Genomic DNA, 227,598 nt, shown 5'->3' with positions numbered 1-227,598 from the left:
ACGTTGATCCAGAACCAGGATGTGGTCTTCATGACGTCAGCGTTTCCGGTGTTGGCCAGTGGCGGGCATCGTGACGCCTGCGCCAGCCCCGCGCAACGCTGCATGGGGAAGCCAGCCAGCGGCCGGCACTACCAGGTCAATCAGCCTGCGGTTTCCAGCCCCTTGCCTGCCGCATCCATCCGCAACGAGGCCAGGTACCGGCAGTACTTGCCGACGAACATGAGCGGTCCCTGGTGAAGGTGGCGAGGGGCCCTCGCCTTGGCGCTCACTATTCGCTTCCGCCCCAATGGCGACCAGTGACACCTGTCAGTCTTCGTGGATTACGCCGCGCGCACCGCGAACACGCTGCCGGTACTGCTCGATCCACTCCAGCGAGGGCGCAACACCGCCGAACGGGAACAGGTGCGGACTGACCTGGCCATGCGCGCTGGTCAACTCCTTCACCAGGCGATCGACGAAAACCTCCGGCCCCGCCGTTCCGAGCAGGCGGCCGATCGAGATGCCATACCGGGCGAGCATCGATGCACTGGCGCCTACGCCGCACATCGCCGCATAACGCAGCAAGCGGGTGATGCTGGCCGGGCCCGGCACACCGACCAGCACCGGAACGGTGATGCCACGCGTGCGCAGTGCATCCAGCCAGGTCAGCACGGTATCGGCATCGAACGCGAACTGGGTGACGATCAAGGGGGCCATGCCGCGTGCTTCGATGCGCTGGCATTTGTGTTGAAGCGCCTGCCAGCGTTCGTCACTGCTCATTACCGGGTGGCCTTCCGGATGCCCGCCGATGGCGGCGACCTTGATACCGTGTCGCTCCAGAAGACCGGTCTCGATGATCGACGCGCTGTCTGCAAATGGTCCGATGGGCGTGGCCAGGTCACCCGCGATCAGCAGGCAACGCGCGACCCCGGCTTCGCCGGCGGCACGTTCCAGGAAGCGCTCAAGCGCTGCGTGTGACCCGATACGCCGGGCGGAGAGATGCGGCATCGGCTCGAAGCCGAGCTCGCGCACCGCGCATGCGGCGGCCAGGCGTGCGTCGTCGTCCTCGCTGGCCAGCCAGGGAATGGAGATGATTGTGCCGCGCGGTATGCGAGCCGCCTCGGCGCGCAGCGCAGGCATGGCTTTCGCGCTGACTTCCAGTGAAAAGGCGTTGATGAAGGCGTCCGCCCGCAGTGACATGCCTGCCGACATCAACGCGCCCCGCCCACATTGCCGGCAAGCGGCGAGCTGTTACGGGCCAGCTCGATGAAGGCCTGGAGGTAGTCGATACCGGTATCGGCCTCGCGCGCGCCCAGGTAGATCTGCTTGGGGATGCCTTTGGCACCCAGGCGGACGGGCACGACGTCCATGCGCGCAGCGTACTCCTCCACCAGCCAGCGCGGCATGGCGGCCACGCCGCGGCCGCTGGCCACCATCTGCATCATGATGTCGGTGGTTTCAATGGCCTTGTGGCGCCGCGGCGTGATGCCGGCCGGCAGCAGGAACTGGTTGTAGATGTCCAGGCGCTCGAACGGCACCGGGTAGCTGATCAGCACTTCCTGGCCGAGCTGGCGCGGCTTTACGTAGTCCACCTTGGCCAGGGCGTGGTTGCTGGCCACCACCAGCACCTGCTCGTAGTCGAACACGGGAATGAACTTCAGGCCTGGCTTCAGCAATGGGTCGGGGGTGACCAGCAGGTCGATCTCATAGCCGAACAGCGCGCCGATGCCGCCGAACTGGAACTTCTGCTTGACGTCCACATCCACGTCCGGCCATGCCGCCAGGTACGGCGAGACGATCTTCAACAGCCACTGATAGCAGGGATGGCACTCCATGCCGATGCGCAGCGCGCCGCGCTCGCCCTGTGCGAACTGGCCCAGCCGCTCCTCGGCCAGGTCCAGCTGCGGCAGCACGCGGTTGGCGACTGCCAGCAGGTATTGCCCGGCCTGGGTCAGCCGCAGGCTGCGGCCTTCGCGCAGCCACACATCCGTGCCGAGCTGCTGCTCCAGCTTTTTCATGCTGTGGCTCAGGGCTGACTGGGTCAGGTTGAGCACGCCGGCCGCGGCGGTGAGCGAGCCCTGCTGCTCAACCTGCTGCACGATGCTGAGGTGGATCCGTTCCAGCATGACGATGAATCTCGCTCATGGATTGGTGAAGTAATACCATTTTACGTCATGGAAGGCACTGACTAGGATCGGGTCATGCTTTCACCTGCCCACCCCCTTCGAATCGTCGCCGTCTCCGGCGGATTGCAACGCCCTTCTAGGGCCGCCACGCTGACCGAGCATCTGCTGGACCTGATCGGCGAGGACATCCATTGCGAGCAACACCTGATCGAACTGGGCGAGCTGGCGCCGCAGCTGGCCGGCGCACTGTGGCGCTCACAGTTGCCCGACGCTGTGGAGCGGCAGCTGGTTGCTGTTGAACAGGCCGACGTACTGGTGGTGGCAACGCCGGTCTACCGCGGTTCGTACACGGGGCTGTTCAAGCACTTCTTCGACTTCATCCACCAGGACGCACTGGTCGACACCCCCATCCTGCTTGCCGCCACCGGTGGCAGCGAGCGCCACTCGCTGGTGATCGACCATCAGCTGCGCCCGCTCTTCAGCTTCTTCCAGGCGCGCACCCTGCCATTGGGTGTCTACGCCACCGATCGCGATTTCGCCGACGGCCGCGTGCACAGCGACGCCCTGATCGAGCGGGCGCGACTGGCGGTACGGCGGGCCATGCCGCTGCTGGCGCTGCCCCGCCATCGTGCCACCGCCCTTGAGACCGCCGCAGCGCTTTGAATGCCGGATGCCCTCGCCCGCATCCGGATGCCACCCCGCAACACGGAACGCCGCCCATGACGACCGACACCTTCACCTTCAGCATCACGCGCATCCCCTTCAACGAGGACTACCAGCCCGCCGATGGCACGCGCATCACCACCAATTTCGCCAACCTGGCCCGCGGTGCGTCCCGGCAGGAGAACCTGCGCAACACGATCAGCATGATCAACAACCGCTTCAACGATCTGGCGCACTGGGACAACCCGAGCGCGGATCGCTATGCGGTCGAGCTGGACATCATCTCGGTGGAGATGCACATCGACGGCAGCGATGGCCGTGATCCGTTCCCGTTGATCGAGGTCCTGCGCCCAACCATTGTCGACACGCAGACCGGTGCGCGCACCGAGGGTATCGTCGGCAACAATTTCTCGTCCTACGTGCGCGACTACGATTTCAGCGTGGTGCTGCCGGCCAGCAACGAGGGCAAGGCCACCTTCGGCATTCCGGAAGGCTTTGGCGACCTGCATGGCAAGCTGTTCAAGCACTTCCTGGAGTCTGACGCCTACCGTGCCAACTTCAGCAAGGGGCCGGTGATCTGCATCAGCGTATCCAGCAGCAAGACCTACCACCGCACCGAGAACCACCATCCGATCCTGGGCGTGGAATACCGCCAGGGCGAGTTCTCTCCCACTGACCAGTATTTCGACAAGATGGGCCTGCAGGTGCGCTACTTCATGCCACCGGGCAGCGTGGCGCCGCTTGCCTTCTACTTCCAGGGCGACCTGCTGGGGGATTACTCGAATCTGGAACTGATCGGCACCATCAGCACGATGGAAGCGTTCCAGAAGATCTACCGCCCGGAGATCTACAACGCCAACTCTGTGGCCGGCAAGGTCTACCAGCCCAGCCTGAAGCACCAGGACTATTCGTCCACCCGCATCGTCTACGACCGCGAAGAGCGCAGCCAGCTGGCGGTCAAGCAGGGCAAGTTCACCGAAGAACACTTCATCAAGCCGTATCGCGCCGTGCTTGAGCAGTGGGCTGCCCGCTGATCCATCGATTTTCCATTCGCCCCCAGGAAACAAGACGCAATGTCGACGAAGAAACTGCTCCCTACCTCCACCGCCGGCAGCCTGCCCAAGCCGTCCTGGCTGGCAGAACCCGAAAAGCTCTGGTCGCCCTGGAAGCTGCAGGACGAAGGCCTGACTGAAGGCAAGCAGGATGCCCTGCGCCTGTCCCTGCAGGAACAGCAGTATGCCGGCATCGATATCGTCAGCGACGGCGAGCAGACCCGGCAGCACTTCGTCACCACCTTCATCGAACACCTCAGCGGCGTTGATTTCGAGAAGCGCGAGACCGTGCGCATCCGCAACCGCTACGATGCCAGCGTGCCGACCGTGGTCGGCGCAGTGAGCCGTCCGAAGCCGGTGTTCGTGGAGGATGCGAAGTTCCTGCGCCGGCAGACCACGCAGCCGATCAAGTGGGCACTGCCTGGCCCGATGACGATGATCGACACGCTGTACGACGCGCACTACAAGAGCCGTGAGAAGCTGGCCTGGGAATTCGCGAAGATCCTCAACGAGGAAGCAAAGGAGCTGGAAGCCGCTGGCGTGGACATCATCCAGTTCGACGAGCCGGCCTTCAACGTGTTCTTCGACGAAGTGAACGACTGGGGCGTAGCCGCGTTGGAGCGTGCGATCGAAGGACTGAAGTGCGAGACCGCCGTGCACATCTGCTACGGCTACGGCATCAAGGCCAACACCGACTGGAAGCAGACGCTGGGGTCGGAATGGCGGCAGTATGAAGAGTCGTTCCCCAAGCTGCAGACCTCCAACCTCGACATCATCTCGCTGGAATGCCACAACTCGCACGTACCGATCGACCTGATCGAGCTGGTGCGTGGCAAGAAAGTGATGGTCGGCGCCATCGACGTGGCGTCCAGCACGGTGGAGACCGCCGATGAAGTAGCCAACACCCTGCGCAAGGCCCTGCAGTTCGTGGATGCCGACAAGCTTTACCCGAGCACCAACTGCGGCATGGCGCCGCTGGCCCGTGAAGTGGCACGGGGCAAGCTGCGTGCGCTCAGCGAAGGGGCCCGGATCGTGCGTGAGGAGCTTTCGGTGTAGCCCTGGCTGGAGATGTGTTCCCGTTTCGGCGCGAGGAGGATGGAATCTGGCCGGGTACAGACCAGGCTCCACCTCGTCCCTGCACCTCGGGCCTGGCGGCCATCATGCGCGGCCGTGGTGCCAGCGCTTCCTTGATCCGCCCCATCTCCCCTGCCCCGGCTTCAGCCAGGCGCCGGGCCTGCTGCCGCTGCTCCCGCGTCAGCACCTGCGAGGGCACGGCGCCCGCGCCGGGCGCAACAGCCACCAACCGCGCCACCGCATCGCGCAGAGGCAACTGCGGGCAGAGCCGTGCAGCACACCAGCGCTCGGCGTAGCGCTTGGCCTGACGGGTGCTGGTGGCGGACACGACCTTGGCCTGTGACATCTTGCGTGCGTCCAGGTACAGGCGGAACCCGAGCGCGGCATGCGGCACGATACGGGCCACCGAACGGCCGTTCCACCACAGATCCCAGCGCTCGCCGCTCTGCACCCACCCGGATGGCCGGGAGGCGGTCACGCACGCAGGAAATTTGAACGAAGAGGCCATGGCGGGAAGGATACGAACAACCGTCGCATGACTTGAGACCGGGCGAACACCTGCGCGGAAGGCTGCCCGGATGCACCATTAACGTGACACATCACGCTCGATGATGCTTTCGATCCAGTTGAGGTAGCGGGACACGCGGACGTTGTAAACCACCTGGCCATAGAAGCCCGCCTCTAGCGCATGCTCGGGAACGGCGGTGATCCAGGAGCCGAGGCCCACCAGCTGCCAGGTCCCTTCCTTACTGATCAGCAGCGGGCCGCCGCTGTCGCCGTTGCCGAGCACGCCCTCAAGGGGAAGGCCCTGCGGAGGTGGATCGAACCGGTACCAGAGATAGCGCGTGTTGCCGCCGGTGATCGCGTTGCAGGCTCGCCGCAGCGTCGTACGATGCGGCCCGCCGGGCGCCAGCCCCACGGCACCGTTGCCGGTGGCGCCTTTCCCTATCAGGGAGGCGACCTGCGTGACCTCGTCGGCGCCACGGTAGAGTGCGACCGGCGGCACACCGCTCACCGGGGCGGCAAGTCTGATCAGTGCAATGTCGTCCGACGCTGCCAGAAACGCATGGATTTTCGATGCGCTCCCGGTTGCCATCGCTTCCTTGCCCAGCGCCTCGGGCATCCTCCGGTAGCCGGGGTGCAGGAAGACACGCTCGACGCCGTAGCCCTTCCCATCGATGGTGATCGTGGCATCCATCCCCTCCATCGGCGCGGCATGCGCGGCAGTCAGCACCCACTGCGGTGCGATCAGGACGCCGTGCCCCTCGCCCGGCATGTCTGCCAGTGCCGGGAACACCGATGCGTCGATCCGGTAGCTGGCATCGTCAACATCATCGCGGATGACCACGGCACCGGCGGCGAACGGGAGCGTGGCCAATGCCAGGAAAATCCAGCGGTTCATGATTGCTTTCATCCTTGCAGTTCAATCACAACAGCCTAGGGGATATCCCTGCAATACGGGGAGATCGTGCGACCACTCCCGGCGATGGCCGACGAACCCGGGGAAACGGGAGTTGAAGCCAGGTGGGCCATGCCCTACCTGCGGCCCCGATAGGGTTCGCAGCCCACGCCGTCATTGTCACGATCGAGGTGCGGGCCATACCCCGGATCACCACGCCGTACCGGCGCAACCCCGGCGGCGCGGGCCTCCGCGCAGTTGGCAAATGCCCGGGAACCGCGCGCGGGGGCAGGGGCGAAACTGCTGCGCGGAGTGTCGACGTATCGAGGGGCGGCTGGAGCGCCTCGATGGCAGTGATACTCACCCGTTTTCCGGTTGGTGTGGCAACCCTGCTTGTCGAGCCCGCCCGGATGCGCGAGCGCATTGGCGGACAGTGCCAGTGCGAGCATGCCGGATGCAGCCAATACGATGGAATCTCGGCGCCGGGTATCCATGCCTTCCCCCTGTCAGGCAATCCTGCCAAAGGGAAGGCTAGCATGGTGTCTCGACCGCCAGGCTTGACGCTGCAGCGGCGACCACTCAGCGCTGGTAGTCCTTCAGGAACAGCCAGGTGATCAGCGTGGCATCCGGCCCCTTCGGGTCGGTGAATGGCAGGCCCGACTGGCTGCCGCTCCAGGCATGCCCCATGCCCTTCACCACATAGTGCTGGACCAGCGTCCTGCCGCCGTACGCGTAGGTGTCGACGGTATACGCGCGGCCGCCCGGCACCTGGCCGTGATAGGTGCTGGTCGGCACGTACTTCACCGAATCGTTGTCCATGCCGTCGTCGGCCAGGTCATTGGTCTGCAGGAACTGGCGCACGGCCTGCTGCCCGTTCACCGGGTTGACGGTGAGGTCGGCGCTGCCATGGAACACCAGCACCGGCAGCGGTCGCGGCGACGGCGAACCCGAACACTGCCATGCCAGGCGACCGTTGCTGTCCGGCGAGTAGATGCTGCCGGCCAACAGTGCGTAGGCGCTGCCGGAAATCGTGGTCGCACCCTTGAACATGCCACCGGAATGGATGGCACCTGCGGCGAACACGTCCGAATAGCAGCCCAGCATGATCGAGGTCATCGCGCCGCCCGCCGAAATGCCGGTGACGTACACGCGATGCGGATCAACGCTGTAAGCCGCCTTCACCTTTTCCACGATGCCGGCCAGGAGCGAGGGCTCGCCACTGTCGCGTGCCTGGTTGATCGGCAGCTGCCAGTTCCAGCAGCGGGCCGGATTGGAGGTGACGTTCTGCCGCGGGTAGACCACGATGAAGCCTTCGGTGTCGGCCACATCGTTGAAGCCCGAGGCCTCGCCCATCAGGTTCGGCCCGGTCACGCAGCCGTGCAGCACCAGCAGCAGAGGCAGCGGTTGTGTGTCGTCGTAGCCGGCGGGCACCCACACCTGGTATTCGCGGGCGCCGAACAGATTGCCGTACAGGCCAATGTCCCAATGCCCGGCCGGGCCTGCGGCAACGGCGCTGCCCGCCATCGCCAGCCAACTGCACAGTATCAGCAGTACAACCTTGATCGAATCGATTCCGGATTTCATGGCCAGATCCTCATGCGTGAGTCGTGGATGAAGGGGTACCGGGATGCGCTTCCGGCTGGGGGCGCGCCCAGTATCCGCATCCGGCGGCCGCTGCCGACTGGACCTAGGTCCACTCGCCGCTGCCCGATGACACCGCTAGCCTTGGCTGCAGGGGTGGCAATGGGCCATCTGCAAGCACCTGCCTGGGGGAGGACCGAATGAAACGGAATTGTTTGAGTCTCATGATCGGCGCGCTGCTGGCCTCCGGGCCGGTACTGGCACAGGAAGCGCCCCAGGCCACGCCGACGGTGGGCAGGACTGCATCACCCACCAACCTGGACAGCATCAAGGTCACCGCACGCAAGCGCGAGGAAACCCTGCAGGAGGTGCCGGTTGCCGTCACTGCGTTTACCTCCGAGGCGCTGGACAAGATGAATGTCCAGGACATCAGCGACCTGGATGCGCAGGTGCCCAACCTGACCATCTACGCTGCCCGCGGCGCCAGCAGCACGGTCACCGCCTACATCCGTGGCATCGGCCAGTCCGATCCCACCTGGGGCGCCGATCCGGGCGTGGGCATCTACCTGGACGACGTCTATATCGCGCGTCCGCAGGGTGCGCTGCTGGATGTGTTCGATGTCTCGCGCATCGAGGTGCTGCGCGGCCCGCAGGGCACGCTGTATGGCAAGAACACCATCGGCGGCGCGATCAAGTACATCTCGCGCGGCCTGCCCACCCAGACCGAGGGCTTCGCCCAGATCACCGTGGGCAACTACAGCCAGCTGGATGCGAAGGCGGCCATCGGTGGCCCGATCGGCGGTGCCGACAGCGGCCTGCGCGCCCGTGTGGCGGTGGCCAGCATGAACCACGACGGGTTTGGCGAGAACACCTTCAACGGCCAGCCGGTCAGCGACAAGCAGATCAACGCGGCACGCCTGAACCTGGGCGCGTATGCGGGCGATGACTTCGACGTGCAGTTCGCACTGGACTGGATCGACGATCAGTCCGGCATGCGCGGCTCGAAGATGCTGGCGCCCAATCCGTTCCTGCGCGCCTACCCGCCGATGGACAGCCGCTATGACATCCGATCGGGCATGCGCAACCTCAACAACGTGGAGAGCAAGGGCGCCTCGGCCACGGTGAACTGGCGGCCGAACGAAGACATCGCACTGAAGTACGTGATCGCCAAGCGTGAATCGGACAGCGAGGCCAACATCGACTTCGATACCGCGCCGGTCAAGCTCGCCGACGTGGGTGGCACCTACCACGACGACCAGGTCAGCAACGAAGTGCAGGTGAACTACGATGCCGGCGGCCGGATGCGCGGCGTGGTCGGCCTGTACCAGTTCAGCGGCGAAGCTGGCGGGCAGATCCAGAACAACTACTTCAGTGCGCAGTTCGCCGACAACCAGGGCAAGGTGCTGACCGACAGCATCGCGCTGTACGCGGACTGGACCTTCGACCTGACCAGCAGACTGAAGCTCGATGTCGGCGCCCGCTACACCGACGAGGACAAGCGCGCGATCGTGCTGAACCGCCTCTACGCCGACCCGGGCTTCAGCCGGCCGGTGGCGGTGACCGCCGATTTCGACAAGAAGACCAACTTCAAGAACGTCTCGCCCAAGGTCTCGCTGGACTACCAGATCACCCCGGACATCATGGTCTATGGCCTGGCGACGCGTGGCTTCAAGTCCGGTGGCTACAACATCCGTGCCAACGCGGTGGCGGTACCGCGCTCGGCGGAGCCGTTCGATGACGAGACCGTGGACAGCTACGAAGTCGGCAGCAAGATGGCCTTCCTCGACCAGCGCCTGTTCCTGAACCTGTCGGCGTTCTACAACAAGTACAAGGACATCCAGCTGTCGGTGTTCACCGGCCTGGATACCAACGGCGATGGCATCGACGATTCCTTCTTCGGCGACTTCACCAACGCCGGCGCCGGTACCGTCAAAGGCCTGGAAGTCGAGTATCAGTACCTGCCCAGCCAGCACTGGCTGATTTCCGGCAACCTGGCATGGCTGGATACCAAGTACGACGAGTACATGGACCGCGGCATCAACGTGGCCAGGCAGATGAAGTTCACCAATGCCCCGGAATTCTCTGGTGCGTTCAACGTGGAATACCGCACCGACCTGGCCAACGGCAGCAACCTGTCGGCACGGGTGAGCTACAGTTACCAGAGCGAAGTGTGGCCGACCACCGACCTCAGCCCGGTGATCCGACAGCAGGGTTACGGGCTGGTCAATGCCGGCGTCATCTGGCGCTTGGATGACGCGTGGACCTTCTCGCTGCAGGGCACCAACCTGGCCGACAAGGAATACCGCACCACCGGCTACAACATCCCGGCGGTCGGCACGCTGATTGGCTTCTATGGCCCACCACGCGAATATAGCCTCAGCGTCCGTTACGATTTCTAGCGCATCCGTTACGATCTTCAGGAAGCTTCTGCATGACGCAGTCTTACGACGACCTGTACTGGAACAGCAATGATGGATTGCGCCTGCATGCGCGCGACCATGCACCCGATGCGGGGCAGGCAGCGCGTGGCACAGTGGTCTGCATTCCAGGACTGACCCGCAATGGTGCCGACTTCGATGCGCTTGCCAATGTACTCACCGCCGAGGGCTGGCGCGTGATCGCGGTCGACCTGCGTGGTCGTGCAGGCTCGGAACGCGCATATGACCCGTCCAGCTACAACCCGCGTGCCTATGCGGATGACATGGTTGCGTTGCTGCGCTCGCAGAACATCGACAAGGCGGTGTTCATCGGCACCTCGCTGGGCGTGCTGGTGACCATCACCCTCGCCTCGCGCGCGCCCGGGCGGATTTCCGGGGCGGTGCTCAACGATGCCGGCCCCAAGGTGCCACGCGAGGCGCTGGCACGGATCGGCAAGTACGCCGGCAAGCCGGTCCCGCCGATGGACCTGGTGCAGGCCACGGCCTACGTGGAATCCATCGGCAAGGCTGCGTTCCCGCGCTTCAGCACCGACGACTGGCGGCAGATGGCGGTGCGCACCTTCCGCCCGCGCAGCGATGGCCTGCTGGAACTGGACTACGACCCGGCAGTGATCCGTACTACCCGGCCATGGTTGCTGTGGCTGTTGCGTCCGCTGCTGTGGCGTGCGGTCCGCGGGCTGACCGCACGGGTGCCGGTGCTGGTGGTACGCGGTGCGCTGTCCGACATTCTGCCGGCCGATGTCGCGCGGCAGATGGCGGCCACCTCGGAAAGTGCCCGCCTGGTGGAGGTGCCCGATGTGGGGCACGCGCCGATGCTGTCCGAGCCAGAGGCGCGTGACGCGATCCTGACCTTGCTGGAGCGTGTGGCGTGAGTGCGGACAGCGACCTGCCTCCCGCCCTGCTGGCGTTGCAGCAGTGGGCCGCCAGTGAGCGGCTGAGTGGCGTGACCCGCGTGGACCAGGCGCGCATCGATGCTTTTGCCGACGCCACCGGTGACCACAACTGGATCCATGTCGATCCAGCGCGGGCGCAGGCGCAGATGCCGGGTGGGCATACCATCGCACATGGCTTCCTGTTGCTCTCGCTGACGGTGGAGGACGATGTGGCCGCCCTCGCCGGCTTCCCCGGCATCGCCCATGCGCTCAACTACGGCTTGAACAAGGTCCGCTTCCTGGCGCCGGTGCCGAGCGGGTCCGAGGTGCGGGTACGCTCGCAGCTGGTGTCACTGGATGCGCGCCAGCCCGGCCAGTGGCTGCTGACCCAGCGCAAGGCCGTCGAGCGGGTCGCCGATGGCGAGCTGGCACTGGTCGCTGAGCAGCTGTCACTGATCGTGATCGCCGCCTAGCACCACCCTGCCCGCTTCTCTCCCTACACTGGAGCGATGTTGACGCCCTCCATCGTCCTCTTCGCCTGCATTGCATGGACCGCACTGCTGTTTGGCGTGGCGCTGTGGGGCGAGCGCCGCGGGCACCGGCTTTCGAAGGCCTGGCCGCTCATCTATGCACTGTCGCTGGCCGTGCACTGCACCGCGTGGACCTACTACGGTGCGGCCTCGCAGGGGCTGCAATGGGGTTTCCCCATTCCACCGACCCTGGCCGGCATGGCGCTGATCTTCGCGTTGGGCCTGCCGTTCCTGCTCCGCCTCGGGCGGCTGGCCAAGCAGCACAACAGTGCCACCATCGCCGATCTGGTCGTTGCACGACTGCGTGCCGATCGCGGCCTCGGCTTCACTATCACCCTGGTGGCGCTGTTCGGCATCATTCCCTACATCGCACTGCAGCTGAAAGCCGTCAGCCAGGGGCTGGGTGCCCTGCTGGGTGATCGGTTCGCGCCTGCCGGTGCGCAGCTGGACATGTCGTTCTGGTTCGCGCTGACGATGGCCGCGTTCACCCTGCTGTTCGGTGCACGCAAGGCCTCGGCTACCGAGCCCAACCGCGGCATCGTGGTCGCGCTGGGCCTGGAATCGGTGCTGAAACTGGTCGCACTGCTGGCCATTGGCCTGTATGCGGCGCTGTCCGTGCACAAAGCCGGCACGCCGCTGCTGGAGAAGATGGCGCAGCTGCCGCCACCGGCCATCGTGCCGGACTATCTCACCATGGTCGCGCTGGGGGCGATCTCCGCGTTCACCCTGCCTCACCAGTTCCACGTCGGCGTGGTCGAGCTTCGCCAGACCTCGGACCTGAAGACGGCACGCTGGATGTTCCCGGCCTACCTGCTGCTGATCGGTCTGCCGTCGGTGCCGATGGCATTGGCCGGTGCCGCGCAGCTGCCGGCCTCGGTATCACCGGACCTGTACGTGCTGGCGCTGCCGCAGGCCGGTGGCCATCATCTGCTGGCGCTGCTGGCCTATCTGGGCAGCCTTAGCGCGGCCACGGGCATGATGATCCTGTCCGGGCTGACCCTGTCGATCATGCTTGGCAACCACGGATTCGGTTCGCGCCTGCTCGGCGGCATCGAGGGTCGCGTGGCCAACGCCGATCTGCGCCCGCGCGTGCTGGCGTTCCGCCGTGCCGGCATCCTCGCCGTGTTCCTGATGTCGTGGCTGTACAGCCGCGCGATGAGCGACACCGAGGCACTCAGCGATTTCGGCCTGATGTCCTTCACCGCCCTCTCGCAGCTGGCACCGGCTGTGCTGCTGGCGGTGTATCGCCCACGTACGCCCTCCGCGGCCATCATGGCCGGCATTGTGCTGGGCTCGTTGGCCTGGCTGTGGCTGGTACTGCTGCCGATGGTGATCCCGGCCGCGACGCCGTCGGTCGGCGCTGACGGGCTGCATTGGTTGTCGGTGGTCTCGCTGCGCGTGCAGCCGGGGCATATCGCCATCAGCATGGGGGCCAGCCTGGCGGTCAACCTGCTGGCCGTGGCCCTGGTGTCGCGCGCCGTGCGTCCGTCCTTGCCGCGGAGGCGGGATGCGGTGGCTGCGGCGTCCCTGCGCAGGACCGCCGGACGCTTCCTTGGCCAGGAGCGTGCGCGCCAGCTGCTGGAGGGCTACGCCGGGCAGATGCTGGATGACGACCGGGTCACCGCCGTCGAGCGTGAGCTGACGGCCGTGGTCGGCGCAGGCATGGCACGGCTGTTGGTCGAAGCCGCACGCGAGGGCGGCGCCGCGCCGCTGGACGCGGTGACCCGCGCCGTCGGCGAGGCCACCCAGGTGCTGCGCTTCAACCAGCGCCTGCTGGAAGCTGCGCTGGAGAACATGAGCCAGGGCATCAGCGTGGTCGATGCACAGCTGCAGCTGGTGGCCTGGAACAGCCGCTACGCCGCGCTGTTCAAGTTTCCGCCGGAGCTGCTGCAGGTCGGGCAGCCGGTGGTCAACCTCACGGCATGGGCACTGGGACAGCTGAAGATCGGCGACGGCCCTGGCGACACGCCGACCAAGGCATTGCAGCGCCGCGTCGCGCATATGCGCCGTGGCACGCCACACCTGTCCGAACGGATCTTCCCCGATGACACCATCGTCGAGATCCGCGGCAACCCGATGCCGGGCGGTGGCTATGTAGCCACCTTCACCGATGTCACGGCGTTCCGCCGCGCGGAAGATGCGCTCAAGCGCAGTAATGAGAATCTGGAACGCCGGGTACAGGACCGCACCGCGCGGCTGCAGCAGGCGGTACAGGAGGCCGAGCGCGCGAACGCGGCAAAAACGCGCTTCCTGACGGCGGTCGGCCATGATCTCATCCAGCCCCTGCATGCGGCCCAGTTGCTGACCGAGGCGATGTCGCAGCACATCGAGTCCGAGTTCCTCGACAGTTTCCTGCGGCAGATCCGCGGCGCATTGGATTCCACTGATGACCTGCTGTCCGGCCTGCTGGATATCTCGCGACTGGAAGCCGGTGGGCTGGTGGCCGATCCGCGCCCCTTCGCGCTGTCGACCGTGCTGGATCCGCTTGCGCAGGAGTTCGCGGTGCTGGCGGCGGCGCGTGGCCTGCAGTTCCGCCACGTGCGGAGCCAGGCCTGGGTCCATAGCGACCCACTGCTACTGCGCCGGGTGCTGCAGAACTTCCTGGCCAACGCCATTCGTTATACCCGCCATGGCGGTGTCTTGCTGGGTGTGCGCCGCCAGGGGCAGGCACTGATGATCGGCGTGCATGACACCGGCCCCGGCATTGCTCCGGAGCAGCAGGCGGTGGTGTTCGAGGAGTTCCACCGGATCGATCGCAGCAACGGGCAAGGACTGGGCCTGGGCTTGACCATCGCGCACCGCATCGCCGACCTGCTGCATGCACCCTTGCACCTGCGCAGCGTACCCGGGCATGGCTCGGCCTTCTCGATCAGCGTGCAACGCGCAGCACCCCCTGTGACCCCGCGCAGTCCACCACCGACGGGCGGCAGCAGCGCCCTGAAGGGAATTCGTGTACTGGTGGTGGACAACGACCCGGACGCACTGGAGGCGATGCGGCAGCTGCTGCATTCCTGGGGTTGCGATGTGATCGCGGCAGGCAACGTCGATGACATCGGACCCTCAGCGCACGAGGCGGCGCTGTGGCTGTTCGACTATCACCTGGATGATGGCGATACCGGTGTTGCGCTGTGGAAGCGGCTGGTGGGCATGCATGGGCCGCGGCCGACGGTGATCCTCAGTGCCGATACCGGCAGCGATACGCGCGAGGCGGTGCGCGGCGTTGGGCTGTCCCTGCTCAACAAGCCGTTCAAGCCGTTGGCGCTGCGCTGGGCGATCAACCACCTGCTGGCGACCACTGCCACGCCCTGACCCATCAGGGCTCGGGAAGCTCTTCGATCTGCCGGGACGGATCGGCCAATCCCATTTCGTGCAGCACGCGGATGGCCTGCGCGCGGTTGCGCACGCCCAGCCGCTCCATGATGCGTGTCATGTGTGCCTTGACCGTGCGCAGCTGTACGCCCAGCCGGTCGGCGATCTGCTTGTTGAGCAGGCCCTCGGCCACCAGCCCCAGCACCTTGTACTGATGTGCCGACAGGCTGGCCAGGCGTGCGGCCAGGTCGGCATCCCTGCTGAACGGTGCCACCCGCGCCACCGGCTCGCGCAGCAACGCTGGAATCCAGCGCTCACCCTCCAGCACGGACTGCAGCGCGGACTGCAGTTCGTTCAAGCCCGAGCTCTTGGGCAGGTAGCCTGCGGCGCCGAGGTCGATGGCACGCCGGATGACCTGCGGCTCCTCGTTGGCGGAGACGATGATGATCGCCAGGCCCGGCTGCAGGGCACGGATCGTGGCCAATCCGGCCAGCCCGTGGTTGCCGGGCATGTGCAGGTCAAGCAGCATCAGGTCGATCGACTGGTTCTCGATCACCTCCAGCACGCCGTCCAGCGAATCAGCCTCGCTGATCTGCAGATCGGCGACCGCCTCTTCCGCCGCGCGATGCAGTGCCGCACGGAACAAGGGGTGATCATCGGCGATGAGCAGGGTTGGCATGTCCTGGCGAGATTATCAAATCGGCTGCGCGCGGGAACAGGTACCTAGGTACGCTGGTACAGCAGGAAGGGCTTGCTAGTGTGGGGCGGAGAAGGCCGGCGACCGCAACGCCGTCCACGAGGAAATGCCATGTCATCCGCCCCCACTCCCGATGCCCATGCCTATCCACTGCTGATCAAGCAGCTGCTGCTGATGCCGCTGGCGGTGAGCCCTGGACAGGAAATCGTCTACGGCGACCAGGTACGGTTCGATTACCGCACCCTGCACGCGCGCATCGGCCAGCTGGCAGGCCTGCTGACCTCGCTGGGAGTCGGCCACGGCGACACGGTGGCGGTGATGGACTGGGACAGCAACCGCTACCTGGAGGCCTACTTCGCGGTGCCGATGATCGGTGCGGTGCTGATGATGGTGAACGTGCGCCTGGCCCCCGAGCAGATCGCGTACACGCTGAACCACAGCGGCGCGCGGGCGATCCTGGCCAACCGCGAGTTCCTGCCGCTGCTGGACGCCATCGACGAGCAGCTGCCGGACCTGCGCACCCGCATTCTGCTGGACGATGCTGATGGCCCGCTGCCGCCAGGCTTCGCCACCGAGTATGAAGCGGGCCTGCGTGATGCCACGCCGGTCGTCCGCTTCCCGGACTTCGACGAGAATGCCCGTGCCACGGTGTTCTACACCACCGGAACCACCGGGTTGCCCAAAGGGGTCTATTTCAGCCATCGGCAGCTGGTGCTGCATTCGCTGGCGGCGATGGCCGCGCTCGGCGGCGCCCCCCGCCAGGGCCGCCTGCACCGTGACGACGTCTACATGCCCATGACCCCGATGTTCCATGTGCACGCGTGGGGCCTGCCCTACGTGGCTACCGCGATGGGCATCAGGCAGGTCTATCCAGGGCGCTACCTGCCTGCGAAGCTGCTGGCGTTGATCGCGCGCGAAAAGGTGACCTTCTCGCACTGTGTGCCAACCATCCTGCACATGCTGCTGGAGCATCCGGACGCGGCGCAGACCGACCTGGAGGGCTGGAAGGTGATCATCGGCGGTGCGGCCCTGCCCCGTGCTCTGGCGCAGCGTGCACTGGCACGGGGCATCGACATCTTCGGCGGCTATGGCATGTCCGAGACCTGCCCTCTGCTCACCATCGCCCAGATCGACGTGGACAGCATGACCGATGCCGACGAGGTACTGTCACTGCGCACCAAGGCCGGCACTCCGGTGCCGCTGGTGGACCTGCGCATTGTCGACCCGGACATGGGCGATGTCGTCCACGATGGCGTGGCCACCGGCGAAGTGGTGGCGCGTGCACCCTGGCTGACCCAGGGTTACCTGCACGATCCGGACGCTTCGGCAGCGCTGTGGGCGGGCGGCTACCTGCACACCGGCGACATCGGCAACATCGATGAAGGTGGCTACCTGCGCGTCACCGATCGCATCAAGGACGTGATCAAGACCGGTGGCGAATGGATCTCCTCGCTCGCGCTGGAAGACATCATCGCACTGCACCCGGCGGTCAGCGAGGTCGCGGTGATCGGTATCGCCGATGCGAAATGGGGCGAACGGCCGCTGCCACTGGTGGTCAGGCAGCCCGGCCGTGATGTGTCAGAGGCGGAGATCATCGAACTGGTCGCAGCGCGCAGCCGTTCCGGAGACATCTCACGCTATGCGATTCCGGAGCGTGTCAGCTTCGTGGATGCGATCGAGCGGACCAGCGTGGGCAAGATCAACAAGAAAAAACTGCGCGGGCTGCATGATCCGGGCGCTGGCACCGGCGGGCGCTGACGCCCTCTGCCGGCACGGCTCAACCGCGCGATACCCTGCCCTGCAGCAACTGGACCCAGGCCTGGAATCCCTCCAGGAAGCGCTGCAGGCGCTTGCGCGTCGCCGCGTCGAAATCGTCCGCATCGTTGTCGTAGGCTGCCGCAGCTTCGGCCACGTAGAGCTGTGGCGAGGCCATGGTCAATGCCCCCATGGCGGTCAGTGTATGGCGCAGCTGCGACTGTGCCAGTTTGGTGCCCCAGTGACCCGGCGTGGCGCCGATGATCGCCACCGGCTTGGCCGAAAGGACCGTGCGGTATTCGGCATCGTCGCGGGACAGCCAATCGAGCGTGTTCTTGAGTACGCCGGGCAGGGACTGGCTGTACTCCGGCGTGGCGATCAGCACGCCGTCAGCGGCTGCAATGGCCGCGCGCAGGCGCTTGACCCCGGCAGGACCGGCCGGGTCGGCGGCTTCCAGGTCTTCGTCGAACAGCGGAATATCGGCAATGGTGTCATGCACGGTCAGCAGCAGGCCCGCAGGCGCGGCGCCTGCTGCAGCCCTGACCAGGCGCCGGTTGTAACTGTTGCTGCGCAGGCTGCCGGCAAACGCCAGGATGTTCAGCGGTGGAGGGTTGTCGGACATGCGGGATTCCTGGAATGAGTCGGTGCGGGGTCACGGGCCAGGCATCGACAGCGCGGGAGGCACCGGGAACGGTCGCGCACAGCGTACCCCAGAAGCATCGCGCCCCAGCTGCAGGTGCAGGTGTCCGCCAGGTCCCGTCAGCCCGTGGCCAGCACGATCACCTGGTCGGCTGCGGTTACCACGCTGCGGCGATGGGTGATGGCCACGATCGTGACATCACCGGCAAGCGCGCGGATATGGCCCATGATCTCGCGCTCGGTCGCCTCGTCCAGCGCCGAGCTGGCTTCATCCAGGAACAGGATGGCGGGCTCTCCGTAGAGTGCACGCGCAATGGCGATGCGCTGCCGTTCGCCGCCGGAAAGTTTCAGGCCGCGCTCGCCCACCGTGGTTTCAAAGCCCTCGGGCAGCGCGTCGATCAAGGCCAGGATCGACGCCTTGTGGGTCGCGCGGCGCAACCGGGTGTCGTCGCGCGGGCGCCCCAGCAGGATGTTGTCGGCCAGGCTCTCGTTGAGCAGGATGACATCCTGGGGAACGACGGCGACGGCGGCGTGCCACGCGGCACGGTCGATGTCGGCCAGGTCGATGCCATCCACCAGGATGCGACCGTGCTGGGGCTCGATCGACTTCAGTGCCAGCTTGAACAGCGTCGACTTCCCTGCCCCGGTCTCCCCCATCAGGAAGTTGATGCCGCCGCGCCCGGCGTGGAAGGACGCATCCCGGACGCCGCGGCCATTGCCGTAGCGATGGCTGACATGCTGGAACTCGATCCGGCCGCATTCTCCGTGGAATCGGCCGGCGTTTGCTGCCTGCCGCTCTTCGGGTGCCGCCCACAGGGACGATAGCGGCGTCAGCAGCGTCCACGAACGGGCAACGTCATCGATCGAGCGCGCGATCATTTCAAAGGGCATGTTGAGCTGCAGCAACAGCAGGTTGAACAGCACGATATCGCCGACGCTCAGGTCACCGCTCTGATAGCGCGGGAGCAGCAGTGCGAAGGTGACGATGAACTCGACCGCCAGGCCGATGCCCAGCAGCGCGATGAAACCGATCCGCTGCAGCACGTACGCCCGCCAACTGTCGCGCACCTCCAGGGCCTTCTGCTCGAAGCGCTGGATCATCCACGCGCTGCCGCCAAACTGGCGCAGCGTCTCCATCGCATTCATCGCATTGCCGACGAAGCGCGCATTCTGCTGGCCCGCTTCGACCGCCGCCTCACGATGGATCCGTGCTCGCCGGGTGGCGATGGCCGAGAGCGTGACGGCCACAGAACCGTAGCCCAGCACGATCGCCACCATCTGCAGGTTGATCAGCGCACCCAGTGTCAGCAGGGTCAGCAGGATCTGCAGTGCGCTGGGAATGAACACCACCAGGCCAAGCTGCACCACGATCTTCAGGGCGTTGCGGCCCTTCTCCCCGGCCACCTGCAGTTCGGCTGCGTTGTAATCCAGGAAGAAGCTGTGTGTCTTCTTCAGCAGCCGCGCGAAGTAGCGGGTGCTGGTGATGAAACCCAGGTTCTCGCCACTGAGGAACGACAGGTACTGCACGGTGTTCTGCAGGATGCTGGCGGCGCCGAGCATCACCGCGTAGAGCAGGAACCCTCCCGCCAGTTCACGGATGCCTTCCGTGCTGATGCGGTCGATCAGGCGCGAGAACAGGTACGGCGCTGCCACCGTGGCCAGACTGGAAAGCACGACGATGGCGGCGATCAACAGCAGCAGCCTGCGGTCCGCCTTCCAGTACGCGGTGAGGATCTCGGTGACCGGCGGCGGCAGCGCGAACATTCTCATCAGCGTCGGTCCGGCATCGGTGCAGTGGCTCCTGTGTGGCGGTGCGCCTGCCGTCGCCCCTCGGCACAGCAAGAGATCGTCGCGCGCCCCGAATGATATGATATAACATCGCCATTGAAGGCGCGATGGCTCGTGCCGCACACCAACATCCGATGAGATCGATGGACCGGGGCATGAACAACGCATCCACCGCCAGACCGGCGGCATTGGTGGTCGCCAGCCTGGCCGCTGCTCTGCAGCTCAACGCGCCGGCAATGGCGCAGGATGCCGGCGCTCCCGGCAGTCCCGCGCAGGGCGACCGGCGATCCGATACCACCACGCTGGACAAGGTGATGGTCATTGGCAGCAACATCCGCGATGCCATTGGCGGCGGCGCCTCCCCGGTCATCGTGATCGACCGGGAGGCCATTGATCGAACCGGGGTGGCCTCGTTGCAGCAGCTCTTCGAGAAGCTGCCGCAGAACTTCGGCGGTGGTGCCAACGGCGCCAACGTCGGCAACCTCGGCGTCGACCGCGATACCGGCAACAACTTCGGCCAGGGCACCGCCATCAACCTGCGTGGCCTCGGCACGGGCACCACGCTGACGCTGATCAATGGCCACCGCGTGACCTCCTCGAACCGCTATCAGTACGTCGACATCTCGCTGATTCCGCTGAGTGCCATCGAGCGCGTGGAGATCCTCACCGATGGCGCCTCGGCCATCTACGGCACCGACGCCGTCGGCGGTGTGGTCAACATCGTCCTGCGCCGCGATTTCACCGGCTATGAAACCTCGCTGCGCTACGGCAGCGTCACCCGCGGCAGCATGGACGAGTACCAGGCATCGCAGTCGGCCGGCTGGTCGTGGGAGGGTGGCCACCTGATGGCCAGCTACGAGTTCCTGAAGCAGTCCAACCTCGCCGCGGTCGACAAGGACTTTTCCAGGAACGTCACGGTCAGGCCGTACGACATCTATCCCGGCTCGAAGCGGCACAGCCTGTATCTGGACGGCGTGCAGGCGCTCAGTGATGTGCTGACGCTCAACCTGACCGGCTCCTTTGCCAAGCGCGAGATGGACACCACTATTTCCGGCACTGCCGACGAGACCCGCCTGTTCCCGCACACGCGGCAGTTCGATGTGTTCGCCGGCCTTACCCTCGAGCTTCCGCGCCAGTGGCAGGCCCGTCTGAATTCCGGATTCGGCAGAAGCGACGTCTCCTACGAGAGAACCACCATCACCGGCAGCTCGGTCAGCACCGCACCGCCGACGGATACCCATTCCGAATCGCGCTACCTGGAGATGATCGCCGACGGCGAGCTGTTCAATCTTCCGGCCGGTGGCGTACGCGCGGCATTCGGTGCGGGCTACCGCCGCGATGGCTATGAACTGCTCGATCACCGTGGGCTTGAGAAGCCGCTGGATCTGCAGCGCACGATCCGTTCCGCTTTCGCCGAGCTCAACATTCCGCTGCTGGCAGACATGCCTGGCGCTCGCCGGCTGTCGCTGACTGCGGCCGCACGCTACGACGACTACAGCGATTTCGGTTCCACCCTCAATCCCAAGCTCGGCCTGCTGTGGGAAGCAACGGAAGGACTTTCATTCCGCACCAGCTACGGCCGCTCCTACCGGGCGCCGGTCTACCAGGACATGCAGCTGAACAACACCGTGGTGGTGGCCAAAGTGCCCAACCCGAGCGCGGCCAACGGAAGCACGGTGCTGATGATGCTCTCCAACGGCAACCCGGACCTGGGGCCCGAACGTGCCAAGACCTGGACCGGCGGCTTCTCGTTCGCGCCCCCGTCGCTGCCGGGCCTCAAGATCGACGCGAACTACTACCACATCGAGTATGCCGACCGGATCGGCAGCGGTTTCGGCGGCAGTTTCCCGTCGCTGTTCCTGCAGTCCACCGCACCCTATGCAGACCTGCTGACCGTCAACCCGACGCCGCAGCAGATCCAGCAGGCGCGCCAGCTGGGTGCCTCCGGCCTGGGACTGTTCGTATCGCGGGTGGGCCCTTATGCGCTGACACCAGGAACCGATGAAACCAGCAGCGAGGTCATCCTCGACAACCGCTTCCGCAACAACGCGTTCACTTCGCAGCGCGGCGTCGACTTCAATGCCTCCTACGATTTCGACGCCGGCCAGACCCGTATCGCATTGAACCTTGCCGGCCAATACATCATCGATTCCAAGCGCCGCGTGACCGCCACCTCGCCCGAGGTCGACGCGGTGAACGCGGTGTACTTCCCGGTCGACCTGAAGGTGCGCGGCGGCCTCGCCGTAAGCCACCGGCAGGTCGCCGGTGGGTTGTTCGTGAACTATGTGGACAGCTATCGCGATCCCGCCAACCGCGCCGACCCCCATGTCACCTCGTGGACGACGGTCGACCTCAATCTCAGGTATGACTTCAGCGGTTCTGCCGGCACCGGCCAGAGCACCTCGCTGGCCTTCAACGTGCAGAATCTGTTCGACAGGAATCCGCCCTTCATCGTCAACAGCATCAACACCGGTTTCGACCCGACCAATGCAACGGCGCTCGGCCGCTTCCTGTCCATGACATTGACCCATCGCTGGTAGGGCGCCCGCCGTGAGCGATGCCTCCCCCGCCCTCTCCAGACCCGCATCCGCCCTGCGCCAGGCGCTGGCCGTTGCCGCGACCCGGCTGAAGCTGATGTGGCGCGAACGGCGCCTGTTGTGGCTCGCGCTGACCCTGCTGCTGCTTGCGGGAGCGTCGGTTACCACGGGCGCAGCACGGCTGGCCCAGCAGGCCCAGGAGCGCCAGATCGTAGCGGAGCAGGAGGCCGGGCTGTGGGACAGCCAGGGCACGATCGACCCGCATGCTGCCGCGCACGTCGGCCGCGCCATTCCCGCGCCGGTGCGGCCGCTGGCGGCGCTCGACCCGGGCATCACGGATTTCGTCGGCACCTCGGTGTTCATCGAAGGCCATGCGCAGAACCCGGCCCGGCACCGACCCATCGAGGCCGGCGCCGCGCTCAGCCGGTTCGATGGCTTCTCCGCCGCATGGGCGCTGCAGGTCGTGGCGCCCCTGCTGATCATCCTTGCCGGATTCGCCAGCCTCTCCGGCGATGTCGCCCGCGAGACCCTCCGCCAGGAGCTCGGCAGTGGTGCATCGGCCCACGTGCTGATCGGTGGCCGCCTGATCGCGCTGGCAACGGCATCGCTGCTGCTGGTCCTCGCCCTGCTGGCGGTCAGCCTTCCGGGCATGGTCGGCCGCACCCTCGGCACGGCCGACACCACGGCGCTCGTTGCGATGTTCGCGGCGTATGCGCTCTATCTCCTGGTGTTCTGCGCCATCACCATCGGTGTCTCGGCGCGCTTCAGCGCAGCACGCACGTCGCTGGTGGTGCTGCTCGGCTTCTGGGTGGTGGCCACCCTGCTCGCGCCGCGGGCGGCCCCCGCACTGGCCGAATCGCTGTATCCCACGCCTACTGCACCCGCGTTCCGGGCGGCGGTCACCGAGGACGCGGAGCACGGTGCTGATGGTCACGACCCGGCGGACAAGCGGCTGGACGCACTGAAAGCAGAGATGCTGGCACGCTACCAGGTGAAGGACGTGGACGATCTTCCGGTCAACTTCCGCGGTGTGGCGCTGGAGTTCGCCGAAGCGAATTCCACCGAGACCTACAACCGCCACTTCGAGCGCATCTACGCCACCTACCAGCGGCAGGCGATCACGCAACGCGCCTTTGCGGCGCTGTCCCCCACCCTCGCGCTGCAGGCCGTGTCACGGGCACTGGCGCGCACCGACTTCGCTGCACATCTGGCGTTCCTGCGCGGGGTCGAGGACTATCGCTACCGGCTGATCCAGGCACTCAACCTGGAAGTGAAACAGCACAAGGCCGCGAACGGCAGCAAGCATCTGGCCGATATCGCGACCCTTACCCGCTCCGTGGCGTACAGCCCGCAACAACCCCCGCTGGGCCACATCGCCGCGGCACAGTCGGTGAACTTCGCCATCCTGCTGGCCTGGGTGCTGCTGGCCCTGGGGCTGGTGTTCACGTCGGCGCGGCATCTCGGGAGTGCCCCATGAGCAGCCTGTCGATCGCAGGGCATGAGATCCGTCGCCTGCTGCGTGACCGGGCGTTGCCGGTGCTGCTTGGCCTGCTGGCGGTGCTGGCGGCCTTTGCAGCATGGAATGGCAGTGCGTGGGTCGGGCAGCGCGAGGCAGCCATCAGCCTGATCAACGCGGAAGAACAGGATGCCAGGGACCGAAGCCGGGGATTCGTTGGCAAGGCACCGTCGGTACTGCCCCGCGTCCAGCCGGTGCTCCCTCCCGGCCCGATGGCGGCATTGTCGATTGGACAGGCGGACGCCTACCCCTACACCGCCGACGTGGTTGCGCTGGGCGACCGTAGCCAGCTGCTCAGGCATGTGTGGTCCGACATCGGCAATCCTGCCGTGCAGGCCGCTGGCCGATTCGACCTGGCCTTCGTCATTGTCTTTCTGCTGCCCTTGGTCATCCTGGCGACCACCTTCGACCTCTGGTCGCGCGAACGCGAGCGCGGCATCACAGCGTTGATGTTGTCACAGCCCATCGCGGCGGGACGGCTGATCGCGGTCAAGGCCCTGGCCCGCGCTGCCATCGTGCTGCTGCCTGCGCTGGCGATCATCCTTGCCGGTGCCGCTGGTTCGGGGGCCACGAGTCCTTCCGGCCTGACCGCGCTTGCCCTGATCGTGCTCGCCTACGGCAGCGTCTGGCTGGCGCTGGCGGTGCTTATCGGCTGCTTCGCCCGGCGCACCACCGAGGCCGCGATCGCTTCCGGCGCACTGTGGCTGCTGATCGTTGTCATGGCCCCGTCACTGGTCCTGGCAGCGGTGAACCTGAGGGTTCCACCGCCCTCGCAGATGCAGCTGGCCACCGCATTGAAGGCGCAACTGGCCGACACTGCCCGCCAGCAGCAGCTGCGCCACGCGGCAGCCTCCCCCGCCACGCGTTCGCCAGCACCGCGCATTGCGGACGCCGTGCGCGTGGCCTATGCCGATCTTGTCCAGGCCGATCAGGCCATCGCGCCCTTGATCGCCGCGCATACGGAGGCTGAGGACGTGCGACGCCGGGCACTCGACCGGGCGCGCCTGCTGCTGCCGTCGGTCGCGGTGCAGGATGCACTGGACCGCCTCGCCGGATCCGACGCCGACCGGGCGCTGGCGTTCCAGCAGCAGGTCCTCATGTACTTGCACGCACGTCGGCAGCTGCACAAGGACTATCTGGACCGTGACGTGCCACAGACGCTGGCCGAGTACGACGCCCTGCCCCGTTTCGAATTCCAGGACACGGCGGGCGCCCTGCAACGCGGTGTACTGATCGACCTGGCCGCGTTGGCGGTCGCCACCCTGCTTCTGCTGATCGCAGCCTGGTCGATGCGGCGTCGGCTGGCCACCCCCTGAGGTACACCACTCATGCTGACTGCAACGCATCTGGTCAAGGAACACGGCAAGCATCGGGCGCTGGATGATGTGAGCTTCACGGTAGCTCCCGGCGAGATCTTCTGCCTGCTGGGTGCCAACGGAGCCGGCAAGTCGACCACGATCAAGCTGTTCCTGGGCTTCCTAGAACCCACCTCCGGATCCGCCGAGGTTGATGGGCTCAGTGCCTGGCAGCGGCCACAGGAGGTACGCCGGCGCCTGTTGTACATCCCGGAGAACGTGGCGCTGTATGACGAACTGACCGGCTATGAAAACCTGGATTACTTCGCGCGCCTGGCTGCGGTGGAGCAGCGTTCGCCCGCACGGCTGAAGGACGCGCTCAGGTCTGCCGGGCTGGCGCCCGAGGCATTCGGGCGACGCGTCGGCCTTTACTCCAAGGGCATGCGCCAGAAGGTGGGCATCGCGCTGGCCATCATCAAGGAAGCCAGGGCGCTGCTCCTTGATGAGCCGACGTCCGGCCTGGACCCGACCGCTTCGGCCGAATTCCACGAGCTGATCGTGCGCCAGCGCGACCGCGGCACGGCGATCCTGATGGCCACCCACGATCTGTTCCGTGCCCGCGAAGTGGCGACGACCATCGGGCTGATGCAAGCCGGCAGGCTGCGCAGGACACTGGATGCCAGCACGATCACCGCCAATGACCTGGAGAGCCTCTACCTTGAGGAAATGAGCCGGAGCGCCTAGGCCACGCCGGCCGCAGGCGCGCTTGGCCGGCCCATCCAGCGCCTGAGCCAGGCTTCGATGTTGACCTGTGGACCGAAGATGCCCAGCACCTGGGATGAGTGATCCGGGCTGACCCTGCGGATGCCCGCGTCGGCCGATGCGCTGTCGATGTAGCCCCGCCGCGCCAGCAGGCCATCCACCAGCAGGCCCCTGATGAACTGCTGATGCCGCTGGGTGACCGCCACCGAGTGATCGTCGAGGTAGGACTTCACCTTGCGCGACAGCAGCGCCTGCGGCAGCAGGCCCTGCAGTGCACGACGCGCGATCGTCCGGTCTTCCGCGCCGGCCATCAGCAGGTGCAGCGGCAGGCGGGCGAACAGTTCCACCACAGGCTGTGCGCTGATGGGTGATACGCCGTGCCAGCGTCCTGCGCCCTCGAAGGGATCGAGCACGCTGGTCGGGAAGATCATCCGGCCGATGTGCGCCAGCTTGTGCGGAGAGAGCCTGTGCCCCTGTGCGCGCGCATGCCGCAGCCAGGCCGGCGGCACGCCATCCTGTTCGGACGCATCCACCTTCACCCATTCGCACGGGTTGCCCCAGCGGCCATTGATGTTGCCCGGCTTCTTGAGCACGCCGTGGACGAAGGCATCCTTGAATACCCCGTACAGCGAATCACCCGACTGCGCGGTTTCGAACGCAACACGGAAAAAGTCACGGTCGATCCCACGCCGCCACGCATAGTCGATGGCAGCGGCATTGCCCTTGAAGCGGAGGAAGACCGCATCGCCGCCGACACCGGGGAACTGCACCGTGTCCACGTCGACATCCACGTCGCGCCGATGCAGCAGGTAACCCGAGCAATGCGCAGGACGCGCGGTTCGCGGGAAGTCCATGATCTCTTCCAGCGAGCAGTGCGGCTGCCGTTGGTACTCGACGAACTCGCAGCTCCTTCCGGAGGATTCACGGGCACCGGCAACGGCCATGCGCGCGAACATGCGCTCATCGGCACCAATGCCGGCATCGTAGTGATGGACGCACTTCACCTCCGGTGCGGAGGGCGCATGCAGCAGGCCGGCGAGGACGATGGAGGAGTCCAGCCCGCCGGACAACTGAAGCTGGATGCATCGATGCTGGCTCGCCAGCGCACCGATACAGCCCAGCAGCGTTGCACGTGCCAGTTGCACGGCTTCCTCCAGATCTTCGATGGGCGCTTCACTGGCCTGCCGCACCACATCCCACTGGTAGTGCCGGCCGATCGGCCGGCCATCACGGATCGTCACTGCCTCGCCCGCTTCGAGCGCGGTGACCTCCTCGAAGCCTGTCTGCAGGCCGTCACGGAACGGGAACAGCAGCGAATAGGACAGGAACGACCAGTCGACGTTGAAGTCACCCACTCCCAGCAGCAGGCAGTCTTCCATGCTCGAAAAGACCACCGTCAACTGATCGACCGTGGTCATGTAGCACGGAATCTCCGCTGTCGGATCGCGCAGCACGAACCAGCGGGTGGTATCCGGCTGGTAGCCCACGGCAACGTAGCGCCCCCAGTACTGCTCCACCAGGCTCCTGCCCTGCGTACTGCAGGCGCTGTCTGCCGATGCAGCATCAGGAAATGCCTGTGCGGGAACGGTATCGGCGGCGAACACCTTGTGGAACAGCTTGCCGAGTACCACCAGCGGACCGGACCGGCTGTACTCGAAGTAGCCCGGGTTGTCGGTCTGGGCATAGATGGCGCCGCCGCAGCCCTTCATCACGCAGGCGATTCCGGGGCGGCCCGCTTCGATCCGTTCCATGGCCTGCAAAGCCTGCGCACGAGCGGATTCGGAATGTTCGTTCCAGAACAGAGCGATGTATCGGTACATGCCTCAAGCCGGTTACAGCACCAGGATGGGCGTCATCCGGCGCAGATTGAAGGGGATGTCGGTCAGGACCTGGTCGCCGTGCTGCAACCAGCAATGCGCTGCGAACGGCTGGGTGCGCACCGCGAACACCCACGCGGGAACGATGCCGTACCGCGACAGGAACTCACGCATGGCCAGGCAGTAGAGGAAGCACTCATCGGTCTTCCTGAAGGCGATCGGTCGCAACCAATCGAACACCCGGACCAGGAGGGCCAGCTGCTGCAGATCCACCTCGCCCGGCACGGAGGCCTGACCGCGCCTGCGGGCTGCCGACACCGTGTAGCTGAAAGGCAGGAACGCCCTGCTGCAGGCCGCGCGCGTGACCGAGGCCAGGAAGCGGCGCACATCGCAGGCCGTGATCGGCGGACATCCTCGGGACTCGCCCTCGCGCACCCAGTGCAGGGGCAACGCGATTTCGGCACTTGCTGCGGATTTGCCACGCAGCGGATCCTGGGTGATCAGGCGCCGATCAAGCAGCGACTGCAGCATCCTCGGCCTCGGCGCTCCATCGGAGGCCAGGGGCCAGTCCCGCACCAGCCCGCCAAGCGCCGCCGCTCCGCGCCGATCGATGGAGAGATAGCTGCCGGAGGCCTGATCAAGAATGACCATTGCGTCACCGGTCACACAGACATGTGCGTGCTTCGAAAGGAAGTAGGTGGTTTCAGGCTGGTCCATCGCGAGCGTGATCTCATGCTGCTGCAGGCATCAGAGCGGTGCATGCGGGGGGCATGCACCGCAGGTCATGCAGGGTGCGATGGATCAGGGCGAGGTGGTCGGGAAGACGCCATCCCACAACGTGCCGTGGTTGTGCGCCTTCGTTTCGGAAACCACCGAGCCCAGCTCGATCAGTTCACCCTGGTCTTCGTGATTCTGCTCTCCAGCCACTACGCCCAGCTCAATCAGTTCGTTCATGAACATCTCCTCTAGTCAGTGGATGCACCCACGCGATGCAGTGGATGCACAGCGGCCAGGCTAGCCTCGCCCCGCGTGTTTCAGGACGATTGCCGTCAAGGCACGTAAATGTTACGATATAACATATTATTTTGGTGTGACGGCCGACCGTGATCGGACGCCGCTGCAGCGACTCCCAAGAGAGCGAGATGGATGCCCACCGAGATCAATGACGATGGCCTTGATCCCACCCTTCTGCTGAAGGGCCTGTTTCCACTGCCGAAGTTCATCCGCTTCGTCCGGGAGCGTTGCCCACCAGGAAGCCTTGATGAAGCGATGCTGGTTGAGCAGTGGCGGGAAGCCCGCGCCCTGGTGCGTCGCCTTCATCACGACGAAGCAGACCACGCCGATGCCATGGACGTCCTCGACCTGCCCGAAGAAATGCGGCCACTGGCCGAGCAGGCGCTTCGCCAACCCTCGATGCACCGCATGACGAGCATGGTCCCACGCAGTTGGAAGATGGTGGAGATCGACCGGCTGGTGGTCTTCCAGGAGTGCATCAACCTGCGCCACATCGATCAGCTTGCAGCGGCCACGGCCGCGTCACCCGATGCAAGCGAGATCATGGAGCTGGTGGCGCGACGTGGACGCCACACACATCCGGATGTGCGCTTTACCCAGTCCGATGGCATCTACACGTTCGCATCTGCGTCCAACGACCTGCGCTTCCTCGACGTGGCGACGATCGACCCTCGCACCATCGCCGGTTACGAGCCGTTCGGCGCAGCCAGCCACGCCCTTGTCGTCTATCTCGGTTTCAGCGACAACCTGATCAGCGCCACACGCATTGGCCGCCGGATCATCCTGACCAACGGCTCGCACCGGCTGTACCTGCTGCGCAGGCTCGGCTTCCGCCATGCACCCTGCCTGGTGACCGATGCGTCCGACAGCGATCTGTCCGACGTGTTGCTGCCCGCCGCGGTGAAGCAGGATCGGCCGTTCTATCTGGGCGCTTCGCGACCGCCGATGTTCAAGGACTACCTGGATCCACGCCTGACCTGCACCGTGCCGGTCACCCGCAAGCACTATGCGCTCAGGGCCAAGCTGGATCTGCAGCGGATCACGGTTCCAGTGGTGTAGAAAGGCCGTGGGCATCAAGCCCGACGGCGGTAGCCAGCCACATCAGGTCGTCGCCCGCAGAACGCCTTTCAGATACGCGTCGTCGCCATGAACCGTTCGCGGTCCTGCTGCGTGCGGCGGCGGATCTCCTCCAGCGCCTGGCTTTCGGTCGCCTGCAGCATGGCTTCGAACAGGCGCTGGAAGTGATGGCGCATCGCATTGCGTGCGGCCACCGGATCACGCGCACGCAGGGCTTCGAAGATGGCCATGTGCTCGTCGGCACGGCTGGCGCCATCATCGTGGCAGACCCGGGCATAGACCTCGGTCACCCGCGGCAGTTCGCTGCGCATGCGCCAGATCTGCTGCACGAAAAATTCCACCACCGGATTGCCGGAAAGCCGGGCGATGGCCAGGTGGAAACGGCGGTCGTACTCGCCGGCTTCGGCGTCGCTCAGGTCGCGACGGCACAGCGCTTCGGCCAACGCCTGCAATTCGGCAATGCCGGCATCATCCAGATTGCTGGCAGCCAGCGCGGCAGCCTCGGCTTCGAATACCGCGCGGGCAGCGGTGAGGTCGAAGGCGCTGACATCCGGCAGCCCGCCGGACGCCTGTGTCGGGCGCGGCTTCACATGCACGCCCGAACCGATGCGGATGGCGATCCAGCCCTGTGCTTCCAGTGCGATCTCGGCTTCGCGGATGGTGACCCGGCTGACACCGAACCGTTCGGCCAGTTCACGCTCGCCGGGCAGCCGCGAGCCCGGCGGAAATTCGCCGTCCTCGATCAGCTTGCGGAGCTTGGCAGCGATGGTCTGGTAAAGGCGGTTGGCGGACATGCGGCTGACCCTTGGCGATTCCCTCCGGGTCCCTGCCCTGCCACCGCGGCCGGCAAGGGTCCGGTTGGAGCGACGGCGCGACCACTGGCCGCGCCGCCCTGTTCAGAACTTGTATCGTACACCGAAATACGCACGCCGCCCGTAGGTCACCACTTCGCGGAAGTTCCCATAAAGCGGCTGGTAGGCCACGCGCGGCTCGTTGGTCAGGTTCATCAGCTCCAGCGACAGCGACAACTGCTTGTTCACCCGGTAGCGCAGGCGCAGGTCCACGCTGGTGTTGTCATCATAGTAGCGGTTCTGCTGCGCGGTGTTGCCGGTGAAGTCCTGGTAGTAGTGCGAGCGGAACTTGCCGATGGCCTGGATGTTGAAGCGCCCGACGTCCCAGTAGATCGAGCCGGACAGGACGTGCCGCGAGAAGCCGCTGAGACCCGCCGGCGGCACGATCGCCGGAATGATCGTGCCATCACTGGCCAGCTGCTCGCCCAGTCGTGAGTCCTGGGTCCGGTAGTCGGCATCGGCGTAGTTGTAGCTGACCTTGAATCCCAGCCCGTCGAAGGGCTTGGGCAGGTACGACAGTCGATGGGTGGCGGTCAGCTCGAAGCCGGTCAGCGTGCTGTCCTCGTCGGTGGTTACCTGCTGCCGCACCGGCACAGTCACGCTCTGGCCGTCGATGGTGTAGGTCTCCGGCACCAGCGCAGTGGCGGTGCCGCCGTTGAACTGCTTCCAGTACACCGCGCCGGCCAGCATCGTGTCCGGGTTCGGGTACCACTCCAGTGACAGGTCGCCGTTCCAGGACATCAGCGGCTGCGCCGCCGGGTTGCCACTGGCGCTGATGTCATCCAGCGCATCGGCCAGGTTGCCGTAGGTGGCATCACTGCTCACGTTGATGGTGCGCCCCGCACCCAGCGCGGCGATGTCCGGCCGTGACATCGCGCGGTATGCACCGACCCGCAGCAACACGTCCGGGCGCAGTTCGAAGGCCGCGTTGAGGCTGGGCAGCAGCTTGTCGTTGCCCGCCTTGAACACCTGCGTGCTGTACTCGCCGGTGGGTTGCAGGCGGATCGTCCCGTCACCGTTGTCCTCGATACGCAGGCCGGTACGCACGCCTTCGGAGCGAACATCGGTCTTGACCCAGCGCAGGCCGAGGTTGCCGGTCACCGGCAAACCAAACAGGCTGCTGCTGAACTCACCCAGCAGATAGAGCGCGCGTGTCTTCTCGGTGATATCGACATTGTTCGGATCCTGGAAACCCGGATCCAGCCCGCTGTCGAGGCTGCCACGGAACGACTGGTACAGGCAGTTCGGATCGAAGTACGCCCACGAGGAGATCGTGTTGCCGCTGGCGGCATCCATGAAGTCATCCTGGGGGAATGGTGCACGGCAGGCCTGGTTGGCAGCGATGATCTTCGCCTTGTCGGCCGCCACGCGCTGGTCGTAGTCGGTTACCAGGGTGTTGTCGCGCAGGCGGTAGTCGGCCTGGCTGGCGCGCACGCCGCCCTTGATGCGGGTGAAGAAACCGGACTCGGGCATGAAACTGGCATCGAAGCGCCCAGCCTTGATCTTGTGATCGTTCTCCGTTGCGCTTGAGGTCACCCGCGCCGCCCCGGTGTAGGCGTCCCAGTTGGTGGGGTCGAAGTTCGGCGCCAGCGCAACACTGGGCACTTCGCCGTGCCAGTCCCAGTCATAGTCCACGTAGCCGGTGGCACCACTGCTGATGCCGGGCACGGCGGCATTGTTGACGTCGCGCTGGTTCGCGCGCAGGCGGGTCATGCGCTCGCTATCGAGGCGATTGGTGTGCGAGTACGAAAGATCGGTGGACAGTTCCCAGGCCGGGGTCGGTCGCAGGATCAGGTTCAGGCCACCCCCGGTGTATTCCTCGCCACGCCAGTAGCGGTTGGAGGTGGAGTCGATCGAGGTGCTGCCATGCAGGTGGCGCACGATGCCCTCTGCGTCCACGTCGCGCTGGGTGATGCCGCGACGTGCGTTGGACAGGCTCAGATCGCTGCGGTTCTCGTACCAGTTGCGCTCGGTGTGTTCGAAGTCGAGATTTACTTCAACCACGTCATTGGGCCGCCACTGCAGGGCAGCGAACTCGCTCTGGCGGTCGTTGCGCTCCTGCTTGAGCCGGTAGATGCGGCTGCTGGGCACCAGGTAGTACGGTGCGCCGTTGGCGATGGCCTGCGCGGACACTTCATTGCAGTTGGCATTGCCCACGTTCTGCGTGCCATCGCAGGCATACCAGGTGGAACCGCTGGTGATGCTCTCTTCCGGATCGGTGCCGTCCAGGCGCTGGAAACCCAGCGAAATGCCCAGCTTCTGCCCGTTGCCGAACTCGAACTGGTCGATGTAGCTGGCGGTGCCGCGGTAGCCGATGCCGTCGTCGTCGCGGTACTTCTTGTCATACTCGGCCCAGCTGCCACGCAGATCGATCTGCGCCGCCCGCTTGCCGTACTCCAGTGGGCGCAGTGTTTCCAGGCCGATGGTGCCGGCCACGCCGCCTTCGATGATGTCGGCGCGCTGGGTCTTGTAGATGGCGACCGTATTGATCAGCTCGGCGGGGAACATGTTGAAGTTCACCGAGCGGTCGCCGCTGCCGTTGGTGATCTCGCGGCCATTGAAGTTGGTGCTGCTGAGGAAGGCGCCCAGGCCACGGATGGAGATTTCCGAGGCCCCGGTCTTGTCGCGGGTCGAAGCGGCGCCGGTCAGGGTCTCGATCGCGTCGGCCAGCGAGGGCGCCGGCAGGTCGCCGATGTCATCGGCCGAGAGCACATCGGCAATGACCGTGTCGTCGCGCTTCTTGTTGATCGAGCTCTGCATCGATTCGCGGATGCCGGTGACCTGCACCTGGTCCAGCGTGGTGGGATCCTGCCCTGCTGCCTCCTTGCTGGATTGCGCCTGGGCCGTGGGCAGGCCCGCCAGCACGGCAAGCAGCGCCACGATCAGGGGTGTGGGGGACAACGAGATGCTGTGCACTGCTCCGGCGGGTCGCCGCATGGTTTCCTCCTCCCAAAGGATCGCCTGCATGCCAGGCGTGGGACGCAGCTTCGGCACGGCGACATGAAAATGTCAACCAATTGGTATGTGAATGTTCAAATGCCTTTGATCCATACCAGTTGATCGCAATTTAATGTGCTTCTGCAGCATGACTTTGCGCGAAAGCTGGCTTACAACAGACCCGAAAGTGGTATGCAGACCCACCCTGAAACGACGGCCGGGCCGTCCCTGGAAGGATTTCATGCGCATTCACTCGCTGGCACGTCACCCGTCCAACTATCCATCACTGTTTTGCCTGGCCACTGGTCTGGTCATGTGCCTGACCACTTCAGCGGCAAGTGCTACCAGCTGGCTCGTCCACGATGTCGCTGAGTTCACTACCGCCGCCTCGGCGCTGCAGCCCGGCGATGAGATCGTGTTGGCTGACGGCATCTGGACCGACGCCCGGTTGCTGCTGAAGGGCCAGGGCACGGCAGCCGCGCCGATCACGCTGCGCGCGCAGACCGCCGGCAAGGTCGTCTTCAGCGGGCGCTCGGACCTGCGCCTGGCAGGGAGCTACCTGCAGGTGTCCAACCTGGTGTTCCGCAACGGCTACGCACCGGGTGATGCGGTGGTGGCATTCCGCGAATCGAGCAAGGCCGTCGCCAGCAACAGCCGCGTCACCGGCCTGGTGATCGACGACTACACCAACCCCGATGCCAGCGACCAGGACTACTGGGTTTCCTTCTATGGCAGCCACAACCGCCTCGATCACAGCCAGCTGCGCGGCAAGACCAATGCCGGGCCGACCGTGGTGGTGGTGCGCGATGCCACCCAGGGCCTGGACAACCAGCACCGCATCGACCACAACTGGTTCGGCCCACGCCCAGCGCTGGGCGTCAACGGCGGTGAAACGATTCGCGTCGGCACCAGTGACACCTCACTGAGCAATTCCAACAGCACGGTGGAGAACAACTGGTTCGAAGGCTGCGACGGCGAGACCGAAATCGTCTCCAACAAGTCTGGCGGCAATACCTTCCGCGGCAACGTGTTCTATCGTTCGGCCGGAGCACTGACCCTGCGCCACGGCAATGGCAACCGGGTGATCGACAATGTCTTCCTCGGCGATGACAAGGCCGGCACCGGCGGCGTACGCATCATCAACGCCGACCAGACCGTCAGCAACAACTACTTTGAACGGCTGGCCGGGTCCAGCAACCGTTCGGCACTGGCGGTGATGGATGCGCAGGCCAATCCGCCGCTGTCCGGCTATGCGCCGGTGGTGAATGCCACGATCAGCGGCAACACCTTCGTGGACGTGGCGAAGATCAGTTTCGGCGTCGGCCATGATGAGGCGAAGGGCATCGTGGTGGCCGCCAGCAACAGCCGCTTCACCGGCAACCTGATCGTCAACCGCACCAGCAGGAACCCGCCCAATGCCGCCAGTTCGCTGGCCGGTATCGACTTCAGTGGCAACGTGCAGTCGCCGGCAGCCAGCACTGTGTTCCCGGGAGGCGTAGAGAGCCGTGGTGTCAGCCTGCAGCAGGCTGATAGCGGATTGTGGGTTGCCACGCCTGCCCTGCCCGCCGTGGGTGCCGATCCTGCGCTGGCGATGACCGCGCGCGAGGCGACCGGCGTTGCCTGGTATCCCAAGGTGGGCGAAGTTGCCCTGTCACGCACCCGCAATGGAGTTGATCGATGAGGTTGCAGCCGCTGTTCGTTTCCCTGGCTTTGGCCGCCCCCTTCGCCCTGCTGCCGAGCGCATCGCTGTTCGCAGCCCCCACTGCCGCCGTGCGACAGGCCGAGGCCGCGCCGGTGCTGGTCACCGCCGCACAGTGGCAGCAGATGGCCAGCGAAGGCCGCAGCTACCCGTGGTTTTCCAAGGAGCAGGCGCGCACCGAGGCGACGCTGAAGAAGATGATGAAAACCGGTATCGACGTGCCGGTACCCAAGGACAAGGGCGGCGGGCGCACCCATGAACAGCACAAGCGCAACTACCAGGCGCTGCTGGCGGCGGGCACGCTGTACCGGCTGACCGGCGACAGGGCCTACGTGGACTATGCGCGCGACATGCTGCTGCAGTATGCCCAGCTCTACCCGACGCTGGGCCCGCACCCGGAAGGCCGTGGGCAGATCCCCGGGCGCGTGTTCTGGCAGGTGCTCAACGATTCGGTATGGCTGGTCAACGCCATCCAGGGCTACGACGCGATCCGCGACGCGCTGTCCGCCAACGACCGCAACACCATCGAATCGAAGGTGTTCCGGCCAATGGCCGAGTTCCTCGTCAGCGAGCCGAAGAACTACGACCAGATCCACAACCACGCCACCTGGGCGGTGGCCGCCACCGGCATGACCGGCTACGTGCTGCGCGACCCTGAGCTGGTGGAGAAATCCCTGCGCGGCAGTCGGAAGGACGATCAATTCGGCTTTCTTCGGCAGATCGACCTGCTGTTCTCGCCCGATGGTTACTACGAGGAAGGCCCCTACTACCAGCGCTATGCACTGGCGCCGTTCCTGCTGTTCGCCAATGCCATAGAACGCAACGAACCTCAGCGGAAGATCTTCGCGCGCCGTGACGGCGTGCTGTTGAAGGCCGTGGATGTGCTGGTGCAGTCCAGCTACAACGGCTTGTTCTTCCCGATCAACGACGCCATCCTGGACAAAGGCATCGACACCGAAGAGCTGGTGGCCGGCATCGGCATCGCCTATGCGCGTACCGGTGATGACCGCCTGCTGTCCGTGGCCCAGCAGCAGCAGCGCCTGCTGCTTTCGCCCGAAGGGCTGGAGGTGGCGCAGGCGCTGGCGGCGAACAAGGCCAAGCCTTTCGACTACAGGCCGATGCTGCTGCGCGACGGCCCTGACGGCGACCGCGGCGGCTTGGCCATTCTGCGCATGAACGGCGAGCGCGGCCAAGCGCTGGTGCAGAAGGACACCATGCAGGGCATGGGCCACGGCCACTTCGACAAGCTCAACTGGTTGTTCTACGACAACGGCAACCCGGTGGTGACCGACTACGGCGCGGCCCGCTTCCTCAACGTGGAAGCCAAGCGCGGCGGCATCTACCTGGCCGAGAACCGCAGCTGGGCCAAGCAGACCGTGGCCCACAACACCCTGGTGGTGGACGAGCAGAGCCACTTCAAGGGCGACTGGAAGCGCGGCGAGGAGCATGCCCCGCAGGTGCGCTTCTTCCAGGCCGATGCCGATGCCCAGGTCGCCTCGGCAACCATGCGCGATGCGTATCCAGGCGTGATCTTCACCCGCACCCAGGCGCTGCTGCGCCACCCCGACCTGGGTCTGCCAGTGGTGCTGGATCTGTTGCAGGTGCACGGTAACAAGGCCGCGCGCTACGACCTGCCGCTGCACTTCAACGGTCACATCGTCACCACCGGCTTCGAGGCCGAACACTTCCCCGCCCAGCGCCCGGTGCTGGGCAAGGACAACGGCTACCAGCACCTGTGGCTGGATGCACGCAGCAAACCCGGCAGCGAACCGCGTTCGCTGGCCTGGCTGCTGGACGGCCGCTTCTACACCTACCGCTTCGGCAGCAGCGCACCCGCACAGGCGCTGCTGGTGGAAAGCGGTGCCAACGATCCGGAATTCAACCTGCGCCGCGAACCGGCCCTGCTGCAGCGCGTGGAAGGCCAGAAGGACGTGACCTTCTTCAGCGTGCTGGAGCCGCACGGCGAGTACAACGGCACCGCCGAGTACGTGCACGGCGCCGACAGCCGCATCAAGGACATCGTGCGCACCCGTGGCAGCGATGCCGAGGTGATCGAACTGCGCCTTGCCAGTGGAGCCCGCATCGCGCTGGGCGTGTCCGATGACAGCAGCGCCAAGGGCGAGCACAGCGTGACCGTCGACGGCCATGCCTACGGCTGGAGCGGCAGCCACGCGCGCATGGACCGCAGCAAGGATGACGCGAAATGAACGGCCCTGCGGTGGTGGCCAACCTGCGCAAGGTGCCGGTGCGTTCAACAGTGCGCTGGCTGATCGTGGGCCTGATCGCCGTGGCTACGGTCATCAACTACATCGACCGCAACGCACTGGCGGTGATGTGGCCGGAAATCGCCAAGGAAGTGGGCGCGACCAAGGATGACTACGCGCTGCTGGTGACGGTGTTCATGCTGTTCTATGCCGCCGGCCAGTTCCTGTTCGGGCGCCTGTTCGACATGATCGGAACGCGCCTGGGTTTCGCTCTGTCGATCAGCGTGTGGTCGATCTCCATCGCCCTGCATTCGGTCACCCATTCGATGCTGTCCTTCAGCCTGGTGCGGGCGATGCTCGGCATCAGCGAGGCCGGTGCCTGGCCCGGCGCGGTCAAGGCCAATGCCGAGTGGTTCCCGGCACGCGAGCGCGCATTGGCGCAGGGCGTGTTCAACGCAGGTGCGTCGATCGGCGCGATTGTCTCCGCACCGGCCATCGCCGGCCTGTACCTGTGGCTGGGCTGGCGCGGCACCTTCGTGCTGGTCGGTGCGATCGGCTTCCTGTGGCTGCTGCCATGGCTGTTTGTCTACCGCGCCGGGCCGGACAAGCATCCGTGGGTGAGCGATGCCGAGCGCCGGTTGATCCAGGAAGACCAGGCCGGGCAGCAGGCAGAGGTGGCACCGAAGGCCAGCGTTCGTGAGCTGCTGGCCCACCGGCAGAGCTGGGGCATGCTCGCCTGCCGCTTCCTGCTGGACCCGATCTGGTGGTTGTTCGTGTCCTGGCTGCCGATCTACCTGGCCGAAACCTTCGGCTTCGACATCAAGCAGATCGGCCTGTTTGCCTGGGTGCCGTTCGTTGGCGCGATGCTGGGCAGCCTCAGCGGCGGTTGGCTGTCCGGGCGGATGATCCGCGCCGGGCACAGCGTGGACCGCGCCCGCAAGCTGGCCATCACGCTGGGCTGCGTGATCATGGCCCCTGCCCTGCTGGCTGCCGTGCTGGCCAACCAGCCGCTGCTGGCGGTGCTGGCGATCGCTGCCGTGCTGTTCGGCTTCCAGGTGGCCATCGGCAACATCCAGACCCTCCCCGGCGATCTGTTCGACGGCCGCTCGGTGGGCACGCTGGCGGGCCTGGGGGGCCTGGCCGCCGTGGCCGGCACCTTGATCACCACCTGGCTGGTGCCGGTGCTGACCCGCCATTCCTACGCTCCGATCTTCATCCTCGTTGCCGCGCTGGTGCCGCTGTCGCTGGCTGCGCTGTGGTGGTGGACCGGGCCTATCCAGAAGCTCGACCGCCGCGCCGGTTGAGCCTGGGTCTCCTTCTTTTCCAAGTACATCCATTCCCCTGCAAACCAAGGAGTTTTCCGCATGTCGTTCCAGGACAAGGTGGCCATTGTCACCGGCGGCGGCCGCGATATCGGCCGCGCCGTTTCGATCAAACTGGCTGCCGCCGGTGCACGCGTCTGCATCAACTACGCCAATGATGAAGCCAGTGCCCAGGAAACGCTGGCGCAGATCCAGGCGGCTGGTGGCCAGGCCATCGTGCATCGCGCCGACGTCACCGATGCCGCTGCCGTTGCCGGCCTGGTCGCTGCAGCACAGACCGCGTTCGGTGAGCGCATCGACCTGCTGGTGAACGTGGCCGGTGGCATGGTGCAGCGTCGCCCGCTGGCCGAGATCGACCCGGCGTTCTTCCACACGGTGATGGACCTCAACATCACCTCCACCTATCTCACCACGCACGCGGTGGTGCCGCACATGCGCGAAGGCGCGGCCATCGTCAATTTCGCCTCGCAGGCCGGTCGTGATGGCGGCGGCCCGGGCGCATCGATCTACGCCACCGCCAAGGCGGCGGTGATGACCTTCACCCGCGCCATGGCCAAGGAGCTGGGGCCGAAGGGTATCCGGGTGAACGCACTGTGCTGCGGCATGATCGCCACCCGCTTCCACGACGAGTTCACCAAGCCGGAAGTGCGCACGGCCGTTGCCGGCGCCACCCCGCTGCGCCGCCAGGGTGCGCCGGACGAAGCCGCTGACGCTGCTGTATTCCTGGCCTCGGATGCGGCGGCGTTCATCACCGGTGCGAATCTGGACGTCAACGGCGGCACCTACTTCTCCTGACTGGAATCCTGCCCATGCAGCGCTGGACGCTCCTGCTTTCATTGACGATCTGTTCCGCCGCGGCCGCGCCTGCCGCTTTGGCTGCACCGGTCTGGGTCACCGCATGGACCGCCTCGCCGGCACCTGACCGCAAGGATGGCACCGCCGAGGCACCCGTACAGTTCGCCGCACAGACCGTGCGCCAGGACATGCGTATCGGCAGCCGTGGCGATGCGCTGCGGCTGCGCATCAGCAACGAGCTCGGCACGGCGCCCTTGCGGGTCGAGGACCTGCGCGTGGTAGCAAAGAACGGCAAGGCCGCACCGCTGCCGGTAACAGTGGATGGCCGCGCGGTCATCGAGGTGCCGGTGGGTGCCGCGCTGCTGAGCGATCCGGTGCGGATGCCGGTGGCGGCGCTGCAGGAAATCAGCGTGAGTGCCTATTTCCCGCAGCCCACCCGTCCCGCCGTGCGCCGCACCGAGCTGCGGGTAGCGGACGGCAGGCAGGCAACCGTTGCCGACAGCGTGCGGCTGAGCTACCAGCAGAACGTGTTCTCGGCGGTGATGGTGCAGCGCGCAGATCCTCCCCAGGTGATCGTGGCGCTGGGCGATTCCATCACGGAAGGTGCCACAGCCCGTCGCGGGACCTTCAACCAGTGGCCGGAGCGGTTGGCGCAGCGCCTGCAGCAGGCCTGCCCGAACCGGTTCGTGGTGCTCAACCAGGGCATCAGCGGCAACAAGCTGCTTGACCATGGCCGCAGCCACAGCGCCCTGTCACGATTGGATCGCGATGTGATCGCGGTAGCCGACGCCGATCAGGCCATCCTGTTCGAAGGCATCAATGACATCCGCCACGGTGGTGGCGCGCAGCCGCTGCCTGGCCGCAACGCGGCGGACATGCTGATGGGCTATCAGCAGGTTGCGGCGCGGCTGCATGCGCATGGCATCCGCGCCTGGCTGGGTACGTTGACCCCATTCGGCGGCTCCGAGCGCTACGAGCCCGTGTCCGCAGCCACCCGCACCACGATCAACCAGTGGGCACGCGGTGGGCAGACCGGGTTCGATGGCATCATCGATTTCGATGCCGCCCTGCGTGATCCGAAAGCGGCGGAATCGTTGCCCAACGACATCACCCGCGACCATCTGCATCCCAACGACGAAGGCTACCGGCGCATGGCCGATGCCATCGATCTGCGCATGCTGGGCTGCACCGCCACCGACTGAGAGAGAACCGATGAGCCGCGTCGTTTGTTTCGGTGAATTACTGCTGCGCCTGGGCGCACCCGGTCGTGAACTGCTGCTGCAGACGCCACAGCTGCAGGTCCATGTGGGGGGCGCCGAGGCCAATGTGGCGGTCTCGCTGGCCTGCCTGGGCCATGACGTGCAGATGGTCAGCACTGTACCCGGCAATGCGCTGGGGCAGCATGCGGTGGCCGAACTGCGGCGGCATGGTGTAGGTGTGGACGATGTTCGTGAAGTGGATCGCGACCGCATGGGGCTGTACTTCCTGGCCACCGGTGCGGTGCAGCGCGCCAGTGAAGTGGTGTATGACCGGGCGGGCTCTGCATTCGCAAACAGCAGTGCCAAGGATCATGCGTGGCCCACTCTGCTGTCCGGCGCGCACCTGCTGCATGTCTCGGGCGTGAGTCCGGCGCTGGGCGCCAACGTGGCCGAGTCGGTGAGGGGGGCCGTGCGTGCGGCTCGCGCGGCCGGCGTCCAGGTGTCCTTCGACGGCAATTACCGTCCCTCACTGTGGCGACGCTGGGGTGGCGACGCAGCGGTGATCCTGCGTGAGATCTTCGCCGAGGCCGACATTGCGTTTGCCGATCATCGGGACATCGAACTGGTGCTGGGGCTGCACTTTCCGCAGGACGATGCGGTCGCTCGGACCGAAGCCGCTGCGGCGGCCGCTTTTGCCGCCTTCCCGCACCTGCAGTGGCTGGCCTGCACCCAGCGCGACGTGGTGAGTGCAGATCATCACATCCTGGGCGCGCTGCTGTTGGGGCGCGACGGCACGCGGGCGCAGGCACCACCGCGCCCGCTGCCCGGTATCGTTGATCGCATCGGTGGTGGCGATGCCTTTGCCGCCGGCATCCTGCACGGATTGCTGTCCAGGCTCGACGCAGAAAGCACCGTGCGCTTCGGACTGGCTGCGGGCGCGTTGAAGCACGCCATTCCCGGCGACTTCAGCCCGGTAGCGGAGGCGCAGGTGCTGGCTCTGCTGGGCAATGCAGGCGCGGATGTCCGGCGCTGAGCGCGCGTGATCACTCCGCCGGCGCGGTGACGAAGCGACGATTGGGGCGCAGATAGATGCTGCCGGAACGGGCATCCAGCAGGATATCGAACTGCTGCAGTACTTCGCTGCCAAGCGTGCCGTCGCCCGTGGAGCCTTCGTCATCGACAGTGATCGAGGCTTTCTGCCCTTTCAGTTGCAGGGTCGAAATGCTGGCCTCGGGCACACGCACATCCACCGCGCGTATCTTCCGGCCCGCGCTGCCGCTGAACTGAGACGTTCCAAGTCGTTCCGGGAACGCCTCCTGCAGGCGGTGTGCGGTGCCGAAGGCGTAGGACAGGTCGACGTTGCCGTTGCTGCCGGTGTCCAGGGCAAGCCAGGGCGTAAAGGTGCGGCTGCCGTTGCCGAGCGAGACCTGGATGGCCGGGACGTTGTCAATCCAGCGCACGTTGGCCCGGACATACCCGGCAAGATCGGGAACATCGTCGTGCACGCGCAGCAGACTGCGGTCGTAGTCGATTTCCAGGACCTTGCCCTGGAAGAAGGTCCAGCCCAGTACCGCATCGAAGGGGCGCCCCTTGTAGTCGATCACCACCGCTCCCATCGGTCGCTGCAGGCTGCCGATCCGGACCGCGTTGTGCGTGCTGTAGTCGAGAAGCGTGACGCCATCGGAACCGGTGTTCTCACTCTGATCATCAATGACCAGCTTCGCGTCCTGCTGGACATGCCTGGCAACCGCCGTGGCCGACGCACCGGTGTCGACGAGAAAGCGCAGTGGTCGTGAACCATTGATCGTACCCTCGACATAGATCCGGTGATCCTTGCCCTGCTCGAAGGGAATTTCGGTGACCGCAGCACCGGCTGCGAGAGGCACCAGCATGATCGACATCGCGCATTGAAGCGCAGTACGAGGCAGTTCGCACATCCGAGAGCTCCTTCCGTCAGTAGAGCCGCAGCGGGTGCCGTGCTCATTGCGGGTTGGATGCCGCCGCCGGTGAAAAGGTTTAAGGCATCCGTGCTGCGTCACCGGCACGCCACCAGGACCGGATCATCGTCCGGAGATCCACGCTTCAAGTGCTGCGGTGTCCCGCATGTCGCCGTCATAGCGACGATCAGGAACATGCGGTTCATTCGAACCGCGCACACGGCCCCGAAAAACCTTCATCGGTACGGAGATCCTGGCCAGGCCGCTCGGGAGCCGCTCCGGCCGGACATCCATGTAGAGGCTGTCGGCCGACGTCTCGACGCCCACCTGCACCGCGCCCAGCCGCTTCCACAGATCCAATGCATCGAGGCAGGCCGAGCCGCAGGTCGCGTCAGCCACGACCACCACCCTGCCCTTGCGTCCGGACCCAGCCCGCTCTGGTTGCGATAGAACGGCGGCCGGATCATTGGCGGGTTCCCGCCACAATGGCTGGCCTTGCTCCCTTGCCTGCGCCATCCCTGCGGTTACGGACTCCAGCATATGAAGCAGCGCCGGTGATGCGTCAGGTGCCTGCTCCAGTTTCTGCAGAAAACCACGGAGCTGGGCGATGTTGGGTTCGGACGCCCGCCACTCCACCCAGCTGTCGTCACGCACTGCATCCACGGCCTCGCGCCCCCAGATCAACCGCGCCAGCGCGATGCTCCAGTGCGACGCACCGCCGCCGTTGCCGCGCACATCGAGCACGATCAGGGGCGCCTGCAGCAACGCGTCGGTCGCCGGGGTGAGTTGCTGCAGCATCCGGGTGAGCTCCTGGAAATTGGCCGCAGCGGGATCGGCGTTGAAGCTGCTGGTGGTGATCCAGTAGCCACCGCCTGGCATCGTGTGCCAGCCATTGGCTGGGCGGAAGCTGCGACGGGTATCGGCCAGGCGTTCCTTCCGGCTTCCCGGATCGAGTGGCGCCCAGCGCAGCGTATGGCGCTGTTCTCGACCATTCACACGAAAAACGCAGCTGCTCAGCATCGGCACGAACGGATTGCCCTGCTCCAGCAGCACTTCACCGCCACCATGGATGCGGCTGGCCTGCAGGTTCCAACGCCCGCTGAAGTCACCCACCCGGCGCGCAGCCAGCGTCTGCGCATCGATGTCATCACAGGACAGCAATCGAGCCCCCAGCGGCGGATGGCCCGGACCACCGTCCACGGTCATGACGACCTGCGCATCGCCGTCGAAGCCGGTCAGGAACCCGGGCCATTGCGTTGGAAGATCGGGAGCGTCGGCAAGCGCGTTGAGGCTGACGTGGCCGTCATTGAAGGAGGCCGCGTAACCCTTCATGGCCCACCAGTAGCCCGCGAAGCTGTCGACCCTGCCCGCGCGCGAGCGGGCAAGCGCCGAGGCTACCTCCAACTGGGGAACGAAGCCGGGATTGCGCCGGTCGACCGTGCCCGGATGACTGTCGCGCATGGCTGCATCCGCTGCATCCAGATCTGCCAGCAGCGTGCGCGACCAGTCGGTTGGAACGCTTTGCGGAATGGGTGTGGCAAGCACCGCGCCCATCAGAAGCCCTGCGATGATCATGCCCACATCCCTCCCTTGGATCGATCTCCAGTCTCGCAGTTTTCCAGCCTGGCAACCCGCGCCCGCCGCAACGGGCGCGGACGCACATCAATGCAGCGGCACCTTCAACACCGAAGGCGCATTGGCCGGCGAGCTGAAGGTCACCGCCCCACCCAACTGGCTGATGCCCGCATACCGCAGATCCACCGTATCAACCACCAGGGTCAGGCGGCTGCCGGCCGGAATGTTCCAGCTGCTCGCTTCCAGGCGCAGGTCCAGCGTCTTCGGCTGGCCCGGCGTGGCACCACGCAGCGTGTAAGGCTTGTGGCTGATCAGCTGGCCGTTGCCCAGCACATCCTCGGCATACAGGTAGGCATACAGCGTGGTGTTGGCGCGGCTGGGCGTGACGGTCAGGCGCACCTCCGGCGCGCCGTCCAGGCGTCGTGCGCTCCACTGGACCGGCCCCTGCCAGACGCCGGCGGCGTTGCGGCCCACGAACGGAACATAGGCGCCTGGCGGCAGATTGATCATCTGCAGCGCGCCGGAGGCCATCGCCACGCCCGAGTTGGCAGCGGTCAGCAGGCCACTGCCGATACGGTAGTTCCAGCCGGTGCTGCTTCCGCTCTCGGCCAGGCCGCCGGTGGGCAGCAGAAGCCCTTTGGGTGCGGTCAGCGCATAGCTGACGGCGCCCGCATTGGTCGCCTGCCAGTTCGGGTAGGTGCTCCAGCTGCCCTTCTGCGACTTCAGCTGCACCGCAGGCTGCCGGTCGATGCCATTGGCCTCACCCTTGAGGTAATGGTCGAACCAGTCCCCCACCGAATCGTAGACCTCGTTGGGAATACCCAATGCGCCAAAGGCTTCGTTGAGCGCATGGTCGCCATGGCGCAACTGCAGCTGCTTGGGGCCCTTCAGACGGTTGAAGAAGTCCACCAGCTGGCCCGGCGGGAACAGGCTGTCGTTGAAGGCGTTGGCCAGGAATACCGCGGGCTGGTTGGCGTTGATCTCATCGATGCTGGACCCGGGACTGCGCTGCGCCGCCACCGGCAGCAGCGAGTCCACCGCGCCCTGGTAGTTGCCGACCAGCACATTGCGATTGATGGTGGACAGCTCCGGTCCCGGGCGACCGGTGGCCAGGCCCGCGGCAACCAGCAGCGCGATGCCCTGCGCGCTGGGGGTGTCGTTGCTGTACAGCGAGGCCTGCAGGTCGGCCCAGCCGCTCAGTGCGGCCACTGCCTTGATGCGAGGGTCGCGCGCCGCCGCCAGCAGGCTGGTGCCGGCGCCGTAGGAGATGCCCGAAACGCCGATTCGTGACGGGTCGGCGCGGGTGTTGTCCAACGCCCAGTCAATCAGCGCACTGACGTCCTCGACCGTGGCCGGCCCGGCGATGTCGATGCTGCCGCCGGATTCCCAGAAGCCACGCGAGCTGTAGCTGATGACCACATAGCCACGCCGCGCCAGCGACTGCGCCACGCCCACGTATTCCACGCTGGGCACCGCCCAGCTGCTGGGCATCACCAGCAAGGGATACCGCCCGCTGCCCGCGTCCTGCGGTTCGATGACGAAGGCCCCGAGAGGCGTTCCATCCCAGCTGGGAATGGTGCGATGGGTGGTCTTGACCGTGGCCGCCCAGGCGGTGGGCGCCAGCCCGGTCAGCAGGATCAACAGCAGCAATACCTTGCGCATCGTGGTCTCTCCCCGTCGGTGGTGGTGCAACGGATCGGACCGTACCAGTGCGAATGGTGACAGGCACCTTGCGGCGCAGCATGACGTTTGCTGCATTGTCGCAGCCTTTGGATCGATGCTATGACGGGATCTTCCCAAGGATGGACAGATACTATGAGGCCCCGGCCACTCTCACTTGCCGCCCTGATGCTGGGTGCAGTCGGCCCCGTGTCTGCGGACGGACCCGCGCTGTCCGACGTCGCCGCCGGCGCAGTTTTTGAAGAGGCGGAAGCGCTGTGCCAGGCCGACAACGGTCGGCTCTGGGGAGCGTCGCTGTGTGGGCCGATGATGCTGGTAGACCGGACCAGTCGACGGGTCACGGCACCCCATGCAGATGCACAGGGCCGCCTGCAGGTACGTGGAAAGGTCTTCGTCGGCCAGCTTCCGCCGGACGCGATCATCGCCAACACCGCCGTCGAATGGTCTGGCACCCGCTGGACGCAGCTGCTCTGGCCGCTGCCACAGGACGAAAGCCGGCGACGCACGCTGCTGGCCCACGAGATGTTCCATCGCCTGCAACCCGCATTGTCGATCGAAACGCCGGCAGAAGGCGGCAATGAGCACCTCGACACGCTCGAAGGGCGCTATTGGCTGCAGCTGGAATGGCGTGCACTTGCCGCCGCACTGTCCGCAACCGACCCCGGCGCACAGCGCAACGCGATGAACAATGCGCTCGCGTTCCGTGCTGAGCGTTACCGTCACTTCCCAGCCGCCTCTCGGGACGAGGCCGCGCTGGAGTTGAATGAAGGCCTGGCCGAGTACACCGGCGTTCTCGTCGGCAATCCAACTCGCGCTGCGCGCATCGAAGCTGCACTTCATGACCTTCACGCCCATGTGGGTGATCGCAGCTTCGTCCGTTCGTTCGCCTACGCGACCGGCCCGGCCTATGGCCTGCTGCTGGACCAGGTTGCGCCCGGATGGCATCGCAATCTTGTCCACCCCGCCCGGGATCTCGGTTCACTTCTGGCAGAGCGCACGCACACCACTCCACTCACCGACGAAGCTGCACTGCTCACCACGGCAGCGCGTTATGACGGGCCTGCGCTGCGCGAAACGGAAGTGCAGCGGGAACAGCAGCGCCTTGTGCAGCTTGAACGCAACCAGGCCCGCTTTGTAACCGGCCCGGTACTGCGGCTGGATCTTCGCAGCATGCGCATCCAGTTCGACCCAGGCAACATGCAGCCGTTGCCTGGCAGCGGCACGGTGTATCCCACGATGCGGCTGAGCGACGTATGGGGAACGTTGACGGTCACCGACGGAGCGTTGATGCAGAACGACTGGAAGGCCGTGTTCGTGCAGGCGCCTGCATCGGGCGAACTGCCCCTGCAGGATCATGGATGGACGCTGAGCCTGGCGCCCGGATGGTCGCTGGTACCTGGAGCGCGCCGCGGCGACTACGTGTTGCGGGCACAGCCCTGAGCCTGGTGGCGAAGGGGACCGCCCCGCCCTAGCACGCGCGCGTGTCAGCCACGTGCCGTGTGATCTGACACCTCTCCAGTGCTTGCGGGCGGTCACAGCTTCGTCTTTTCGTCGTTGACCGAAAGACGACAGCTTGTGACGCTTACGACACCGCAGGGCCTCCACAGCCCAACAACGCGGTCACGTCCCACCGCAATCCGCTGCACCCGACTCCGCACCGTCTCCCCATGACCTCGCCCTGCCAGGTCGTGGCGGACGGCTGCGCCCTGAACTTCTGCTGGAGAACCGCAATGCGCCTTGCAAGCTTCTTCTTCGCGTTCGTCCTCAGTGCCTTCGCCAGCGCTGCCCAAGCCCAGGTCGTCACCCTCAACAAGGGCGGCTTCGTGCTCACCTACGATTGCAGCATCCACAGCGCCACCCGCTACGAATACACCCTGACCGCCGACACCGGCTCGGCTGCCCGGCCGTCCAGCTTCTACAAGGACCCCGACCTGGCGGCAGGCTGCCTCGGCCAGACCAGCACCGCCTCCTACGCCAGCATCAAGTCCGGCTATGACCGGGGCCATCTGGTGACGTCCAACCACATGGACTACAACGCGACCTACATCCGCCGCGCCAACTACATGACCAACATCGTTCCGCAGGTCTCCAGCTTCAACCAGGGCATCTGGGTGAAGGCCGAGAACGTGGCCGAGTGCTATCGCGACATCGCGCCGGTGGATGTCTATGGTGGCGTGGTCTACGGCGACGCCTCCAACGACTATTTCCTTTCCAGCCACGGCATTCCGACACCGGAGTTCTTCTGGAAGACGATCATCACCCGTGATCCGAACACCGGCACGGCCAAGGCGATCAGCTGGATCATTCCCAACGAAGCCAATCTGGGCAGCCTCGACAGCTACCTGGTGACCATCGCCGATCTGGAGGAGCTGTTGGGTGCGAGCTACGTTGCGATCAACGCACCGGCCTCGCTGAAAAACATGCTGCCGGCCAGCACCTGGCCGCAGCCGGCGGGGTGTGACCTGGGCTGACCGGCATGCCGGGAATGGGTGGCACCCTGCCCGGGTGCCACCCAAGGATGGCTGTGGGAAAATGGCGGGCAATTGCACCACCGCATTGCGCCCTGGAGTTGTAGATGTCCCTTTTCCCCTTTGATGCCGTGCTGTTCGACTGCGACGGCGTACTCGTCGATTCCGAGCCACTGGTCGCCCGCGTGCTCTCGGAAATGCTGACCGCACGCGGCTGGCCGCTGACCCCGGCGCAGGCGGGTGAAGTCTTCCTCGGCCAGTCCGTGGCCCATCTGGCCGGGCTGATCGAGGAGCGCACCGGCAAGCCGTTCACCGAGGCGTGGCTTGAAGAGTTCCGCCAGCAGCGCAACCGGGCACTGGAACGTGACCTGGAAGCGATCCAGGGGGCACCCGAGGCCGTGCGTGCGATCGCTGCGGCCACCGGTGGGCGGATCGCCTGCGCCTCCGGCGCCGATCTGCTAAAGGTGAAACTGCAGCTGGGCAAGGTCGGCATCCTCGATGCCTTCGGCGACCACGTCTACAGCGGCCAGGACATGCCGAACACCAAGCCGCACCCGGACGTCTACCTGGCGGCCGCTGCCGCGCTGGGTGTGGATCCGAAGCGCTGCGCGGTCATTGAAGACACCGTGACCGGTGCGACCGCCGGTGTGGCGGCAGGTGCCACCGTGTTCGGCTTCAGCGAGGGCGGCCCGCACCACAGCACGCCCGAGGCTCTGCGCGCGGCCGGTGCCCAGGTGATCTTCCAGCGCATGGAAGATCTTCCCGCACTGCTGGCGGCCTACACCGCCGACGCTGCCGCCTGACCCGGCGTCAACCCGCAGCGCCCTGCCCGGCGCTGCGGCACCTGCCGCTGTAGTGCCGCGCAAACAGGTACAGCCCGGTGAACAGCTGCAGGAACAACGGCGGCAGCGGCGAATAGGTGATCCACGCCGCAGGCTCGCCATGCCCCAGCCCGCGCACCACGAAGTTGGCGATCACCGTCAGGGTGAACACGATCGAGGTCCAACGATGCACGGGCCGTGCCCAGCCACCGCGGCTCATTGCCGGCGCCTCGCTTCGGAACGGGCTTCGATCATCTTCCAGCCATTGCCCGATGGATCGCGGAATCCGGCGTCGACGGCGCCAAAGCGCTCGATCGGCTCCTGGGTGAATTCCACGCCCTGTGCCAACCACTGCGTGTAACGCGCCTGGCAGTCATCCACAGCCAGCACCAGGGGCGGCATTGCGCCTTTGGCCACCAGCTGCTGCAGCGAAAGCGCGGTGGCCGCATCGTGGGTGGGCGGACCCGGCACGAACAGGCCCAGCTGGAAACCGTCCTGGCCTGGGCTGCGTACCGTCAGCCAGCGGTAGCTGCCATTGCGCACGTCGGTATGCACTTCGAAACCGAGCTTGCCGACGTAGAACGCCAGCGCCTCATCCTGGTCGCGCACATACAGGCCGACCGTGTTCACCATATCTGACATGCAGCACCTCCTCTCAAGTGCGCCTACGTTACGCCCCGACGAGGCGGTTCTGCTTCTCCAAAACTGCGCCAATGGCTGGGACGGCGAACGTGAAGGAATCAAAAGTACATGGCCCTCCCCAAAAGCGGATGAATACGCAGTTCCGCGACGGCGGATAATCCGCCCCGGCATTAAGTCAACTTAATGTGATGCCAATCACGCACGCGCCTGAGGGCGCATGCGATAACCGCGCGGACCGGGATTCATGGGCACCATCACGCCGACAGGGAGCGCATCATGCAGGACGTAACGCAACGCCAATGCAAAGTTGTGTCCGACAGCCGCTGGTCGCTCAGTACCTTCATGGAATTCTATGAGCGGATATTGAGCCCTCGCATTTTCCAGCCTTACGGGAAGCTGCTGGCCAGGGAAATCGCCAGCGACATCGATGCAGGGTTCGCGGTCAAGGACGTGCTGGAAGTGGCATGCGGCACCGGGGTGATCACCGCCAGCCTGTATGAGGATCTTGCGCGGCCACGGGGCTTGCGGCTGGTGGCCAGCGATCTCTCGCAGATTGCGGTGGGCATGGCCCGACGTGTCCTGAACCCCGAGATCCAGCAGAACGTTCCGTTGTTGGCCGACGTGGACATGGCAGAGCTTCCATTCGATGACAACAGCTTCGATGTGATTGTCTGCGGCTTCGGCCTGATGTTCCCGCCCGACAAGGCGCGCGTGGCCAGGGAGTTCCGGCGCGTGCTGCGGCCGGGTGGGCGTGTCTACGCGACGATGTTCCACTACAACCAGCTCTTCGAACTCACCCGCCAGCAATCGCAGCTGCATTTCGGCATGCCTTCCCGGTTGATGGACGCGGCGCTGAGCCTGACCGACCCGTCGCCGATCACCCGCGCCTTCGCGATCGAAGGGCTGTCCCGGGCCAACGACGTGCCTGCTGGGCTGCATCCCCTGTCGTTCTCGCTCGACGCAGCCGGTGCGCGCGAGTTCCTGTTCAATGCCTGCATCCTGCTCGAAGAGTTCAACCAGTGCGACACCCGCACCCGTGAGCACTACCTGGACCTGATGCTGGCGCAGTTCGGCAAGGACGTGCCTGACCAATGCTACCGGGTGGAGGCATGGTTGCTGCGCGGCCAGGCCGATCCCGCCAATGCGGGCACGACGGTGGACATCGCGTCGCCCGACTTCTCGCCGCTGGTGCGCTGCCAGCAGCTGACCCATCGCGCGTCCAGCGCGGGCGTCGAGTGCGCAATCTCCGTGCAGGAGGCACAGGGGCTCGCTGCATTCACCGCTGCCAAGGCGGAGTTCCTGGCTGAGTATCCCGGCTTCCCCGACGCATCGGTAGAGAAGATGCGCAACGAGGAGTACGCACGGCTGGACGAGCAGCACGTCACGTATCTGGATCATGTAGGCGGAACCCTGCCACCCGAAAGCCTGCTCGAACAGGACCTGCAGGCGTTGAAGCACGCAATCCTGGGAAATCCGCATAGCGGATCGAAGGCCTCGCAGGCGGCATACCAGGAGGCGCGGGATGCCATCTACGCCTTCTTTGACTGCTCTCCGGACGAGTACGAAGTGATATTCACTGCGAACGCCAGCAGCGCGATCCGGCTTGTGGCGGAATCGTTTCCGTTCCAACCGTGCACGCAGCTGCTGTTGACCAAGGACAATCACACGTCGGTGCATGGACTGCGCGAATACGCCAGGGCCAAGGGCGCCTCGGTGAAGTACATCCCTCTGGACGACGATCTGCTGCTGCACGACGACCTGATGCGGCGTGTGCTGCAGCGGCTGGGCGACGGCGCCCCACACCTGCTGGCCTTTCCCGCCCAGTCCAACGCGACCGGCGCGCGGCATGACCTCGCCTGGATCGCCCGCGCGCAGGCGCACGGTGCGATGGTGCTGTGCGATGCAGCCGCACTGGTCCCGCAGGCGCGGCTGGATTGCGGCACCCTTCAACCGGATTTTGTGGTCGCCTCGTTCTACAAGATCTTCGGCTACCCCACCGGCGCAGGCTGCCTGCTTGCCCGCCGCTCGTCGCTGCAACTGCTCAGACCACCGTCCTTTGCCGGTGGCGGAGTCTGCTACTACTCAGGCCCCTGGTCGCCCACCGAGCGGCTGCTGTATCGCGATGCCGGGCAACGTTTTGAGGTGGGAACACCCAACTACGCCGCGTTCCCGGCGATCGCCCGGGGCTTTGCCTTCGTGGCACGGATGGGCGGCGCCGAAGCCCTCGCGCTGCACTCCACTGCACTGGCCCGGTGGATCGAGGTGCGTCTTGCCGCGCTTCGCCATACCGTGCGCGGCGACACACCACTGTGCCGCGTGTACGGCCCGCCGGCACAGCGAAAAGGAGCGACGGTGATGCTCAACTTTTTCGACTGCTATGGCTCGATCGTGCCGCATGCCCGCGTCAAGCGCCTCGCCGATCGCTTCGGCATCACCCTGCGCAACGGATGCTTCTGCAACCTCGGAGCTGTCCAGCAGGCAACCTATGCAACTGCGGGTGCCGAGCACTGCGAACTGGACAAGACCGGGAAGATCCTCGACTGCACCGCCTTCGATGAGAAGATCCTGGACAAGGGAGATTGCGGCGCGGTCAGGATTTCATTTGGGCTCGGTTCGAATTTTGCCGACGCCTACCGCTTCCTGATGTTCGCGACCTGCCTGCTGGACACCGACGTTTCCGGTCTTGAAGGCGTGCTCGCCGCGAGTGACCCTGAAGCCGATGCCGGCAGTCCTCGTACTGCTCCTGCCGTGCCGGCCTGACACTCCATGGCGAGTGCCGCCGACGGCGCGCGACGGCGACGTTGTTCCAGCACGGATGTGTCCAGGAGGGGGCGCTTCGCGGAGCGTGCATGACATTCGGGCACGGCATCGCGTAGAGGTGGGTGCCTGCGTTCGCGTGCACGCACACTACCCGGGCTGTCACCGGTGATGTCACGGAAGATGCGGCCAAAGGTACCCAGGCTGCGCCATCCGGTCTGCGCGGCGATTTCGGTCACCGCCAGATCGGTCTCACGCAGCAGCGCCACCGCCCGTTCGATGCGGCGGCTGAGCAGATAACGGTGCGGTGGCAGCCCGAAGGCCTGCTTGAACGAGCGGGCGAAGTGCGCCGGCGACACCGCACTGACCTCAGCCAGGCGCGCGACGGGCCATTCCTCATGGCTGGCCCGATCCATCCGGTCCTTGGCGCGCAGCAGGCGCCGGAGCAGTTCGGGGCTCTGGCTCATGGCATTGCCGCCCGGGCCAGGTAATGGCGGGCTGCATGGCGCGCCTCGGCGGCCTGCTCGACCAGCCAGTCACGGAATGCAATGACCTTGGCACTGCCACCTCGCGCCGTGGGTGCCACGAACCAGAAGCTGCGACCGTCGCTGGCCACCCCCGGATGCGCCTGCACCAAACGCCCGCTGTCCAGCTCGGCCTGGAACAGGATCGGCGAACCAATGGCGATGCCCTGCCCTGCGATCGCGGCGCCGACATCCAGATGCTCGACGGCAAAGGGCGCGACGAAACTCTCCGGTGCCGGCGGTGGAAGGTGCCCGTGCGCGGCAAACCACAGGGCCCACCAGTCCGGCCGCCCGAGCAGGGGAATTTCCAGCGCGCTGCTGCCCAGCCCACGGGCTGCTGGCAGCAGCGCCGGCGCACACAACGGTGTGAACACACTGGGAAACAAAGGAGTTGCCTGAAGACCTGGCCATTCACCCTGGCCATTGCGGATGGCCGCATCGAAGTGACCGGCGGCCAGATCCTGCGGCGCTGCCGACAGGTCCAGCTCCAGCACGAACTGCCGGTGGCGGGCGCGGAACGTGCCCAGCCGCGGCGTCAGCCAACTGGTGCCCAGCGTGGGCAGCACGGACAGGCGCAGTCGCGCCGCATCCATGTCTGCGGCGCGCATGAAGCTGGCGCGCAGTGCATCGAATGCCCGGGTGGCCTCCTGCGCGACGCTGGCCCCCGTCGCCGTCAGTTCTACGTGCTGTGCATGGCGCAGGAACAGGCAGGTACCGGTCTGGGCCTCCAGCCGCCGCACGTGGTAGCTCACCGATGCCGCGCTGGTGTCGAGCTCTTCGGCGGCACGCGCGAAGCTGCCCAGCCGCGCCGCCGCCTCGAAGGCACGGATGGCGGCAAGCGACGGAAGCTGGCGTTGGGTCACCATAAGTGTGGCTTAGCCTGAGCCCCGATATCTGCGTGGTCAATCCCCCCTCGTGCCCGCAACGATGGAGGCACCTTCGGTAGCGGATCACGCACATGGATCGACGGCAGTTCCTGGCCACTTTGGCCGCCGCGGCAGCGTCCACCGCCCTGCCCTCCGGGTGGGCGCTGGCCAGCCACAGCGAAGATTGGACATGGTTGCAGGGCAACTGGCGGGTCCGGCACCAGCGCCTGAAGGAGCGCCTGGTGGGCGATACCCGCTGGGAGTCTTTCACCGGCTCCAGCGCGGTCTGGCTCACCCTGGGCGGGCTCGGCACCATTGATGACAACGTCATGGCGCTGCCTTCGGGCCCCTACAGGGGGCTGGGCGTGCGTGCATTTGATCCAGTGTCTTCCACGTGGTCGATCTGGTGGATCGATGGCCGCAATCCTGCCCATATCGAAGCCCCCGTGCGCGGGGGCTTCGAGGACGATGCCGGCAGCTTCCGTGGCACCGACCGGATCGACGGGCGCCCCATCGATGTGTGGTTCCGCTGGCATGACATCCACGGCGAGGAGCCGTGGTGGGAACAGGCGTTCTCCGACGATGCCGGTGCGCACTGGGAAGTGAACTGGCGCAACTGGTTCCGCCGAACTGCTGCGGCCCCCTCTCCGCTTCCGAAGCTGCCGGATGCACCGGGCGACTTTGATTTCCTGGTGGGCCATTGGAACGTGCGCCATCGTCGCCTGCGCGCTCGGCTGGCAGGCAGCGACGCGTGGGACGCGTTCAACGGCACCCTGCACAACTGGCCGGTCCTGGGAGGATTCGGCAACGTGGGTGACAACCTGATGGACGTGCCTGGAGCACCGCTGCGCGGCATGGGCATCCGTGCCTGGAATGCGGCGGAGCAGCACTGGCTGAGCTGGTGGCTGGATGGCCGCGAGCCGACCCGGATCGGCGCGCCACTGCGTGGTGGTTTCCAGGCCGGTGTCGGCCGCTTCTTCGGCGAAGACCAGCACGACGGTCGATCAATCCAGACGCGGGTGATCTGGTCACGCATTACCCCGCGTTCGGCGCGCTGGGAACAGGCGGCCTCGACCGATGGCGGGCGCAGCTGGGAAACCAACTGGGTCAGCGACTTCGAGCGACAGGCATGAAGGCGCTGCTGGCCGTGATGCTGCTGGTTGCTGCGTCGCCTCCCGTGCCTCCATCAGGTGTGCTGCAGATCGTCGGCCCCGCGGAACGCTTTGCCCCGGGTGTTGCTTCCACGCGGTACGACGAGATTCGACTGACCTTGAGCCCGGACGGAAAAACCGCGCTGTGGTTCAGCCGCAACCGGCCCGGCGGTCCGGGCGGGTATGACATCTGGGTCTCCCGCAACGATGGGCAGCGCTGGCCGCCGGCGACGCCGGTGCCGTTCAACACGCCGGGGCGCGACTTCGATCCCGCCTTTTCCGCCGATGGCCGCGTGGTGTATTTCTGTTCGGATCGCGCAGGCGGCCAGGGCGGCGACGATCTGTATCGGGTCAGCATGGGGAGCGACGGTCGATTCGGGGAGCCGGTCAATCTTGGCCCGGCAGTGAACAGCGCGGCCGATGAATTCGCGCCGATGCTCTCGCCGGACGCAGCCACGCTGCTGTTCTCCAGCGATCGCGCAGGCGGTGCGGGTGGCCATGACCTCTACGTCGCCGCGATGGTCCGTGGCATGGCACAGCCGGCACGGCCGCTGCCGGGAGACCTCAATACCGCAGCGCAGGAGTTCGATGCCACCTTCCTGGGCGACGGCCGAACGGTGGTGTTTGCCCGCGCCCAGGACTTCGGCAGTGCACCGGTGCGCCAGTTCATTGCCTACGCACGTGGAGGCCGTTATGACGCAGGCCATGCATTGCCCTCGCCCTTGAACGAGGCCTCCGGCGACAGCTACGGCGCGATGCTGGATGGATCGCGACCCGACACCTTGACCTATTCGGCGCGGCGCGCGGACGGTGCAGGGTTGGACCTGTACCGCATCCGCTATCGGATGATGCGCCCTTGAAGGCAGATGTTGTCGATTCCCGGCGCCCCGATTCGTCGAGAGGATGACTACCCCAGGAGAAAATGCAGATGCCCTCCCATCAGTCCCTTGCCTGCGCCTGCGGCCAGGTCCGCCTGACCGCCACGGGCCGTCCCATTGCCACCGTCGAATGCTGCTGCGACAGCTGCCGCAAGGCCGGCGCCATGCTGCAGGCGCTGCCCCGCGCACCGGCCGTACTGGGCCGGCATGGCCAGACGCTCTTCGTAATGCATCGCAAGGATCGCGTCAGCATCGATGCCGGGCATGCCATGCTGCGTGCCTTGCGATTGTCCAGCAGGGGCGGCAGCCGCCGCGTGCTGGCGGGCTGCTGCAATACGCCGCTCTTCCTGGAGTTCAGCGGCGGCCATTGGCTGAGCCTGTATGGCCTGTTGTGGCCGGCATCGACAAGACCTGCCGTGGAGATGCGGACCATGGTCAGTGATCTTCCTGATGCGTCTGTGCTTCCTGACGATGTGCCGAACCTGAAGACCCGGTCGCTGCGCCTCTATGCGCGGTTGATGAAGGCGTGGATCGCCATGGGCTTCCGCAGCCCACGCATCGAGGTCGCGGGAGATACCCATGCCTGAGCCCGGACGGATCGAGATCGAAAGCATCACCACGCCCGGGCACATCCAGCGCGTGGATCGCGCCAAGTACCTCGCCATGCGCCATGCCTTGCTGCGGGCGCTGCCCGCGCAACCGCCCGGCCTGACTGTCGCGCAGGCGAAACAGGCACTGCTGCCACACCTGCCCACCGCGCTGTTCCCGGCAGGTGCCACCGCCGGCTGGTGGTTGAAGGCCGTGCAGCTGGACCTGGAAGCCAAGGGCGTGATCGAGCGCGTCGCGGGCAGACCGTTGCGCCTGTTCAAGCACCTGGCAGCCGGCTGATCAGCGCTGTGCAGGCAGTTCCAACCGGTGCTTGCGGCACAGGCGATACACCGTGACCCGCGATATCTGCATCTGCCGCGCGCACTCGGAGACGTTGTAGCCGGTCTGGCGCAAGGTCTGCAGTAGTACATCGCGCTCGGCCTGGCCGCGCGCGTCGTGCAGCACCGCCGCGGGCAGGACCGCTACCGATGCGCCCAGCTCCAGGTCACGCTCACTGATCAGCTCGCCCTCGGCCATGATCGCTGCACGCTGCACACGGTTCAGTAGTTCGCGTACGTTGCCGGGCCAGTCGAAGCGCCGCATCGCCTGCAGTGCGGCCGGTGCGAAGCCGCGTGCACGCACGCTGTGGCGCAACCGGAAGCAGCGCAGGAAGTGCTCGGCCAGCAGCTGCACGTCGGCACCGCGCTCGCGCAGCGGTGGCATCAGCAGGCGCAGCACGTTCAGGCGGTAGTAGAGATCGCTGCGGAACCGCCCCTGCGCCACCGCGTGTTCCAGTTCGACGTGGGTCGCGGCAAGTACCCGCACGTCCGCGCGCAGCGGCTGGCTGCTGCCCACGCGCTCGAACGTTCCCTCCTGCAGCACGCGCAGCAGGCTGGTCTGCGCTTCTGCCGGCAGATCGCCTACCTCATCAAGAAACACCGTACCGCCATGGGCGGATTCGAACACGCCGATCTGCCGCTTGTCGGCACCGGTGAACGAGCCACGTTCGTGGCCGAACAGCTCCGACTGCACCAGGTTGGCCGGAATCGCACCACAGTTCACCGCGATGAAAGGCCTGCCGGCGCGCCCCGACAGCGCATGCAGCGCATGTGCAGCCAGTTCCTTGCCTGTACCGGTTTCGCCGGTGACCAGCACCGGCAGTTCCACCGGCGCGAACTTGTGCAGCACCGTGCGCACCGCATGCAGCGCAGCGCTTTCGCCAATCAATGCGTGCGGTCCGTACCCACTGCAGGTTGCATCGACTGGCGGATCATCCGCATCGAACTGCTGGCGCATTGCGCAGACCAGGTCCTGCAGGCCGAACGGCAGCGTGAAGCGCGCGCCGCATCGCTGCAGCAACGGCAGCCAGGCCGGCGATGTGGGTCCGGCGCCCGGTGGCAGTACCGCCAGCCAAGGCAGATGCTGGTGCTGCTCGATCCACGGTGCCAGCAGCTGCAGCGCCGCCGCATCGAGATGGCGCAGATCGAGTACGGCGAGCAATCGATCGCGCCCACGCAGGCCTATCGCCATGGCGGGATCGGGATGGATGCTGCGCACATACCAGCCTGCTGCCGCCAGCGCACTGCGCTCGTTCGCCAACGGCTCGCCAAACCAGAGCACGCAACGTGATGTAGAAGCCTCCGGGACCGCTGCCATGCTTCCCCCAGCATCCGGACACCGTCGGCGGACTGTCAGGCAATCGCCGGCGTGCCGCCCCCCGCCGGGACCTCTACGGCCACCGGGGCGGCCTTCGTTGGGCGGATCCTAGCGCTTCCCTAAACGGCGGCGCAATGAGCAATGCGTCAAGAAATTCGTGGCTGAACCGGCACCGTTGCAGACGGCGGCGCCACCTGTAACACCCATGCGACAGTTGCCCGCCGCCCTTGCCCTGCGGTGCCTGGGGCTTCGAAATCCCAACGATTCCGCGACGTGCCTGTAACACCGTGGCAGCAGCACGGTCAGGTGCTGCACGGTCCCGACATTGGCGGGTGGGCACTTCGAGGTTGGCACGGTTGATGCGTGGTTCCGCCGCACCCATCGCGGGAGATCGGCATGGACGGCACCACCCTGATTCGCGGCCTGGCCGCAGCACTGGCAACCGCCCTGCTGTTGGTTGGCGCGGGCGCATCCGCGTCCGGCGCCCGCCAGGGCGTGAAGGCACAGCCGGGCGAAATCGTCCTGTTGCGGGACGTATCCGCGCGGCCGGCCTATCGCATGGCACCACCGGGCATGGCGCTGATTGCCGACCCGAAGCCACAGCGCGAGATCGCCACCGCATTGGGCGCCGGTGGCACGACGAACGGCATGGACGAGTTGAGCGATGAGGACTATGCCGGCATGGGTGCCGGCCAGGCAGCGTCCGTCGCGACACCGGGCGGCACTACCGTTGAACGGGTCACCCAGCAGGCCCTGGGCGGCACGCTTGGCCGCGGTGGTGATGGCATGGTCGGCAGCAACCTCGGGGGCACCATGAGCGGTCCGCTTGGTGCGGTCGGCAGCAGCACCCGCGGTATCGCCGATACCGTGCGCGGCGCACTGGCCCAGTTCCCCCTGCAGGGCACGGCCCCGGCAGGTGGAAAATGAAGGCCCTGCAAGGCTTGCTTCTGCTGCTCGCTGCCGCGCCCTGGGCGACCCGGGCCGATGACTACGGCGGCATGCTCGCCTATCTCGACGTGGCCCGCATCGACGGCCACGCACTGGCCGGGGCGACGGGTGCCATCGCCGTGAACCAGGCCGCCGGCGACCTCAACGTGCAGGCCAACCTGCGGGGTATCGCCAAGGGCGATCGCGCCGACGTGGCGATCAATGCCCGGCAACTGCAGCAGGGCAACCGCGTGCTGTCCGGGCCGCTGCAGGCCACCGCGTTCATTGGCGGTGACGCACTGGCCGGTGCCAGTGGCATCGCATCCATCAACCAGGCCAGCGGCATCGCCAACACGACGCTCAACGTCGTCAGCGCGACGCTGGCCCGACAGGGCATACGCGAAACCGACGATACGGCCTTGGCCGCCGAGGGTTCCGCGTTGGCAGGGGGGCGGGACGACACCGGTCGCGGCGTCGCGACGGGCACCCGCAGCGCCGGTGTAGCCAGCACCGCACTGCGGGGATTCGACGGGGTCCTGCAACTCAATCAGATCGCGGGCAACGGCAACGACACGGCCAACGTACTGGGCCTGGTCGTGCAGGACCGCCCGTGACAACCACCCAACCGATGCACCACCTGATGAGAGAGAGGGCACCATGAAAGCGACCGTCAAAAAGACCATGCTCGCCATGGCGATTGCCACTGCCTCGACCGCCGCTGCGGCCAATGGCTGGGACAACCAGAACGCCAACGCGAACATCAACCACAACCACACCGTCAGCGAGACCCGCAACGACACGCACAACCACACCGACAACGACGTGCGCAACCGCACCGTCAACGTCAATGTGCAGAAGCACAGCAACATCCAGGCCGACGAACGCAAGGAAAAGAACAACCACGGCGTCGACGTGAACCTGGAGAAGGACCTGCGCCTGAGCACCGACATCAATTTCTCCGGCGACCCGAACATCACCGGCGACATCGACCTCGACTCGGCGGCCATTGCCGTGATCGACAACCGGCAGTCGATCAGCAACAACGCCACCAGCAACAGCCTGGTCACCAACAGCGCGTCGATCGGTGACAGCGTCGGCGCCGGTGCCTCGGGCAATCTGGGCTTCAATGTCGTCTCCGGCGACAACAATGCGCAGGACAACGCGGCCTCACTATCTGCGGCCGATGCGTCCTTCAGCTTCGGCATGGCCGACGCCGAGGTGTTCGTCAACCAGGCCGGCTTCGGCAACGCCACCATGAACTCCGGTGTCACCAACGCCGCAGGTCTCAGCGGCAACGCCTTTGGCGGCGCGTCCGGCAACATCGGCGTGAACATCGCCTCGGGCAACAACAATGAGCAGAAGAACGCGCTCGCGGCGTCGGTAGCGACCACGGCGGTGGCCCAGTCGAGCATCAGCTCCAACCAGGTCTCCACCGGCAACACGGTCAGCAACGCCGGCTTCGTGCAGTCCTACACCGATACCGTGCAGGTCGGCATGCGTGGCGGCGTCAGCGGCCTGACACTGGCCTATGGCGCGGGCACCTACCGCGGCACCGGCAACGCCTACCAGATGGCCAACTACTACCTGGATACGTGGAGTGGCGAGCTGCCGCACCCGGGTGGCAACAGCACCGGCCATATCGATCTGGACAACCAGATCCAGAACGCCACGATGAACCCCAACCGGCCGGGGGTGGGCGGCCTGGGCTTCGATACGCGTGAGAGTGGCACCAGCCAGTTCGTCGAACTGGGCGTGGCTGACCTGTATGCCAGCCTCAGCGGCACGGTCAGCACCACGCGCTGGGTGAACGTCAATGCGACCAACACCTCGGCCTTGTCCGGCAGTGCCTTCTCGGGCGCCTCCGGCAACATCGGCGTGAACGTTGCCGCGGGCACCGGCAACCTGCAGGCCAACAGCCTGGCCCTGGCAGTCGCCCAGCCCAGCACCGGCGGCGGTGGTGGCAGCGGCGAGTAAGCGCAACACCCCGGCCGTCCGCCAATGGCCGGGTCCCCGGGAGCCCCTGTTCCTCCTCCCCCTTGGGACAGGGGCTCCCCCCTGCTGCCGGAGAACGTAGATGATCCGTTGCCCTCCATCGATGCGCCTGCTTTCCTTCCTGTTGCTGATGGGCACCGCATCGGCATGGGCGGGCGAGGTCCACTTCGCCGGCGTGCTGCCCAATGGCGCGCTGCTGCAGCAGAAGGTGGAAAGCATGCAGGAGCGGCGCTACCGCAACGTGGTGCGCCAGCACACCGATTACAGCTGCGGGGCGGCCGCATTGGCGACCATCCTGCGCCATGCCTATCACCTGCAGACCGACGAAGCGACGGTGATCGAAGGAATGATGGGGGTCTCCGATCCAGCGCTGGTGGCCGAACGCGGCTTCTCCCTGCTCGACATCAAGCGCTACGTGGAATCGCTGGGCATGCGTGGCCGGGGCTACCGCATCGATGAAACACGACTGCGCACCCTTCGCGTGCCAGGACTGGTGCTGATGGATGTGCGCGGCTTCCGCCATTTCGTGGTGCTCAAGCAGGTCCGCAACGGCATCGTGGAAGTGGCCGACCCGATCCTCGGCAACCGCAGCCTGGCGCTGCGGGAGTTCCTGGCTGCCTGGCCATCTCGCGCGGTCTTCGTGGTGATCGGCAGCGACTTCGATCGCAACACCGTTCTTCTGCAACCCAGCGAACGGCCAAGTGCCCGCGCGCTCTATGCGCGGCAAGGGCCGATCACCGATGCCGAACTGGTCGACTTCGGCTTCAGCCACGCCGACCTGTTCTGAGGAGGTACGACCATGTTCCGTCAACACGTATGGATGGCTCTGCTGCTGATGGCCCCTGCCCTGCCCCTGCAGGCCGCCGACGGCAGGACCGGGCGTGGACTCACGGAAATCCCCGACCCGGAGCTGAGCCTGATGCGGGGGCGCTACACCGTGGGTGGCAACAACGTTGCCTGGTTCGGGGTCACCATGGTGTCGCAGTGGCAGGCCAGCAACGGCACGACCCTGCAGGGCAGCCTGACCCTGGGCATGGACTTCCGCGGTGGTGGCGCGCCGAAGCTCAGCTTCCAGCCCAGCGTGCATGTCACGGCAGCCGATGCGCCGCTGCCCGATACCCACGGACGCAGCATCGACAGCAGCGGCCTTGCCAACGCCAGCGGCCTGGTGCAGAGCGTGCAGGTGGCCGGCGATGGCAATGTCGCACGCAACGTCACCACGCTGACCGTCCGCGAGGGTGGCGTGCCGGCTGTTCTCTCTGATGGCGCAGGCAACATCACCGCGCAGCAAGCCGGCGCCAGCGCGACGGCCGTGCTGGAAGGCAACCAGGCACACCTGCTGCTGCAGGTGGATGGCCAGGGGCTGGTGCAGCAGTGGATCCGCAATGGCAGCGTCGGCCAGGGCATCGCCCTTACCGGTGATGGCCAGATCGCCAGCAACCAGCTGCGGCTGGAGCTGGTGCGCAACGCCGTGGGCGGCAACCTGCCGTTGAGCCAGAACGTGGCCCAGGCGATTGCGTTGAACCGCGGCATGGGGCCGGGCCAGTAGCAGGGCCTGGCATTGGGGGAAACGCTCCACAACGCAGGACACGAACATGCACACCCTGATGAGGATCACCCCGTTGGCGCTGGCGGCGCTGGCGGGCACCGCCCTTGCCGTGCCGCCGACGCCTGACGATGGCGCTGACGTGCAGGCCCTGGCCAACCAGCTGGAAGAGCTGAAAGCCAACTACGCACAGGAAGTGCGGCGGCTGCGCGAACTGGACATGCAGGTGCAGGCCATGCAGGCACGCTTGGGCGGGCGGGTTGGCCCAGCCTCGACCCCACCGGCCGCGCCATTGGCGCAGGCGGCGGCCGCCGCGGTTCCACCGAGCAGCGAGGGCTACGCCAGTACCGCTGCCGAGGCCCAGCAGGCCAAGCAGGAGTCGCGGCGCAGCGTGGACGACGTGAAGCAGCAGCAATCGGCCCTGTTCTCCCGTCGCTTCACCATCGAGAACAGCCTCACCTACGCCCGCTATGACCGCAAGCAGCTCACCCTCAACGGCTTCCTCGCGTTGGACGCCATCTTCCTCGGCAATATCGCCATCGAGAACGTGGAGTCCGACTCGCTGACCTATAACGTGGCGGCCCGCTGGGGCGTCAGCCCGAACCTGACCCTCAACCTGGATGTGCCCTATCTGGCGCGGCGCACCGTGTACCAGAAAGGCGGCGCCGGCGGTGCAGCGGCCGCCATCGCGCAGGAGCAGACCAACGGCAACGGTCTGGGCGACATTGGCCTGAGCGCGAACTACCGGCTGTTCGGCGAACGCGGCTGGCGCCCGGAGACCGTGCTCACGGCCGGTGTCACCGCCCCCACCGGGCGCGCGCCCTACGGCCTGGACTGGAAGGTGATCGAACGCGATGACGACGACTACATCCGCTTCGCCGTGCCGCGCGAGCAACCCACCGGCAACGGCGTATGGCAGGCCAACCTCGGCCTGTCGATGGTGAAGACCGCTGACCCGGCCATCCTGTTCGCCAACATCGGGTACGTGCACTCCATCCCTCGCGGCTTCAGCGACATCGACAGCAATCCGGATACGGTCAACCCAGGCGACGTGAAGCTGGGCGGCTCGGTGTACTTCGGTGCAGGTGTTGCCTTCGCATTCAACGAGCGGACCAGCCTGAGCCTGTCCTTCAGCGACCGCATCAGCGCCCGCGCCTCCACCCGCTTCCAGGGTGGCAAGTGGATGAAGGTGATCGGCAGTGACGCCAATGCGGCATCACTGAACCTGGGCGTGACCTATGCGTTGAACCAGCACACCACGCTGGTGACGTTGCTGGGCATCGGACTGACCCCGGACGCACCGGACTTCACGCTGGCGTTCAAGATTCCTTACATGCTCTAGCGGCCACTGCCCATGGCATGATGGGCGCTCTGCGGCCAGCGGACGTCCATCATGCGCATCGGATTCCTGGGACTTGGAGTGATGGGAACGCCCATGGCGGCCCATCTGGCTCGCGCAGGTTACGAGGTATGCGGCTGGTCGCGCTCCGACCGCAACCATGCGGCCGCGCGCACCGCCGGCATCAACGTCTGCGAGGCGGTGGACGAGGTATTCGCGGGCTGCGACACCCTCATCCTGATGCTGGCCAATGACGATGCCATCGACAGCGTGCTCGATCGGCATGGCGCGGCGTTTGGCGAGCGGATCGAGGGCCGCCTGCTGATCAACATGGGTACGAGCTCGGCAGCGTACTCACAGGCGCTGGCCGAACAGACCCGTGCCGCGGGCGGCCGCTACGTGGAAGCGCCGGTGTCTGGCTCACGCGTGCAGGCCGAAGCGGCGCAGCTGGTGATCCTGCTGGCCGGTGCCGATGTCGACCTCGCGGCAGCCGCCCCACTGGTTGCACCGATGGGCTGGCAAACGGTGTGCTGTGGTGCAGTGCCGTCCGCACTGCGCATGAAACTGGCGGTGAACCTGTACCTGATCACCTTGGTCACCGGCTTGGCCGAAGCGGTGTACTTCGCCGAAGCACACGGCATCGAGCTTGACCGCTTCGCGCAGGTGCTCAACGCAGGGCCGATGGCCAGCGAAGTATCGCGAATCAAGCTGGACAAAATGATCCGTGGTGACTTCAGCGTGCAGGCGTCGATCACCGACGTGCGCAAGAACAGTGGGCTGGTAGCCGCTGCCGCCCATGAGGTGGGCATGCATGCGCCCTTGATCGACGCCAGCGACGCGCTGTTCGCACAGGCACTGGCGTCCGGATCGGGGGCGCTGGACATGGCGGCCGTGCTGCAGGCGGTACGGGCCGGGCCAACCGGCACTGGCCGGCGCTGATCCGGATTCATGTTCCGGCACTACTGCCGTCCTCCACCGCTGCTATATTCAGTCCAGCTCGGCAGGCATGGTGCCTGCCTTCGAATCACAGGGAGTTGGTCATGGGTCTGGTACAGGCGGTGAAGGGTGCGGTTGGCGGTGTGCTGGCCGACCAGTGGAAGGACTTCTACACCGTGCCGGCGGGCCTGCCGTCCACGGCCGCCCTGTTCGCGGCGGTGCCGCAGGGCACCAACGCCGGCCGCGGCTCCAACACCAGCGGCTCGTCCAACATCATCAGCAACGGCTCGAAGATCATCGTGCCGGAGGGCTACGGCCTGCTGCTGTTCCAGGACGGCGCGATCACCGCGTTCGTCGCCGAACCGGGTGGCTACGAGTGGCGCTCGGACGATCTGAACTCGCAGTCGATCTTCGCCGGCGACGGCCTGGTCAGCACCTTCATCAAGCAGAGCTGGGAACGCTTCAAGTTCGGCGGCCAGCCGGGTTCGCAGCAGGCGGCCTATTTCGTCTCGCTGAAGGAACTGCCGGACAACCGCTTCGGCACCCAGTCGGAAATCTACTGGGACGACGGTTTCCTCAACACCCAGGTAGGCGCGGTCACCCGTGGCTCGTACACGCTGAAGATCGTCGACCCGATCCTGTTCGTGAAGAACTTCGTGCCGGCCAGCTACCTGCAGCCGGGCCAGGTGTTCGACTTCACCGATCTGGACAACGCCGCCGCCAGCCAGCTGTTCAATGAAGTGGTCGGTTCGCTGGCGCCGGCCTTCAGCCTGTATACCAACGATCCGGGCAAGGGCAACCGCATCACCAAGCTGCAGCAGGACTCGCTGGGCTTCGCGCAGAGCCTGTCGGCCGCCGTCGAACAGGGTTACCAATGGAAGTCCGACCGCGGCCTGGCCATCGTCAAGACCGCCATCGTCTCGATCGAGTACGACGCCAACACCCGCGAGCTGCTGAAGACCGTGCAGCGCGCCGATGCGCTGTCCGGTTCGCGCGGCAATTCCAACCTGCAGGCCAGCGTCGCCCAGGGCATCCAGTCGGCCGGCGAAAACGGCGGCGCGGCAGGTCTGGTCGGTGTCGGCATGGCATCTGGCATGTTCGGTGTCGGCGGCATGCAGCAGCCGGTCACCCCGGCGGCCGACGATCCGGTCGCCAAGCTGAAGAAGGCCAAGGAAATGCTCGATCTGGGCTTGATCACCCAGAGCGATTACGACGCGCTCAAGGCCAAGGCACTGGGCCTGTAACGGCAGGACGTACACCCAACATGTCCGATCCCCGAAACGGCCCACCGCCGCTGCCCGGATCCGCGCCCGCGACGCCGCCACCCCTGCCGGCGGCGTCGTTGGATGGGCCCGGTTCGCCGCAGGACGTCCCTCCCCTGCCCGGCAGCTTCCCGCTGGACACCTCGAAGCTGCCACAGGCCATCCGCGATGAAGTGGAAGCGCCCGATCCTGTGGCCATCGATACCTCGGCCAGCGAGCTGAAGGACGGCCTCAACCGCTGCCCGAAGTGCGGCGCCACCGACATCCGACCCAAGGCCGGCACCGACATCCTCGTCTGCCTGTACTGCCGTCACGAATGGCATGGCGCACGCGTCGAGGAGGAATTCGGGCTGGGCGAGGCCATCGACCAGCTGCGCGGCACGGTCATCGCCTCTGGTGCGCGCGACATCGATGCCGACACCTCGGCTTTGATGACGTTCAAATGCACCGGGTGCGGCGCCGAAGTCACGGTCAATACCGAGAGTACGATGACGGCGCGCTGCCACTGGTGCCGCCACGTCTTCGGCGTCAACGAGCAGATTGCCAATGGCGCGGTGCCCGATGCGGTGCTGCCCTTCCATATCAAGAAAGACGATGCGGTCGCGCGCATCCGCCAGTTCGTCGACAAGCGCCGCATGTTCGCGCTGAAGGCATTCAAGGATCAGTTCACCCCGGAAAACGTGGTGGGCGTGTTCCTGCCCTACATGATCGTCGACAGCAATGTCAGCGCGGCCGTGGCTGGCAAGGGCGAGATCCAGACCCGGCAGTACACGGTCGGTAGCGAGAAGAACAAGCGCACCCTGTATGACGCCGATGTCTACCAGGTCGAACGCCAGGTCGATTTCACCGTGGATGACCTGCCACTGGAGTCCTCGGCCGAGCGCGGCAATCTGGACACCCGCGCCAACACCAACAACATCATCAACACCATCCTGCCGTTCGATACCAAGAACGCAGTGAAGTGGAACGCCTCGTACCTGGCCGGCTTCACTTCGGAGAAGCGCAACCTGGATGTGGAAAAGCTACGGCCGCGGCTGGAGGACCAGCTGCTGTCAATTGCCCGCGCACAGGTGGAAGGTTCGGTGAAGCGCTACAACCGTGGCGTGCGCTGGGAGCAGGAACAGCTGGAGGTGCATGGCACCCGCTGGGTGTCGATGTACCTGCCGGTGTGGTTGTACTCGTACCACCAGCCCGGAAAGAACGGCGGCATGCTGCACTACATCGCGGTGAACGGCCGTACCGGCGAAACCATGGGCAGCGTGCCTGTGCAGCAATGGAAGATGCTGCTGGCGGCAGTGGCCACCGGCACCGTCATTGAAGCCCTAGCAATTGCCTTCCTGGTGGCATCGACATGAGCGACGACAGTGGCCTCTGGCTGTTGGCGGCAGGTCCGGCCGGCGCAACCGCGCTGTACTGGGTGCTGTACCGCTATTACCGCAACACCGACAAATCGCACTCCTTCGAGCACGAGACCGAGATCGAGGCCAAGCCGGTCACTGGCTCGGACCAGCAGGTCGGCCGGGTCACCGGCACCGAGGAGAAGCGCATCCGCGGTGACAACGTGTACGAGTACCGGAAACGGGTGGTCAGGGTGAAACCCGATCAGTAGAGCCAAGCCGCCTGGCTGCGGGTAATGCCGGCCGCTGGCCGGCACTCCTTCGGTCTCTGGACGTAAGAGGGGAGCCGGCCAGCGGCCTGCACTACCCTTCAGCGGACAGCACCTACCCTTGGCTGGCTTGCCTCAGGACGCGCCCTCACACCGTCTCCCGCCCCACCGGTTCGATACTCGCGCGATCCACCCTTCCGAGGATCCTGCGATGGCTGCCCTGCCTGCCTGTAGCTGCCTGTCGGCGCTGTACTTCCTGGCCCTGCCCGCCCTTGCCCAGGACGCCTCGTTCGGCTTCGGCGAACAGACCACCCGCACCGACCAGGCCACCCAATCGAGCAGCACAGAGACCCGGACCAGTGGCTCGGTCACCACCCAGACCACCACCAGCGGCAGCTCGCAGTCCGAATCACGCAGCGAAAGCAAAGAGATCGACGTCGGCTTCGGTTTCCACGACGACAACGACGACTGGAGCCATGACCGCCACCGCGGCGACCGCGATGTGCGCGACAGCGATCTGTTCGGCAGCTGGACGCTGGGCCAGGAGAACGGCAGCACCTGCACCATCGAGCTGAAGAACAGTGAGTGGTTCGGTGGCTACAGCGCCTACGTGCCTGCCGGCTGCCCGGACGGATTCTTCTCGGCCAACCGCTGGGTGCTGTCGGGCAACCAGCTGCTGCTGACCGATACCAGCAATACGGTCTTCGGGCGTTTTCGCGCGTCGGGAGGTGGGCGTTGGACGGGCTACCGTGAATCGGATGGGGCACGTTTGTATCTCAATCCCAAGGGGTACTGATCGCACCGTGCACACAGTAGGCACGCGCTGATCGGGAAGATCAGGAATCCGCCTCACCCCGCCGCCGAAATGTCCGCTCCCACCGGTTCCCGCCTGGTCATCTACGCCGCCCTCGCGGGCAACCTGGCCATTGCCATCGCCAAGTTCATCGCCGCCGGCATCTCCGGCAGCTCGGCCATGCTCAGCGAGGGCGTGCATTCGCTGGTCGACACCCTCAACGAGGTGCTGCTGCTGTACGGGCTGCGCCGCGCCGGCAAGGCGCCGGACCCGGTACATCCGTTCGGCTATGGCCGCGAACTGTACTTCTGGAGCTTCATCGTCGCCCTGCTGGTGTTCGCTGCCGGTGCCGGCGTTTCGGCCTACGAAGGTATCCAGCACATCCGCCAGCCGGAGCCGGCCACCAACCACGCGTTGAGCTACAGCGTGCTGGGCATCTCCATCCTGTTCGAAGGGGCTTCATGGTGGGTGGCGCTGCGCGAGTTCCGGCGCACCAAGGGCAAGCTCGGCTACTTCGAAGCCTTCCGCCGCAGCAAGGACCCGTCCACCTTCACCGTGCTGCTGGAGGATAGCGCGGCCCTGCTGGGCCTGGGTTTCGCACTGACCGGGCTCGTGGCCGCCCAGGTCCTGGACATGCCGGTGCTTGATGGTGTGGCATCCCTGTGCATCGCGGGCGTGCTTGCCGCAACCGCCTTTCTTCTCGCACGCGAAACCAAGGGACTGCTGGTGGGTGAGCCGGCCCATCCTGCGGTGGCTGACCGGATCATGGCCGTGGCCGAGACCGATCCAGACCTGCGCCGCGCCAATGGCGTGACCACCATGCAGATGGGCCCCGAACAGGTCGTGGCCATGCTCAGCGCGGAATTCGAGGATGACCGGAAGACACCCCAGATCGAGGCGTGCATCACCCGCATCGAATCAGCCGTGAAGCGCGAATATCCGGAACTGGTGGCGCTGTTCATCAAGCCACAGACGCCGGAGGTCTATGCCGCACGGAGAGCGGCACTGGCCGCTCCGCCTGCGCAGGAATGACACTGCGTCTGCGCCCGTTTCACCTGTTTGGTGCCACAGTGCCATCACCGTTTGCCCGAGCCTGCCTCTACCGTGCCGGATTGGTTGCCCGCCGCTCTTCAGATCCTCCCCCGCAGCTTCTACCGGCGCCCACCCGTCGAGGTTGCGCCCGAGCTGCTCAACAAACTTCTGGTCCGTGACGATGGCCGAACGGGTCGCATCGTTGAAGTCGAAGCGTACGCGGGCAGTGTCGATCCGGCCGCACACTCCTATCGCGGGCAGACGCCGCGCACGGCCAGCATGTTCGGTGAGGCCGGCCACCTCTATGTCTACTTCACGTACGGCATGCACTGGGGCAGCAACGTTGTCTGCGGCGAAGTGGGCGAAGGCGTGGCGGTGCTGCTGCGGGCCGTCGAGCCGCTGCTGGGCCTGGAGCGCATGCGCGAACTGCGCCCCGCTGCGCGCCGCGACCACGATCTGGCCAGCGGGCCCGGCAAGCTCTCGCAGGCCTTCGGGCTGGACCGCAGTTTCGACGGCGCCGACCTGGTGACTGGCAGCCACGGCATTGTCATCGCCAGCGATGGCGTGCGGCCCCCGGAGGATCCAGTGGTCGGGCCCCGCATCGGCATCAGCCGCGCTGTTGATTTCCCCTGGCGATGGCACATCCGTGATCACCGTCACGTATCGATCCAGCCACGTCGCGCTTCCGCCCCTGCGAGGAAACGATGATGACCCCGCTCGACAAACCACTGCGCCGCGAAGTGCACATTGATGGCCTCCCCTATACCCTCACCGTGGACCCCGAAGGCCTCAAGCTGGTTGAGAAGGGGCGACGCAAGGGCATCATCCTACGCTGGCAGGACTTGGTATCCGGAGACGCGGCGCTGGCCGCCGCCTTGCAGGCATCGCTCCGGCAACACTGAGCCGACGCGCGCGCCTCACGCCGGCGTCACCCTGCCATGGCGATACATAACGCCGCACGCATTACCGTTGTTTCAGACAGCCGCCGCAACCGCCCTCGCCACCCAGCCCTGAAAAGCGCCATGGACGAAGCCGAACGACTGCTCGAAATCGAACGACTGCACCTGTTGGATACGCCCCCGGAGCCGGTGTTCGATGCCATCGTCGCCGCGGCCCGCGCCGCGACCGGCCTGACCATGGGCCTGATCACCGTGGTGGCCGAAGAACGCCAGTGGTTCAAGGCCAACATCGGCCTGGAGGGCGTCAGCGAGACAGCCCGCGAGATCTCCTTCTGCACCCATGCCATACGCCAGGACCAGCTGTTCGAGATACCCGACGCGCGCCAGGACCCACGCTTTTCCACCAATCCGCTGGTGACGGGTGGGCCGCGCATCCGCCACTACGCTGGCATCCCTCTGGGCTCGGCGCACGGCGCACGTATCGGCACGCTGTGCCTGCTCGACCCGATGCCCGGTGTGCTGTCCCCCTCCCAGCGCGAACTGATGGTGCATCTGGCGCGGGTCACCACCCAGGTGCTGGAACAGCGCAGCACCCTGATGGCGCAGGTGGGCCAGGCCAAGGCGCTGCATCGCGAGCTGAAACGCAGCGAGGACTTCCTGGAGCGTACCAACCGTGCCGCACGGGTAGGCGGCTGGGAGATGGACCTGCTGACCAACGAGGTGCGCTGGACACGGGAAACCAAGCAGTTGCATGGCGTACGCAGCAACTTCGAGCCTACGTTGGAGACCGCACTCTCGTTCTATCGCGAGGACAGCCGCAATATCATCCAGGCTGCGGTAAAGCGCTGTATCGACGAAGGCGCTTCCTGGGAAGTACAGCTACCGATGACCACGGCCGACGGTCGTGCGATCTGGACCCGGGTCGTTGGCAGCCGGCAACAGGTCGACGGCCATCCGCGCCTGGTCGGGGCGATCCAGGACATCACGGACGAACGAGCCGCGCTGGACGCGCTGGAAGCGAGCGAAACCCGCTACCGTCGGCTGTTCCACTACAGCCTGGGCCTGATCTGCACCCACACGCTGGACGGCACATTGACCTCGGTGAATCCGGCGGCCGTGCAATCGCTGGGCTTCGAGGAAAGCCAGATGATCGGGCGCAGCCTGTGTGACTTGATGCCGCCGGAAAAACGCGAAGGTTTCAGGGCCTACCTCGCCCGGATCCAGGCCAACCACACCGACGCTGGCGTGATCGAGCTGATTGCCGCCGATGGTACGCGTCACTACTGGGCGTACCACAACGTGCTCGACAACGAAGCCAGCCCACCCTACGTGCTGGGGCATGCACAGGACGTCACCGCGCTGCGGATGCAGGAGCAGCAGCTGCGCGAGATGTCCTTCAAGGATCCGCTCACCCAGTGCTACAACCGGCGGTACCTGCACCGGCTGGATGAACTCATTGACGAGCGCTGGGCCTGCCTGATGTTCGATCTGGACCATTTCAAGCACATCAACGACACCCAGGGCCACCGCCGTGGCGATGCCGTGCTGGTCGAGTTCGCCACCTTCCTGCGCTCGCCGCTGGGCAAGGACGAGACCGTAGTACGGCTGGGTGGCGACGAGTTCATGGTGGTACTGGTCGCGCCTGCGGACGGCCGGTTGAGCGAACTGGAGCATTGGTACCAGGACCACGCCGCGCTCTCGCCCAGCGCGTTCTCGATGGGTGCAGCCATCAACACGCCTGGCGAACCGGTGGCCGACACCATCCAGAAAGCGGACAGCCGCCTGTACCGCACCCGCGCACGGGTACGCCGCGAGCGACGCGAAGACCCTGCCGCGCGTTGATCAAGCCCTTACCGTCACCCAGGCCGGCGCGTGGTCGCTGGCCTTTTCCTGCAGGCGTACCCAGCGATCGACGCCAGCGTCGTTCAGTCGCTCCGCCAGTACGGGGTTCAACAGCAGATGATCGATGCGCAACCCACGGTCGCGCTCGGCATGTTGGCGAAAATAGTCCCAGAAGGTATAGATCGTGGCGTCGCCGTGCACCTCCCGCACCGCATCGGTCCAGCCCTGCGCCAGCAGTCGTTCAAAGGCTTCGCGCACTTCAGGCTGGAACAGCGCATCGCGGCGCCAGGCCTTCGGGTCATAGACATCGGCGTCGGTGGGAATCACGTTGAAATCACCCAGCAGCAGCGCCGGGTGCGGCAGCTCGACCAGGCTGCGCGCATGCCGGATCAGGCGTTCCATCCAGCGCAGCTTGTAGTCGAACTTCGGCCCGGGCTGCGGGTTGCCGTTGGGCAGGTAGAGGGCCCCCACGATGACGCCGTGCACCGCTGCCTCCAGGTAGCGACTCTGCGTATCCTTGGGTTCGCCCGGCAATCGGCGGCGGCTCTCGACCGGCATGGTGCCCCGGGCCAGCAGCGCCACGCCGTTCCAGCGCGCCTCACCCTGCCAGAGTGCACCGTAGCCGGCCTCTTCCAATGCCGCAGCGGGAAACGCGGCGTCGGTGGCCTTCAGTTCCTGCAGGGCAACCACGTCCGGCGATTCCCTGTGCAGCCAGTCCAGCAGCTGCGGCAGGCGTGTGCCGATGCCGTTGACGTTGAACGTCGCAATACGAAGCGTTTTGCGGCGGGGCATGGATAAAGGTTCCTCGGCGCAGCGGGACGAGCATTCACTCTGCGCGCCCAGGCATGCAGGGACCGTGGATGCCACGTCATGATGCGGTGCCATTCGGTTCACGAACCGCTGCCACGGCGCACAGCAGGCTGGTCACCCGTGAACGGTGCTGGAGAAGCCCCATGGCGGTACGTCCGCTGCGCGCGATCTACCAGGTCGACCCCTACCTGTTCCGCGACAGCAATGGGCGCGGCTGGGGCACCCTGGATGGCATCACCGAAAAGCTGGACTACCTGCAGTGGCTCGGTGTCAGCCACCTGTGGCTCCTGCCGTTCTACTGCAACGCCGGCCGTGACGGTGGCTACGATGTCACCGATCACTACCGCATCGATCCACGCCTGGGTGACGAGGCGGCGTTCCAGCGCCTGGTCGATGCTGCCGCCGCACGCGGTATCGGCATCATCGTCGAGCTGGTGATGCAGCACACTGCCAGCGCCCACCCATGGTTCGTCGCCGCGCAGCGGGGCGACCCGGCATGGCGCCGCTGGTACCTGTGGAGCGACCACGTGCCCGACGACGGCCTACAGCCGATGTTCCCGCCGATCGAGGCGTCTGCCTGGACATGGGACGCCGAGGCCGGCGCGTTCAACCGGCACATGTTCTACCGGCACGAGCCAGACCTGGAGCTGGCCCATGCGCCGGTACGCGACGAACTACTGCGGGTGATGACGTTCTGGATGCAGCGCGGCGTGGCCGGCTTCCGCGTGGATGCGGTCCCGTACATGGTCGAGCGCGCCCGCCACGCCGACCCGCGCGACGACGGGCTGTGGCTGCTGGAGGCGATGCGCGCCACGGCAGATGCGCAACAGCCAGGCCTGCCGCTGATCGGCGAAGCGGATGTCAGCGCGCCCCGCTACGGTGACTTCCTGTACCAGGGGCGGCGGCTTTCGCACCTGCTCGATTTCCATCTCAACAATCATTTCTTCCTGGCCCTCGCGCGCGGCGACGCCAGCGAAGTGGCCCGGGTCATGGCCGAATACGGACCGCAGGCGCCGCCGCACACCCGCATCGCCTGGCTGCGCAACAATGATGAGCTTGACCTGGAGCAGCTGGAGCCGGACGAACGTGAGGCAGTGATGGAGCGCTTCGCGCCCGAACCTGGCATGCGCATCTATCGCCGCGGCATCCGCCGCCGGCTGGCGTCCATGCTGGACGGCGACACCGCGTGGCAGGCCATGGCCTGGGCCGCACTGCTGTCGCTGGGCCAGGTGCCGGTGATCCGATATGGCGAGGAAATCGGCCTCGGCGACTGCTTGGAACTGCCCGAGCGCAACGCCGTGCGCATGCCGATGCACTGGCACGACCGCCCAGGGGCGGGGTTTACCGATCAGCCACGGCATGCCTGGCGCGTGCCTCCGGCAGACGGCGCCTGCGGTTACCGCACGGTGAATGTCGAGGCGCAACGCGCGACGCCGGGCTCACTGCTGCTGCGGGTGCGCGAGCTGCTGCAGCAGCGCAATGCACATCCCGTGCTGCAGCAGGGTCCTCACACGCTCGACCCACCTTCACCTGCGCTGCTGATGCTCCGCTACGGCGAGGCACCCCACCAGGCACTGGCACTGATCAACTTCGGCGACGACCCGGTTGAGGTAGAGGTGCCCCTGCACGGCCCGCTGCGTACGCTGGTGGGCCACGGCGCCAGGCTGCAGGATCGCCGCTGTTGCCTGCAGGGCCACGGCTATACGTGGCTGGCTGCCGAAGGTGCCTGAGTGCGCAGCGCGGGCAGCACGTGTTCGGCGAAGTCGTCGATGAAGCGTTCCTGCTCGCGGTTCACGTTGTGCAGGTAGATGCGATCGAACCCCAGTGACTGCAGTTCCTGCAGCCATGCCCGATGCTGGCCGAGGTTTGCCGAGACATGCACGTGCTGGCGCACCACCTCGGCGCTTACCGATCGGGCGTGTGCTTCGAACTGTTCGGGCTGGTCCAGGCCTTCGGCCAGTTCCGGTGGCAGCACGTTGGCGCTCCATTGCTCCATCGCGCCTACCAGCGCCGCCTGTTCGGCGCGCGCGTAGGAGAGCTTGGCCTGCAGGTACATCGGCTTGCCCCTGCCACCGCCTGCCTCGAACGCTGCCACCACACGCTGTAACTGCGCCAGCGGTTGGCTGATGGTGATCAGGCCATCGGCCCAGCCCCCCATCCAACGTGCAGTCTCCTCCGTGACCGCTGCACCCAGCAGCGGCAGGGGAAGCGCCGGTCGGCTGTAGAGGCGTGCCTTGCGCACCTGGAAGCCACCGTCGTGGTCGACCTGCTCACCACCCCACAGCCGCCGCATCACCTCGGCCGCATCGCGCAGCGCCTTCTGCCGCTCCCGCTTGGCTGGCCACGGCTGGCCGGTGATGCGCTCGTTCAGGGCCTCGCCGGTACCCAGCGCCAGCCAGATCCGGCCCGGCGCCAACTGCTCCAGCGTCGCCGCTGCCTGTGCCACCAATGCCGGGTGCTGGCGCAGCATCGGGCAGGTCACCATGCCCAAGGTCAACGCGCTCTGCACCGCCAGCGCACCGGCCCACACCCAGCTGTGGCCGGATTGCCCTTGCGCGGTCGTCCATGGGTGGAAATGGTCGGAGCACATCAGGGCCTCGAATCCCGCCTGTTCGGCGCGCAGCGCCAGGCCCAGCAAGGTGGCGGGCGGGAACTGCTCATGCGATGCGTGGTAGCCGATGGTCATCACGGATTCCGTGCGGGGACTGGACACGATGGCAACACCCCTCCAGCTAAAACGGCGTCATGGAAACGAACGCTTCCTGCATCGGGCATCGACGCTGGGCTATCGCCGAGGGCTACATTCCAGCCTGGAGCAACGGCCCGTCACCGGAAATGCAGAGTCACGAAACCTGCTGCGTCCTCAATGCCGGCAACGAGGACGCGCATGTCACGCTGACCCTCTACTTCGAAGACCGTGATCCGGTGGGCCCCTACCGGGTCACCGTGCCGGCGCGACGCACTTGTCACCTGCGCTTCAACGACCTGCAGGATCCGGCGCCGGTGCCGCGCGGCACCGGCTTTGCCACCCTCGTAGAATCCGACCAGCCGATCATCGTCCAGCACACGCGGCTGGATTCACGGCAACCGGCCAACAGCATCATGACCACCATCGCCCACCCGTTGTGAAGTCCTGCGCGCAGGCGTCCACGCTGCAATGACACCGTGCCCTCCGGTCGTTTACCGGCATGGAGGGAGACTGGCGCCGGTTTCCTTCCGGAGAGTGACGATGGCCCTGCCCGACTACCCACGCCCGCCCTTCCCCGCCCAACAGCAATCCTTCCCCGGCAAGACAACGCAGATGCAACCGCGTCCGGACCACGGCGAGGACAGCTACCGCGGCCATGGCCTGCTGCAGGGCAAGAAGGCACTGATCACCGGCGGTGACAGCGGCATCGGCGCAGCCGTGGCCATCGCCTTTGCACGCGAAGGCGCCGACGTTGCCATCGCGTTCCTCGATGGTGAGCAGGACGATGCCCGCCATGTGCAGCAGCAGATCGAACAGGCCGGGCGCAAGGCCGTGCTGGTGCCCTGTGACATCAGCGACCCGGCACAGGCGCGCTCGCTCGTGGACCGCGTGGCCAGCGAGCTGGACGGTCTCGACATCCTGGTGAACAACGCGGCCTACCAGCGCTACTACGAGCACTTCGACGACATCACCCTGGATGACTGGAAGCGGACGTTCGACACCAACGTCCATGCCGTGTTCAATCTGACACGTTTGTGCGTCCCGCACCTGCGCGGGGGTGGCGCGATCATCAACACCGCGTCGGTCAATTCCAAGCGACCGACCCCGAACATCCTTCCGTACTCCGCGACCAAGGGCGCCGTCGCCAACCTGACGCTGGGGCTGGCGGGCCTGCTGGCCGAGCACCAGATCCGCGTCAATGCCGTGCTGCCCGGCCCGATCTGGACACCGTTCATTCCGGCAGGCATGGCCGCCGAAGAGGTCGAGCAGTTCGGCTCGCAGACGCCGTTCGGCCGCCCCGGGCAGCCAGCCGAACTGGCATCGGCCTATGTGATGCTGGCTTCGGACAATGCCAGTTATACCTCTGGTGCACTGCTGACCATTTCTGGCGGCGCGGCGACGCTGTAGCCTCCATGACCGGATTGCCTGCCTGGATCGAGGATTGGCTGACCGTGGTTGTGCCGGTGGCCGAGGTCCTGGCCATCCTCGGCGTCGCATGGCTGATGGTGCGTGCACTGGCGTGGCTGCTGGTGCAGGCCCGGCAGCGCGGCAGGCTGGCGCCAGAGCTTCATGTGGGCCTGCGCCGCGGCGGTGCTTTGCTGCTGTATCTGGCGGCTGCGCTGCTGATACTGGAGCGGCTGGGCGTTTCGCGCTCGGTGCTGTGGACCGCGCTGACCGGGTTCATGGCCGTCGGTGCGGTGGCGTTCTTCGCCGCATGGAGCGTGTTGTCCAACCTGTTCTGTTCGTTCCTGATCGTCGCCACGCGCCCGTTCCGCATCAATGACACCATCGAAGTGCTGGAAAGCGTGGACAAGCCGGGCCTGTGTGGTCAGGTGGTGGACATCAACCTGATCTACACCACGCTGAGTGATCGTGGCGAAGGCGCGCGTGGTTGCCTGCTGCGCGTGCCCAACTCGTTGTTCTTCCAGCGCATCACCCGGCACTGGGGCGACAGCGGCTATTCGCACCTGCCAGGCAGCCTGCCGATAAAGGGCAAGGCGCGCTGAGTCGCTGTAGCGCCACGGCGGGCGACCCTACTCCGCCGCCAACGCCTGGATGGGGTCCAGCTGTGCAGCACTGCGCGCCGGGAAATAGCCGAAACCAAGCCCGATGGCAGACGAACATGCCAGCGCGGCGAGCACCGGCCCAGGCGTGAACAGGAACGGCACCCCCAGCGACAGCAGGCTGGACAAGGCGCCCACAGCCAACGCGAACAATACCCCGAGTACCCCGCCGAACAGGCAGATCAACACGGCCTCGATCAGGAACTGGCGCAGGATGTCGCCCTGACGGGCACCCACCGCCAGCCTCACACCGATCTCGCGCACGCGCTCCTTCACCGACACCAGCATGATGTTCATCACCCCCACGCCACCGACCACCAGCGCCACCGCTGCAATGGCCGAAACCAGTGCCGCCATGGTCTGGCTGGACTTCATCACCGCCTTGCGGATCTGGTCGGCGTTGTAGATGAAGAAATCACGCCGGCCGTGCAGGCGTTGCAGCTCCGCGCCCAGCGAGGCTTCCGCGGCGGTGGTTGGCACGTCATCCCGCACGCGTACGGTGATGCTCTCCAGCCGCTGGCTGCCCAGCAGACGCGAGGACGCGGAGGTGTACGGCACATACACCGTCGGCGTCGCTCCGCCGGCGAATGCGTTGGGGCCAACCACGCCGATCACTTCCACCGGCATGCCGCCCAGCAGCACCGTGCCGCCGATCGGATTGCCGCTGAACAATGCCTTGGCCGCCTTCTGGTCGACCACGCCCACCGCGCGATGTGCCTCCACCTCGGCATCGGTGAAGAACCGTCCCGCCTTCAGGCGCAGCCCGCGCACACGCGGTAGATCAGCGCCCACGCCAAGCACCTGCGTGTTGGCGCGCCGGTTGCCCTGCAGTGCCGCCACCGAACCGCTCAGGTTGGGGCTTACGCTGTCTACGTAACTCAATGCGGCCAGGTGATCGGCATCGTCCACGACCAACGATTCGATCTCTGCCGAGCGCGGGTCACCAAGGTCCGCGCCCGGGAAGATGTCCAGCGTACTGGCACCCAGTTCGTTGATCTGTGACTCGACCTGTGCCTGTGCGCCCTTGCCCAACGCAACCACGGTCACCACCGCAGCCACGCCGATGATGATGCCCAGCATGGTCAGCAGGGTGCGCAGGCGATGGGCCAGCATCGAACGTACCGCCATCCGTGCAGCTTCCCTGATTGCATCCAGGCGCGCGCGGCGCTCGGCGCCCGGTTCTGGACTGCGCTCGTGGGCAGCAGCATTGCGTGCTGCCGGAGGATCACCCATACCACGGTCGGATACGACCCGACCGTCTGCGATCTCGATCACGCGTGAAGCGTGCGCGGCGATCGCCGCATCATGGGTCACCAGGATCACAGTATGGCCCTGCGCATGCAGGCGCTTGAGTTCCGCCATCACCTGCCTGCCGCTGGCATGATCCAGCGCGCCGGTCGGCTCATCGGCCAGCACGATGGCGCCGCCGTTCATCAGCGAACGCGCAATGGAAACGCGCTGCTGCTGGCCGCCGGACAGCTGGCTGGGCCGGTTCGTGGTGCGCTCACCCAGCCCCAGCGTTTCCAGCAGCATGCGCGCACGGGCGGTGCGCGCATCGGCATCCACGCCGGCATAGACCGCCGGCAACGCCACATTCTCCGTGGCGCTCAGGTTCTCCATCAGGTTGTAGCGCTGGAAGATGAAGCCGAAATGCTCGCGGCGCAGGTGCGCCAGTTCATCGGGTGACATCTGCTCGGTTGCCGCGCCCTGCACGCGGTAGCTGCCTTCGCTTGGCCGGTCCAGGCAGCCCAGAATGTTCATCAGCGTGGATTTGCCCGAACCGGACGGGCCGATGATGGCGATGAACTCGCCCGCCTCGATGCGCAGCGAGACGTCCTTCAACACCACCACCTCGCCGGCGGCCGAGCGGTAGGCGCGCGATACGCCATGCAGTTCCAGCAGCGCGTCGGCCATGTTCACATCCCCAGCAGGCTGGTGGGCTCGGCTTCCGCGCCGCTAGCCGCCTGCCCGACCACCACGTTCTCGCCCGCCTTGAGGCCGGACAGGATCTGCACCGCAGTCGCGGTGCGCAGGCCGGTCGTCACCGCCCGCTCGTGCGCACGGCCCTTGGCATCGATCACCTGGACGGTCGCACGGTTGCCCGCCTTGTCGTCGCGCTCGGACACTGCCGTCAACGGCACCTGCAGCGCATTGGCGGCACGCGCCAGCTGGATCGTCACCTTCACCGTCATCGACGGCTTCAGTTTCAGGCCTGGATTGGGCACGTCAAACAGCCCGGCGTAGTACACCGCCTTCGGCGTCTGCGCCGATCCGCCGGTGTTGCCGGTGGCCACGTCGGCAATCGACGACGGCGCAGGTTCAAGCTGCTGCAGATGCGATTCGTAGCGGCGTCCGCCCGGCCCCAGCGTGGAGAACCACAGAGGTTGGCCAGGCGCGATCAGTTCCACATCGGCCTCCGCGATCTCGGTGCGAACCGTCATCGTGTCCATCTGTGCCAGCATCACGATGGTCGGCGTGGTCTGCATCGAGTTCAGCGTCTGCCCGGCCTTGGTGACGATGGCCACGATGTAGCCGTCGGAAGGTGAGACGATGCGGGTGTAGCCCAGGTTGATCCGCGCGGTTTCCACCTGGGTCACCGCCTGGTCGATCTGGGCCTGCAGCGCTGCCACGTCCGAGCGCGCCGCTTCGCGCGCCACCCGCGCGGACTCGAAACCTTCCTGCGAAACCATCCGCGACGCCACCAGCTGCGCCTGGCGCTCATGCACGCGGATGGCCTGGGCGTAGCGCGCCTGGCTGGCCGCGTGCTGGGCACGCAGCGTGTTGGCAGCTGCTTCGGCGCTGCGCAGGGCGATGCGCTGCGGCTGCGAATCCACTTCGGCAATCAGGTCGCCAGCGTGCACACGCTGGCCCAGCACCACGTGCAGGCGCGTGACCTGGCCCGACACCTGCGCGCCCACCGCCACCAGTTCCTTGGGGTTGACCCGGCCAACGGCCTGCACGGTCTTTTCCAGGTCCGCGACCCTTGCCGGGGCCGTGATCAGCGCGGCATCATCACCTTCGACGAACAGCCACCCGCCGGTGCCGCCTGCAAGAAGTACAACGATTGCGGCAATGATCCAGGTCCTGCGATTGTTCATCGGAAGGCTCGCATGCACGCAGCCACCGGATGTGACCGCAGAAGCCGCAGTCTGGAAGGTAGTGGTGGATGTTTCTTGGAGCCACTGTGGAGATTGCATGGAGGCCGCACATCCGTTCAGGCACGGGGCCCGCTCCTGAACGGCACGGATCGCGTCCACGAAATCTCGACACAATCTCGACCAAGTCTCCATCAACGGCCCCTAGCCTTGTCGGCCTCGCCGACTGCTCCGCCGCCGTGTCCTTCCCGTTTCCAGACCTGCCTCCCATCGATGTCCGCCGCGCCTACCTTGCCTGGTGCGCGCCTTCGCCGTGGCTGCTTGCGCTGGTGCTGACGTCAACCAGTGCCTGGATGCTTGCCAGCGCGAACCCGGCGCCGCCCCTGCTGGCGGGCGCCGGTGCTGCCGCGCTGGTGTGGTTCCGCAGCGAAGGCCCGGGTCATTCGGCGCGCGCGGGCACCCTGGCGTCGGCGTCGCTGATCGGCCTCGCGGCCTGGTCCGCCTCCGCCGCTGACGTGAGCCTCATGCCGGCAGGGATGGCGGCTGTCCTGGTGGCCGCGTTGCTTGCCCTGCGCCTGCGGGCCGTGGTCCGCATGGCCCGCCGCCTGCAGGACCGGGTGGACGCAACGGGCATGCAATCGCGGTGGAGCAAGCTGCCTGCGGCCGTATCGACCCTGCTCGCACAGCACCTGCGCGCCACCACAACACTGGCGCCCGCCCTGCAGCACACGCTGGTGCTGGCCACCCTGGCCTGGGCCGCCCACGAAGAAGCGCAGACCCTGGAACGGCCACGATGACACCGTCGCCGGCGTTTCCCATTCCTTACTTGAAACCGCAGCATGCAATGAAATCCGATGCCCGCACGCGCCTGGCGCCCCTGGTGCTCATTGCCGAAGATGAAGGCGAAATCGCCGACATTCTCGGCGCCTACCTGGCCCGCTCCGGGCTGCGCAGCGCCCGCGCCGCCGACGGCGAAGCCGCCCTCACCAGCCACCGCCAGCTGCGCCCCGACCTGGTGCTGCTGGACGTGCAGATGCCGAAGATGGACGGCTGGCAGGTGCTGAGCGAGTTGCGCCGGCGCGGCAACACCCCGGTAATCATGCTCACCGCACTGGACCAGGACGTGGACAAGCTCACTGGCCTGCGCGTCGGTGCCGACGACTACGTGGCCAAGCCATTCAATCCCGCCGAGATCGTCGCCCGCATCCAGGCGGTGCTGCGCCGTAGCGCGAAGCCCATTGCAGAAGAGCCCAACGGGCTGATCCGGCAGGGGCCGTTCGAGATCGACCTGCGCAGCCATGAAGTCACCGTGCGCACCGATGACCACGTGCATGCTCTGAGTTTCACGCTCACCGAGTTCCGTCTGCTGGTACACATGGCGCGCGCACCGCGCATGGTGCACAGCCGGCTGGATCTGCTCCAGACCTGCCTGCCGGAAGGCGATGCGCAGGAGCGCACCGTGGACAGCCACGTCAGCAAGCTGCGCCGCAAGCTGGAGGAAGCAGGCGTCATCGGCATTCCCGCCACCATCCGCGGTGTCGGCTACCGCTTCCTGGACTGAGCCGATGAACCCCAAAGGCAAGAGCATCGGGCGCCAGATCACGCTCTCCATCACGGTCGCGTCGCTATGTTCGACCGTACTGTCGATCAGTGGTTTCTACCTGTTCTATTACCTGATGGAGGTGTTCTATCCACGCTGGTACGACGAACCGGAAACCATCATGCCGTCAGGCCTGGAATGGCTGTGGATCGGCCTGACCGCCACCGTGGTCGTTGCGCTGGCCACATTGATCGCCTCGCGCCTGACCCGGCGCATCATCACCCCGCTGAACTCGGTCGCCGAAAGCCTGCGTCGCGTCGCCAGCGGTGATCTGGAGGCGCGTGCGCGCGGCGGTGACACCTCGATGACCGAGGCCGCCGCGCTGGTCAGCGACTTCAATTCCATGGCCGAGCGATTGAGCCGGATGTCGGAGAACCGCGTGTTCTGGAACGCGGCGATCGCACACGAACTGCGCACGCCGATGACCATCCTGCGCGGCCGCCTGCAGGGCATCGCCGAAGGCGTGTTCGAGCCCGGGCCGGAGCAGTTCAACAGCATGCTCACCCAGCTGGAGGGCCTGACCCGCATCATCGAGGACCTGCGCGTGGTCAGCCTTGCCGAGAGCGGCCACCTCGATCTGCGCCTGCAGCGCAGCGACGTCAGCGTGCAGGTGGCCGCAGTAGTGGAAGCGATGTCCGAGGCGCTGACCGAGAGTGGTTTCTCGGTGACCTTGGACGCGCGTTCTTCACTGGCCGACTGCGACCCGGCGCGCATCCGCCAGGCGGTGCTGGCGCTACTGGAAAACGCACGCCGCCATGCCATTCCCTGCCCGCTGCGCGTACACGTGACGCTGGCCGAAGGCCATTGCACCGTAACCGTTGAGGATGGTGGCCCGGGTGTGCCGGACGACCTTCGCGACAGCATCTTTGAAGCCTTCCAGCGCACCGATGTATCGCGCTCGCGGCAGAGCGGCGGCTCCGGTCTCGGCCTGGCGGTGGTGCGGGCGATTGCCGTGGCCCATCACGGAAAGGCGCGATGCCGGGCGACCGAACGTGGCGGCAGTGCCTTCGAAATACGCTGGCCGGTGCACGCGCGTCGTTGAGAGCGCGGCGTCGCGGCAGACGCTGCCCTGGTACCGGCCCACCTTGCTGGGCACCACGGCCTCCGCTGAACGCCGCCGGTTTCTCCACGCAATCTCCATCGTCCCTCCATGCCCGCTCCAAAGGGCTGCAGATACTGGGCGCGACCCGGGAGATGGCAGGCATCGTCCCCTGCCCTGTCCCCGACCCATCCAGGCACCCCATGAAACACCCCCACGATCCAGCGGCCGCCGCCGGCAGCATCGGCCAGCAGAATGCGGCCGCCACTCTGAAGGCCATCCTGCGCACCTACCCCTGGCAGCTCACCGGCACGTTCTCGCTGGTGGCACTGGAGAACACACTGCTGCTGGCCTATCCCTTGTTCGCCGGCTTCGCGGTGGACGCGATCATCAGCGGCAACATCGGCCATGCCGTCTCCTATGCCGGCGTGGTACTGATGTTCTGGTTGGTCGGTGCCGCCCGTCGAGCGGTCGATACACGCACCTTCACCCGCATCTATGCCGATCTGGCGGTGAACGTGGTGCAGGCGCAGCGTCGGCTGGGCCAGGCCACGTCCACCTCGGCGGCACGCGTGGTGCTGGCCCGCGAGTTCGTCGACTTTTTTGAAAAGCACGTGCCGATCATCGCCACCGCGCTGGCATCGATGTTCGGTGCGGTGGCCATGCTGATGGCGATCGAGCCGATGGTCGGTGCCGCTGGCCTGGTCACCCTGCTCGGCGCCCTGCTGGTGCTGCCCTCGTTCGCACGCCGCAACGAGCAGCTGCACGGCCGCCTGAACAACCGCCTGGAACACGAAATCCGGCTGGTCGACCGGGTCAGCCCCTCGGTGCTGCGCCGCCACTACACCACGCTGTCGCGCCTGCGCATCCTGTTGTCAGACCGCGAAGCGGGCGCCTACGTGGTGATCGGGCTGGCTGCCGCGGCATTGTTCGCACTGACCATCGGCCGCCTCGCAACCACTGAGGGTGTCACGCCAGGCCACGTCTACGCGGTGATGACCTATCTGTGGACCTTCGTCGGCAGCCTGGACGATGCACCGTCAATGGTCGACCAGCTGGCGCGGCTGAAGGACATCGGCCGGCGAGTCAGCCCCGGGATTGACGACGCGGAGCACCAGGACGCCGCTTGACCGGTAGATGCCCACCTTGGTGGGCAACGGTGTATCGCGGCGCCAACCAAGGTTCGCGACTACCGGGGCAACGGGGCCAACCATGGTTGACGGCTACCTCGCGGCAGCGGGGCGCCCACACATCGTCAAAGCACCCATGATCAATGCCTGCATGCTGCGGTCGAACTCGGCATCCTGCGCCGCACGGTCCAGTGGCCGCCGCGCGGTGTCCGCCACGGCGTGCCGCGAATACACGGTGTCAGCCAAGGCCACAGCGTGATAGGCCACGGTCGACAGCAACCATGCTGCCTGTTCCTGCGGCAGATCATGCACTCGACTGAACTCGGCATGGTGGCGCTGGATGCGCGCCACCATCTCCGGGGTCTTCGCGCCGTGGCTCACAAGGAACGGGGCCAGGCCGGGGTTCTCGTCCACGAGCATCCGCAGGGAACGCTGGAACGCGTACAGATCGTCGTTGATGCTACGTCCCGCGCCGGCATCCAGCGGCGGTGCCTGCCAACGCTCGAAGATCGCTTCAGCCACCAGCTCGCGCAGCGCCGCCAGATTCGCCACGTGCTTGTACAGCGCGATGTGGCTGACCCCCAGCGCTGCGGCCACGCCCACGAAGCTCAGCCCCGGCAGCGTCATCGCGATGCCAGCGTCGGCGATGCGCTCTCGGGTGATGGTGGGTGGTCGCCCACGGGCAGCGGTCTTCTTCGGTGCAGCCATTGCGGTTGCGGTTCCTGCGCGGCGCGCTGGCAAGGCCTGTCATGGTGGTCTGCGGCAACGCAATGGTCAACGCGCTGGATACGCTTCCAGCAGGCCTGGGTTGCGGGACGATCAATTTAGTTTACTATGATGTAACTAATTCGCATTCGCAGCCTTCTGGATCGTTGTCGATGTCCGCGCCTACCCTTTCCACCACCCCGGCCGGGCCGCTGCGCGGCGCCGAACACGACCGTGGCCTGCAGGCGCTGCGCGTCCACGTGGTTGACGTCACGCAGCCCTGCGCGAGCCTGCTTCGGCTGGTCGTACAGCTGCCGCCACAGGCCGAGCTGGCACCCTGGCAGCGTGCCAACACCGCCGTTCGCATCCAGCTGGGTGCCGCGTTTGCCGATGTGTCACGGATCTACACCGTGCGCAGCGTCGACGCGCAGGCGCGCCGTTTCACACTGGACGTGGTGCTGCACGAGGCTCCGGGGCCGATGCTGGCCTGGGTGCGCGCACTGCAGCCCGGCGACGCCTTCGATCTCAACGGTCCGCGCCCGCATCTGCAGGTGCCGCACCGCGAGGGTAGCGTTGCCCTGCTGTTCGCCGATCAGAGCGCCATCCCGGCACTATCCGCCTTGCTGCAGCAGTGGCCCAGCGGCCTTCGCGCGCAGGCCTGGATCGCTTCGGATGATCCCTTCCCGGTAGACGAACTGCCTGCCGTCGACGGCGTCTGCATGCAGCGCCTGGCCACGGGCGCTACGCCGTTGCTGCAGCAGGCACGCCGTCTGCGCATGGGGGCGAACAACACCGTCTGGGCCGCAGGCGAACGCGAAGAGATGCGCGCCCTGCGCCGCTACTTCCTTGAAGCGTGCGGTCTGCCGCGCGCAGACGTCGCCGTGGCCGGTTACTGGAAACACGGCCAGACCACCACCGAGACCGACCAGCGCCGCCGTCGCAACTACGAGCGTTTGCTGGCGCGCGGCGGCGGACTGCAGGACCTCGACGACCTCGCCGACGACATCTGATCCACCTCGCACCACCCGCGCCCTGCGCTTCGTTCCACCCAGCCACAGATCGCCCACGCACCTCGCGTGCAGCACTGCCCCAGCGGCAGTGCCGTGCCCTCTGCCAGCCATTCCACAGCCCGCGTCGTCCTGCCCGTGCAGGTCATCGACGGCGCCGTGCTGGCCGATTGCACGACCCATCACACGAGAACTGCCATGTCCCTCCCCCTTCGATCCCTGTCCCTCCCACGCCGCTCCGCGCTGTCCCTGGCCGCACGTACCGCGTTGCTGCCCACCCTGCTGATCGCCACCGCCGCCCGCGCTGACGACGCGCCCGACGGTGCCCACCAGCTGCCTACGGTGAACGTGCGCGCCGACAAGACCGCGCCTGCCGATGCCTATGCCGGCGGCCAGGTCGCCCGCGGCAGTGGCGTCGGCCTGCTCGGCGAGCTCGACTTCATGGACACCCCGTTCAACACCACCCGCTACACCGCCGGGTTCATCGAGAACATCCAGGCACCGGATCTGGTAAGGGTGATCGCGCTGACCGATCCCAGCGTCTACAGCAGTGGATCCAGCGGTGGCATCACCGACTACTTCAACATCCGTGGCTTCGGTGTTGCCTCGTCGGATATCGGCTTCGGCGGACTCTACGGCCTGATCCCCTACTACCGAGTCACCCCCGAACTGGCCGAGAGCATCGAAGTACTCAAGGGGCCATCGGCACTGCTCAACGGCATGCCGCCGGGTGGCTCGGTGGGCGGTGCGGTGAACCTGGTACCCAAGCGCGCAGGTGATACGCCGTTGACCCGCTTCACGGCCAGCTACGGCAGCGACGCGCAGTTCGGCGGCCATCTGGATGTTGGTCGTCGCTTTGGCGCGCAGCAGCAGTTCGGTGTGCGCCTCAATGCCGTGCATCGCGATGGCGACACCGCCACCGACCACCAGCAGCACAAGACGCAGCTGGCGTCGCTGGGCCTGGACTGGAGGGGTGAACGCTCGCAGGTCTCGCTGGACCTGTTCAGCAGCCGTGACCATGTGGATGGACTCAATCGTGGCGTTTCGCTGGCAGCCGGCCTGGCCGTGCCCCGCCCGCCGAAGGCCAGCACCCTGTTCGCACCGGATTGGACCTTCAGCAACGTCAAGGACTCGGCCGCCGCGCTGCGCTGGTCGTTCGACATCAATGACCACCTGCAGGCTCGCGCCAGCTACGGCCACGGCCATACCGATTTCGATTCCATCGCCAGTGCCACCACGCTGATCACCAACACCGCCGGCGATTTCCGCAACAACTTCGCCCACCAGCGCTTCATCTACAGCAAGGACACCGCCGAAGCCGGCCTCTCGGCACGCTTCCGCACCGGCCCGGTCAATCACGCACTGGCGATCAGTGCCGCCTGGTACCAGCACGACCAGAAATTCGGCTTCAAGCGCAATCTGCTGGCCCGCGACTGGGTGACCAACCTGTACGACCCGCAGTGGGGCCCCGCCATCGATCGCAGCTTCAGTGATGCGTCGCTGCCGAAGACCGCGGAAGTGCGTACCACCAGCTTCGGCATCGCCGACACGTTGTCCTTCATCGATGACCGCGTGCAGCTGACCGTGGGCATCCGCCACCAGACCGTGCTCAGCGACACCTTCGACGGCAGCACCGGCAAACGCACCGCACGCTACGACGCCAGCGCCAATACCCCGGCCGGTGCACTGCTGTTCAAGGCCAGCGATCGACTGTCGCTGTACGCCAATTACATTGAAGGCCTGAGCCAGGGCAGCACCGCCCCGGTCAGCGCAGCGAATGCGGGCGAGGTGTTCCCGCCGTTCAAGACCCGCCAGCGTGAGGTCGGCGCCAAGTTCGACTTCGGCCGTCTGGCGAGCACATTGAGCGTGTACGAGATCGAAAAGCCCAGTTCCTATACCGACCCGACCACCAATGTGTTCTCGTTCGGCGGCCAGCAGCGCAACCGTGGCGTGGAATGGACCGTGTTCGGCCAGGCGACCGAACAGCTGCGCGTGCTGGGTGGCATCGGCTGGCTGCAGCCGAAGCTGACCCGCACTCAGGGCGGCATCAACGAAGGCCGGCTGGCCACGGCCACACCGCAATGGCAGGGCAAGCTGGGCGTCGAATGGGACGTGCCCGCCGTGGCCGGCCTCACCCTCACCGGCAACGCGGTCAGCCTGTCCAAGGGTTACATCAATGCTGACAACAGCCAGTGGGTGGCAGGCCGCACCGTGTTCGATCTCGGTGCCCGCTATGCGACGCAGGCGGCCGGCCATCCGCTGGTACTGCGCGCCACCGTGCAGAACGTGACCAACAAGGCGTACTGGGCCGGCAGCCTCGGCTCCGGCCTGGGCACGCCGCGCACCGCCGTGCTGTCGGCCACCGTCGATTTCTGATCCTGGTTTCAAGGGCACCGCGCCATCGCGCGTGGTGCCCCGGAGAAGTGCCTTGACCGTTTCCCGTACCGCTTCCGTGCTGGCCTGGCTGCCCCTGGTCTCACGCATCATCGCCGCGTTGTTCGGCGGCTATGTACTCGCCGCGCTGTGCAGCATCGCCGCGCTGGCGCTGCCCATCGATGGTCGCCAGGCCGTGTTCACCGGCATGCTGGCCAGCTTCCTGCTGTACGCCGGCGCCGTGGTCTGGGTGTTCGCGGTGCGCTCGGCGCGGCGCGCATGGATCGGGTTGATCGTGATCGCCCTGCCACTGTGGTTGGTTGCGCAATCGGTCGCCAACGGAGGCGCTGCATGAGCAAGATCAATCGCACCGCCAAGCCACGCGGCATCCGACAGACCATGTCAGACCTGCATATCTGGGTCGGCCTGCTGGCCGGCTGGATCCTGTACGCGATGTTCCTCACCGGCACCGCCAGCTATTTCCGCGACGAGCTCTCGCGCTACACACGCCCGGAAATCGCCACGCCCTCCACATTGCCGGATGCGGCGATGGTCGCGCAGCGCACGGTCTCCAGCATCATTGCCGAGACACCGGCAGCCAGCCAGATCAACCTGAGCCTGCCGAGCACGCGCATGCCGTGGGTATCGGCGATGTGGGCCAGCCCAGGTGGGCGAGGCCGGCATGGTTTCGACTCGGGCCTGTTCGACGCCAGCACCGGTGCGCCGCTGCAGGCACGCGACACCGGCGGCGGCGACTTCTTCTATGCGTTCCACTTCAACCTGCACTACATGCCAGCCATGTGGGGCCGCTGGATCGTCGGCGTCTGCGCGATGTTCATGCTGGTGGCCATCGTCAGCGGCGTGATCACCCACAAGAAGATCTTCGCCGACTTCTTCACCTTCCGCTGGGGCAAGGGCCAGCGCTCGTGGCTGGATGGTCACGCGGCGCTGTCGGTACTCGGCCTGCCGTTCCATTTCATGATCACCTGGAGTGGCCTGGTGATGCTGGCGGTGCTGTACATGCCTTGGGGACTGGCCAAACTGCCGGACAAGCGCCAGCAGGCCGAGGTGGTCAGCGAGATGCGGCTGTTCCTGCCGCCGCAGAAGGCCGCGGGGCACGCCGCTCCACTTACCGACATCAGCACACTGGTGCGGCAGGCCGAACAGCGGTGGGGAACCGGCGCGGTGGGCAGCGTGCAGGTGCAGAACCCCGGCGACGAGAACGCACGCGTGGCTGTGGTGCGTGCGCAGTCCAGCCGCGTTTCGACCACGCCGAACTACCTGCTGTTCGATGGCGGCGGCGGGCAGCTGCTGCAGCTCAAGGAGCACTCGGGCGTCGCCGCCGATACCCAGGGCGTGCTGTATGGCCTGCACCTGGGGCGTTTTGCCGACGCCGCCCTGCGCTGGCTGTACTTCATCGTCAGCCTCGCCGGCACCGCCATGGTCGGCACCGGACTGGTGCTGTGGACGGTGAAGCGCCGCACCCAGCTGCCTGACCTGCAACGGCCCTACTTCGGCTTCCGGTTGGTGGAGCGCCTCAACATCGCCACGATTGCTGGCCTGTCGGTGGCGATGGCGGCCTATCTGTGGGCGAACCGCCTGCTGCCCGCGAGCATGGACGGGCGTGCGGCGTGGGAGGTGCATGTGTTCTTCCTGGCCTGGGCAGCGATGTTCGTGCACGCCACGCTGCGCACACCCAAGCGTGCGTGGATCGAACAGTTCGTGCTGGGAGCGTTGTTGCTGGCGCTGTTGCCGGCACTCACGGCGACGACGACGGCACATCCGTTGTGGCGCACCTTGGCCGCAGGTGATTGGGCGTTCGCCGGTACCGATCTGACCCTGCTGGCATTGGCCGTCCTGCATGCAGTGCTGGCGTGGCGCATCTGGAAGCACGCACCGAAGGTGAAGCGTGCACGCCCGCCTACCGCACCACGCACTGCAGTACCGGAGGCCAGTGCATGATCCACGTCATTCTGTTTGTGCTGTCAATGGCCGCATTCAGTTGCTTGGCACTGGCGATGGAACGCCATCAGCGCGATGTGTTACGCCGCATACTGAGCGCACAGGCCGTTCAGCAACTGCGCGCAGTCGGTTGGGCACTGCTGGTGTTCAGCGCCGTGTTTGCCATGCGCGCGTTGGGCGTGGGTTCTGGTCTGGCCGCGCTGTCCGGCCACACCAGCGTCGCCGCCGGTGTGGTGGTGCTGGCGATGGTGGCGCATGGGCGGCTGAATCGGTAGATACCCACCTTGGTGGGCACCGGGCCTGAGCGGCGTTGCTCTGATAGATGCCCACCTTGGTGGGCACCGATGGAAGCCGGTGCCAACCAAAGTTGGCAGCTACCGGGCGCGATGAACGTTGCTTCGATTCGCTGGCCCGCGCGAAAAACAGCCGAGCATGGCTGGGCTCTACAGAAAAGCCGCCATGCGCTGCAGCTCGTCTTCCAACGCGCCACGAAACACCCTGTCGCGGGCCAGCGACTTGCCGGCATAGCCCACACTCGATGCCAACTCACCTTCGTGCACGCTGAGATTGGCCCAGCCCACCACCTGGTCGTGCCACAACACCGGCAGCGCGTAGTACCCATACTGTCGCTTCGGTGCAGGTGTATACGCCTCGAACTTGTACACCCAACCCCACAGCAGCTCGAAGCGGCGGCGGTCCCACACCACCGGGTCGAACGGCGCCAGCAGGCGCACCTGTTCGTCCGGTGCATGGCGGCGCGAACGCGGATTCTCGTCCACCGGCCAGTACCAGGTGGTGCCCTCCAGCGTGCAGCTGGCCAGTTGTTGCTTGGCCAACGCCAACGCCTGCCGGGTCTGCTCGGCCAGATGTGGGGCGCCATAGCCCAGCAGGCGCACCAGATAGGTCAGGCTGGCCGAGGGCAGCGGCGCGTACTTGCGCACCACCAGGTCGATCAGGGCGGCGGCCCGTTCAACCTGCGCCTGCTCGCTGGCGTCCGGCTCGGCGTGCTCGGCCACTGCATAGATGCGGGTGCCACTGTCGCGCCGCTGCACCCGCAGCAGGCCACGGTAGTGCATGCCGTCAAGCAGATGCGTGCTTGCGTTGCTGGTGCCGCCCCAGTAATTGGTCACCCGCCCATGCGCGAACGCCTGGTCCACCTCGCGCGGGTGCACGCTGCCGCGCTCGCGCACGAAGGCCAGCACGTCGGCGGCGCGGCGATGGGTCTCGGCGTCCCATTCGCGCTTGGACACGCGCGGGTGCATCAGTGCCAGATGCTCGCGCGGCAGGAAGCCGTAGTTCACCAGGCAATCCTCTTCCACCGGCAGGCGCGTGTAGCGCCGCTCAAGATCGCCTGCGCGGTAGTCCTTCACCCGGTGGCGCAGGGTCAGGTCCTGTGCGCGCGCCGGTGCCCTGATCGGGTCGGCCTGCACGAAGCCCAGCCGTCGTATCGCGGTCAGCAGCGTGGTCGGCTTGAACAGGGTGCGCGCCACCGCGTAGCGGCGAAGATCATCGAGAGTAGGCGTGGCAGGCATGGCCGCATTGTATTCTCGACACCACGCGATCCGTCCAGTAGAGCCAGGCCATGCCTGGCTGGCGTCAGGGTGAACGGCCAGGATCGTCCACGCATGGCATGCATCTACCGAAGCCGCGACACCTCCAGCGAACCGATCACCAGCGCCCGCATGCCCTGCTTGAACTCGGTGATCACCTGCCCTTCTTCATCGTCCGCAATCGCGTAGATCGTATCGGCGCCGGCGATGCAGTAGAAGGCGATCGTGGCCAGCAGCCAGCGCGCCTTGTCCACCGGCAGGCCGAACACATCAGCCACGTGTGCCTGGTGCGAGGCGATCTTTTCCAGCATCGGCGCGGTCGCCACCGTGCGCCGCAACAGGTACGGTGGCAGCCCGGGATGTGCCTTCACCACCTCGCACAGTGACTCCACGAACCGCATCAGGTAGGCCTCCAGCCCACCCGGTGCGTCGACCGACGCGCGCGGAATCTGCCAGCGCTGGAACACCGCCTCGGCCACCAGGCGTTTCAACGCCTCCAGGTTGGCCACGCGCTTGTACAGCGCCGCCTGGGTCACCGCCAGTTCGGCGGCCACGTTGGCCATGGTCAGGTTGGGTAGGCCCAGGCGGATGCCGATGTCGGCCAGGCGCTCCGGGGTGATGGTGGGCGGGCGGCCACGGGTCGGCGCCGTTGGATCGGAGTGAGGGCTCATACGGTGCGTGCTCATACCCTGCTGAGGGTGCCAGCAAAGGGACCCTCTTGTCCGCTTCGATTGATTTAGTTTAATTTACTCAACTAATTCGGAATGCGTCCAGCACGCTGCCCGTAGTCGAGCCCATGGCTCACCTTCCGCCAGGTCCCCACCCAGCCAACAACCCTGCGCTGCGCCCTCTCCCCGTGCTTGCCGTCGGCAGCGCGCCAGGCGCGCTCGCGCCTGCGATTCACAGGAATCTGGCATGACCGTGTACAACTTCTCTTCTCTGCAGCATCGCGCTGCCGCCGCATCTTCCGGCCTGATGCATCCACCAGGCATCGCCCGGCGCTACCGGATGTCGGCCCTCGCGCTAGGGCTGCTGGCCTCGTTTGCCGCGCTGGCCGACTCCGTGCCGTCCACCCTGCCCTCGGTGCAGGTGCAGGAACAGCGCCGGGTCACTGCAGACTATGCGGGCGGGCAAGTGGCCGCTGGCAGCCGCGTCGGCCTGCTCGGCGACAAGGACTTCATGGACACGCCGTTCAATACGGTCAGCTACACCGAGTCCTTCATCCGCGACCGCCAAGCCAAGGACCTCACCGACGTCATCGCCGCCACCGACCCCACGGTGTTCAGCAACGGCGTCACCGGTTCGTGGAGCGAGAACTACGCGATCCGAGGCTTTGCCTCCAACACCAGCGACACCACCTTCAATGGCCTCAGCGGCATGGCGCCGTACTACCGCACTTCGCCGGAAATGTTCGAACGCATCGAGGTGCTGAAAGGCCCCTCCGCGCTGCTCAACGGCATGCCGCCGGGCGGCTCGGTCGGTGGCAGCGTCAACCTGGTCCCCAAGCGTGCCGGCGATCAACCGCTGCTGCGGGTCAGTGCCAACTTCGCCTCCGATGCGCAGTTTGGCGCCCATGTGGATGCGGGGCGTCGCCTGGGCGCGGACAAGCAGTTCGGCATCCGCTTCAACGGCGCGTACCGTGATGGTGATGGCGCGGTCGGCAAGCAGAGCAGGAAGGTGCAGCTCGGCGCACTGGCAGTGGACTGGCGCGGCGAACGTGCGCGGCTGTCGGCCGATCTGTACAGCGCCGATGACCGCGTGGACGGCCCGGCACGCGGCGTCGGTCTGGCACCGGGCGTGGCCATTCCGCGGCCGCCGCGTGGCGATACGCTGATCAACCCGGACTGGGCCTACGTGGACAGCCAGGACAAGGGCGCGATGCTGCGGGGCGAGCTGGACATCAATGACACCCTGATGGCCTACCTGGCCTACGGCATCAGCAAGACCGACTACCGCTACAATGGTTCGATCAACGCGCAGATCCTCAATCCAGCCGGCGACTTCACCACAGTGATCGGCCAGCTCGCCTTCGATATCAGGAAGCAGTCCGCAGATGCCGGCCTGCGCGGCTCGTTCCACACCGGCAGCGTCAGCCATCAGTGGGCCGCCAACGTGACCCACTACCAGCACACCCAGAACGATTACGGCCGCCGCAGCGTGCCGGGCTGGGACTGGACCACCAATCTGCACAACCCGGCATGGGGCCCGGCGGCACCGTTCGTAGCGCCGCACATCTCGCACACCGAGCTGCGGCTGGACAGCCTCGGTTTCGCCGACACCCTCGCCTTCGCCGATGACCGCGTGCAGCTGACCCTGGGCGTGCGCCGCCAGCAGGTGGTCAGTGAGACCTTCAATGTCGCCAGCGGTGCGCGCACCTCGCGCTACGACGAGAGCGCCAACACGCCGGCAGCGGCGCTGCTGGTGAAGGCCACCGGAAGGGTCTCCATCTACACCAACTACATCGAAGGCCTCAGCCAGGGCGCCACCGCGCCGATGACCGCTGCCAATGCCGGTGATGTGTTCGCACCGTTCCGCTCCAGGCAGAAGGAGCTGGGCCTGAAGCTGGACCTCGGCAGCTTCGCGCACACCTTCAGTGTGTATGAAATCAAGCGACCGAGCAGCTATACCGACCCGGTCACGAATATCTTCTCGTTCGGTGGCGAGCAACGAAATCGCGGCGTGGAATGGGGCTTCTTCGGCTCGCCACTGGATGGCGTGCGCCTGCTCGGTGGCGTGGCCTACGTGCAGCCGAAACTGACCCGCACGGCCGGTGGCGTGAATGAGGGACGCATCGCCACCGCCGTAGCGCAACGGCAGGCCAAGCTGGGGGTGGAATGGGATGTACCGACCTTGCAGGGCCTGACCTTGACCGGCAATGCCACGGCGATGTCGAAGCAGTACATCAGTGCCGACAATAGCCTGTCGGTGCCGGGCCGCACGTTGTTCGATGTCGGGGCGCGCTACAGCACCACCGTGGCGGGTCGACCGCTTGCGCTGAGAGCCAGTGTGAACAACGTGACCAACAAGGCGTATTGGGGCATGCCGTTGTTGTCGAGCCTGGCGCTGGGTGCACCGAGGACGGTGCTGGTGTCGGCGACGATGGACTTCTGAGGCAGGCGCCTCCACGCCAGACATGCATCACCTGCGGAGTCGAGCCATGCTCGGCTCGCTTTGCCGGTCACGCATGGCGTGGATTTCCCAGAACGTGTAGAGCCGAGCCATGCTCGGCTCCGGTTCGCCCGCTGAGTCGGGCATGGCTCGACTCTACACACGCCGATGGCGGCATGCTTCACCCCCACCTGCGACGCGCATTCCTTGACCGCATCCGGCATTCAAGACACTCGACATGCCAGTTCCGACATTACACAAGCAGATGGGCAACCAACGCCAGCACCGCCAGATGCCCCACGTAATACCCGTAGAACGCCCACCGCCAGCGCGGCAGCTGCCACGGCACCCGCGCCGCCAGCAGCACTACCGGAATGGCCAGCAGTGCCCAGCCGTTGTGGTTGGCCCAGCACACCGCTGCAAGCGCAACCAGCAACAGCCACCACGCCCGGTGCCGGAACGCGATCCAGGCCAGCAGCACGCTGCCAACCCCGGCCCACTGATAGTCCACGAACAGCGGCAGCACGCCGGCAGCCAGCAACAGCTGCACCGGCCGATTGTTCGCCAGCGCATGTACGGCTACTGCTGCAAATGTAAAGGTGAGCAGGATGTTGAGCGGCAGCCAGGAACCAAACGCGAATGCGTGCAATGGCTGTGCGATCAGCCCCCACAGCGCGAGCCGGCGCATCGACTTGCGCAGGTCGGCCCCGGGCTGGGCGAGATTGCAGGCCATCACCAGCGCGAACAGCGGGAAGGCGATGCGCCCCAGTTCGCTGACCACCGGCACGTAGCCGCCGAAGACCACCTTGGCCACGTGGTCACCCGTCATGGCCAGCAGTGCGATCCACTTCAGCAGCTCGCGCGCGCCGCTGCGGAGGGTGAAGTTGAAGGTTGACGTCCCGGTCGTGGTTGCTTGCATCGCGGAAGCTTATGCGCATCGGCCAGCCCATTTCCAGCGCCGCGCAGGAGCACGACGCTGCAGGCAGCAGGCGGGGGCGCTATGCTGGCCGCCCCTGCTTGTGAGACGTCCGCCGTGCGAACCCTATACCCCGCCATCGAGCCGTACCGCGAGTTCACCCTGAAGGTGAGCGATCTGCACACGCTGCACATCGAAGAGTGCGGCACGCCAGAGGGCATTCCGGTGGTGTACCTGCACGGCGGCCCGGGTGCTGGCATCTCGCCCACCCACCGCCGCTTCTTCGATCCGGCGCGGTACCGCATCGTGCTGATCGACCAGCGCGGCAGCGGCCGCTCCACACCGTTCGGCGAACTGCGCGACAACACCACGCAGGATCTGGTGGCCGATATCGAGAAGGTGCGTGAGCACCTGGGCATCGAGCGTTGGCTGGTCTACGGCGGCTCATGGGGTTCGACGCTGTCGCTGGCCTATGCGCAGGCGCATCCCGAACGCGCCACCGGCCTGATCGTGCGTGGCGTGTTCCTCGGCCGCGAGATCGAGAACCGCTGGTTCGCCGAGGCCAACGGCGGTGCGCGCTGGATCTTCCCGGAACGCTGGGAACGCTATGAGGCCTACATACCGCAAGCCGAGCGTGGCGACATGATCGCGGCCTACTGGACGCGCATGGATGGCCCGGATGAAGCGACCCGCATCGAAGCCGCGCAGGCTTGGCTGGGCTGGGAAGACAACGCCGCCACCCTGCAGCACGACGTGGATGCGCAATCCACCGATGACCCGCTGGACACATTGGCAAAGGCCCGCATTGAAGCGCATTACTTCCGCAACAGCATCTTCCTGGAGCCGGACCAGCTGCTGCGCGATATCGATCGCATCCGCCACCTGCCCTGCGTGATCGTGCAGGGGCGCTACGACATCATCTGCCCGCCGCGCAGTGCGTGGGATCTGGCCAAGGCCTGGCCGGAAGCCCGGCTGGAGATGGTGACCTCTGGCCACAGCGCGAACGAGCCGGCCACGGTGGATGCGCTGGTGCGGGCGACGGACGCCTTTGCCGACCGCTTCTGAGCAGATGGTGGTGCCGGCCGCTGGCCGGCATCCCACCGTTCGAGGGTAGCGTCGACTCCGCGCAATCGCTGCTGCGCGGCCAGGTGAATGGCGACCCACCGGCAACGGTCCACGGCCCCATTCTTCGCAGCCCGCTTACAGCTCCGCGCAGAAGATCCGGCGGTGACCACCGCACCGGTGGTTCGCCCTTTCCCCAGGAGCACGCCATGACCGGTTATCGCTGCCTTCCCATCGCTCTCTCGCTATCTGCGGGCCTGCTGCTGGGCGCCTGTTCCAATCCGCAGGAGGCCAGCAAGGCCACCGCCGCCGAGGACGTGACAGAAGTAAGGCTCATCCCTGCCTACGAATCGCTGGACAAGGACAAGGACGGCATCGTCACGCTGGCCGAGGTGGATGCCGTGGCACCGGACTGGGCCGAACGACTGCACGCCTGCGACACCGACCGCAACAAGACGCTGAGCCGCGGCGAGTACGACGTGTGCAAGCAGACCAGCGCTTCGCATTGATCCATCATTGAGCCCTCGACTGGCGCTGCGCATGCCGGCTATACCAAGGTATAGCCGGGCTAACCCACGAGCCTCTAGGCCCGTCCCATTCAGGGGCGGACAATAGCGCCACTGGCCAGGGCAATCCTGGCCGGCACCCTCCCCTCATGGAGACGCAGATGGACCCCGACCCTGCCGGGCGCACCGCGCCCCGGATGACCGCTTGTTGCCTGTTCCTGGCGCCTGCCCGCCGGCCCCTGCCTGCCTGAGTGACGGGGGGCCGCCAGGCGCCGTTTGCCTGGAGAGCACCCCCATGTCCTACAAGATCCTCTACATCACCCTGCGCCGCCTGATCGGCGAGCGCGATGTTGCCGCGCTGCGCAGCCAGCTGCTGCAGCACGGCCCCGTGATGTTTGCCCGTTCGCTGTCACTCGGGTCGCCACGCGTGGTGGCCGACGCCTTGTCGCTGCTGCCGATCAGCGAGCGCATCACCGTGCTGCGTCATCTGCCCTATCCGCTGCGTGATGCGATGAAGCCGCTGTGCATCGGCGGCAGCCAGCGCCTGCACATGCAACCGTGGTCGCCGGCGGTGCTGGCGATGCGCCACGCCTGATCGGTTGCATCCGTTCCGTTCGTGTACCGGCCCCGGCCGGCTCTGACATTCGAGGAGAGTCCCATGAGCCTGCTCAACGCCTGGTTCAATGCCTTCCTGCGCAGCCGTCGCGCAGGCAACCTGTTCCGCCGCCGTGCGATGCCCGAAGCCGGGTTTGGCCCGGGCAGCGCCGACGCGGCACCGTTCGCGCTCACCACCGGCCTGGTCACCCTGGCCCAGCAGGAGGAAGCCGAGCTGCTGGCCACGCTGGGGTCGCATGCCGATGGCCTCAGCCCGCATGAGGCCGAGGAACGGCTGGCGACGCTCGGCCCCAACGAGGTGGATCACGAAAAGCCGCTGCCGTGGTGGCGGCACCTTTGGCAGTGCTACCGCAATCCGTTCAACCTGCTGCTGACCGTGCTGGCGGCGGTGTCCTGGCTGACCGAGGACATCAAGGCCACCATGGTGATCGGTGCGATGGTGCTGCTGTCCACGCTGATCCGCTTCGTGCAGGAGGGCCGCTCGAACCGTGCAGCCGAGCGGCTGAAGGCGTTGGTCGGCAATACCGCGCGCGTGCTGCGCCGCAATCCCGGTACCGAGGCCGCCGATGTGGCCGACCAGTACTTCGGTGCGCACCTGCACAGCCGGCGCCCGGCGCGCCTGCTGGACCTGCCGATCCGCGAACTGGTGCCCGGCGACCACATCGTGCTGTCGGCCGGCGACATGATTCCGGCCGACTGCCGCGTGCTGACTGCCAAGGACCTGTTCGTGGCACAGGCCGCGATGACCGGCGAGTCGCTGCCGGTGGAGAAGTTCGCGCACCCGGGCGACGGCCTGGCTGGCCTGCTGGAACAGCACAACCTGCTGTTCATGGGCACCAATGTGGTGTCCGGCACTGCCACCGCCGTTGTGCTGGCCACCGGCAACCGCACCTACTTCGGCACGCTGGCCCAGCGCAGCACCGCCACTGACCGCGCGCCGACCGCGTTCCAGGCCGGCGTCAACAGTGTCAGCTGGCTGCTGATCCGCTTCGCGCTGGTGATGGTGCCGTTCGTGCTGCTGATCAACGGCTGGACCAAGGGCGACTGGACCGAGGCATTCCTGTTCGCGCTGTCGGTGGCGGTGGGCCTGACGCCGGAAATGCTGCCGATGATCGTTACCTCCACCCTGGCCAAGGGTGCGGTGCTGCTGTCGCGGCGCAAGGTGATCGTCAAGCGCTTGGATGCAATCCAGAACTTCGGCGCGATGGAAGTGCTGTGCACCGACAAGACCGGCACCCTAACCCAGGACAGGATCGCGCTGGAGCGTCATACCGATGTGTTCGGCCACGATTCGGAAGACGTGCTGAAGTTCGCCTATCTCAACAGCCACTTCCAGACCGGACTGATCAACCTGCTGGACCGTGCGGTGCTGGAGCACGTGGAGCTGCAAAGCTCGCTGCGGCTGTCGCAGGACTACCACAAGGTGGATGAGATCCCGTTCGACTTCGAGCGCCGCCGCATGTCGGTGGTGGTGTCCGAGCGCGAGGACCATCATGAGCTGATCTGCAAGGGGGCAGTGGAAGAAATGCTGGCGGTGTGCAGCACCGTGCGCGAGAACGGCCAGGACATGCCGCTGGACGAGCGCCGCCTGGCGCGGGTCCGGCAGACCACCGAGGAGTTGAACGAACAGGGCCTGCGCGTGGTGGCGGTGGCGATGAAAGAGACCGCCGCCAGCCAGACCGCCTACTCACAGGCCGACGAGTGCGGCCTGACCCTGGTCGGCTACGTCGCCTTCCTGGACCCGCCGAAGGAATCGGCAGCGCAGGCGCTGCAGGCGCTGGCCGCGCATGGCGTGGAGGTCAAGGTGTTCACCGGCGACAACGAACTGGTGACCGCCCGCGTCTGCGCGCAGGTGGGGCTGGACGCCGACACCATCCTGACCGGCCCTCAGATCGAGCGCATGGATGATGGCGCATTGTCACGGGCACTGCACCACCACCGCGTGTTCGCCCGGCTGACGCCGCTGCACAAGGAACGGCTGGTACGCGAGCTGCGCGCCCAAGGCAAGGTGGTCGGCTTCCTCGGTGACGGCATCAACGATGCCCCGGCACTGCGTGCGGCCGATATCGGCATCAGCGTGGACAGTGCAGTGGACATCGCCAAGGAGGCGGCTGACATCATCCTGCTGGAAAAGAACCTGATGGTGCTGGAGGAAGGTGTCATCCAGGGCCGGCGCACGTTCAACAACATGCTGAAGTACATCCGCATGACCGCCAGTTCCAACTTCGGCAATGTGTTCTCGGTGCTGGTGGCCTCCGCCTTCCTGCCGTTCCTGCCGATGCTGCCGCTGCAGCTGCTGGTGCAGAACCTGCTGTACGACATCTCGCAGATCGCCATTCCGTTCGACAACGTGGACGAGGAACTGGTACGCAGGCCGCTGAAGTGGAACCCGGCGGACATCGGCCGCTTCATGGTGTTCTTCGGGCCGATCAGCTCGATCTTCGACCTGACCTGCTTCGCGCTGATGTGGTACGTGTTCGATGCGCGCACCGCCGCCGACCAGAGCCTGTTCCAGTCCGGCTGGTTCGTGGTCGGCCTGCTGACCCAGACCCTGATCGTGCACATGATCCGCACGCCGAAGGTACCGTTCCTGCAGAGCATCGCCGCGCCGCCACTGCTGCTGATGACCGGCCTGATCATGGCCATCGGCGTGGCCCTGCCGATGAGCCCGTTGGCCGGTTACTTCAAGCTGCAGGCGCTGCCGGCTGGCTACTGGCCGTTCCTGGTGGCGATCCTGTTCGGCTATGCGGTGCTGACCACCGCGCTGAAGAAGTTCTACATCCGCCGGTACGGGTGGCAGTAAACGCCCGCCGCTTGTCCAGGGAGAAACACAATGGACATCAATCCCAACCTGCCGGCCTTCAACGCCGGCGCGACCTTGAGCTCGCTGATCAGCCTGTCGGTGGCGTTCGTGCTGGGCACGGTCATCGGCTTGGAGCGGCAGCTGCGCCAGCGCACCGCAGGCCTGCGCACCAACACGCTGGTGGCGGTGGGCGCGGCAGTGTTCGTCGATCTGGCGGTGCGCTTCCATGACCTGTACGGTGGTCCACCCTCGCCGCTGCACGTGGTGGCCTATGTGATCTCCGGCGTCGGCTTCCTCGGCGCCGGCGCGATCATGAAGGACGGCGCCCAGGTGTCCGGCCTGAACACCGCTGCCACCCTGTGGGGCTCGGCGGCGGTGGGTGCCTGTGCCGGTATCAAGCTGCTGCCCGAGGCGGTGCTGGCGGCAGTGTTCGTGCTGGCCGCCAATACCCTGCTGCGGCCGGTGGTGAACCGCATCCAGCGGCAGCCGCTGCCGGAAGCCTTCAGCGAGGCGACCTATGCGATCAACGTGGTCTGCCAGCGCGAGCAGCAGGCCGAGGTACTGGACCGGTTGTTGCTGCTGCTTGAGCAGGCGCAGTACCCGGTGCGCGCGGTGGACCAGCGGCCATTCGGCGAGCGTGACGTGGAGATCGAAGCGGTGCTGTATGCCACCACGGTGGATGCCGGTGAGCTCGATGCCGTGCTGGCCACGCTGGCGACCACGCCCGGCGTACTGCAGGGGTTCTGGAACGCCAGCCTGGAGGAGTAGCGGCTTGGTAGTGCCGGCCGCCGGCAGGCAACACCGTGCACCGCTTTGGTAGGTGCCGACCTTGGTCGGCACAGAGCTATCCGATGCCATGCCTACTGCGAGAGCCTGCCGACCAAGGTCGGCATCTACCAACAGCCCGCATGCATCGCTTTGGTCGGTGCCGACCGTTGGTCGGCACAACCCCTCATCGTCCCGCCGTTCAAGTGCTGTGCCGACCAACGGTCGGCACCTACCAGGAACCGGCACCCACCGCGCAGGAGCACGCCGACCAAGGTGGGCATCCACCAATACCGGCTTTGCTATCCTTTCCGCCCACGCCAGGGAGCCATCCCGATGCCATCGCTGTCGCCCCGCCGCCCGCTGATGCTGCTGGCCCTGATCGTCGTGATGGGGGCGATCTTCCTGATCGATACCGTCACCGATTACGCGGTCGCGGCAGCCTGCTTCTACGCAGCGGTCATCCTCGCCGCATCACGCGTGCTGAGCGCGCGCGGGCTGATCACCCTGGCCGTCGCCTGCATTGCATTGACCGGGCTGAGCTTCTTCCTGACCCGCTTCGGCACCTATCGCATCGGCCTGGTCAACTCGGTGATCGGCATGCTGGTGATCGGCATCACCACCTACCTCGCCCTGAACATGGAAGCGGCCAAGGCCGCCGTGCAGGAAGCGCAGGGCCGTCTGCTGCGGGTGGCGCGCGCCTCGACCGTGGGCGAACTGACCACTTCCATCGCGCATGAAGTGAACCAGCCGCTGGCGGCTATTGCCAGCAGTGCCGAAGCCTGCCAGCGTTGGCTGGCACAGGATCCGCCGAACGTGGACAAGGCACGCCAGACCGTGGCCCGCATCCTGGCCGACGCGCACCGTGCCGGTGACGTGATCGCCCGCATCCGCGGACTTACCCAAGGCGCCGCTCCGGAACGGCACGCCTTCGACCTGAACCACGCGGTGGAGGAAATGCTGGCGCTGTCACGCAGTGAACTGGACCAGCACGGCGTGGCCGTGGCCCTGCTGCTGGATGCCGACCTGCCCCCGGTGCAGGCCGATCGTGTGCAGGTGCAGCAGGTGATCGGCAACCTGATTCTCAATGCGGTGGACGCAATGGAAACCGTGCCTCCCGCCGACCGACGCCTGTCGCTGCTGACCCGACGTGACGGTCAGCGGGTCAGTCTCAGCGTGCGCGACCGCGGCGTCGGCCTGCCCGCCGATCATCCCGAGCGTGTATTCGATGCCTTCTGGACCACCAAGTCACACGGGCTGGGACTGGGCCTCAGCCTGAGCCGTTCGATGATCGAGGCCAACGACGGCCAGATCCGCGCCGAACGACCAGCAGGCGGCGGTGCCTGCTTCGTCTTCGACCTGCCCATCGCCACGGACGCTCAACATGCGTAAGCCCGCTGCCCCAGCCATTGATCCAGCACCCATCGTCTTCGTAATCGACGACGATCCGTCGGTGCGCGCGGCACTGGAAGACCTGCTGGCCTCGATGGGCCTGCAGGTGCGCGCCTTCGCTTCCACCCAGGCGTTCCTCGAACACGAACTGGAAGATGCACCGGCCTGCCTGGTGCTGGACGTGCGCATGCCCGGCCAGAGTGGGCTGGAGTTCCATCGCACGATGGGCAGTCACGGCCTGCAGCTGCCCGTGGTGTTCATCACCGGCCACGGCGACATCGCGATGGGCGTCAACGCGATCAAGGACGGGGCCATCGAGTTCCTGACCAAGCCCTTCCGCGACCAGGAACTGCTGGATGCCATCCACAAGGGCATTGAGATCGACCGCCAGCGCCGCCGCGAGGGCGACGTGCTCGGCGCGCTCCAGCAACGCTGGGATTCGCTGAACGCGGGCGAGCGCGAGGTGGTCGATGGCGTGGTACGCGGCCGCCTCAACAAGCAGATCGCCGGCGACCTCGGCGTCAGCGAGATCACGGTGAAGGTGCGCCGTGCGCAGGTGATGCGCAAGATGGGCGCACGCACCCTGGTCGACCTGGTGCGGATGTATGACCGCCTGCAGGCCGGCAGTGCTTGACTCCGGGAACGGTCTATTCCGGCTCCGGCAACACATAGACCAACCGGTAGTCGTGGCGGCCTTCACTGATGGAGATCTCCAGTGTGCCGCTCAGACCGAGCAGTCCTTCACTGCCCGAATCGGGCACCACCACCACGTTCAGCTCCGGCGTACCCCGAGTCATCAGACCGTTGTGCTGCAAGGTAAAAGCGCCCTGACGCCCAGCCAGCGTGGCCGTTACCCGTTCCATCGCCACATACCCCGCTGAGCCCTGCACCGGGCTGCGGAATGCCAGCATCTGGCCGACACTGCTGCCCTGCAGGTCACCATGGAAGACCTTGTCGATCGACATCACCCCGATCGGGCCGTCGTTGCCACCGATCGGCAGCAGCTTCACTTCAAAGGTTCCGCGCGCTTCGCCCTGCATCCTGCTCTCCCTCGTCGATAATGCGGCAACGGCGCGTGCGGATCATGCGCGCCGCAGGCGACGCTTCAACTGCGTATCCATCAAGCCCACCGCCAGCAGCACCGCGCTGGTCAGCCAGCCGGCGCCCAGCAGATGGGTGTGCGGCAAAACCACCCCCAACACAACCAACGCCACTGCACCGACCAGATGCGAATACGGGGCGCGCCCGTACACGATGCGCTTGTACAAGGCGCTGCCCAGCAGGTAGATCAACGGTCCGGCAACCAGCACCGTAGCGTAGACCAGGGTCACCGCCGCGCCAGGATGGTCCATGACCAGGTCATTGCCGACCGCGGTGGCGATGATGCCGGCGATCAGCAGCGCATGCACGTAGTGGAAGTTGGCCCCCATCCGCCCGGCGTCCTCGGAATGGGTGATCGCCGCGGTGGCATCGCGGCTGGAGATGCCGAAATACAACCACCACATGGCGATGGTGCCGGCGAAGGTGGCCAGCACCGCCGAGACCACATCGCCGCTCCAGTGCTCGACCTCGCTGAGCACGCCGCCAGTGGCCAGCAACGTTTCACCCAGCGCGACGATGACGAACAACTGGCAACGTTCGGCCAGGTGCCCGCCTTCGATGGTCCACTCGCGGGTGTGCGAACGGCCCAATCCCGGAAACGCGAAGCCGAACATCGGCGAGATGTACTCGCAGGCCACCGCCACCGCCCACAAGGCCAGGCGCAGGTTGCCCTCGGCAGCAGCGCCTGCCAGCCAGAAGCAGGCCGACACGCTCACCCACGCCAGCATGCGGCGGAAATTGGGCGCCAGCGGATGGTTGCGCCCGACCTCCAGCAGCACGAACACCGTGCGCCCGACCTGCATGGTGGCGTAGGCCCCCGCGAAGACCCAGGCGCGTTCAGCGAAGGCCTCGGGAATGGACGAGGACATCAGCAACGCCAGCAGCATGGTGACGAACAGCAGGCTGCGGATGCGTGGCGTCTCCGGATCGAACCAGTTGCTGACCCAGCAGGCGTACTGCCAGCCCAGCCAGACCGCGAACCACAGCACCAGGGTCTGCATCACCCCGACCAGATCCAGGTGATGCAGCAGATGGTGGCTGAGCTGGGTAACCGCAAACACGTAGACGAGGTCGAAGAACAGCTCTTCGTAGGTCACGCGGGCGTGGTGGCCATCGCGCTGGCGCAGGGCAGGCAGTCGCAGTCGTGTGCTCATGGCCGTCCTTCAGCGCGCCAGGCGCCAGTACAGCAGACCGGCCAGCAAGGCCGGCACCGCGAACACCAGCAGCAGGATCGGCAGCTCCTCCCGGACGGCGTAGCCGGCCTTGCTCACGCCCACCCACATGTTGGCCACCGTCACCAGCAGCCAGGTGGCGATGAACGCGATCAGGGCCGTGGGCAGCTGTGACTGGCCTACGCTCCACAGCCGCCCGAAGAGCAGGAACACCCCCAACAACAGCACCCCACCCACCATCACCAGAAGCACGTGCATGGTCCATCTCCTTGAGCCTGCTGGCAGGCTAGCCGCGGCCGATTCTGCGCTCCAGCCGATGATCGTGGTTTCACTTTCCAGCCTCGCCGAACAATCCCGATCCCCGAACCACATAGCAAACGAGAACGGTTCCCATTAGTATTGCGTCATAGCGCAGGGATGCCCTCCCCGTGCCCGCCCCTTGCCCCTGCTTCCGGTCCGGATGTCCCGACTACCTTCCCCACACCCTCCTGCGCTGCCGCTGGTGTCCTCGCTGGTGCGCCACTACGAGGAACTGGTGGAGTACCTGCGCTGCCGTTTCCGGTCGCCAGGGCTGGCCCGTGAAGTGGTGCACGACGTCTGCGTGCGGCTGCTGGAACGCCCCGCCGCCTACGATGCACGGCAACCCATCGCACTGCTGCGGCGCATCGCCCACGATGCGGCGGTGGACCGCTGCCGCGCCGAGGCTCTACGCCGGCACTGGGTGGAGTCGCGTGCCGAACTGCCCGATGACGCCTGCCCACGCCCAGGCCCCGAGCAGCAGGCGCAGGGACAGCAGGCGTTGCAGCGCCTGAGCGCGACCATCGAGCGCATGCCCTGCCGGCGCCGGCAGGTCTTCATCCTGCACAAGATCCACGCGCTGCCGCAGGCCGACGTCGCGCAGCGCATGGGCATCGGCCTGAAGGCGGTGGAGCGTCACCTGCGGCTGGCCATGGCCGATTGCCGCCAGCAGGGCACGCTGCAATGAGCGATGCACCTGCACCACCGCCGCCACCCGAAGTCCCCAGCACCGACCAGATCCTGGACCAGCATCGGGACGCCCTGAAGCAACGCTTTCCGCTGCCCGACCCGGAAACGCTGCGCCGCCGGGGTGGCGGCGCGAAGCGGGTACTGCCCGTGTTGCTGGTGCTGGCCGGCGCCGTGCTCGTGGCCGACCCGGCCTGGCAGGTCCGCGATTACCAGACCGGCGTGGGCGAACGCCGTGAACTCGTCCTGGTCGACGGCAGTCGGGTACAGCTGGACGCAGGCACCCGCGTGCAGGTGCGCCGCCATCTGCGCTCCCGGCAGGTGCTGCTGGAACAAGGGCGGGCACGCTTCGAGGTGCAGCACTCGGCCTGGCGACGCTTCGGGGTGGATGCCGGCCCGGTCCACGTGCGCAATTACGGCACGGTGTTCGACGTCGACCGCCAGGGGGAACTGAGCGAAGTGACACTGTGGCGCGGCGAGGTCGGCGTGCGCGTCGACGAGGGCGGCAGCGAACAGCGGCTGAAGCCAGGGCAGCGCCTGCTGGCCCAGCGCGGTTCGCTGTCACCTCCGGAAGCCATCGATCCAGAGCAGGCGGACTGGACCACCGGACGCCTGCAGTTCGACCGCATGCCACTGAGCGAGGTCCTGCGCATCCTGCAGCGCTATCACGACCGTCCCATCGTGCTGGACGACCCAGCGCTGGGGCCCCTGCAGGTGTCGGGCGTCTTCGATGCCGACCGCGCCGAGACCGTACTCGCGCTGCTGCCCGAGATCCTGCCGGTGCATGTGCATGCCGGCACCGATGGCAGCCTGCATCTGCGCGCCCGCGATTGAATGCCACACCGAGGGTGGGTTGCGCGCCGTCCCATCCGGCAAGTGCTTGAACCCTTCCGAAGGACCCCCGCATGACCCGCCCTGTTCCGCCTGCCGCTCTGCGCCGGCTGGCCCCCACCCTGCTCGCTGCCTGCCTGTGTGCGGCCCTGCCCGCCACGGCGCAGACCGCTGCGTCAGCGCCCATCGAGCTGCACCTGCCGGCCGGCCCGTTGCAGGCTTCGCTCAACTCGCTGGCGCGGCAGAGTGGCATCCAGCTGTTGTTCGCCGCCGACAGCGTGAGCGGCCGCAGCGCCCCGGCTGTTGATGGCCGCTACACCCCGCATGAGGCCCTGCAGCGGCTGCTGGCCGGGCAAGGCCTGGCGATGCAGGAACGTTCGCCGGGTGTGTTCGTGGTCAGTGCCGCGCCAGCGCCGGCGAAGCCGCGCACCCCGGCCCGGGCCGCATCATCGGCGCCGTCATCCGCCACGACGACGTCGCTGGCCCGCGTTACGGTCTCGGCCTCGACCGCGCGCATGCCGCAGGGCGAGACCGCCATGCCCAATACCATCACGGTGCTGACCCGCGAGGACATCGCCCAGCAGCTGGCGCTGGGTTCGGATGTGTCGCGGGTGCTGTCGTCACAGATCCCGGCATTTGCCCCGGCGCGCGAAAAGATGTCCAACTACGGCGAAACCCTGCGTGGCCGCGGCATCCTGTACATGGTCGACGGCGTGCCGCAGTCCACGCCGCTGCGCGATGGCTCGCGTGATTCGCACACCATCGACCCGGCGATGATCGAACGCATCGAGGTCATCCACGGCGCCAACGCGCTGCAGGGCATCGGCGGCACCGGCGGCATCGTCAACATCATCACCCGCAGTGCGCCCAGTGAGCCGGGCGCGTTCCTGCTCGACACCAACGTCAGCTACAGCGCTGCCCTGCCCAGCCGCCACGACGACAATGGCCAGCGCGGCTCGGCCCTGGTGGGCGTGCGCGGCGAGCAGTTCGACCTGGTGGCTGGCCTGGCCTATGAGAAGCAGGGCCTGTACCACGACGGCGAGGGCCGATCGATCGGCACCAACGCGCAGGGCGAGCTGATGGACTCGACCTCATCGAACGTGTTCGCCAAGCTGGGCTGGAACATTGCCGAGGGCCATCGCCTGCAGGTCATGGCCAACCGCTACGAACTGCGCGGGATGGACAACTACCTGGCCATCAACGGTGACTATCGGACCGGTCGCCCGACCATTTCGGTCCCCGGCGATACGCCACTCGATCCGCCGATGAACCGCTCGCGTTCGCTGACGGTGGACTACAGCGCCGCCGACCTGCTCGGTGGCCGTTTCCAGGCGCAGGCCTTCGCGGTGGATTTCGAAGGCCGCTACGGTGCCAGCCAGTGGGACCCGTGGGGCAACACCGGCGCCAACGCCGCCTGGGACCAGACCCAGAACGAATCGGACAAGCGCGGCTTCAAGCTGACCCAGAGCTGGACCCGCGTCGCCGACACCACGCTGGACGTGACCCTGGGCCTGGACGGCCTGCGCGACCGCACCCACCAGGTGCTGCTGGCCAGTGGCATGAACTGGGTGCCGCAGACCACCTACCAGAGCCTGTCACCGCTGCTGCAGCTGCACTGGTGGCCGACCGATCACCTGATGCTGTCCGGCGGCCTGCGTTACGAGAAGGGCGAGCTGGACGTGGGTGACTACACCACCCTGCCCCGCTACGGCGCTCGCAAGGTGGCTGGCGGCAAGCCGACCATGAGCGAGACCCTGCCCAACTTCGGCGCGGTCTGGTACATCAACGATCGCCTCAACGCCTACGCCTCGTATTCGGAAGGCTACACCGTGGCCGACGTCGGCCGCGTGCTGCGCGCGATCAACCGCGACGGACAACGCGTGGACAGCCTCATCGACCTGTCACCGGTGGTGTCGGACAACCGCGAGATCGGCCTGGAGTACGACGATGGCCGCTTCAGCGGCGACATCGCCTACTACACCTCCGAATCCAAGCTCGGCTCGGTACTGATCTACGATCCGGGCATCGATGCCTATGCGGTGCAGCGCCAGGCCACCCGCGTGGAAGGCTTTGAAAGCAACCTGCGCCTGCGGTTGGGCGACAGCCGGCTTGGCCTGGGCTATGCGCGCGCCAACGGCCGCTACGACGCCGACGTCGACGGTCGTCTCGACAGCGACCTCGCCGGCGTGAACATCGCACCGAACCGGCTGACCGCGTTCTGGGAACAGAGCTGGACGCCGCAGCTCAGCACGCGCCTGCAGGCCAGCCATGCCTTCGACCGTGATTTCGACCTGCGTGGCGCGCAGGTGGCGGAGTTCAAGGGTTACACCACTCTGGATCTGGTCGCGCGCTATACGCTGGACAAGCACGCCTTCACGCTGGGCGTGCAGAACCTGGCGGACAAGCAGTACATCAGCTACTACTCGCAGACCACGCCGTCGAATCCGAGCTATTTCTCCGGCCGCGGCCGGGTGCTGACGCTGGGGTGGCAGTACCGGTACTGATCCATGGCGCCCTTATGGGAGCCATGAAATCTATGCGAGACGCGATGAAGGGGGCCCATGCTAGTTTCTGGGCCTCCTTCAAACGGACGTGAACCATGCGTTGTTCCCTGCTCGCCTTCGCCCTGACCGCTGCTGTTCCGGTCGCGCACGCCAGTGCCGCCGACGCACCACTGCCGCAGCTGCGGGCCTACACCGTGGACACCTCCTGGCTGCAGCCGATGGCACCGCTGCAGATCGCCGACCACACCTGGCAGATCGGTACCGAAAACCTGACCGCGCTGCTGGTGCAGACCGCCGAGGGCGCAGTGCTGCTGGACGGCGGCATGCCACAGATGGCCGGCCACCTGCTGGACAACATGAAGGTGCGCGGCGTGGCCCCGCAGGACCTGCGACTGATCCTGCTCAGCCATGCGCATGCCGACCACGCCGGCCCGGTGGCCGAGCTCAAGCGTCGCACCGGCGCGCACGTGGTGGCCAATGCCGAATCAGCGGTGCTGCTGGCGCGCGGCGGCAGCAACGACCTGCACTTTGGCGACGGCATCACCTATCCGCCCACCAGCGCCGACCGCATCATCATGGATGGCGAAGTGGTCACGGTGGGCGGCATCGCATTCACCGCGCACTTCATGCCAGGGCACACCCCGGGCAGCACCGCCTGGACCTGGACCGACACCCGCGATGGCAAGCCGGTGCGCATCGCCTACGCCGACAGCCTGAGTGCGCCGGGTTACCAGCTGAAGGGCAATCCCCGTTATCCGCGCCTGATCGAGGACTACAAGCGCAGCTTCGCAACGGTGCGGGCGCTACCCTGCGATCTGCTGCTGACCCCGCATCCGGGCGCCAGCAACTGGAACTATGCCGCCGGCAGCAAGGCCAGCGCCAAGGCACTGACCTGCAACGCCTACGCGGATGCGGCCGAGAAGACGTTCGACGCGCAGCTGGCCAGGGAAGCCGCGGCACACCGCTGATCCTGTAGAGCCGAGCCTACGCTCGGCTTGCCGGAAGAAAACAGCCGAGCGTGGGCTCGGCTCTACACAGGACACGTGGGAAGGTGCCGGTCAGGGCGACCGGTACCTGCGACCATCAGCCACCCTGCCCGTGCTGGGCAAACGGCTCGGTGCTGCCGTCGGTGCGCACCAGCTCGACAGTGTACGGCTGCACGTAGCCGTCGGGCATTTCCATGCCCGGCGAACCGGCCGGCATTCCGGGCAGCACAAGCCCGCGCACCCCCGGTCGCTCGGCCAGCAGTCGCTTGATGTCCTCGGCCGGGATGTGGCCTTCAACCACGTAACCACCGATCTCGGCGGTGTGGCAGGACGCCTTGCCGACCGGTACACCCAGGCGGACCTTGATCGGATTCATGTCGTCGGTGTCGCGCACATCCACCTGGAAGCCTTCGGCCTTCAGGTGATCGACCCAGATGCCGCAGCAGCCACAGCTGGCAGTCTTGTGCACGATGGCGATGGGCAGTGCAGGATCCACCTGCGACGGACCGGCCATGATCGGTGCAGCAGGGGCTTCGCTGGCAACCGGCGTGGCGGCGGATTCTTCAGCGGCACGCGCGCAGGCGGTGGTGGCCAGCACGGTGCCCAGCAGCAGGCCGAGGGAGAGAGAACGGTTCATGGTGTTGATTCCTTTGCAGATGCGGGCAACGCGGCCCGCTGCCTGCGCATCGAAGGCACAGGCAGAGTCGAGAATGAGTCGAGCAGCTATGGCAGGCACTTGAGGCCTGCAGGGAATCACACGATGGGAGGCCGTAACGGGTCCGGCAACGGCGGCGGTGCGCGTTGCTGGGCGCTGGCTGGCAAAGGCGCCTCACGCCATGGCAAGGCGGGCGTTCCGCTCAGGGAGGCCAGCATGCCGAGGCTGGCCGGCGGGCATTCGCACTCATTGCTCTGGCAGACCGTTGATGCTGCATCGTCGCAGCATCCGGCCATGGCCGCCGAATGCGGTGCAGCGCAATGGTCCTGGCTGGCCGGGCCGCTGTACGAAGACGCGGCGAGCGCCAGCGCCGGTGCATTCAGCACCAGGGCGACAAGCAACATCCATCGCAGCAGCAGGCCAGGGAGGTTCACACGCCGATGATAGCCGATGCGCGCGCTACGCAATCGCCGCGGCCATCGCCTGCACCCGCACCGGAATCGACTTGGCGGCGGGCGTGCCGCTGATGCGGTCGTAGTAGTCCAGCGGCAACAACGGGTTCAGCTCCGGGTAGTAACCGGCCAGCGCGCCGCGCGGCATCGGGTAGTCCAGCACGGTCAGGCCCTCGATGCGCCGCTGCACGCCATCGCCGCTGATCGTCTCCAGGCTGACCAGCGCCTCCTTCTGCAGTCCGCGCGCCAGCCGGTCCTCGATATTCATGAACAGCACCATGCGATCGTTGTACACGCCGCGATAGCGATCGTTGTAGCTGTAGATGGTGGTGTTGTACTGATCGTGCGAGCGCACGGTGGCCAACCGCAACATGTCCGGATCGTGCACCGGATCGTCCACGTCCAGGCCGGGCATCACCAGGATGTTGGCCTTGCCATTCGGCGTGGGCCAGACGCGGCGGCGCGGCGGAATGTCCAGATGGAAGCCGTGTGGCTGCTGAATGCGCTCGTTGAAGCCGGTGTAGATCTCCGGGTACACCGCAGCGATCAGATCGCGGATGGGCGCATAGTCGTGCATGCAGCGCGCCCAGTCGACCTTGCTGTGCGGCAGCGCAGCCATCGCCATGCGGCAGACGATCTCGACCTCGGGCAGCACCTCGGTGCTGATCGGTTCGAGCACGCCGCGCGAGGCGGTCACGTTCGACATCGCGTCTTCGATGGTGACGAACTGCTCGCCGGCCGGCGTGACGATGCGCTCCGAGCGCGCCACCACCGGCAGGATCAGCGCATCGCGGCCATGAACCAGATGACCGCGGTTGAGCTTGGTGGCGATGCCCACGGTCAGGTCCAGCCCACGCATCGCTTCATACGCGCGAGGCGTATCGGGCACCGCATGGATGAAGTTGCCACCCAGGCCGATGAACACCTTGGCGCTGCCGTCCAGCATCGCCTCGATGGATTCGACCACATGATGGCCATGCTCACGCGGCGGATCGAAGCCGAACACCTGCTGCACGCGGTCCAGATAGGCCGGCTTGGGCTTCTCGTCGATGCCGACGGTGCGGTCGCCCTGCACATTGGAATGCCCACGGATCGGCCCGATGCCCGCACCGGGCTTGCCGAAGTTGCCGCGCAGCATCAGCAAGTTGGCGACCTGCTGCAGCAGGCGCGAGCCATACTGGTGCTGGGTCAGCCCCATGCCGTAGCAGATCACGGTGGCCTTGGAGCGGATGTAGATCTCCGCACAGCGTCGGATCTGCGCCTGCGAAATGCCGGACACCTGCACGATCTCGTCCCAGTCCTGCGCCATCACGTCTTCGCGCAGCGCCTCCAGGCCCACCGTGTGCTCTGACAGGAACGCATGGTCGAGCACGCGCTCGCCCTGCGCCTCGCGCTCGAACATCACCTTCATCATGCCTTTGATCAGAGCCAGGTCGCCGCCGATACGGATGTGCACGAACTCGCTGGTGATCTCGGTCGAACCGAACGTGGCCATCTGCACCACGTCCTGCGGCTCGGCAAAGCGGATCAGCGCGCGCTCGGGCATCGGATTGACCGCCACGATCGGGATGCCGCGTTTGCGCGCCTCGACCAGGTTGCTCATCATCCGCGGTGAATTGGTGCCGGTGTTCTGGCCGATCACGAAGATCGCCTCGGCGTGCTCGAAATCCTGCAGCACGATCGTGCCCTTGCCCACCCCGATGGCCGGCGGCAGGCCGCGGCTGGTCGGCTCGTGGCACATGTTCGAGCAGTCCGGGAAGTTGTTGGTACCGAACTCGCGCACAAAGATCGAATACAGGAACGCCGCTTCATTGGGCGTGCGCCCGGAGGTGTAGAACTCGGCCTGGTGCGGGCTGTCCAGCGCCTGCAAGTGGCGGCCGATCAGCGCGAAGGCATCATCCCAGCTGCACGGCACGTAGTGGTCGGTGGCTGCGTCGTAGCGCATCGGCTCGGTCAGCCGGCCCTGCATCTCCAGCCAGTAGTCGGTCTGCGCCATCAGTTCGGTGATGGTGTACTGGGCGAACAGCTCGCGACCGGCGCGGAACTGGGTGGCCTCCCAGGCCAGCGCCTTCGCGCCGTTCTCGCAGAACTCCAGCTTTTTGCGTTGGTCGGCGTCGGGGAACGCGCAGCTGGGGCACTTGAAGCCACCCGGCTGGTTCATCGCCAGCAACGCCTTCGAGCCTTTGCCGATCACGCTTTGCTGCAGCAGCACCTTGGCCGTGGCACCGGCGGCACCCCAGCCACCGGCCGGCTGGTTGTACGGCTTGTAACGCGGTGGCTTCTGCTCGGACATGTTCGGGAACCTGGCGGGAGGAACGCGGCAACAATGGGCACAACGCGGTCCGGCGGTGCTTTCCAACGCACGGCCAGCCCCACAGTCAAACACGGCCTGCACGGCTTCGCCAGTGGGTGCACGCTGTTTTCAGCGCAGCCTGCCATGACAACGGTTACACCCGCGTCAGCGCATGGCCACTGCGCTATTCTCGACGCCGTGGGTGATCCACCACCTGCGTATCTCCTTAGTCCGGACGCGCTGCATGCCTGATTCGACCCCACCGCACACCCCGCCTGCCGGCACGGCCCTGCGCCCGTTGCAGCGCTGGCGCAGCGAGGGGCAACAGCCGCTGGTCGACGTGGTGGCCGAGGAAGTGCCGGTGGCGCTGCGTTACAACGGCACCGCCTTCGCGGTGATGATGGCCACACCCTGCGACCTGGAGGACTTTGCGCTGGGCTTCTCGCTCAGCGAGGGATTGATCGCTACGCCTGCCCAATTGCTGGCCATCGAGGTACGACCGCAACTGGAAGGCATCGAGCTGCAGATGACCGTGACCGAGGATGCACCCGGTGCCGACCTGGATCCGGCCAACGGGCGCCTGCTGCCCGGCCGCGGTGGCTGCGGCCTGTGCGGCACGCGCCAGCTGGAGGAAGTGCTGCGGCCGCTGCCCGAGGTGCGCGAACGGCGAACCTACCCGCCAGCAGCCCTGCAACGGGCGCTGGCCACGCTGGTGCAGCATCAGCCGATGAATGCGGCGAGCGGTTCGACCCATGCCGCGGCCTGGGCCGACGCCAGCGGTCGCATCGGCTGGGTGCGCGAAGACGTCGGCCGCCACAACGCGCTGGACAAGCTGATCGGCGCCCTGCATCACAATGAACACACGATCGAGGGGGGGCTGCTGCTGATTTCCAGCCGCGCCAGCTACGAAATGGTCAGCAAAGCCGTACGGGCCGGCGTCAGCGTACTGGCTGCTGTCTCGGCACCGACCGCGCTGGCGATCGACCTTGCCCGTAGTGCAGGCCTGTGCCTGGTCGGGTTCGCGCGGGAAAGCGGATTCAACGTGTATACCCATCCCGAGCGGCTGCAGGCGAACGATAACCGGGACGACTGAGAACGACCGGGAGCACGACGCCCCCGGTCTGGCACAGCTCAGCGCAGCGCCACCTTCGGGAAGTCCACCGGCACGTCGAACGCTACGTTGACGTAGTTCGTGAACAGGTTGAGCGCTACGTGGGCGAGGATCTCAACGATCTGCTCATCGTCGAAGCCGGCCGCACGCAGCGCCTGCACATCGCCATCGGTGACCTGCGCACGCTGCTCGACTACCTTCAGCGCGAAGTCCAGGGCAGCGGCGGTAGCCGGGTCACTGGACTGACCGATCTGTGCAGCGGCCATCTGCTCGCTGCTGGCACCCGCCTTGCGGCCCAGCGCGGTGTGTGCGGCCAGGCAATACTCGCAGGCATTGCGGTTGGCGATGGCCACGGCGATCTGCTCGCCCAGCAGCGGCGACAGGCGACCGCCGCCCAGCGCGCCGAACGAACCCCACATGCTCTGCAGGGCGGCTGGCGAGTTGGCCACGGCGCGGAACATGGCCGGGGTGGCGCCGAAGGCAGCGTGGACCTGACCCAGCAGGGCCTGGCGGTCGGCGGTGGTGTTGGCGGCATCGATCAGGGGGACACGGGACATGGTGGATCTCCTTGGGAAAGCGCCCGGGATTGGACGACCCGCTCATCCTAGGTAGACTCGCTGGACGCTTCAGGCGCAATCAGCCACACATGTTGTCCATTCATCCATGAGCACGCCCACCGACACCTCCCCACCCGACCGTCTCTCCTCCCTGCTGGAGCGCTTCCGGGTGCAGGCCGCGCTGTTCCACAGCGGTCCGCTGTGCGGGCGCCATGTCTTCGAGCCGCAGCCCGGTCGTGCCTTCCTGCACATCCTGCGCCAGGGTGAAATGGAGGTCCGTCATCCCGACGGCGATATCGCGCTGCCCCGGTTGAAGATCGACACACCCAGCCTGCTGCTGTATCCGCAACCGCTGCACCATGTGTTCTTCAATGCACCGCTGGAAGGCCCGGATTTCACCTGCGCCACGCTGGATTTCGATGGCGGCGCGCGTAATCCGATCGTGCAGTCGCTGCCGCCGGTGATGGTGGTGCCACTGGCCGCGATCGGCGAACTGGATGACACCCTGCACCTGCTGTTCGCCGAGGCCGATCGCCAGCGCTGTGGTTCACGGCTGCTGACCAACCGCCTGTTCGAGGTCGCGCTGATCCAGATCCTGCGCTGGGTGGTGGACCACCCGGATGCGGCCGGCGTCAGCCATGGGTTGATGCGGGGGCTGTCGGATGTACGGCTGGCACGCACACTGGTGGCGATGCACCAGGCGCCACAGGACGAATGGACGCTGCCGCGCATGGCCGCGACGGCCGGCATGTCGCGCAGCGCGTTCGCGGCCGTGTTCAAGGACGTGATGCAGGCAACGCCGGCCAGTTATCTGCTGGACTGGCGGCTGAGCCTGGCCTGCGCGCAGTTGAGGGCCGGCGTGGCGGTCAAGCAGGTGGCGATCGAGGTGGGCTTTGCCGATACCGCGTCGCTGTCGAAAGCGTTCCGCAAACGGTTGGGGGCGTCGCCGAGGGCGTGGTTGGCCGCGAGCGCAGCGCAGGCTGGGTAAATAGGTAACGGGTAGAGTCGACCGCGGGTCAGCTATCGCGCGAAGCGCGGGGGTTTCGTTGCCTGACCGAAGAGCAGTCGAGCATGGCTCGACGCTACAAGTGCGGTGACCCATCAGGCTTCGCCAGCAGCCCGGCGATGCGCTCGGCAACACGGGCGCGCACGCCTTCATCGAGCTGCCCTTCGTACATCGCCTCGTAGATCCACAGGCCATCGGCGGCCAGCCGCGCCACGAAATTGTCGAGCGCTGCGCTGTCTTCCGCTGTACCCGCCTCCGGCGGCAGCGGTGCCCAGCGACGCACCGCCGGTCCCCACGGGCGCTCTTCGGCGTCCGGGTCGGCCGATTCGAGCATGAACATCAGCTCGGCACGGGTGGCGCTCTGGGCCGACACGCGCACGAAGGTCTGGTAACGCTCCAACGCAGTGGCCTGCTCGGCGGTCTTGCCCAGCAACGCTTCCATCGACGTCTCCCAGGCCTGTACCAGGTGTTCGTCGATCCCCCGCAGCAGCGCCTCGCGGGACGGGAAGTGATACAGCAGGCCACCGCGTGTCAGCTGGGCCTCGGCCGCCACCGACTCAAAGGTCACCGCGCGCACGCCGTCACGATTGATCACGTTGACGGCGGCGTCGAGGATGCGATCGCGCTTGCTGGTTCTCATCGCTTCATTTTACGCGATCGGCCGCGCCCTCGCGGCTGCCGACGCGGCCGCGCAGCAGGCGCGCGATGATCGCCGCACCCAGCGCCAGCGCCGCCATGATCACCAGCAGCACGATCTGGTAGCCACGGTCATACGCGGCCGCAGCCAGTGCGAACCACTCGCCCTGCCCGCTCGCGCGCGCGGCATGCAGCGCCTGGGTGAAACCCTCGCGGGCAAGCGCGGGCATATCGGCCGAGACCGGCAGGAACGCGCTGTACATCGCGGCGCTCAGGCTGCCCAGCATCGCCACCGCCAACAGGCCACCGAACTCATAGGACACTTCTTCCACCGACGAGGCCATGCCCGCACGGTGCGCCGGCACGTTGTTGAGGATGGCGGTGGACGCCACCGAGATGGCCGAACCCATGCCGAAGCCGGTGATGGCCATGCCAGCCACCACCCAACCAAGGCCGTGCAGGAAGCCGAACGCCACCACGCCGACGCCCAGCGCACCTGCGGCCAGGCCACCACAGATCAGCGGGCGCAGGCCAACCCGGTGCAGGATGCTGCCGCCGAGCAGCGCACTGGGCAGGCTGCCCAGTGCCGCCACCGACACCAGCAGGCCCGCCTGCAGCGGCGTGAAACCTGCCACCAGCTGGAAGCGCTGCGTGGTGACCAACTGCAGGCCGGCCATCGCGAACAGGGTGAACACCGCCGACAGCGTGCCGGCCAGGAACGCCGGATTGCGGAAGATCGCAAAGTCCAGCAGCGGGTACGGCAGCTGTTGCTGGCGGCGTGCGAACGCCGCACCGCTGACGACGGCCAGCAGCAGCGCGCCCGCGCCCAGCGCATACGACGGCGGCGTGGCGATCAGCGACTTGATCGCCAGCACCAGGCCGGACAGTGCAGCCAATGCCAGCACTGACGACACAAGGTCCCATGGCCGCGAGGTGTCGCGCTGTCCTTCCGGCGCCAGCAGCAGCGTGGCCACGAACGCGACCACCACCACCGGCACGTTGATCAGGAACACCGAGCCCCACCAGAAGTGCTGCAGTAGCCAGCCGCCAATGATCGGGCCGAGCGCCGCACCGACGATGGCGACCGAACCCCAGATCGCGATGGCGATGTTGCGTTCGCGTTCTTCGTGGAAGCTCAGTCCGATCAACGCCAACGTGGCCGGCATCATCGCTGCGGCACCGATCGCCAGGAATGCACGCGCGGCAATCAGCTGCGTTGCGGTGTCAGCGAACGCCGCTGCCAGCGAGGCGACGCCGAACACCACCAGGCCGATCAGGAACATGCGCCGGTGACCGATGCGGTCGCCCAGCGTGCCCGCACCCAGCAGCAGGCCGGCCATCACCAGCGGATAGGCGTTGATGATCCACAGCGCCTGGCCGGCACTGGCCGAGAGTTCTTCGGTAATGGTGGGCAGCGCGGTGTAGAGCACGGAGTTGTCGAGCGTGACCAGCAGCAGGCCGGCGGCGACGGTGAACAACAGCGCCCAGCGACGGGCACGCGACAGGGCCGGCGCACCGGCCAAGGGCTGGGACAAAGCCATGGGAGAACCTGATGGGGGTGGAATACGGCCATAACTATACAGGATGTCCTGTATAGTTATGAAAACAGCGCCACCAATTCAGATTGGGGCCCGGGCAATGTTCATGTTGTCGTGCCCGTCATGCCGGGTCGTGCCCGGTGTCAGGGATCATCACCGGCAATCTTCCGGCAGTGCGGCAATCGCCGATACCACCGCCGCCTGCATGCCCTTCCCGACGGCCATGTCCAGTTCCCCGCCAGTTCCCCCATGCTGGCGCCGCAGCTCGTCCTCGCACAGGCCGCGCACCCGCGCACGGGCATTCGCGCGCAGGCTGCTGCACCTCCAGTCGGCGCCACCCAGCGGCAGCACCGAATACACCACGCTGTTGCAGGCGTTGCCGGCACGCTGCTGCAGCGACAGTCCACCAAAATCCCGCGGTTCGCTGCTGCGTTGCGGGTCGAAGTAGCTGTCCGGAAACGTGCGCGCATACTGTTCGATGTCCACGGCCATGCTGCGCCCACCGGCCAACGGCATCTGCAGCGGCTGCCCGCACGGCGTCGCATCGGCGCGGTGCTGGATGTACTGGTAGATCGGCCGGTCCAGCGATGGGTCCTGCTGGGTCACCGCGCTGACTGCCGCCAGCACCGGCAGCGATGCACGATTGGCCATGCGCGCCAGCAGCCCCGCCTGCGCCGGCTGGCAGCGGTCGCGCAATGTTGCTGCGAGCAGGAAGAGCACGTCGTTGCGAAACGCGGGGTCATCACCCAGACGCTGTTCGATACGCTGGCTGGCATCGGACGCCGGTGCCGGAAACGCGACCGCAGGCGGCGCGGTGGGTGCGCGCTGCCGCTGCCACCACACCAGCAGCACCACCGCGCCCAGCAGCACCCCGGTAGCCATGAGCCATCGCCTGCGCATCAGTTGCGGATCGCCGTCAGCGTGGCTGCCGCGGCATCGTAGGACGCGCTGGCGATGTCCGCGTCGAAACGCTTCACCTGCAGGCGGCCGGCAAGCCGGTACGGATCCCACAGATCGCCCAGCGCGATCGGTGTCGCCAGGGTCACGTGGATGATCTGGTTGGGTGGCGGCGGCGGCACATGGATACACGCGCCGTAGAACGGCACGAACAGCAGTTCATCGACCAGGCCGGCATCGTTGGTGCCGAGCGGTACCACGTAGCCATCCAGATCCACCGCGCGACCGTCGACAGCGTCGACCACGCGCGAGGAGCCGAACTGCTTGGCCCGGTCCGGGCTGGAATGGTCGATCTCCAGCCCCGGTGGCGTGCCCGAGCCGGTGTCGTCGATCAGGCCACCCACGCCCTCCATGCCATTGCGTGACAGGCCGATCTGCGGGGGTGGGCGCTGGTAGGTCACTTCGTCGGGTCGCAACGCGTCCCAACGGTCGATGGGGGCTTCGGCCGTGGCGGAGGGCGCCGGCTTGTGCTGCGGCCCGACCACCAAGGCATCGCCGCCCGGCGCCGTACAGCCTGCCAACCACAGGCATCCCACCGCCAGCAACAGGTGACTACGGTTCATAGGGCCTCAGCTGTGCGTCACGCATGGTGTAGGCCGAACCGGCCAGATCGTCATCCAACCGTTCGGCGCGCAGGGTGCCCGCCAGGAAGAACGGTGAGTACATGTCCGGCATCTCGATCGGGCGCGGCAGCACGACGTGCACGATCTGGTTCGGTGGCGGTGGTGGCACGTGGATGCAGGCGCCGTAGTACGGCACGAACAGGAATTCGGTCAGCCGCCCGTCCTGCGCGTTGGCCAGTGGCACCACGTAACCCGGCAGGCGCACCGGCCGCTGCAGGACCGTGTCCACCGTGCGGAAGGTACCGATCTGCGGCATGCGCCGGTTGCCGTTGTGCTCGACCTCCGGGCCCTCGCCCCGCTCCAGCGCGGCCAGCTCGTCCTTGGGCATCATCTGCAACCAGTCCAGCTCCTGCTCCACAGCGCCTGCAGGGTCATCGCGGTCGACGACCGGCGAGGGTGGCAAGGCCTGTACGCCGGTATCCACCGGCCGCTCACAGGCGGCCAGCGCCAGCACCATTGCCACTACCCGCATCCATCGCATGCTCAACCTCCCGGTGAAAGGCCATCGGCCAAGGTGCGCCGGTAAGCGAGCAACGCCGGGACCAGCCCGGCTACGGCGCTGATCAGCAGCACGCCCGCTGCCCATGCCAGTTCACGGCCATCCGGCCAGACATGGGTGATCGACAGACCGAAGGTGGCCAGTACCCAGCCGCGCCCGGCAATGCTGGCGACCACCAGCAGCGACAGGGCCAGCACGCTGGCCACCGCACTGGTCGCCACCGCTTCCACCACGAGCAGGCCCGCGATGTAGCCCGGTCGCGCACCGGTGGCACGCAGGATGGCCATCTCGCGCCGGCGCTCCTGCAGGGTGGAGACCAGCAGCGCCACCAGCGAGACCATGCCCAGCAGCACCACCATTGCACTGATCAGCTGCAGGGCTCGCTCGGCGGTGCCCAGCGACTGCCACAGCTGCTGCAGGGTCACGCCGGGCAGGATCGCCAGCATCGCCTCGTCCGGATACTCGTTGATCCTGCGCTGTACCGAGAACGTGGCGATGCGCGAGTTCAGGCCGAGCATGAAGGCGGTGATGCTGGTCGGGGTCAGGTCCAGGTGGCGCGCCTGCTCGGCGCTGACGCTCTGGCTGCGCAGCTGCACGCCCGATCGCCAGTCAACATGGATCGCCTCGATGGCCGGCAGCGAGACCAGCAGCGACGAATCCACCGGCGTGCCGGTGCGCTGCAGGATGCCGGCAACGCGGAACGGCTTGTCGGCATGCGTGGCCAGCGTGACCGCGCCGGTGCCGTGCGCCAGCACGATCTCGTCGCCGAGGCCGACCTTCTGCGCGCGAGCCACCTCCGCGCCGATCACCGCGTCATACAGATCATCGAAGGGCCGCCCCTGTGCAAAGGCCAGCGCGTGGCCGGAACCATAACGATAGTGTTCAAAGTAGCCGCCAGTGGTACCCACTACCCGGTAGCCGCGCCAGGAATCGCCCAGCGACAACGGCACCGACCACTTCACTTGCGGCAATGCGGACAGCTCCTGGTAGGACTGCCAGGACACGTTGTTGGTCGGGTCGCCGATATGGAACACCGAATACAGCAGCAGGTTCACCGGTCCCGAACGCGCACCGACGATCAGATCGGTGCCCGATACGGTGCTGGCAAACCCCTCGTGCGCCTGCGTGCGTACACGCTCGACGCCCAGCAGCAGCACCACGCTGAGGGTGATGACCAGCACGGTCAGGCCCACGCTCAACGCGCGGCTGCGCAGGCTGGCCCAGGCAAGCTCAAGCATGGCCGGCACCTGCCTGGTTGATCTCGGACAGTGAAATGGTGCGATCGAACAACGGCTGCAGGCTGTCGTCATGGCTGACCACCAGCACCGTGGTGCCGGCCGCCTGGCACTGCGCGGACATCAGCTGCAGGAAGGCGCTCGCCGCTTCGCGGTCGAGCGCCGAGGTGGGCTCATCGGCCAGCAGCAACGCCGGCCGGCCGATCAGGGCGCGCGCTGCCGCCACGCGTTGTTGCTGGCCGACACTGAGCGTACCCGCCCGCCGCTGCATCAGCTCAGGATTGAGCTGCAGGGCCTGCAGCAGGCGGGCGATCTCGGCATCCAGCGGCCCGCTGATGCGTGCGCTGCGCAGGCGCGAGAAGCGCAGGCCCAGCGCGATGTTGTCGCGCACGGTGAGGAACGGCAGCAGATTGAACTGCTGGAAGATCACGCCCAACTGGTCGGCACGGAAACGATCCCGCGCCGCACCCCCCATGTCCTGCAGTGCGTGGCCGGCCACCTCGACACGGCCCTTGCCGGGCAGCAGCACGCCCGCCAGCAGGCCCAGCAGGGTGCTTTTGCCGCCACCGCTGATTCCGCGCAGCAACACGCTGCTGCCCTGCTCGACCCACAACCGCGGGATGTCCAGCACCAGCCGCGTGCCGTAGCCGAACTGCACGTCTTCCAGCGAGATCACCGGTGCCGCGCTCACGGTGCCAGCACCACGCGCAGGTTGTCGGGCGTCAGCACACTGCGGTTTTGGCCATTGGCGGTTGCGCTGTTGACGATGACTTCGTGCAGGCCCGGGAAAAGTACGGGCAGGCGCACGACGATGGCGCGCAGCGCGGCAGGTTTGGCACAGTGGTACTGCAGCGTTGCGCTGAAACCTGCGTGCCGGTGCTGTCCCGGCGGCGGCGCGGCGGCCGTCGCGTCGAAGCCCTCCGCATCGGCTTTACTGGTGGCCAGACGGCAGCCCGCAGCGGTGGGCAAGGTGACCCAGTTGCCGCCCTTCAGCAATGACGTCGCCCGTGCCAGCGCGGCCTGCTCGGCTGCATTGGCCGGCGGCCGCTCGTAATCGAGGATGCCGATGCCGGGGGCCTGAAGGCCGAATTCCAGGGTTTGCTGTTCAAGCGCAACATCGACGGTCGCCTGGCCGTGCACATGCGGTGCGTGCTGGCGGATGTCATGGGCCTGCGCGCCGCTGGCAGCGAGCAGCAGGAAAAGAGCAGCGGGAAGCTTCATGGGAAAGACTCCAATTGTTACTATGTAACATTATGGACCACATTCCCACGACCCCCGCAAGGGCCCTGGCCCAGCCGCCAACTTCGGCACGCTGGCACCCCCGCTTCGATCTTGCCGGTGCCTGGCTGTCCCTGGCCTGCGCCGCCCACTGCATCGCCCTGCCCCTGCTGCTGGCCTTCGTGCCGGCAGCGATGATGGCGCTGCGCTCGTTCCAGCATCCCGGCCATAGCGCGATGACATTGCTGCTGATGATGTCGCGCTGGGAGTGGCTGTTCGCGCTGCTGGCCTCCTCGCTGGCCTTGGCGAGTACCTCGGCCGGGGTGCACCGGCACGGGCGCTGGCAGCCCCTGCGGCTGGCCTGCGCCGGCGCCATCCTGCTGCTGTCGGCCTCTCTGTATCTGCCGCTGAAGGAATCGCTGCTCTGGCATGGCGTAGCGACAGCCAGTGGTGGCGCGCTGCTGGCGTTCGCTCACATCGGCAACCGACGGGCGCTGCGCAAACGGTAGTGCCGGCCGCTGGCCGGACGGAAAAACACCATCCACGCGTGGCGTGGATCTACTGAGGCACTTCCGGCAGCCGGCCAGCGGCCGGCTCTACCCTTCTCTATTCGTCGAACGGTCGCTGTCCCAGCGTCTGCGTCACGTGGTCCACGAAACAGGTGATGCGCGCGGCCAGCGCGGTGTTGCGGTAGTACACCGCATTGATCGGCTGCCGCACGTCCTGCGTCTGTTTGCCGAACAGCTGCACCAATCGGCCCTCGCGCCGGTCCTGGCGGGTCAGGAAGTCCGAGAGGCACGCAATGCCCAGCCCCGCCACCGCCATCTGCCGCAGCGTCTCGCCACTGGATGAAGCGATCGCCGGCGCGATCACGAAAGGCCCGCCATCGGCATCGTGCAGCGGCCACTCGTTCAATGAACTGGGCTGGGTAAATCCCAGCAGATCGTGCTTGCGCAGCTGCTCCACGCGTGTCGGCGTGCCATGCCGTCGCAGGTACTCGGGACTGGCGACGACGCGGATGCGGCTGTGGCCGATCGGCCGCGCATGCAGGGTGGAATCGCGCAGCACGCCGATGCGGAACGCCACGTCGGTGCGCTTCTCGATCAGGTCGGTGATGCCCTCGTTGGAATTCAGCTCCAGCTCCACTTGCGGGTAGCGCTCGCGGAAGCCCTCCAGCAACGGCACGATCACATGCAGCATGAACGGCGTGGCGGCGTCCACGCGCAGGCGCCCGACCGGCTGCAGCCGCCGCGCGGCCATCTGTTCCTCGGCCTCGTCCACCGTGGCCAGGATCGTGCGCGCGTACTCCAGGAACGCCGCGCCTTCCTCGGTCAGCTCCAGCCGCCGCGTGGTCCGCCGCAGCAGCGTGGTCTGCAGCTTGTCTTCCAGCCGCGCCAGGGTGCGGCTGGTGGCGGAGATGGTCAGTTCCAGCGCCTCGGCCGCCGCCGTGATCGAACCACTGTCGACCACGGCCACGAAGGCCTTCAGTTCATCCAGGGTGGTTTTCATTTTTTACCTCGGCGCAAAAGCTTTTCCCGTATACACAGCTTAATCAACAAATGTAAAGCGCCCACACTTCGCCCTGTCCCGAGCCCACCGGCTCCCAACGAAGTCCCTGGAGTCCATCATGAGCGTTCCTTCCTTTGGCGTCGGCACCTTCCGCCTGACCGGCCAGACCGTCATCGACTCGGTGCGCAACGCCCTCGAGGTCGGCTACCGTGCGGTCGATACCGCGCAGATCTATGGCAACGAAGCCGAAGTCGGCCAGGCCATCGCCGAATCCGGCGTCCCACGCGACCAGCTGTTCCTGACCACCAAGATCTGGGTGGACAACTACGCCGCCGACAAGCTGATCCTGAGCCTGCGCGACAGCCTGGCCAAGCTGCGCACCGACTATGTCGACCTGCTGCTGATCCACTGGCCGGCGCCGGGCAATGGCGTTGAACTGCGCGAGTACATGACCGCGCTGGCCGACGCCAAGACGCTGGGCCTGACCCGCCAGATCGGTGTGTCCAACTTCAACATCGAGCTGACCCGGCAGGCCATCGAGGTGGTCGGTGCCGGCGAGATCGCCACCAACCAGATCGAACTGAGCCCCTACCTGCAGAACCCGGCACTGACCACCTTCCTGCAGGACCAGGGCATCACCGTGACCTCCTACATGACCCTGGCCTACGGCAAGGTGCTGAAGGATCCGGTGCTGGCCACCATCGCCGGCAAGCACCAGGCCACCGTGGCCCAGGTTGCGCTGGCGTGGGCGCTGCAGCGCGGTTACTCGGTCATCCCGTCCTCGACCAAGCGCGAGAACCTGGCCAGCAACCTGCTCGCCCAGGACCTGCGCCTGGATGCCGATGACATGGCCGCGATCGCCGCGCTTGACCGCAACGGCCGCGAAGTCGATCCGCCGGGCCTGGCCCCGGCCTGGGACTGAGGCGCCAGGCCATGGGCAGTGCGATGACCCGGTTGCAGGCCGGTGGTTTCAGCATCGGCATCGAAGCACCGCTGGACAATGACTGGACGCCGCTGGGCGAACAGGCACGACGCGCCGCGCGACGCCTGCCCGGCGAACCGGACCTGCAGTGCCATGCAGAACTGGCACGCTTGGCCGACCGCCTCGGCTTCCGTGCGCTGTGGGTGCGCGACGTGCCGGTGTACGACCCGGCCTTCGGTGATGCGGCACAGGTGTTCGAGGTATTCAGTTACCTCGGCTATCTGGCTGGCATCACCAAGGACATCCTGCTGGGTACTGGTGCGGTGGTGCTGCCGATCCGCGAGCCGTTGCTGACCCTGAAGTCGGCGCGCAGCGTGCAGCGGCTCAGCGGTGACCGCCTGCTGCTGGGCGTGGCCAGTGGCGACCGCCCGGTGGAGTACCCGCTGTTCGGCCGCGACTTCGACACCCGCGGCAGCCGCTTCCGCGAGCAGATCGCATTGCTGCGCGAAGGCGCCGCCGCGCACCTGCCGCAGGGCTTGGACGTGCTGCCTGCGGATGGCCCGGCCCTGCCGCTGTTCGTGGCCGGCCTGGCCCAGCAGCAACCGGCGTGGATCGGCCAGCACATGGATGGCTGCCTGGCCTACCCGGGCACGCCACAGGACCATGCGCAACGCGTGGCGGCCTGGCGCGCCGTGGCCGGCAACAAGCCGTATGCCAGCTTCATCCACCTGGACCTGGTGGCCGATGCCGATGCCCCGCTGCAGCGCTGGCGCTTTGGGCTGCGCGGCGGCCGCAACGCCCTGCTGGCCGAGCTGCACGCCCTGCAGGCGGCCGGTGTCGACCACATCGGCCTGCAGTTCCGCCGCAACGAACGGCCGTTGGCCGAGACCTTCCACGAGATCGCCGAGTACGTGCTGCCGCACTTCCCGGCCCATGCCGACGCCGCTGCGCCGCATGCCCCGCTTGCCGCCCCCGCGACGGCCTGACAGTTACCGGAGCTTTGCCATGAAAATGAAGACCCTGGCCGCGCTTGCGCTGGCCACCCTGCCGCTGTCCTTCCAGGCCACCGCCGAGGACTGGTACCCCTCTGCCTACGGCGCCAACGACGAGATCGGCGCCGCCAACCTGCTCACCACGGACGTGGTCAAGCACGCGGTATCGCTGGTCAGGACCGGCAAGACCTATCCGCTGGCGGTGCCGGTGGACAAGAACCTGCCCGCGTTCCGCCACCGCAGCTTCCGCCTGTACAACGTGCAGGTCGGCCAGCAGGCCGGCAAGTCGCTGGGCCCCAACAGGTTCACCTTCAACGATGAACTGGTGAACGCCTGGACCGGCGTTGGCACCCAGCTCAACGGCATCGGCCATATCGGCATCGACAACGTCTACTACAACGGCAACAAGGCCGCCGACTTCGTCACCGTGGACGGTGTGCGCAAGCTCGGCGTCGAGAAGGTGCCGCCGATGGTCACCCGCGGCGTCGTGCTGGACATGGCCGCGCACTACGGCAAGGCGATCGTGCCCGGCGGCACCGAGTTCACCGTGGCCGACATCCAGGCCGTGCTGAAGAAGCAGGGCCTGAGCCTGCGCAAGGGCGACGTGGTGCTGTTCAACACCGGCTGGCTGGAACTGATCGGCAAGGACGACAAACAGTTCCTGGAAGTGGAACCGGGTATCGGCATGGAGGCGGCGAAGTGGCTGGCCGACCAGGGCATCGTCGCCTTCGGTGGCGACACCTGGGCCTCGGAGGTCTACCCGAACCCGAACGGTGCCGAGGAGTTCCCGATCAACCAGTACTTGCTGGCCAAGCGCGGCATCTACAACCTGGAGCTGATCGACAGCCGTGCGCTGGTGCGCGACAAGGCCTGGGAATTCCTGTTCGTGCTCGGCCAGCCGCTGTACGTCGGCTCGACCCAGGTCAACATCAACCCGGTGGCGATCCGATGAACGCGGCGTCCACCCTGCCACTGTTCGCCGGCCGCCGCTTCCGCGTCAGCTATGACGGCCTGACGGCAGACAACGCGTACAGTGCCGATGGCCGCCATGTGCAGTACGCCATCATCTCCGGCACCTATGCCGGTGCGCAGGGCGAAGCCGCCTGCGAGTGGCAGCAGATCAGCGAAGGGGTCTATGTCATTTCGTGGCAGGAAGCCGATGGCGCAACGGTCGTGCATGTCGATGACTTCGTGGGCGGGCATTCGCTGGCCTGGTTCACCGCCACCGATGGCAGTTTCCATCGCATGCAGGGGCCGCTGCACGCGCTGTGATGCCGGCCAGCGGCCGGCACTACCTTGTTAGTGGGCCGCACATTACAGATCGGTAATGTGCGGGTCAGGGCAGCGAAAGGCGCTGCCCTCCACCCTGTGGGCCACGTCTTCCACAGGTGTCCCACGCATGGCCCGCTCCCTGCTCCGCTCCACCGTCCTTGCTGTCCTGCTGACCGGCCTCGCGGTTGCGCCGCTGGCGCTGGCCCATCCCAGCCTGGTGCGCTCGACGCCGGCCGCCGACGCCACCGTAGCCCCGGCGACCGAGATCACGCTGCAGTTCAGTGAGAAGGTGATGCCGCGTGCCACCCGCATCGAACTGAGCATGGACCATGGCCGCATGAAGATGGCCATGCCTACCGTCGCGCAGGACGTTTCCGAAGATGGCCACACGCTACGCGCGCGTTTCGCCAAGTCGCTGCCCGCCGGCAGCTACGCACTGCAATGGCGCGCGGTCGGTCAGGACAGTCATCCGATGACCGGCAGCTACCGCTTCACCGTGAAGTAAGGCTGCCGCCATGGCCGAGCTCTCGCCGTATGCGCTGCGGCTGGCGCTGTACCTGGTACTGATGCTGCTGTTCGGGCGGCTGCTGTTCGTCCGCCCCGGGCTGCCACGCGGCATCTCGCTGGCGCTCGCCGTGGTTGCGCTGATCCTGGTCGTCATCGATGCCGTGAACCGGTTGTCGGGCGTGCTCGGCATCCCGGCAGCCGATATCGACCCAGCAACGGCGCACTGGTTCCTCACCGGTACGCCGGTGGGTGAGGCGGGGCTGCTGCGCATCCTGGCCCTGCTGGCAATGCTGCCGCTGCTGGCAGTCAATCGCCCGGTGCAGGGCCTGCGCCGTCTGGCGCTGCTGATACTCACGGCGGTAGCTCTGGCCAGCCTCGCCTGGAATGGTCACGCCGCCGCCGGTGATGGATTCGGCGGGACGTTGCGGCTCGTGGCCGGCATCGTGCACCTGCTGGCCGCCGGTGCCTGGGTCGGCGCGATCGCCGCCATCCTGCAGCTGGCGCTGCGTCCACAGGGCCTGCGCCTGCACGAACGTACCCGCGAACTGTGGCAGGCCGCGCACAGCTTCGCCGTGCCGGGCACGATCATCGTCGCCCTGCTGGCGATGACCGGCACCTACACCTATGTCGATCTCGGCGGTTCCATACAGACCCTGACCGGCGCCGCGCATGGGCGTTGGCTGCTGCTCAAGCTGGCGCTGGTGGGCGGCATGCTGGGGCTTGCCGCGCTGCATCGCTGGCGGCTGGTACCAGCGCTGGCCAGCTCCATCCGCGGCGGCTGGCAACCCAGGCCGCTGCGCTCACTTCGCCACAGCCTGGCCTGCGAATCGGTGCTGGCGGTATTGGTGCTGGCCTGCGTCGCGGTGCTCGGAATGCTGGACCCATTGGCATGACTCATCCGTTCCAGCACGGGCCCAAGCTGCGATGATGGGCACACCATGAAACTGCTGATCGTCGAAGACGAACCCAAGACCGGCAGCTACCTGCGCCAGGGCCTGATCGAGGCCGGCTACGTGGTCGATCTCGCCTGCAACGGCGTCGACGGGCTGCATCTGGCCGGCAGCGGCGAGTACCAGCTGGTCATCCTCGACGTGATGCTGCCCGGCCTGGATGGCTGGAACGTGCTGTCGCGGCTGCGCGAGGCCGGATGGCAGGTGCCGGTGCTGTTCCTCACCGCGCGCAGCAGCATCGCCGACCGCGTTCAGGGCCTGGAGCTGGGCGCGGATGACTACCTGGCCAAACCATTCGCCTTCGCAGAGCTGCTGGCGCGTGTGCGCACCCTGCTGCGTCGTGGCCAGGCGCTGCCGCAGGCCGAGCGCATCGTCATCGCCGACCTGGTGGTGGATACCCTGCGCCGCCGGGTCGAACGCGGCGGCCAGCGCATCGCCCTCAGCCAGAAGGAATACACCCTGCTGGAACTGCTGGCGCGCCGACGCGGCGAAGTGCTGCCGCGCTCGTTGATCGCCTCGCAGGTATGGGACATGAACTTCGACAGCGACACCAACGTGATCGACGTGGCGATCCGCCGCCTGCGCGCGAAGATCGACGATGACTTCGACGCCAAGCTGATCGTCACCGTGCGCGGCATGGGCTATGTGCTGGAGGCGCCGGACGACGGTGCAGTGAAAAGCGGATGAGCCTGCGTCGCTCCATCGCGGTACGGCTGACGCTGCTGTTCGCCATCGTGGCTACGCTGGTGCTGGCCGCATTGGGCGTGGCGATCTATGTCAGCGCCCGCCACGACCTGGTGGCCCAGGACTTCAGCGAACTGGAGTACAAGGTTGCGTTGATCCGTGACCTGGCCGGCAACGGACCTGCGTCCGCACGCGGGCAGCGCTTGGCGGAGGCACTGGGCCACCATCCGGATATCGCCTTCCACATTGTTGATGGGAGCGGCGCAGTGCTCTTCTCGACCGCACCGGCACTACTGCGCGAGCATGCACGCAGCCAGCCGATCGACGCCGCGCCACGGCGGCACGACTGGATCCTCGCCGATGGTCGCTGCATGCATGCCCTGCACCTGCGCCAGACCCTGGCCGACGGCAGCGAGCTGGTCACCCTGCTGGCCATCGATGACGACCGCCACGCCGATTTCCTGCAGCGCTTCCGCCATCTGCTGGCGATCGCCATCATCGGCGCCGCCGCGGCCAGCAGCCTGCTCGGCGGCTACGTGGTGCGGCGCACGCTGCGGCCGCTGCGCACGCTGGCCGATGAGGCCCGGCAGATCACCGCCGACCGGCTGCAGCGCCGACTGAGTGCACGCAGCGCACCGGCCGAACTGGAGCAGCTGGCGCAGACGCTCAACGGCATGCTGGCGCGCCTGCAGCAGGACTTCGCGCGGCTGACCGAGTTCTCCGGTGATCTCGCCCATGAACTGCGCACACCGATCACCAACATGCTGACCCAGGTGCAGGTGGTGCTTGCGCACCCGCGCAGCAATGAGGCCTATCGCGAGACGCTGGCGTCCTGCGCCGAGGAACTGCAGCAGCTGGCGCAGACCGTGGGTGACCTGCTGTACCTGGCGCAGGCCGAAGCGCCGGGTGCACTGCCCTCGCGCGAGCCAGTGGCGCTGGATGCGGTGGTGGATTCGCTGCTGGAGTTCTACGAGCTTCTGGCCGAGGACCGACAGTTGACCCTGCGCCGCGAAGGTGTGGCGAGCGTGGAAGGCAACCGCTTGATGCTGCACCGGGCGATTGCCAACCTGCTGTCCAACGCGTTGAAGTACGCAGCCGTGGGCAGCGAAGTGCGGGTGCGGCTGGTCGAGGCCGATGGCGTGTGCAGGGTCAGCGTGCACAACCTTGGCACGCCGATCGCCAGCGAGGCGCTGCCGCGCCTGTTCGATCGTTTCTACCGCGGCGAGCGTGGCCGCCAAGAAGGTGCCGGACTGGGCCTGGCGATCACACGCGCGATCGCACAGGCGCACGGCGGCAGCGTGAGTGTTGTCTCGGATGACACCGGCACCCTGTTCGAGCTGGTGCTGCCGAGCACCTCAGCCCGGTAGTCCCGGCCGCTGGCCGGCAACCCCGGTCTGCTCAAACACCCCGGTCACCCAATCGATGAACACCCGCAAGCGCGGTGACGGCGTGCGGTTGCGTGGGTAGACCAGGCTCAGCGGACTCGGCGTCGGTGGCGTCTCGGGCAACAGCTCCGCCAACTGTCCGCGCGCGATGTACGGGTCCATCCGGTAGCGCGGCGCCTGGATGATGCCCAGGCCCGCCAGCGCGGCACCAAGGAACGCGTCAGCACCGGACACTCGCACCCGTGCCGGCAGCGGCACGTAGCGCACCTGCCCGCCCTGCTGGAACTCCAGAGGAATCAGCTGGCCGGTGGCGCTGGAGCGGTAGCCGACCATCTGGTGGCCGTCCTGCAGCGATTCGATGGTATCGGGCAGGCCGTGCGCCTGCACATAGCCCGGCGAGGCCACCGTGACCTCGCGCAGCATGGTCAAACGTCGCGCCGCCAGATCGCTGTCGGCCAGCGTCCCCACCCGCAACGCCGCATCCACGCCTTCACGCAGCAGGTCGACATAGCGGTCACCCTCGCTGACGTCCAGCTCGATCTCCGGGTAGCGCTGCAGGAATTCCGGCAGGTGCGGAAACAGCAGGTGCCGGCCCAGCGTGCCGTGCACTTCGATACGCAACGGGCCGCGTGGCGGCGCGTCACGGAACGCAGCCTCGGCATCATCCATGTCGGCGATCAAGCGCAGGCAACGGCCATAGAAAGCCTCGCCTTCCAGCGTCGGCACTACCAGCCGCGTGGTCCGGTGCAGCAGGCGCACGCCCAGCCGCTGTTCGAGCGCCTTGATCGCATCGGTCACCGTGGCCCGCGGCAGGTCCAGGTCCTCGGAGGCCCGGGTGAAGCTGCGGCGCTCGACGATACGGACGAAGGCGCGCATGGCCGTGAAGCGGTCCATTGTTCGGCTACCCGGATGATGTTGGCGGATTATGCATGATTATCCGGGCGGGAGAGATGACGAAGATGGCCCTGCGCCATTCGGCGCGCTCCGCTGGAACCGACCATGACCCTCTCCCCCGCCCGCACTGTCGCCCTGGTCACCGGCGGCTCCCGTGGCATCGGCGCCGCCATCTCCCGCCGGCTCGCCGCCGATGGCCACGCGGTCGCGATCAACTATGCGGGCCGCCGCGACGACGCCGAAGCCTTGGCGGCCGAACTCAACGCAGCCGGCGCGCAGGCGATCGCGCTGCAGGCCGATGTCGCCGATCCGCAGGCGGTGCGGCAGCTTTTCGATGCCATCGAGGCGCGTTTCGGCGGCATCGGCGTGGTGGTCAACAGCGCCGGCGTGCTGCAGCTGGCGCCGCTCGCCGACACCGACGACGCCCTGTTCGAGCGGGTGATCGGCATCAACCTCAAGGGTGCCTTCAACGTGCTGCGGGAAAGCACACGACGGGTACGCGACGGTGGCCGGCTGATCACCCTGTCCACCAGCGTGGTCGGCATCAAGCTGGAGAACTACAGCGTGTACGCGGCCAGCAAGGCAGCGGTGGAGACGATGGGCGCCATCCTCAGCAAGGAGCTGCGCGGGCGCAACATCACCGTGAACGCAGTGGCCCCAGGCCCGACCGCTACCGACCTGTTCCTGGACGGCAAGTCACCGGAACTGATCGAGCGGTTGGCGAAGATGAACCCCCTGCAGCGGTTGGGTACGCCGGAGGACATCGCCGGTGCGGTCGCCTTCCTGGCAGGCACCGATGGCGGGTGGATCAATGGCCAGGTGCTGCGCGCCAACGGCGGGATGGTGTGAATACCCCTTCTCTGGCTATCCTCGCTCAAACGGACGGGAGCCACGCGCATGGGAAAGCCGGGCATCTGGTATTGGCTATGGATGATCACCCTCCTGATGGGAGGTCTGTTGGCGCTGGCGACGCTGGTACTGTGGACCCGGCTGCCTGGCGACGTTCGCAATCTGGCCATGGCGCTGACCTGGGTGCTGTGGGCACTGGCCACCGTCTGCTTCTTTCTGGGCGGCATCGTCGCTGGCTTTACGATCTGGGGCGTCAACCACGGCAGGAAAGTCTGGCGTGCGGACAGGCCGCGAGTTTTCTGGCTCTGCCATATCACCACGACGATGCTGTGCGTCAGCTGCCTGGGCCTGCTGATCGTACCGATGATGATTGCCTGGCAGGGCGTGGCGTGATGACGTAGCGCTGCTGTAAAGCCGAGCACGGGCTCGGCTCTACATTATCGTCAGCCCATCCGGGCCTCGCGGCGCTGGTGTACCCAGTAGTACAGCGTAGGCAGCACCAGCAGGGTCAGCAGCATCGCCGACAGCAGGCCGCCAATCACCACCACCGCCAGCGGTTTCTGGGTCTCGGCACCAATCGCATGCGAGGTCGCCATCGGCAGCAGGCCGAACATCGCCAGCAGTGCGGTCATCAGTACGGTGCGCAGGCGCTGCAGCGAGCCCTGTACCACCGACTGCAGCAGGTCCATGCCCTGCTCGCGCAGCTGCGCGAAGCGACTGAGCATCACCACCCCGTTCAGTACCGCCTGCCCGAACAATGCAATGAAGCCGATCGCCGCCGACACCGACAGTGGAATGCCGGTCAACCACAGGGCGAGGATGCCGCCGATCATCGCCAGTGGCACGTTGGCCAGGATCAGCGCGGCGCTGCTGACGTCCTTGAAGGCATCGAACAGCAGTACGAAGATGATCAGCACCGACAGCGGGATCACCCAGCCCAGACGCTTCATCGCACGTTGCTGGTTCTCGAACTCGCCGGACCACTCCAGCCGGTAGCCTTCCGGCAGCTGCACGCTGGCCTCCACGCGCGTGCGCATGTCGGCCACCACGCTGCCCATGTCACGCCCGGCGATGAAGATGCTCACCGCCTTTACCCGCTGTGCGTTCTCGCGCGAGATGTTGATCGCGCCGCTGGCCATGCGGAAGTCGGCCACGTCGGCCAGCGTCACGGTGTGGCCATCGCCGATGCCCACCGGCACCGTGCGCAGCCGCTGCAGGTCGCGGTCGGCGTCGTCCAGGCGCAGCGTGATCGGGAACCTGCGATCGCCCTCCCACAGTTCACCGACCTGGCGCCCGCCCAGTGCGGTCTCGATCACCTCGTCGATGTCGCGCACATTGAGGCCATAGCGCGCGGCACGGTCGCGGTCGATCTCGATCTGCAGCTGCGGCAACGACCCGTCACGGTCAATGAAGGCGCTCTCCACGCCCTCCACACCACGCACCTGACCCAGGATCGCCTGCGCCTGCTGATTCAGCACGTCCAGGTCCGAGCCGCTGACCTTGATCACCACCTGGCCCTTGATCTGCGAGATGCTCTCCAGGATGTTGTCGCGCACCGGCTGCGAGATCGAGAACTCAGGCCCCGGGATGCGCTGCTCCAGCGTGCGCTGCAGGTCGCTCACCAGTTGCCGCTTGTCCACGCCCTTCGGCCACTCCTTCTCCGGCTTCAACGCCACCAGCGCCTCGATCTGGTTGGCGCCCTTGGCGTCGGAGCCGTCTTCCGGGCGGCCAAGCTTGGCCACCACCGTCGACACCTGCGGGAAGGTGCCGACCAGCTCACGGATGCGCCGCGACTGCTGCTGTGCTTCGGCTAGGCTGGTGCTCGGGTCGAGCGTGGCGGTCAGCCAGATCGAGCCTTCGTCCAGCTCGGGCAGGAACTCCGAACCCAGCCGGGTGCCTAGTGCGAGCGTGCCGACCAGCAGCGCAACCGCGGTCAGTACCACCGCACGCGGGCGGGCCAATGCACGCTCCAGGATCGGCCGATACCAGCCGGTCAGGCGGTCCATCAGCGGATTGCCATCGCGCATGCGGTCCCGTCGCAGCCACCAGTAGCAGAACAGCGGCACCACGGTCAGCGCCAGGATCAACGCACCGATCAGGGCCGAGGTCACCGAGTACGCCATCGGTGCGAACATGCGGCCTTCCTGGCGCTGCAGGGTGAAGATCGGGATGTGCGCGGCGATGATGATCAGCATCGAGAAGAACGTCGGCCGCCCCACTTCCGATGCGGCCGAGAGAATGGTCGAGAACCGTGTCTTCCGGTCGGCCGCAGGTGGCAGCTTCGACAATCGCGAGACGATGTGCTCGGTGACGATCACCGCGCCATCGATGATGATGCCGAAGTCCATCGCACCCAGCGACAGCAGGTTCGCTGGCACGCCCCACAGATGCAGGCCGAGGAAGGTCGACAGCAGCGCCAGCGGCATCATCGCCGCCACGATCAGTGCGGCGCGGGCGTTGTACAGGAGCAGCCACAGCACCAGGAACACCAGCACCGCGCCTTCCAGCAGGTTGCGGAAGACCGTCTTCAGCGTGGTCGTGACCAGCCACGAGCGGTCGTAGAACGGCTCGATGCTGACCCCGGCCGGCAACTGGTTGGCCTCGATCTCGGCGATGCGCGCATGCAGGGCGTCGAGCACGTCGGACGGGTTCTCGCCCTTGCGCATCAGCACCATGCCGAACACCGCATCGTCGTTGTCGTCCTGACCGACCAGGCCCTGGCGCGGCAGGCCGGTGTCGGCGATGCCGGCCAGGTCGCGCACGAGGATAGGCGTGCCCCCGCGATGCGCCACCACCACGTTGCCGATGTCCGCCGGCGAACGCATCAGGCCCACGCCACGGATCAGGAACTGCTGCTGCCCACGCTCCACGTAGCCGCCGCCGGCATTCGAGCTGCCCTTCTCCAGCGCCTCGGCGAACTCACCGAGGCTGATGCCTCGGTCCCGCAGCTTGTCCAGGTCCGGCTTGACCTGGAAGGTACGCGCGAAGCCGCCGAAGCTGATCACATCGGCCACGCCCGGCACGGTGCGCAGGCTGCGCTCCATCGTCCATTCCTGCACGGTGCGCAGCTGGGTTGGCGTCATGTGCGGGCCTTTCAGCACATAACGGTAGATCTCACCTACCGCCGAGCTCATCGCCTCCAGTTCCGGGGTCACCCCTTCCGGCAGCTCCACGCCCTGCAGGCGCTCCAGCACCTGCTGGCGCGCGAAGTAGTCATCGGCCTTGTCGTCGAAGGTCAGGATGATCATCGACAGGCCGAACTGCGTATGCGAGAACACCCGCACCGAATGCGGGATGCCGGACAACGCCACCTCCAGTGGCATCGTCACCTCGCGCTCGACCTCTTCGGCGGCACGGCCCGGGTGCAGCGACACCACGGTCACCTGGGTGTCGGATACATCCGGGAAGGCTTCCACCGGCAGTACGCGGAACGCGGCAATGCCAGCACCCATGAACAGCAGCAGTGCCAGCATCACCATCAATGGCTGGCGCAGGCAGTAGGCAATCAGGCGATCGATCATGGGGCGGCGTGCCCCGTGCCGGTGCTGGCGGCGGCCGGTGCGCTGTCCGCCAGCTGCTGCAGCAGCAGGCCGCCTTCTACCACCACCTTGGCGCCTGCGGCCAGGCCCTCACGCACCCACAGCCGGCCATCGCCCAGCTCCTCGGCATGCACCGCGTGACGCACGAAGCGGCCCTTGCCCTCCTCCACGAACACCACCTGCTTGCCGTCGATCAACAACACGGCCGCATCGGGCAGCGAGACACCGCCCTCGGCCGGCAACGCCACCTGGGCGCGCACGTACTGCCCCGCCTTGAAACCGCGTGCGCGGTTGTCCAGCTCGGCGCGCGCCTGCACCACGCGGCGTTCGCTGTCGACGAAGTCATCCACATGCTGCAGGGTCGCCCGCAGCGGCTGTCCATCGGCCCCGGGCACGCTCACCTGCATGCCCGCCTTCAAGCGTCCGGCCAGGCTCTCGGGAACATCCAGCAGCAGCCACAAGCGGTCAGGATCGCCAATCACCGCCAACGGTTGTTCGCTGTCGGGGCTGACCGCCATGCCCGGGCTCATCCGCCGCTCCACCAGCACGCCATCGATCGGCGCGCGCAACGGCAGGCGCTGGTCGACGTGCTGGCCATTGCCATAGGCCTTGGCGAAGGCGGTGGCACGCGCGTGATCGGCCTGGCTGCCGGCGAAATTGGCCTCGGCCTCGTCCAGTTCGCGCCCCGACGCCACACCTGCCGCATGCAACTCGCGGGTGCGCTCCAGCTCCTTGCGCGCCTGCTGCAGCTGGGCACGGCCGCGCACGCGCTCCGCCTGGGCCTGGCCGAATTCGGGCGAAGTGATCCAGGCGATCACCTGGCCCGCCTTCACTTTCTGCCCCGGCTGTGCCTCGATGCGTGCCACCTGCCCCGCCAACGGCGTACGCAGCGCGCTGGAGCGCGTCTCGTCCCAGACCACCCGGCCCGGCAGCTGCAGGCTGGCGCTGGCGCCGGCGGTGACCGCCTCGCTGCGTAGCACGTCCAGCTGGCGGCTACCGGCAGGAAACTGGATCTGGCCAGCACTGACCTTCGGCGCGTCCTCGGTATACGACGCCGGTTCGCGGCCGCAGCCGCCCAGCAGGGCCAGCGCCAGCAAGGCCGGCAGCACGGCCCGTCGCGCCTGCGGTCGATAAGCGACGGTGGACTTCATCGGGACTCTCCTTCAGCAACGGATGTGGCCGCTTCCCAGCGCGCCAGGGCAATGGCATGGTCGGCACGCGCTTCAATCAACGCGGCCTCGAACTCGCGCCAGCTGCGGCGCGCATCCAGCAGATCGGTCAGGCTGGCGGCGCCGCGGCGGTAGGCCAGCTCGATGCCCTGCACCGCCCTGCGTGCGGCGTCGGACTGCAGTCCTTCGTAGTCGCTCCGGCGCTGCGCGGCGGACTGCGCGCTGGCCTGCAACTGGTCCAGTTCGGCACGCGCTTCGCGCTGCAGCACCTGCAGCTCCAGTGCGGCACTTTCACGGTCGGCCTCGGCACGCTGGATCGCGCCGCGTGCACGTGACGGGCCGCCGAGCGGTATGGTCAATGACACACCCCAGGTGACGCCGCTGATGTCAGCCGGCTCGCGCTCGGCCTCCACGCCCAACTGGATGTCGCGGTAGCGCTCACTGCGCGCCAGTGCCACACCGGCGTCGGCCGCGGCCAGGCGCGAACGTGCCGCGCGCAGATCGGCACGCTGCTGCGGATCGAACGCACGCACGCTGGCCACGCTGCTGGCCTCCGGCCAAGGATCATCGGCGCTGAGGTCATGGCTGTCGTCGCGGCCGAGCAGCAGCCCCAACGCATGCCGCGCATCGCGCAGATCCAGCGACGCCTCGCGCGCCGCGTCGGCCACCGCCAGGTCGTCCACTGCCAGCCGCGCGCGGTTGACCGGCGCCATCGCCCCGGTGGCAACCTGCTTGTCCGCCGCCGCCATCTGCTCGGCCGAACTCTGGCGGTTGGCATCGGCAATCTGCGCCCGCTCCTGGGCGCCCTTCAGAGCGAAATAGGTTTCATGCAGCGCCAGCTGCTGGCGGCGCCGCGCATCGAGCATCTCCAGCCCGGCCACTTCCAGCAGCGCATCGGCCTGGCGGATACGCAACGCACGCTTGCCACCGCGCTCCCAGGTCCAGCCCAGGCCCACGGTGCTGTCCACCCGCTTGTCCTGCCAGCGTCCGGAGCCGATGCCATGCTTGGGGCTGATCTTGCTGGTGCCGATCGACAACTCGGTGGCCGGGCGCAACGCCGCCGTCTGCACATCGCCCTGCACGCCGCGCAGCTCCAGTGCCGCCGCACGCAGGTCCGGGTTGTGTGCTTCCATGGCGCGCTGCGCTTCCTGCAGGGACAGCGCCGAAGCGGTGGGCGCGCACAGAAGAGTGGCCAGCACGGCCGCAAAACGAGGGGAGAAATTCATGCACGTCACGGTAAGGTGATGCACTTGCGCCAAACTTGCCCCAACCTTGCACGAAGCTTGCAATGCGAATCCTGCTGATCGAAGACGACGCCGCGCTGGCCGATGGACTGATCCGCGCCCTGCAGGGCGCCGGCCATCTGTGCGACCACCTCTCGCGTGGGCTGCACGCGCCGGCGGCACTGGCCAGCGCACCGTATGACGTGATGGTGCTGGACCTTTCATTGCCTGACGTCGATGGCCTGGACCTGCTCTCACGCCTGCGCAACGACGGCGTCACCCTGCCGGTGCTGATCCTGACCGCACGCGATGGTGTGGAGGACCGCATCCTCGGCCTCGACCGCGGTGGCGACGACTACCTGGCCAAGCCCTTCGCCCTGGGAGAACTGGAAGCGCGCCTGCGTGCGCTGTCGCGCCGCCGCAGCGATGCACCGGCGCAGAAGCGGCTGGGCCGGTTGTGCTTCGACAGCGTCCGCAATGAAGTGCAGGTGGACGGTCAGCGCATCGAGCTCACCGCGCGCGAGCTGTCGCTGGTCGAGGCACTGATGCAGCATCCCGGCCGCACGGTTACCAAGCAGCGCCTGTTCGACGCGCTGTACAGCTGGGACCACGAGGCCAACCTGTCGGTGATCGAAGTGCATGTCAGCCGCCTGCGCCGCAAACTGGAACAGACCCACGCCGGCGTCGGCATCCGCATGCTGCGTGGGCTTGGATACCGGTTGGAGGCCGTGGGTGACTGAGCGCGTGCACAGCCTGCGTGGCCTGCTGCTGAGACGCCTGTGGCTGCCACTGCTGGTACTGCTGTTGTGCAGCGCAGTGGGTTCATTCGCCTTGGCGCGCTTCTACGCCGGCCAGGTCTACGACCGCTGGCTGCTGGATTCGGCGATGTCGTTGTCCGAGCTGGTGACGGTGCAGGACGGCCGCGCGTCCATCGAGATCACCCCGGCGGTGTCGCGCATGTTCACCTGGGACACCGCCGACGAAGTGCATGGCGAGGTGGTCGACGCCGCGGGTGGGCGCCTGTATGGCGACCTGCCCGAGGCATTGCCACGCCCGTCGATGTCCGCCGGCAGCGACGACCCGGTCTACTATGATGCGCGGCTGCGTGGGCAGGCCGTGCGCATGGTCGAAGTGGTGGTCAGCGCCGGGCCGGGTCATGACATCCGGCTGCGCGTGGCCGAGACACTGCGCAAGCGGCACCGGCTGGAGCGCAAGCTGCTGCTGACCAGCGTTCCGTTCCAGGCTGCGATCCTGGCACTGGCGGCATGGCTGGCCTGGTCCGGTACAGGCGCTGCCGCACGCCATGCCAACCTGGTTGCGCGGAAGCTGGCCAGCCCGCGGCCGGATCCATTGGCGCCGCTGGATCCGGCGCAGGAAGCTCCGCGCGAACTGTGGCCGGCGGTGGAGGCCTACAACGCGCTGCTGCAGCGCCTGGACGCGATGCAGGATGCACAGCGGCGCTTCGTCAGCAATGCCGCGCACCAGCTGCGTACGCCGCTGGCAGCGATGCAGGTGGAGCTTGAGAGTTCATTGCGCCAGCACGATCCGCAGGCCCAGCAACTGGCGCTGTCCGGCACGCTGGCCGGGCTGGCGCGGCTGCAGCACCTGGTCAACCAACTGCTGATGCTCAGCCGATCGGAAGATCCACATGGCAGTGCACTGCCGCTGCAGCCGTTGGATCTGGCCGCGCTGGCGCGCGGCGTGGTCGAGCGTTACGCCGATCGCGCGTTGGCTGCGCGCGTGGACCTGGGTTACGACGGACCCGACGACGGCGTGCAGGTGCAGGGCGATCCACAGCTGCTGCGCGAGGCACTGGGCAACCTGCTGGACAACGCTCTTCGCTATGGCGCCTCGCGCGGTGTGGTCACCCTCGGCATTCGGCAGGAGGTCGAAGGCATGCAGGTATGGGTGGACGATGACGGCGCCGGCATCGCCGAAGCCGAACGCGCGCGCGTCACGGAACGCTTCTACCGGGCGAGCAGCGAGGGCGACGGCTGCGGGCTGGGGCTGGCGATCGTGGCCGAGATCGCGCAGCGGCATGGCGCGACCTTGATGATTGATACCGCCCCGATCGGCGGTGCGCGGGTGGGGTTGCGGTTTCGCTGACCTTTGTCGAATTGCCCTTGTAGAGCCGAGCCCATGCTCGGCTGCCGTTGACGCGATACCTGAGCCGAGCATGGGCTCGGCTCTACAGGTCAGGTTCAAGGTCAGTCGTGAAGCGTGCCGACCAAGGTCGGCACCTACCAATCATCACCGGCTCATCGAATACGGCGCCTGCGCGCCCTGCCCCGGCCAATCCTTGTTCGGCTCGGCCTGCATGGTGAAACGCAGCTCGCCACCTGCCAGGATCTCGTCATGGCGCAGGAAGGTGCGCTGCAGCGGCTTGCCGTTGAGGCTCACGTTGCCGACGTAGGTGTGCCTGTCATCCAGCCCATCGGCCACGATGGTGAACGCCTTGCCGTTCGGCAGGCGCATCGCGGTCTTCGGCAGGAACGGGCGGCCGAGGATGTACTCGCCCGAGCCCGGGGCCACCGGATAGAAGCCCAGGGCGGTGAACACGTACCACGCCGACATCTGGCCGACATCATCGTTGCCGGCCAGGCCATCGGGGCGATCGGCGTACTGGGTGTCCATGATCTGCTTCAGGCGCGCCTGGGTGCGCCACGGCTGGCCAGCGTACGAATACAGGTAGGCCACATGGTGACTGGGCTCGTTGCCATGCGCATACCAGCCGATCAGGCCGGTGATGTCTTCCATGTGCTCGAAGATGGACGGATCCACCTTGGCGTTGAATACATCGTCCAGGCGCGCGAGCAGCTTGTCGCTGCCACCGTGCGCTGCTGCCAGTCCGGCAACATCCTGCGGCACGTACCATGAATACTGCCAGGCGTTGCCTTCGGTGTAGTCGGTGCCATAGCCGCTGGCGCTGGGGTCGAACGGAGTGCGGAAGCTGCCATCGCGCTTGCGCGCACGCATGAAGCCGGTGTCCTTGTCGAAGGCATTGCGCCAGTTGCCGGCGCGCTTGTCGAAGGTCGCCGCCACATCGGTCTTGCCCATCGCCTGCGCCATGCGCGCGATGGTCCAGTCATCGAAGGCGTACTCCAGCGTCTTGCTGGCGGCCTCGCCTTCCTCGTCGATCGGCACATAGCCCAGCTCGCGGTATTGCGCGATGCCGTCATAGGGGCCGTAGTTGGCAGTCTCGATCATCGCCTTCAGTGCCTTGTCGGCGTCGAAGCCACGAATGCCCTTCACGTAGGCATCGGCAATCACCGGCACCGCGTGGTACCCGATCATGCACCAGTCTTCCAGGCCATGGAACGACCACACCGGCAGCATGCCGTAGGGGCTGTGCTCGTGGTGGGCCAGCATCGAATTGACGAAGTCGCTGTTGCGCTTCTCCGGCTGCACCAGCGTCAGCAACGGGTGCAGCGCACGGTAGGTGTCCCACAGCGAGAACGTGGAATAGTTCGTGTAGCCCTCGGCCTTGTGCACGGCATTGTCCGGCCCGCGGTACTGGCCATCGGCATCCATGAACAGCGTCGGCCCCAGCAGGGTGTGGTACAGCGCGGTATAGGCACTGCGGCGGGCGTGCTCGGGCGCATCGATATCGAGCACCGACAGCGCCTGCGTCCATTCCTGTTTCGCCTGCGCACGCACGCGGTCGAAATCAAAGTCGGCCACTTCCGCGTCGAGGTTGGCAATGGCGCCGGCTTCGCTGACCGGCGAGATCGCGACCTTGACCACCAGTGGTGCATCCAGCTTGCCGAATGCGAAGGTACCGACCAGCTGGCGGCCCTCGACCTGTGCGCGCTGCGCCGGGTCCTTTTCGCCCGGCGGCGGGAAGCCCTTGTAGACGATGTCCTGCTCGGTGTTGTGCAGCTCATGTCCGGCCAGCGGCCGCGAGAAACGCATCGCGAAGTACAGCTGGCGACCCGGCGCCCAGCCGCGCGTCTCCCGGAAGCCGGTCACGGTACCATCGGCGCGCACCCGCACCCGCGACCACAGCACCTTGCCCGGGTAGTCGTACATGCTGGTGCGCATGTCCAGCAGCACCTTGGCGTCGGCGCCCTTGGGGAAGGCGTAGCGATGCACGCCCACGCGCGCACTGGTGGTCAGCTCGGCGCGCACCTTGTAGTCGTCCAGGGTAACGGCGTAGTAGCCCGGCTCGGCCTTCTCATCGTCATGGCGGAAGCGAGAGGCATAGCCGCTGCCCGGCTTCTCAGGATCGCCACGCTCCAGGCTTGGACTGCCGGTGAACGGCATCAGCAGGATGTCGCCCAGATCGGAATGGCCAGTGCCGGAAAAATGCGTGTGCGAGAAGCCGACGATGCTGCTGTCGTCGTAGCGGTAGCCGGCTGCCCAGCCATAGGCCTTTTCGCGTGGCTGGATGCGTGTGTCCGGGCTGAGCTGGACCATGCCGAACGGCACCGTGGCACCCGGGTAAGTGTGGCCTTCACCACCCGTACCAATGAACGGGTCGACCGAGGCATAGGCCTTGTCGGCGGCGGTTCTGGCAGGCGCGGCCGACGCCAGGCCGGAAGCGAGCATCGCCGTGGCGGCAACAGCGATCAGGAGACGACGGTCCAGCGTGGGCATCGGCATTTGGATCGATTCAGGTGATAGCCGGATCCTAGCACCGGGCCTGTCACGCCGCATGCTGCAGTGCGACTGCCCGGTGTCCCGCACCGGGTTCACTCTTCAACCGGGAAGTGCGCTCTGCAACGACATGAGATCCGCGCTGTCCAACGGCCTTACCACCCGCGCGATCTCTTCTCCATCGCGCAGCAGCACCACCGTCGGCCACAGCTTCACCTTGAACGCTCGCCCCAATGGCCTTCCCTTGCCATCCTCGATCTTCCAATGCGGCAGATCGTTCGCTTCGACAAAGGCCTGCAATGCGGGCTGCGCGGCCTGGCAATGACCACACCAGGGCGCACCGAACTCCAGCACCTGCCAGCCAGGCTGCGCCGCCACCTCCGCAGAGGTGGGCCCGTTCGCAAGGTGATCACGCATGAACGGCATGAGCGCTACGCCGCCAGTGCCTTCTGGATGTCTTCCAGCGGCGCGTTGGTCAGATCCTTGGCAATATCCCCGAGCAATCGCGCCTGGACCTCTTTATGCAGCAGCGGACGAATGCGACCCAGCGTGGTCGGGTCGGCGATCAATACCAGGTGCGCATAGCGGTTCTTCAAGGCATCTTCGTTGAGCTGTTCGGCCACCTGCTTGGCGAACGTGGCCTCATTGAGCTGCGAGACCGACATGTCCTTCGGCACGGCACCCGCAGGCCCCTGCCCGGATACACCCTGCTCGCTGATGTCCTGCAGGCGCAGTTCGCCTTCCTGCTTCAGGGTCAACTGGTGGTTGCTGCCCACGTTGGTGAACACCCGCGCCGAACCACCGTCGGCTACCACGATCAGGGTTCCTTCGGGAATCGTCCGCGCCATTGCATCCTCCATCAATCCGAAAAGTGGGTGTGCGCTCCACCTTATGCACGCCGATGTCACCAGAGCGGGTACAGGATGTGATCCCGTCATCGCAATCTGCAATCAGCGCTAAATTTGTCCGCCTGCCTGCCGCTATGGCCTCCATCATCGCGAGGAACCTCTGTGTACGCTGGCTCACTGTTCCACGTCTGCTTTGCCACCAGCCTGGCCACTGCCGGCTGTGCCGGTTGCATTCACCAGTTCCTGCAGGGCCAACCGTTCTTCGCCCTGGCCATCATGCTCTCGGTGCTCACCATGATCGGCGCCGCACTGGTCACGCGGAAACTGGCACTGCCGGGCGCCTTGGCGATGGCCTGCACGGTGTTCGGTTTGGTGGCGAAGTCGGCCTGAGCCTTCTGAACAGGCGAGGTGGAACACAGCGTGCAGATCAGCCTGCTTCGCTGCATGCTCACGCCGATGCCGTTATGATGAACGGATGATCGACACGACCCACTACGTGACGGGCGCACCTGTTACGTGGGAAGCACTGCCGACCGGCGCTTCGCTTGCCACGAATGCTCCCGCCCTGCATTTCCATCGCCTCGCGCTGGATCCCGGCGGATGACGCCCGCAGGCGCTCTGCCTGCACCCCCTACGCTGATGTGATACCTGGCCGCTGACTGCGCGGCCGCTGTGATCCCGTTTTCGCGTCTCCGCCCCTGCGGCGGTGCTTTGCCGTGCGCGTGGCGTTGCGCCTGCACACATTCCCCGGCCCCCACGCCGCCTTCCGATGCCCCTGCGCCACTTGCGCCTGCATCGCCGTTTCCGATTTCCGGGACACACCACAGCACCCATTCCCCTATTCCATACCTACAAGGGAGCCCCTATGCAGGACACGCCCGATTCCCATGCCCACTTCGGCTGGTTCAAACGCCGCCGCCACCTGAAGGTCGATGAGATCACCGTCGTCGACAAGCCCATGCTCAAGCGCGCCGTGGGCGCCGCCGCACTTGGCAATGCCATGGAGTGGTTCGACTTCGGTGTCTACGGCTATCTGGCCGTCACCATCGGCCAGGTGTTCTTCCCGTCCAGCAACCCCACGGCACAGGTGATCGCCGCCTTCGCCACCTTCACCGTGGCATTCCTGGTGCGTCCACTCGGCGGCCTGGTGTTCGGCCCGCTGGGCGACCGTTATGGGCGCCAGAAAGTGCTGGCGTTCACCATGATCCTGATGGCGCTGGGCACGTTCTCGATCGGCTTGATTCCCTCCTACGAGCGCATCGGCATCTGGGCACCGGTGCTGTTGCTGCTGGCACGTGTGGTGCAGGGATTCTCCACCGGCGGCGAGTACGGCGGTGCTGCCACCTTCATCGCCGAGTATTCCACCGACCGCAACCGCGGCCTGATGGGCAGCTGGCTGGAGTTCGGCACGCTGGGCGGGTACATCGCCGGCGCCGGAACCGTGACCGCGCTGCACATGCTGTTGAGCAGCGGACAGATGCTGGACTGGGGCTGGCGCATTCCATTCCTGGTGGCCGGCCCGCTGGGCCTGCTCGGCCTGTACATGCGCATGAAACTGGAGGAAACGCCGGCCTTCCGCGCCTTCGCCGAGGAAGCCGAGAAGCGCGAGCACGACCGGCCCGGGCTCGCCGCGCTGTTCCAGGTACATGGCCGCCAGTTGCTGGTCTGCATGGGCCTGGTGCTGGTGTTCAACGTGACCGACTACATGCTGCTGACCTACATGCCCAGCTACCTCAGCGTCACCATGGGCTATGCCGAGAGCAAGGGCCTGCTGCTGATCATCATCGTGATGCTGGTGATGATGCCGCTGAACATCGTCGGCGGATTGTTCAGTGACAAGCTTGGCCGTCGCCCGATGATCATCGGTGCCTGCATCGCGCTGCTGGTGCTGGCCGTACCCTGCCTGCTGCTGATCGGCAGCGGCAACGACTGGCTGATCTTCCTCGGCCTGATGCTGCTGGGCCTGGCACTGGTGTGCTTCACCAGCTCGATGCCGTCCACGCTGCCGGCGCTGTTCTATACCCCGGTGCGCTACAGCGCACTGTCGATCGCCTTCAATGTGTCGGTGTCGCTGTTCGGTGGCACCACGCCACTGGTGACCGCATGGCTGGTGGAACGTACCGGCGACCCGCTGGTGCCGGCCTATTACCTGATGGGCGCGGCGGTGATCGGCCTGATCACGATGCTGTTCGTGAAGGAAACCGCCGGCCTGCCGCTGCGCGGTTCACCGCCGGCGGTCGGCAGCGACAAGGAAGCCGCCGCACTGCTGAAGAGCGATGTGCCGGTGACGGTGGACCCGAGCCTGCCGCCACTGCCGGAGACTGCGGAGCCTGAGCAGGTAAAGCCGGCCTGAGGCTCGGCGAAGCCGGCGTTGTTGTACGGCCAAGCCCGCGCGCGGCTGCCTTTCGAGGGATCAGCCGAGCGTGGGCTCGGCTCTACAACGTACGCGCCCTCAATCGCGCGCAGCGTTCAACTCCATCGCACGCATCACGATGGGTTTGGCCCAGTCCGGCGTGTGCAGCAGCTCGGCCACCGAGACCGGGTACTGCAGCTGGCCGTGCGCCATCGCCAGCACCGGCAGCGGCTCGACGCAGCCGTCGGCGTCGGCGGGAGCGCTGTTGTCGTAGACATGCAGCTCGGCCAGGTGTGGCAGCAGTTCCAGCAGGTTCTCGCGTGCCGAATCGAAGCGGGCGTGGATCTTCTCCACCGGAATGTCATGGCCGCCGGCGGCCACCCGCGCTGCAACACGGGCAATGTGCAGGTCCACCGTGGCCAGGCCACAGAACCAGATCGCGACGTGATGGTGCTCGCAGGCCTCGCGCAGCAGGCGCGGAATGGTGTTGCCGCCCAGCGTGGTCTCGAAGGCGAAGTCCGTGCCATCGGCCATGGCCTGGCGCAGGCGGCGGGTGCCTTCCTGCCAGGCCTCGGCATTGGCGTCGGGCAGTGGCCAGCCCGCCTCTACCAGGCGGCGGGTGAACGAATCGGGGTTGAACCAGCCCAGCCCTTCGGCTTCCAGCCAGGTTCCCAGCAGCGAACTCTTGCCGGCGCCGTTGACGCCGGCCAGCACCAGGATCCGCCCCATCGGTCAGAGCGGACGGCCGAGGGTGACCTTGCGGCCGCGGCGGATCGGCTGGCCCAGCACCTTGCCCAGCCCCTCACCGCGCTGCAGGCCAGCCAGAGTCTGGTCGAATTCGCCGCGCAGGCGCAGCAGTTCTTCACTGCGCTCACCGGCATCGCTGCCGGCGGCCTTGGCCAGCAGCTCCTGGTAGGTGCGGATGTCCACGATCACCGCTTCGGGGTGGTTGTGGTTGGTGATGACCAGCGCCTGCTTCTCGCGCACGGTACGCATCAGGCTCGGCCAGCCCCGGGTCTTCACCGACGAGGCTGGGGCCTTCTCGAGGCCAGGCAGATCCAGCGGCAGGGTCATGGCACGGCTCCGGGCAGGGGGAATAATGGCCACTATACCCAATTTGGCCCAATTGGGGATAAATGGACCTTTACCTGCCGGAACCGTCCGCCGCTGCGCCCGGCGCATCGGTCTGCAGCAGACTGTCACGCTCGCGCAGCGGGAAGCGGATCCAGGCATCCAGGCCTTGTGGGCCAAAGCGCAGCTCGCCGCTGCCGGCGAGCTCGTACGGCACGCGCTGCTCGATCAGCGCCCGGCCAAGGCCACGCTGCCGGGGCAGCTCCCAGTCTTCCACGGTGGCATGGCGTTCACACCAGTGCAGCCCCAGCCACGGCTGCCCGTCCTGCACCTGCAGGTGCCAGGACACGTCGATCCGGCCGTCCTCATGGGTCAGCGCACCATGCCGCAGGGCGTTGGTCGCCAATTCGTGGATCGCCAAGGACAGCACTTCGGCCGCCTTCGGCGGCAGCAGCACGTCCTCGCCCTGCAGGCGGTAGGCGGCCGCTGCTGGCGTCTGCGCCGCGATCTCCTCATCGATCATGCCACGCAGGCAGACCCCGGCATTGGCGCCACGGGTCAGCAGGCTCTGCGTGCGTGCCAGCGACATCAGTCGCCCGCACAACCGTTCGGCGTATTCATCCACACTGCTGACCGACTCGCGGGTTCGCCAGGCAATGGCATGGATGGTCGACATGATGTTGCGCACCCGGTGCTGCAGCTCCGCCAGCAACACCGACTGGCGCTCGGCGGCACGCTTGAGATCGTCGATGTCCACGGCGATGGCGAACACCCCGCTGACCTCGCCACCGCCATCGCGCAGGGGCGCGGCCGCGACCCGGGTCCAGCGCGCGCGGCCATCGTCGTGCAGGTACTGGAACTCCAGCCCCGGCACCACGGTCTCGCCGCGCATCGCACGGGCGATGGCGAAATCCTCCGGCCCGATGGCGCTACCGTCGGCATGCCAGCCACGCCAGCGATGCAGGTTGGCCTCATCGGTGGAAGGCACCTTGCCGCTGGGCAGGTAGGCACGCATCTGGTCGTTGGACAGCAGCATGCGACCCTGCAGATCGACGATGCACAGGCCGACCGGCAGCATCCTGAAGGCCAGCTCCAGGCGTCGCTCGCTCTCGCGCCGCCGTAGTTCCTCGCGCTCGCGCGCGGCCCGCGCCAGATGCGCGGCGGTGGTCTCGAACATCGTCACCAGCACGCCGTTGATGCGCCCTTCCTCACCACGGATCGGGCTGTAGGTGATGGTGAACCAGATGTCCTCCAGACGCCCCCGGCGGACCAGCGGATACAGCTTGTCCTCGAAGGTGAGCGTCTCGCCCTGCCAAACCCGGGTATAGAGCGGCCCGTTGATGTGCCAGACCTCGGGCCAGCACTCGCGGGTCGGCTGGCCGAGTCCACCGGGATGCTTGTCGGCCAGGATCTCGGCATAGCCATCGTTGTAGAGCTGCACCAGCTGCTCGCCCCACAGCACGATCATCGGGAAGCCATGGGCCAGCATCAGGTCCACGGTAGCGCGCAGGTGGAGCGGCCACTGCGCGCAGGCACCCAAGGGCGTGGATGACCAGTCATGGCGGGCGATACGCGCGGCCATGCCATCGTGGCGCGCATGCAGGCGCGGCGCAGGTGGCATCCCGCCACGCAGCGTGGCGGCGTGGATGCCTTCAGGACGGCGCGACATGCCGCGCAATCAGGCGATGCCCGCAGAGACCTGCGGCGCCGCCACCAGCCCGGCCAGCTGCTGCACCAGGGTTTCGATGTGATAAGGCTTGGTACAGCGCGGCGCGCTGGCGAAGCGGCTGGGCAGGTTGTCGTCGTAACCGGAGGTCAGCAGGAAGGGGGTACCCGCCTCGGCCAGCCGATCGGCCAGCGGATAGACCTGCTCACCGCCCAGGTTGATGTCCAGCAACGCCACATCGATGGGATGGGTATCGACCAGCTGCCCCAACGCCTGCAGGTCACCGGCAGGCCCCACCACCTGTGCGCCTTTCAGCTCCAGATAGTCGACCAGGAACATCGCGATGGCGAATTCATCCTCCGCCACCAGTACACGCAGCCCTTTCAGGCCCTCTGGTTTGTTGCCCGCTTCCAGCACGACCGGCGCTCCTCGATACACGCGGCCCACCTCTGCCGCAACGCCCGCAGGATGCGCGAACCGGGCTACAAGAGCGCGTGATGATGGATGAAGGTCGCGGCCACGGCGCGTTCACCGCGGCATTGCAACGCCGCGTTCAGAAGGCCCGTTCCCACTTCAGGCTGAGCAGGCTGCGGTCGTGGCTGTACAGCCAGCCGACGTTGCTGTCGATGCGCGCGTAGCGCAGGCTCAGGCTGGGTACCAGCCCGGCCACGGCCAGGCGCTCGCTGCGCACGATGGCGATCAGGTTCTGTTCGTCGTCCTGCCTGCGCGCCTCCAGCAACGGACTCCAGGTGTCGTAGTCGCGCTGGCGCAGCGACACGAATACGGTGGCCGTGGTGCCACTCCACTGCCGCGCCGCGCCCAGCCGCAGGCCGCGCTGGCGGTAGCCGTTGGCCGGGTCGGCTGCGCTGCTGTCGGTGACATCCAGCCCGGCGAAGACCGTCCAGCGTGGATTGAGCGCGCGGAACCAGGTGGCGTACAGCGATGCCAGCTCGCCGTCGTAGTTGCTGGCAAGGCCCTGCTGGCGGTAGCGCTGGCGCTTCCAGTCAGCCTCCAGCTTGAGCAGGCTGCGTGCATCCAGGGCGTACTGCCATTCCGCGTGCACGCCACTGCCGCCCTGCAGCGCATGGTTGCCCAGGGCCTGGTAGTCATAGCTGGGGGCGAGCATCACGGTCTGCCGTGCACTACGCCAACTGTAACCCGCCTGCACGTTGGCATTGAGCTCGTTGTACGCACTGTGCCCGCGCCATGCCTGACCGAAGGCGAGACCGCGCACGTACAGCCCATGATGCCCGCCGAGCACCCAGCGCCGTTCCAGGCTGGCGTCGTAGTCGAGGCCCGCCGCGCGCTGGGCGTCCGGCAGTTTCCGTTCGATGATGCAGGCGTCGCCCACGCCGAACAGGCAGGTGCGACTGGCCGAACTGCGGTTGATGTTGTCACTCCATGCCGGGCCGGCGGACAGCGCGCCTTTCCAGCGCTGGCGCGCCTGCAGGGCACCCAGGTAACCGTCCACGCGCGCGCGGACGCCGGCCGTGGCCGGATCATCGGCATTGATGCCTGCAGCGATGGCGGTGAACAGCGCGGCCGCATCGCGATCGCGCTGGTCTTCCGCATAGACACGTGCCAGCTCGAGACGGGCCGGCAGGAAATCCGGCTGCGCCGCCAGCAGCGCTTCGTACTCCATCGCCGCGCGACGATGGTCGCCTGCCACCCGCGCCAGCGCCCCCTGCGCATAGTGGCGCAGCAGGGGGTCATGCCCCGGCAGTTCGATGTACTCATCGAGGAACGCAGCGGCGGCCTGCCATTGCTGATGCTGCAGAGAGAGGTAAAGGGCCTGGCCAAGATCATCGACGGTGCGCTCCACGCGCAGCGTCTGGCCGTCGATGGTGATGGTCGGCCGCTCCGACTCGGCCTGCTGCAGGCGCTGCTGGTCCTGCTGCTGGTGGCGCAGTTCGGAGCCCTGTTCAAGCACACGACGAAGATCGTCCTGCTGAGCGCGCACCTCGGTGGCAGCCAACAGCAGTACGACAAGGAAGATGGAATGGCGCATGGTCGATCCGTGGTGGTGCATGCAGCGGGCCGAAGCAGGGACTGGCGGATCGCGGCTTGTCCCTGCCCTGCCCCGTCAGGGGCGTGGCGATCAGTTCTTGCTGCCGCCGAAGGCGGTGTCGTACTGGCTGTTGCCGCTGAAGGTGGCGATACCGGCCAGGGTGGCCGCGTTGGCGCCGAAGAACTGGCCCTGGGTGGTGCCGGCAACGCTGCCGTTGGCGGTGGCGGTGCCGGCGAACGAGGCGTTGGCGCTGTTGATGTTGGCGTTGACGTTGATCGACAGGCCACCACCGCTCAGGCCACCGAGCAGGGTGCCATTGCCGAAGTTGGCGCGGAATGTACCCGACAGCAGGTTGCTGCCATTGAACTTGTTCAGGCCTGCCACGCTGTAGGTGGCCACGCCGGCCGGGAGCGTGGTGCCGGCACGGTCGCCGACGAAATAGACCTGGCGGTTGTTGAAGCCACCAGCGGCGCCATCCTTGGACCACTCGCCGAACCACACATCGCCGCTGCCGACCTTGACGAAGTTGAAGTGGCCCATGCCGGAATGGCTGCCCGGGGTACCGGTGATCGGCATGGCCAGTGTGCGTACGGTGACACCATTGACGGTGGTCGGGGCCGAGTAGGCCGCCAGGCCCTGGAAATCGACCGGCTTGGCATTGGACACGGTGCCAACGCCGATACCGGCCTTGCCGGCCGAGTGCGGGCCGCCGTTGACTTCCGACGCACCCACCTTGACGTACAGCTGCGCATCGGTCGCCGGGCTGGCAGCGCCGACGATGTCGGCCGCCTGCGCAGTGCCGGCCAGGGCCAGTGCAGCGGCGACGGCCAACAGGGAACGGTTGATCATTTTCATGGTATTGCTCCTTGGGTTGAGGGAACTACGGGTACAACACAAAAAGGAACGGCGGGCCCCAACGAAATGCCTGCGCGACCGGAACGGTGCGGACCGGCATTGAGTGTCGATTCGCCTGCGTTGATGTAATGGACGCCGTCCTGGGCCGGGCTCTGCCCGCCAGCGATGTCGGCAGCCATGACCGGCATGGAAGCCAGCAGGCCGATCGAAAGTACAAGGGTGCGGGGCTGTTTCACGGTTGATTCTCCCTGTCGAATGCGGACTCAGAAGCGCGCGGTGATGCCAAGCTTGATCGTGCGGCCCGGTGCCGGAAGCGTTGAGCGTGTTGCCGGGTCGACGTAATAGCGGTTGCCGAGATTGCTGCCGACCAGCTCGACGCTGGCGTGCTGGTTGAAGCGCCAGCGGGCGTAGGCATCCACCGTGGTGATGTTTCCCCAGGTGAAGGGCACGTTCTGCCAGAGCAGGCTGCTGCCCCCGGCGATCAGGCGGTCGCGGTAGGCCTGCAGGTCCGGATTGTCGTGCCGCTGGTAGTGCACGATGCGGCTGCCCAGCTCCAGGCGCTCATCGAACAGGCGGGTGCCGAGTGACCAGTTCACCGACAGCTTCGGCGTGGCCTGGGTCAGCAGATAGCCGCTGACGAAGCCATCCTGGACGCAGTTGGGCACCCGCCCCTGGTCCGCATCCAGCCGTACCGCCGAGCTTTCATCGCAGACTTCGTTTTCAAGGATGCGGCTGATGCCCAGATCGGTGAAGAAGCGCCGGTTGTCGAAGCGCGCCTGCAGCTCGATGCCGCGGATGGTCTGCTTGTCGATGTTGTCGAACATGAAGTACGCATCACGCTCGATGACATTGCGGGTCTTGTGCACGTAGTAGGCCAGCTTGACGTCGGCATCGGCGGTGTTGCCGAACAGCCCGGAAAGGTTGTGCACGTACCCCAGCTCGTAGTTGTAGGCATGCTCCGGCTTGAGTGGATACAGCGGATTGAGGCTGCTGGAGAACGCAATGGTGCTTTCGAACATGCTGGGGAAGCGCACCGCCTCGCTGTAGCGCAGATAGGCACGAGCGGCCGGCGAGAAACGCACCGTCGCCGAGAACGTCGGCAACCAGGCGTGATCGCGGTGCCGTTCGTTGCGCCCGGCCACCGACTGCATCGCCCCGCCCCCGATCCTGCAGCGGATGTCGGTGCCGAGGACCATCGGCAGCAGCCCGGGGATGGCGGCGACCTGGCCGTTGAGGCAGGGATTGGTGGCTCGGCTGTAGTTGCCGTTTGCATCGGGCAACCAGGGAATGCCGTGCTGGACCTCCCTGGGTGTCTCGTACTTGCGCAGCAGGTCGGCCAGCGACTGATCGACGATCCAGCCCATGCCGATGCTGTCCCAGAATTCCCGCTCGCTCTCGAGTGCGTCGATCTCGCCCTGCAGGCTGTCCGGCCGCGGCGGCAGTTCATTCACCCGGTACTGCGCTTCGCGCGGCACGATCGAGGTCGTCTGCAGTTCCGGGTGGGCCTGCAGGAAGTCGTCGAACGCCCAGTAACGGCTGTAACGCACGCCGGCATTGAGGGTCAGGACGTCGACCGGACGCCATTCCAGCGTGAGGTAGCCCTCGCCCTCCTGGCGACGGCCGGCACGCGGGTACATGCGCCAGCCGTCGGACGGGCCGAAATACGGGTCACGCGAACCGAGCTTCTCGTATTGCCAGTTGCCGCCCACGGTCAGGTCCAGGGTCGAATGCAGGGCGAAGCGGTTGCTCAGGGTCAGGCCGGTCCGGTCGTTGCTCGCATTTGCCAGCGCGGTGTTGCGCAGAATCGGGCTGGCGCCGGCATTCCAGTCCGGATTGCCCGGGGCGAAGTTCGGAAAGCCGCCTGCGGTGTAGGTATCGCTGTCCGTCTCTGTGCGCCACAGGTTGGCGTAGAGGTCCAGCCAGCGGCTGGCGGCCGGCTGGAAGCGGTACTCCAGGTTCCAGGCATCGGACGCAACCCGGCTGAGCGGCCACTGGATGCGCCCATAGTCCGGTGCCGACAGGATGCGCGACGGCATGATCTCGCCGTAGTGCGACAGCGTTCGCCGCCAGGTCGCCTTCAACTGCTGGTCATCGTTGATCTGCCAGCTGCCCTTGACCAGCCAGGACTCCTGTTCGCTGGAAGTATTGGGCACTTCATCGCCGGGCTTGAAGTAGCGCGCCAGCGTGGTGATGTAGTCGATGCCCTGGTACTCGAACTGCTCGCGCCGGTCCTGGTCGTAGTAGGCGCTGCCCTGGGTCCCGGAGAAGTAGTTGCCGCGCTTGCGCCAGGCGTAGGCGGCCATCAGGTCGACGTTGTCGCCACGCACGCCCAGCGCCAGGCGCCAGGCCTGGTCCTCGCCATCGAAGGGGTTGTTGCCACTGCGCGACTTCACCGGCACCACCAGGGTGCGGTCGTCGTAGGGCGAGTTCGGCGAGCCCTGCGGGAACCCCGGCACGGTGCGGTAATCCTCGCCGGTGTGCAGCCGCGGCAGGCGTGGCGCCACCGCATTGCTGCTGCCTTCGATCTTCAGCTCCCCGCCGAAGCGCTCACCCGTTTCCACGATGTCATCGACGTCGATGGTCTTGATCACCAGCGCGCCACCGATCCCGCTGTGCACATCGCGCACCAGCCCTGGCCCCTTGATGACCTGGATGCCACCCATCAGGTTGGGATCGATGTAGTTGCGGTTGCTGACGCCGTTGTAGCCGCGCCAGACCGTGAGCGCCTGTTCGCCACCGTCGATGCTGACCGGCACCCGCCCCGGCCCCTGGATGCCGCGGATGTTGATGTCCAGCGCACCGCTGTTGCGCGCATCGCCACTGAACACACCGACCAGATCCTTGACCACGTCGGCCGGGTTGGAGCCGCGATAGCGCTCCACCCGGTCGCGCCCCGAATACGCCGTGGTCAGGTCCAGCGCGAACACATCATCGTAGCCGCGCCGATCACGCGCCTCGCCCCCTTCCGACTGCAGGCGACCGGCCACGTCCAGTGTTTTGGTCACCCGCACCCCTTCCCCCTCACCCGCCTCCGCTGCGGCCCGCAGGCTCCAGGTACCGTCCATGCCGCGCTGTGCACGCACGCCGCTGCCGCGCAACAGCTGCTGCAGTGCCTGCATCTGGCTGTACTCACCACTCACTGCACTGGAGCGGCGGCCCTCCACCAGGTCACTGCGGAACACCACCTGCACATCGGCCTGGCGGCCAAAGGCACGCACGGCGTCGGCCAGGGGCTGTTCCGGAATGGTGTACTGGCGCAACGGTGCGACGACCACCGGTTGCGCCTGCACGGCCGGCACCCAGGCCAGCGGCAGCAATGCGGTGGAGATGGCAAGAGCCAGGACGGTGGCGCGACGATGACAGGCGGATGCCGTGGACGGCATGGACAGGAACTCCTCAAGCGTGGCGGAACCACGGGCACATCCAGTGCCGGTGGCATGTCTGGCTTGAGGAGAAACGGTGTTTCGCTCTGGCTATACCTCTATAGACAGCAGGGCACAGCGAGTGCCCACGGCTTTTTCATGTTTTTTTTCCATGTGGGGCGCTGTGCGCTGTGCCGCAGGCACCTCACCACACCACCAGCGCTCCGCCGGGCAAGCGCTGCACACGCAGTCCTGCCTGCGCGGCCACCGCATTGATGGCGGTCTCCGATTGCTGCAGGTGGAACAGGCCACTGACCCGCACGCTCGCGCCCTGCCCGCCCAGTACCCAGACCGGAGCACGACGGTAGCGCGCCAGATCGGCGATGGCCTGCGCGGCCGGCTGATCGTCGATCACTACCTCGCCACGCCGCCACGGCGCCATGGTCGCGGTATCTTCCAGCTGCACTGGCTGCAGCCAGCGACCGTCACGGAACACACGTGCCTGCCCGGCATGCAGGCGCTGCACACTGCCATCACCCGGGCGCACATCGACCCCGCCCTCGCTGACCTGGGTCAGGACCGTGGTGTCCTGCATCGACACGCTGAAGGCCGTGCCGATGTCACGGATCTGGCCGCCCGCCGCCTCCACCTGGAACGGGCGCGCCTCGTGCGCTACCTGGAACCAGGCCTGGCCGCGCAGCAGACGAAGGTGGCGCTGCTGGCCATCGAATTCAATCGCCAGTGCGGTGCCGGCGTCGAGTACCGCGGTGCTGCCGTCCTCCAACTGCACCATGCGCGGTGCATCGCCGCTGTGCAGGTCACTGCGTGCCAGCAGCAGCGCGTGCGGCGCAGCGGCAACCATCAGGACCACGGCGGCAGCACTGGCCAGCAGCCACGGCAGTCGGCGGCGTGGCGCGATCGGGCGCAGCCCCTGGCGGTCTTCGGTCAGTTCGGGCAGCGCGGCCAGCACCTCCGGCCCGGCGGCATCCAGCCCCCGCCAGAAGGCCTGCTGCTGGCGCCATGCCAGCGCATGGCGGGGATCGGCCTGCAGCCAGCGCTGCAGGGTTCGTTGCTGGCGTTCCGGCAGCGGGCCTGCACTGCACCGGATCACCCAGCGCAACGCCTGCCTGGCCTGACGCGGCGAGGGTTCGGACGTGGTCATGGTTGTGGCCTGCCGCACCGCGAACGGGTGCGCCTTCCTGTTGTGACAACGGCGGGCGCGATCTGCCCACGGCAATCACGGCTCATCGGCGTGTTGCCTGCTGGTGCTGCTGGATCAACAGTGCCGCGCGCATTACGTATTTGCCGACCACGCTCTTGGAAATGCCGAGGCGCGCGGCGATCTCGCGCTCGCTCAGGCCCAGGTAACGGTTGAGCACGAAGCACTCGCGTACCTGCGCCGGCAAGGCAAGGATGGTCCGGGTGATCTCGCGCAGCTGCGCCTGGTCCAGCACCTGGACCTCGCCATCATGGCCTGCATCGGCCATGTCGACGGCGTACTCGGCCATCGCGCGCCGCTCGCGGGCATCCGCCTGGCTGCGGTTGAGCGCGTGATGGTAAGCCATCCGGTACAGATAGCCGCGCGGCTCGAGGATGGGGGGATCGCCGGGTACGCTGCTGGCCTTCAGGTACAGGTTCTGCAGCGTGTCCTCGGTACTGGCCGGGTCGAGATAGCGCGCGATGAAGCGAGACAACGCACGGCGCTCGCGGATCAGCAACTCGACCAGCGCCAGGGCATTGGGAGACATAGGTGCCAAGGCCGGACCGGGGAATGATGGGCGTGATGGCGACGGTCCGGACGTGGATTGTGGGCTGCGCAGCCGCAGGCGGCAAGCCGCACCCCAAACCATCATCCACGCATGGCAGGTTCAGTAGATCCACGCCATGCGTGGATGGAAGACCTAGGGCTCGTCCAACGCATCGAAACGCTCGGCGAGGTAGTCGATCAACGCACGCACCGCTGGCAGCAGCCCCCGCCGCGACGAGAACACCGCATGCACGATGCCGTGCCTCGGCACCCACTCCTGCAGCACCGGCACCAGCGCGCCACTGGCCAACTCATCGGTGATCATCATCCGCGGCAGCATCAACAGCCCGACCCCGGCCACCGCGGCTGCGCGCAACGCGATCATGTCATCGCTGACCAGCCGCGGGCGGTGATGCACGCTAGCCTGGACCTCGCCGGGCCCACTGTATTCCCACACATGCTGCTGACTGGGCGAGGCCAGATCAACAGTCGGCATCATCGCCAGGTCGGCCGGCACCTGCGGCGTGCCCAGCCGCTGCAGCAGCGCCGGACTGGCACTGGTGCACCACACCCGGCGCGCCAGCACGCGTACCACCAGGTCACTGTCCTCCAACGGTGGCGGCCGCACCCGGATCGCCAGGTCCATGCCCTCGCCCACTACGTCGACGCGCCGGTTGGTGGCATCCAGCTGTACCGTCACCTGCGGGTGCAGGGCCAGGAAGTCGGCGAGCATCGTGCCGATGCGCGCATGCAGGATCGCGATCGGGCACGCCAGGCGGATCGTGCCGCGCGGCTCGGCGCGTGACATCGCAATGGCTTCTTCGGCCGCTTCGGCCTCGACCAGCATCGCCTTGCAGTGGCGGTAATAGTCCTGGCCGACGTCAGTGACCGAGAAGCGTCGCGTCGAACGCTGGATCAGGCGCACGCCCAACCGTTCTTCCAGCAGCGCGATGCGCCGGCTCAGTTTCGACTTCGGCATGGCCAGCGCCCGGCCGGCCTGCGAGAAGCCGCCGTGCTCGACCACCATGGCGAAGTAGAACAGATCGTTGAGGTCACAACGGCGGATATCTGCGATGAACACGGGACGATCTCCTGCGGCTCATGGCCTGCGACCATTGTTCACCAGATAGGACTATGACGGCAAATATTGGCGTCTACCGGCTCAATTGTCGCGGCGATATCGTCTCCGCAATGAAGAACAGCGGCCGGCAGCCCCGGCCAGGAGATCGCCATGAAGCGTGTCACCGGTACCTACAGCGCCCCCCGCCCGCACTGGGTGGGCGACGGATTCCCCGCCCGCTCGATGTTTTCCTACAACACCCACGGCCAGCACCTGAGCCCGTTCCTGCTGCTGGACTATGCCGGCCCCTACAGCTTCGCACCCAGCGATACCCCGCGCGGGGTCGGCCAGCATCCGCATCGCGGTTTCGAGACCGTCACCATCGTCTATGAGGGCGAGGTCGCCCACCGTGATTCGACCGGGGCCGGCGGCACCATCGGCCCGGGTGACGTGCAGTGGATGACCGCTGCCTCCGGCATCCTCCACGAGGAGTTCCATACCCCGGAGTTCAGCAGGCGCGGCGGCACGCTGGACATGGTCCAGCTGTGGGTGAACCTGCCCGCGCAGGACAAGATGGGTGCGCCGGGCTACCAGACCCTGCTTGACGCACAGATCCCCTCGGTTGAACTGCCCGATGGCGCCGGCCGCGTGCGTGTCATCGCCGGTCGATTCGACAACCACGCCGGTCCGGCGCGTACCCACACGCCGATGGATGTCTGGGACATCCGCCTGCGGCAGGGCCATCACGCCGAGCTGCCGGTGGCCGATGGCCGCACGCTGGCGTTGGTGGTGCTGAAGGGCACGGTGCGGATCAACAGCGGCCAGCCAGTCGGCGAGGCACAGCTGGTCACCTTCGACCGCAGCGGCGAAGACGTGTTCGTCGATGCGGACAGCGACGCCACCGTGCTGCTGCTCAGCGGTGAGCCGATCGACGAGCCGGTGGTGGGCTACGGCCCGTTCGTGATGAACAGCCAGGCCGAGATCGCGCAGGCGGTCAACGACTTCAACAGCGGCCGCTTCGGGCAGATCGCGCACTGATCGTTTCAAAGCGGCGGGCACTGGCCCGCCGCACCCTCCGGGCCATCGCCCACCTTTTCCAGGAGACTGACCATGAGTACCCCCGCCAACTTCAACGGTGCCCGCCCGGTGATCGATCCGGACAATGCCGCGATGCTGCTGATCGACCACCAGAGTGGCCTGTTCCAGACCATCGGTGACATGCCGTTCACCAGCGTGCGTGCCCACGCCACCGCGCTGGCGAAGATGGCCACGCTGGCAAAGATGCCGGTGATCACCACCGCCTCGGTTCCGCAGGGCCCGAACGGCCCGCTGATCCCGGAGATCCACGACGCGGCCCCGCATGCGCAGTACGTGGCGCGCAAGGGTGAGATCAACGCCTGGGACAACCCGGAATTCGTTGCTGCGGTGAAGGCCACCGGCCGCAGGCAGCTGATCATTGCCGGCACCATCACCAGCGTGTGCATGGCCTTCCCGTCGATCGCCGCCGTCGCCGATGGTTACCAGGTGTTCGCGGTCATCGACGCGTCCGGCACCTACTCGAAGATGGCCGAGGAGATCACCCTGGCCCGCGTGGTGCAGGCCGGCGTGGTACCGATGGACACCGCCGCGGTGGCCTCGGAGATCCAGCGCACCTGGAACCGCGACGATGCCCAGCAGTGGGCCGAGGTCTACACGAAGATCTTCCCGAACTACCAGCTGCTGATCGAAAGCTACCTGAAGGCCCAGGACGTGCAGAAGAACCATGAACAGCTGGATTCGCAGCGCAGCTGAGCTGCCCCCCGGGGTGCCTGCCCGCCGCCGGCACCCCTCCCAACCGGAGACCCATCATGTCCAGTGAACCGATCCGCGACCCGGCCAGCGACCACCTGCTGACCCCGCAGAATTCCGCTTTCATCATCATCGACTACCAGCCGGTGCAGGTGAACTCCATCGCCTCGATGGACCGCCAGCTGCTGGTCAACAACATCGTCGGCACCGCCAAGGCCGCAGTGGCCTACGGCCTGCCAATCGTGCATTCGACGGTCAACGTCAAGACCGGCCTGAACAAGCCGCCGATTCCGCAGCTGCGCAAGGTGCTGGGCGACTACCCTACCTACGATCGCACCACCATCAATTCCTGGGAGGACGTCGAGTTCCGCAAGGCGGTGGAAGCCACCGGCCGCCGCAAGCTGATCATGACTGCGCTGTGGACCGAGGCCTGCCTGACTTTCCCGGCTCTGGATGCGTTGAAGGAGGGCTATGAGGTGTACGTGGTGGTCGATGCCGTCGGCGGTACCTCGCTGGCGGCGCATGATGCCGCGTTGCGCCGCATCGAACAGGCCGGTGGCCAGCTGATCAGCGTGCCGCAGCTGTTCTGCGAGCTGCAGCGCGACTGGGCCCGCTCGGAAACGGTGCCGGCCTTCATGAACCTCTTCATTGAAACCGGGGGTACGGCGGGCATCCAGTTCTCGTACGATCGTACCGAGTAACTGCGTGGCGGCGCCGACCCTGGCTGGCGCCGCCCTTGGGAACGGTCGAGCATGGCTCGACGCTATAGACAGATGGAGAACGTGATGGCCTACGCACGCATTGTTTCGACCGCCGACAACTACCTGCACCACATCAGCAACGGCACATTCGATGTGGATGCGGACGAGCCTGCCTCGCTGGGCGGCCAGGGCAAGGGCTTCGCACCGTTCGACCTGTACCTGGCCTCGCTGGCGGCCTGCACCGCCATCACCCTGCGCATGTATGCGCAGCGCAAGGGCTGGGAACTGGGCGAGTTCCATGCCGAGCTGCGCTCGGAACGTGACGCGGATGGACGCTTCCACGTGCACCGCGTGCTGCATGCCAGCGCCGAGCTGAGCGATGCGCAGTGGCAGCGGTTGCTGGAGGTGGTGGAAAAGACCCCGGTGACCCTGGTGATGCGCGAAGGTGCACGCATCACCAGTGAGCGTGGGGCTGTAGCGTAATCCCATCCACGCATGGCGTGGATCTACAGACGACGCTCGCCGGGCATGGCCCGGCGCTACCGGAGCGGCGCGGGGCCATCGGGTAGCGCCGGGCCATGCCCGGCGGCCACTCAGCGCCGTGAATGCAGCACGGTGCGCTGGCGCATGGCATTGAATTCCTGCTCCACCTGCTGGATGTCTTCGGCCTGGAAACCGGCCGCATCCAGCAGCTGGTCGGCGGCGGCCGCCGCCAGCGGATCATCGTCACGCTGGCGCCAGCAGCGCGCCGGCAGGAAATAGCCCACTTCGCTGCGCCCACGCATGATCACCACCGGTCGTCCCGCATACAGCAGGAACTCCGCCAGGTGCTGGCGCAACCCCTCCACCGAGACGTAGGCCGGCCCGATGCCCAGCGACTGGCTGGACGGTTCGGGACTCTCGAACAGCTTGCGACGGCTCATCCACTCCTCCTTATGTGCAACGCGTGGTCTCCTTTCCTTAGACGGGCGCATCGCTGCGCCCCCGCCACGCACGACGTGATCCGCATCACGCCAGCCACTCAGAAGCCGGTATTGAACTCCAGCTGGAACACGTCGATCGACAGCGGCGCACCGGACACTTCCTTGGCCGCCATCCACTTGCCGCTGATCCAGCTGCGTGCATCCAGCGCATAGGCACCGCCCACGTAGTAGCCACGGGCGTTGGTGCCGCCGAGGTGGAAGTTCGGGTCGTTGTAGGCGTCCGGCAGCGCATCGGCCTCGATATGCTTGTAGCCCAGCAGCGCCTGCCACTGGCCCTTCTCCCTCAGGTCAGTGGCGCCGAAGGTGGCCTGCACCATCCAGGCGGTGTCGCCACTGCGGAAGGTATCGATGCTGGCGGCGCCACCGGCACCGTAGTTGTTGACGATGCCGTTGTTGGCGCGGCTGAACATGGCCTGCTTGTCGTAGGCCAGGTTGCGGATGTAGTCGCCATCCAGGCGCAGGCCGATGCCCTGGGCCAGCTGCGTATCCCAGCGCAGGTTGAGCGTGGCCAGGCGGAATGCCGAGGCCAGGCCGACATACTGCGGGGTCGGCGTGGTGGCCGGGTCCAGCGGATTGCGCGCGATGTCGCGGATCAGCATCAGGGTATTGCCCTTCTGCATGAACGCTGGGCGCGACCAGTCGGTATCGCAGCCCACCGCGCCCGCATATAGCGCGCACGGCGAGGACAGGCGGCCGCTGATGTTCTTGAAATCGTAGTAGCCCAGTGCGGCACGCAGCGCATTGTCGTCGTTGAAGCGCCAGTTCATGCCGACCTGTGCACCGGACAGCCACTTGTTCTCGTTCGGGGTCTTGACCCGGCTCTGGCTGGGCGCGCTGTCGGAGGTGTACTCCAGCGGTACCACGGCCAGGTTGGCGAACAGGCCGAGGTCACCACCGTCAAAGTCATACTGCAGGTTGGCGGCCAGGCCGTCGAAGTTCAGGTCGTTGGAGAACAGCGTATCGCTGGTCCAGAACGGATTGCCGAAGCGGCCGCCGCGCACCGTCACCCAGTCGGCCGGTCTGTAGGCCAGCCAGGCCTGGTCCAGCCAGACGTCCTTCTTGCTCAGGCCACCACCCAGCTGCTCGGTGGTCGACACCGGGCCATTGCTGCTGCCGCTGGCCAGGCGCACACCGGCCGTGGTGTGCTGGCCGATGGTGGCCTCGATGCCCAGGCGGGCGCGGATGCGCCACAGGTTGCGGCGGTCCTGGCGGGTGTTCAGCAGCGGCGGCAGCTGCAGGTTGGTGTTGGTGTTGGTGTCGAAGCCGTTGCCGGAGCTGATCGACGACCAGTTGCTCACGATGTCGCTGTTGCGTTCGGAGAAGAAGCGCGACTCGCTGCGCACGCGCATGTCACCGGTGACCTTGATGCGCTTGGTCCACTCAGCCACTTCGTTCGGTGCCGCCCAGCCCTCGGACCTGGCCTGCGCCATCACGTCCTGGCGTACTTCGTCACGAATGCCGTCGCGCACGCTCTGCGGCACGTAGGGCACGCGCACGTCGCCGGCCTCCAGGGCCACGCCACCGCTGGCGGCCGAAGGTGCGGTGGTCGTAGTGCGCGATGCGGCTGCTGCTTCAGCCTCGGCCTGCACCAGCAGTGCCTGGCCGTCTTCTGGCTTCAGCGCGCCGCTGGCGATCAGGCCCTTGATCAGCTTGACCATGGTGGTTTCTGCGGCCATCGCACCGGCCGGGGCGGCCAGGCTGAGCAGCACGGCGCAGCACAGCAGCGCCCGTCGGGCCGGCCGCGGGCGGCGGGAGTCGGTTCGTGCGCGGACGTGGTCGTTCATCACGGTTCTCATCGAAAGAAGGGAAATCACGGAGGTCGGGAATCAGGCGCCGGGACGGCGGCCCTGGATCAGCACGCGGGCGGGGAAATCGAGCGACGGCGGCGGTGCCTGGTCGACCTTGCCGATGCGTCGCAGTGCATCGAGCACGGCCGCGTCGGCCTCCTCGTTGCCACTGCCACGCACCAGCTCGACCTTTTCCAGACGGCCATCGTTGGACAGCCACACATTCACCTGCAGCTGGAACGCCAGGCGCTTGACCTTGTCGTCGCGCGAGATCGCCTGCTGCATCAGGTAGCCGAGATAGCGCCCATAGGTGGCATTGCCGGCGCCGCCACGGCCGACGCCGGACGAACCGCCGCCACTGCCGGACTGGATGCCGAAGTTGTCACCACCGGCCTGCGCATCGGCATTCATCGTCACCGGGTCTGCATTGTCCGGCGTCGGTGTGGGCTCTTCAGCGGGCGTCGGCTGATCCAGCGGCTCCGGTTCGGGCATCGTTTCTTCCGGTGGCGTCTCCGGCTCCGGTGGCTTTTCCGGCGGCGGTGGCGGCGGCGGAGGGGGTGGCGGCAATGCCAGCATCGGCGGCTGCACCACCGGCCTGCGGGTGCTGGCGGTGTCCTTGAACAGCATCCACCACACGGCGATGCCGAGCACCAGCAAGGCGGCCAGTACCAGTGCAACGGTCACCAGCAGCTGGCGACCGCGCATGCCGGGCTCCGGCCGAGGGGGTTGATGGGCCGTCATGCCTCAGCCCTGCGCCTTGCCGGTGACCAGGCCAACCTGGGCCAGCTCCAGCCGCCGCAGCAGGTCCAGCACCTCGACCACACGGGCGTACTGCACCTGCGCGTCACCGCGCACGATCACCGGGAAATCCGGGGTGGTCGCGCGCTCGGTGCGCAGGCGATCTTCCAGCTCGGCCATCGTCACCGGATAGGCATCCAGGAACACCTGACCACTGGGGTCGATGGTGATCGCCTTGGTCTTCGGCTTTTCCAGCGCCACGCTGTTGCTGGCCTTCGGCAGGTTGACCTCGATGCCGGGGATGGAGGCGTTGCTGGTCAGGATGAAGATCACCAGCACCACCAGCAGCACGTCGACGAAGGGCGTTACGTTGATGCCCTTCTCGCGCTTCTTGATGCCGAACTTCGCCTTCTGGCCCATGGCGCGCCCCTCAGCCCTGGACCGCGGCCGGGCCGCGCCCGTCCTGCTCTTCGGCCAGGCGCGCGGCGAACTCGTCGATGAACACCGCCATGTCGGCGCCGATCGCCTCGGCACGTGCACCCAGGTAGTTGTAGCCGAACAGCGCCGGAATCGCGACGCCGAGGCCGGCTGCGGTACACAGCAGCGCCGCGGCCATGCCCGGTGCCACCGAATTGATGTCCACCGCGCCGGCCATCGCCGCCACCACGAACACCAGCATGATGCCGATCACGGTACCGAACAGGCCCACGTACGGCGCGCCTTCGATGGTGGTCGACAGCCAGTTCATGCGCCGTGCCATCGCTTCCTGCTCGCGCACCATCACCGCATCCATCGAGGCGCGGATCGCGGCGATGGTGGCGCCACTGAGGTAACCGCTGTTGCCATCGCGCTGGTGGCGCTGCTGCATTTCATCGATGGCCACCTGGTAGATCCGCCACAGCGAACCGTCGTGCATCGCGGCCGGCGCCTTGCCCTGGCGGTCCATGTCGGACAGCGTGCGCAGCGGCACGCCGGACAACTTGCCGAAGCTCTCGGTGAACACCGCGTTGGCCTTGCTGGTGCGGCCGAAGTGGCGCCCCTTGGCGATCATGATCGCCCACGACAGCAGCATCATCAGGCCGAGGATCGCCACCACCACCCAGGCGTCGAACGGCATTGCCTTGAGGATGAAGGCGAAGTGGCTCTGACCGGCGGACTGCTCGTCGGCACCGTAGCTGATCAGGCGCGAATCGGCGCCCTGTGCGGTGGCATCGGCCAGCAGCAGTGCCGCCGGTCGTGCCACGCGCGAGATACGCAGCTCATCCAGTGCGCCCTCGAAATTGGCCAGCGGCTGCACCGCGCCAGGAGCATCGGCGCCCACCACCGGGGCGGTGCCCAGCGCCGGCAATTCGCCGCTCAGCTGTGCGACCACGCGGCCATTGAGGTACAGCTGCAGAGCGCCCTTCTCCGCAGTCAGCGCCACATGCGCCCACTGCCCTTCCGGAATCGGCTGTGCCGGCGTGCTGCGCTGGCCATTGAGCTGCACGAACGGCACCCGGTTCTCGATGCCCAGCACCAGTTCGGAAGCACCGTCACGACGGGCGTAGATCGCCTGTGCGGCGTTGTTGCTGCCCGGCTTGATCCAGGCCGAGACGGTGAGCGGCGCGCCCGCCTCCTGCGCAAGCGATGCGCTGGCCGGCAGCGGCAGCGGGGCTGCGCCCAACTGAACGCCGCGGCCGATTACCGAGCCTTCCGACGGCGGCGCCACGGCCCCGGCGTTGTTTCCATAGGCGGTGGTGTCGCGTGCCGGCGCATTGGCCTCGGCAAAGTGGTAGACCAGCGTGTAGTCCGGGTCGAACACCTGCTGGCCATTGCCGCTGGCCGGGGCCTTCTCGTTGCCGTAGTACATCCAGATCGTCTGCGGTGCTGCGGCGCTGACCGCCGGTACGTCCACCCAGACCAGGGCCAGGCCCAGCTTGGGATCGAACTGTTCGATCTGGTGGGCCAGCACGGTGCGGCCATCACCCGAGACGAAGCGCAGGTCGTTGCCCGCGTCCTGGGTGCCGTCGAAACCGAAGTTGCCGGTATGCAGGCGCAGCAGCAGCGGCGTGCGACCCGGGTCACCGGCCAGGCCCGCGCCCTGCGGGCCGGCGTCGACGGTGATCGGCTTGCGGTACTTCCATTCGGCCTGCCACCAATTGGCATCGGCCGCAGCGACCGGCAGCGCAACCAGCGCGGCCAGCAGCAACAACACTCGGGAAAGCAAACGGTCCATGCGAAGGGTCTCCGGAGAACGCATGTTCAAGGGAAGGGTCAGTAACTGGTGCTGATGTTGAAATGCAGGCGCGGGTCGTCCTTGCGCGTGACCGGGCCATCGGCGTAGGGCCAGGCGTAGTCCAGGCGCAGTTGCAGGTGTTCGCCGAGGCGCAGCTGCGCGCCCAGGCCGACCGAGGCCAGGTTGTACTTGTCACGCTGTTCGGGCAGTGGCTGGCGCAGGCGCAGGTAGGCGGCGTCTGCAAAGCTGTAGACGCGCAGATCAGTGCTGCTCCACAGCGACCACGCCGGGGTGCGCCATTCCAGGCTGGCCAGGCCGCCGTAGTCGCCGATCGCCTCGGCCGACAGATAGCCGCGCACGGTGTACATGCCACCGGCGGCAAACTGCTCGGCCGACACCAGCGGCGCGTCGGTCACCTGCAGCGAGCCACGTGCGTACCACTGCCAGTCGTTGCCGAAGGTGTGGGTGTTGGCCACGTCGGCCTTGAAGGCCATGAAGCTCGGGTCGGCCCAATAGCGCTTCTGGCCGAAGGCGGTGGCGTCGCTGCCGTAACCGAACAGGCGGCGGGTACCGGCCACCAGCTGCGTGTTGATACTCAACTGATCCTGCTCGCCCTGGCGCACACCGACAAACCCCAGGGTGATCGGCGCGTACTTCAGCGGCGTCTTCAGGCTCTCCTTGCCCATCTGCGTGTCTTCCTCGGTGTCCTTGAAGTCCACGCCGAGGCTGAGCTGGCGCCACCACTGGCTGCTGCCGGCAAGGCGATAGTTGAGCTTGAGGCCGATCGAGTGACCGTTGCCGATCACGTTGGTACCGGTGCCGGTACCCACCTGCCCACCCGCGTTCAGCACGCGGCTGTCGGATTTGTAGCCGGACGCTTCCAGGCTCCACGGCGTACCTTCAAACGGCATCGTGTACGAGGCCGAGAACACCTTGGCCTGTTTGGTGTCTTCCGGTGCCAGGTACACGCCGATGTTGGCGCTGTGGCCGCGCTTCCACAGGTTGTCGTAGGCCAGCGATGCACTCAGGCGCAGCTTCTCGGTGTCGGCGCTGTGGTCGTTGTTGAGTGACGCGCTGGCGCGCCACGGCGACTTCTCTTCGACCTGCAGGTCCACATCCATCGTGCCCGGCACCTGGCCCTCGCGAACCAGCGGCATCACCTGGCGGCGTCCACCTTCGTTCAGCGCGGTCAGTTCCTTCTGCGCCTGGTCGAAGTCCGGCACCTTGCCTTCCGCCAGCGCTGGTACGCGTTCGCGGATGCGTTCGGGCGATTCGTGCTTCGTGCCTACGACCCGCAGCTGGCCGATCGGCGTCTGCTGTACCTTCAGCAGCACCACGCCACCACTGACCTGCTGCTCGGGCAGCTCCACGTAGACCGACTGGTAGCCCGCCTGCTGGTACAGCGCACTGACGGCATCGCGTGCCTTCTCGACATCGGCCAGGGTCTTTCCCGGGCCGAGGAAGGGCTCGACCGCGCGCTCGATCTGGCGGGGATCGAGCACGGTATTGCCGCGCACGATGTATTCATTGATGTTCACGCTGGGCGCAGGCGCCACCTCCTGCGCGAACAATGGCAGCGGCATCGCGGCCAGGGCCAGCACCAGCGGATGCAGGCGCAACGGAAGGCGGACGGCTCGGCAAGGAACAGGAGTCATCGAAGGCATCGCGTCGTATCGAAGGGAGTGGCCAGGGAGCGGCGCGTGGGTCTACCAACAGGACGTGCACGTCGCGTCAAAACCGCCAACAGTTTTGTGACAGCACTGTCATCTTTTGACGGCGCCACAACGCACGCAGGCGGACCCTGCCTTCGCCACACGTCTTCATTGCAGAACGTCGATTGCCGCGGGAAGTTCGAGATGCGTGAATCATTGATAATGAAGCTGCGCGCTGCCCTCACCCTTGCGTTGCTGCTGGTGTTGGCCCCGCTTCGCGCCGACGAGGCGAAGAAGCAGGAAGGCGCCGCGCCCTGCATCGAAGTACAGGTCAATGGCGAGCGCATTCCGGCCTGGGACTGCCTGCAGCGCAAACTTGCGCCGGCATCGAAAACGGCGAAATCACCGGCGCTGCCGGAGGCCGAACGCCTGATGCGGCAGCCCGGCAACCAACTGATGCAGTACAACCTGGAAGGCACACGACAGCGCATGGGCGATGCGTTCGGGCGCTCGGTGGTGCCGCAGCGACCTGCGCGCTGAGACAGCGCCTTTGTAGAGCCGAGCCCATGCTCGGCTGTCTTTGCATTCATCGGCGATGCCGCGCAGGAGCAGCCGAGCGTAGGCTCGGCTCTACAGTGCGGCCGGCACGATGCCATCGGTCGGTACCGGCGGCAGCTCGGGCACCGGGAGGCTACGCGATTGCCCGGCCTGGTTCAGTTCCACCGCGCTGGCACTGATGCTGGCCAGCACCGTGCAAGGTCCGAGCCGTTGGCCGGGCGCATACGCTTCCGCCGGGCGTCCATCCACCGAGAGCAGGGCCAATGGCGCATGGTCACCGGCCATCACGCCCAGCACCACCACCTCGGTCTGCACTGCACCGGGGGACAGCAGCCGCACCAGCGGCAGGCTCGCCACTGCATCGAACATCGGCCGTACCGGCGCCACGGCCTTCGCCTCGCTGGCCGCGGCCGCTGGCGCCACGGCAGACAGGGTGACACTCCAATAGGCCACCACGGCCAGCAGCAGCGTCGCCGCCAGCAGGGTCAGTATGCGATTGCGATCCCAGCGCCTGCCATCCATGTTCCGCACCACCGCCACGTTCGTGTCCGCCTACGCTAGCAGCTGTGGCTGACGCTTTTGTTTCATCATGCAAGCCTACGCTGGCAGGTGTCGACCCGGACAGGAGGCAACGTCGATGCAGCGCGTGCCGCGTGGTTTCACCCTGCTGGAACTGATGGTGGTGCTGGTGATCATCGGCATCTGCACGGCGGGCATCGGCCTGGGCCTGGGCAGCCTGCTCGACCCGGGCCGGCAGCTGCGACAGGAAGCCGAGCGGTTGGCGCAGCGCCTGCAGGTGGCGCGCGATGAGGCGCGCATCGATGGCCGCCCCCTGCGTTGGCAGGCCGACGCCAACGGCTATCGTTTCAGCCGCCGCGAAGGCAGCGGTTGGGTGACCGTTGAACACGATGATCTGCTGCGTCCGCAGAAGTGGCAGGCAACGGGCATCGCGGTGCAGCCCGCCAGCCCCATTGAGCTGAGCCCGGAGTGGATCGGTATCGCCTGGGAGCTTGGATTGTCGCTGGATGGTCGCAAACTGCGTCTTCGTGATGATGGCAGCGGACAGTTGCAGGTCGTGCAATGAAGCAAGCGACACCCGGATTCACCCTGATCGAAGTGCTGATCGCATTGGCGATCGTATCGATTGCGCTGGCGGCGGTGATGCGCTCGGTGGCAGTGGCGACCGACGATCAGTCACGGCTGCGTGACCGTCGCCTGGCACTGTTGTGCGCGCAGGATCGCTGGCAGGAACTGCGCCTGAGCGGACAGGCGCCGCAGGATGCCCGGCAGCGCTGTGTGCAGGGGCGCAGCAGCTTCCTGGTGCTTCAGCATCTGGGCACGGGCAGCGACGGCCAGCCGCAGCTGGAACTGAGTGTGGTTGCCGAGGATGCTCCCCGGCAGTCGCTGGCGAGGGTGCAGTTGCCGTGGACGGCGGCGCAATGAGGCGCGCCGTCCGCGGCTTCACCCTGATCGAGGTGATGATTGCGATCACCATCATGGGCGTACTGGCGCTGATCTGCTGGCGGACGCTCGACAGCGTGGCCAACAGCGACCAGCGCCTGCGCCGGGCCGATGCCGAGACCACAACGGCGCTGCGCGTGCTGCAGCAGTTCCAGCGTGATATCGAAATGCGTGCAGACGACGCGCTGATGAATGGCGCGGTGCGTCCGGCGGACCGTCCGCAGCGATTGCTGCCTCCGTCGCTGGTAAGCGAGCGGCACCCGGATGGCAGCTTCGCGCTGGAGATCACCCGCAGTGTCGGCAGTGATGGGCTGCGCTGGCAGCGGGTGCGCTGGTGGCGGCAAGGCAATACGCTGTGGCGGGCCAGTGGTACGGCTACGGACCAGTATCCGTTGCCGGCGCCGGAACTGTCGAAGGGTATCGCTGTGGCGCGCGGGGTGCAGCGGTTCGAGGTGCGGGCGTGGCAGCCAGGAACGGGATGGGCCGTGTTGCCGAGCGAGGGTGAGGTGCTGCCGGCCACCGGGCTGGAACTGCGGTTGGGCCTGCGCGATGGGCGTGGGCCGTTGAGTTACCGGCGGGTGCTGGAGCTTTAGGGCGCCTCCCCGCAACCCATCCACGCATGGCGTGGATCTACTGCCGACCAAGGTCGGCATCTACCGGGACACATTCGCATTGAACCTGCCCTGGTGGGTGCCGACCTTGGTCGGCACTGAAGCTGGCCAAGCCATCGATGCATGCCGTGGATCTACCGACCAAGGTCGGCATCTACCGTGACACATTCGCGCGTCGCTCCTGCCGCCGGGTGCTCTCCTGCACCCGGCGGCGCCGTGTCGGTGGTCCTCACCGCGGATGGCCGCTCCCTGCCCTCGGTGCCGTCCTGGCTGGGGCCGCCACCGTTCCGTGGCGGCTGGCCCGATGCTGTCCGTTCTTCCGGCCTGGTCGCATCCACGCATGGCGTGGATCTACACCGACCAAGGTGGGTGCCGACCGTGGGTCGGCACGGTTGCAGGCGCCCTACCGGCGCTGCGTGCCCTCATCGAGGCTGGCCTGCGGGAACTGGAAGGCACTGTTGGTGTCGTAACCGCTGTTGGCGGTGTTGCCGCGCGCCGGCGGGTTGATGCTGCTGGTACCGCTGCCGAAGCCGAGGATCTGCACGCTGATCACCGAGGGCTGGTTGCGCCGTGCGTCGTCCTGGCTCTTGCGCATCACGTCCTGTGCGGCCTGGCTGGCACTGTTGGCCGCCGCACTGGCCGAAGCCAGCGCATTGACGTTCACCGTGGCCAGCACCGGCAGGCCCTTGCTTTCACCCTGCACCTGGATGTTGGCGGCGTTGAGCACCTGCAGTGCGGCCAGGTTGATGTTGCCCGAGACGCGGATGCCCGCCTCGCCAGCGTCGATGGTGCCCAGCGGCGCGATCAGGTCGACGTCGCCCGGCGGGACTTCGGCAATCGGGTTCAATGTGGCGATGCCCGCGCCGCTGGCCGGCACCTGGGGGGACAGCACCACGTTGCCCCAGCTGTCGTAGACACGACGCGGCGGGGTATACACCAGCGTGGTGCGCGACCCGCGCCCCGCATTGATGTCACCCTGCTCGGACCAGGCCAGGATGTCGCCGCCAAAGGTGGTCATCACGCGCGAAAGGCCCAGCAGCACGCTGTCCTGGCTGAACAACCGGATATCGCCCTGCCCCTGGGTTACCAGACCTGCTGTCGACGGGGGCACGACGCCCTGCACGCCCACCACGATCTGCCCGCCCGGCGCCATCAGCTCGATGTTGCCGCCGGCCTGCGTGCGCACGCCGGAACCGCCATACATCACGATGTCGCCCGTACGCGTGAGGCTCGCCCCGTTGGCATTGCCGTCGGGCAACAGCGTGGCGATGGCTTCACGTCCTCGCAGGTAGGAGCCGGATCGAGGGCCGGCCGCGTCGTTGTACTCGCGCCCACCCTCGCGCAGTTCTGCGTAATAGACCTGGCGCAGGAAGATGCGCTGCTGTTCGCCCGGAAGCGCATCGAACGCAGCCAACGCACCGGCGCCGTCGACACTCATGCCGAACCGCTGCAGCAGCCACTGCTTCAACTCCTTGTCGTAGATCTTCACGACTTTTCCGGGCTGCGACGCCAGCGGCTGCGCCGGATCCGCCAGGCGCTCGGGCTGCAGATAGCGCGCGCGCAGAGCATCGAAATCGATGTTCTGGTTGCCCGCGGTCAACGACACGCTCGCACCCGGGCGGGTATCACCCTGGATCAGGCCGCCGGTGGTGGTCACGCTGCCCGCATCCTCGAAACGCAACTGCCGGCCAGCACTGATCTCCACGTTGCCAGGCCCGGCCACGCGCACCGTGCTGCGTACAACGTCACGTCCCGCCTGGACGACCGAAACATCGCTAGGCGAGTTGTTGAGCGCACCGATGCTCGAGACCAGGATGTCTCCGCCGGCCTTGACCCTGGCCGGCGAAGCCACATCGATCCAGTTCAGCTGGCTCCGCGTACCGGTAGGGTTGGCCAGCTGCCACTGGCTTCCGGTGCGCAGACCCACAATGTCACCCTTCACCGCATAGAAGCGGTTTGCCGCATTTTCGGCGCCGCGAACTCCACTGCCGAGCAGGGCATTGGGTCCAAATGCGAACAGTGGCAGCTGCGCCTGCGGATCCACCGTCACGCCGTCGGCAGACGCGTTCCCGATCACGGTGTTGCCCGCCACGGCGGTGTAGCCCGGTGCGAACGGCGATGGCAGGCGGACGTCTGCGCCGGAGCTGCTGATCTGGGCGCCCCGCGGCTGGCCCAGAATCGAGTCCATGGCCAGCACCTCCACAGTCCCATTGGCCGACGGCGCTGCCAGCAGCACGTCATACCCGGTTACCTGCGTGGTCTTCCCCAGGCGGATGCTGCCGCTGGCCGCCAGCAACCTCAGCTGCGACGGGTACAACCAGTAGCGCACGTCGCCGCCTTCCAGCAGCGGGAGCTGCTCGGCAAACAGTTCGCCGTTCACCAGCACCGGCCCGGTGGTGCCGGTCTGCTGTCCGGGTGCCAGATCACCCCCGGCTGCGATCAGATTCACCGCCGTATTGGCCGTCCACAGGGAGAACCAGCTGCTGGCCGCTGCGGTGCGCCCGTCTCCAAGCGCCAGGGCGTTGAAATTGGCGACCGGCACCCGGCCGGCGTCGGCCATACCCGCCAGCACCACATCGCCGCGCGCCTGCAGGGTCGCCACCGAGTCACCAAGGACCAGCACCGTCCCGCCCATCGCCTCGCCCATCTGGGCGCGGAACGGATCTTCCTGCCGCAGGCCCGCATAAGGGGCCACGTAGTGGCTCTCGTTCGTGGCGATGCCACCAATGCGCGCGGCCTCCACCTGCACATGCCCACGCAGGTTCACCAAGGTTCCGGCGAGGGGAAGATTCGGGGTGTTCGCCGCCGGCGACGTCGTCGTTGCCGCCAGGTTCGGGTTCAGCGCACCGCCCAGCCGCATCGACAGGTCACCACCACCGGTCAGGTGCAGCGTGCCGTCCGCATCCACGCGTCCGGTCGAACCGACAACCGCCACCACGCCATCCGAATGTCGGGCGCGACTGCTCATGGCGCCGAAGTTCTTCGTCGCACCGGCATTGCCTCCCGCTTCCAGCGTCAGGTTGCCGCCGCCCAGCGTTCCGAATCCCACGAAGCCGACCATGCGGGGGCCAGTCAGTGACGGGCGCGAGGTATAGGCACCGAAATTGATCCACCAGCTCGTGGCTGAGGACTTCGCTGCCGCACTGGCGTCGTTGCCCTGCCGCCACAGCCAGTTGCCCACCGCACCGGCCGCATAGCCGGCGACCTCGCCGAAGGAGCCGAGCGGTGTTTCGAAGCCGACTTCGCCTTCGGCATCCCACAGATCCCCGCGGATGTCTCGACCAGCGGAGATGGTCAGATTGCCTCCCTGGTCCGGATACCACGCCTGCCAGGCGCCAAGCGCTGCGTCGTAACGCGTGTCGAAGCGCGTCGGTCCCAGCAGATTGTCCTGGCCAGGCGCGGCCGCCCGTTGCGGGTTGAAGGCCGCGTCACGCCCATTGCCGAGCGAGGTCGGAGCACCGGCGGTGTACACGCCATAGCCCGACATCATGCGCACGTCACGCGCCGCCAGCAGCTGCAGATCACCCTTGCCGGTGCGCAGTACGCTCCACAACGGCGTGGCGGTCTTCGCGCCGTAAGTAGTCTTCTCGATCAGCTGGCCGCCACCGTAGCAGTAGCCAGCGCTGGCGCAGAATTCCGCCTCGGTCATCCCGAAGATCGCTGCGAACTCCTTGGCGGACATGCCCACCGCAGACTCGTCACCCTGCCAGTCCAGCGAACCCTGTTTGTCCACCAGCCGCGGCGCAGGCTCGCAGTAGGGGCCGAAGCTGCACAGATCTTCCTCGCTCAGGCCCAGTTCGGCGGCCGCATCCTTGATCGGGATGCCCGCACGCGATGCATCGCCCCACATGTCGATGGAGCCCTGCTCGCTGAACACCTTGTCACCCACCCACTCGCTGGTCTTGTGGACGGTCGTGATGGTGCCGTAGTGGCTGTCGGCCAACACCACGTCGCCATCTGCGCCGAGCCGGCGCAGGCGCGGGTCGGCTGCGGTCGTGTCGGCGCCGGCCACGGCCAACACGTCCCAGGAGGTTGTACCTTCCGGCAGCATCGGGGCCAACGCCCAGTTGCGCCCCTGCCTGCCGCTGGCATCGGCCGGACGCAGGTTCACCGGCTTTCCGTCGGCCAGCTTCACTGCTGTCATGGAAGGAATGAGCGAGCCAGGCGCCAGCGCGATCGCGCCGGACAATTCCATGGCCTCGGGCAGTGCCGCGCCCGCCGGCCACTGCTGCGCAGCCAGGGTTGCCTTGCTCGCGAGGCGGAAGCCTGCGCCGAGGCGGTCACCGGCAACCAGTTGCAGCGGCTGCTGCAGCAGCGTACCGGCGGCCAGAACCGTGCCGTCGGCGGTGGTTACCGCGGACGGCAACACCATGCCCGCCGGCAGCAGCAGGCGCCCACCCAGGCGCATTTCCGCCGGCAACACCGTGCCGGCAGGCAGATCGGTCTGTGCGAAAGGAATCGCATAGTTCAGGACAGCGCCCTTCGGGAAGCGCGTCCTGACCTGCAGCGTCACGCCATCGATGGGTACCACGATGTCGCCACCCAGCGGCGTGATGCGCGTGGTGTTGGTATCGGCGGTTTCGCCGAGCAGCCAACCCGCCTCATCCGGGCTGGCCGGCGGCGGCGCAAAGCCGTCGTTGATGCTGCCATAGATGTTGATGTCACCTGCAGCACGCAGCACCATTGCGGCCGACTCGCCAAAGCCCCGACGTGTAGGATCACTGCGGTTGGCCTGCGGGCCGTACCGGTAACCGGAAAGATCCAGATCGCCGCGAACGGTCAGGCTGCCGCGGGGATTGTCGCTGGACACCTGGCCGACGATCTCCACGCCGGGTCGCAGGCGCACCTTGCCCAGCGCGCCCAGGCGCGCGCCCAGGTCGGCATTGCCAAGGGCTGCATTCATCCAGGCCTGGTTATGCGGATCGACCACGCTGTCCAGCCACTGCTGGGTGATCTGTTGCGGCCGCTGGCCATTGACGTCGGGTGTCAGCGCCAAGGGCGCATCGGTGTACCGGCGGAAGGCGTTGACCAGCACGTCGCGCGCGCCCATGACCTCAACACCCGCCTCGGCGCGCACGGCCGCGTCGTCAGCGCCACGACGCGGCACATTGAGAGTGAAGGTTCCGCGTGCCACACCGTCATTCTGGCCCGGCGCCGCACCTGTCGGCACCGCTGTACCGCTGCGTAGATCCACCCGCGCACTGCTACCCAGCACCACCTCGCCTTCGCCACTGGTCAACTCCACCTGAGCGCGGTTGGTGCTGTCGATGATCTTGCCGTAGCTGTCCACGCGCAGACCGGTGCCATGCGCATCCAGCTCCGCGTCCACCTGCAGGCGGTCACGTGCCGACAGGCGGATGCTGCCCACCTGCTCGCCACTGGCATCGATGCGTCCGCTCACCCGCAGGCTGCCGCCATCGAGGCTCAGTGCCACGTTGCGAGCCTTCACCGTGTCGGTCACGGTCAGGTCACCCTGCTTGAGCTGGAAGCTGCGCGTACCAAAGAAGCCGCCCTCGTCTAACTGGCGGTTGAGTGCGGAGAAATCGCCCAGGTGTTGTGCGCGCAGCAACAGCTCGCCGCTGTCATACGGTACTGTGCTGCCCCCCACTGCCAGCCGCCCACTCGCGCTACCGCGCAGCGTTCCGGCCAGTTCGACCCGACCCGCGCCTTCACCCAGAGCATTGACACTGATCCGGCCGCCGCGGTTGTTCAGCGCCGACACATCGATGCGCGACCCGGCTGCGGCCAGCACATCACCCTGCTCGGCGGTCAGTTCAACGTCGCCACCCCAACTGTACTTGTCGAGGTCGTCCATGCGCACCCGGCGACCCGCCACATCGACAACGGCATTGCCGCCGAGCGTCAGATTGCCGGTCGCCGTCGCCTGCAGACGACCCGATGCAAGGGCCAGCGTCGAGTCGATCAGGATGTTGCGCGCCTGCAGGTCCAGTTCGGCACCGAGCAGATCGTTGCTCGCAGTGTGGCCGGCTCCGCTGATTCGGAGATCGCCACCGGTGCGCACCTGCAGGCGACCACCGGCCGCGCCGGTCAGCAGCGGCGCCTGGATGTCCAACGCACCGCCGCTGTACTGCCAGCCGCTGCCCGCCTGGTATGCGCCCTGGGCCTGATAGACATCCAGCCCGCCCTTGCCGGCAAACTGCACCTGCTCGGACGCGCGCAGTGTCACGCCATCGAAGCCGAGGATCTGGCGGTTCGCCGGCACTTCCGAATTGGGTCGCGTGTAGGGCGCGCGCCCCAGGATCAACGAACGGGTACTGATCTCCAGCAGGCCATGGCCAAGACGATCAACCATCGGCGCTCCCGGCCCCTGCGGCGTACTGTCGGTGAAATTCGTCGTCAGTGCCTGGGTGCCATCCCACACCAGCGTGTCGGCGAAGATGCGGGCCTGATCGCCGGCGCTGCCATAGCCATGAATGGCCGGCGCACCCAGTACCAGCTCGCGCAGGCTGCTGTTGCCTGTGGCCGGATTGCGCGTATCCAGGTCGACGTTTCCGAACACGTTGATGGAATCACGTGCCGTCAGGCTCAGCGTTTCCAGCGCCGGCGTACCTGCCGCCGTATTGCCACGCAGCAGCTGCTGCAACGTCTGCTGGTTCAGTGCCAGCCCCTGCGGAAGCGCCCCTTGAAGCGCCGCCGCCTGCAGCGCGGTGGCATCACCGAGGTTGATGGATGTCATCGAAAGCCCCAACCGGCGCGTTCCGTAACTGACGTTGTCGCGGAGCTGGAAGCCGCCCTCGGTGCTGGCGTTGATGCTGCCTTCGGACAGCAATCGGGTCTGCCCGCTGCAGCTTCCGCTCTGACAGGCACCGATGTCGATCGCAACCTGGGCCCCGGCTCCGCCCGACAGCAGATTGGTCTGCCCATTGGAGACCGCAAGCAGGCCGACGTTCGCATCCAGCATCATCAGGTAGCCATCGGTTGCATCGTAGGCCGGGCGGCCACGACCCACGGAGCTGATCGTCGCACCCTGCTCAACGACGATGCCGGCCCCTCCAGTGCCGGTGCCCAGCAGCACTTCGGGCGCCAGCAGCGATGCGCCAGAGCGTACGAGCACACCCTTGCCCGGTGCCGAAACGTTGAGCGTCCCCAACAGGCTGTCGTTGGGGCGAAGCGTGACGCCGACCATCAAGCGCGATGGCTGCAGCGCCGTCAGCGCGTCGGCGAACAACGCCGCTCCACTGGTTGAGACTGCACGCTGACCCACTGCCAGGATCTCCAGCGGGCCGCTGCTGGTCACCACGGACACCGTACCGCCGAAACCCTTGCTTCCAGCAGCCGCAGCAAACCGCGTAGCGCCCTGCATCCGCAGCGCGCTTTCCGCCGCCAGCCCCGCGCCTGCACCCAGGTTCAGCTGCAGGGTGCCCGCATCCACCGACTGCAGGCCCCGCGCCACACCGCGCCTGCTCGCATCATCCAACACAAACTGGTTGTAGCTGGTTTCGTTGTAACCGGAATGTCGGCGCACCACCTCCGCCGGTGTCAGCAGCAGATCCGTCCAGAGCGGCGATGCCGATGCACCAAGGCCCTGCGCCTGCTGTCCACTCACCCGCCAGGACCCGGTGCCGGTTGCGGTGGCACCCGCCTGGCGGGTGCCCTGCGCGCCCAGCTCCACCCGGAACGCGCCAGGCTGCAGTGCATAGGAAGCCGGCAGCAAGGTATAGGTGCCCGCAGCGAGCCCGGGGACGCCTTCAGGAACGGTGATGCGCTGGCCGATGGCCGGATCGCTGCTGCCATCAGACAGGCCCAGCGGCGCGACCTGGCCACCATGGGTGGGAACGATGGCGTAGACCCCATTGCTGCTGGCACTGAAGGTATAGGCGGGGTTCGCCTCCGCCAGCGCGTGCCTGCGCACATCCACCGAACCGCCGCGGCCACTGATGAAGCCGGCACCGGTCAGCTCGCCGCCACCGGAGAGATCCAGCAGCGCGCCGTCGGCGATGTCGATCGTGTTGCCGACCAGATTGATGCCCGCCGCCGCTGCGCTGTTGATCATGCCGATCAGGCCAGGGGTGAAGTCGTTGCCGTCGACGCGCCAGCGCTGGCCGTCGACCGTTCCCCCGAAAGGAACACTCAGGCCAGCCGCACTGCTCGACGTCACACTGCCGGGCAGCAGGTCGATACGGGAACCGGCCCCTTGCGGGCCCATGCCGCCAAGTGTGAGCTGGCCCAGTGGCGCACGCACCACCCCGCCCTGCTCGACCTTGGCCGCCACCAGTGCCAGCGTACCGAACACCGAATCGGCCACGGCCGGCACGGCCCCGCTGGCATGGATGCGCAGTATGCCGTTGGCGTCGGTCCAGTCATTGCGACCGCCCAGCACATCGTAGATCGAGACCGCGATGCGCCCCTTGGTGCCTGCAACGGGATAGATCTGCGCCGCCGTGATGTCCATGCTGGACGCGCCAAGCAGCTGCGTGTCGAAGAAATTGCTGTTGCCACTGACCTTGGCAAGCAGGCGCAGGTCGCCCTCGCTGGCGAGATTCACATTGCCGAATGCGGAAAGATCGACGGTGTCACGCACCTCCAGCAGCTGCGTCGATGCCGTGAAGGCATGGCCCTGTGCATCGGCACGTGGCGCGCGCGGCGCAACGAAGGGATTGTTGGAGGTCTCACGGAACCAGCGCGCCTGCGCCAGGCGAAGGTAGGGGGCCTGGATATGCAGGCCGGTTCCCGTCGCGCTGCCTTCGGCCATGCCCATCGCCGCGTCACTCAGGCCGTACAGGCGTACGCTCTGGCCGAGGCGCAGATCCACATCGCCCTGCGCGCGCAGGTCGGCAAACAGCGAGAGGTGATCGAAGCCACCAGATTGGACCTGTGCCGCCGAGAGCTGGGCGCGCCCGAACTGCAGGGCTGCCGGGCCAGCCTGGTTGGCGCCGCCATCCTGCTGCACCAGCGTGATCGCACGCGGCCCGATTTCAGCGGCACCTGTGGCGGCGCCAGGTTCGTATAGCCCGCCACCGAACGCGATGCCCAGCGTGCCGCCCTGGGCACCCGCGCCACCGGCGGCGGCCTTCATGGTGCCATCCAGGTAAAGGCCATTGGCCGAGCGCAGGCTGATCGTGCCGCCGTTGCTGGCAACGGTCTGGTCACCCCTGCCCTGCACGGTGAGCGTCTCGCGGGCGCCCGATGCATCCAGCACGGCGCCGCGCTCGATCACCACGAACGCATCAGGCGGGCGGTTCTCCAGTCCGTCCCGCGACTCCCAGTCCAGAGTGCCACCGATGCCGATGCTGCCACCTGCGTGCACAAGGCCCTGGTAGCGACCGCTGACGTCCCGCTCGGCATGACTGTCACCTGACACATCCAGCACCGCACCACTGCCGATGCGGTAGGTCAGTGGCACGCCCCCCATCTGGTAGCGCTGCAGACGGTCACGCACGTCATCCAGCAGGATGCTGCCGCCACGGGCAATCAACGCGCCGGCCACATCCAGGTTGCCGGCACCGCGCAGTTCGATGGACTGCCCGGCATCCACCTGGACCACAGCGCCCTCACCAATGCGGACATCGCCACCGGTGGTGTTGCGCTGGGACCGCAGCAGCACGCTGGCACCACGGCGCTGCGTCACCTCACCCGTGGCCGGCTGGGCTTCATACAGCGGGGCCGTCCAGGTCTGCAGCCCTTCATCGGCGGAGGCTGCGCCGGCCGCGCCCTCGCGCACCCGCAGGCTCGGTGCCAGCACGTCCAGCCGCGTTCCTTCGGCGACGTCCAACCCGTCATGGCCATTGATGTCGTAGCGGCTGAAGCCGCTGCGCAACAACGTTGGAGACAGCCACAGGCTGCCGTCGTCACGTGCGCTGTCTGCCAGTACGACATGGCCACCGCTCGCCAGCTGAAGCGTACCGGCGCCACTGCTGCCCAATCCGCTCAGGTGTCCTGCCAGCTGCAGGCGTCCACTGCCATTGGTGCTTACCTGGCTGCTGTCCGCCAGCAATGCGATGTCGCCGCCCTTGCCACCGGTCACCTTGCCGTTCAGATCAACGCTGCCACCGCCATCGACACGGATACGGCTGCCCGCCGCGACGATCACGTCGTGGCTGCTCTCGATCTGGACACGGCCTCCATGGATCCACGGACGCGCGCTTCCGGCAGCCTCGTCCAGGCGTTGGTTGGCCCAGCGGCCATCGAGGTCGACTGCCGCCTCCGCACCCAGCGTGATCACCCCACGTCCGTTGGCCTGCACCACCTGCATCCTGCCGGTGGCATCGGCGAGGAGGTTGCTGGCCGTCAGGGTTCCGCTGGCGATGCGCAGCGAGCCATTGATGTCCACGCGCCCTGCCACCAGGTTCAGCTGCCCACCGTCGGCCAGCGACAGGGCGTTGTCCAGTGTGATGCTGCGCGAGGTGGCCAGATCCAGCCGTCCCCATTGCTGCGCGCTCAGCTGCTCGGCATCCAGCCACACGGTATTGCGCCGGCTTTCGTCCAACGCGCCCTGCAGGCTCCAGCTGCCTGTGGCCGCAGCAGGTTTGCCGATACGCACCTGCGAATCGAACACGGCGTTGCGGCCGCTGCCATCGAAACGTCCAAGCCAGAGCTGTGCGCCCCGCGCCACTGCTGTCTGCGACTGCGCATAGCCATCACTGTTGTTGCCGGGCGCACGGACCTGCCGCGAACCATTGAACACCGCCGTATCCACCTGTCCTTCCAGGACCGCCGTGGGCGCCGAGACCAGCAACCGGCCAGCATCGCGCCCCACCGTATATCCGTTCTCGTAGCGCGATTCCGCACCAATCAGCGGGTTGCGCCAGGCCTCGGTGATGCCCCACCGCGCCTGCTCCACCTCGTAGCCGCGATACAGGCCGGCAAATCCACGATCGGCCGGCGCGTCATCGAGCAGGTAGAGCTGGCCATCGTTGCCACGCAACCAGCTTTGCCTGATCGTGCCGCTGGCGACGTCCAGGCTGCCGCCGGAGAGGTTGATGCGGGAACCGCTACTGCTGATCACTTCGCTGGCGGCCAATTGCACGGTGCCACCCTGCGCCGCCCATTCGCCGATCGAATGCCCCTGGTTGCCCAGATAGCCGCCCACTTCCAGCAAACCACCGGCGGCGTACCAGCGCTCACCTTCGTTGCCGCCGGTTCCAGCGGGGAGCTGGACCAGTCCGCGGCGATCGACCCACACCTTGCTGCTTGTCAGCTTGCCGCTGTCACGGTTGTCCGGCGCATCGCGCAGCTCATTGCCCTGCACGTTGATTTCCAGCTGATTGCTTTCCATCGCAACGTTCACGCCGGTGGCGCCGGACACATCCAGCCGCGCTCCGTCGGCCAGCAGTGCACGCTGCTGCGCATCCACCACCACCTGTCCACCCGTCGCCAGCGTCAGCGATCCACGCTGGGCTTCCACGGTTCCGCCCGACACGATTTCCACACGCGACTGATCACGGCGATCCTGCAGGCGGGACAGGTTGTCGAACGCCCCCTGCGCGACCGTGCTGCGCACCGTGTCCTGCAGCGTCGACTGCTCCAGCAGTGCCTGGCGCTGGCTGTCCAATGCCGTCGTCTTACCGTCGTCCTCCAGCAGGATCGCCGTGGTCGACCCTTCGGCGAGGGTGACGCTGCTCTTCCTGTCAGCAGCGGAGGTCAACAGATGAATGGTGCCACGCTGGTTCAGCGTACTGGTCGCCACCACCACGCCTGCCTGCTGCACCGTGCGCCCGGCCAGGGTGACGTCACCTTCGCGCGCTTGGATCAAGCCGCTGTTGCGGACATCACCTGCAGTACTACCCGCCACGAAGCGGGGTGCAATCTCATTTCCCCCCGTGGTGGAGGACGTATTCTGGGCCGTGCCGACACCGCGACGGATCACGAAACTGTCGCCGGCGGCGAGCTGCGCCTGACCCTTGCGCGTATCGATCTGTCCCGCATTCTCCACGCTGCGGCCGGCCAGCAGTACATAGCCACCGCCACGCGTGGCCGTGGTGGGCTCGTGCGTGGCGATGCGAGCACCGCGCTCGACCATCACCTTGCCGAAGGCGTCGGTAAGCGCATCCGAACTCGCATTGACGCTGTACAGGCCCTGCTCGTTGAACTGCGTATCACTGATGCGTGCAGCGGCAGCCAACAGATTGCGGACGTTCACCTGGCTGTTGTTGCCAAAGACAACACCATTGCGGTTGGCCACGAAGACGGTGCCATCCGCCTTGAGCTGACCCAGGATCTGGCTGGGGCGCGCATTGGGATCATTGACGCGGTTGAGCACTGCCCATTCCGGGTTCTGCACGAAGCTCAACGTGGTATTGCCACCCACGTTGAAGGTTTCCCAGTTGAGGATGGCCTTGTCGGCGGTCTGCTCGATGCCGACCAGTACGCGACCGTCGCTGCCCTGCGACTGACTGGCCTGCCGCGCATTGATCCAGCCTCGGGTCAACGGATTCTCATCAACCTTCAGGCCGTCCTTGCCAAGCCCGTCGGCAACCACGAAGCCGGCGTCACGCCGCACCTGGCGGGCCTGTTCCTGCAGCCGTTGCTGCAGCGCGATGGCCTGCGCAGCGGTGCCCAGGTTGTCGATCGACTGCTGCAGTTTCTGCCGCGCGGCGTCCTGCTGCTGCGCGGGCAACTGGAACTGGATGGGTACGCCATTGGGCATCCGTCCACTCTGTGCAGCCGCACCCTGCGCCGCGCCACGGTCGGCAAACCAGCCCGGGCTGAACGCCTGCTGGGCTTGGCTGGCCGGCGCCACTGCCGTACCCAGCGCAACAGCGACAGCCCACGCCATGGGGTGGTTGCGGCGCGATGTGGATGGGCGGAGTACGGTCGTGAGCGGGTGCGACATCGGAACCTCGTCAACCTGGTTGGGTGGCCGCCGTCGCGGCGCTGTCTGGAAGGTGGGCGTCACTCGCCCTATCCCTGTTAGACGGGATCGAGGGCGTGAAGCCGACATCAAGAAAGCAAAGTGCGGGCGCCGGAACGCAGAAGGCGCCGGCATTGCTGCCGGCGCCTGTTCAGGCCTGGAAATACGGCCTGCGAGCGATTACGGACGGCCGAGGCCGGCGCAGGTGCTCGGGTTGTTCAGACCAGCGGTGCTGCCAGCAACCACGAAGCGGGTACGGATCGCATCGCGCCAGGTGGCGGTCAGCGGGACGAAGCCGTGGGCACGCGAAGCGGCATCGTTGTTGCCGTTGTAGTGGCCCAGCAGGAAGCTGCGCAGCGCGGTGGCCACTGCGGTGGTCTTGTAGCACTGGCCCAGATCGAAGTTGGTGTAGCCCACGATCGGGTAACCGACGGCCGGCGGGTTGGTGAAGACCGGCACCCAGTTGCGCGGATCGTTGGCAGCGGCACCGGTCGGCGGAGCGACGGTGTTCAGGGTCGCCTGCACGCTCGGATCGTTCGGCGAGTAGCCGCGGACCTTGGCGATCTTGGTCGCGTCGTCCAGGTTCGGAACCACGTCCGGGCCGATGTAGCCGATGCCGCCGGTGGTGGCATAGACCTTGTCGTACAGCGGCTGGCTGCCCAGCGCCGACGCGGTCACGAAGTTGGCCGGCAGGGCCGAGAACTGCTTCCAGAATTCCTGGGTGGTGCTGAACTTGCCGCCGATCAGGTTGGTACCGGCAGTGTCAGCGGCCGAGCAGGCGCTGGCCAGGAAGCGGGTCAGCAGTTCGGTGGTGCCGCTCTTCTCGTTGCGGTAGACGACGGTGATCGGGCCCGAACGGCTGCTGTCGACGTCGCTCCAGTTGGTGATCTTGCCCGAGAACACGCCGCACAGCTGGCTGACGCTCAGATCAAGGTTGCCGCCGGCGCTGTTGAACGGGATGGTCACCGAGGTGCCGACCGAAGGAATCTGGATCAGCGGACCGTAGGTCGGGGCGAAGTTGGCGTTGTAGGCGGTGATCTCAGCGTCGGTCAGGACCGAGTCGCTACCGGCGAAATGCACGGTGCCGGTGGTATTGAACAGCTGAGCCTTGTTTTCCAGGAAGGCCTGCTTGCCAGTGCCCGAACCGGTCACTTCATAGCTGAAGGTCGACGGCAGGATGCTGTCCGAGGAACCCTTGTACAGCTTGGCCGGCAGCGAAGCGCCGCCGCCCTGCACGAGCGACTGGGCCGAAGCGGCACCAGCAGTGGCAAGCAGCGCGGTGGCAACCAGCGCGGCCAGGGTCTTGTACTTGTTCATGATCTTCTCCTGAAGGGTTTACTGCGAAGGGAAACACCAAGGGAGGAACGGTCACTACACGCCTGCTGCCGCCGAGGGCCTCCCAGCCCACTCTGCGGCGACGTGTCCATGCTGGTCCGCGCCGATGACAGGCCGCTTAAGAAACCTGTGGAAGATCGAAAAAAGGTGTGGAGGATTGTGTGGAGAATCGGCTGGATGGAATCGACTTGATGGAATCGGCCGGCTAGAGCCGACTGGGTAGAGCCGACTGGGTAGAGCCGACTGTGTAGAGCCGGCTGGGTAGAGTCGACTGTGTAGAGTCGACTGTTAGTCGACTACCCTTCACACGCAGCAGCAGTACGAAGCACGCGCTCTGCGCGCTAGTCGACTAACAGTCGACTCTACCCGTGATGCGCTTTGCGCATCACTGCACCAAGGGGTTGAGGATGTCAGTAGATCCACGCCATGCGTGGATGGATCACCCACCACGCGCGCCGTACGACGTATCCACGCATGGCGTGGATCTACTGCACCAATTGATTCATCTCCATGATCGGCATGAGCACGGCCAGCACGATCGTCAACACCACGCCGCCCATCACCAGGATCATGGTCGGTTCCAGCAACGCGGTCAGCGCCATTGCACGACGCTCGATCTCGCGCGAGATCGTCTGCGCGGCACGATCCAGCAGCGGTGCCAGCGAACCTGTCTTTTCACCACTGGCCACGAGATGCACCAGGATCGGCGGATACACTTTCTGTACTTTCAATGCAGAACCCAACGCAGCGCCTTCGCGTACGCGCGCGGACACATCATCGGCACAGCGCGCCAGCAACGCGTTGCCCAGGGTCTGCCGCGCCGCCTCCAGTGCACGCAACAGCGGCACGCCGGCATCGAGCAGGATTGCCAGCGTCGAGGCGAAACGCGCGCTGTTCACGCCCAGCACGAAGCGCCCGATCATCGGCAGCCGCAGCAGCATCGCGTCCCAGCGCAGGCGCAGCTCGGGCCGGCGCAGCGCCAGTCGCCAGGCCACCACCAGCGCAGTAATGCCCAGCCCCGCCCACACGCCCCAACTGCGCACGAAAGCACTGGCCGCCAGCATCACCTGGGTCAGCATCGGCAGCGTCTGCCGCGCCTGCACGAACGCGGTCACCACCTGCGGCACCACGTAGCTGAGCAGGAAGATCACGATCGCCACCGACACCAGGCTGATCGCCGCCGGATAGATGAAGGCAGTCAGCACCTTGGCCTGCAGCGCATTGCGTTCTTCGATGTAGTCGGCCAGGCGCTCCATCACTCGCGCCAGGTCGCCGGAGTCTTCACCCGCCCCCACCAGTGCCCGATAGATCGGCGGGAAATCGCGCGGCCGCGCGGCGAGTGCCACGGTCAGGCGCTGGCCAGCACGTACATCCGCACGCACGGCAGTAAGCGCCTGCGCCACGTGCGGGCGCTCGGCCTGCTCGATCACCGCACTCAAGGCACCTTCCAACGGCAGGCTGGCGGCCAGCAGGCTGGCCAGCTGGCGCGTGGCCCAGGCCAGCTCACTGGCTGACAACCGGCGAGCACCCCAGCCACTGCCGGCACTGCGCGCCGCACTGACCTGCACAGGCGTCAGCCCACGCCCGCGCAGCAGCTGACGCGCACCGCGCGGGCTGTCGGCGTCCAGCTGGCCTTTCTCGATGCGGCCCTGCGCGTTGGCGGCCTGATAATCGAACAGTGCCATCGTCGTCTCAGTCGTCGCCGGTGACGCGCAGGATCTCTTCCAGCGTGGTCACCCCGCTGTCGACCCAGCGCTGGCCGTCCTGCCGCAACGTGCGCATGCCGGCGCGCCGCGCGGCCTCGCGCAGCGCGGGCTCGCCCTGCCCTTCATGGATCAATGCGCGCACGCGGTCATCGACCACGAACAGTTCGTGGATGCCGGTACGACCCCGATAGCCGCTGTTGGCGCAGGCCGCACAGCCCACCGCGCGCCACATGGTTCGGCCTTCGCCATCCACCTCGGCACGCCGGCACTGCGTGCACAGCCGGCGCACCAGCCGCTGCGCCAGTACGCCGCGCAACGACGAGGCCAGCAGGAACGGCTCCACGCCCATGTCGGCCAGGCGGGTCACCGCCGAGATCGCATCGTTGGTATGCAGCGAGGCGAGCACGCCGTGGCCGGTCAGCGACGACTGCACGGCAATCTGCGCGGTTTCCAGATCGCGGATCTCGCCGATCATGATGGTGTCCGGGTCCTGGCGCAGGATCGCGCGCAGCGCGGTGCCGAAGCTCATGCCGATGCGCGCATTGACCTGGATCTGGCCGATGCCAGCGAAGTCGTACTCCACCGGATCTTCCACGGTGAGGATGTTGCTGGTGCTGCTGTCGAGCTGGCCCAACGCGGCGTACAGCGAGGTGGTCTTGCCGCTGCCGGTCGGCCCGGTCACCAGCACGATGCCATGCGGCTGCCGGATCAATCCGGTGAACGTGGCCAGGGTGTCATCAGCCATGCCCAGGCGCTGCAGCTGGAGACGGCCGGCATCCTTCTCCAGCAGTCGCAGCACGGCGCGCTCGCCATGCCCGGTCGGCACCGTGGAGACACGGATGTCCAACGGACGCCCACCCACGCGGATCGCGATGCGGCCATCCTGCGGCAAGCGCTTCTCGGCAATGTCCAGGTGCGCCATGATCTTGATGCGCGACACCAGCGCTGCATGCAAGGCGCGACGCGGCTGCACCATGTCGCGCAGCGTGCCGTCGACACGGTAACGCACCACCGAATGGGTCTCGAACGGTTCGATATGCAGGTCGCTGGCGCCGTCGCGGGCGGCCTGAGCCAGCAGCGCATTGATCATGCGGATCACCGGTGCATCGTCCTGCGCATCCAGCAGATCGGTGACCTCCGGCATGTCCTGCATCAGCCGGTCCAGATCGACTTCGCTTTCGGCGGCACCCACTACTGCAGCGGCATCGCCGCCGTCACGGTACTGCTCACCCAGCCGCTGCTGCCAGGTCGCCGCATCCAGTGCCTGGAACGGCAGCGGGCCATGCCGGCGGCGCAGTTCGGCCACGGCCCACGCCGCAGTTTCGGCGGTGCCCAGCAACACCGGCTCGCCGCCCGCCTCGGACAGCATCACGCCATGGCTGCGCACCCAGGCGTACGGCAGCGGCGCGGCAGCGCTCACGGCCCGATCACCAGTTCCGGCGTGTAGCCCAGCCCGCGCAGGCGCTGCAGCGCAGGGTCCAGCGTCGCCGGATCGCGTGGCAATCGCACGCGCAGGCGTTGCCCGCTCTCGCCGGGCGTCGCTTCGGCATAGGCCTGCAGGCCCAGTGCCCGCACCTGTGCCACGCCCTTGCTGGCACGCGCCGGGTCCAGCCCCTGCGCGAACTGCACCAGCTGGGCATCGCCGTCACCGGCCGGATACAACGCTGCCAGGCTGGTGTTCTGCAGTGGCTGGCCCTGTCCATCGCGCGCATTGCCCTGGCCGAGCACAGACAGGTCCTGCGGCGGCAGCTGCGGTGCGGACAGCGCCGGCAAGGCCCAGCTCTGTACCGGCTGTGCGCCGGCCTGCGCATTGCGCATGTAGTCGTAGCGGTCACGGGTCAGGCGCTGGCCGGCGGCGGGGTCGCGCACCACGTGCGGGCGCAGGAACACCATCAGATTGGTCTTGGCGCGCTTGCGCGTGTCGCTGCGGAACAAGGCGCCCAGCACCGGGATCTTGCCCAGCCCCGGCACCGCATCACGACCGTGGCTGACGTTGTCCTCCAGCAGGCCACCCAGGACCATGATCTGGCCATCGTCCAGCAGCACGCTGGTATCCAGCGCTCGCTTGTTGGTGATGATGCCGGCGGCACTGTTGGCACTCTGCGCGTCGATGCTGCTGACTTCCTGGTAGATGTCCAGCTTCACCGTGCCGCCCTCGGAAATCTGCGGGCGCACCCGCAGCTTCAGGCCCACGTCCTCGCGCACGATGGTCTGGAACGGGTTGTTGCTGCCGCCACCGCCGTCAGTGACGTAGCGGCCGCTGACGAACGGTACGGTCTGGCCGACCATGATGCTGGCCGCCTCATTGTCCAGCGTCATCAGGTTCGGCGTGGACAGGATGTTGGCGCCGCCCTTGCTCTGCAGCGCGTTGGCCAGCGCTTTCATGTTGAGGATCTGCCCGACACCGGGCAGGTTGATGGTGCCGTCGATCACGCCGATCTTCAGGCCATCCTTGGGCAGCACGTCCAGCGTGGTACGCGCACCGGTATTGAGCCCGCTGCCGCCAGTGGCGCCACCGAAGTGGGTGCCACCAAAGGTGCGGCCATTGCCCACCATCCACTGCACCCCCAGCTCGGCCGCGTCGGTCTGGTTGACCTCCACGATCAGGCTCTCGACCAGCACCTGTGCACGGCGCTGGTCGAGCTGGTCGATCACCCGCCGCAGGTTGCGGTACACCGGCTCCGGCGCCGAGATCAGCAGCGTGTTGGTGGCCACGTCCGCCTGCACCGAGATGCCGTTCTGGCTGAAGCCGGTGCTTCCCGCATCGATCGGGTCGCGGCGGTTCGGGTCGAGCCGCTGTGATTCCAGCGCGTTGCCGCCGGTCTTGGCCTGCTGCGGCTGCGACGGCTGCGCAGGCGTGGAACGGTTGGCGTCGCCAGGCAGCGGCGTGATGCCTTCGTTGCTGCCCATCGCCGGTGCATCGCTCTGGCCGGCCACCACACCGCGCAGCACGCCGGCCAACTGGTTGGCCTGGGCATTGCGCAGATAGACCACATGCAGGTTGCCGGACTCGTCCTGGGCACGATCCAGCTTCTCCACCAACTGCCTCGCCAGGCGCGTGCGACCGGGGCTGCTCGAGCGCAGCAGCACGCTGTTGCTGCGCGGGTCGGCCATTACCACCACCTTCTGGTTGGGCTCGGCGCCCTGCGCATCCAGCAGCGGCGCGACCATCGCAGCGACGTCAACGGCAATGCCCTGTTGCAGCTTCACCACATCGGTGTCCATGCCGGCCGGCGTATCGACGCTGGCGATCACCCGCGCGATGCGCTCCAGATTGTCGGCGTAGTCGGTGATCACCAGGGTGTTGTTGCCCGGATTGGCGGTGATCGGATTGTCCGGGCTGATCATCGGCCGCAGCACCGCCACCAGCGCGGCCGCGTTCTCGTAGCGCAGCGCGAAGGTGCGCGTGGCGACCTCACCGCCGGCACCACCGGTGCCAACGCGTCCTCCCAACAGCTTGGCATCGGCCTGCGGCACCACCCGGCTGACGCCGCCGTTCTCTACCACGGCGAAGCCACGCATGCGCAGTGCGCCCAGCAGCAACTGGTAGGCCTGGGTACGGCTGACCGGGCCATCGGAAACCACTGTCATCTTGCCGGTCACCCGTGGGTCGACCAGGAACTGGCGCCCGGTGAAGCGTGCGGCCATGCGCAGCACGCCACCGATATCGGTATCCACCAGGTTCAACTGCACCGGCTCATCGCGGGCGTCCTGCGCCAGCACCGGCGCCGATGCGTGGGCCATGCACACGATCAAGGCCAGTGCGGTACTGCAGGCAAGGCTGCGCATCGCCCTCATGGATGGGCACCCACGTTGAGCACCATCACGATGTTTCCGGAAATCCGTGCCGCCGGCATGTTCGCATCCCCTGTGCGTGTCAGTTGCAGCTGCTGCAGTTCGATGGCCGGATCGGCCAGCACGGGCAGCAGCCAGTTCCACAGCGCGTCAGCGGGCACCGCCTGCACCTGCAGGTGCCAACGCCCGTCGCGCGCTTCGATATGCAGTCCGTCGGCAAGGCCGGCCGACTTGATTCCATCACGCAACCCGGCCATCGTCGGGCGCTGCCCCTGCGTCTGCTGCTGGCGCTCGCGTGCCTGCAGCAGTGGCGCCAGTACACGCGCCTGTGCCTGCAGCCGCGGCAGCTCGGCCTGCCAGTGCGTGCGCTGCTTCAGCAGCGGCTCCAGCCACAACATCCACAGACCCGCCGCCAGCAGCGCCACCACCATCACCCACAGCATCAGCCGGTCGCGCGGTGGCAGGCGTTGCCAGCGCTGCTGCAGGCCCTCCATTGCCTCGCCCAACCGCAGGGTTCGGATCGTCACTGTCCAGCTCCGCTCACCCGCAGGCTTCCACCGGCTTCGCGCGCCAACTGCAGGCCCTGTGCCTGGACCGCTTGCTGCCAATGCTCAAGCCGCTGCGGATCGTCGGCCAATGCCTGGGCATCGGCATCCAGCTCCATGTCCAGCTGCCCGGGTTGGTAATGCAGGCTGCGCACCTGCCCGGCCAGCTCCGGAACCGCCTGCAGCGTGGCGGCTACCTGACGCTGCAGCGGCGGCAACGGCGGCGCCGGCAGTGGCACGGCCAGTGCTCGCCTTGCCTGCAGCACCGGGTCCACCACGTCGGTGATCTCCGGGAAGCGTGCGCTGAACTGGCGTGCCATGTCCTGTTGCAGGGCCTCGCCCTCACTTCGCCACCGCGAGACCTGCAGCTGCAGACCGAGCGCGGCCAGCAACATCGCCGCCAATGCCAGCCCGATCGCAAGCCGCGGCGCTTTCCGGCCCGCCCCGGGCAGCGGCAATGACCAGCCTGGCAAGGGGCCAGAGGCCTGCCGTTCATGGGGGATGGCGGTGGCCGGCAGGCTGTCCGGCCACGTCGGCGGCACACTATCGATCCACTGCACGGCCTGCATGCCGGCCTGTTGCAGGCGCACTGCCAACGCCTGCATCACCGCACAGGCATCACGTCCGCCATACCATTGAACGAAACCCCGATCGCGCCCGCTGCGTACCAGCAGGTGCTCGCCGCTGACCTGCAGCGTGGCATGGCCGTCCTGCCAGGGCAGCAGCAGCGGCGTCGGATACAGCGCCTGCAGCCGCAGTGCGCACGAAGCCAGCAGCTGCTGCGCCTGCAGGACCGCCTGCTGGCCCAGCCAGGCCACAGGAACCGCGCCGTCCGTCGCCTGCGCACCGTGGGCCAACGCGACCTCCTGCAGGTCATCCAGAAGCATCGCCTCCACCTCACCCTGCAGCGCCGACTGCAGGCGGCGCCCCGACAACGGTGGCAGCTGCAGTTCCAGCAGGATCAGGTCGTTCGGATCGAGGCAGGCGTGCACCGCAGCCTGCGGATGCCGCAGGCCCAGCGCCGCCAGTGTGTCGCGACCGTGAGCCAGCACCTCGCCCTTGTGCAGCTGCGCCCAGTCCACCGCGCTGTCGGCGCGCAGGCGCTCAAGCGCCGGCAGGCGCACCCGAAGCTGCACGTTCATGCGCCGATCCTCGTCCACACGCGTTGCACACGCACGCCATCGTCGCGGTACTCGCGCCAGAGCAGCGCGCGAAAATCAACCGCGCTGCCATCAGCCTGCACCTGGCCGACTGCCAGGAACCACTCGCTATGGATACCCAAGGGAAGCACGGCCATCTGTTCGTTGCTCAGTTGGAGTCGGTTGGCGATGTCGCCGCGATTAAGCAGCCAATGGCCAGCGTCACGCTCACCGAGCAGCGCCTGCAGCCGCGCCGGCTCGACCGCAGGCGTCACCGCCTGCAGAACGCGCAGGTCGCTGGTGTTGGCGTTGACCAGGGTCTGCGCCGGCAGCACCACGGTGCGCCGCGCCAGCGCCTGCAGCGCTACCGGATCGGCACCCAGCAACGCCTGTTCGATCAGTGATTCGCGCGGCAGCGGTGCCTGCGCCTGCATGTCGCCATCGCGCAGGCGCGCCTGGATGTGGTCCGCGGCGGATGTGCAGGCGCCCTGGCCCAGCCCCTGCCCGGCACACAACGCGATGAACGCGCGCCGCGCCTCGGGGTCCGGCCTGCCATGCGCCAGCAGGTTGCGTAGGTTGAACATCGACTGCGCATCGACCAGCTGCAGCTGCACCGGCAACGGCGCCTGCAGCTCCAATGGGCGGGCCCAGCGCCCGCTGCGCACCGTGGTCAGCTGTTCCTTTACATCCTCACGCAGCTGCTGCGCCGCACGCTCCAGCGTTGCATCCACCGCCATACGCACCTGCGCGCGTAGCTGGTCGCCACGCAGCGCACGTAACTGGGCCGACTGCCGGGTCAGCAGTGCCGTGGCAATCACCGCCACCAGCGCCACCACCAGCAGGGCGACGATCACCGCCATGCCACGTTGACGGGCACTTGAAACAGAACGCATCGGGGCTGACATCGGCCTGCCTCACAGCTGCCAGGAGCCGATGTCCGCGTTCCCGGCGTCGCCGCCGGGCTTGCTGTCCGCACCCAGCGAGAACACATCGATGTCGCCGTGGGTGCCAGGTATCTGATACTGGTACGGATGGCCCCACGGGTCATTGGGCAGGCGATCCAGATAGGGCGTGACCGGCATCGCGCCACCGCCCTGCGGGGGCTTCACCAGTGCCTGCAGGCCCTGCTCGGCACTGGGATAGCGACCATTGTCCAGCTTGAACAGCTTCAAGGCCTGCATCAATGCGGCGATGTCCTGGCGCGCCGCCACCACGCGTGCCTGGTCGGGACGGTCCATCAACCGCGGCACGATCAATGCGGCGAGGATGCCGATGATCACCACCACCACCATGATCTCGATCAGGCTGAAACCCTTCTGCCGAGCTTTGCGACCACGAACCTGCCTTGCCATTGTTCCGCCCTCGTCATCCTGGAAGAGACCGCTGCGCCATGGTCAGCGGTGCATGTGTCAGTACGATAAACATCCACCGGCAATTCGCTGCGCGTGTGCCTGTGCAGGCGCAACGCGCGCAGCCGGTGCACATGCAGACTCGAACAGGTCCCGCGGCACGCTGGCCAGCGCATCGTCGATGCAGCCGCGCAGCAATGGGTGCGCACAGGCCTGCAGCAGCCGCACGCACTGCATCGGCGACCACGCCGTTCCATGATCGAGGCCGATGAACATCCGATAGGCCTGGTGATAGCGCAGGTCGTCGTACACGCGCTGGGCACTATTCAGATCGCGCATGACCACCAGCAGGGCCGCGCGTTGCAGCAGCCGCGCATCGCCTGCATCAAGCGGCAGCGGGCTCATGGCCGCTTCGGGCCAGGGCCGCAGCTGCAGATCGATGGCTTTTCGCAGCGCCACCAGTGGGTGCGCACTACCGTCCAGTGCCGCCCAGCGCGCCGCATCTGCCCAGGCGTCACTGGACAGCACCCAGACCCAGGAATGCCCATAGCGCTGCACGTTCAATGGCGTATGCCGTGCCTGCTCCAGTGACTGGCTCAGGTGACGATCCAGCTCCAGCATGCTGATCCTGCGACTGTCTGCCATCGGCGCCGCCCGTGCTCCGCGACGCGTGGTGCGCCGTACTCTGGAGAAGACGTCAGCAAGGCAGGTGAAGCGACAGCGCGCATGCAGCTCTGTGCGCTGCGTGGCGCTTCATCGCCAACGTCATCGCAGCGTCATCTGCCTGCAGGCTTCGCGCTCCAGTCGCGGTGCGTCGCCCCCGCAACGGCGCGCCAGTATCGCCACGTCGCTGCGCGCGGCGAACGCGGCCAGCGCATCGGTCATCTCCGCGTCATCGCACCATGACCCCATCGCAACGCGTAGCGCCGGCAATTGCCAGCTGTCCATCACACCGTGGGTACCCGCCACGAACCAGTGCCACAGCCGATGGTGCAGCACCTGCTCGTGCAGCTGCGCCAGATCGTCAATGCCATGAACCCCCGTCAACAGCAGTGCGCGCGCGAGGGCCGCAGGTGACAACGCACCGGCTTCAGACAGGGGAAGCGCCTGCTGCTGCAGGCGCAGCAGCATCGCCAGCGGGTGCGACTGCGGATCGAAATCCAGCAGCACCGCCTGTCGCTGCCACTGCGCATCGGACACCACGCACACCCATGGCGAGCCATAGCGATGCACCATCAACGGCCGTCGCTGTGTGGTTTCCAGCAACGCCGACAGATTGCGACGCAGATCCAGCACACCGATGGTCTCGTTGCGCATCCTTGGCTTCTCCTTGCTTGCAACAGCCCTGCGCGGTGCGCACGGCCAGCGTCTTCATCTATCCAAGGACGGCAATGCCACCCGGAAAGCGACGCAGATCCAGCGACATCGTCAGTCGCAGCTGCTCAAGCGCCGCGTCCGGATCATCGATGCGGAAGCGACCGCTGACCGGTGCGCGCGCCAACGCCGATTCGCCCAGCAGTACCTTGCCGCGGCGGTAACGGTTGATCTCCTCCACCACCTCGCGCAGCGGTGCGCGGCGGAACACCAGCATGCCCTCGGTCCAGGCACTCACTTCCGACGCCACGGCCTCGGCCACCACGCCACTGAGGCGCTCGTCGTACTGGGTCTGCTGGCCCGCCTGCAGCTGCAGCCGGCCCTGCGGATGCTCGATGCGGGCACTGCCCTGCAGGCAGGTCACCCGCACCTGACCCTGCGTGTTGCGTACGTCCAGGCGCACCGCTCCCTCATCGGCAATCACACAGCCCGGGCCCGCGAACAACGCCAGGCGCAGGCCGGCCCGGGTCTCGATCGCGGCCTGGCCCTGCACCAGCTCGAAGCCTTCGCCCTGCGCGCCCGCGCGGCGGCGCAGGCTGCTCTGCGTATCCAGTTCGATCTTCAGCTGCGGCGAGGGCGCGATCTGCAGTCGCTCACCGGTGCCGGTGTGGAAATCGGCCGCCATCGCCGTCACCGAGGGCCATAATCCCAGCGGCGGACGGATCGCCGCCACCACCACCAGACTGGCCGGCGCGGCAATCGCCGCGCCCAGGAAGGCACGCCGGCTCCAGCGCTGGGCCGGCGACGGCGCGACCGGTTGGCGCGCGGCGGCGGGCAGCTGCTCGCCGGCCAGCCGCACCTGCTCCCACTGCCGGCGCGCACGTCCGAACGCTTCACGATGACGCGGGTCGGCCTCGCACCACGCGCGGAACCGGCGCCCGTCGGCGGCGGTCGCCTCGCCCGAGGTCAGCCGCACCACCCACGCGTGGGACTGACGCTCAACGGCATCCAACGGGCGTTGCGGGCGATCGTCAGGATCCATGGGGGCTCATGCCGGACCCGCACGCTGCGGGGTTCTGCTCGGCGTCAAAGTGTAGACGGATGCCGTCGCTCAGAACCGCACCTGGCGCCCCTGCCCGCTGCGCTCGGCCAGGTAGTCCTGGGCCGCCTTCAGCTCACGCTGCACCAGCCGCAGCGACACACCGAGGTGGTCGGCCACGTCGCGCTGCTGCAGGCCATCGACGCGGATTGCCAGCAGGATGCGGCGACGGCGCTCGGGCATGCGCTGCAGCAGGCCGACCATGTCTTCCAGCGCGAAGTCCAGCTCGGCCGCCTGCGCTGGACCAGGTGCAGGGTCGGCCATGTCCATCAGCGTATCCACCTCCTCCAGGCTCAGCAGGCGGTGGTCAGCACGTTGGCGGTCGATCACGGTGTTCATCGCCATGCGCAGCAGGTAGGCCGCGGGGTTCTGCACGGCATCCAGGCGGTCACGCCGCGCACTCAGGCGCATCCAGGTGTCCTGCAGCGCGTCCCCGGCCAGCTCCTCCGATCCCAGCTTGCGCACCAACCGCCGTTTCAGCTCGTCGTAGGCACCCAGAAGGTGGTCCATCAGGTCAACTGCCCCAGCCGTACCGTTGCTCATGTTCGAATCCTTGAAGTCATGGAAGGGGCGCGCGCCCGCCACAGTCGTGGTCGGTGCCGGAAGGACGGATCTGCAGCGTCACCGGCTGTGGCAGCGCGGCGGTCTCGGTCGCCAGCACCAGGCCCTGCATTGCCTGCAGCAGGTGAGCATCGCGGTGATCGCTGCCACTGCCGGACAGCAGCTCGGGCTCGCTCACCTTGCCCGCGCCGTCGATGCGGAAGCGCAGCGTCGCGGCATAGCGGCCGGGCGCGATCTCGGGGTCGTCGCAGAACGCCGCGCGCAGCCTCTGTTGCAGGCCGCCATAACGACGCCGACGTTCGGCCTCGGGAAGTTCGGCACCAACACCGGGTTCGGCGGCCGAGGGCATGCCCCGACGCAGCACCACGCGCTGCTCGCCGATCACCTCGGCCTCGACGCCGGAGTCCTGCAGCAGCGCCTGCAGGGCGGGCAGCGGCGGCAGGCTGGCGCGCAGCGCATGGCTGCTGCGACCCGCGGCAAGATCGCCCGGGTACATCACCGACCACCCGCTGATGACGCTGAAGCGCTCGACCGCCTGTTCCAGCGGCTGCGCAGGGATGTCGTAGGCATGAACACCGTCCTGCGCGGCGGCGGCAAAGGACAGCAGCAGCCATGCGGCGATGGCCACCTTCCAAGTTCTGACCGCATGGTGTCCATTCAGCCCCCTGACGTAGAACACATGACCCTCGGCAGCGACAGCAGCTGCAGTGGACGCGCACCACGACCGGAACCCCGGCCCGCGCGCGACCCGCAAGCGGGCTCAAAACGTACCGGTGCCAGATGTCATTGCGATGACCGCCGCCACGGCTGACGCCGAGGCAGGCTCCGTGGAGCCAGTCATGCATCAGGAATCAATGAACCGAGCAGACAGGTTCATCTGCGCACGGGATCCGACCCCGACAGATCGCGGAAGCTGTCAGGCGGCGGGGCGGTATGGCCAGGCAGGACCGTTGGCGCCATGGATGGCGCCATCGAGCCCCCAAGGAAGGGTTCACGGCGTGTCCTGCCTGGCCATACCGCCCCGCCGCCCCACGGAGAATCGCTGTTGCTGTTGCTGTTGCGCCTGAGGTTGCCGGCCAGCGGCCGGCACTACCCGCGGGTGCCGGGTGCAACCCGGCCGCAACCACCCATCCCTCAAAGCGGCAGCTGGGTCGTCTGCTTGATCCGCTGCATCGGAATCTCGGTCTTGGTGTTCTGCACCCCGGCAATCCGGTTCAGGTGCTGCATCTGGAACTGCCGGTAGGCATCAAGGTCCGCCACCGCCACCCGCAGCAGGAAATCGCAGTCGCCCGCCATCAGATGGCATTCAAGCACTTCCGGGAAAGACTTGATGCTGTTGATGAAGTGGTTGGTGGTGTCCTCGTCCTGCCCGCGCAGCCAGACCCGCACGAACACCGTGAAGCCACGGCCCACCTTGGCCTCATTCAGCAGGGCAACGTAGCGGTCGATGTAGCCGCCCTCCTCCAGCAGCCGTACCCGCCGCAGGCAGGCCGACGGCGACAGCCCGACCAGCCGGGCCAGCTCCAGGTTCTGCAGGCGGCCGTCGCGCTGCAGGGCGTCGAGGATGCGCCGATCGAGGTTGTCGAGTTGATACTGCATGCAATTTCGCCCTGGACGCCTTCAGCCGCATGAGATTTCAATCATCCAGAATCCAGTGGCATCAACGCAGCCCGATTTCGCGATTGGACCGCTAGCATGGGCCACCCCCACCTCGTTGTGCCGCTCCATGGACGCCCGTACCACCCTCCCCCTGCCCAACACCTGCGATACCGCCCCGCGTGCCGAATTCCTGCGCGGCCTGCGTGCCGCCGTGCCGGTGATGATCGGCTTCATTCCGTTCGCCCTGGTGCTCGGCGCGCAGGCGGCCCAGAAAGGCCTGAGCGCACTGGAAGTGCCACTGATGACCGGCCTCAACTTCGCTGGCGGCTCGGAGTTCGCCGCCGTCGAACTGTGGACCTCGCCGCCGCATATCGCACTGATCGTGGCGATCACCGCGCTGGTCAACAGCCGCCACCTGCTGATGGGCGCCAGCCTGGCCCCGCTGCTGCAGCATCTGCCGCGCCGCCGGGTGCTGCCGGCGCTGTTTTTCATGTGCGACGAAAGCTGGGCGATGGGGGTTGCCGATGCGCGCCGCCGTGCGCTCGGCTTCAGCCTGGCCTATTACCTGGGCGTTTCGGCAGGGCTGTACACGGTCTGGGTGGCCTGCACGGCACTGGGCGCGATCGTCGGCCCGATGTTGGGCGACATCCATGCCTACGGTTTCGACATGGCCTTCCCTGCGGTATTCCTGGTGCTGCTGCGCGGCATGTGGCAGGGCATGAAGGCAGCACGGCCGTGGCTGGTCAGCCTGATCGTGGCCGCCGCCACCTACCTGCTGATCCCGGGCGCGTGGTACGTGGCCAGCGGCGCACTGGCCGGCCTGGCCGCAGCCTGGCTGCTCGCGGAGGACGCAGCATGATCTTCAATGGCTTGATCCACTGGACTTCAGTACTGACCATCGTGCTGATGGCCGCCGCCACCTACCTGACCCGCATTGTCGGTTTCCTCGCGCTGCGCAACCGCACACTGAGCAAACGCGCAGTGACGGTGATGGAAGCCGCGCCGGGCTGCGTGCTGATCTCGGTGATCGCCCCGGACTTCGTCGCCGACAAGCCGGCCGACCTGGCCGCACTGGCGATCACCTTGCTGGCCGCCACGCGGCTGTCGATGCTGCCGACGGTGCTGATCGGCGTCACCTCGGCCGGACTGCTGCGCTATCTGATGGGCTGACTGCGTGGTGCGCCGGGCAAAGGCCCGGCGCTGGCCAGTCATCGCAACACGGCCCGTACGCGCGCTGCCGTCAGGCGCTGCTGCTTGCCGCCAGCAGGCACAGGCTGCGCGGCGGCAGCGTCCAGGCGCCTTCCTCATCCGGCTCCAACGGCGTTTCGTCGGTCTGCAGGAGTACGCGCCGGAACGACAGGGCGTCGTCTGACACACAGAACCGCTGCGGCTGCTCCCCGGCGTTCAACAGCAGGGCCAGGCTGACATGCCGCCCGGGCTCGCGCAGGCCACTGTCCGGACTGCGACCGTCCAGTACGATCAGTAGCGCACGCAGCCCTGCGTCATGCCAGTCCGCTTCCTCCATGCCGCGACCATCTGGATGCCGCCAGTCGATATCGCGCAGGCCCAGCGCCTCATCGTATTCGCCGCGCAGGAACCGGTTCCGGCGCAGCAGGCCGTAGCGCCGGCGCAGTGACAGCGCCCGCCGCACGAACGCCACCTGCGCCTGTGCAGCCGGCAATGCTGCGCGCTCCCAGTCGATCCAGCTCAGCGGATTGTCCTGGCAGTAGGCGTTGTTGTTGCCCTGCTGCGAATGGCCGAACTCATCGCCGGCCAGCAGCATGGGGGTGCCCTGCGCCAGCAGCAGCGTGGCCAGCAGGTTGCGCATCTGCCGCGCACGTACGGAGAGGATCGCCGGATCATCGGTCTCACCCTCCACGCCATGGTTGCTGGAAAGGTTGTGCGAATGGCCATCACGGTTGTCTTCGCCGTTGGCTTCGTTGTGGCGGTCGTTGTAGCTCACCAGATCATGCAGCGTGAACCCATCGTGTGCCGTTACCAGATTGATGCTGGCCGACGGCCGCCGGCCGTGGTGCTCGAACAGGTCGGCCGAGCCGGTGAAGCGGGTAGCGAATTCCGGCAGCTGGCCGCCATCGCCGCGCCACAGTGCGCGCACCGTATCTCGGAAACGGTCATTCCATTCGGCCCAGCCCGGCGGGAACTGGCCCAGCTGGTAGCCGCCCGGGCCGATGTCCCATGGCTCGGCAATCAGCTTCACCTGGCTCAGGATCGGGTCCTGGCGTACCGCATCGAGGAAGCTGCCTGAGGCGTCGAAGCCATGCCGTTCGCGGCCGAGGATGGTTGCCAGGTCGAAGCGGAACCCATCCACCCGCATCTCGGTCACCCAGTAGCGCAGCGAGTCCATGACCATGCGCAGCGCACCGGCATTGGTCAGGTCGAACGTATTGCCGGTACCCGTATCGTTTATGTAATAGCGGCGATCATCGGCCAAACGGTAGTAGCTGGCGTTGTCGATGCCCTTGAACGACAGCGTAGGGCCCAGCTCGTTGCCTTCGGCCGTGTGGTTGTAGACCACATCCAGGATCACTTCGATGCCAGCATTGTGCAGCCGCGCGACCATCTGCTTGAACTCGGCCACGGTGCCCAGCGACAGGTAACGCGGCTGCGGCGCGAAGAAGCCGATGGTGTTGTACCCCCAGTAGTTGCGCAGCCCGCGCTCGAGCAGCTGCTGGTCATCGACGTAGGCGTGCACCGGCAGCAGTTCGATGGCGGTCACGCCCAGATGGCTGAGGTGGTCGACCACTGCGTCATGGCGCAGGGCAGACAAGGTGCCACGCTCGGCCTGCGGAACATCGGGGTGTTGCATGGTCAGCCCGCGCACGTGCGCTTCGTAGATCACGGTCCGGTCCCAGGGCGTGGCAGGTGATCGCTCGGCACCCCAGCTGAAGGCCGGATCGATCACGGCACAGCGCGGCATGTAGCTGGCGCTGTCGCGGCGGTCGAAGCTCAGGTCGCCATCGCGGTGGCCCAGGGTGTAGCCGAACAGGTGGGGGGCCCACTTCAGTTCGCCCACAATCTGCTTGGCGTAGGGGTCCAGCAGCAGCTTGTTGGGATTGAAGCGATGGCCTTCCTCCGGCGCATAGGGGCCATGCACCCGGTAGCCATAGCGCTGGCCGGGCCGCACGTCCGGCAGGTAGCCATGCCAGATCTCGTTGGTGTACTCGGGCAGCGCGATGCGTTCCATTTCGCGGTTGCGTGCATCGAACAGACAGAGTTCAACCCGGGTGGCATGCCGCGAGTACAGCGCGAAGTTCACACCCAACCCGTCCCAGGTCGCTCCCAGCGGGAAGGGCCGGCCTTCGCGCACGCGCGAGGTCTGCGTCCACTTACGGCTCGCCATCGGTGCCCTCCTCCCCGCGCGCGGCGGCAATCTCGGCCTCCACCAGCCGCTCGGCCATGTGCCAGTGCCGTTGCTGCTGATCATCCGGGCGCCCTTCTGCCTCCCAGATCTGGTGGGCCAGTGCCTCAATCCGCTGCCGTCGTTCCCTGCTGTCCATCCCTACCTGCCTCCTCGTTGATCCATATCGCCAACGGGCTGCCAGCCAGAAGCCTGGCCACGTCCGTGGTTGCGTTGAAATGTTCGATACGCCCGTCAAGGACGTTGCGCATGGGGCCTGTCGGCACCCCACGCAGCGTCACATCGCTGCCGACGTCGCGCGGCGCATGCAGGCTTGGGCCAGGCATGGCGGTGGGCGAACCACGCCGCACGACCACCAGCAGCATCTGCGCCTGATGCCTGCGCGTGAACGCCAGCCACGGTGAGCGCACCGGCGCCGACAGCGGCTGCAGCGCGCCGTGCAGGAACAGCTGCGGGTGCCTGCGGCGGCAATCCAGTAATCGCCGGAGTAGAAATGCCTTGATCCCACCGTCCCGCCAGTCCTCCAGCAGCGCGGGCCACGCGCGCGCATCACGCAGCCACGCCTGCCGCGCTGGATAATCCACGGCGCGCCGGTTGTCCGGGTCCACCAGGCTCAGGTCCCAGCCTTCACCGCCTTGGTAAAGATCGGGCACGCCGGGAAGGCAGTGCTGCAGGCACAGCTGTGCCAAACCGTTGCAGGCGCCCGCCGGCGCGATGCGCGCCACGAAGGTCGCCAGCGCCTCCCGCACCGGCTGCAACGGCGCTCCATCCAGCAGCGCGTGCAGCCACTTCGCGGCGGCCTCCTCCACCGCCACGTTGGGATCGGACCAGCTGCTGACCCGTTTGCCTTCGCGCAACGCCTTGGTCAGCCATTGCACCATCCTCGATGCGAAGTCGGCGCCCGGGTTACCGTGCATCGGCCACGCGGCCACGAGCGCCTGCCACAGCGCATAGGCCTCGCCACCCGGCAACGGCATCGACGCGCCAGCGCGGGTCGACATCCGGCTCCAGCGCCGCACAGCGTCCCGCCACTCGACCGTGCAGGTGCTGAGAACCGCAAGACGCGCCCGGCTGTCGGCCCCGCGCTTGTGATCGTGGGTCGCCAGCGCAAGCAATGCCCGCGGATGGCGCTGCAGGCGTCCCACTGCGTGTTCCAGCAGCTCGCGTCCCTCCATGCCCAGCCGCTGCGGATCACTTCCGACTTCGTTGCGCGACAGCAGCCTGAAGTAACGATAGAAGCCTGTGTCCTCCACCGACTTGGCATTCAATGGCGCGGCCAATTGCCCGAATCTCACCCGCAGCGCGCGCTCGGCCTCCGCCTCGCCGGGAAATGCCCGCAGCAGCAGATCCAGTGCCGCCTGTGCCGTACCGTCCAATGCCTCACGTGCTGCCACGGCAGCGTCCACCAAGGCCTTCCGTTCACCCGCATCCTGCAGCGAATAGGGGCGGTAGGTACGGTAGTGCCGCAGCAGCGCGGCCAATGCACGGGTCAGCGCAGCGGCTCCGATATCGGCTTCGGCCAGCCGGGGCTGCAGGACCCGCTGCGCGCTGCGCAGTAGTCGCTGGAAGTCGGCGTGAAACGATGTGCGCAGCAGCATGCCGCGGGCATCCTGCTGCACGTTGTCAAATACGCGCGCGTCGCCACTCGCCGCTTGCCAGGCGCGGGAGAGCGCGGGTGCAGCCGACGGATCATGCAGCCACGCGCCAACCTGGTCCATGAAGTCATAGCCCGTCGTGCCGTCGCAGACCCAGCCATCGGGCAGCTGTTCGTCCTCCGCCAGTATCTTCTCCACATGCAGGCTGACGGCCTGCGGGTCACGACCGCCGGCCGCGCAGGCCGCGTCGAGCGACGCCCGCAGGTGTTGCAGATAGGCACCGGGTGACGACAGGCCATCCACGTGGTCGATGCGCAGACCGTCCACCCATCCCTCGCGTACCAGCCGCAGCGGCAGCACATGCACTGCCTCGAACACATCCTGGCGCTCCACCCGCAGCGCGGCCAGTTCGTTGATATCGAAAAAGCGCCGGTAGTTCACCTGATCGTCCGCCGTGCGCCACCAGGCCAGCCGGTAGTGCTGCCGCTGCAGCAGCGTGTGCAACCGTTCGACGCTGCGGTTGCAGCGTTCCGCCCATGCCGGCCACTGCGCGGGTGCCAGCGGATGGCTGCGCGGAGACAGCGGCAATGCCAGCCCGTGATGACGCAGCGTCGGCCGCTCATCGTCCACTGCCACGCGCAACACGCCATCACGCAGGGCGTCGTGCAGTGGCCGGTCCAGTACAGGCAGCCAGAGCCGGCCCTCGCAGCCCGGCGCCTCCCACTCGATGTCAAACCATGCTGCGTGCGGGCTTCGAGGCCCGTGCATCAGCACATCGTTCCACCAGGGCGTCTGCGGGGATGCCGCAAGATGGTTGGGTACGATGTCCAGGATCAGGCCCATGCCATGCGCGCGCGCCGCTGTCGCCAGTCGCTGGAAGGCTTCTTCGCCGCCCAGTTCCGGATTGATGCGGGCCGGGTCGATGCCATCATAGCCATGCGTGGACCCGGGCATCGCAGCGCTGATCGGCGACAGGTAAAGGTGGCTGACGCCCAGCACGGCGTAGTACGGCAGCTGCGCGGCAGCGGCCTCGAAGTTGAAGCCTGCATGCAGCTGCAGGCGTGCGGTGGCACGCAACCGGGTCATCGTCCCGCCTTGCGTCGCGTGGCACTGAATCGGGCAATACGCGCGTCGGCCGCGTCCGGATCCCACGCAAGCGGCAGGCGTCGACGCCAGTTCGGGTGACCGTTGACGGTACCCGGCAGGTTGACCTGCGCGCGGCGGCCCAGCGCATCTTCCAGCGGGAGCAGCGCCAACCGTGAAGGTGCGTGCGCCACCAGTGACAGCGCACGCGCTTCCAGCGTCGCGCCCTCGCCCCGGGCGACTGCCGACAGCGCCCGCACCTCTCTGGCACGCGCGTGCAGCGCCGCGGGAAGCTCGGTCAGCTCACCCAGGCGTGCACGCCAGCGCAGATCGCGCCCGCGCAGCCAGCCGGCCAGCGGCGGCAGATCATGGGTGGAGGGCATGGCCACCGCATCGCGGCGCCACCGTGGCGCCGGCAGGAAGCGCTCACCGTTGCGGGCGAACGGGAGCACCTCAAGCCCCAGCACGCCACGGGCTGCCAGTCGCTGGCGGATACCCGGAGGAACCACGCCCAGGTCTTCGCCAATCAGCACGCAGCGATGGCGCCACGATTCCAGCACCAGCAGGTTGATCAGATCATCGAACGGATAGCGCAGGTACACCCCCTGCCCTGCGCCCGCGCCACGAGGCAGCACCCACAGCCGCTGCAGGCCCAGGATGTGGTCGATGCGCAATCCGCCTCGACCCGCCATCACGGCGCGCAACACGCGGATGAACGGGTCAAACCCCTCGCGCTGCAACGCAGAGGGTGACCAGCTGGTGATCCCCCAGGCCTGGCCCAGCGGGTTGAACGCATCCGGCGGCGCGCCCAGCTCGAGGACCTGCAGCAGGCGATCGCCGCCGGTCCGGGCCTCGACGCCCTGCGGTGCGCAACCCACTGCCAGATCCGCGATCAGTCCGATCGACGCGCCGTCGTCGCGCAGTCCCGCCTGCACCTGCGCCCAGCCTTGCCGCGCCAACCACTGGGCAAACGCATGGTCGTCGGCGCTTCCAGTGAATCGGTCGGCGGCGTGCTGGCAATACCGCAGCAGGGGTTCGCCCTGCCCATCACACCACGTCTGCATCTGTTCGTACTGTGCCGGCGCCTGCTGCCGCAGCCATTGGCGCACTTGGCGCAGCCAGCGCCACTTCACTGCCGCCGAGTGCGGCCAGTCGATGCGGCGTGCTGCGGTAGCCGCTTCAACGGCCATCGCCAGTGCTTCATCCTCGCGCAACACGCTGCTGGCGGCCTCCGGCAAAACCTGCGGCAGCGACACCTGCAGCGGGTCGAGCCAGCGCCGGTCGCTGGGCGAGTAAGGACTGTAGCCCGGGCCCGGTGGCAGGCCGGCGTGCAGCGGACTCAACGCCAGTGCATCGCCGCCGTGACGGTGCAGCAGCTCGCGCCACCGCGCACAGCCGGCGCTGTCACCGATGCCGGCATCACCGGGCGCGCGCAGGCTGTAGACCTGCGCCGACAGACCCCAAGCGCGCAGCATGCCCTGCGGCCACCAGGCACGCTGCGGTGACACCGCAACCGCCTGTTGCTGCCCGCCCTGGCGCCACTGCCAATAGCCTGGCTGATCCGGAACCCGCCAGCGCCCTTGCGCATCGGTGCGTGCCGGAAGCTCCGCTCCCTGCTCATCCACCCAGCACGCCGCGCCCACTGCCTCAGGCATGGCCAGGAGCTGACCACAGCAGGCGGTGAGCAACGGGTGGGACCCCGGCGCACCGTCGCACGCGAACTCCGCCAGCACGGCGCGCAGCACGTCCGGCGCAACCTCGCGCTCTGCTCCAGCCACGTCGGTCCAGCGGACCAAGAGGCCCGCACGGCGGGCCGCCTCCCGTACCGCCGCATCCGTATTCATGCGGCGATCCAGCGCGCAAGCGCACCGCCGCCTGCCGGCAGCATCGCGGCCGCATCCGGCCCCACGACGCACTCGCCGGCCGGCATCGCGTGGGCCACCGGCGACGGACCCACATTGATCGCGATCCACCACTGGCCCGTTGGCAACTGCCAGCCCGCCTGCACCGCGCCCTGGCCCAGCACGCGCGCGCCCAGCGACCGCGCCTGCAGCAGGCCAGGCTGCAGATAGCGCCTGCGCAGGGCGAGGAACTCACCCGTGCAGCGAAGCCAGTGCTGCGACGAGGGATCATCGCCGGGTGGCAGCGTGTACGAGGCCTGCAGGGTCGCCGGGTCGTTCGGGTCCGGAATGCGCGCGCGCGAGGCGGGATCGGCAAAGGCGCTGAAACCCGCGAATTCGCGGCGACGTCCCTCGCGCACGGCCTCGTCCAGCGGTGGCGCGTAGTCGGTGAAGAACAGGAATGGCGATTGCGCCTGCCACGGTTCGCCGATGAACAGCAGCGGGATCATCGGCGTCAGCAGGGTCAGGGCCAGTGCCGCGCGCAGCGGCGCAGGATCGGTCAGCATCGACAAGCGCTCGCCGAAGGCGCGGTTGCCCACCTGGTCGTGGTTCTGCGCGAATACCACAAAACGCGCGGGCGACAGGTCAACGCTGGGCTCGCCACGGGGATGGCCGTGCAGGTCCGGCTCGCCCTGCCAGGCGAATCCTTCGGCCAGGCAGCGCGCCAGGAGTGCTTCGGCGCGCCCGGCATAGGCCGCGTAATAGCCTTCCTGCTCGCCGGTCAGCATCACATGCAGCGCGTTGTGGAAGTCGTCGTTCCACTGCCCCTGATAGGCGCCCCGCAGCCAACGCGCCTGGTTGCGTTCGTTCTCCAGCACCAGGTGCGCCTGCGGCACCGCAGCGCGTACCTCATCGGCCAGCTGCTGCAGGAATCGGTCATCGTCAATGGCGTGCACCGCATCCAGGCGCAGGCCGTCGAAGCCGTAATCGCGCAACCACATCAACGCGTTGTCGACGAAGAAGCGCCGCACCCATGGCTGGCGGAAGTCGATGGCCTCGCCCCAAGGGGTGGTGCGGTCGTCACGGAAGAACCCCCGTGCATAGTCGCGCAGACGGTTCCCCTGCGGCCCGAAGTGGTTGTAGACCACATCCAGCAGCACCGAGAGCCCTGCATCGTGCGCCGCGTCGACAAAGGCCTTCAGCGCGGACGGACCGCCATAGGCCTGCGCGGGTGCATACGGGAACACGCCGTCGTAGCCCCAGTTGCGGCCACCGGGAAACTGCGCGACCGGCATCAGTTCAATGGCGGTGACGCCCAGGGCCGCCAGCATCGGCAGCTGCGCGGTCAACGCCGCGAAGCCGCCGCCGGCCTCGATGTGCACTTCATAGATCACCAGGTCCTGCCAGGCATGCCCCTGCCACGTGGGCTGTGCTCCATCCGTGCCAAGCACCACCGCGCTGTCACCATCGACGCCGTCCGGTTGCCAGCGCGAGGCCGGGTCGGGCACGTCCTGGCCGGACGGCAGGCGGAACCGGTAGCGGTCACCATGCGACGCCTGTGTCCGCAGCCAATGGCAGCCGTCCGGGTCGCGGTGCATCGGCCGCAGCACGCCCTCCAGGCGCAGCGCCATGGTGTCTGCGTCCGGTGCCCACACACGGAACTCGACACCTTCACCGTCCACCGGCCAAGCGCCCAGGCGCGGAGCCACTGTGGTCATGCATCAACCTGCAGATACAGCGTGGACAGCGGCGGCAGGGTCAGCCGCAGCGACTGGGCGTGACCATGCATCGGCCTCGGCTCGGTATGCACTGCACCGAGGTTTCCCGCATTGCCGCCACCGTAGTAACCGCTGTCGGTGTTGAGCCGTTCGGTCCAACACCCCGGTTGCGGCACGCCGACCCGGTAGCCGTCGCGACGCACCGGAGTGAAGTTGCTCACCACCAGAAGGGTGCGGCCGCTACCGGCAGGATCCCGGCGGATGAAGGCGTAGACGCTGTTGCGGCTGTCGTCGGCCACGCTCCAGTCGAAACCGCGTTCGTCGCGTTCGTCGCGATGCAACGCAGGTTCGGAACGCAGCACGGCATTGAGGTCGCCCACCAGGCGTGACAGGCCCTGGCCCTCACTGCTGGCCGCCCGTACCCAGTCCAGTGCCGCATCGTGCGACCACTCCTGTCCCTGGCCGAACTCGCCGCCCATGAACAGCAGTTTGCTGCCCGGGTGCGCCCACATGAAACCGTAGTACGCGCGGAGCTGGGCCAGCCGCTGCGCCGGCTCGCCCGCCATCTTGGCCAGCAGCGCCCCCTTGCCGTGCACCACCTCGTCATGCGAAAGCGGAAGCACGAACCGTTCGGAGAAGGCGTAGACCAGGCCGAAGCTGATCTCACTATGATGATGCTGGCGATGAACCGGATCGCGCCCCAGGTACTGCAGGGTGTCGTGCATCCAGCCCATGTTCCATTTGTGGGTGAAACCAAGTCCGCCCTGCTCCACCGGCGCGGTCACCCCTGGCCACGCGGTGGATTCCTCGGCGATCACCAGCACGTCCGGAAAGCGCTCGCGCAGCGTCTGGTTCATCCGCCGCAGGAACGCGACCGCCTGCAGGTTCTCGCGTCCGCCCTGCTCGTTGGGTATCCACTCCCCCTCGGCACGGCTGTAATCCCGGTACAGCATCGACGCTACTGCGTCCACGCGCAGACCGTCGATATGGAAGCGCTCCACCCATTCCAGCGCACTGCCGATCAGGTAGGCAGCCACTTCGTTGCGGCCATAGTTGTAGATCAGCGTGTCCCAGTCGGCGTGCACGCCTTCGCGCGGGTCGGCGTGCTCGTACAGCGCGGTCCCATCAAACCCGGCCAGGCCATGGGCATCGTTGGGGAAGTGCGCGCTCACCCAGTCCACGATCACGCCGATGCCGGCCTGATGGCAGCGGTCCACGAAGCGCGCGAAGGCCTGCGGCGTGCCGTGGCGCGCCGTCGGCGCGTAGATCCCCAGCGGCTGGTAGCCCCAGGAACCGCCGAAGGGATGCTCGCTCACCGGCAGCAGCTCGATGTGGGTGAAGCCAAGCCCGGCCACGTACGGAATCAACCGGTCGGCCAGGGCATCCCAGTCCAGCGGCGCGCCCTCGTCGCTGCGCTGCCAGGAGCCCGCATGCACCTCGTAGATCGACAGTGGCGCGCGGGTTCCGGCGTGGGGACGGGCCGCCATCCATGCGTCATCGTGCCACTCCATCCGCCCCGCAGAAGGCACCCGCGAAGCAGTCGCGGGAGGCAGCTCGGCCCAGCGCGCCATCGGATCGAACTTGTCGGGCATCACCTGGCCATCAGCGCCGACAATGCGGAACTTGTAACGGGCGCCCGGCTGCACGCCAGGCAGGAACAACTCCCAGACGCCAGCGGTATGCCGCAGACGCATCGGATGGCGTCGGCCATCCCAACCATTGAAATCGCCAACCACGGCAACCCGTCGCGCATTGGGGGCCCATACCGCGAAGCGCACCCCGTCGATGCCCTGCAGCTGCATCGGCAGCGCGCCCAACTGCCGCGCTGCATCAGCATCACCGGCATGGAAACGCTCCAGCAGCGCCTCATCCAGCAGCGGACCGAAGGAATAGGCATCGTGTATCTGTTCCACACCCTGCTCGAAATGCAGGGCGAGCAGCGGCACGGGCGCTTCACCTGCTGCACCTTCGAACAGGCCAGGCAAGGGGCCCGGTTGCAAGTCCCAGCGCCGCTCCGGGCCCGCAATCACCTCCACGCGACGCGCGTGGGGCACCAGAACGCGCAGCTGGCGCTGGCCATCGGGCTGTTGGTGCGGCCCGAGCCAGGCAAACGCATCGGCCGGTCGTGCATGGACGAGGTCCTCCAGCGCCGGCGCGACGCGCTGATCCAATCCCGTCTCCGGGTTCGTCTCATCCTCCAGGGCGGCCAGATGCAGGCTGTCGTGACTCATGCGGCCACCTGGCAGGTCTGCTGGTACAACGCCAGGTAGGCACGCCCCGCCGCATCCCAACCGCCCGGCCGCAGCATGGCCGCGCGGCGCATGGCCTGCAGCAGGCCGGGCAGGCGGAAGGTGCGCATCGCCCGTTCCACGCAGCGGCGCAGGCCGTCGGCATTGGCGCCGTGGAACAGGAATCCGGTTACGCCATCCTCGACGGTATCGACCAGCCCGCCGGTCGCGTGCGCGATGGGCAGGCAGCCGAAGCGCTGCGCGTACATCTGGCTCAACCCACAGGGTTCGAAACGCGAAGGCATCAGCAGGAAGTCGGCGCCGGCAAACATCTGGCGGGCCAGCGCCTCCTCGAAGCCGATGAATGCGCCCACCCGTCCGGGGTAGCGCCGGGCCAGCGCCTGCACCTGCGCTTCCACCTGCGGCTCGCCACCGCCGATGATGACCAGCTGGCCGCCGGCCGCCACGATCTGCGGCGCCACGTCGCAGGTGATGTCCAGGCCTTTCTGGTGCACCAGGCGGGAGACCACCGCGAACAGCGGGCCGGCGGAGGGCGCCAGGCCGAATGCCTTGCGCACCGCATGCGCATTGGTGGCGCGCCCGGTCCACTCACCAATGCCGAAGTGGGCCTTGAGATGGATATCGCGACGCGGGTCCCAGCTGGCGTCGATGCCGTTGACGATGCCACTCAGGTGCCCGCCGGCCGCGCGACGCGCCAACAGATCATGCAGCCCGCAGCCGTCATCCGGGGCGGTGATCTGCTGCGCGTAGCGCAGGCTGACCGTGTTCAGGCGCGTGGCGTTGGTGATCCCGCCTTGCAGGAACGACATCTGCCCGTGGAAGTGCAGTTCATCCAGGTGTTCGGCCGGTACGCCCAGCACAGCTGCAAGCGCGTACGGAAACAGCCCCTGGTACGCCAGGTTGTGGATGGTCAGCAGGGTCGGCACGGTGGTCCGGTCCCAACGCACGTAGGCGGCCGCCATGGCCACGGGCCAGTCGTTCAGGTGCAGCAGCTGCGGCGACCAGTCCAGCCCGGCACGCCCGGCCGCGATCTCCGCGGCCGCGTGTGAGAGCGTGGCGAAGCGAACCGCGTTGTCCTTCCACTCCTGGCCCTGCCCGTCGACGTAGGGCGATCCTTCACGCTCGTACAGCTCAGGCGACAGCAGCACATAGATCGGAAGACCGTCTGCCTGCACCGCCATGCCGATCGTGCACGCCGGCAAGCCGGCCCGCGCGCTGACCTGCCCCACCCGCTGCAACTGTGGCAGGCGCTGCAGTACTTCCGGGTAGCCGGGCAGCAGCACGCGCGAATCACAGGCGCCGCGCACCGCACGCGGCAGGGCCGCGGCCACGTCGCCCAAGCCTCCGGCCTTGATGAAGTCGGCCATCTCGGTCGCGACGAACAACACACGCTGTACCAGTTCCGGCAGCTGCAGTGGTTGCGAGTGGCCACGGCGGGTGCCGATCGGCACGGGCGTGACCGGAGAGATCGCAACGGGTGAAGCGGACTGGGCGGCGCGGGCCATGGGGATGATCTCGGATGCTTCAGGCAGACAGACGCCAGCGGCGCCCGGACGGGCGCTGATGCTGGGAGGGAAGTCGACGCAGGACGTGGGGGACGTCAGCGAGAGGCTCAGGACGACAATAGCCCTGCATGCGATCAACCAACCGTGAAGCCATGGCGATTTCTTTGTGACAAGGTGTCATGAGCTCAGTACACATGACAGGCGCCCGCCTCCCGCCCGTGTCTCTTCCGTAGAGCCGAGCCCGCGCCCGGCTGCTGGCAATCCCGTTTGCCCCGTGAGCCGAGCATGGGCTCGGCTCTACAGAGATTCTTCCTGCGACACCCGGTCGCAGGCCATCGTGCGCCCCACTTGACCAATGTCAAACCGCCCGCCGCCGTGCGGGCGTATCTCTATGCAGGACCCGAACACGCCGGCGTTACCGGCATCCACAAGGACCCTGCGATGAGCTACACCCCCGACAACGTCCAGCTTCTGAACGCCATGCAGAACGTCATGGTGATCTCCACCACCGACCTGCAGGGCAATATCACCTATGCCAACGACCTGTTCTGCACGCTCACCGGCTTCGCCCGCGAGGAACTGATCGGCCAGCCGCACAGCATCGTGCGCCACCCGGATGTGCCCAAGGCGGTCTACAAGGACATGTGGGACACCATCAAGGCCGGCAAGACCTGGACCGGCATCGTGCCCAACCTCGGCAAGGGCGGCGTGCTCTATGTGGTCGATACCACCGTGCAGCCGCTGTTCGACGCCGACGGCAACATCACCTCGTACATCAGCATCCGCCGCGTGGTGAACGACCTGATGCAGAACTACGACCTGGTCGAGTTCAGCAAGGAAAAGTTCGACGACTTCTACGAGGCCGCGTGAACGCCCTCCCGGCCAGTACGCCCTTCAGCCGCCTGCTGGTGGGTTTCGCGTCCGAGTCTGGCAACGCCCGCGCCCTGGCCCAGCGCCTGGGCGCGGACCTGCAGCCGCACGGGCCGCAGGTGCTCCCGTTCAACGACATCGACGTGGCCAGTCTCGGCCACGGCGATGTGCTGCTGGCGATCTCCAGCTCGTTCGGCGATGGCGAACCGCCGGCCAATGGCGAGCAGTTCTTCGAAACACTGCGCCAGACCCCGACGCTGCGCGGCCTGCGCTATGCGGTGTTCGGCCTGGGTGACACCGGCTACCCCAGTTTCTGCGGCTTCACCAAGGCGCTGGATGTTGCACTAAGCGAGCGCCAGGCCCAGCCTCTACTGCATCGAGTGGACGCCGATCTGGGCTACGAGCAGTTCTTCCAGCAATGGCAGCCGGTGCTGGGCCAGGTGCTGGATGGTGACCTCAGCGCTGGCCAGGACCTGCGCCTGCAGGTCACCGCCTATGGCGAAGACAATGCCTTTTCCGCCCCCATTTTCGAACGCCGCCGCTTGAACAGCAGCGACCCGGCCGCGTGGCACCTGCAACTGGATATTGCCGGCAGTGGCATGGCCTATCGCGCGGGCGACACCCTGCACGTAGTACCCGAGAACGATCCTGCCCTGCTGCAGGCATTGGCCACCTGGTACGGCGACACCACCGCCGTGGCCGCCCTGCATGACCGCGAGCTGCGCTCGCTGAGCAAGGGGGTGCTGCGCGAAGTGGCCCGGCTCAGTGGCAGCGAATTGTTGAAGGACCTGTTGAAGGTCAGCCAGAAGCGCGAACTGGAAGCCTACCTGCACGGCCTGGACCTGCTGGATGTGCTGCAGGACCACGCCACGCCGCACAGCGTGCCGCTGGCCAGGCTGCGCGAACTGCTGTCACCGCGGCTGCCGCGCGCCTATTCGATCGCCTCGCACCCGTGCGACGACCAGCTGAGCCTATGCGTGCGCGAAGTGCGCTACACCCTGCGCGGCCGCGAACGCTTCGGCACTGCCACCGGCAGCCTGCTGCATAGCGGCGACCATGCCCGTGTGTACTGCCGCTCCAACCCCGGCTTCCACCTGCCCGATACCGGCGAGGCACCGCTGCTGCTGGTCGGCACCGGCACCGGCATCGCGCCCTTGATGGGCCTGATGCAGGAACTGCAGGCCAACGCCTGCGAACGTGAAGTGCACCTGGTGTTCGGCGAGAAGCATCGCCAGCACGACTACCTGTACCGCGACCAGCTGCAGGACTGGCACACGCGTGGCGTGCTGGCCGGCCTGCATACCGCGTTCTCGCGCGATGGCAACGAAAAGGTCTATGTGCAGCATGTGCTGCAGCAGCGCGCCAGCGAAGTGCGCGACGTCCTGGCCCGCGGTGGGCATCTGTACCTGTGCGGCAGCAAGCGCCACCTGGAAGGCGCGGTGCGCGAGGCCATCGATGCCGTCGCGGGTGCAGGGCAATGGGACGCGCTGCGGAATGAAGGCCGCACGCACTGTGAACTGTATTGATCCGTTGATCCTGTAGAGCCGAGCCCACGCTCGGCTGCTGTTGGCGGTGTCGCGCAGAGCAGCCGAGCATGGGCTCGGCTCTACAGGCGCCGGTCAATCGCCGACGATGCGGCCGTCCACCACGCGCGCCACCTGCTGGCCGAACATGGCCACGTCCTGCGGGTCGTGGCTGATCAGCAACAACGGGATGCCGGTCCGGTCCAACACGGTTTCCAGCTCCTGGCGCAGGTGCTGGCGCAGGTCGTGGTCCAGTGCGGAGAACGGCTCATCCAGCAGCAGCGCCTGCGGCTGCGTCACCAGGGCGCGCGCCAATGCAGTGCGCTGGCGCTGGCCACCGGAGACCTGCGAGGGCAGCAGATCGCCCACCGTGTCGATGCGGAATGCGTGCAGCCACTGCTCCACCGCATCGAAGCGCTGGCGCGCGCGCGGATTCAACCACCCGCGCTCCAGCCCGAACGCCACGTTCTGGCGCACGCTAAGGTGCGGGAACAACGCGTAATCCTGGAACACGTAGCCCAGCCGGCGGCGCTGCGGCGGCAGATCCACGCCGTTGGCCGCATCGAACAAGGTCTGCCCCTCCACGCGCACATGTCCCTGCCCGGGCCGCAGCAGCCCGGCCACCGCCTTCAGCGTCAGGCTCTTGCCGGCACCCGAGGGTCCGAACAGCACCACCTGCCGCTGCGTGCACTGCAGCGATACGTCCAACACGAAATCCTGGCCGGCCGCCCGCAGGCGGCGCTGCACCTGCAGGTCAAGCCACATCACGCAGCTCCCGGCGACGTCCGCCCACCAGCCGCGCAGCCAGCAACAGGATCACGATGCAGACCACCGATGTCAGGATCACCAGCGCATTGGCCTTGCCATCCTGACCGGCCTGCACCGCCTCGTAGATGGCGATCGACAGCGTCTGCGTGCGACCCGGAATGCTGCCCGCCACCATCAGCGTGGCACCGAACTCGCCCATGGCGCGTGCGAATGCCAGCAGCAGCCCGGCAAGAATGCCACGCCAAGCCAGCGGCAACGTGATGCGGAAGAACACCGCGGCTTCGGACACACCGAGCGTGCGTGCGGCTTGTTCCAGCTGCCCGTCCACTTCCTCGAACGCCGCGCGCGCCGGCTTGAACACCAGCGGCAACGAGGCCACCGCCGCCGCGATCACCGCGGCCTGCCAGGTGAACACCAGGTTGATGCCGAACCACGATTGCAGCCATGCGCCGACTGGGCCGTTGCGACCGATCAGTACCAGCAGGTAGTAGCCCAGCACCGTCGGCGGCAGCACCATCGGCAAGGTCAGCAGCGAATCCAGCAGCTCACGGCCGGGAAATCGCCGCCGCGCCAGCAATGCGCCCAGTGCCACGCCCAGCACCAGATTGATCGCGGTGGCCCAGCCGGCCACCTTCAGCGACAACCACAGTGCGCTCCAGTCCAGATCCATGCCTCAGGGCTTGCCGAACCCGTGCCTGGCCAGGATCGCCTGGCCTTGCGGCGAACGCACGAAGGCAGCGAAGCGCCTGGCCTCCACCGGCTGCGTACTGGCCTTGGTCACCGCCAGCGGATAGGCGATGCGCCCGGGCACCGGAACCGCGAAGGCACGGCGCACCCGGTCGGGCATTGCCTGTGCATCGGTGGCATAGACGAAGCCGGCATCCACTTCACCGCGCGCCACGTAATCCAGCGACTGGCGCACGTTCTGCGTCGTGATGATCCTGCCCTGCACCGACGGCCACAGGCCCGCCGCTTCCAGCGCGCCCTTGGCATAGCGGCCGACCGGCACGCTGTCCGGGTTGCCCAGTGCGATGCGCTGCACACCGGCACCGGCCAGGTCCTTCAAGGTGCGCGGCGCGGCCTCGGCCTGCGGTGGCACCACCACCCACAGCGCATTCACCGCGAACACCTCGCGGGTACCGGCCGCCAGCAGGTCCTGCTGCTGGGCCTGGTCCATCGTGGTTTCGTCGGCCGAGGCGAACACATCCACCGGCGCGCCGCGGCTGATCTGCTGCAGCAGCACGCCGGAGGCGGCGAAGTTGAAATCCACCTTGGTTCCCGGGTGTGCCTTCTCATAGGCGGTGCCCAGTTCGCGGAAGCTCTCGGTCAGGCTCGATGCCGCCGACACCGTCAGCTCAGCCGCCCAGGCCGGTACTGCAACCAGCATTCCCAGCAACAACAGCCCCGCTCGCATCATGGGTCGGCCCCTCGCCTACCTGATCAGTCCAGTCCGGATTCCCGGGTCACGGCCAGTTCCGCCAGCCGCTCGGGTTGCAGCAACAGCATCTCACGTTGGTTCACCGCAATCACACCCTGGTCGCTCAACCGGCGCAGCACCCGGCTCACCGTCTCCGGCGCCATCCGCAGGTAGTTGGCAATCTCGGTACGGGCCATGCTCAGGTTGAAACGGGTGGCCGAGAAACCGCGCCGGGCATAGCGCTCGGAAAGATCCAGCAGGAACGCCGCCATGCGCTCCTCGGTGCGATGGTTGGCCGCCAGCGTGGCGACCTTGCCGATCTCCGCACTGAGCAGGCTGAACAGCCGTGCCTGCAACCCCGGCATGCGGGTGGCCAGCAGGCTCAATCGCGGAAACGAGATCCGGCACAGGTAGACGGTGTCCAGGGCCACCGCATTGCAGGGGAAGCGCGCGCCGTGGATGGCATTGAGCCCGATCACTTCACCGGGCAGGCTGAAGCCCAGCACCTGCTCGTTGCCCTGGCTGTCATCGACAAAGGTCTTGACCATGCCCGCGCGGACCGCTGCGATCGAATCGAACGGATCGCCCGCACGGAAAATATAGTCTCCGGCCTGGAACGGGCCGACGTGGTCGACCAGCACATGCAACTCGCCCAGCGCAGTTTTGTCGTAGCCCTGCGACATACAGGCGTCGGAAAACGCACAGGTACTGCAGAAGTGCAGCGCGTCACCGTCATCGGCCGCTGCCGGATTGGGCGTGGCCGGTCGGGACGCAGAAGGAGCGGAGGGGTTCAGGGGCATTGCAGCAACGCAGGAACGAAGACCGTCATCATACGACAGCGGGGCGCCGCCCCCCCCCTGAGCAACCTGCGCTTACTCCGGCGCAGGTTCAGAACGTCGCTGCGGGCCACGCTGCCGCACGCTGTCTCGCACATCCACGTCGAACTGGAGCTGCAACATGCTGTCGTCATCCAGGGCAATGCCGAAGCCCAGGCCATCGCGGCAAGGCAGCCGCCCCGCCAGCCCTTCAACAGCTTCGCGTGGCAACACCAACCGGCAGAACGTGCCGCCATCAAGCAGCACGGCCTGATCGCCTGCATGCAACGAGACCGCGGCGCCCCAGCCGCCACTCCCACCGAAGCGGGTCAGGTTCTCCACCGACTCCCCGCCAAGCAGTCGTGCCAGTTCCTCTTCATCCACGCGCAGGCGCATCGATTGCTGTTGCAGCTGGACCTTCATGCTGTGATGGACTCCCATTCCGACGGGGTATTGCAGTTGAGCAGCAACGCCTGATCCTCCGGCGCCAGTGGCAACCGCGTCACGCCCAGGCGTTCCTGCAGGGCGCGCAGTGAACGACGCGCCGTCGGATCCTCAATCAGCTCCTGCAGCACGCGGCGGCAATGATCATCGATCGGCAACCGCATCGGCAACGGTTCATCGTCGAACACCGTGCAGGCACGCGCTTGATCGGCCTGCAGCCGTTGCAACAGCGCGGGTGTCACCCGCGGCGTATCGACCGGCACCACCCAGGCGGGGCCGTCAGTCATCTTCATCGCGACACTGTAGATGCCGCCCAGCGGGCCGCAGCGTGCGACCCGGTCCGGGATTCCGCCAAACGCCGGGTAGTCACCGCTCACCCACACCCGCCCGGCGCCCGCCTGCAGCAACAGCCCCCGCATGTGTTCCAGCATTGTGCGGCCGTGCCAGGGCAGCAGCGCCTTGTCGCGGCCCATCCGGCTGGACAGGCCACCGGCCAGCACGATGCCGTTGATGGTCATCGCAATAGAGCCACGCCATGCGTGGCTGTGTCGGCCGGACGCGCGGGAAAGGCCTCATCCACGCATGGCGTGGATCTACTGAGTCCCGCGCCCCTCCGAAGGGCGCGGTCAATGCCCATGGTCATGTGTGTGGTCGTGGGAGTGCGAAGCTTCGCTGTCTGCATGGCATAGGCTGCAGCCCTCGCTCCACGCGCTGTCGCCGTCTTCGTAATGCTCCTGCTTCCAGATCGGGCACTGGTGCTTCACCACCTCGATCAGCTGCCGGCACGCGCGGAACGCCTCGTCGCGGTGCGGGCTGCCTGCGGCCACCACCACCGCCACATCGCCGATGCCGAGTCGCCCCTTGGCATGGGCCACATACAGTTTCAACTTCGGACCGAACGTAGCCTCGACCTCGGCCGCCAAGCGCTTGAACTCGTTCAATACCAGCGGCTCGAACAGGTCGTAGGTGATCCCGGTCACCCGCCGGCCCACATTGACGTCGCGCACCTTGCCGATGAACACATCGATGCCGCCGAAGCCCGGATCGGAGACCGCCGCGATGCCTTCGGCCGGATCGATCGCCGCCTGCGCGCGGTCCACCACCTTCGCGATGATCTTCTCGTTCATGGCTCAGCCCCCGCTCACCGGCGGCAGGATCGCCACCCGGCCATCGTCGGGCAACGCCTCGTGGTCGCGCAGCACGCGTTGCTGGTCGGCGAACGCCGAGTAATCCAGCAGCCCGGCACGGAAACCCGGCCAACGCAGCGGCAGCAGCTCGCGCAGCGCCTGGCGCAGATCGGCCACGGTGCCGCCGGCCACCTCCACGGCAATCTCGCGGCTGGCATCCAGATCGGAGAACGCGCCGAACAACTGCAGATTTACCTGTCTCATCACGGCTCCTGGCTCGCCAGCTGCACCGGGTCCTGATGACCCCAGCCCTGCACACGCACCGGCGTGCCGGCAGGGGCCAGACCGCCCTCGCCTTCCAGCACCACCCAGGCGTTGGCCTGCAGCATGGACATCAAACGGAACGACTCCTGCCCGGCCAGCACGCGCGCACTCAGGCGACCCTGCGCATCCACTTCCACCCGCGCCCGCGCGTGGAAGCGCAGGCCGGGCGGCGTGCGCACGTCGGTCTGCAGGGGCAATGTCAACACCGGCTCCGGTGCCAGCCCCAGCAGGCGGCGCAGTACCGGCTCGACGAAGAAGCGCTGGCCCACCGCAGCCGACACCGGGTTGCCGGGCAGGCCGAAATACAGCGCGCCATTGGGCAGCACCGCAAACAGCAACGGCTTGCCCGGGCGGATTGCCACCTTGTGGAACACGATGCGCGCACCCCGGCCGCGAAGCGCGTTGGGAATGAAATCGTAGCGGCCGGCCGACACCGCGCCGGTGCTGATCAACAGTTGCGCGCCCGCCGCCAGCGCTTCATCCAGCACCGCGTTGAACGCCGCCACCTCATCGCCCACCGTGCCCTGCCAGACCACCTCGGCACCGGCGGCCTGCAGGCGGCCGACCAGATACGGCCGGTTGCTGTCACGAATCTGCCCGGATGCCAGCGTCTGCGCCGCCTCGGTCACCAGCTCCTTGCCGGTAGCAATCACCGCCGCCTTTGGCCGCGCCACCACCGCCACCTCGCCCACGCCAATGGCATGCAGCAGGGTGCGCGCGTTGATGTCCAGCACCTGCCCGGCCTGCAGCACGCGCTCGCCGTCGCTTACATCCTCGCCGCGCAGGCGCACGTTCTGGCCCGGCTTCACCAATGCCTTCAGGGCAATGCGGGTCGGGCGGCCATCCTCGCTGGCGAGGATTTCTACGTTCTCGACCGGTACCACCGTATCCAGCCCTGCCGGCATGCGCGCACCGGTCATGATTTCCCAGGCACCCTCGCCGCCTTCGGCGCCGGCATCGCCTGCTGCCTGCCAGCCCTGAACAGCGAACTCGGTACCAGCTTCGAACGTCGCGCCGTTGGCGCGCAGCGCGAAGCCGTCCATCGCCGAATTGTCGAACGGCGGCAGTGACTGCGCGCTGTGGATGTCACTGGCCAGGACCCGCCCGGCCGCCTCATGCAGCGGCAGGTGTTCGGCCGGCAACGGCGTGGCCGCGTCCAGCAGGTGCTGCAGCGCTTCACTGTAGGCAATCATGCGTGGCCATCCCCCTCGACCATCGCCAGCGCATGGCCCAGCACCGGCGCCAGGATATCCAGGCACTGCGCCGCCGCCTTCGGGCTGCCAGGCAATGCAAACACCAGCATGTTGCCCAGCTGCACCACCTCGGCGCGGCTCAGCCAGGCCATCGGCGTGTGCTGCGCGCTCAGCGCCCGCACCATCTGTGCCAGGCCATGCACCGGCCGCGCGTTCAACGAACGCAGCGCCTCCGGGGTCAGGTCACGCGGGCCCAGCCCGGTACCGCCGGTACACAGGCACAGGCGCACGCCCTCGGCGGCCAACGCCTGCAGGCGGCCCGCCAACGGCTCGATGCCATCGGGCAGTACCTCGGCGGCCACCACCTCGCCACCCAGCTTTTTCAGCCCGGTCACGAGGGTCGGGCCGGACACATCCTCATAACTGCCCTCGCTGGCGCGATCACTCAGTGTGATCACCGCGCAGGCCGCACCCTCCAACCCCTTCGGTGCACGCGGCTTGAAACGCGCACGCTCGGCCTCGTCCATGCCATCCGGGTGCAGCCAGACCCCGCGCTTGCCGCCTTCCTTGAACAGCAGGCGGATGCCTTCGATGCGCAGCGCCGGCTCCACCGGCTTGCTCAGGTCGTACAGGGTCAGCAGCGCCGCGTTGACGCCGGCCAGTGCCTCCATCTCCACGCCGGTGCGCGCCTCGCTGGCGCACTCGCACCACACGCGGATCGCCTGCCGCTCCGGCACCGGTGCGCAGAACACCTGCACCAGTTCCAGCGGCAGCGGATGGCACAGCGGCATCAGCATCGACGCCATCTTGGCGCCCTGCAGGCCGGCAATCTCGGCCATCACCAGCGCATCGCCCTTGGGCAGGCGGCGCTCGACAATCAGCGGATAGGCCACCGGACCGGCATGAAGCTCGCCCACCGCCACCGCACGACGGCGGCTGATGCGCTTGTTGCGGACATCGGCCATGTGGAAGGCCGCATTCAATTCCCCACTCATCGTGTTGCTCATCCTCCGATGGAGGCCAGGTGCGGGGTCAGCCCGGTCTGGCCCTGGTGCAGTCCATGCCCGGCCGCTTTCAGGCCAAGCTGGGTGGTGATGCGTGCCAGCAGCGCGTCGTGGTCCTCGTCGCGCTGCAGCAGCGGGCGCAGCGGCACGCCGAACTCGCCGAACAGGCACAGCCGCAGGTCGCCCTTGGCGGTCACCCGCAGGCGGTTGCAGCCCTTGCAGAAGTCACGCGAGTACGGCGCGATGATGCCGATGCTGCCGCGATGGTCGGGGTGGCCGAACTCGCGCGCCGGGCCGGCATCGGCGGCGCGCGGGCGCTCGTGCCAGCCAGCCGCCAGCAGCTGCTCGATCACCACGTCGGCGCGCAGGTGGTGGCGCTGGAAATAGGCTTCGTTGTCGCCGGTACGCATCAGTTCGATGAAGCGCACGCTGAAGGGGCGATCGCGCAGGTACTCCATCCACTGCGGCAGCTCGTCGTCGTTCAGGCCGCGCAGCAGCACTGCGTTGAGCTTGATTGCCGAAAGGCCCAGCGCCTGCGCCAGCGCAAGACCCTGCTGGATCTCTGGCAGACGGTCGTGGCCGGTGATGGTGTGGAAACGCTCGCGCTGCAGGCTGTCCATGCTCACGTTCAGCGCAGTCAGGCCTGCCCGGTGCCAACCCGGCAGGCGCCGCGGCAGCAGCGTGCCATTGGTGGTGATGGCCACCTTGCGGATGCCCGGCACCGCCGCCACGGTGGCGATGATCTCGTCCAGATCCTTGCGCAGGCTGGGCTCGCCACCGGTCAGGCGGATCTTGCTCATGCCCAGCGCGGCAAAGGCCCGCACCAAGCGGCCGATCTCATCCACCTGCAGGAAACGCGGGCGGCCGTCGGCCTGGTACCCGTCGGGAAGGCAGTAGCTGCACCGGAAGTTGCAGGCTTCGGTGAGCGACAAGCGCAGGTACGGAAAGCTGCGTCCGAAGCTGTCGGTGAGTTGGCTCATCGCTGTTCCGCCTCCTGGTACCACCCTGCAGCCCTGCCCCTGAACGGGTTGTCGACCCCAACCCGCAGAGTGCGCTGGGGCGTTGAAAGCGTCAACCCGGGAGGCACGCAGCCTGAATTGGCACCGCCTGTCGTGATAGGCCCTCCCCGCCCGTCCCGTTCGCCGTGACAACCTCGACACCTGTCGCAGATTGCACGTTGCGGGTGGATCGCTACGCCAGCCAGCACTGGCGGGGCTTAACAGCGTAGGACAATGTCAAAAGCGTCTCCAATCGAGTGATGTTTGCAACTCTTCTGATTGGCATTGCACAGCGCCAGGGGCTCAGATGGGCGTGCCACCGGAAAAGGGTGGCCGGGTTTCGAATCCCGAGTTGGTCCTGAGTGATTGCGCTTGCCAGTCGGCGTCCACATTCCGTGGCGCCGGCTGGCAATCCGTCTGCCGGCTATGGCGGGCGGTGCGTGGGGGCGTTCGCGCCCACCGGCTTGGGACCAACCCGGATTCGAACCACGTACCGCCCGCCACTTTTATGGGTGGCGGCTACCGATTGCCCTGCACGGAGCCTTGCCATGAACGAATCGGACTTCCCGCATCTGCACGCCTACCGCGGTACCGCCCACGACGACGGTTCGCCAGAGCCTGCGCCTGCAGTTGACAGAAATACCTTCATTGCCAATCTCCACCGCATCGGCTCCGGTGCGGCGGCCGACGGACAACCCTGGCCGGAGCGGCATCAGCTGCCCGGGCGCTGCCTGGCCCTGGCCGATGCCGATTGTGCGTTGAACGGGTTGCGGGTAGTGCTGGAAATGCTGCTGGCGGCCGAACGCACCCGGCAGAATGGCGAACCGGAAGAGTACGTGGGCGACCGGGTGATGGAGGGGTTGGTCATGGCCTGCCAGTCGTTGTGCGCGCAGGCGGTGGGGCGGTTGCAGCCCGAAGGGTGAACGCGATGCGCCACGCCCTTCGGCGAGGACCACTTTCAGCAGGTGTCAGTGCTCGCTGAAAGCGCTCCTCAGATCGACCCCGATGATCGGTGAGAAGTCCACTTTGCACAGCTCCAGCTCGAAGAGCTGATCGTGATTGTCCAGGCACAGGGTGACTCTCACCGGCACGCCGTCGGCATCGGCAAGCATTGCAGTGGCAATGTCGCTTCCGAAGACCTGGGTCGTGCTGGACAGGAACACCACGCCTCCGAATCCGACGACCTCCACGTCCTCCACCTGGGCGAGCGCCAGATCCTTCAACAACCGTTCGGACAGCTCGGTCGTGTCCGGCAGCAGCCTATGGATGAGGGAGACCTCGTCGGGGGTGAGGAATCTGGGCACGGAATGTCCTTCAGGGCACTGCATCCGCCATCGGCTGATTCCCGATCCGCCATGTCCTGGCGTAGATCAGAATGACGCTTCCGGTCGAGCTGGTCTCGATACGGAAACACTTCAGGCCGGACAGCGGATAGCCGACGGCCTTCCAACGATCAAGAAGATCAGCGAGTCCCGGCTCGTCATCGTCGGCCCTGGCGAACTCTATTCCCTCCTCCCCCAGTACGCCGAAGTTCATGAGCGCCGAGCACCCGTACGCTTCCGAGAAGCAAACGATTGACTCCCGACCGTCCGGCCAGCGCACGTGGACCCTTACCTCATCGCATACGCCTGGATTGCTTCTATCAATGTTGATAGCCAGCAACGTGGCATCGCACCATTCAAGGGAGCTGAAATCTTGGTTAATAGACTGGAAATCCGGGGAAAAAACCACGGAACCCCTGGCGCCTAGCCTCGCCAAGAGCCATTCTCACAAAAAGGACGCTATTGGGCACGCCAACCTCATCAGAACCGAATTCATAGGCCGCATCGCATCCAACGAAATGGAATTGAAGCGAAAACAGCGAAGATTGATACGTGCGCAAACTCACTCTGTCCCTTCTTGATCGGAGCCCTCCTCAGGCTCGTATTCATGGAACTGTTTCACCACTTCCCAGCCAAACTCCTTTTCAAGGGCCTCTCGCACAACACCAGGAACCGCAAACCAAGCAGTGTTAGTGTGCGAGTCGATACCTCGCGAATCGAATTGCGAAAGAAGGTGCACAGTTTCGGCGCGAGACATCTTCCTTTTCTCATCACGGAGAATTGAACGACGGTGCCTTTTTAGAAGGAGCCTCAACTGCTTCAGTGTTGATATCCCAAGCTGGTGAAGTTCAGCCACAACCTCCAAGAGGTCAAAGTCGCCGTAATCATGCCGACGATGAAACAGGCCCAGCACCATCTTCCTCACCCAGGCAGGAGTGACTACCTCCATTTCCTTGACCGCACGCGCATGCAACCTCTTCATCTAGTAAGCCTCAAGTCAGCGCCAGTATCCCTGCGAGCAAGCGAAGATCTCCCCGGCCCTTTCCAAATGAAACATAGCCCATCTTGCAGTTCATCTAGAAGAGCAGTGACGTCGAACCATCCGTAGGGCACATTGCTACATTCGGCTCTGTGAAGTCTACCGCCCCGCAAACCTCTGGAAAGAGACTACACAGGGTCTTGCACGCGTTAACATCTCCATTCTCGCAAGCAACCTGAAGAGCAACTCTAAGTGCGAGCGTGGGTCCGATTGCCTTGGGTGGAAGCAGGAACGACGGCTTCCTTTTATAGGTTGACTTTCCCGTATTGGAGTCCTTCTGCCATCCCCATCCAGGGCGTTTGGGATCATCCTTCCACTTTTTTCCAGGATTGTTGGTCCCATCCGGCGAGCGCGTCTGATTTCGTTCCCCGCGACGTCCCGACATCTCACCGAATGGATCGACGTTCAGCACGGGGTCAGATTCGGAATAGGCAAATGTACTGATTCCGCCTTCCAACCCAAGTGGATCACTCTGCGAGTACCGCCCAACTACCGGGTCATACTCCCGCTGATTGTTGTAGAACAACCCACTCGCATCCGTGGCCTGCTGGCCCGGGAAGCGCAGCGCCAGCTCGAACACCACACCATCGCCATCCGGGTCAGCACTCGGAATCTGGTTGCCGAATACCTCGCTCTTGTTGCTCCACTCCCAGATTGCAACATTCCGCACCGGATCGATCACCACGCGCGGCGTACCCAGATGATCTGGTTGGACGTAGGCCAGCTCCGGCACGCCGGCGCTCGGCACGCTGATCAAAGCCACCGGGTAGTTGTCCAGCCAGATGGCCTGCTGCTGCGCCTGGCCCGTGGCCGAGTAGTTGCCCAGCCATTGTCCTGCTTCGTCGTACAAGGTGATCTGCGCTGCGCCACCGGCCGGGGTACGCAGTACGCGTTCACCGCGATGGTTGTAGCTGTAGCTTTCCAGTACAGCATCACCCTGCTTCACCGCGCTCATGCGGTTGGCATCGCTGTAGGTGAACGTCTTGCTGCCGATGCTGGTGGTGTTGCCCGCTGCGTCATGGTTGCGCGCTTCGCCGTCCACCGCAGTCAGGCGGTGGCTGGTTGCGGGATAGGTATAGCTGGCGGTGCCTGCCGAGGTGGTCAGCGCAGTGCGATTGCCGGTGGCGTCATACGCATAGGTTTCAATCGGTGTACCGGTCGTACCGTCCTGGGTCTGGGTCAGGCGGCCCAGCGTGTCGTAGGCGTACTTGGCGAGCACCGTTGAGCCTGCGCCGTTCTTCAGCTCGGTGATCGAACCGACCGGGTCATAGCCATAGCCCAGTGACAGGCCACCTGCGGCCGGGTCGTGTACCGCCTGCGGGCGGTAATCCAGATCCAACGGACGCTGCAACTGGCGGCCGTTGCCATAGGTCCATCCGGTCGCCGGGCCGAAGGCCGCGTAGGTCACGTTGTTAACCACGATCTGGCGCGCCTGGCCGGGCCGGGTCAGGCCGATCTGGCTGATGCGGCCCTGGGTATCGCGCACATAGTCAGCCACGCTGCCATCCGGGTAGGTCAGCGCGGCCAGGCGACCCGCCTTGCTGTAGGCATAGCGCAGCGTGCTGGCGACACCATTGATGGTCTGCACTTTGCGGGTGACCTGGCCGAAGCGGTCATGGCAATACTGGGTGCTGCCATTGGCGTGCAGCACCTGCCCCAGGCGCCCCTTGGCAAAGCGCTCGTCGGTGGCACAGGCAGTCGGTGCCACGTCATAGCTGTAGCCCACGTCCAGATTGGGGTCCGGATAGGCGATGCCGATCAGGCGGTTGAGTGCATCGTAGTGATAGGTGGCGGTGACGCCACGCGCATCGGTAGCCGTCTTGCGATTGCCGGCGGCGTCCACGGTGAAGCTGCTGGCGCCACTGTCCGGGCTGACCTGCCCGGTCAGGTCACCGAACCCGTTATAGGCATAGGTCGTATGCAGGCCTTTCGGGTCGGTGACCTGGGTGACCTGGTCCAGCGCGTTGTACTGGCTGCGGATCTC

203 protein-coding genes and 2 pseudogenes (2 of these 205 running past the window's edge) are annotated in these 227,598 nt (G+C 66.8%); 98 read left to right on the top strand and 107 right to left on the bottom strand.

Annotation, left to right across the window (positions count from 1 at the left end; genetic code table 11):
- The 3 genes from RI032_RS19005 to RI032_RS18995 form a co-directional block, all read right to left on the bottom strand.
- Positions 1-32 carry the beginning of a hypothetical protein gene (locus RI032_RS19005; RefSeq protein ID WP_322547532.1) on the bottom strand. 349 nt of this gene lie to the left of the window's left edge, so only the first 32 of its 381 coding nucleotides appear in the window; the start codon lies at positions 30-32; its stop codon lies off the left edge, out of view.
- A gap of 274 nt (positions 33-306) precedes the next feature.
- Positions 307-1,191 carry a methylenetetrahydrofolate reductase gene (locus tag RI032_RS19000; protein ID WP_322547531.1) on the bottom strand — a complete coding sequence of 295 codons (885 nt, stop codon included), beginning with the start codon at positions 1,189-1,191 and terminating at the stop codon, positions 307-309.
- Positions 1,191-2,105: a LysR family transcriptional regulator gene (locus RI032_RS18995; RefSeq protein WP_010485658.1), complete on the bottom strand. Its 915-nt coding sequence runs from the start codon at positions 2,103-2,105 to the stop codon at positions 1,191-1,193. Before RI032_RS18995 ends, RI032_RS19000 begins: the two co-directional genes overlap by 1 nt.
- Before the next feature lie 75 nt (positions 2,106-2,180).
- Between RI032_RS18995 and msuE the strand changes: the two genes are divergently transcribed.
- The 3 genes from msuE to RI032_RS18980 are packed head-to-tail and all read left to right on the top strand — an operon-like array spanning position 2,181 to position 4,876.
- Positions 2,181-2,768, top strand: a complete 588-nt coding sequence (msuE, locus tag RI032_RS18990; RefSeq protein WP_322547530.1) for an FMN reductase — start codon at positions 2,181-2,183, stop codon at positions 2,766-2,768.
- Positions 2,769-2,824: 56 nt separating this feature from the next.
- A complete protein-coding gene (locus tag RI032_RS18985; RefSeq protein WP_109814153.1) occupies positions 2,825-3,802 on the top strand; it encodes a DUF1852 domain-containing protein in 978 nt (325 codons plus the stop codon).
- Positions 3,803-3,841: 39 nt separating this feature from the next.
- The gene (locus tag RI032_RS18980) at positions 3,842-4,876 is read left to right on the top strand and encodes a methionine synthase (protein ID WP_322547529.1); all 1,035 of its coding nucleotides are present in this window, start codon (positions 3,842-3,844) and stop codon (positions 4,874-4,876) included.
- Here the strand turns inward: RI032_RS18980 and RI032_RS18975 are convergent.
- From RI032_RS18975 to RI032_RS18960, 4 genes are all read right to left on the bottom strand, one after another.
- Positions 4,833-5,402, bottom strand: coding sequence for a hypothetical protein (locus RI032_RS18975; protein WP_312717562.1), 570 nt, complete (start codon positions 5,400-5,402; stop codon positions 4,833-4,835). The two genes, RI032_RS18980 and RI032_RS18975, sit on opposite strands and share 44 nt — an antisense overlap.
- Positions 5,403-5,480: 78 nt before the next feature.
- Positions 5,481-6,296 (bottom strand): S1 family peptidase, encoded by an 816-nt coding sequence (locus tag RI032_RS18970; RefSeq protein WP_322547528.1) that lies wholly within the window; start codon positions 6,294-6,296, stop codon positions 5,481-5,483.
- Between the two features lie 134 nt (positions 6,297-6,430).
- Positions 6,431-6,742: an excalibur calcium-binding domain-containing protein gene (locus RI032_RS18965; protein ID WP_010485648.1), complete on the bottom strand. Its 312-nt coding sequence runs from the start codon at positions 6,740-6,742 to the stop codon at positions 6,431-6,433.
- A 130-nt stretch (positions 6,743-6,872) separates the two neighbouring features.
- The gene (locus RI032_RS18960) at positions 6,873-7,877 is read right to left on the bottom strand and encodes an extracellular catalytic domain type 1 short-chain-length polyhydroxyalkanoate depolymerase (protein WP_322547527.1); all 1,005 of its coding nucleotides are present in this window, start codon (positions 7,875-7,877) and stop codon (positions 6,873-6,875) included.
- A 221-nt stretch (positions 7,878-8,098) separates the two neighbouring features.
- Between RI032_RS18960 and RI032_RS18955 the strand changes: the two genes are divergently transcribed.
- The 4 genes from RI032_RS18955 to RI032_RS18940 are packed head-to-tail and all read left to right on the top strand — an operon-like array spanning position 8,099 to position 15,023.
- A complete protein-coding gene (locus tag RI032_RS18955; protein WP_049448094.1) occupies positions 8,099-10,273 on the top strand; it encodes a TonB-dependent receptor in 2,175 nt (724 codons plus the stop codon).
- A gap of 32 nt (positions 10,274-10,305) precedes the next feature.
- Positions 10,306-11,184 (top strand): alpha/beta fold hydrolase, encoded by an 879-nt coding sequence (locus tag RI032_RS18950; RefSeq protein ID WP_049409687.1) that lies wholly within the window; start codon positions 10,306-10,308, stop codon positions 11,182-11,184.
- Positions 11,181-11,657: a MaoC/PaaZ C-terminal domain-containing protein gene (locus RI032_RS18945; protein WP_049481160.1), complete on the top strand. Its 477-nt coding sequence runs from the start codon at positions 11,181-11,183 to the stop codon at positions 11,655-11,657. The genes RI032_RS18950 and RI032_RS18945 overlap by 4 nt, the downstream gene beginning before the upstream one ends.
- 36 nt (positions 11,658-11,693) lie before the next feature.
- Positions 11,694-15,023, top strand: a complete 3,330-nt coding sequence (locus tag RI032_RS18940) for a hybrid sensor histidine kinase/response regulator (protein ID WP_322547526.1) — start codon at positions 11,694-11,696, stop codon at positions 15,021-15,023.
- Between the two features lie 4 nt (positions 15,024-15,027).
- On the opposite strand, the gene RI032_RS18935 is transcribed toward RI032_RS18940, so the two are convergent.
- The gene (locus RI032_RS18935) at positions 15,028-15,702 is read right to left on the bottom strand and encodes a response regulator transcription factor (protein ID WP_010485636.1); all 675 of its coding nucleotides are present in this window, start codon (positions 15,700-15,702) and stop codon (positions 15,028-15,030) included.
- 129 nt (positions 15,703-15,831) lie between these two features.
- Between RI032_RS18935 and RI032_RS18930 the strand changes: the two genes are divergently transcribed.
- Positions 15,832-17,478 carry a fatty acid--CoA ligase gene (locus tag RI032_RS18930; protein ID WP_322547525.1) on the top strand — a complete coding sequence of 549 codons (1,647 nt, stop codon included), beginning with the start codon at positions 15,832-15,834 and terminating at the stop codon, positions 17,476-17,478.
- A 19-nt stretch (positions 17,479-17,497) separates the two neighbouring features.
- On the opposite strand, the gene RI032_RS18925 is transcribed toward RI032_RS18930, so the two are convergent.
- Both RI032_RS18925 and RI032_RS18920 read right to left on the bottom strand, forming a co-directional pair.
- Positions 17,498-18,097, bottom strand: coding sequence for an NADPH-dependent FMN reductase (locus RI032_RS18925; protein WP_019337738.1), 600 nt, complete (start codon positions 18,095-18,097; stop codon positions 17,498-17,500).
- Between the two features lie 137 nt (positions 18,098-18,234).
- Positions 18,235-20,025 carry an ABC transporter ATP-binding protein gene (locus RI032_RS18920; protein WP_322547524.1) on the bottom strand — a complete coding sequence of 597 codons (1,791 nt, stop codon included), beginning with the start codon at positions 20,023-20,025 and terminating at the stop codon, positions 18,235-18,237.
- Positions 20,026-20,057: 32 nt separating this feature from the next.
- On the opposite strand from RI032_RS18920, the gene RI032_RS18915 reads away from it, so the two are divergent.
- From RI032_RS18915 to RI032_RS18900, 4 genes are read left to right on the top strand one after another with little or no spacing between them, the layout of a single operon-like run.
- Positions 20,058-22,442 carry a TonB-dependent receptor plug domain-containing protein gene (locus RI032_RS18915; RefSeq protein ID WP_322547523.1) on the top strand — a complete coding sequence of 795 codons (2,385 nt, stop codon included), beginning with the start codon at positions 20,058-20,060 and terminating at the stop codon, positions 22,440-22,442.
- A gap of 10 nt (positions 22,443-22,452) precedes the next feature.
- Positions 22,453-23,916, top strand: a complete 1,464-nt coding sequence (locus RI032_RS18910) for a DUF3526 domain-containing protein (RefSeq protein WP_322547522.1) — start codon at positions 22,453-22,455, stop codon at positions 23,914-23,916.
- Positions 23,913-25,271, top strand: coding sequence for an ABC transporter permease subunit (locus RI032_RS18905; RefSeq protein WP_322547521.1), 1,359 nt, complete (start codon positions 23,913-23,915; stop codon positions 25,269-25,271). Before RI032_RS18910 ends, RI032_RS18905 begins: the two co-directional genes overlap by 4 nt.
- 12 nt (positions 25,272-25,283) lie before the next feature.
- Positions 25,284-25,994: an ABC transporter ATP-binding protein gene (locus RI032_RS18900; RefSeq protein WP_322547520.1), complete on the top strand. Its 711-nt coding sequence runs from the start codon at positions 25,284-25,286 to the stop codon at positions 25,992-25,994.
- On the opposite strand, the gene RI032_RS18895 is transcribed toward RI032_RS18900, so the two are convergent.
- From RI032_RS18895 to RI032_RS18885, 3 genes are all read right to left on the bottom strand, one after another.
- On the bottom strand, positions 25,991-27,763 hold the full coding sequence (locus tag RI032_RS18895) for an asparagine synthase-related protein (protein ID WP_322547519.1): 1,773 nt from the start codon (positions 27,761-27,763) through the stop codon (positions 25,991-25,993). The genes RI032_RS18900 and RI032_RS18895 overlap by 4 nt on opposite strands.
- Before the next feature lie 81 nt (positions 27,764-27,844).
- Complete coding sequence (locus RI032_RS18890) at positions 27,845-28,546, bottom strand: lasso peptide biosynthesis B2 protein (RefSeq protein ID WP_322547518.1); 702 nt, start codon at positions 28,544-28,546, stop codon at positions 27,845-27,847.
- Between the two features lie 84 nt (positions 28,547-28,630).
- Complete coding sequence (locus RI032_RS18885; RefSeq protein WP_162292569.1) at positions 28,631-28,783, bottom strand: hypothetical protein; 153 nt, start codon at positions 28,781-28,783, stop codon at positions 28,631-28,633.
- A 192-nt stretch (positions 28,784-28,975) separates the two neighbouring features.
- Here RI032_RS18885 and RI032_RS18880 point away from each other — a divergent pair, with 192 nt between their 5' ends.
- The gene (locus RI032_RS18880; RefSeq protein ID WP_134957749.1) at positions 28,976-29,902 is read left to right on the top strand and encodes a hypothetical protein; all 927 of its coding nucleotides are present in this window, start codon (positions 28,976-28,978) and stop codon (positions 29,900-29,902) included.
- A gap of 68 nt (positions 29,903-29,970) precedes the next feature.
- Here the strand turns inward: RI032_RS18880 and RI032_RS18875 are convergent, their stop codons facing one another.
- Both RI032_RS18875 and RI032_RS18870 read right to left on the bottom strand, forming a co-directional pair.
- On the bottom strand, positions 29,971-30,714 hold the full coding sequence (locus tag RI032_RS18875) for a FadR/GntR family transcriptional regulator (RefSeq protein WP_032127248.1): 744 nt from the start codon (positions 30,712-30,714) through the stop codon (positions 29,971-29,973).
- 102 nt (positions 30,715-30,816) lie between these two features.
- Positions 30,817-33,708, bottom strand: coding sequence for a TonB-dependent receptor (locus tag RI032_RS18870; RefSeq protein WP_322547517.1), 2,892 nt, complete (start codon positions 33,706-33,708; stop codon positions 30,817-30,819).
- Positions 33,709-33,949: 241 nt separating this feature from the next.
- Here RI032_RS18870 and RI032_RS18865 point away from each other — a divergent pair, with 241 nt between their 5' ends.
- Genes RI032_RS18865 through RI032_RS18840 form a run of 6 tightly spaced genes read left to right on the top strand, consistent with a single transcriptional unit; the run spans position 33,950 to position 41,960 of the window.
- Entirely contained in the window at positions 33,950-35,389 is a 1,440-nt protein-coding gene (locus RI032_RS18865; RefSeq protein ID WP_322547516.1) for a polysaccharide lyase 6 family protein, read from the top strand.
- Positions 35,386-37,614 carry an oligoalginate lyase gene (locus RI032_RS18860; RefSeq protein ID WP_322547515.1) on the top strand — a complete coding sequence of 743 codons (2,229 nt, stop codon included), beginning with the start codon at positions 35,386-35,388 and terminating at the stop codon, positions 37,612-37,614. The genes RI032_RS18865 and RI032_RS18860 overlap by 4 nt, the downstream gene beginning before the upstream one ends.
- Positions 37,611-38,915 carry an MFS transporter gene (locus RI032_RS18855; protein ID WP_019336529.1) on the top strand — a complete coding sequence of 435 codons (1,305 nt, stop codon included), beginning with the start codon at positions 37,611-37,613 and terminating at the stop codon, positions 38,913-38,915. The genes RI032_RS18860 and RI032_RS18855 overlap by 4 nt, the downstream gene beginning before the upstream one ends.
- 60 nt (positions 38,916-38,975) lie before the next feature.
- The gene (locus RI032_RS18850; protein ID WP_010485596.1) at positions 38,976-39,728 is read left to right on the top strand and encodes an SDR family NAD(P)-dependent oxidoreductase; all 753 of its coding nucleotides are present in this window, start codon (positions 38,976-38,978) and stop codon (positions 39,726-39,728) included.
- Between the two features lie 14 nt (positions 39,729-39,742).
- Entirely contained in the window at positions 39,743-40,930 is a 1,188-nt protein-coding gene (locus RI032_RS18845; protein ID WP_322547514.1) for a GDSL-type esterase/lipase family protein, read from the top strand.
- A gap of 10 nt (positions 40,931-40,940) precedes the next feature.
- Positions 40,941-41,960, top strand: a complete 1,020-nt coding sequence (locus tag RI032_RS18840; protein WP_322547513.1) for a sugar kinase — start codon at positions 40,941-40,943, stop codon at positions 41,958-41,960.
- Between the two features lie 10 nt (positions 41,961-41,970).
- Here RI032_RS18840 and RI032_RS18835 read toward each other — a convergent pair whose 3' ends face one another.
- The 3 genes from RI032_RS18835 to RI032_RS18825 form a co-directional block, all read right to left on the bottom strand.
- Complete coding sequence (locus tag RI032_RS18835) at positions 41,971-42,864, bottom strand: retropepsin-like aspartic protease (protein WP_322547512.1); 894 nt, start codon at positions 42,862-42,864, stop codon at positions 41,971-41,973.
- Positions 42,865-42,987: 123 nt separating this feature from the next.
- Positions 42,988-44,439 (bottom strand): S41 family peptidase, encoded by a 1,452-nt coding sequence (locus RI032_RS18830; RefSeq protein WP_322547511.1) that lies wholly within the window; start codon positions 44,437-44,439, stop codon positions 42,988-42,990.
- A gap of 87 nt (positions 44,440-44,526) precedes the next feature.
- On the bottom strand, positions 44,527-46,101 hold the full coding sequence (locus RI032_RS18825; protein ID WP_322547510.1) for a S15 peptidase family protein: 1,575 nt from the start codon (positions 46,099-46,101) through the stop codon (positions 44,527-44,529).
- A 186-nt stretch (positions 46,102-46,287) separates the two neighbouring features.
- Here RI032_RS18825 and RI032_RS18820 point away from each other — a divergent pair, with 186 nt between their 5' ends.
- The 3 genes from RI032_RS18820 to RI032_RS18810 all read left to right on the top strand — a co-directional run bounded on the left by RI032_RS18820 (position 46,288) and on the right by RI032_RS18810 (position 49,390).
- A complete protein-coding gene (locus RI032_RS18820) occupies positions 46,288-47,559 on the top strand; it encodes a hypothetical protein (protein WP_322547509.1) in 1,272 nt (423 codons plus the stop codon).
- Between the two features lie 290 nt (positions 47,560-47,849).
- On the top strand, positions 47,850-48,590 hold the full coding sequence (locus RI032_RS18815; protein WP_322547508.1) for a DNA/RNA non-specific endonuclease: 741 nt from the start codon (positions 47,850-47,852) through the stop codon (positions 48,588-48,590).
- Positions 48,591-48,694: 104 nt separating this feature from the next.
- Complete coding sequence (locus tag RI032_RS18810) at positions 48,695-49,390, top strand: HAD family hydrolase (protein WP_049481112.1); 696 nt, start codon at positions 48,695-48,697, stop codon at positions 49,388-49,390.
- A gap of 7 nt (positions 49,391-49,397) precedes the next feature.
- Here the strand turns inward: RI032_RS18810 and RI032_RS18805 are convergent, their stop codons facing one another.
- Both RI032_RS18805 and RI032_RS18800 read right to left on the bottom strand, forming a co-directional pair.
- Positions 49,398-49,628 (bottom strand): hypothetical protein, encoded by a 231-nt coding sequence (locus RI032_RS18805; RefSeq protein WP_322547507.1) that lies wholly within the window; start codon positions 49,626-49,628, stop codon positions 49,398-49,400.
- Complete coding sequence (locus tag RI032_RS18800) at positions 49,625-50,050, bottom strand: VOC family protein (RefSeq protein ID WP_019659769.1); 426 nt, start codon at positions 50,048-50,050, stop codon at positions 49,625-49,627. Before RI032_RS18800 ends, RI032_RS18805 begins: the two co-directional genes overlap by 4 nt.
- A gap of 276 nt (positions 50,051-50,326) precedes the next feature.
- Here RI032_RS18800 and RI032_RS18795 point away from each other — a divergent pair, with 276 nt between their 5' ends.
- Entirely contained in the window at positions 50,327-52,810 is a 2,484-nt protein-coding gene (locus RI032_RS18795; RefSeq protein ID WP_322547506.1) for an aminotransferase class V-fold PLP-dependent enzyme, read from the top strand.
- A gap of 26 nt (positions 52,811-52,836) precedes the next feature.
- On the opposite strand, the pseudogene RI032_RS18790 reads toward RI032_RS18795, so the two are convergent.
- Positions 52,837-53,274, bottom strand: a pseudogene (locus RI032_RS18790) (helix-turn-helix domain-containing protein); the annotation flags it as partial.
- Complete coding sequence (locus RI032_RS18785) at positions 53,271-54,197, bottom strand: LysR substrate-binding domain-containing protein (RefSeq protein ID WP_322547505.1); 927 nt, start codon at positions 54,195-54,197, stop codon at positions 53,271-53,273. The pseudogene RI032_RS18790 and the gene RI032_RS18785, both read right to left, overlap by 4 nt.
- Positions 54,198-54,289: 92 nt before the next feature.
- On the opposite strand from RI032_RS18785, the gene RI032_RS18780 reads away from it, so the two are divergent.
- From RI032_RS18780 to RI032_RS18765, 5 genes and pseudogenes are all read left to right on the top strand, one after another.
- The gene (locus RI032_RS18780; protein ID WP_322547504.1) at positions 54,290-55,330 is read left to right on the top strand and encodes a hypothetical protein; all 1,041 of its coding nucleotides are present in this window, start codon (positions 54,290-54,292) and stop codon (positions 55,328-55,330) included.
- Positions 55,327-56,208 (top strand): TolB family protein, encoded by an 882-nt coding sequence (locus tag RI032_RS18775; RefSeq protein WP_322547503.1) that lies wholly within the window; start codon positions 55,327-55,329, stop codon positions 56,206-56,208. Before RI032_RS18780 ends, RI032_RS18775 begins: the two co-directional genes overlap by 4 nt.
- Before the next feature lie 62 nt (positions 56,209-56,270).
- Positions 56,271-56,348 (top strand): annotated as a pseudogene (locus RI032_RS20675) (GFA family protein); the annotation flags it as partial.
- A 42-nt stretch (positions 56,349-56,390) separates the two neighbouring features.
- Positions 56,391-56,813: a GFA family protein gene (locus RI032_RS18770; RefSeq protein WP_322547502.1), complete on the top strand. Its 423-nt coding sequence runs from the start codon at positions 56,391-56,393 to the stop codon at positions 56,811-56,813.
- On the top strand, positions 56,806-57,114 hold the full coding sequence (locus RI032_RS18765; RefSeq protein WP_322547501.1) for a DUF6958 family protein: 309 nt from the start codon (positions 56,806-56,808) through the stop codon (positions 57,112-57,114). Before RI032_RS18770 ends, RI032_RS18765 begins: the two co-directional genes overlap by 8 nt.
- Here RI032_RS18765 and RI032_RS18760 read toward each other — a convergent pair whose 3' ends face one another.
- Entirely contained in the window at positions 57,115-58,470 is a 1,356-nt protein-coding gene (locus tag RI032_RS18760; protein ID WP_312717611.1) for a sigma-54 interaction domain-containing protein, read from the bottom strand. It abuts the gene before it with no gap.
- A 396-nt stretch (positions 58,471-58,866) separates the two neighbouring features.
- On the opposite strand from RI032_RS18760, the gene RI032_RS18755 reads away from it, so the two are divergent.
- The 15 genes from RI032_RS18755 to RI032_RS18685 all read left to right on the top strand — a co-directional run bounded on the left by RI032_RS18755 (position 58,867) and on the right by RI032_RS18685 (position 72,644).
- Positions 58,867-59,397 (top strand): hypothetical protein, encoded by a 531-nt coding sequence (locus RI032_RS18755; RefSeq protein ID WP_322547500.1) that lies wholly within the window; start codon positions 58,867-58,869, stop codon positions 59,395-59,397.
- Positions 59,394-60,011: a hypothetical protein gene (locus RI032_RS18750; protein ID WP_049409615.1), complete on the top strand. Its 618-nt coding sequence runs from the start codon at positions 59,394-59,396 to the stop codon at positions 60,009-60,011. The genes RI032_RS18755 and RI032_RS18750 overlap by 4 nt, the downstream gene beginning before the upstream one ends.
- 43 nt (positions 60,012-60,054) lie before the next feature.
- Entirely contained in the window at positions 60,055-61,371 is a 1,317-nt protein-coding gene (locus RI032_RS18745) for a hypothetical protein (protein ID WP_049409613.1), read from the top strand.
- 100 nt (positions 61,372-61,471) lie between these two features.
- Positions 61,472-62,176, top strand: coding sequence for a C39 family peptidase (locus RI032_RS18740; RefSeq protein WP_322547499.1), 705 nt, complete (start codon positions 61,472-61,474; stop codon positions 62,174-62,176).
- A gap of 12 nt (positions 62,177-62,188) precedes the next feature.
- Positions 62,189-62,938 carry a hypothetical protein gene (locus tag RI032_RS18735; protein WP_322547498.1) on the top strand — a complete coding sequence of 250 codons (750 nt, stop codon included), beginning with the start codon at positions 62,189-62,191 and terminating at the stop codon, positions 62,936-62,938.
- Between the two features lie 46 nt (positions 62,939-62,984).
- Complete coding sequence (locus RI032_RS18730; RefSeq protein WP_322547497.1) at positions 62,985-64,277, top strand: transporter; 1,293 nt, start codon at positions 62,985-62,987, stop codon at positions 64,275-64,277.
- 93 nt (positions 64,278-64,370) lie between these two features.
- The gene (locus tag RI032_RS18725; RefSeq protein WP_345785849.1) at positions 64,371-65,213 is read left to right on the top strand and encodes an NAD(P)-dependent oxidoreductase; all 843 of its coding nucleotides are present in this window, start codon (positions 64,371-64,373) and stop codon (positions 65,211-65,213) included.
- A 101-nt stretch (positions 65,214-65,314) separates the two neighbouring features.
- On the top strand, positions 65,315-66,454 hold the full coding sequence (locus tag RI032_RS18720) for an SPFH domain-containing protein (RefSeq protein ID WP_224328183.1): 1,140 nt from the start codon (positions 65,315-65,317) through the stop codon (positions 66,452-66,454).
- A gap of 20 nt (positions 66,455-66,474) precedes the next feature.
- Entirely contained in the window at positions 66,475-67,827 is a 1,353-nt protein-coding gene (locus RI032_RS18715; protein ID WP_322547495.1) for a TFIIB-type zinc ribbon-containing protein, read from the top strand.
- Positions 67,824-68,081: a hypothetical protein gene (locus tag RI032_RS18710; RefSeq protein WP_322547494.1), complete on the top strand. Its 258-nt coding sequence runs from the start codon at positions 67,824-67,826 to the stop codon at positions 68,079-68,081. The genes RI032_RS18715 and RI032_RS18710 overlap by 4 nt, the downstream gene beginning before the upstream one ends.
- A 208-nt stretch (positions 68,082-68,289) precedes the next feature.
- Positions 68,290-68,874: an AprI/Inh family metalloprotease inhibitor gene (locus RI032_RS18705; RefSeq protein WP_322547493.1), complete on the top strand. Its 585-nt coding sequence runs from the start codon at positions 68,290-68,292 to the stop codon at positions 68,872-68,874.
- Between the two features lie 69 nt (positions 68,875-68,943).
- Entirely contained in the window at positions 68,944-69,903 is a 960-nt protein-coding gene (locus RI032_RS18700) for a cation diffusion facilitator family transporter (protein ID WP_322547492.1), read from the top strand.
- 72 nt (positions 69,904-69,975) lie between these two features.
- Entirely contained in the window at positions 69,976-70,611 is a 636-nt protein-coding gene (locus RI032_RS18695; RefSeq protein ID WP_134957703.1) for a DNA-3-methyladenine glycosylase, read from the top strand.
- Entirely contained in the window at positions 70,611-70,805 is a 195-nt protein-coding gene (locus RI032_RS18690) for a hypothetical protein (protein WP_322547491.1), read from the top strand. The genes RI032_RS18695 and RI032_RS18690 overlap by 1 nt, the downstream gene beginning before the upstream one ends.
- A 120-nt stretch (positions 70,806-70,925) precedes the next feature.
- Positions 70,926-72,644 (top strand): diguanylate cyclase, encoded by a 1,719-nt coding sequence (locus tag RI032_RS18685; RefSeq protein WP_322547490.1) that lies wholly within the window; start codon positions 70,926-70,928, stop codon positions 72,642-72,644.
- Here RI032_RS18685 and xth read toward each other — a convergent pair whose 3' ends face one another.
- On the bottom strand, positions 72,645-73,436 hold the full coding sequence (xth, locus tag RI032_RS18680; protein WP_322547489.1) for an exodeoxyribonuclease III: 792 nt from the start codon (positions 73,434-73,436) through the stop codon (positions 72,645-72,647). It lies immediately after the preceding gene.
- 161 nt (positions 73,437-73,597) lie between these two features.
- On the opposite strand from xth, the gene RI032_RS18675 reads away from it, so the two are divergent.
- Positions 73,598-75,184 carry an alpha-amylase family glycosyl hydrolase gene (locus RI032_RS18675; protein WP_322547488.1) on the top strand — a complete coding sequence of 529 codons (1,587 nt, stop codon included), beginning with the start codon at positions 73,598-73,600 and terminating at the stop codon, positions 75,182-75,184.
- Here RI032_RS18675 and RI032_RS18670 read toward each other — a convergent pair.
- Positions 75,154-76,140 carry a TIGR03885 family FMN-dependent LLM class oxidoreductase gene (locus RI032_RS18670; protein WP_322547487.1) on the bottom strand — a complete coding sequence of 329 codons (987 nt, stop codon included), beginning with the start codon at positions 76,138-76,140 and terminating at the stop codon, positions 75,154-75,156. The genes RI032_RS18675 and RI032_RS18670 overlap by 31 nt on opposite strands.
- Before the next feature lie 59 nt (positions 76,141-76,199).
- Between RI032_RS18670 and RI032_RS18665 the strand changes: the two genes are divergently transcribed.
- The 3 genes from RI032_RS18665 (at position 76,200) to RI032_RS18655 (ending at position 78,149) form a co-directional block, all read left to right on the top strand.
- Positions 76,200-76,583, top strand: a complete 384-nt coding sequence (locus RI032_RS18665) for a sensory rhodopsin transducer (RefSeq protein ID WP_058982857.1) — start codon at positions 76,200-76,202, stop codon at positions 76,581-76,583.
- A gap of 100 nt (positions 76,584-76,683) precedes the next feature.
- Entirely contained in the window at positions 76,684-77,550 is an 867-nt protein-coding gene (locus RI032_RS18660; RefSeq protein WP_322547486.1) for a glucose 1-dehydrogenase, read from the top strand.
- Between the two features lie 5 nt (positions 77,551-77,555).
- Positions 77,556-78,149, top strand: coding sequence for a mechanosensitive ion channel domain-containing protein (locus tag RI032_RS18655; RefSeq protein ID WP_134957690.1), 594 nt, complete (start codon positions 77,556-77,558; stop codon positions 78,147-78,149).
- Positions 78,150-78,176: 27 nt separating this feature from the next.
- On the opposite strand, the gene RI032_RS18650 is transcribed toward RI032_RS18655, so the two are convergent.
- Together RI032_RS18650 and RI032_RS18645 are read right to left on the bottom strand one after the other, a co-directional pair.
- The gene (locus RI032_RS18650) at positions 78,177-80,120 is read right to left on the bottom strand and encodes a MacB family efflux pump subunit (RefSeq protein ID WP_322547485.1); all 1,944 of its coding nucleotides are present in this window, start codon (positions 80,118-80,120) and stop codon (positions 78,177-78,179) included.
- Positions 80,121-80,122: 2 nt separating this feature from the next.
- A complete protein-coding gene (locus tag RI032_RS18645) occupies positions 80,123-81,304 on the bottom strand; it encodes an efflux RND transporter periplasmic adaptor subunit (RefSeq protein WP_322547484.1) in 1,182 nt (393 codons plus the stop codon).
- 329 nt (positions 81,305-81,633) lie between these two features.
- Here RI032_RS18645 and RI032_RS18640 point away from each other — a divergent pair, with 329 nt between their 5' ends.
- From RI032_RS18640 to RI032_RS18625, 4 genes are all read left to right on the top strand, one after another.
- Entirely contained in the window at positions 81,634-82,098 is a 465-nt protein-coding gene (locus RI032_RS18640; RefSeq protein ID WP_029550736.1) for a hypothetical protein, read from the top strand.
- Positions 82,099-82,145: 47 nt separating this feature from the next.
- Entirely contained in the window at positions 82,146-82,862 is a 717-nt protein-coding gene (locus RI032_RS18635; RefSeq protein ID WP_019337245.1) for a response regulator, read from the top strand.
- Between the two features lie 4 nt (positions 82,863-82,866).
- Positions 82,867-83,943, top strand: a complete 1,077-nt coding sequence (locus RI032_RS18630; RefSeq protein ID WP_134957686.1) for an ATP-binding protein — start codon at positions 82,867-82,869, stop codon at positions 83,941-83,943.
- A 200-nt stretch (positions 83,944-84,143) separates the two neighbouring features.
- On the top strand, positions 84,144-85,070 hold the full coding sequence (locus tag RI032_RS18625) for an ABC transporter six-transmembrane domain-containing protein (RefSeq protein ID WP_322547483.1): 927 nt from the start codon (positions 84,144-84,146) through the stop codon (positions 85,068-85,070).
- Positions 85,071-85,163: 93 nt separating this feature from the next.
- Here the strand turns inward: RI032_RS18625 and RI032_RS18620 are convergent, their stop codons facing one another.
- Entirely contained in the window at positions 85,164-85,778 is a 615-nt protein-coding gene (locus tag RI032_RS18620; protein WP_057503996.1) for a TetR/AcrR family transcriptional regulator, read from the bottom strand.
- Between the two features lie 170 nt (positions 85,779-85,948).
- Here RI032_RS18620 and RI032_RS18615 point away from each other — a divergent pair, with 170 nt between their 5' ends.
- The 5 genes from RI032_RS18615 (at position 85,949) to RI032_RS18595 (ending at position 91,392) form a co-directional block, all read left to right on the top strand.
- Positions 85,949-86,785: a siderophore-interacting protein gene (locus RI032_RS18615; protein WP_322547482.1), complete on the top strand. Its 837-nt coding sequence runs from the start codon at positions 85,949-85,951 to the stop codon at positions 86,783-86,785.
- A gap of 195 nt (positions 86,786-86,980) precedes the next feature.
- Entirely contained in the window at positions 86,981-89,158 is a 2,178-nt protein-coding gene (locus tag RI032_RS18610) for a TonB-dependent receptor (protein WP_322547481.1), read from the top strand.
- Positions 89,159-89,210: 52 nt separating this feature from the next.
- Positions 89,211-89,510 (top strand): DUF3649 domain-containing protein, encoded by a 300-nt coding sequence (locus tag RI032_RS18605; RefSeq protein WP_109814203.1) that lies wholly within the window; start codon positions 89,211-89,213, stop codon positions 89,508-89,510.
- On the top strand, positions 89,507-91,117 hold the full coding sequence (locus RI032_RS18600; RefSeq protein ID WP_322547480.1) for a PepSY-associated TM helix domain-containing protein: 1,611 nt from the start codon (positions 89,507-89,509) through the stop codon (positions 91,115-91,117). The genes RI032_RS18605 and RI032_RS18600 overlap by 4 nt, the downstream gene beginning before the upstream one ends.
- Positions 91,114-91,392: a DUF3325 domain-containing protein gene (locus RI032_RS18595; protein WP_322547479.1), complete on the top strand. Its 279-nt coding sequence runs from the start codon at positions 91,114-91,116 to the stop codon at positions 91,390-91,392. The genes RI032_RS18600 and RI032_RS18595 overlap by 4 nt, the downstream gene beginning before the upstream one ends.
- Before the next feature lie 168 nt (positions 91,393-91,560).
- On the opposite strand, the gene RI032_RS18590 is transcribed toward RI032_RS18595, so the two are convergent.
- Both RI032_RS18590 and RI032_RS18585 read right to left on the bottom strand, forming a co-directional pair.
- Positions 91,561-92,649, bottom strand: coding sequence for a DNA glycosylase AlkZ-like family protein (locus RI032_RS18590; protein ID WP_109814206.1), 1,089 nt, complete (start codon positions 92,647-92,649; stop codon positions 91,561-91,563).
- Between the two features lie 104 nt (positions 92,650-92,753).
- Positions 92,754-93,338 (bottom strand): TetR/AcrR family transcriptional regulator, encoded by a 585-nt coding sequence (locus RI032_RS18585; protein ID WP_010485484.1) that lies wholly within the window; start codon positions 93,336-93,338, stop codon positions 92,754-92,756.
- A 244-nt stretch (positions 93,339-93,582) separates the two neighbouring features.
- Here RI032_RS18585 and RI032_RS18580 point away from each other — a divergent pair, with 244 nt between their 5' ends.
- Entirely contained in the window at positions 93,583-95,778 is a 2,196-nt protein-coding gene (locus RI032_RS18580) for a TonB-dependent receptor (RefSeq protein ID WP_322547478.1), read from the top strand.
- A gap of 250 nt (positions 95,779-96,028) precedes the next feature.
- On the opposite strand, the gene RI032_RS18575 is transcribed toward RI032_RS18580, so the two are convergent.
- Positions 96,029-96,694 carry a TraX family protein gene (locus tag RI032_RS18575; protein WP_049448089.1) on the bottom strand — a complete coding sequence of 222 codons (666 nt, stop codon included), beginning with the start codon at positions 96,692-96,694 and terminating at the stop codon, positions 96,029-96,031.
- Positions 96,695-96,808: 114 nt separating this feature from the next.
- Between RI032_RS18575 and pip the strand changes: the two genes are divergently transcribed.
- The 7 genes from pip to RI032_RS18540 all read left to right on the top strand — a co-directional run bounded on the left by pip (position 96,809) and on the right by RI032_RS18540 (position 104,468).
- Positions 96,809-97,756: a prolyl aminopeptidase gene (gene pip / locus RI032_RS18570; protein WP_322547477.1), complete on the top strand. Its 948-nt coding sequence runs from the start codon at positions 96,809-96,811 to the stop codon at positions 97,754-97,756.
- Positions 97,757-97,962: 206 nt separating this feature from the next.
- Positions 97,963-98,262: an EF-hand domain-containing protein gene (locus tag RI032_RS18565; RefSeq protein ID WP_019337231.1), complete on the top strand. Its 300-nt coding sequence runs from the start codon at positions 97,963-97,965 to the stop codon at positions 98,260-98,262.
- Positions 98,263-98,554: 292 nt separating this feature from the next.
- A complete protein-coding gene (locus tag RI032_RS18560) occupies positions 98,555-98,854 on the top strand; it encodes a hypothetical protein (RefSeq protein WP_005413574.1) in 300 nt (99 codons plus the stop codon).
- A gap of 63 nt (positions 98,855-98,917) precedes the next feature.
- The gene (mgtA, locus tag RI032_RS18555) at positions 98,918-101,677 is read left to right on the top strand and encodes a magnesium-translocating P-type ATPase (protein ID WP_322547476.1); all 2,760 of its coding nucleotides are present in this window, start codon (positions 98,918-98,920) and stop codon (positions 101,675-101,677) included.
- A 30-nt stretch (positions 101,678-101,707) separates the two neighbouring features.
- Positions 101,708-102,445 (top strand): MgtC/SapB family protein, encoded by a 738-nt coding sequence (locus RI032_RS18550; protein ID WP_021202328.1) that lies wholly within the window; start codon positions 101,708-101,710, stop codon positions 102,443-102,445.
- A 333-nt stretch (positions 102,446-102,778) separates the two neighbouring features.
- Positions 102,779-103,834 carry an ATP-binding protein gene (locus RI032_RS18545; protein WP_164191157.1) on the top strand — a complete coding sequence of 352 codons (1,056 nt, stop codon included), beginning with the start codon at positions 102,779-102,781 and terminating at the stop codon, positions 103,832-103,834.
- Positions 103,827-104,468: a response regulator transcription factor gene (locus RI032_RS18540; protein WP_109814211.1), complete on the top strand. Its 642-nt coding sequence runs from the start codon at positions 103,827-103,829 to the stop codon at positions 104,466-104,468. Before RI032_RS18545 ends, RI032_RS18540 begins: the two co-directional genes overlap by 8 nt.
- A 13-nt stretch (positions 104,469-104,481) precedes the next feature.
- Here the strand turns inward: RI032_RS18540 and RI032_RS18535 are convergent, their stop codons facing one another.
- Genes RI032_RS18535 through RI032_RS18525 form a run of 3 tightly spaced genes read right to left on the bottom strand, consistent with a single transcriptional unit; the run spans position 104,482 to position 106,365 of the window.
- Positions 104,482-104,874: a DUF3224 domain-containing protein gene (locus RI032_RS18535; RefSeq protein WP_010485465.1), complete on the bottom strand. Its 393-nt coding sequence runs from the start codon at positions 104,872-104,874 to the stop codon at positions 104,482-104,484.
- Positions 104,875-104,916: 42 nt separating this feature from the next.
- Positions 104,917-106,089, bottom strand: coding sequence for a low temperature requirement protein A (locus RI032_RS18530; RefSeq protein ID WP_049481051.1), 1,173 nt, complete (start codon positions 106,087-106,089; stop codon positions 104,917-104,919).
- A gap of 9 nt (positions 106,090-106,098) precedes the next feature.
- Positions 106,099-106,365 (bottom strand): hypothetical protein, encoded by a 267-nt coding sequence (locus RI032_RS18525; RefSeq protein ID WP_010485461.1) that lies wholly within the window; start codon positions 106,363-106,365, stop codon positions 106,099-106,101.
- A 202-nt stretch (positions 106,366-106,567) separates the two neighbouring features.
- Here RI032_RS18525 and RI032_RS18520 point away from each other — a divergent pair, with 202 nt between their 5' ends.
- The 4 genes from RI032_RS18520 (at position 106,568) to blaL1 (ending at position 111,394) form a co-directional block, all read left to right on the top strand.
- Positions 106,568-107,092: an RNA polymerase sigma factor gene (locus RI032_RS18520; RefSeq protein ID WP_241874860.1), complete on the top strand. Its 525-nt coding sequence runs from the start codon at positions 106,568-106,570 to the stop codon at positions 107,090-107,092.
- A complete protein-coding gene (locus tag RI032_RS18515; RefSeq protein WP_322547475.1) occupies positions 107,089-107,925 on the top strand; it encodes a FecR family protein in 837 nt (278 codons plus the stop codon). Before RI032_RS18520 ends, RI032_RS18515 begins: the two co-directional genes overlap by 4 nt.
- A gap of 71 nt (positions 107,926-107,996) precedes the next feature.
- Positions 107,997-110,426 carry a TonB-dependent receptor gene (locus tag RI032_RS18510; RefSeq protein ID WP_311068548.1) on the top strand — a complete coding sequence of 810 codons (2,430 nt, stop codon included), beginning with the start codon at positions 107,997-107,999 and terminating at the stop codon, positions 110,424-110,426.
- Between the two features lie 95 nt (positions 110,427-110,521).
- A complete protein-coding gene (gene blaL1 / locus RI032_RS18505; protein WP_322547474.1) occupies positions 110,522-111,394 on the top strand; it encodes a L1 family subclass B3 metallo-beta-lactamase in 873 nt (290 codons plus the stop codon).
- Positions 111,395-111,509: 115 nt separating this feature from the next.
- Here the strand turns inward: blaL1 and RI032_RS18500 are convergent, their stop codons facing one another.
- Together RI032_RS18500 and RI032_RS18495 are read right to left on the bottom strand one after the other, a co-directional pair.
- Positions 111,510-112,049, bottom strand: a complete 540-nt coding sequence (locus tag RI032_RS18500) for a DUF411 domain-containing protein (protein WP_322547473.1) — start codon at positions 112,047-112,049, stop codon at positions 111,510-111,512.
- Positions 112,050-112,526: 477 nt separating this feature from the next.
- On the bottom strand, positions 112,527-114,812 hold the full coding sequence (locus tag RI032_RS18495) for an FdhF/YdeP family oxidoreductase (RefSeq protein WP_322547472.1): 2,286 nt from the start codon (positions 114,810-114,812) through the stop codon (positions 112,527-112,529).
- 244 nt (positions 114,813-115,056) lie between these two features.
- Between RI032_RS18495 and fdhD the strand changes: the two genes are divergently transcribed.
- On the top strand, positions 115,057-115,905 hold the full coding sequence (fdhD, locus tag RI032_RS18490) for a formate dehydrogenase accessory sulfurtransferase FdhD (protein WP_322547471.1): 849 nt from the start codon (positions 115,057-115,059) through the stop codon (positions 115,903-115,905).
- Between the two features lie 38 nt (positions 115,906-115,943).
- Here fdhD and RI032_RS18485 read toward each other — a convergent pair whose 3' ends face one another.
- Positions 115,944-116,480, bottom strand: a complete 537-nt coding sequence (locus tag RI032_RS18485; RefSeq protein ID WP_049409555.1) for a carboxymuconolactone decarboxylase family protein — start codon at positions 116,478-116,480, stop codon at positions 115,944-115,946.
- Between the two features lie 106 nt (positions 116,481-116,586).
- On the opposite strand from RI032_RS18485, the gene RI032_RS18480 reads away from it, so the two are divergent.
- On the top strand, positions 116,587-117,468 hold the full coding sequence (locus tag RI032_RS18480) for an AraC family transcriptional regulator (protein ID WP_322547470.1): 882 nt from the start codon (positions 116,587-116,589) through the stop codon (positions 117,466-117,468).
- A 94-nt stretch (positions 117,469-117,562) separates the two neighbouring features.
- Here RI032_RS18480 and RI032_RS18475 read toward each other — a convergent pair whose 3' ends face one another.
- The 8 genes from RI032_RS18475 to RI032_RS18440 form a co-directional block, all read right to left on the bottom strand.
- Positions 117,563-118,126, bottom strand: coding sequence for a TetR/AcrR family transcriptional regulator (locus tag RI032_RS18475; protein ID WP_049481037.1), 564 nt, complete (start codon positions 118,124-118,126; stop codon positions 117,563-117,565).
- A 4-nt stretch (positions 118,127-118,130) separates the two neighbouring features.
- The gene (locus RI032_RS18470; RefSeq protein WP_322547469.1) at positions 118,131-119,663 is read right to left on the bottom strand and encodes an MFS transporter; all 1,533 of its coding nucleotides are present in this window, start codon (positions 119,661-119,663) and stop codon (positions 118,131-118,133) included.
- A gap of 150 nt (positions 119,664-119,813) precedes the next feature.
- Positions 119,814-120,560 (bottom strand): hypothetical protein, encoded by a 747-nt coding sequence (locus RI032_RS18465; protein ID WP_071305287.1) that lies wholly within the window; start codon positions 120,558-120,560, stop codon positions 119,814-119,816.
- On the bottom strand, positions 120,560-121,180 hold the full coding sequence (locus RI032_RS18460; RefSeq protein WP_322547468.1) for a DUF3299 domain-containing protein: 621 nt from the start codon (positions 121,178-121,180) through the stop codon (positions 120,560-120,562). The genes RI032_RS18465 and RI032_RS18460 overlap by 1 nt, the downstream gene beginning before the upstream one ends.
- Positions 121,170-121,721 (bottom strand): DUF3299 domain-containing protein, encoded by a 552-nt coding sequence (locus RI032_RS18455; RefSeq protein ID WP_322547467.1) that lies wholly within the window; start codon positions 121,719-121,721, stop codon positions 121,170-121,172. The genes RI032_RS18460 and RI032_RS18455 overlap by 11 nt, the downstream gene beginning before the upstream one ends.
- A gap of 2 nt (positions 121,722-121,723) precedes the next feature.
- A complete protein-coding gene (locus RI032_RS18450; protein ID WP_010485431.1) occupies positions 121,724-122,977 on the bottom strand; it encodes an ABC transporter permease in 1,254 nt (417 codons plus the stop codon).
- A complete protein-coding gene (locus RI032_RS18445; protein ID WP_010485429.1) occupies positions 122,970-123,665 on the bottom strand; it encodes an ATP-binding cassette domain-containing protein in 696 nt (231 codons plus the stop codon). Before RI032_RS18445 ends, RI032_RS18450 begins: the two co-directional genes overlap by 8 nt.
- On the bottom strand, positions 123,662-124,195 hold the full coding sequence (locus RI032_RS18440) for a ZrgA family zinc uptake protein (RefSeq protein ID WP_322547466.1): 534 nt from the start codon (positions 124,193-124,195) through the stop codon (positions 123,662-123,664). The genes RI032_RS18445 and RI032_RS18440 overlap by 4 nt, the downstream gene beginning before the upstream one ends.
- A gap of 32 nt (positions 124,196-124,227) precedes the next feature.
- Here RI032_RS18440 and RI032_RS18435 point away from each other — a divergent pair, with 32 nt between their 5' ends.
- Complete coding sequence (locus RI032_RS18435) at positions 124,228-124,701, top strand: MerC domain-containing protein (RefSeq protein ID WP_322547465.1); 474 nt, start codon at positions 124,228-124,230, stop codon at positions 124,699-124,701.
- A 97-nt stretch (positions 124,702-124,798) separates the two neighbouring features.
- Here RI032_RS18435 and RI032_RS18430 read toward each other — a convergent pair whose 3' ends face one another.
- Positions 124,799-125,701, bottom strand: a complete 903-nt coding sequence (locus tag RI032_RS18430; RefSeq protein ID WP_010485424.1) for a LysR family transcriptional regulator — start codon at positions 125,699-125,701, stop codon at positions 124,799-124,801.
- Between the two features lie 118 nt (positions 125,702-125,819).
- Between RI032_RS18430 and dkgB the strand changes: the two genes are divergently transcribed.
- From dkgB to RI032_RS18390, 8 genes are all read left to right on the top strand, one after another.
- Positions 125,820-126,623, top strand: a complete 804-nt coding sequence (gene dkgB / locus RI032_RS18425) for a 2,5-didehydrogluconate reductase DkgB (protein WP_322547464.1) — start codon at positions 125,820-125,822, stop codon at positions 126,621-126,623.
- A gap of 11 nt (positions 126,624-126,634) precedes the next feature.
- A complete protein-coding gene (locus tag RI032_RS18420) occupies positions 126,635-127,609 on the top strand; it encodes a TIGR03571 family LLM class oxidoreductase (protein ID WP_322547463.1) in 975 nt (324 codons plus the stop codon).
- 19 nt (positions 127,610-127,628) lie between these two features.
- The gene (locus RI032_RS18415) at positions 127,629-128,567 is read left to right on the top strand and encodes a cyclase family protein (protein ID WP_322547462.1); all 939 of its coding nucleotides are present in this window, start codon (positions 127,629-127,631) and stop codon (positions 128,565-128,567) included.
- Positions 128,564-128,887, top strand: a complete 324-nt coding sequence (locus RI032_RS18410) for a MoaF-related domain-containing protein (protein WP_322547461.1) — start codon at positions 128,564-128,566, stop codon at positions 128,885-128,887. The genes RI032_RS18415 and RI032_RS18410 overlap by 4 nt, the downstream gene beginning before the upstream one ends.
- A 127-nt stretch (positions 128,888-129,014) precedes the next feature.
- On the top strand, positions 129,015-129,392 hold the full coding sequence (copC, locus tag RI032_RS18405) for a copper homeostasis periplasmic binding protein CopC (protein ID WP_159360231.1): 378 nt from the start codon (positions 129,015-129,017) through the stop codon (positions 129,390-129,392).
- Between the two features lie 10 nt (positions 129,393-129,402).
- Positions 129,403-130,287: a copper homeostasis membrane protein CopD gene (gene copD, locus RI032_RS18400; RefSeq protein WP_322547460.1), complete on the top strand. Its 885-nt coding sequence runs from the start codon at positions 129,403-129,405 to the stop codon at positions 130,285-130,287.
- A 45-nt stretch (positions 130,288-130,332) separates the two neighbouring features.
- Entirely contained in the window at positions 130,333-131,031 is a 699-nt protein-coding gene (locus RI032_RS18395) for a heavy metal response regulator transcription factor (protein WP_322547459.1), read from the top strand.
- Positions 131,028-132,395, top strand: a complete 1,368-nt coding sequence (locus RI032_RS18390; protein WP_322547458.1) for a heavy metal sensor histidine kinase — start codon at positions 131,028-131,030, stop codon at positions 132,393-132,395. Before RI032_RS18395 ends, RI032_RS18390 begins: the two co-directional genes overlap by 4 nt.
- Here RI032_RS18390 and RI032_RS18385 read toward each other — a convergent pair.
- Positions 132,384-133,307 (bottom strand): LysR family transcriptional regulator, encoded by a 924-nt coding sequence (locus RI032_RS18385; RefSeq protein WP_019337204.1) that lies wholly within the window; start codon positions 133,305-133,307, stop codon positions 132,384-132,386. The two genes, RI032_RS18390 and RI032_RS18385, sit on opposite strands and share 12 nt — an antisense overlap.
- A 105-nt stretch (positions 133,308-133,412) precedes the next feature.
- On the opposite strand from RI032_RS18385, the gene RI032_RS18380 reads away from it, so the two are divergent.
- Positions 133,413-134,156, top strand: a complete 744-nt coding sequence (locus RI032_RS18380) for an SDR family oxidoreductase (RefSeq protein ID WP_322547457.1) — start codon at positions 133,413-133,415, stop codon at positions 134,154-134,156.
- An 81-nt stretch (positions 134,157-134,237) separates the two neighbouring features.
- On the top strand, positions 134,238-134,549 hold the full coding sequence (locus RI032_RS18375; protein ID WP_164191129.1) for a hypothetical protein: 312 nt from the start codon (positions 134,238-134,240) through the stop codon (positions 134,547-134,549).
- Positions 134,550-134,599: 50 nt separating this feature from the next.
- On the opposite strand, the gene RI032_RS18370 is transcribed toward RI032_RS18375, so the two are convergent.
- From RI032_RS18370 to RI032_RS18360, 3 genes are read right to left on the bottom strand one after another with little or no spacing between them, the layout of a single operon-like run.
- On the bottom strand, positions 134,600-137,677 hold the full coding sequence (locus tag RI032_RS18370) for an efflux RND transporter permease subunit (RefSeq protein WP_322547456.1): 3,078 nt from the start codon (positions 137,675-137,677) through the stop codon (positions 134,600-134,602).
- Positions 137,674-138,846, bottom strand: a complete 1,173-nt coding sequence (locus tag RI032_RS18365; RefSeq protein WP_322547455.1) for an efflux RND transporter periplasmic adaptor subunit — start codon at positions 138,844-138,846, stop codon at positions 137,674-137,676. The genes RI032_RS18370 and RI032_RS18365 overlap by 4 nt, the downstream gene beginning before the upstream one ends.
- Positions 138,843-140,090, bottom strand: coding sequence for a TolC family protein (locus tag RI032_RS18360; protein ID WP_322547454.1), 1,248 nt, complete (start codon positions 140,088-140,090; stop codon positions 138,843-138,845). The genes RI032_RS18365 and RI032_RS18360 overlap by 4 nt, the downstream gene beginning before the upstream one ends.
- A gap of 62 nt (positions 140,091-140,152) precedes the next feature.
- Between RI032_RS18360 and RI032_RS18355 the strand changes: the two genes are divergently transcribed.
- Both RI032_RS18355 and RI032_RS18350 read left to right on the top strand, forming a co-directional pair.
- Entirely contained in the window at positions 140,153-140,827 is a 675-nt protein-coding gene (locus RI032_RS18355) for a response regulator (RefSeq protein ID WP_019659837.1), read from the top strand.
- Complete coding sequence (locus tag RI032_RS18350; protein WP_322547453.1) at positions 140,820-142,193, top strand: sensor histidine kinase; 1,374 nt, start codon at positions 140,820-140,822, stop codon at positions 142,191-142,193. The genes RI032_RS18355 and RI032_RS18350 overlap by 8 nt, the downstream gene beginning before the upstream one ends.
- A gap of 144 nt (positions 142,194-142,337) precedes the next feature.
- Here the strand turns inward: RI032_RS18350 and RI032_RS18345 are convergent, their stop codons facing one another.
- The 3 genes from RI032_RS18345 to RI032_RS18335 form a co-directional block, all read right to left on the bottom strand.
- Positions 142,338-144,689, bottom strand: coding sequence for a GH92 family glycosyl hydrolase (locus RI032_RS18345; RefSeq protein ID WP_322547452.1), 2,352 nt, complete (start codon positions 144,687-144,689; stop codon positions 142,338-142,340).
- 96 nt (positions 144,690-144,785) lie between these two features.
- Positions 144,786-145,109, bottom strand: coding sequence for a thioredoxin family protein (locus RI032_RS18340; protein WP_019337745.1), 324 nt, complete (start codon positions 145,107-145,109; stop codon positions 144,786-144,788).
- 5 nt (positions 145,110-145,114) lie between these two features.
- Entirely contained in the window at positions 145,115-145,531 is a 417-nt protein-coding gene (locus RI032_RS18335; protein ID WP_019337746.1) for a baeRF12 domain-containing protein, read from the bottom strand.
- A 162-nt stretch (positions 145,532-145,693) separates the two neighbouring features.
- Here RI032_RS18335 and RI032_RS18330 point away from each other — a divergent pair, with 162 nt between their 5' ends.
- The gene (locus tag RI032_RS18330) at positions 145,694-145,921 is read left to right on the top strand and encodes a hypothetical protein (protein WP_322547451.1); all 228 of its coding nucleotides are present in this window, start codon (positions 145,694-145,696) and stop codon (positions 145,919-145,921) included.
- 475 nt (positions 145,922-146,396) lie between these two features.
- Positions 146,397-147,884, top strand: coding sequence for a glycine betaine/L-proline transporter ProP (gene proP, locus RI032_RS18325; RefSeq protein ID WP_197618360.1), 1,488 nt, complete (start codon positions 146,397-146,399; stop codon positions 147,882-147,884).
- A gap of 99 nt (positions 147,885-147,983) precedes the next feature.
- Here proP and RI032_RS18320 read toward each other — a convergent pair whose 3' ends face one another.
- The 10 genes from RI032_RS18320 to RI032_RS18275 all read right to left on the bottom strand — a co-directional run bounded on the left by RI032_RS18320 (position 147,984) and on the right by RI032_RS18275 (position 159,674).
- Positions 147,984-148,613 carry an ATPase gene (locus RI032_RS18320; protein ID WP_010485380.1) on the bottom strand — a complete coding sequence of 210 codons (630 nt, stop codon included), beginning with the start codon at positions 148,611-148,613 and terminating at the stop codon, positions 147,984-147,986.
- Positions 148,614-148,616: 3 nt separating this feature from the next.
- Positions 148,617-148,958 (bottom strand): type II toxin-antitoxin system prevent-host-death family antitoxin, encoded by a 342-nt coding sequence (locus RI032_RS18315; protein WP_010485378.1) that lies wholly within the window; start codon positions 148,956-148,958, stop codon positions 148,617-148,619.
- A gap of 70 nt (positions 148,959-149,028) precedes the next feature.
- The gene (locus RI032_RS18310) at positions 149,029-150,624 is read right to left on the bottom strand and encodes a sensor histidine kinase (protein ID WP_322547450.1); all 1,596 of its coding nucleotides are present in this window, start codon (positions 150,622-150,624) and stop codon (positions 149,029-149,031) included.
- A 9-nt stretch (positions 150,625-150,633) separates the two neighbouring features.
- Positions 150,634-151,038 (bottom strand): response regulator, encoded by a 405-nt coding sequence (locus RI032_RS18305; RefSeq protein WP_019337750.1) that lies wholly within the window; start codon positions 151,036-151,038, stop codon positions 150,634-150,636.
- Between the two features lie 136 nt (positions 151,039-151,174).
- Positions 151,175-152,629 (bottom strand): surface lipoprotein assembly modifier, encoded by a 1,455-nt coding sequence (locus RI032_RS18300; protein ID WP_322547449.1) that lies wholly within the window; start codon positions 152,627-152,629, stop codon positions 151,175-151,177.
- A gap of 90 nt (positions 152,630-152,719) precedes the next feature.
- The gene (locus RI032_RS18295; protein WP_019659846.1) at positions 152,720-153,484 is read right to left on the bottom strand and encodes a Slam-dependent surface lipoprotein; all 765 of its coding nucleotides are present in this window, start codon (positions 153,482-153,484) and stop codon (positions 152,720-152,722) included.
- Positions 153,485-153,747: 263 nt separating this feature from the next.
- Positions 153,748-156,867 (bottom strand): TonB-dependent receptor, encoded by a 3,120-nt coding sequence (locus RI032_RS18290; protein WP_322547448.1) that lies wholly within the window; start codon positions 156,865-156,867, stop codon positions 153,748-153,750.
- 184 nt (positions 156,868-157,051) lie between these two features.
- A complete protein-coding gene (locus RI032_RS18285) occupies positions 157,052-158,008 on the bottom strand; it encodes a FecR family protein (RefSeq protein WP_322547447.1) in 957 nt (318 codons plus the stop codon).
- 82 nt (positions 158,009-158,090) lie between these two features.
- A complete protein-coding gene (locus tag RI032_RS18280; RefSeq protein WP_322547446.1) occupies positions 158,091-158,594 on the bottom strand; it encodes an RNA polymerase sigma factor in 504 nt (167 codons plus the stop codon).
- 153 nt (positions 158,595-158,747) lie between these two features.
- Positions 158,748-159,674 (bottom strand): LysR family transcriptional regulator, encoded by a 927-nt coding sequence (locus RI032_RS18275; RefSeq protein ID WP_134958192.1) that lies wholly within the window; start codon positions 159,672-159,674, stop codon positions 158,748-158,750.
- Between the two features lie 150 nt (positions 159,675-159,824).
- On the opposite strand from RI032_RS18275, the gene RI032_RS18270 reads away from it, so the two are divergent.
- The 4 genes from RI032_RS18270 (at position 159,825) to RI032_RS18255 (ending at position 162,625) form a co-directional block, all read left to right on the top strand.
- A complete protein-coding gene (locus RI032_RS18270) occupies positions 159,825-160,691 on the top strand; it encodes a pirin family protein (RefSeq protein WP_134735438.1) in 867 nt (288 codons plus the stop codon).
- Between the two features lie 72 nt (positions 160,692-160,763).
- Positions 160,764-161,444 carry a hydrolase gene (locus RI032_RS18265; RefSeq protein WP_049448034.1) on the top strand — a complete coding sequence of 227 codons (681 nt, stop codon included), beginning with the start codon at positions 160,764-160,766 and terminating at the stop codon, positions 161,442-161,444.
- Between the two features lie 56 nt (positions 161,445-161,500).
- A complete protein-coding gene (locus tag RI032_RS18260; RefSeq protein ID WP_005409869.1) occupies positions 161,501-162,142 on the top strand; it encodes a hydrolase in 642 nt (213 codons plus the stop codon).
- 84 nt (positions 162,143-162,226) lie between these two features.
- Entirely contained in the window at positions 162,227-162,625 is a 399-nt protein-coding gene (locus tag RI032_RS18255) for an OsmC family protein (protein ID WP_134958189.1), read from the top strand.
- Between the two features lie 110 nt (positions 162,626-162,735).
- Here RI032_RS18255 and RI032_RS18250 read toward each other — a convergent pair whose 3' ends face one another.
- The 6 genes from RI032_RS18250 to RI032_RS18225 all read right to left on the bottom strand — a co-directional run bounded on the left by RI032_RS18250 (position 162,736) and on the right by RI032_RS18225 (position 169,520).
- Complete coding sequence (locus RI032_RS18250) at positions 162,736-163,065, bottom strand: hypothetical protein (RefSeq protein ID WP_049409507.1); 330 nt, start codon at positions 163,063-163,065, stop codon at positions 162,736-162,738.
- A 98-nt stretch (positions 163,066-163,163) separates the two neighbouring features.
- Positions 163,164-164,909: a putative porin gene (locus tag RI032_RS18245; RefSeq protein WP_322547445.1), complete on the bottom strand. Its 1,746-nt coding sequence runs from the start codon at positions 164,907-164,909 to the stop codon at positions 163,164-163,166.
- Positions 164,910-164,951: 42 nt separating this feature from the next.
- Positions 164,952-165,617: a cell envelope integrity protein TolA gene (tolA, locus tag RI032_RS18240; RefSeq protein ID WP_164191084.1), complete on the bottom strand. Its 666-nt coding sequence runs from the start codon at positions 165,615-165,617 to the stop codon at positions 164,952-164,954.
- A gap of 39 nt (positions 165,618-165,656) precedes the next feature.
- Positions 165,657-166,070 (bottom strand): ExbD/TolR family protein, encoded by a 414-nt coding sequence (locus RI032_RS18235; protein ID WP_005409874.1) that lies wholly within the window; start codon positions 166,068-166,070, stop codon positions 165,657-165,659.
- A gap of 10 nt (positions 166,071-166,080) precedes the next feature.
- A complete protein-coding gene (locus RI032_RS18230) occupies positions 166,081-167,865 on the bottom strand; it encodes a DUF2341 domain-containing protein (protein ID WP_322547444.1) in 1,785 nt (594 codons plus the stop codon).
- A gap of 38 nt (positions 167,866-167,903) precedes the next feature.
- Positions 167,904-169,520 carry a ShlB/FhaC/HecB family hemolysin secretion/activation protein gene (locus RI032_RS18225; protein ID WP_322547443.1) on the bottom strand — a complete coding sequence of 539 codons (1,617 nt, stop codon included), beginning with the start codon at positions 169,518-169,520 and terminating at the stop codon, positions 167,904-167,906.
- Between the two features lie 201 nt (positions 169,521-169,721).
- Here RI032_RS18225 and RI032_RS18220 point away from each other — a divergent pair, with 201 nt between their 5' ends.
- Complete coding sequence (locus tag RI032_RS18220) at positions 169,722-170,057, top strand: hypothetical protein (RefSeq protein ID WP_322547442.1); 336 nt, start codon at positions 169,722-169,724, stop codon at positions 170,055-170,057.
- 90 nt (positions 170,058-170,147) lie between these two features.
- Here RI032_RS18220 and RI032_RS18215 read toward each other — a convergent pair whose 3' ends face one another.
- The gene (locus RI032_RS18215) at positions 170,148-170,597 is read right to left on the bottom strand and encodes a general secretion pathway protein (RefSeq protein ID WP_049437547.1); all 450 of its coding nucleotides are present in this window, start codon (positions 170,595-170,597) and stop codon (positions 170,148-170,150) included.
- A gap of 115 nt (positions 170,598-170,712) precedes the next feature.
- Between RI032_RS18215 and gspH the strand changes: the two genes are divergently transcribed.
- From gspH to RI032_RS18200, 3 genes are read left to right on the top strand one after another with little or no spacing between them, the layout of a single operon-like run.
- Complete coding sequence (gspH, locus tag RI032_RS18210; RefSeq protein ID WP_322547441.1) at positions 170,713-171,159, top strand: type II secretion system minor pseudopilin GspH; 447 nt, start codon at positions 170,713-170,715, stop codon at positions 171,157-171,159.
- On the top strand, positions 171,156-171,518 hold the full coding sequence (gene gspI, locus RI032_RS18205) for a type II secretion system minor pseudopilin GspI (protein WP_260364809.1): 363 nt from the start codon (positions 171,156-171,158) through the stop codon (positions 171,516-171,518). Before gspH ends, gspI begins: the two co-directional genes overlap by 4 nt.
- Entirely contained in the window at positions 171,515-172,129 is a 615-nt protein-coding gene (locus tag RI032_RS18200; protein WP_260364810.1) for a prepilin-type N-terminal cleavage/methylation domain-containing protein, read from the top strand. The genes gspI and RI032_RS18200 overlap by 4 nt, the downstream gene beginning before the upstream one ends.
- Before the next feature lie 421 nt (positions 172,130-172,550).
- Here the strand turns inward: RI032_RS18200 and RI032_RS18195 are convergent, their stop codons facing one another.
- From RI032_RS18195 to RI032_RS18125, 15 genes are all read right to left on the bottom strand, one after another.
- Complete coding sequence (locus tag RI032_RS18195) at positions 172,551-184,940, bottom strand: filamentous haemagglutinin family protein (RefSeq protein ID WP_322547440.1); 12,390 nt, start codon at positions 184,938-184,940, stop codon at positions 172,551-172,553.
- Between the two features lie 198 nt (positions 184,941-185,138).
- A complete protein-coding gene (locus RI032_RS18190) occupies positions 185,139-186,275 on the bottom strand; it encodes a substrate-binding domain-containing protein (protein WP_134958180.1) in 1,137 nt (378 codons plus the stop codon).
- A gap of 503 nt (positions 186,276-186,778) precedes the next feature.
- On the bottom strand, positions 186,779-187,978 hold the full coding sequence (gene gspF / locus RI032_RS18185; RefSeq protein WP_322547439.1) for a type II secretion system inner membrane protein GspF: 1,200 nt from the start codon (positions 187,976-187,978) through the stop codon (positions 186,779-186,781).
- A gap of 7 nt (positions 187,979-187,985) precedes the next feature.
- On the bottom strand, positions 187,986-189,419 hold the full coding sequence (gene gspE, locus RI032_RS18180; protein WP_322547438.1) for a type II secretion system ATPase GspE: 1,434 nt from the start codon (positions 189,417-189,419) through the stop codon (positions 187,986-187,988).
- Positions 189,416-191,797, bottom strand: a complete 2,382-nt coding sequence (gene gspD / locus RI032_RS18175) for a type II secretion system secretin GspD (RefSeq protein WP_322547437.1) — start codon at positions 191,795-191,797, stop codon at positions 189,416-189,418. The genes gspE and gspD overlap by 4 nt, the downstream gene beginning before the upstream one ends.
- Entirely contained in the window at positions 191,794-192,321 is a 528-nt protein-coding gene (gene gspM / locus RI032_RS18170) for a type II secretion system protein GspM (protein ID WP_313297243.1), read from the bottom strand. Before gspM ends, gspD begins: the two co-directional genes overlap by 4 nt.
- Complete coding sequence (gspL, locus tag RI032_RS18165) at positions 192,318-193,481, bottom strand: type II secretion system protein GspL (protein WP_322547436.1); 1,164 nt, start codon at positions 193,479-193,481, stop codon at positions 192,318-192,320. Before gspL ends, gspM begins: the two co-directional genes overlap by 4 nt.
- The gene (gene gspK, locus RI032_RS18160; protein WP_322547435.1) at positions 193,478-194,383 is read right to left on the bottom strand and encodes a type II secretion system minor pseudopilin GspK; all 906 of its coding nucleotides are present in this window, start codon (positions 194,381-194,383) and stop codon (positions 193,478-193,480) included. The genes gspL and gspK overlap by 4 nt, the downstream gene beginning before the upstream one ends.
- Before the next feature lie 9 nt (positions 194,384-194,392).
- A complete protein-coding gene (gspG, locus tag RI032_RS18155; RefSeq protein WP_313297249.1) occupies positions 194,393-194,830 on the bottom strand; it encodes a type II secretion system major pseudopilin GspG in 438 nt (145 codons plus the stop codon).
- Positions 194,831-194,887: 57 nt separating this feature from the next.
- The gene (locus tag RI032_RS18150; RefSeq protein ID WP_322547434.1) at positions 194,888-195,472 is read right to left on the bottom strand and encodes a hypothetical protein; all 585 of its coding nucleotides are present in this window, start codon (positions 195,470-195,472) and stop codon (positions 194,888-194,890) included.
- A gap of 120 nt (positions 195,473-195,592) precedes the next feature.
- Positions 195,593-196,144 (bottom strand): hypothetical protein, encoded by a 552-nt coding sequence (locus RI032_RS18145; RefSeq protein WP_313297254.1) that lies wholly within the window; start codon positions 196,142-196,144, stop codon positions 195,593-195,595.
- A 58-nt stretch (positions 196,145-196,202) separates the two neighbouring features.
- On the bottom strand, positions 196,203-197,183 hold the full coding sequence (locus tag RI032_RS18140; protein WP_322547433.1) for a FecR family protein: 981 nt from the start codon (positions 197,181-197,183) through the stop codon (positions 196,203-196,205).
- A gap of 69 nt (positions 197,184-197,252) precedes the next feature.
- Entirely contained in the window at positions 197,253-197,783 is a 531-nt protein-coding gene (locus tag RI032_RS18135) for an RNA polymerase sigma factor (protein WP_019337777.1), read from the bottom strand.
- Between the two features lie 16 nt (positions 197,784-197,799).
- On the bottom strand, positions 197,800-198,480 hold the full coding sequence (locus RI032_RS18130) for an STN domain-containing protein (protein ID WP_322547432.1): 681 nt from the start codon (positions 198,478-198,480) through the stop codon (positions 197,800-197,802).
- 455 nt (positions 198,481-198,935) lie between these two features.
- Positions 198,936-199,400 (bottom strand): Lrp/AsnC family transcriptional regulator, encoded by a 465-nt coding sequence (locus tag RI032_RS18125; protein WP_005413654.1) that lies wholly within the window; start codon positions 199,398-199,400, stop codon positions 198,936-198,938.
- Positions 199,401-199,527: 127 nt separating this feature from the next.
- On the opposite strand from RI032_RS18125, the gene RI032_RS18120 reads away from it, so the two are divergent.
- Both RI032_RS18120 and RI032_RS18115 read left to right on the top strand, forming a co-directional pair.
- A complete protein-coding gene (locus RI032_RS18120; protein WP_322547431.1) occupies positions 199,528-200,259 on the top strand; it encodes an AzlC family ABC transporter permease in 732 nt (243 codons plus the stop codon).
- Complete coding sequence (locus tag RI032_RS18115; RefSeq protein WP_065177661.1) at positions 200,256-200,570, top strand: AzlD family protein; 315 nt, start codon at positions 200,256-200,258, stop codon at positions 200,568-200,570. The genes RI032_RS18120 and RI032_RS18115 overlap by 4 nt, the downstream gene beginning before the upstream one ends.
- A 70-nt stretch (positions 200,571-200,640) precedes the next feature.
- Here RI032_RS18115 and glgX read toward each other — a convergent pair whose 3' ends face one another.
- From glgX to glgA, 7 genes are read right to left on the bottom strand one after another with little or no spacing between them, the layout of a single operon-like run.
- Entirely contained in the window at positions 200,641-202,761 is a 2,121-nt protein-coding gene (glgX, locus tag RI032_RS18110; RefSeq protein WP_322547430.1) for a glycogen debranching protein GlgX, read from the bottom strand.
- Positions 202,748-202,918, bottom strand: coding sequence for a DUF2934 domain-containing protein (locus tag RI032_RS18105; RefSeq protein WP_080352942.1), 171 nt, complete (start codon positions 202,916-202,918; stop codon positions 202,748-202,750). The genes glgX and RI032_RS18105 overlap by 14 nt, the downstream gene beginning before the upstream one ends.
- Positions 202,887-205,460 (bottom strand): malto-oligosyltrehalose synthase, encoded by a 2,574-nt coding sequence (treY, locus tag RI032_RS18100; RefSeq protein ID WP_322547429.1) that lies wholly within the window; start codon positions 205,458-205,460, stop codon positions 202,887-202,889. The genes RI032_RS18105 and treY overlap by 32 nt, the downstream gene beginning before the upstream one ends.
- Positions 205,457-207,301 (bottom strand): 4-alpha-glucanotransferase, encoded by a 1,845-nt coding sequence (locus tag RI032_RS18095; protein ID WP_322547428.1) that lies wholly within the window; start codon positions 207,299-207,301, stop codon positions 205,457-205,459. The genes treY and RI032_RS18095 overlap by 4 nt, the downstream gene beginning before the upstream one ends.
- Complete coding sequence (gene treZ, locus RI032_RS18090; protein WP_322547427.1) at positions 207,298-209,016, bottom strand: malto-oligosyltrehalose trehalohydrolase; 1,719 nt, start codon at positions 209,014-209,016, stop codon at positions 207,298-207,300. Before treZ ends, RI032_RS18095 begins: the two co-directional genes overlap by 4 nt.
- Entirely contained in the window at positions 209,013-211,247 is a 2,235-nt protein-coding gene (locus tag RI032_RS18085) for a 1,4-alpha-glucan branching enzyme (protein WP_322547426.1), read from the bottom strand. Before RI032_RS18085 ends, treZ begins: the two co-directional genes overlap by 4 nt.
- Positions 211,244-212,632: a glycogen synthase GlgA gene (gene glgA, locus RI032_RS18080; RefSeq protein WP_425603864.1), complete on the bottom strand. Its 1,389-nt coding sequence runs from the start codon at positions 212,630-212,632 to the stop codon at positions 211,244-211,246. The genes RI032_RS18085 and glgA overlap by 4 nt, the downstream gene beginning before the upstream one ends.
- Before the next feature lie 579 nt (positions 212,633-213,211).
- Here glgA and RI032_RS18075 point away from each other — a divergent pair.
- Positions 213,212-213,640 carry a PAS domain-containing protein gene (locus tag RI032_RS18075; protein WP_010485321.1) on the top strand — a complete coding sequence of 143 codons (429 nt, stop codon included), beginning with the start codon at positions 213,212-213,214 and terminating at the stop codon, positions 213,638-213,640.
- The gene (locus tag RI032_RS18070; RefSeq protein ID WP_322547425.1) at positions 213,637-215,166 is read left to right on the top strand and encodes a diflavin oxidoreductase; all 1,530 of its coding nucleotides are present in this window, start codon (positions 213,637-213,639) and stop codon (positions 215,164-215,166) included. Before RI032_RS18075 ends, RI032_RS18070 begins: the two co-directional genes overlap by 4 nt.
- A gap of 93 nt (positions 215,167-215,259) precedes the next feature.
- On the opposite strand, the gene RI032_RS18065 is transcribed toward RI032_RS18070, so the two are convergent.
- The 11 genes from RI032_RS18065 to moaA form a co-directional block, all read right to left on the bottom strand.
- Entirely contained in the window at positions 215,260-215,928 is a 669-nt protein-coding gene (locus tag RI032_RS18065) for an ATP-binding cassette domain-containing protein (protein WP_322547424.1), read from the bottom strand.
- Positions 215,918-216,601, bottom strand: a complete 684-nt coding sequence (gene modB, locus RI032_RS18060) for a molybdate ABC transporter permease subunit (protein ID WP_197657005.1) — start codon at positions 216,599-216,601, stop codon at positions 215,918-215,920. The genes RI032_RS18065 and modB overlap by 11 nt, the downstream gene beginning before the upstream one ends.
- Before the next feature lie 3 nt (positions 216,602-216,604).
- Positions 216,605-217,348 (bottom strand): molybdate ABC transporter substrate-binding protein, encoded by a 744-nt coding sequence (gene modA, locus RI032_RS18055; protein WP_322547423.1) that lies wholly within the window; start codon positions 217,346-217,348, stop codon positions 216,605-216,607.
- 23 nt (positions 217,349-217,371) lie between these two features.
- On the bottom strand, positions 217,372-218,148 hold the full coding sequence (locus RI032_RS18050) for a helix-turn-helix domain-containing protein (protein WP_322547422.1): 777 nt from the start codon (positions 218,146-218,148) through the stop codon (positions 217,372-217,374).
- A gap of 72 nt (positions 218,149-218,220) precedes the next feature.
- Positions 218,221-218,586, bottom strand: a complete 366-nt coding sequence (locus RI032_RS18045) for a hypothetical protein (RefSeq protein WP_057503707.1) — start codon at positions 218,584-218,586, stop codon at positions 218,221-218,223.
- Positions 218,583-219,125, bottom strand: a complete 543-nt coding sequence (gene mobA / locus RI032_RS18040) for a molybdenum cofactor guanylyltransferase (RefSeq protein WP_322547421.1) — start codon at positions 219,123-219,125, stop codon at positions 218,583-218,585. The genes RI032_RS18045 and mobA overlap by 4 nt, the downstream gene beginning before the upstream one ends.
- A 108-nt stretch (positions 219,126-219,233) precedes the next feature.
- The gene (locus tag RI032_RS18035; protein WP_312391544.1) at positions 219,234-219,734 is read right to left on the bottom strand and encodes a molybdenum cofactor biosynthesis protein MoaE; all 501 of its coding nucleotides are present in this window, start codon (positions 219,732-219,734) and stop codon (positions 219,234-219,236) included.
- 3 nt (positions 219,735-219,737) lie between these two features.
- Entirely contained in the window at positions 219,738-219,998 is a 261-nt protein-coding gene (locus RI032_RS18030) for a MoaD/ThiS family protein (protein WP_005413671.1), read from the bottom strand.
- The gene (locus tag RI032_RS18025; protein ID WP_322547420.1) at positions 219,998-221,251 is read right to left on the bottom strand and encodes a molybdopterin molybdotransferase MoeA; all 1,254 of its coding nucleotides are present in this window, start codon (positions 221,249-221,251) and stop codon (positions 219,998-220,000) included. The genes RI032_RS18030 and RI032_RS18025 overlap by 1 nt, the downstream gene beginning before the upstream one ends.
- Positions 221,248-222,246, bottom strand: a complete 999-nt coding sequence (moaCB, locus tag RI032_RS18020; RefSeq protein WP_322547419.1) for a bifunctional molybdenum cofactor biosynthesis protein MoaC/MoaB — start codon at positions 222,244-222,246, stop codon at positions 221,248-221,250. The genes RI032_RS18025 and moaCB overlap by 4 nt, the downstream gene beginning before the upstream one ends.
- 8 nt (positions 222,247-222,254) lie before the next feature.
- The gene (gene moaA, locus RI032_RS18015; RefSeq protein WP_057503702.1) at positions 222,255-223,235 is read right to left on the bottom strand and encodes a GTP 3',8-cyclase MoaA; all 981 of its coding nucleotides are present in this window, start codon (positions 223,233-223,235) and stop codon (positions 222,255-222,257) included.
- 566 nt (positions 223,236-223,801) lie between these two features.
- Here moaA and RI032_RS18010 point away from each other — a divergent pair.
- Positions 223,802-224,176, top strand: a complete 375-nt coding sequence (locus RI032_RS18010; protein WP_197657001.1) for a hypothetical protein — start codon at positions 223,802-223,804, stop codon at positions 224,174-224,176.
- 45 nt (positions 224,177-224,221) lie between these two features.
- Here RI032_RS18010 and RI032_RS18005 read toward each other — a convergent pair whose 3' ends face one another.
- From RI032_RS18005 to RI032_RS17990, 4 genes are all read right to left on the bottom strand, one after another.
- Entirely contained in the window at positions 224,222-224,557 is a 336-nt protein-coding gene (locus tag RI032_RS18005) for a DUF6984 family protein (protein WP_227844701.1), read from the bottom strand.
- A 10-nt stretch (positions 224,558-224,567) separates the two neighbouring features.
- Positions 224,568-224,789: a hypothetical protein gene (locus tag RI032_RS18000; protein ID WP_227844702.1), complete on the bottom strand. Its 222-nt coding sequence runs from the start codon at positions 224,787-224,789 to the stop codon at positions 224,568-224,570.
- A gap of 348 nt (positions 224,790-225,137) precedes the next feature.
- Positions 225,138-225,557 carry a hypothetical protein gene (locus RI032_RS17995; RefSeq protein ID WP_322547418.1) on the bottom strand — a complete coding sequence of 140 codons (420 nt, stop codon included), beginning with the start codon at positions 225,555-225,557 and terminating at the stop codon, positions 225,138-225,140.
- Between the two features lie 94 nt (positions 225,558-225,651).
- Positions 225,652-227,598, bottom strand: partial view of an RHS repeat-associated core domain-containing protein gene (locus RI032_RS17990; protein WP_322548279.1) — the 3' portion only. It continues 2,676 nt past the right edge of the window; 1,947 of the gene's 4,623 nt are visible here — the last part of the coding sequence; its start codon lies off the right edge, out of view — the gene reads right to left on this strand; the stop codon is at positions 225,652-225,654.

Origin of the sequence: Stenotrophomonas geniculata (assembly GCF_034508895.1) — a bacterium.
Classification (GTDB): domain Bacteria; phylum Pseudomonadota; class Gammaproteobacteria; order Xanthomonadales; family Xanthomonadaceae; genus Stenotrophomonas; species Stenotrophomonas geniculata.
Note: the sequence above shows the minus strand (reverse complement) of the source record. Positions and strands in the feature narration are given on the sequence as shown.

What these genes read in the sequence shown, in the direction of transcription:
- RI032_RS19000 (WP_322547531.1), bottom strand. Translation starts at nt 1,191, where the DNA reads ATGTCGGCAGGCATGTCACTGCGGGCGGACGCCTTCATCAACGCCTTT.
- RI032_RS18995 (WP_010485658.1), bottom strand. Translation starts at nt 2,105, where the DNA reads ATGCTGGAACGGATCCACCTCAGCATCGTGCAGCAGGTTGAGCAGCAG.
- msuE (WP_322547530.1), top strand. Translation starts at nt 2,181, where the DNA reads ATGCTTTCACCTGCCCACCCCCTTCGAATCGTCGCCGTCTCCGGCGGA.
- RI032_RS18985 (WP_109814153.1), top strand. Translation starts at nt 2,825, where the DNA reads ATGACGACCGACACCTTCACCTTCAGCATCACGCGCATCCCCTTCAAC.
- RI032_RS18980 (WP_322547529.1), top strand. Translation starts at nt 3,842, where the DNA reads ATGTCGACGAAGAAACTGCTCCCTACCTCCACCGCCGGCAGCCTGCCC.
- RI032_RS18975 (WP_312717562.1), bottom strand. Translation starts at nt 5,402, where the DNA reads ATGGCCTCTTCGTTCAAATTTCCTGCGTGCGTGACCGCCTCCCGGCCA.
- RI032_RS18970 (WP_322547528.1), bottom strand. Translation starts at nt 6,296, where the DNA reads ATGAACCGCTGGATTTTCCTGGCATTGGCCACGCTCCCGTTCGCCGCC.
- RI032_RS18965 (WP_010485648.1), bottom strand. Translation starts at nt 6,742, where the DNA reads ATGCTCGCACTGGCACTGTCCGCCAATGCGCTCGCGCATCCGGGCGGG.
- RI032_RS18960 (WP_322547527.1), bottom strand. Translation starts at nt 7,877, where the DNA reads ATGAAATCCGGAATCGATTCGATCAAGGTTGTACTGCTGATACTGTGC.
- RI032_RS18955 (WP_049448094.1), top strand. Translation starts at nt 8,099, where the DNA reads ATGATCGGCGCGCTGCTGGCCTCCGGGCCGGTACTGGCACAGGAAGCG.
- RI032_RS18950 (WP_049409687.1), top strand. Translation starts at nt 10,306, where the DNA reads ATGACGCAGTCTTACGACGACCTGTACTGGAACAGCAATGATGGATTG.
- RI032_RS18940 (WP_322547526.1), top strand. Translation starts at nt 11,694, where the DNA reads ATGTTGACGCCCTCCATCGTCCTCTTCGCCTGCATTGCATGGACCGCA.
- RI032_RS18935 (WP_010485636.1), bottom strand. Translation starts at nt 15,702, where the DNA reads ATGCCAACCCTGCTCATCGCCGATGATCACCCCTTGTTCCGTGCGGCA.
- RI032_RS18930 (WP_322547525.1), top strand. Translation starts at nt 15,832, where the DNA reads ATGTCATCCGCCCCCACTCCCGATGCCCATGCCTATCCACTGCTGATC.
- RI032_RS18925 (WP_019337738.1), bottom strand. Translation starts at nt 18,097, where the DNA reads ATGTCCGACAACCCTCCACCGCTGAACATCCTGGCGTTTGCCGGCAGC.
- RI032_RS18915 (WP_322547523.1), top strand. Translation starts at nt 20,058, where the DNA reads ATGAACAACGCATCCACCGCCAGACCGGCGGCATTGGTGGTCGCCAGC.
- RI032_RS18905 (WP_322547521.1), top strand. Translation starts at nt 23,913, where the DNA reads ATGAGCAGCCTGTCGATCGCAGGGCATGAGATCCGTCGCCTGCTGCGT.
- RI032_RS18900 (WP_322547520.1), top strand. Translation starts at nt 25,284, where the DNA reads ATGCTGACTGCAACGCATCTGGTCAAGGAACACGGCAAGCATCGGGCG.
- RI032_RS18895 (WP_322547519.1), bottom strand. Translation starts at nt 27,763, where the DNA reads ATGGAACGGATCGAAGCGGGCCGCCCCGGAATCGCCTGCGTGATGAAG.
- RI032_RS18890 (WP_322547518.1), bottom strand. Translation starts at nt 28,546, where the DNA reads ATGGACCAGCCTGAAACCACCTACTTCCTTTCGAAGCACGCACATGTC.
- RI032_RS18885 (WP_162292569.1), bottom strand. Translation starts at nt 28,783, where the DNA reads ATGAACGAACTGATTGAGCTGGGCGTAGTGGCTGGAGAGCAGAATCAC.
- RI032_RS18880 (WP_134957749.1), top strand. Translation starts at nt 28,976, where the DNA reads ATGCCCACCGAGATCAATGACGATGGCCTTGATCCCACCCTTCTGCTG.
- RI032_RS18875 (WP_032127248.1), bottom strand. Translation starts at nt 30,714, where the DNA reads ATGTCCGCCAACCGCCTTTACCAGACCATCGCTGCCAAGCTCCGCAAG.
- RI032_RS18870 (WP_322547517.1), bottom strand. Translation starts at nt 33,708, where the DNA reads ATGCGGCGACCCGCCGGAGCAGTGCACAGCATCTCGTTGTCCCCCACA.
- RI032_RS18865 (WP_322547516.1), top strand. Translation starts at nt 33,950, where the DNA reads ATGCGCATTCACTCGCTGGCACGTCACCCGTCCAACTATCCATCACTG.
- RI032_RS18860 (WP_322547515.1), top strand. Translation starts at nt 35,386, where the DNA reads ATGAGGTTGCAGCCGCTGTTCGTTTCCCTGGCTTTGGCCGCCCCCTTC.
- RI032_RS18855 (WP_019336529.1), top strand. Translation starts at nt 37,611, where the DNA reads ATGAACGGCCCTGCGGTGGTGGCCAACCTGCGCAAGGTGCCGGTGCGT.
- RI032_RS18850 (WP_010485596.1), top strand. Translation starts at nt 38,976, where the DNA reads ATGTCGTTCCAGGACAAGGTGGCCATTGTCACCGGCGGCGGCCGCGAT.
- RI032_RS18845 (WP_322547514.1), top strand. Translation starts at nt 39,743, where the DNA reads ATGCAGCGCTGGACGCTCCTGCTTTCATTGACGATCTGTTCCGCCGCG.
- RI032_RS18840 (WP_322547513.1), top strand. Translation starts at nt 40,941, where the DNA reads ATGAGCCGCGTCGTTTGTTTCGGTGAATTACTGCTGCGCCTGGGCGCA.
- RI032_RS18835 (WP_322547512.1), bottom strand. Translation starts at nt 42,864, where the DNA reads ATGTGCGAACTGCCTCGTACTGCGCTTCAATGCGCGATGTCGATCATG.
- RI032_RS18830 (WP_322547511.1), bottom strand. Translation starts at nt 44,439, where the DNA reads ATGATCATCGCAGGGCTTCTGATGGGCGCGGTGCTTGCCACACCCATT.
- RI032_RS18825 (WP_322547510.1), bottom strand. Translation starts at nt 46,101, where the DNA reads ATGCGCAAGGTATTGCTGCTGTTGATCCTGCTGACCGGGCTGGCGCCC.
- RI032_RS18820 (WP_322547509.1), top strand. Translation starts at nt 46,288, where the DNA reads ATGCTGGGTGCAGTCGGCCCCGTGTCTGCGGACGGACCCGCGCTGTCC.
- RI032_RS18815 (WP_322547508.1), top strand. Translation starts at nt 47,850, where the DNA reads ATGCGCCTTGCAAGCTTCTTCTTCGCGTTCGTCCTCAGTGCCTTCGCC.
- RI032_RS18810 (WP_049481112.1), top strand. Translation starts at nt 48,695, where the DNA reads ATGTCCCTTTTCCCCTTTGATGCCGTGCTGTTCGACTGCGACGGCGTA.
- RI032_RS18805 (WP_322547507.1), bottom strand. Translation starts at nt 49,628, where the DNA reads ATGAGCCGCGGTGGCTGGGCACGGCCCGTGCATCGTTGGACCTCGATC.
- RI032_RS18800 (WP_019659769.1), bottom strand. Translation starts at nt 50,050, where the DNA reads ATGTCAGATATGGTGAACACGGTCGGCCTGTATGTGCGCGACCAGGAT.
- RI032_RS18795 (WP_322547506.1), top strand. Translation starts at nt 50,327, where the DNA reads ATGCAGGACGTAACGCAACGCCAATGCAAAGTTGTGTCCGACAGCCGC.
- RI032_RS18785 (WP_322547505.1), bottom strand. Translation starts at nt 54,197, where the DNA reads ATGGTGACCCAACGCCAGCTTCCGTCGCTTGCCGCCATCCGTGCCTTC.
- RI032_RS18780 (WP_322547504.1), top strand. Translation starts at nt 54,290, where the DNA reads ATGGATCGACGGCAGTTCCTGGCCACTTTGGCCGCCGCGGCAGCGTCC.
- RI032_RS18775 (WP_322547503.1), top strand. Translation starts at nt 55,327, where the DNA reads ATGAAGGCGCTGCTGGCCGTGATGCTGCTGGTTGCTGCGTCGCCTCCC.
- RI032_RS18770 (WP_322547502.1), top strand. Translation starts at nt 56,391, where the DNA reads ATGCTGCAGGCGCTGCCCCGCGCACCGGCCGTACTGGGCCGGCATGGC.
- RI032_RS18765 (WP_322547501.1), top strand. Translation starts at nt 56,806, where the DNA reads ATGCCTGAGCCCGGACGGATCGAGATCGAAAGCATCACCACGCCCGGG.
- RI032_RS18760 (WP_312717611.1), bottom strand. Translation starts at nt 58,470, where the DNA reads ATGGCAGCGGTCCCGGAGGCTTCTACATCACGTTGCGTGCTCTGGTTT.
- RI032_RS18755 (WP_322547500.1), top strand. Translation starts at nt 58,867, where the DNA reads ATGGACGGCACCACCCTGATTCGCGGCCTGGCCGCAGCACTGGCAACC.
- RI032_RS18750 (WP_049409615.1), top strand. Translation starts at nt 59,394, where the DNA reads ATGAAGGCCCTGCAAGGCTTGCTTCTGCTGCTCGCTGCCGCGCCCTGG.
- RI032_RS18745 (WP_049409613.1), top strand. Translation starts at nt 60,055, where the DNA reads ATGAAAGCGACCGTCAAAAAGACCATGCTCGCCATGGCGATTGCCACT.
- RI032_RS18740 (WP_322547499.1), top strand. Translation starts at nt 61,472, where the DNA reads ATGATCCGTTGCCCTCCATCGATGCGCCTGCTTTCCTTCCTGTTGCTG.
- RI032_RS18735 (WP_322547498.1), top strand. Translation starts at nt 62,189, where the DNA reads ATGTTCCGTCAACACGTATGGATGGCTCTGCTGCTGATGGCCCCTGCC.
- RI032_RS18730 (WP_322547497.1), top strand. Translation starts at nt 62,985, where the DNA reads ATGCACACCCTGATGAGGATCACCCCGTTGGCGCTGGCGGCGCTGGCG.
- RI032_RS18725 (WP_345785849.1), top strand. Translation starts at nt 64,371, where the DNA reads ATGGCGGCCCATCTGGCTCGCGCAGGTTACGAGGTATGCGGCTGGTCG.
- RI032_RS18720 (WP_224328183.1), top strand. Translation starts at nt 65,315, where the DNA reads ATGGGTCTGGTACAGGCGGTGAAGGGTGCGGTTGGCGGTGTGCTGGCC.
- RI032_RS18715 (WP_322547495.1), top strand. Translation starts at nt 66,475, where the DNA reads ATGTCCGATCCCCGAAACGGCCCACCGCCGCTGCCCGGATCCGCGCCC.
- RI032_RS18710 (WP_322547494.1), top strand. Translation starts at nt 67,824, where the DNA reads ATGAGCGACGACAGTGGCCTCTGGCTGTTGGCGGCAGGTCCGGCCGGC.
- RI032_RS18705 (WP_322547493.1), top strand. Translation starts at nt 68,290, where the DNA reads ATGGCTGCCCTGCCTGCCTGTAGCTGCCTGTCGGCGCTGTACTTCCTG.
- RI032_RS18700 (WP_322547492.1), top strand. Translation starts at nt 68,944, where the DNA reads ATGTCCGCTCCCACCGGTTCCCGCCTGGTCATCTACGCCGCCCTCGCG.
- RI032_RS18690 (WP_322547491.1), top strand. Translation starts at nt 70,611, where the DNA reads ATGACCCCGCTCGACAAACCACTGCGCCGCGAAGTGCACATTGATGGC.
- RI032_RS18685 (WP_322547490.1), top strand. Translation starts at nt 70,926, where the DNA reads ATGGACGAAGCCGAACGACTGCTCGAAATCGAACGACTGCACCTGTTG.
- xth (WP_322547489.1), bottom strand. Translation starts at nt 73,436, where the DNA reads ATGCCCCGCCGCAAAACGCTTCGTATTGCGACGTTCAACGTCAACGGC.
- RI032_RS18675 (WP_322547488.1), top strand. Translation starts at nt 73,598, where the DNA reads ATGGCGGTACGTCCGCTGCGCGCGATCTACCAGGTCGACCCCTACCTG.
- RI032_RS18670 (WP_322547487.1), bottom strand. Translation starts at nt 76,140, where the DNA reads ATGACCATCGGCTACCACGCATCGCATGAGCAGTTCCCGCCCGCCACC.
- RI032_RS18665 (WP_058982857.1), top strand. Translation starts at nt 76,200, where the DNA reads ATGGAAACGAACGCTTCCTGCATCGGGCATCGACGCTGGGCTATCGCC.
- RI032_RS18660 (WP_322547486.1), top strand. Translation starts at nt 76,684, where the DNA reads ATGGCCCTGCCCGACTACCCACGCCCGCCCTTCCCCGCCCAACAGCAA.
- RI032_RS18655 (WP_134957690.1), top strand. Translation starts at nt 77,556, where the DNA reads ATGACCGGATTGCCTGCCTGGATCGAGGATTGGCTGACCGTGGTTGTG.
- RI032_RS18650 (WP_322547485.1), bottom strand. Translation starts at nt 80,120, where the DNA reads ATGGCCGACGCGCTGCTGGAACTGCATGGCGTATCGCGCGCCTACCGC.
- RI032_RS18645 (WP_322547484.1), bottom strand. Translation starts at nt 81,304, where the DNA reads ATGAACAATCGCAGGACCTGGATCATTGCCGCAATCGTTGTACTTCTT.
- RI032_RS18635 (WP_019337245.1), top strand. Translation starts at nt 82,146, where the DNA reads ATGAAATCCGATGCCCGCACGCGCCTGGCGCCCCTGGTGCTCATTGCC.
- RI032_RS18630 (WP_134957686.1), top strand. Translation starts at nt 82,867, where the DNA reads ATGAACCCCAAAGGCAAGAGCATCGGGCGCCAGATCACGCTCTCCATC.
- RI032_RS18625 (WP_322547483.1), top strand. Translation starts at nt 84,144, where the DNA reads ATGAAACACCCCCACGATCCAGCGGCCGCCGCCGGCAGCATCGGCCAG.
- RI032_RS18620 (WP_057503996.1), bottom strand. Translation starts at nt 85,778, where the DNA reads ATGGCTGCACCGAAGAAGACCGCTGCCCGTGGGCGACCACCCACCATC.
- RI032_RS18615 (WP_322547482.1), top strand. Translation starts at nt 85,949, where the DNA reads ATGTCCGCGCCTACCCTTTCCACCACCCCGGCCGGGCCGCTGCGCGGC.
- RI032_RS18610 (WP_322547481.1), top strand. Translation starts at nt 86,981, where the DNA reads ATGTCCCTCCCCCTTCGATCCCTGTCCCTCCCACGCCGCTCCGCGCTG.
- RI032_RS18600 (WP_322547480.1), top strand. Translation starts at nt 89,507, where the DNA reads ATGAGCAAGATCAATCGCACCGCCAAGCCACGCGGCATCCGACAGACC.
- RI032_RS18595 (WP_322547479.1), top strand. Translation starts at nt 91,114, where the DNA reads ATGATCCACGTCATTCTGTTTGTGCTGTCAATGGCCGCATTCAGTTGC.
- RI032_RS18590 (WP_109814206.1), bottom strand. Translation starts at nt 92,649, where the DNA reads ATGCCTGCCACGCCTACTCTCGATGATCTTCGCCGCTACGCGGTGGCG.
- RI032_RS18585 (WP_010485484.1), bottom strand. Translation starts at nt 93,338, where the DNA reads ATGAGCCCTCACTCCGATCCAACGGCGCCGACCCGTGGCCGCCCGCCC.
- RI032_RS18580 (WP_322547478.1), top strand. Translation starts at nt 93,583, where the DNA reads ATGACCGTGTACAACTTCTCTTCTCTGCAGCATCGCGCTGCCGCCGCA.
- RI032_RS18575 (WP_049448089.1), bottom strand. Translation starts at nt 96,694, where the DNA reads ATGCAAGCAACCACGACCGGGACGTCAACCTTCAACTTCACCCTCCGC.
- RI032_RS18565 (WP_019337231.1), top strand. Translation starts at nt 97,963, where the DNA reads ATGACCGGTTATCGCTGCCTTCCCATCGCTCTCTCGCTATCTGCGGGC.
- RI032_RS18560 (WP_005413574.1), top strand. Translation starts at nt 98,555, where the DNA reads ATGTCCTACAAGATCCTCTACATCACCCTGCGCCGCCTGATCGGCGAG.
- mgtA (WP_322547476.1), top strand. Translation starts at nt 98,918, where the DNA reads ATGAGCCTGCTCAACGCCTGGTTCAATGCCTTCCTGCGCAGCCGTCGC.
- RI032_RS18550 (WP_021202328.1), top strand. Translation starts at nt 101,708, where the DNA reads ATGGACATCAATCCCAACCTGCCGGCCTTCAACGCCGGCGCGACCTTG.
- RI032_RS18545 (WP_164191157.1), top strand. Translation starts at nt 102,779, where the DNA reads ATGCCATCGCTGTCGCCCCGCCGCCCGCTGATGCTGCTGGCCCTGATC.
- RI032_RS18540 (WP_109814211.1), top strand. Translation starts at nt 103,827, where the DNA reads ATGCGTAAGCCCGCTGCCCCAGCCATTGATCCAGCACCCATCGTCTTC.
- RI032_RS18535 (WP_010485465.1), bottom strand. Translation starts at nt 104,874, where the DNA reads ATGCAGGGCGAAGCGCGCGGAACCTTTGAAGTGAAGCTGCTGCCGATC.
- RI032_RS18530 (WP_049481051.1), bottom strand. Translation starts at nt 106,089, where the DNA reads ATGAGCACACGACTGCGACTGCCTGCCCTGCGCCAGCGCGATGGCCAC.
- RI032_RS18525 (WP_010485461.1), bottom strand. Translation starts at nt 106,365, where the DNA reads ATGCACGTGCTTCTGGTGATGGTGGGTGGGGTGCTGTTGTTGGGGGTG.
- RI032_RS18520 (WP_241874860.1), top strand. Translation starts at nt 106,568, where the DNA reads ATGTCCCGACTACCTTCCCCACACCCTCCTGCGCTGCCGCTGGTGTCC.
- RI032_RS18515 (WP_322547475.1), top strand. Translation starts at nt 107,089, where the DNA reads ATGAGCGATGCACCTGCACCACCGCCGCCACCCGAAGTCCCCAGCACC.
- RI032_RS18510 (WP_311068548.1), top strand. Translation starts at nt 107,997, where the DNA reads ATGACCCGCCCTGTTCCGCCTGCCGCTCTGCGCCGGCTGGCCCCCACC.
- blaL1 (WP_322547474.1), top strand. Translation starts at nt 110,522, where the DNA reads ATGCGTTGTTCCCTGCTCGCCTTCGCCCTGACCGCTGCTGTTCCGGTC.
- RI032_RS18500 (WP_322547473.1), bottom strand. Translation starts at nt 112,049, where the DNA reads ATGAACCGTTCTCTCTCCCTCGGCCTGCTGCTGGGCACCGTGCTGGCC.
- RI032_RS18495 (WP_322547472.1), bottom strand. Translation starts at nt 114,812, where the DNA reads ATGTCCGAGCAGAAGCCACCGCGTTACAAGCCGTACAACCAGCCGGCC.
- fdhD (WP_322547471.1), top strand. Translation starts at nt 115,057, where the DNA reads ATGCCTGATTCGACCCCACCGCACACCCCGCCTGCCGGCACGGCCCTG.
- RI032_RS18485 (WP_049409555.1), bottom strand. Translation starts at nt 116,480, where the DNA reads ATGTCCCGTGTCCCCCTGATCGATGCCGCCAACACCACCGCCGACCGC.
- RI032_RS18480 (WP_322547470.1), top strand. Translation starts at nt 116,587, where the DNA reads ATGAGCACGCCCACCGACACCTCCCCACCCGACCGTCTCTCCTCCCTG.
- RI032_RS18475 (WP_049481037.1), bottom strand. Translation starts at nt 118,126, where the DNA reads ATGAGAACCAGCAAGCGCGATCGCATCCTCGACGCCGCCGTCAACGTG.
- RI032_RS18470 (WP_322547469.1), bottom strand. Translation starts at nt 119,663, where the DNA reads ATGGCTTTGTCCCAGCCCTTGGCCGGTGCGCCGGCCCTGTCGCGTGCC.
- RI032_RS18465 (WP_071305287.1), bottom strand. Translation starts at nt 120,560, where the DNA reads ATGCGCAGGCGATGGCTCATGGCTACCGGGGTGCTGCTGGGCGCGGTG.
- RI032_RS18460 (WP_322547468.1), bottom strand. Translation starts at nt 121,180, where the DNA reads ATGAACCGTAGTCACCTGTTGCTGGCGGTGGGATGCCTGTGGTTGGCA.
- RI032_RS18455 (WP_322547467.1), bottom strand. Translation starts at nt 121,721, where the DNA reads ATGCGATGGATGCGGGTAGTGGCAATGGTGCTGGCGCTGGCCGCCTGT.
- RI032_RS18450 (WP_010485431.1), bottom strand. Translation starts at nt 122,977, where the DNA reads ATGCTTGAGCTTGCCTGGGCCAGCCTGCGCAGCCGCGCGTTGAGCGTG.
- RI032_RS18440 (WP_322547466.1), bottom strand. Translation starts at nt 124,195, where the DNA reads ATGAAGCTTCCCGCTGCTCTTTTCCTGCTGCTCGCTGCCAGCGGCGCG.
- RI032_RS18435 (WP_322547465.1), top strand. Translation starts at nt 124,228, where the DNA reads ATGGACCACATTCCCACGACCCCCGCAAGGGCCCTGGCCCAGCCGCCA.
- RI032_RS18430 (WP_010485424.1), bottom strand. Translation starts at nt 125,701, where the DNA reads ATGAAAACCACCCTGGATGAACTGAAGGCCTTCGTGGCCGTGGTCGAC.
- dkgB (WP_322547464.1), top strand. Translation starts at nt 125,820, where the DNA reads ATGAGCGTTCCTTCCTTTGGCGTCGGCACCTTCCGCCTGACCGGCCAG.
- RI032_RS18420 (WP_322547463.1), top strand. Translation starts at nt 126,635, where the DNA reads ATGGGCAGTGCGATGACCCGGTTGCAGGCCGGTGGTTTCAGCATCGGC.
- RI032_RS18415 (WP_322547462.1), top strand. Translation starts at nt 127,629, where the DNA reads ATGAAAATGAAGACCCTGGCCGCGCTTGCGCTGGCCACCCTGCCGCTG.
- RI032_RS18410 (WP_322547461.1), top strand. Translation starts at nt 128,564, where the DNA reads ATGAACGCGGCGTCCACCCTGCCACTGTTCGCCGGCCGCCGCTTCCGC.
- copC (WP_159360231.1), top strand. Translation starts at nt 129,015, where the DNA reads ATGGCCCGCTCCCTGCTCCGCTCCACCGTCCTTGCTGTCCTGCTGACC.
- copD (WP_322547460.1), top strand. Translation starts at nt 129,403, where the DNA reads ATGGCCGAGCTCTCGCCGTATGCGCTGCGGCTGGCGCTGTACCTGGTA.
- RI032_RS18395 (WP_322547459.1), top strand. Translation starts at nt 130,333, where the DNA reads ATGAAACTGCTGATCGTCGAAGACGAACCCAAGACCGGCAGCTACCTG.
- RI032_RS18390 (WP_322547458.1), top strand. Translation starts at nt 131,028, where the DNA reads ATGAGCCTGCGTCGCTCCATCGCGGTACGGCTGACGCTGCTGTTCGCC.
- RI032_RS18385 (WP_019337204.1), bottom strand. Translation starts at nt 133,307, where the DNA reads ATGGACCGCTTCACGGCCATGCGCGCCTTCGTCCGTATCGTCGAGCGC.
- RI032_RS18380 (WP_322547457.1), top strand. Translation starts at nt 133,413, where the DNA reads ATGACCCTCTCCCCCGCCCGCACTGTCGCCCTGGTCACCGGCGGCTCC.
- RI032_RS18375 (WP_164191129.1), top strand. Translation starts at nt 134,238, where the DNA reads ATGATCACCCTCCTGATGGGAGGTCTGTTGGCGCTGGCGACGCTGGTA.
- RI032_RS18370 (WP_322547456.1), bottom strand. Translation starts at nt 137,677, where the DNA reads ATGATCGATCGCCTGATTGCCTACTGCCTGCGCCAGCCATTGATGGTG.
- RI032_RS18365 (WP_322547455.1), bottom strand. Translation starts at nt 138,846, where the DNA reads ATGAAGTCCACCGTCGCTTATCGACCGCAGGCGCGACGGGCCGTGCTG.
- RI032_RS18360 (WP_322547454.1), bottom strand. Translation starts at nt 140,090, where the DNA reads ATGAATTTCTCCCCTCGTTTTGCGGCCGTGCTGGCCACTCTTCTGTGC.
- RI032_RS18355 (WP_019659837.1), top strand. Translation starts at nt 140,153, where the DNA reads ATGCGAATCCTGCTGATCGAAGACGACGCCGCGCTGGCCGATGGACTG.
- RI032_RS18345 (WP_322547452.1), bottom strand. Translation starts at nt 144,689, where the DNA reads ATGCCGATGCCCACGCTGGACCGTCGTCTCCTGATCGCTGTTGCCGCC.
- RI032_RS18340 (WP_019337745.1), bottom strand. Translation starts at nt 145,109, where the DNA reads ATGCCGTTCATGCGTGATCACCTTGCGAACGGGCCCACCTCTGCGGAG.
- RI032_RS18335 (WP_019337746.1), bottom strand. Translation starts at nt 145,531, where the DNA reads ATGGCGCGGACGATTCCCGAAGGAACCCTGATCGTGGTAGCCGACGGT.
- proP (WP_197618360.1), top strand. Translation starts at nt 146,397, where the DNA reads ATGCAGGACACGCCCGATTCCCATGCCCACTTCGGCTGGTTCAAACGC.
- RI032_RS18320 (WP_010485380.1), bottom strand. Translation starts at nt 148,613, where the DNA reads ATGGGGCGGATCCTGGTGCTGGCCGGCGTCAACGGCGCCGGCAAGAGT.
- RI032_RS18315 (WP_010485378.1), bottom strand. Translation starts at nt 148,958, where the DNA reads ATGACCCTGCCGCTGGATCTGCCTGGCCTCGAGAAGGCCCCAGCCTCG.
- RI032_RS18310 (WP_322547450.1), bottom strand. Translation starts at nt 150,624, where the DNA reads ATGTCGCGCCGTCCTGAAGGCATCCACGCCGCCACGCTGCGTGGCGGG.
- RI032_RS18300 (WP_322547449.1), bottom strand. Translation starts at nt 152,629, where the DNA reads ATGCGCCATTCCATCTTCCTTGTCGTACTGCTGTTGGCTGCCACCGAG.
- RI032_RS18295 (WP_019659846.1), bottom strand. Translation starts at nt 153,484, where the DNA reads ATGAAAATGATCAACCGTTCCCTGTTGGCCGTCGCCGCTGCACTGGCC.
- RI032_RS18290 (WP_322547448.1), bottom strand. Translation starts at nt 156,867, where the DNA reads ATGCCGTCCACGGCATCCGCCTGTCATCGTCGCGCCACCGTCCTGGCT.
- RI032_RS18285 (WP_322547447.1), bottom strand. Translation starts at nt 158,008, where the DNA reads ATGACCACGTCCGAACCCTCGCCGCGTCAGGCCAGGCAGGCGTTGCGC.
- RI032_RS18280 (WP_322547446.1), bottom strand. Translation starts at nt 158,594, where the DNA reads ATGTCTCCCAATGCCCTGGCGCTGGTCGAGTTGCTGATCCGCGAGCGC.
- RI032_RS18270 (WP_134735438.1), top strand. Translation starts at nt 159,825, where the DNA reads ATGAAGCGTGTCACCGGTACCTACAGCGCCCCCCGCCCGCACTGGGTG.
- RI032_RS18265 (WP_049448034.1), top strand. Translation starts at nt 160,764, where the DNA reads ATGAGTACCCCCGCCAACTTCAACGGTGCCCGCCCGGTGATCGATCCG.
- RI032_RS18260 (WP_005409869.1), top strand. Translation starts at nt 161,501, where the DNA reads ATGTCCAGTGAACCGATCCGCGACCCGGCCAGCGACCACCTGCTGACC.
- RI032_RS18255 (WP_134958189.1), top strand. Translation starts at nt 162,227, where the DNA reads ATGGCCTACGCACGCATTGTTTCGACCGCCGACAACTACCTGCACCAC.
- RI032_RS18250 (WP_049409507.1), bottom strand. Translation starts at nt 163,065, where the DNA reads ATGAGCCGTCGCAAGCTGTTCGAGAGTCCCGAACCGTCCAGCCAGTCG.
- RI032_RS18245 (WP_322547445.1), bottom strand. Translation starts at nt 164,909, where the DNA reads ATGAACGACCACGTCCGCGCACGAACCGACTCCCGCCGCCCGCGGCCG.
- tolA (WP_164191084.1), bottom strand. Translation starts at nt 165,617, where the DNA reads ATGCGCGGTCGCCAGCTGCTGGTGACCGTTGCACTGGTACTGGCCGCC.
- RI032_RS18235 (WP_005409874.1), bottom strand. Translation starts at nt 166,070, where the DNA reads ATGGGCCAGAAGGCGAAGTTCGGCATCAAGAAGCGCGAGAAGGGCATC.
- RI032_RS18230 (WP_322547444.1), bottom strand. Translation starts at nt 167,865, where the DNA reads ATGGACCGTTTGCTTTCCCGAGTGTTGTTGCTGCTGGCCGCGCTGGTT.
- RI032_RS18225 (WP_322547443.1), bottom strand. Translation starts at nt 169,520, where the DNA reads ATGACTCCTGTTCCTTGCCGAGCCGTCCGCCTTCCGTTGCGCCTGCAT.
- RI032_RS18220 (WP_322547442.1), top strand. Translation starts at nt 169,722, where the DNA reads ATGCGTGAATCATTGATAATGAAGCTGCGCGCTGCCCTCACCCTTGCG.
- RI032_RS18215 (WP_049437547.1), bottom strand. Translation starts at nt 170,597, where the DNA reads ATGGATGGCAGGCGCTGGGATCGCAATCGCATACTGACCCTGCTGGCG.
- gspH (WP_322547441.1), top strand. Translation starts at nt 170,713, where the DNA reads ATGCAGCGCGTGCCGCGTGGTTTCACCCTGCTGGAACTGATGGTGGTG.
- gspI (WP_260364809.1), top strand. Translation starts at nt 171,156, where the DNA reads ATGAAGCAAGCGACACCCGGATTCACCCTGATCGAAGTGCTGATCGCA.
- RI032_RS18200 (WP_260364810.1), top strand. Translation starts at nt 171,515, where the DNA reads ATGAGGCGCGCCGTCCGCGGCTTCACCCTGATCGAGGTGATGATTGCG.
- RI032_RS18195 (WP_322547440.1), bottom strand. Translation starts at nt 184,940, where the DNA reads ATGTCGCACCCGCTCACGACCGTACTCCGCCCATCCACATCGCGCCGC.
- RI032_RS18190 (WP_134958180.1), bottom strand. Translation starts at nt 186,275, where the DNA reads ATGAACAAGTACAAGACCCTGGCCGCGCTGGTTGCCACCGCGCTGCTT.
- gspF (WP_322547439.1), bottom strand. Translation starts at nt 187,978, where the DNA reads ATGGCACTGTTCGATTATCAGGCCGCCAACGCGCAGGGCCGCATCGAG.
- gspD (WP_322547437.1), bottom strand. Translation starts at nt 191,797, where the DNA reads ATGAGGGCGATGCGCAGCCTTGCCTGCAGTACCGCACTGGCCTTGATC.
- gspL (WP_322547436.1), bottom strand. Translation starts at nt 193,481, where the DNA reads ATGAACGTGCAGCTTCGGGTGCGCCTGCCGGCGCTTGAGCGCCTGCGC.
- gspK (WP_322547435.1), bottom strand. Translation starts at nt 194,383, where the DNA reads ATGTCAGCCCCGATGCGTTCTGTTTCAAGTGCCCGTCAACGTGGCATG.
- gspG (WP_313297249.1), bottom strand. Translation starts at nt 194,830, where the DNA reads ATGGCAAGGCAGGTTCGTGGTCGCAAAGCTCGGCAGAAGGGTTTCAGC.
- RI032_RS18150 (WP_322547434.1), bottom strand. Translation starts at nt 195,472, where the DNA reads ATGGCAGACAGTCGCAGGATCAGCATGCTGGAGCTGGATCGTCACCTG.
- RI032_RS18145 (WP_313297254.1), bottom strand. Translation starts at nt 196,144, where the DNA reads ATGCGCAACGAGACCATCGGTGTGCTGGATCTGCGTCGCAATCTGTCG.
- RI032_RS18140 (WP_322547433.1), bottom strand. Translation starts at nt 197,183, where the DNA reads ATGGATCCTGACGATCGCCCGCAACGCCCGTTGGATGCCGTTGAGCGT.
- RI032_RS18135 (WP_019337777.1), bottom strand. Translation starts at nt 197,783, where the DNA reads ATGAGCAACGGTACGGCTGGGGCAGTTGACCTGATGGACCACCTTCTG.
- RI032_RS18125 (WP_005413654.1), bottom strand. Translation starts at nt 199,400, where the DNA reads ATGCAGTATCAACTCGACAACCTCGATCGGCGCATCCTCGACGCCCTG.
- RI032_RS18120 (WP_322547431.1), top strand. Translation starts at nt 199,528, where the DNA reads ATGGACGCCCGTACCACCCTCCCCCTGCCCAACACCTGCGATACCGCC.
- RI032_RS18115 (WP_065177661.1), top strand. Translation starts at nt 200,256, where the DNA reads ATGATCTTCAATGGCTTGATCCACTGGACTTCAGTACTGACCATCGTG.
- glgX (WP_322547430.1), bottom strand. Translation starts at nt 202,761, where the DNA reads ATGGCGAGCCGTAAGTGGACGCAGACCTCGCGCGTGCGCGAAGGCCGG.
- RI032_RS18105 (WP_080352942.1), bottom strand. Translation starts at nt 202,918, where the DNA reads ATGGACAGCAGGGAACGACGGCAGCGGATTGAGGCACTGGCCCACCAG.
- treY (WP_322547429.1), bottom strand. Translation starts at nt 205,460, where the DNA reads ATGACCCGGTTGCGTGCCACCGCACGCCTGCAGCTGCATGCAGGCTTC.
- RI032_RS18095 (WP_322547428.1), bottom strand. Translation starts at nt 207,301, where the DNA reads ATGAATACGGATGCGGCGGTACGGGAGGCGGCCCGCCGTGCGGGCCTC.
- treZ (WP_322547427.1), bottom strand. Translation starts at nt 209,016, where the DNA reads ATGACCACAGTGGCTCCGCGCCTGGGCGCTTGGCCGGTGGACGGTGAA.
- RI032_RS18085 (WP_322547426.1), bottom strand. Translation starts at nt 211,247, where the DNA reads ATGAGTCACGACAGCCTGCATCTGGCCGCCCTGGAGGATGAGACGAAC.
- glgA (WP_425603864.1), bottom strand. Translation starts at nt 212,632, where the DNA reads ATGGCCGACTTCATCAAGGCCGGAGGCTTGGGCGACGTGGCCGCGGCC.
- RI032_RS18075 (WP_010485321.1), top strand. Translation starts at nt 213,212, where the DNA reads ATGAGCTACACCCCCGACAACGTCCAGCTTCTGAACGCCATGCAGAAC.
- RI032_RS18065 (WP_322547424.1), bottom strand. Translation starts at nt 215,928, where the DNA reads ATGTGGCTTGACCTGCAGGTGCAGCGCCGCCTGCGGGCGGCCGGCCAG.
- modB (WP_197657005.1), bottom strand. Translation starts at nt 216,601, where the DNA reads ATGGATCTGGACTGGAGCGCACTGTGGTTGTCGCTGAAGGTGGCCGGC.
- modA (WP_322547423.1), bottom strand. Translation starts at nt 217,348, where the DNA reads ATGATGCGAGCGGGGCTGTTGTTGCTGGGAATGCTGGTTGCAGTACCG.
- RI032_RS18050 (WP_322547422.1), bottom strand. Translation starts at nt 218,148, where the DNA reads ATGCCCCTGAACCCCTCCGCTCCTTCTGCGTCCCGACCGGCCACGCCC.
- RI032_RS18045 (WP_057503707.1), bottom strand. Translation starts at nt 218,586, where the DNA reads ATGAAGGTCCAGCTGCAACAGCAATCGATGCGCCTGCGCGTGGATGAA.
- mobA (WP_322547421.1), bottom strand. Translation starts at nt 219,125, where the DNA reads ATGACCATCAACGGCATCGTGCTGGCCGGTGGCCTGTCCAGCCGGATG.
- RI032_RS18035 (WP_312391544.1), bottom strand. Translation starts at nt 219,734, where the DNA reads ATGAACGAGAAGATCATCGCGAAGGTGGTGGACCGCGCGCAGGCGGCG.
- RI032_RS18030 (WP_005413671.1), bottom strand. Translation starts at nt 219,998, where the DNA reads ATGAGACAGGTAAATCTGCAGTTGTTCGGCGCGTTCTCCGATCTGGAT.
- RI032_RS18025 (WP_322547420.1), bottom strand. Translation starts at nt 221,251, where the DNA reads ATGATTGCCTACAGTGAAGCGCTGCAGCACCTGCTGGACGCGGCCACG.
- moaCB (WP_322547419.1), bottom strand. Translation starts at nt 222,246, where the DNA reads ATGAGTGGGGAATTGAATGCGGCCTTCCACATGGCCGATGTCCGCAAC.
- moaA (WP_057503702.1), bottom strand. Translation starts at nt 223,235, where the DNA reads ATGAGCCAACTCACCGACAGCTTCGGACGCAGCTTTCCGTACCTGCGC.
- RI032_RS18010 (WP_197657001.1), top strand. Translation starts at nt 223,802, where the DNA reads ATGAACGAATCGGACTTCCCGCATCTGCACGCCTACCGCGGTACCGCC.
- RI032_RS18000 (WP_227844702.1), bottom strand. Translation starts at nt 224,789, where the DNA reads ATGAACTTCGGCGTACTGGGGGAGGAGGGAATAGAGTTCGCCAGGGCC.
- RI032_RS17995 (WP_322547418.1), bottom strand. Translation starts at nt 225,557, where the DNA reads ATGAAGAGGTTGCATGCGCGTGCGGTCAAGGAAATGGAGGTAGTCACT.